A 228,351-nucleotide genomic window follows, 5' to 3' on the forward strand; every position below is an offset into this window, starting at 1 on the left:
GCTGCATCGTCTGCGAGATGTTGTCGATGTCGTTGGTCGCCCGGCTGAGCACCTCACCGCGCTTGGCCTTGTCGAAGTACGACAGCGGCAGCCGCGACAGCTTCGTCTGGATGTCCTCGCGCATCCGGAAGACGGTCTTGTTGATGGCCCGGTTGGAGAGCCGGGTCGCCACCAGCATGAGCAGACCCGCGCACACGTACACCGAGAGCGCGGCGAGCAGCACGCTGCCGACACCGCCGAAGTCGATGCCGTTGCCCGGCGTGAAGTCCACCCCGGAGAGCATGTCCGCGAGGCCGCCCTGGCCCTTGTGCCGCAGGCCGTCGATCGCCTGCGCCTTGGTGACGCCGGCCGGTATCTGCCGACCGACCACCCCGGCGAAGATCAGGTCGGTCGCCTTGCCGAGGATCTTCGGCCCGACCACCGAGAGGCCGACGCTGCACACGACCGCGAGCAGCATCACCCACAGCGTGGCCTTCTCCGGCGCCAGCTGTCTGACCAGCCGTTTGCCGGACTCCTTGAAGTTCATCGACCGCTGATCCGGGCCGCCGCCCATCATCATGCGTCCACCGGGCCCGCTCATGCCGCCTCAGCCTCCGTCAGCTGGGAGAGCACGATCTCCCGGTACGTCTCGTTGTCGGCCATCAGCTCGTGATGGCGGCCGGTCCCGACGACCTGTCCCTCGTCGAGGACGATGATCCGGTCGGCGTCCCGGATGGTGGAGACCCGCTGGGCCACGATCACGACCGTGGCCTCGGCGGTCTCGCGGCCGAGCGCCGAGCGCAGGGCCGCGTCGGTGGCGTAGTCGAGCGCCGAGAACGAGTCGTCGAAGAGGAAGATCTCCGGGCGCTGCACCAGGGTGCGTGCGATCGCGAGCCGCTGGCGCTGACCGCCGGACACGTTCGTGCCGCCCTGCGCGATCGGCGCGTCGAGGCCGCCTTCCAGCTTGCTGACGAACTCCTTGGCCTGCGCGACCTCAAGGGCGTGCCAGAGCTCCTCGTCGCTCGCGTCGGGGTTGCCGTAGCGCAGATTGGTGGCCACCGTCCCCGAGAACAGGTACGGCTTCTGCGGGACCAGCGAAACGGTCTTGGCGAGCAGGACGGGATCGAGCGTGCGGACGTCCTCGCCGTCGACCAGGACCGCGCCGTCGGTCGCGTCGAACAGGCGCGGCACGAGGCCGAGCAGTGTCGACTTTCCGCTGCCCGTCGACCCGATGATCGCGGTGGTCTCGCCGGGCCGGGCCACGAGCTCCACGCCCCGCAGCACGGAGGCCTCCGCGCCCGGGTACTTGAAGTCGGCGCCGCGCACCTCCAGATGACCGTGCCGGCGCAGCTCGCGCACCGGGTTCTCGGGCGGCACCACGCTGGTGTCGGTCCCGAGCACCTCCTCGATGCGCTCGGCACAGACCTCGGCGCGCGGCACCATCATGAACATGAAGGTGGCCATCATGACGGCCATCACGATCTGCATGAGGTACGCGAGGAACGCGGTGAGCTGGCCGATCTGCATGTCCCCGCTGTCGATGCGGTGCGCACCGAACCAGACGACCGCGACCGAGGAGACGTTCACGACGGTCATGACGGTCGGGAACATCAGCGCCATCAGCCGCCCGGTGGACAGCGAGACGTCGGTCAGGTCGGTGTTGGCGCCGCGGAAGCGGTCCTGCTCGTACTCGTCCCGGACGAAGGCCCGGATCACGCGGTTGCCGGTGATCTGCTCGCGCAGCACCCGGTTCACCGTGTCCAGGCGGGTCTGCATGGTGCGGAACAGCGGCCGCATCTTGCGCACGATCAGCGAGACGGCGATGCCGAGGACCGGGACGACCGCGAGCAGCACCGCGGACAGCGGCACGTCCTGGCCGAGCGCCATGATGATGCCGCCGACACACATGATCGGCGCGGACACCATCAGCGTGAACGCCATGAGGACCAGCATCTGGACCTGCTGGACGTCATTGGTGGTGCGGGTGATCAGGGACGGCGCCCCGAACTGGCCGACCTCGCGGGCGGAGAACGACTGGACCCGCGCGAAGACGGCGGCCCGCACGTCACGGCCGAGGGCCGCGGCGGTCCTGGCGCCGAAGTAGACGGCACCGATGTTGCAGAACACCTGGACGAGGCTGACGGCGATCATGATGCCGCCGTGCCCCAGGATGTAACCCGTGTCCCCGTTCACGACACCGTTGTCAATGATGTTCGCGTTCAGGGTGGGCAGATAAAGGGTGGCGCTGGTCTGCAGCAGTTGCAGCAGCACCAGCAGGGCAATCGGTTTCTTGTACGGCCCTAGATGGGTCCGCAGGAGTCGTATGAGCACGCGCAGGCTCTCCGGGTCGGCAAGATCGGGGGTTCGACCCCCCATCTTGCGACACTCCACCCCTGGAAGCTCAAGCGATTATCGTGCTGGAGTCAAAAGGAATAGCAAAGGGCCCCTGCCGGGTCCGGGTCAAGCACCCTGGCCGAAGGCGCCGGGGTGGATCTCGTCGCGCGTCGCGATGTACTGCTGGCGTACGGCCTGACCCACCGCCAGTTCCTCGCCGGGCTCGAACACCTGGGCCGCCGCGCCCTGCCAGGCCGGCGGGGTGTGTGCGGCGAGCGTGCCCTGCGAGACGCCGAGCGCCCAGGCCGCCTGCCGCGCCGCGCCGAGCGCCGCGTACTCGGCGGGCTGCGGCACGACGACCTGCGTACCGAAGAGAGCCGGCGCGGCCGCCTGCACGGCGGGCAGTTCGGCGGCCGCCCCGAGCAGGAACACCCGCCGGACCTCGACCCCGCGCCCGCGCAGCACGTCCAGGGCGTCGGCCAGCGAGCAGAGCATCCCCTCGAAGGCGGCCCGCGCCAGGTGCTCCGGCTTCATCGACTCGCGCCGCAGTCCGGCCAGCGTGCCCGCCGCGTGCGGCAGCCGGGGCGTCCGCTCGCCCTCCAGGTACGGCAGCAGTACGAGACCGCTGGCGCCGGGCGTGGACTTCAGGGCCAGCGCGCTCAGTTCGTCGAGGTCCTCGGCGCCGAGCATCTCCGCCGTGCCGCGCAGGGCCCGTACGGCATTGCTCGTATGCACGACGGGCAGGTGCATCCCGGTGGCGTCGGCGAACGACGTAATCATGCCGCTCGGGTCGGCCAGCGCCTCGTGATGGACGGCCATGACGGAACCCGAGGCCCCGAGCGAGACCACCGCGTCGCCCGCGCCGACCCCGAGCCCGAACGCCGCCGCCATCGTCTCGCCCGTACCGGCCGAGATCAGCAGCCCCTCGGGGGTGGTGCCCGCCGCCTCGGACGGCCCGAGCACGTCGGGCAGCGCCACCTGGTGTCCGAGCGCGAGCTCGACCAGGTCGGGACGGTAGAAGCCGGTGGCGGCGGACCAGTAGCCGGTGCCGGACGCGGCGCCGCGGTCGGTGGTGCGGCGGGCCGGGCGGCCGAGCAGCTGCCACACCAGCCAGTCGTGCGCCTGGAGGACACCGGCGGTGCGCTGGGCGGCCTCCGGCTCGTTGCGCGCCAGCCAGCGCAGCTTGGACACCGCCTGCGCGGCCTGCGGCACACAGCCCACGGCCTGCGCCCAGGCCTCCCGGCTGCCGAGTCCGTCGATCAGATCGGCCGCGGAGACCTGCGCCCGCTTGTCGTTCCCGGTCAGCGCGGGCCGTACGAGAGCGCCTTGGCCGTCCAGCGCGATCAGGCCGTGCTGCTGGGCGGACACGCCGATGGCCTGGACTCCTTCGAGTAGCCCGCCGCCCGCGGCCTCGCCGAGCGAGAGCAGCCAGGCCTGCGGATCGACCTCGGTCGCCTTCGGTTCGACGGGATGCGGGGCGTACCCCTGCCGCAGTACGGCACCCGTGTCCGTGTCGCAGACGACGATGCGAGTGAAGGCGGAAGAGCTGTCCAGCCCGGCGACTATCCCCATGGTTGACGATTCTGCCGCACGCGAGGGGCTACTGGGACGGCGGTGGCCGGGACAACGCTGTCAGGGTCCGACGCGCCCGGTCAGGTGTTGCTCGTGCCCCAGTCGTCCTCGCCGCCACCCTGGCCGCGTTCGCGCAGGGAACGAACCCGGTCGGCGACCGAGGCGGGCACCCGGTCCCCGACCTTGTCGCTCACCGCGTGGAACGCCTTGCCCGCCATCTCGCGCGACGTCTGGGCGGCCGACTCGGCGGTGTTCCGCACGGCGGGGTTCTGCACCATCTGACGTGCGGACTTCTTCAACTGCTCATAGCGCTCGTGCCCCGCCCGGGTTCCGAGCACATATCCGAGGGCCAGTCCGGCGGCGAACGTGAGCCGGTATCGCATGGCGTCACCCTTCCCTAGCGTGTGTGCCGCGCCTACCCGCGCGGCCCCGTGATCACCCGGGGCGGAACCGATTGGCGGAGCACCCCCCTGCTTGCGCTAATGTATGTGTCGCAGCGAACGCACGCCGCCCGGGTCACCCCAGGTGGGTACGTTCGAAGCAGCGAGGCATTCCCCTGTAGCTCAATTGGCAGAGCAGCCGACTGTTAATCGGCAGGTTACTGGTTCGAGTCCAGTCGGGGGAGCTCGATCTCCTGTAGCTCAATTGGCAGAGCAGCCGGCTGTTAACCGGCAGGTTACTGGTTCGAGTCCAGTCGGGAGAGCAGCGGAATCGGACCCTTCGGGGTCCTTTTTCGTATCCCGTGGAACCGCTGGGATCTCCGCGCAGTCCTCATGGGCGTGCGATGCCGACCATCCGAGGCAGGAGATCGTATGAGCGGCTATGCTGCGGCAGACGGCGCGCACAAATGTGCGCGACGCGCCGTTAGGGGCGGTAGCTCAGCCGGTTAGAGCAGCGGACTCATAATCCGTCGGCCGTGGGTTCGAGTCCCACCCGCCCCACCAGTGGTTGGTAGTGCAGAAACGATTCAAGCAGGCATTTACCAGCATGCCCCCGCTGCGCCGCACATCGTGTAGGACGCGCCGGGGGCTTTCTGTCGCCTGAGGGTCCGTCCATCACACGAAAGCCCCAGCCGGATGCGCCAACCGGCCGGGGCTCGCGCGGTTACCGCCCGGCCGCTGTCTCCCGGGGCACGGACGAGGCCGGGCTCGGTCCGCGCCCTGCCGATCGGCGGCGGCGCGGGCTCGGGGTTCGGGGGCGGGGCGGCAGGTGACTTCGCTGCGAGGCGCGGGTCAGCCCCGCCGAGTGGGCCGCGGCAGCCTGTTCGGCCGTGGCGGGCTTGAGTTCCCCATTGCGGAAGGTCGCCTCGCGCAGCTCACGGGGGCGCTCCGGCGGGAGCGGCATGCGTTGGAGCGCGGACGCTACGAGGTGGCGTCCACCGACCGGCTGACGCTGAGCCGCCCCCCTCACCCCTGCTCGCTCACCCTCACCACAACCTGTCGGCATGGCCCGGGTGGAGGGCGATTCGGGTGTGGGGGAAGGTGGGTTGGGCGGTGCGGGCCGCGGGGGTGAAGAAGGCGCCCATCGTTGCCTTGTCGAAGCCGGGGCGGTCGCTGGGGAACGGGTCGGCTTCGGTGCCGCCGACCAGGACCGTGCCGGGCAGTTCTTGCCACCCCGCGCTCTCGTAGAACGCCCGCAGCGGGCGGTCGCAGGTGAACAGGCCGACGTCGTACGTTCCGCTCCGCGCCATGTGCTCCCGCGCGGCCGTCACCAGTGTGCGTCCATGGCCCTGCCCGCGGGCCGCCCGCCGGGTGACTACGGTGCTCAGGCCACCGGCCCGCAGTCGGTGGCCCGCGTGCTCGATGTCCTTGGTGAGGATGTCGAGCGCGGCGAGCACGGTGGCGCCGTCCACCAGCAGCATGGACACCGGCCGCAGGGCCGGATCATGGCTCGTCCCACTGCTCGGCACGTCCGGCGGCCAGGCCTCGTCCTGAAGGGCCAGAACCTGGGCGCGCAGCGCGGGCGGGGTGTCGGCTTCGGGGAAGGTGAGGATCCGCAGCGTCACGGCCGGGCCACCAACTCGGCGTCCGTACAGGCGCGTTGCTCCGCCTCGTTGTTCGCGAACGCCGTCATGGCGGCGTTCGCGAAGTCGGGGGAGTGGCGGTGGCGGGGGGCGGCGGGATGGGCGTTGGTGTCGTGACAGCGGGCGAACGGGAACGCGGCACGTTCCGTGGACCGGGGGCACGTGGCGGTGGCCGAGGCGGGGCCCACCGCAGAACCGCCGTTGCGCCAGGAGTCGTACATGCCGGTGCTCTGGAGGCCTGGGGCCACCGTGGCCGGAACGGCGACGCATGTCCGCACGTAGCAGGCGGGGTGGATTCGCCGGAGCCCGGAGGTCTTCTGCATGGTGCCCATTCTCTCGGCAGCCCTACGCCCCGACGGCGAGCGGGGTGCCGCCCCCCTCGCATGCCCGCCTGGCCGTCGGGGGTGCCCGACGGGGTGGTGGGGAGTCCGGCTTCCGCCTGGGCCGTCGTGGTGCCCGACGGGGCGGCGGCCCCGCATGCCTGCCTGGGCTGTGGTGCATGGCCGACGGGGCGCCGACCCCCGCATGCCCGCCTGACCGTCGGGGGTGTCCGACGGCGTGGTGGGGAGCCCGCCTCCCGCCCGGCCGTCGTGGGAGCCCGGCGCGTTCCCCGTCGTCGCGGAAACCCGGTCGGCGCGGAAGGCCACGCGGACGGTGCCGTCGCCCGCCATGTTCTGAGCCGTGCCGCCCGGCGGGGGCGCGAAGGGGGCCGCGGCTGTGTTCGCCCCGCGGTTTGCGGGGGTCGGCGGCGGAACCGCAGAAGCCCCCGGTGCGCGCACGGGGCGTGCGGCTGGTGGGGGCTTCTGTGTGGGGCTCTGGGGTTACGGAGATTTCACAGGGCGGACTGGAACGCCGAGGCGCTCGGGACGTTGGCGGCGGCTGTGGTGACGCGGTCGAGGGTGGCCGGGACGTGGCCGGCGTGCTGCGCCGCCGCCCGGGTGGTGAGCGGCACGCGCCGGGTGGTCCGGGGGGTGGCGGTGCTGCGGGTGGCGGCGGAGATCAGGGTGTTCATGGATGGCCTTCCGGGTGATGCGTCGCCGCCCCCGCCGGATGAGGGCGGGGGCGGGTTTTGACGCTTGCTGATCGGGGGAAGCGTAGCGGCGGCCAGGGGCTTCGGCGCGCGCATGCGGACGTGGCGTAAAGGTGTCCCGCTGCTGCGGGTGCGCCCGCTACGCCCCCGACCTGAGACGATGCGCGTGCGGGGCCGTATTGGCTGGTTTCGTACGGTCATACATTGGCTGCGAAACTAAAGTGCAGACCCGTTGACCCGCCCGGGGTAAGGGCGGCTCCTGCGGCGTGCGGTCCTCGCCCGCGAGCCCCTCGCGCTCTCGTCGCGAGGTGTCCGCGGCCTGGCCCGCCGAACCCCTCGCGCCCTCGTGGCCAGGGGGTCTTGCCGGAGGCGGGCTGGGCGTGGACATTACCGGTCATGGCTGTAGTCGTGCTGGTAGGAACGCTGGACACCAAGGGCGAGGAGTACGGCTGGATACGCGAGCGGCTGCTGCGCGCCGGGGTCGAGGTCGTGCTGGTGGACGCCGGGGTGATCGGTGAGCCGCGGGTGCCCGCCGATGTGGACCGGGCGCAGGTGGCGGCGTCGGCCGGGGCCGATCTGGCCGCGTTACGGGCCCGCGCCGACCGGGGCGCCGCCGTCACGGCGATGGCCGACGGTGCCACCGCTACCCTCCAACGCCTTTACGCGGAGGGCGCGTTGCATGCCGTGATGGCCATCGGCGGCAGCGGGGGCACCTCCATCGCCACCCGCGCCATGCGTGGACTCCCGCTCGGCGTACCGAAGTTGATGGTTTCCTCGATGGCGGCCGGTGACGTCTCGCCGTACGTCGGGTCCTCGGACATCGCGATGATGTACAGCGTCGTCGACATCGCGGGGATCAACCGCGTCACCCGCCCGGTGTTCGCCAACGCGGTCGACGCGGTGGCCGGGATGGCGAAGGGCTTCGCCGCGGCTTCGCGGGCGCTTGGACCCGCACAACTCGCTTGCGCTGGGCGGCCGTTGATAGGGGCGAGCATGGCCGGGGTGACCACCCCGGGCGTGGACGCGGCCCGTGAGCGGCTCACCGAGCTCGGCTACGACGTGCTGGTGTTCCATGTCAGCGGGGCCGGCGGGCGGACCCTGGAGGACCTCGCCGAACAGGGGATGTTCGCGGGCGTACTCGATCTGACGCTCAGTGAGGTGGCCGACGATCTCGTCGGGGGGATCCTGACCGCGGGGCCGGACCGGCTGCGCGGCGCGGGGCGGCGCGGCGTTCCCCAGGTGGTGAGCCTCGGCGCGCTCGACATGGTCAAGTTCGGGCCGCTCGCCTCGCTGCCCGAGCGGGTGCGCGACCGCGACGTACGGGTGCACAACCCGTCGATCACGGTGATCCGCACCAGCGCGGAGGAGTGCGCGGAACTGGGCCGCCGGGTCGCGGCGAAACTCCGCGCGGCGACCGGCCCGACCGCGGTCTGCGTCCCCCTGCGGGGGCTGTCCACGCTGGGCGGGCCCGGCGGCCCGTACCACGATCCGGCCGCCGACGGTGCGCTGTTCGGGGCGCTGCGCGAGGGGCTGCGGGGCAGCGGCACGGAGATCTTCGAGTACGACACCCACATCAATGACCCGGCGTTCGGGCGGGCGGCCGCGGACCGGCTGCACGCGGTGGTCTCGGCCGCGCGAAAGACACCGTGAGGTGAGCCCGCGGGCGTGACCGCGTGGCCGAAAGTGCACGTCGGGGCGGCGCTCGTGATCAGGTCGCCCCTACCTCGCGGCGCGGGACGAGGGTTAGCATCCCCCGTGACCGAACAAGCCGAGCAGCCCGCCGAGACCCAAGCGCCACCGAAGCCCACCGGAGCCGACGGCGGGGCGATACGGGCGCGGCGGAGCATATTCGCCGACCTCACCCCCTTCCGCACCTCCGTGGACTACCGCCGCCTCTGGTTCGGCAACATGGTCTCCTGGGTCGGCAGCGCCATGACCGCGCTCGCGATCTCCCTCCAGGTCTACGACCTCACCGGCTCCAGCTTCTACGTCGGTCTGGTCGGCATCTTCAGTCTCGTACCGCTCGTCGTCTTCGGTCTGTACGGCGGCGCCATCGCCGACACCGTCGACCGGCGCAAGCTCGGCCTGTACAGCGCGCTCGGGTCCGCCGTGCTCTCCGCGGCCCTGGCGGCCGGGGCCTTCGCCGGGGTCGCGAACGTCTGGTTCCTGTACGCCGTGATCGCGCTCCAGTCGGTCTGCCAGGCGCTGAACGCGCCCGCCCGGTCCGCGATGATCCCCAAGCTGCTGCCGCCCGAGCAACTGCCTGCCGCCAACGCGCTCAACTCGATGATCATGACGACCGGCACGCTCGTCGGCCCCATGCTGGGCGGGCTCGTCGTCGGGTTCGCCGGGTACAAGACCGCGTACCTCATCGACGCGATCAGCTTCGCCGCCTCCCTGTACGCCATGTGGCGGCTGCCCGCGATGCTGCCCGACCGGACCGGCACCAAGCGGGCCTCGGTCCTGGACGGGCTGCGGTTCCTGGCCACCCGGCCCAACCTGCGGATGACGTTCTTCAGTGACTTCTGCGCGATGATCCTGGCCCATCCCCGTGCCCTGTTCCCGGCCGTCGCCGTCCTCTGGTACGGCGGCGACGCCCGCACCACCGGACTGCTCGTCGCCGCGCCCGCCATCGGCGCGCTCCTGGGCGGGGTCTTCTCCGGCTGGCAGGGACGCATCCACCGGCACGGGCTCGCGGTGTTGATCTCGGTCGGTGGATGGGGCGCCGCCATCGCGGTGTTCGGGCTCACCCGTCACCTGTGGCTCGGCCTGTTCATGCTCGCGCTCGCCGGGTTCTCGGACACCGCCTCCATGGTGTTCCGCAACACGATGATGCAGGTCGCGGCGCCCGACGAGATGCGCGGCCGGCTCCAGGGCGTCTTCATCGTGGTGGTCTCCGGCGGGCCGAGGCTCGGCGACTTCCTGGCCGGTTCGGTCGCCGACCTCACCTCGCCCGCCGTGATGATCGTGGGCGGTGGCCTCGCCTGCGTCCTCGCGGTGACGGTACTGGGGCTCAGCCGGCGTGGCTTCGCCCGCTACGACGCGCGCAACCCCGTCGCGTAGCGGGCCCGGCCCCTGGCGCGAGGGTCAGGCGCCCAGTACCCCCCTCGCCACCCCAAGGTCCACCAAGTCCTGGGGGCGCAAGCGCAGTTGGGAGGCCGTCTGCTCGACCTCCGCCGGCGGGCGCTTGAGGATCGCGGCCGCCAGCTCCGGTGCTATCACCGAGAAGTAGCTGTCCGCCGTCACCCACGTACGGTCGGGGGACGTCAGGGCCAGGGCGCCGCCCGAGCCGCCCTCGCCGATGACGAGCGTGGTCACCGGGACCCGCGCGGCCGCCACCGCCCCGAACGCGTCGGCGATCGCCGCGCCCTGCCCACCTCGCTCGGCCGCCGCGTCGTTCGCCGCGCCCGGCGTGTCGACGAGAGTGAGGACCGGAATGCCCAGGCGGTCGGCCAGGCGGATGAGCCGGGCCGCGGTGCGGTAGCCCGCCGGCCGGGTCGCGGTGCCCCGCTGGGCGGCGTACGCGTAGCTCGCCCCCTCGTGCAGGCCGAAGCCGCACAGCATCCCCGCGTCCACGCCTCCGCACCGGTCGCCCACCAGCTCCTGCCGGTGTGAGAAGTACGCGTCCAGGTAGGCCTCGGCGCGCGGACGGCCGGCGGACCGGGCCCGCGTCACCGCCTCCCACCCGTCGGCGGGCAGCCCCGCCGACCCGAACGCCTCGGGCACCGGCGCCGGTTCGCTCCGCCGTCCGCCGCCGAGCAGCGTGAGCCATCCGGCCAGTACGCCCCGCAGGTCCTCGCCCCGTACGATCGCGTCGATCTGGCCCGCGGCCAGCTGGCCCTGAGCGCCGTAGGCCGCCGGGTCCGCGTCCGCGGGGCGCACCCGGGAGCCCGCGAAACCGATCTGGGCGCCCGGCAGGGCCAGGATCACATCGGCGCCCGCGCCGAGGGTGGCCCAGCCGCCGCCGGTCGTGGGGTCGCGCAGCACCGCGATCTGGGCGAGCCCGGCTTCCCGCAGGAGCGTGGACTGCCGTGCCACGCGCTGGAGTTGGGTGAGGGCGAGCATGCCCTCCTGCATCCGGCTGCCGCCCGTGGCGATCAGCGAGACCAGGGGCAGTCGCCGCTCGCGGGCCGTTCGGTACGCGGCCTCCAGGCGGTCGCCCGTCCGCTGACCCAGGGAGCCTCCCAGGAAGCCGAATTCGAAGGAGATCAGGACACAAGGTCGTCCCTCGACGGAGGCCACGCCGCAGACGACCGACTCCTCCTCGCCGGTACGCCCGGTCGCTCTCGCGCGCGAATCGCCGTAGCCCGTCCAGGAGATGGGCCCGTCTTCGGGGAAGTCCCTTGTGGGCGAGGCGAATTCGGAGAAGTCGCGGGTGACGGAGGCGATCGCCTCCCGTGCGGACATGCGCTCAGACATGCAGGGCCCGCTTCATGATCTTGCCCATGTCGTTGCGCGGCAGTTCCGTGAGGAAGTGCACGACGCGCGGGCGCTTGTGGGGTGACAGCTCGGACGCCACGTGGTTGGTCAACTCTTCGGCCGTGGGCGGTGACTCGGGGTCGCTGGGCACCACCCACGCCACGATGCGCTCGCCCAGGTCCGGGTCCGCTTCGCCCGTCACCGCGGCCTCGCGGACACCGGGGTGGTCGAGCAGCGCGTTCTCGATCTCGCCCGCGCCGATCTTGTAGCCGCCGCTCTTGATGAGGTCGGTGGCCTTGCGGCCGACGATCCGTACCCGGCCGTCCGGGTCCAGGCTCGCCAGGTCGCCGGTGCGGAACCAGCCGTCCTCGGTGAACGCGGCGGCCGTCGCGTCCGGCCGGTTCAGATAGCCGCTGAACAGGTTCGGGCCGCGCACCTGGATCTCGCCGATGCCGTCGGCCTCGTCGGCCAGGCGCAGTTCGACGCCGGGGAGCGGGGGCCCGACCGTGCCGGGATGGGCGGAGCCGTCCGCGCAGGACGCCGGTACCGCGCACAGCATCAGTGTCTCGGTCATGCCGTACCGCTCGATCACCGCGCGGCCGGTGGCCTGCGCGATGCGGCGGTGGTCGGGCGCGGGCAGGGCGGCTGATCCCGACACCAGCAGCCGCGCGCCCGCCAGAGCCTTCGTCAACTCCCGGTCCTGACCCACCACTTCGGCGATCCGGTGGTACATCGTCGGCACCCCGAACAGCATGGTCGCGCCTGTCGACAGCTCCCGCGTCACGCCCTCCACCGAGAACCGGCCGAGGTGGCGCACCGAGCCGCCGCGGCGCAGCGGACCGAGGACGCCAAGGATGAGGCCGTGGACGTGGAACAGCGGGAGGCCGTGCACCAGTACGTCGTCGGCCGTCCAGCCCCAGGCCTCCTGGAGCGCGTCCAGCGTCGCGGCGAGGGCCCGGCGCGGCAGCACCGCGCCCTTCGGCGGCCCCGTGGTCCCGGACGTGTAGACGATCAGTGCGGGCGCGTCGTCGGCGGGCTCGGGCGGCAGCTGGTCGACCGTCCCGGAGAGCGGGACGTCGATCCGTACCAAACCGTCCAGGGCGGACGGCAGTTGGTCGCCCTCCGAGGCGAGGACCACCGTCGGTGTGCTGTCGCGCACGATGTGGGCCAGTTCGCTCGCGCCCGTCTTCGGGTTGAGCGGCACCGCGGGCACGCCCGCGACGAGGGCCGCCACCACGCCGACCACCGTCTGGGGGGTCGGTGTCGCCCAGACCGCGACCCGCCCGGCGCCGGTGAGACGGCGGGCCAGGGAGCCCGCAGCGCCGGCCAGTTCGGCATGGGTCAGAGACTTCTCGCCGAAGCGGATCGCCTCCCGCGGCTCGGCGGCGTACAGGGAGGGGAAGAGAGGGGACACGTACGGGACTCCTCGCGGTCGACGGCACGGGCGGGGCCGGACGGTGCCGGGCCCCAGGTCACCGACCCTACGCGGCGCCGTACGGACGCATGATCCACATCCTGCCGTACGCGTCCCGGCGTTCCGCTGGAGCGGGCCGTTCAGGGCAGCGGGAGCGCGGCCTTCACCGCGTGGAGCGCGACGAGTCCGTATCCGGCGCGGAGCGTCCGGGCGCGGGCCGCCGGGGAGATCCGGGCGCGCAGTGGGCCTGGTGCGTTGGGGCCGGGGCATGGTGCGTTGGGTTCGCCGGGGGAGGCGCGTTCCGCCGGGCCGGGGTGGTTAGAGCGGGGCCTGCCAGGTCAGGGTCGTGCCCCGGATGCCGTCGTCGCGCATGCCGTTGTCCACAACGCTCAGCCGCACGCCGGGCCGCCCGTCGGGCAGTTCGGCCCCCGCGTCGATGACCACCCGCACCGACGACACCCCGGCCCGGCGATGCGCAGCGGCCAGCGCGCCGCGCAGCGCGGCGATGAGCTGGGTGTCCACCGGCTCGGTGACCAGGGTGTCGACCGCTCCCTCGAAGCGCACCGAGGGCCGGAAGCCGAGCAGCGCGCCCGCGCCCGCTGTCTCGCGCAGGGCGCGGCCGCGCAGTGTCGCCGGGGCGTCGGCGGGCGGCTGCTGGAGGGCGAAGATCGCGGTGCGCACCTCCTGGATGGTCGAGTCGAGTTCGTCCACGGCCAGGGTGAGCGTCTCGTCCGTGTCGTCGGCCGCGGCCTTCTCGGCCCGGCGCCGGGTGGACTCCAGCATCATCTCGGTGGCGAACAGCCGCTGCACCACCAGGTCGTGCAGATCGCGTGCGATCCGGTCGCGGTCCTCGTACACCGCGAGCTGTTCACGATTGTGCTGGGCGTCGGCCAGTACGAGGGCGAGAGCCGCCTGCGAGGCGAACTGGGCGGCGAGCAGCCGGTCCACCTCCGAGTACGGGCGGGCTCCGCGCCGCCGGGGCAGGGCGAGGGTACCGATGAGCTTGCCGCCGCTCCGGAGGGGGAGCAGCATGCTGGGCCCGAACCGGCTGCGTACGTGCGTGGTCATCCGCGCGTCGGTGGCCGAGTCCTCCACGAACACCGGCTCGCCGCCCAGGAGTTGGACCAGCACCGGCGAGCCCGGCTGGATCGTGGTGCCCACGATGTCGTCGGGATCGTCGGGCGCGGAGGCGGCGACGATCTCCATGCCGCCCGCCGCGGTCGGCTGGAGCACCACCCCGGCCGCCGCGTCCGCGAGCAGCCGGGCCCGCTCGGCCACCGTCGTCAGCGCGTTCGCCGCGGTGTCGCCGGTGAGCAGCGAGGTGGTGACGGCGGCGGCGCCCTCGATCCAGCGCTCCCGCAGCCGCACGGTCTCGTACAGCCGGGCGTTGCCGATGGCGATCCCGGCCTGCGAGGCGAGGACCCGCAGCAGCGCGAGGTCCTCCTCGGTGAAGGGCCCGCCGCGCTTCTCGGTGAGGTAGATGTTGCCGAAGACCTGGGTGTGCACCCGGATCGGTACGCCGAGGAAGGAGCGCATCGGCGGGTGGCCGGGCGGCACTCCGGCTGAGCGGGGGTCGGTGTTGAGATCGTCGAGCCGCAGCGGCCGCGGGTCGTGGATGAGGGCGCCGAGCAGACCGGTGCGACCGTCGGGCAGTTTGCCGATCCGCTCGCGTTCGGCGTCGGTGAGGCCGGCCGTGAACAGGTCGGTGAGCCGGCCCCGCTCGGGGTCGATCACGCCGAGCGCGGCGTACCGCGCATCGGTCAGCTCGGTGGCCGTGTCCACGAGGTGCTGCAACGTGGTGCGCAGTTCGAGATCGGTGCCGACGTCGAGCACCGCTTCCAAAAGCGCGGGCAGACGCGGCACGGCGTCGGCCGCGCCCGCCGGGGTGGCGGGGGTGCGCGCGTCGGCCGGGTTTGTCGAGCGGGCCGGTCCGGGCCGCGCGGCCGGGGTGTCCGTACCGTCCGCGTCGGCCGTGCTGTCCGGGCTGTCCGCTTCAGTCATCCTTCGAGGATCCCTCACCGCGGCCGTTCGCCCCGGTCGGGGCCGGTTTCGTGTCCCTCACTCGGCCAGCGGGTCGAGGACCATGGGCTGGATGCTGCCCTCCAGCATCGCGCCGAGGCCCAGGATCGCGCACACGTCGGGCCGCTCCGCGATGTGCACCGGCATGCCCGTCGAGGTGCGCAGCATGTGGTCGAGGCCGGGCAGCAAAGCGCTGCCGCCGACCATCATGATCCCTCGCTCGGCGAGGTCGGCGACGAGATCGGGCGGGCAGTCCCGGAGCACCTTGCCGATGCCGTCGAGCACGGCGGTGAGCGGGGTGTGGATGGCGTCGCGTACGGCCGCGGTGTCGACCAGGACCGAGCGGGCGAGGCCGGTGGCGACATCGCGGCCGTGGATCTCGGTGGACGTGGGGCCCTGCGGGGTGAGGCCGTTGCCGCTCAGGGCCAGTTGCAGCGGGCGCATGGACTGGCTCGGCAGCATCAGTTCGTGGTGCTGGCGCAGGTGCTGGATGACCGCGTGGTCGATGGCCTCGCCGCCGACCGGGATGCGTACGGCCGTCACGATCGCGCCCAGCGAGAGCACCGCGATCTGGGTGGTGGCCGCGCCGCACACCATGATCATGGTGGCGGTGGGCTGCTCCACCGGGAGTCCGCAGCCGACGGCGGCCGCGATCAGGGTGTCGACCAGCTCGACCCGGCGGGCGCCAAGACCCACCAGCGTCTCCACCGCGGCGCGCTGGGCGAGCGGGTCGCTGTTGTGCGGGGTGCACGCGGCGGCGCGCAGCCGCGGCTTGCGGCGCAACTGGCGGCGCAGCTTCTCGCCGAGCAGGTGGCGGAGCATGCGCCGGGCCATCTCGATGTCGACGACCGTGCCGCCGGACACCGGGCGGGCCACCCGGATGTACTCGGGGGTGCGGCCCGTCATCTGTTCGGCGAAGGCGCCGACCGCGATCAGGGCGCCAGTACGGGTGTTGACGGCGGCCACGCTCGGCTCGTCCACGACGAGCCCGGCACCCTTGATGTAGACGCGGGTCCTGGCGGCCCCGAGGTCGACGGCTACATGGCAACGGCGCAACTGCTCAAGACTGACGGTCACGGCGGATCCTCCCGAGAGCGGTACTTAATTCGCATCATGGGATGGCGCGGGGGCGTGCGCGCGCTGGGATGCGCCGCTCGGGGAGACGGAGCCCGGCGACCAGCCGGACAGGGGATCGCGGCAGGCCAACGCCCCTCCGGTCGGCCCTGGCCGGCGGTGGCTCAGGAGCGGTCGCCGCCCGGCAGGAGACGCTGGAGCAGACCCCAGGAGAACTCCGCCACACACTCCCGTCCGCCAGGCAGGGTGAGGGCCAGCTGCCAGCGCGTCGGCGCCGAGCCCTCCATCGGCCGAGCCGGGGGGAAGGCCCGTGCCACCTCGTCCACCGTGCACGACCAGGGCCGCAGATCCGCCTCCCCGCGCAGCTCGGGACCCGGTATGCCGGGGGCTCTGACCAGCCATTCGTTCCACACCGCGCCGCCGGGCCCGGCCAGCACCTCGAACCGCAGCCCCGGCCAGAGCGGCACGGGCCACAGGTGTGCCTCGCAGTCCAGATCCCCGATCCTGCGCGGAACGACCGCTTCCGGGGCCCCGAGCACCGAGCGGTAGCGGGACAGGGCGCCGCGCGAACGGGACGACCGGAGCATCGCCTGCCAGCGTTTGTTGGCCTCGCGCATGTCGGCCACCGAAGCGCCCAGCTCCTGGCGGGCGTCCTCGACGAGCCCCGGCTGGTGGTCGCCCATTCGCCGCAGCAGCACGAGTTGGAAGTCCAGCGGACCGAACGGCCGCGTCACGGTTTCCGTCATGACGTCCATCCTGCCCGGCCCCACTGACAACGCCCCGGTCCATGGCGATTCGTCACGCCACCACGCCACGAAAGTTGACCTTCCACACAGGATCCACACACCTCGGGCCCCTTTTCCATGCCGACCGCCGCATAGCCTCCCTGGGCCATGGATTACTGCCACTCCTGCCAACGGCACCTCAACGGCGCCCTGGCTTGTGCCGGATGCGGAACCCCCGCGGAGCAGCTCTGGCGCGCACCCGAGGACGAGCTCCTGGTGTACGCCGGTGCCGCTTCCGGCGCGGGCCGTGCGGAGGTGCTCGCACCCTCCGGCCACAGGCGTGCCCGCAAGGGGCGGCGGGCGCGGCGCGGACGCGGGCGGGTGGTCGTCTTCGGTGCGGCCGGTCTGGTGCTGGTGGCCGGTGCCGTGGGGCTCGTGCAGATGGCGACGCAGCCCTCGGGCGACGACCGGGCGTCCGCGGTGCGGCAGGACCAGACGATCTCCGATCCTCAGCCGCTGCCGTCGGGCAGCGCGGTGGCGGTGCCGGTCAAACCGTCGGGCAAGCCGGTGGCCGCGCGGGGGCGGAAGCGGGGTTCCGAGTCGGACTCCGGCTCGGCGTCGGGTTCGGCTTCGGGTGGCTCCGCGAGGCCCGGTGGGTCCGGCGTCGGCGAGGCCGACCCGCGCAAGAACGGTTCAGCGGCCGGGGCTTCCGACCCGGCTTCGCCCGGCCCCGGGCCCTCCGGGTCGGCCGCGCCCGCGTCGCCGGGGCCGTCCGGGGCGCCCGCTCCGGGTGGGCCCGGGTCCTCCGGGGCGCCCTCGACGGCTCCGGCGCCCCCGCCGCCTCCGGCGCCCAAGCCGACGAAGACCTGCACGCCGTTCCTGTTCTGGTGCGTCTGATTCTGGTGCGTCTGACCCACCGCTGCCTGGAGCCCCGCCCCGGACCCCCGCTCCCCGAACGCCGGAGGAGCTGAATCGAGCCGTCGGCACCGCAAGGACGCCGGGCACCCGCCCTCAGCGGGCGGGCACAGCGGGCGGCGCCCGCGCTCAGCGCCGCAGCAGCGTCTCCCGCCGCATGTGCGACAGCTTCTCCGGGTTGCGTACCGCGTACAGACCACTGATCAGGCCGTCCTCGATGCGGACCGCCACCACCGTGTCCAGCTCGCCGTCAAGCCGGATGATCAGTGCCGGGTAGGCGTTGACCTGGGCCGGGTGCAGGGAGACCGCGGTGACCCTGCCAAGTCCCGCGGTCAGCAGGCGGGACACCTTGTCGGCGCCCACGATCGGACGCAGGACGGCCTGCTTGATTCCGCCGCCGTCGCCCAGGAGGACGACGTCCGGCGCGAGGATGTCGAGCAGGCCCTGGATGTCCCCGGTTTCGGTCGCCCGTCGGAACGCGTCGAGCGCGTCCCGCGTCTCGGTCGGGGAAGCGTTCCCGCGCGGTCGGCGGGCCGCCACGTGCGCCCGTGCCCGGTGGGCGATCTGGCGGACCGCGGCCGGGCTCTTCCCGACGGCCTCGGCGATCTCGTCGTACTCCACGTCGAACACCTCGCGCAGCACGAACACCGCCCGCTCGGTCGGCGCGAGCGTCTCCATCACGAGCAGCATCGCCATCGAAACGCTGTCGGCCAGTTCGACGTCCTCGGCCACGTCGGGCGCGGTGAGCAGCGGTTCGGGCAGCCAGGTGCCGACGTAGGACTCCTTGCGGCGGCCGAGCGTGCGCAGTCGGCTCAGCGCCTGGCGCGTGGTGATCCGGACCAGGTACGCGCGCTGGTCCCGCACCTCGGCGAGATCCACGCCCGCCCACCTGAGCCAGGTCTCCTGGAGGACGTCCTCCGCGTCGGCGGCCGAGCCGAGCATCTCGTAGGCGACGGTGAACAGCAGGTTGCGGTGGGCGACGAACGCCTCGGTGGCCGGGTCCGGGCGCCCGGCACCCGCGAGCCGTCCCCCCAACTCCTCGGTGTTCTCGAAGCGTTCGTCCCGCTCGCTGCTCACCGGCTGCTCCTGCCTGTCCGCTCCCGACCGTTTCACGCGCACAAGACGCCGCTCACCGCGGTTCTGTGACACCCGTGGGCGATGGCCTACGTCACACGGCCGTGCTGTCACAGCGAGCGGGGCGGCGGCATCTCTTGTGCATCCAGCGCAGCTCATCCAGCGCACGATCACGAGTGAGGACGAAGCCATGGACGCCCGATTCAACATGTTCGAGAACGAGACCGCCGCCAAGTTCGGCAAGCGGTTCGCCAACGCGGGGCTGGTCATCCACCAGTCGTCCCTGCCGGCGGCCACGCGGGAGCTGGTCTCGCTGCGCGCCAGCCAGATCAACGGCTGCGGCTGGTGCATCGACGCGCACACCAAGGAGGCCGCGGCCGCCGGTGAGACCACGGTCCGCCTGCACCTGGTCGCCGCCTGGCGCGAGGCCACCGTCTTCACCGAGGCGGAGCAGGCCGCGCTCGCGCTCGCGGAAGAGGGCACCCGGCTCGCCGACGCGGGCCAGGGCGTGTCCGACGAGACCTGGGCCCAGGTGCGCAAGCACTACGACGACGACCAGATCGCCGCGCTGGTCGCCCTGGTCGCGCTGATCAACGCGGCCAACCGGCTCGCCGTGATCGTGCACCAGAAGGGCGGGTCCTACGAGCCCGGCATGTTCGCCGCCGCGTTCAACTGAGTCGCCGCACTCAGTTGATCCACCGCCGCCGCTGGGAGCCGCGTGTTCCTACGCGGCTCCCAGCATCCGCCGCAGCAGATCCCGCAGTACCGTCCGCTCCTGCGCCGACAGTTCCGCCAGCGGCTCCCGGGCGAAGTCCAGGGAGTCGCGCAGGCGGGTGGCCGTGGTGAGGCCCTCGGGGGTGGGGGCGGCCAGTTTCACGCGGCGGTCCGCCGCGTCGGGGCGGCGTTCCACCAGGCCCCGGGCTTCGAGGCGGTCGACGATGCCCGTGATGTTCGACGGCTCGCACTTCAGCTTCTGGGCGACCTGCCGCATCGGCATCGGTTCGAGGGCGAGCAGACCGAGAACCCGGGCCTGGGCGCCGGTGAGGGAGTGCTCGGCGGCGGCCCGCTCGTACTCCTCGTAGTAGCGGCCGACGACCGTGCCGATCAGCTCCACGACTTCGAGGCTCAGGGGATCCATTCGGGGGGTCATGTCCTTCAGAGTACCCAGTTACTTGACAATCTCAAATATCCAGGAGCATGGTTCTTTCAGTACCTGAAGCATCGACCCGATGCCGTTCGGGTACCCGATCGATATGTCTGTGCCCGCAGGAGGACGCACCCCATGGCCACCTCACTTCCCGCCACCAGCCGTGAATGGCACCTCGTCGCCCGCCCGAACGGCTGGCCCGTGCCGTCCGACTTCGCGCTGCGGGAGACCCCCGTCGCCGAGCCCGCCCCCGGCCGGATCCTGGTCCGCAACCTCTTCATGTCGGTCGACCCGTACATGCGTGGCCGGATGAACGACGTGAAGTCGTACACCCCCCCGTTCCAGCTCGACCGCCCCATGGACGGCGGCGCCGTCGGTGAGGTCGTGGCCTCGAACGACGACCGGTTCGCCGTCGGCGACCACGTCCTGCACTTCCTGGGCTGGCGCGAGTACGCCGATGTCGAGGCGCAGCACGCCACCAAGGTCGACGGCGAGCTCGCCCCGCTCTCCGCCTACCTCGGTGTCCTCGGCATGCCGGGCCTCACCGCGTACGCGGGTCTCCTGGAGGTCGCCTCCTTCAAGGAGGGCGACGCGGTGTTCGTCTCCGGCGCGGCCGGCGCGGTCGGCAGCCAGGTGGGCCAGATCGCCCGGCTCAAGGGCGCCTCGCGGGTCATCGGCTCGGCCGGTTCCGACGAGAAGGTCAAGTGGCTGGTGGAGGAGCTCGGCTTCGACGCCGCGTTCAACTACAAGAAGGGCCCGGTCCTGGAGCAGCTGCGCAAGGCCGCCCCCGACGGCATCGACGTCTACTTCGACAACGTCGGCGGCGAGCACCTGGAAGCGGCCATCTCCACGCTCAACGTGCACGGGCGCGCCACCATCTGCGGCATGATCGCGGCCTACAACGACACCGAGCCCACCCCGGGCCCGCGCAACATGGCCATGATCATCGGCAAGCGGCTCCAGCTCAAGGGCGTCCTGGTCGGCGACCACTACGGCATGCAGCAGCAGTTCGTCGGTGAGGTCGCCGGCTGGCTGGCCTCGGGTGAGCTCAAGTACAGCGAGACCGTCGTCGACGGCATCGAGAACGGCGTCGACGCCTTCATCGGCATGCTGCGCGGCGAGAACACCGGAAAGATGGTCGTCTCCCTCGGCAAGTAGAGGTTGGCCGCTGGGGTGACCCATCGCACACTCCGCCTCACGGTTTCCGCGATCCGATAAGGTTTTTCCACATCCCGGCGGCCGTGAGGCGCGAGCGGCCCCGAACCCAGGAGGAGCACCCCAGCATGTCCATCCAGAAGTCCGAGGTTCTCTACACCGCCGTCGCCACCGCCGAGAACGGCCGCGACGGCCGCGTCTCCACCGATGACGGCCGGCTGGACGTCGTCGTCAACCCGCCGAAGGAGATGGGCGGCAACGGCGCCGGCACCAACCCGGAGCAGCTGTTCGCCGCCGGTTACAGCGCCTGCTTCCAGGGCGCCCTCGGTGTCGTGGCCCGCAACGAGAAGGCCGACATCTCCGGCTCGACCGTCACCGCGCACGTCGGTATCGGCAAGAACGACGAAGGCTTCGGCATCTACGTCGAGATCACCGCGAACATACCGAACGTGGACCGGGCCACCGCCCAGGACCTGATCGAGAAGGCCCACCAGGTCTGCCCGTACTCCAAGGCGACCCGCGGCAACATCACGGTGACTCTCGCGGTCGCCTGAGCAGCACCCCGGTAAGGGCCGCGCCCGGCGGGGCGCGGCCCTTTGCCGTGCCGGGCCTCCCGCCAGGCGACGCCGCGCCGCTTCGTCGGGCCGCCGCTGGTCACGCCGCGCCACATCGCCCGGCCGAACCGCTACGCCGCACCCGGCCGCTTTGCCAAGCTGGTGCGCATGACCTTTCCCGAGACCACCCCGTACGAGCACGGCATGCTCGACACCGGTGACGGCAACCTCGTCCACTGGGAAGTCTGCGGAAACCCGGACGGAAAGCCCGCCGTCGTGGTGCACGGCGGGCCCGGCTCTGGTGCGGGGCCGTTCTGGCGCCGCTACTTCGACCCGGCCCGCTATCGCGTGGTCCTGTTCGACCAGCGCGGCTGCGGCCGCTCCACGCCATCCGTCAGCGATGCGGCGACCGGCCTCGCCACCAACACCACCCACCATCTGATCGCGGACATGGAGCAGCTGCGCGAGCGCCTCGGGATCGCCAAGTGGCTTGTGTTCGGCGGGAGTTGGGGGGCCACGCTAGGCTTGGCGTACGCGCAGGCGTACCCGGAGCGGGTCAGCGAGGCCGTCCTCTTCTCGGTCGTGACGACCAGCCGCGCCGAAGTGGACTGGATCACCGAGGGCGTGCGGGTCCACTTCCCCGAGGCGTGGGCCGCCTTCCGCGACGCGGCCAGGCCCCGCGAGGGCGAGCGGGTGGTCGACGCGTACGCCCGGCTGCTCGCCGACCCCGATCCGGCCGCGCGCGAGGAGGCCGCCTTGAACTGGTGCCGCTGGGAGGACACGCACGTACGCGAGCCCGGCTCGCCGCTCACCGAGGACTTCGGCGACTCGCGGTACGCCGATCCCGCGTTCCGGATGACCTTCGCCCGGCTCGTCACGCACTACTGGCGCCACGCCGCCTGGCTGGAGGACGGCCAACTGATCGACGGCGCAGCCGAGTTGGCGGCCATACCCGGCGTCCTCATCACCGGCGGGCAGGACATCAGCTCACTGTCCGACCCGGCGCGGGCGCTCGCCGCTCGCTGGCCGGGCTGCGAACTGCTCGTGCTCGACGACGCCGGACACGGCCTGGGCCCCGGGACGAGCGAGGCGGCCCAGGCGGCGCTCGACAGGTTCGCCCGTTACTGAGCGATCGCCGCGTCGTAGACGGCGCGCGACAGCCGCTCGTTCTCCGGGGCCGCGCCGCCCGGGAAGGCGAACCGGCGCCGGGTGTAGCCGTACGCGAGCCCCGAGCGCGGGTCGCCGAAGGCGAGGGAGCCCGCCGCGCCGCTGTGCCCGAACGTGTCGGAGCCCAGCGCCGGGTAGGAGACGCCGAGCGCCTCGAAGCCGAGGCCGAAGGCGGACGGGCCGCCCAGGACCAGGTCGGTGCCGTGCGAGTGGATGCGGGCGAACTCGGCGACCGTGTCCGGCTTCAGGAGCGGTCCCTGCCCGTTGAAGTCGCCGAGGACGGCTGCGTACATCCCGGCGATGCCGCGCGCGTTGCCCGAACCGCCCACGGAGGCCGGGCCGTTGGCGAGCGACGCGGGCGAGTTGGCGAAGCCCACCAGGTCGAAGGACGGGTCGGCGCTCGTGTTGAACGCGATCGGGAGCCGGTTGTAGCGGCCGATCGGGCTCGCCGACAGGGCGGCCTGCTGCTCGGGCGTCGGCAGCATCGGCAGCACGTCGCGGTAGCGGGACCGCTCGGCCTCGGGCAGGCCGAGGAAGAAGTCCAGGCCGTACGGGGCGCGGACGCGCTCCTCGAAGATCTCCTGGATGGAGCGGCCGGTCGCCCGTCGCACCACCTCGCCGGTGAGCGCGCCGATCGCCAGCGCGTGGTAGCCGTGGCCCGCGCCCGGCTGCCAGAACGGCCGCTGGCCCGCGAGCCGTTCGGCGACCACGCGGTCGTCGGCCAGCTCCTCGGGGGTGAAGCCGTCGTCCGCGCCGATGACGCCGGAGCGGTGCGAGATCAGCTCCCGCAGGGTGATCGCGCCCTTGCCCTCGGCCGCGAACTCGGGCCAGTAGTGGGCGACTTCGCGGTCCAGGTCGAGTACGCCGTCCTGGACGAGCAGCGCCACCACGAGGTGGGCCGCGCCCTTGGTGGTGGAGAAGACGCCGGACAGCGAGTCCCCGGCGACGTCGCCCGCCCACAGGTCCACCACGAGACGGCCGTTCCGGTACGCGGCGAGCTGGGCCGCCGGGTCGTGCTCCTCGCCCGCCACGAACGCGGCGAACTCCTCGCGCACGTTCTCGTAGCCCTCGGCCACGGTGCCGTGCACGGTAGCGGCGTCGGCGGTGGCGGATGAGGTGATGGTCTGGTTCGGCATGTGGAGCCCCCGGTATCGATGCTGTTGACGGGCACAACTGAATAGTTAGCGCCCATCATTCCCGCAGCGCTGGGAAACTTTTGGGGTGGCGGATTCTCTGTGCGGGGTGGCCGGATAGGGTCGATGGCATGCGTGATCTAGGGGCGGGCTTCGGTTATCTGGTCAAGGGACAGCGATGGGTCGCCGGGCACGGCAGGTCCCTCGGGTTCGGGCTGCTGCCGGGCCTCGTCACCCTCGTCCTGTACGTGGGCGCGCTGATCGGACTCGCCTGTGGCGCCGACGACTTCGTGGGCTGGGTGACCCCCTTCGCCGACGGCTGGTCCTCGCCCTGGCTCGGTCTGTTCCGCGGCTTCCTGACCATGCTGGTCTTCGCGCTCGGCCTGTTCCTCGCCGTGATCTCCTTCACCGCGGTGACCCTGCTCGTCGGCCAGCCCTTCTACGAGAAGCTGTCGGCGGACGTGGACCGGGCCGAGAGCGGCGGCGACGCCCCCGAATCGGGTCTCTCGCTCGGGCGCGAACTGTGGATCTCCGCCCGTGACTCCCTGCGCATCCTGGTCCGGGTCGCGTGCTACGGCGTCCTGCTCTTCGCCCTCGGCTTCGTCCCGGTGGTCGGCCAGAGCGTGATCCCCGCGATCGGCTTCTGCGTCACCGGCTTCTTCCTGGCCGAAGAGCTGACCGCGGTCGCCCTCCAGCGCCGCGGCATGGAACTGAAGTCCCGTCTGACGCTGCTGCGTTCGCGCCGCGCGATGACCCTGGGCTTCGGCGTACCCCTGGCGCTCGCCTTCGTGGTCCCGCTCGTCGCGGTGTTCCTGATGCCGGGCGCGGTCGCGGGCGCGACCCTGATGGTGCGCGACCTCCTCCAGGAGAACGACGAGGAGGCGGACGACGCCGAGGACGCCCACGCATCCGTCCGGGTCCCGCAAACCCCTTGACCCGGGCGGCGGCCGAAGCTGGCCCTCCCGGCTCTCGCGGCGTCCGGGTCCCGCAAACCCCTTGACCCGGGCGGCTTCCGGCGCCAGCTCTCCGGCCCTCGTTGACCCCGCGCATGGGGCCCGCCGCGGCAAATGGCATGATCTGGCCGTCATGACGAATGCCCGGTCGCCGCTGCGCACCCTGCGGGCCGCGATGTTCGCGGCGTTGTGCGTGGCATTGGCCGCGGTGGGGCACGCGGCCATGTCCGGTCATGACATCCCGCTGACCGTGCTGCTCGCCGCGTTCGCCGTGACCGGAGTCCTGGCCTGGTGCGCGGCCGGACGCCAACGCGGGGTCGCCGCCATCGCGGGCGGCCAGGTCGCAGCGCAGGGCGCGCTCCACCTCCTCTTCTCCTGGGCCCGGCCGATGTCCGAGATGGCGGGGGCGGCGGATGCGCCGGCCCCGGCCGGCGGACATGCGCCGCACGCCATGGCGGGCATGCCCGGCATGGCGGATGGGTCGGCTCCGATGGCGATGCCCATGCCGACCATGACGTGCGGGGCCCGCTACGCACACCTCATGCCGGACCCGCCCGACGGCTCGGCGGTACCCGACATGCCGGGTACGGCGGGCGGCTCCCTGATGGACGCCGCGAGCCACGCGCACGCCCTGGGCATGGACGCCGCCGCGCACACCATGTCCGGCGGCATGCTCGCCGCGCACCTCCTGGCCGCGCTGGTCTGCGGGATCTGGCTGTGGCGCGGCGAGGCCGCCGCCTTCCGGGTCGCGCGGGCCGTCGGCGCGCTCGGCGTCCTCGCCGCCGCACCGCTGCGCAGGGCACTGGCCCTCGTACGCACCCGTACGCCCGCGCTGCCACCGCCGACGCGCCGCCCGCACCCGCACCCCCGTCCACGCCAGAGACTGCGCGGAGCGGTACACAGCCATGCCGTCATCCGACGCGGCCCGCCGGGCCTGCTCGCTGCGCGAGCCATGGCCCCCGGTCTGCTCGCTGCGCGAGCCATGGCCCCCGGTCTGCTCGCTGTCCGAGCCATGGCCCCCGGTCTGCTCGCTGTCCGAGCCATGGCCCCCGGTCTGCTCGCTGTCCGAGCCATGGCCCCCGGTCTGCTCGCTGTCCGAGCCATGGCCCCCGGTCTGCTCGTCACCCGAGCCACAGCCCCCGGCCCGCTCGCCCGCGCCTGATTCGGCGATCGGCGTGGCCAGGGGGCCCTTCACCCTGCCCATGCCGATCGACAGGATCCTCATGTCTGCCGACACCCCGGTGCGGGGCGCCGCGCCCATCGCGGTCCCCGCCCCACCCACCACCTGGGCCGCGTTGCGGCCTCTCGCCCTGCGGCTGCACTTCTACGCGGGGGTGCTGGTCGCGCCGCTGCTCTTCGTCGCCGCCGCCACCGGACTGCTCTACGCCCTCTCCTTCCAGGCCGAGAACCTGCTGTACCGGCACGAACTGCGGGTCCCCGCGGGCGACACCGTGCGGCCGCTCACCGAGCAGGTCGCCGCCGCGAAGGCCGCGCACCCCGAAGGCACGGTGACCGCGGTGTGGCCCTCGCCCGAGCGCGGCGCCACCACCCGTGTCCTGATGAACGCCCCGGGGCTCGGCGCGGACGAGTCCCTCGCCGTGTTCGTGAACCCGTACGACAACGAGGTACGCGGCGCGCTCCCCAGCACCGGAACATCCGGGGCGCTTCCGCTGCGCAGCTGGCTGTCCTCCTTCCATGCCGATCTCAAGCTCGGCGAGGTGGGCCGCAACTACAGTGAAATCGCGGCCAGTTGGCTCTGGGTCGTCGCCCTGGGCGGAGTCCTGCTGTGGGTCGGCCGCCGCAGGCGGACCCGGCTGCTGCGGCCCGAGCGCGGCGCCACCGGCCGCCGCCGCACCCTGTCCTGGCACGGCTCGGTCGGACTGTGGGCGGCCGTGGGCCTGGTGCTCCTCTCGGCCACCGGACTCACCTGGTCGCGGTACGCGGGCGAGAACGTCGCCGAGCTCAAGGACCGGCTCGGCGGTGCCACCCCCACCGTCGCGGCGGCCACCGTCGCGGGCATGGGCGGTCATGAGCACCACGAGGGCATGGCGATGCCGCCCGCCGCGCCCTCCGCTCTCACCCTCGACCAGGTGGCCGCGACCGCCCGCGCTCAGGGCGTCCGGGCGAGCGTCCAGATCACGCTGCCGAGCCAGGGCAAGGGCTTCGTGGTGCGCGAGCGCGACAGCGCGTTCCCCGTGCACCTCGACTCGGTCGCCGTCGACCCCGCCGACGGCCGGGTCATGGACGTGCTGCGCTTCTCGGACTACCCCCTGCTCGCCCAGCTGACCCGCTTCGGCATCGACGCCCACATGGGTGTCTTCCTCGGCCTCGCCAACCAACTCGCCCTCGCGGCCCTCGCGGTCGCCCTGATGGCGCTGATCGGGTGGGGCTACCGCATGTGGTGGCAGCGCAGGCCCACCAAGGGGGGCGCCTTCGGCGTCGGCCGCCCGCAGCCGCGCGGCGCCTGGCGCAAGGTGCCGTGGCCGGTACTGGTTCCGCTCGCGGCGCTGACCGCGGCGGTCGGCTGGTTCCTTCCGCTGCTCGGGATCAGCCTGCTGGTGTTCCTGGCCGGAGACCTGCTGTGGGGCCTGCGCGGCCGTCTGCGCGGGGCCTGAACTCCCTTGAGCCCGCGCGTAGTTGAAGCGCGCGGGCTCGCCGGGGACGATCCCTACTCCGCCGCCACCCCCACGATCGCCCTCATCTGCGCCACGATGTCCAGGCGGTTGCGGACGAACACCGGGTCCGTCACCGAGCCCGTCGCCGGATCGGTGTTGCCCGGTCCGAACTCAAGGACCGGGGTGTGCACATGGCCGCCCGGAATGCTCAGGCCCAGGCGGTCGCGGAGCAGCGTGGCACGGTAGGCGATCTCGTTGGAGAGGTAGTCGCCGCCGCCCCCGGCGCGCGCGGTGGAGCCGGGGGTCGGGCCGTCCGGGCGGTCCACCGGCTCGGTCGCACCGGCCGGGATCTCGGTGACCGAGGTGTGGTCGTACACCGGGAAACGGCCGGTGTTCGCTGACACGATGTCCTTGTGCGGGAGCGTGGTCGTGGTCCACTGCGGCTGCGTCGCCGGGTCGCTCACGGGCACCTGCTCGGTGCGCGACACGTCGAGGTTGTCGGGGAAGCCGCCCCGCCAGGCCCCGTTGAAGCGCTCGACGTCGATGCGGCCGACGCGGCCCTGGCTCACGGTCGTGAAGAGGTCCACCTTCGGCAGCACCGGCGCCAGCGCCCGCTCGACCACGCCGTCCGCGAAGTCCTGCCAGCGCACCGGGAACGTCACCGTCTCGATCCGCGCGAGCTGCCCGTCCGCGGTGCGGATCCAGGTGCCGTCCAGGGCGAGCGCGGTCGCCCCCGAGGGGTTGCTGATCCGGATGTCGCTGTCCAGCGTGAACGGGTCGAAGCCGGTCAGCAGGATCCGCTTGAAGCCCTTGCCCTGCGGGTAGCCGACGTCGCTCTGCCCCCGGGAGGTCTGCTCCAGGCGGTCGAGGAGGGTCGCGCGTTGGTCGTCGGTCAGCCCGAACTCCGGCTGCCAGAGCCGCAGTTCACGCGTCAGGCCGAGCCGGGCCCAGTACAGCGGGCGGTCGTCGTCGCGGCTCAGGTCGCCGCCCGCGGGTCCCCGGCCCTGCACCCGGTCCACCGCGCGCCGCCACAGCCGCGTCCCCTCGCGGTCGACGAGCCGCTCGGCCGCTCCGTACGACCGTATGCCCGCCAGCCGCCGCGTGAACTCCGGTGCCACGCCGTCGAATCCACTGCGCTCAAGGATCTCCTTCGGCGCCGCCTGGTCCAGGCGTTGCTCCTCCACCGTGGGAGCCTCGGGCGGGGCCGCGGCCTGCGCCGGAGCGGGGCCGAGCAGTGTGCAGAACGTCATCGTCGCGAGCGCCCAGCCGAGCCGCGCCACCCGTACACCTCGTCGCACCGGGGATCCTTCCGTCGGGGTCTGACGCCCAGTATTCGCAACCAACCACCCCGTGAACAGAGGGACTTATGAGACGTCCGGGCCGTGCAGCAGCGTCACGAAGTCGCGGAAGGCGGCCGCCATGTCCACGGACTCCGGGTCGAGCAGCCACTGGTACTGGAGGCCGTCCATCACCGCGGCGAGCAGCGGGGCCGCCTGCCGCGGGGTCAGCCCGCCGGGCAGCCGGTCGCCGAACTCGGCCCGCAGCACCGCCGCCATCTCCTCGCGCACCTGCGCGTAGCGGCGGGTGAAGAACGGGCGGGCCGGATGCCCGGCCGTCACCGATTCGCCGAGCAGCGCCGAGAACGTCTGGACGACGCCGGGCCGCATCGCGTTGTACTCGACCAGGGAGGCGAGCAGTTCGAGGCGCCAGCCGTCCGGCGAGGCCCGCCGGCCGCCGGTGTCCCACTGGTCCCGCTCCTCCAGAGCGGCGACGAGCAGCGCCTGCTTCGTCGGGAAGTAGTGGAGCAGGCCCTGCTGGGTGAGCCCGACCCGTTCGGCGACCGCGCCGAGGGACGCACCCCGGTAGCCGCGTTCCGCGATCACTTCGAGGGCGGCGCGCAGGATCTCCGCGCGTCGCTCCTCGCTTCTGGCGCTCCTGGTCCTCGCCATGTCCGCCCCCGTTCCGTTCCTGCCGTGCCGTCCTCCGGTGTTCCGAGAGGACCGTACGGCATTCAATTATGACGGAAAGGTAACTAACCCTACCGTTCTACAGGTAGCCCGGCCACCATGGAGCCACCAGCGGACTTCTACGAGGAGGTACGGCCGTGGCAGGCACATCCGTTCCCACCCCCGCCCACAGTGAGGCCGTCGAAACGGCCCTCGGCAAACTGGATCTGGAGGCCAAGGCCCGGCTGCTCGCCGGACAGGACATGTGGTCGCTGCCCGCGCTGGCGGAGATCGGGCTGAGTTCGCTGGTGATGTCCGACGGGCCGATCGGGGTGCGCGGGGTCCACTGGACCGCCGAGGACCCCTCGATCGCCCTGCCGTCGCCGACCGCGCTCGCCGCGACCTGGGACCCGGACCTCGCCCGCCGGGCCGGCACCCTGCTTGCCCAGGAGGCCCGGCGCAAGGGCGTCCACGTCCTGCTCGCGCCGACCGTCAACCTGCACCGCTCACCGCTCGGCGGCCGGCACTTCGAGTGCTACTCCGAGGACCCCTGCCTCACGGGTGAGATCGGCTCCGGCTACGTCAACGGCGTCCAGAGCGGCGGCGTCGCCACCACCGTCAAGCACTTCGTCGCCAACGACGCCGAGACCGACCGCTTCACCGTCGACAACGTCATCGACCCGCGCCCGCTGCGCGAGCTCTACCTCGCGCCCTTCGAGACCATCGTCGAAAAGGCCCGCCCCTGGGGCATCATGGCCGCGTACAACAAGGTCAACGGCGTCACGTGACCGAGCACCAGCACCTCCAGAACGAGGTGCTGCGCGGTGAGTGGGGCTTCGACGGCATCATCGTCTCCGACTGGATGGCCGCCCGCTCCACCGTCGGCGCCATCCTCGGCGGGCTCGACATCGCGATGCCCGGCCCGGGGACCGTGTACGGCGACGCGCTGGCCGCGGCCGTGCGCAAGGGCGACGTCGAGGAGTCCACCGTCGACGAGGCGGTGCGCCACGTCCTGCGGCTCGCCGCCCGCGTCGGCCTCCTCGACGGAGTGGACCCCGCCGTCACCGACCCCCCGGCGCCCGTCGACGGCCGGGCACTGGCCCGCGAGGTCGCCCGCCGCGCCTTCGTCCTCGTACGCAACGAAGTGCGCGACCGGCGCCCCACCCTGCCCATCGACCCCGCCCGCGTCCGCACGCTTGCCCTCATCGGCGCCGCCGCCCGCGACGCCCGGGTGCTCGGCGGCGGCTCCGCGACCGTCTTCCCCGAGCACGTCATCTCGCCGCTCGCCGGACTGACCGCGGCCCTGCCCCAAGGCGCCCTGACGTACGCGGTCGGCGCCGACCCAAGCGACGAACTGGCCCCCGCCGCCCAGGGGTTCGAGCTGCGCGCCGTCTGTCGCGACGCCGACGGGAACGTCCTGGGCACCGGCTCGCTGCCCGGCGGGCAGGTCCAGTGGATCGGCGACGACCTGCCCGCCGGGGTGACCCACGAGGCGCTGCACTCCGTCGAGGCCACCGGCACTTTCACCCCGCGCGAGAGCGGCGAGCACACCTTCGGTACGCGCGGCATCGGCGCGTTCGCACTCCGGGTCGACGGCCGCCTCCTGTGGGACGGCACGCAGGCGATGAGCGGCACCGCCGACCCGTTCGAGGCGTTCTTCGGCGCCCCCGCCGAACGCGGCCGCGCCCATCTCACCGAGGGCGTACCCGTCGAGGTGTCCCTGCTGCACCCCGTGCACAGGACGCCCGGCGCCCCGCTGGCGGCCGTGATGTTCTCGCTCACCCACCTCGGGCCGCGGCGCGACGGCGACGAGCTGATCGCCGAGGCCGTCGAGACCGCCCGCAACGCCGAGGTCGCCGTGGTGGTGGTCGCGACCACCGATCGCGTCGAGTCCGAGGGCTTCGACCGCCGCGACCTGTCCCTGCCCGGCCGCCAGGACGACCTCGTGCGGGCCGTCGCCGCCGCGAACCCCAACACCGTCGTGGTCGTCAACTCCGGCTCCCCGGTGGAACTCCCGTGGCGTGGCGACGTCGCGGCGGTGCTCCTGAGCTGGTTCCCCGGCCAGGATGGCGGCGCCGCCCTCGCCGACGTGCTGCTCGGCCACACCGAACCCGGCGGCCGGCTCCCCACCACCTGGCCGACCGCCCTCACGGCCGCCCCGGTCACCCAAGTCCAGCCGACGAGTGGTCAACTGCCTTACGCGGAAGGTCTGTTCATCGGCTACCGCGCCTACGACAAGGCGGCGGTGACTCCCGCATACCCCTTCGGGCACGGGTTCGGCTACACGAGCTGGGAGTACGAGTCCCTGGAGGTGACCCGCGCCCGCGCCAAGGTCCGCATCCGCAACACCGGTGGGCGCGCGGGCCGCGAGACCGTCCAGATCTACCTGGCCCCGGTCGCCGACACCGTGGAGCGGCCGGTGCGCTGGCTCGCCGGGTTCGCCAACGTCGAGGCCGCGGCCGGGGCATCGGTGGAGGCCGACATCCCGCTGCGCGGGCGGGCGTTCGAGATCTGGGACCAGGCCGCATCCGAGTGGACCTTCGTCCCGGGCCAGTACGAGGTGCGGGCCTGTCACTCCCTGACGGATGTCCGCCTGACGGCCACGCTGGAGGTGTGAGGGGCCGCTCTGCGCGGGGCGGGGAGTCAGCCGGTCGCCGTCACCTTTCGGTAGGCGATCTCGGCGAGCCGGCTCTGGCCGTCCCTGCTCGGATGGAACCAGTCCCAGGGGCTCAACTGGCCGCCGCCGAAGTCGTAGTCGAAGACCGCGCCGCCGTCATAGCGGCAGGCGCGGTCCTCGGCGCACACGTCCTTGAGGACCGTGTTGTACGCCACGACCCGGTCGTACACCGCCGAGCGCCGCTCGGTCGCGGCGGCGCCCAGGTCGTCGGCGTCGGCCAGCATCGACTGGCAGATGCCCAGCTTCCAGATCTGCTTGCCCAGCGGGCTGCCCCGACCGGTCGACCACAGCCGCTTCAGATCGGGCACGCTCGACACGTACACCTGCGACTTCGGCGACACGGAGCGCAACTGGCGCAGGGCCGCCCGGAAGTCCGCGCGGAAGGAGGCCACCGGCGTCATGTCCGAGACGTCGTCGCGGCAGGCGTCGTTCGCCCCGGCCATCACGGTGACCAGGCCCGGGTGCTGCACCGCGGCCTGGCCCATCTGGGCGGGCAGATCGGCCATCCTGGCGCCGGTCTTCGCGAAGTTCCAGCTGTGCGCGGGGGCCGCCGGGCCGAGCAGCCGCAGGGCGAGCGAGTCGACCTGGGCGTCGCTTCCGGTCGCCCAGGAGACCTCGGGGCAGTCGGCGAGCACCGTACAGGCGTCGAAGCCGCGGGTGATGGAGTCGCCCACCGCGGCCAGTGACTTCGGACTGCGGTCCCACGTGGGGGTGGGGCTCGGCGACGGCTTCGCGGTGGCCGTCGCACGCGCGCCCGCGGGCCCGCCGTCGGACTGGCAGCCGGCGGTGACGGCGAGGGCCGCCGCGGCGAGAAGGGCGGCGCCGGTGGTGCGGGCGCGACGGCTCCGGCGGCTGTCCGGCATCCGGGCTCCTCCGTGCGGCAGTTGTGCGGCGGTCGTGCGGCGTTCCGGCGTCCTCGCGAGTGAAAGCTTGGTGTTCGAAGGCGCCCCGACCGACATTACGACATCCTTGGGACGGTTCCGCGCGGTAGCTTTGGCCCGTCCAGCCAGAGGAACCACGCCAGACGGATCCGGTAAATTACATCACGTCACATACTGTCCCTTTTCAGGAGATTAGCTCCCGATGCTGTTTACTGTTGAACCCAGGGGCAGAATGTCAGGTGCTGTCCTGACCGGGAACGGCAGGGGCGCGAGGCCGCTGGGGAAGGCGAACCTCGAACCGCACTGGAGGTCCCGGTGACGACACGTGGAGTTCTGTACGTCCACTCCGCCCCCCGCGCGCTCTGCCCGCACGTCGAATGGGCGGTGGGCGGCGTCCTGGGGGTGCGCGTCCAGCTCGACTGGATCCGCCAGCCCGCCTCGCCCGGCACCTGGAGAGCCGAGTTCTCCTGGCGGGGCGAGCCGGGCACCGCCTCCAAACTCGCCTCCGCGCTGCGCGGCTGGCACCTGCTGCGCTTCGAGGTCACGGCCGAGCCCTGCCCCACCGCTGAGGGCGAACGCTACAGCGCCACGCCCGACCTCGGCATCTTTCACGCCGTCACCGGAATGCACGGCGACATCCTGATCCCCGAGGACCGGCTGCGCGCCGCTCTCGCCCGGTCCGTCCAGGGCGAGACCGACCTGGAGGCCGAGATCGCCAAGCTGCTCGGCAAGCCCTGGGACGACGAGCTGGAGCCCTTCCGCTACGCGGGCGAGGGCGCCCCCGTCCGCTGGCTGCACCAGGTCGTCTGACACCGCGGTCCGCGCCCACGGCCCCCATCCGCGTACGAAGAAGGGCCCCACCAAGAGGTGGGGCCCCTTTCCGTCACCTACCGCGGCGGCGTCAGACCGAGCGGAAGGCCAGGACCACGTTGTGCCCGCCGAAGCCGAACGAGTTGTTGATCGCGGAGATCGAACCCTCGGGGAGCTTGCGGGGCTCGCTGCTCACCAGGGCCGGGTCGACCTCGTCGTCGAGGTTGTCGACGTTGATGGTCGGCGGGGCCACGCGGTGGTACAGGGCGAGGACCGTGGCGACGGTCTCGATGCCGCCCGCGCCGCCCAGGAGGTGACCGGTCATCGACTTCGTGGCGGAGACCGCCACATGGTCCAGCTCGTCGCCAAGGACCTTGCGCAGAGCCTTGATCTCGGCGATGTCGCCCTGCGGGGTCGACGTGGCGTGCGCGTTGAGGTGGACCAGCTCGGCCGGCTTCAGGTCGGTCGAGTCGAGCAGGTTCTGCACCGCGGCGGCGACGCCCCGGCCGGTCGGCTCGGGCTGCGCGATGTGGTGGCTGTCGGCGGAGAGGCCCTGGCCGAGCACCTCGCAGTAGACCCGCGCGCCGCGCTGGGCCGCGTGCTCGGCCGACTCCAGGACCACGACACCGGCGCCCTCGCCGAGGACGAAGCCGTCCCGGGCCTTGTCGTACGGGCGTGAAGCCTGCTCGGGGTGGTCGTTGTTCTTGGACATCGCCATCATGTTGGCGAACGCCGCGATGGGCAGCGGGTGGATGGCCGCCTCGGTGCCGCCGGCGACCACGACATCGGCGCGCCCGGTGCGGATCATCTCGACGGCGTACCCGATGGCCTCGGCGCCCGAGGCGCACGCGGAGACGGGGGTGTGGACGCCGGCGCGGGCGTTCACCTCAAGGCCGACGTTGGCGGACGGGCCGTTCGGCATGAGCATGGGAACGGTGTGCGGGGAGACGCGGCGTACGCCCTTCTCCTTCAGCACGTCGTACTGGTCGAGCAGGGTGGTGACACCACCGATGCCCGAGGCGATGACCGTGCCCAGGCGCTCCGGCGCGATGCCGCCTTCGTCGCCCGCGGGGGCGGTGAAGCCGGCGTCCGCCCAGGCCTCCTTGGCCGCGATCAGTGCGAACTGCGCCGAGCGGTCGAGCTTGCGGGCCAGCGGCCGGGGCAGTACCTCGCCGGGGTCGACCGCCGCCGGAGCGGCGATGCGGACCGGCAGTTCGGCGAAGCGCTCGCCCTCGAGCGGGCGGACACCGGAGCGTCCCGCCAGCAGACCTTCCCAGGTCGAGGCCGAGTCGCCACCCAGCGGTGTGGTTGCGCCGATACCGGTGACGACCACGGTGCGATTGGTCGAGCTCACAGGAAATTTCTCCACGTGTGTAAGGGGCGTGAATCAGCGGCGCCACCGCTGGGTGGCAGACCGAATTCAGGTCCTGAATCAGTCCTGGTGCTTCAGGATGTAGCCGGCGGCGTCGCCGACGGTCTTGAGGTTCTTGACGTCCTCGTCGGGGATCTTGACGTCGAAGCGCTCTTCGGCGGCGACGACGACCTCGACCATGGACAGCGAGTCGACGTCCAGGTCGTCGGTGAAGGACTTGTCCAGCTGGACGTCCTCGACCGGGATGCCGGCGATCTCGTTGACGATCTCGGCGAGACCCTTGACGATCTCTTCCTGAGTGGCGGCCATGTTGGCGCTCCTTCGGTGTTAATGCTTCGATTTACGGGCTTCCGGAAGATCCGGAGTGCCTAGGGGAGGGTAACGACCGTCGCGGCGTAAACGAGACCCGCCCCGAAGCCGATGACGAGCGCGGTGTCGCCGCTCTTCGCCTGTCCGGTCGCCAGGAGCCGCTCCATCGCGAGCGGGATCGAGGCGGCCGAGGTGTTGCCGGTGGTTTCCACGTCACGCGCGACCGTAACGTGCTCCGGCAGTTTGAGAGTCTTCACCATCGAGTCGATGATCCGCATGTTGGCCTGGTGCGGAATGAAGACGTCCAGGTCGTCCGGGGTGATTCCGGCCGCGTCCAGCGCCTGCTGGGCGACCTTCGCCATCTCGAACACGGCCCAGCGGAACACCGCCTGGCCCTCCTGCGTGATCGCGGGGAACTTGCCCGAGCTGTCGTACTCGTTCCACGGCACGGTCTGCTTGATGGTCTCCGACTTGTCGCCCTCGGAACCCCAGATGGTGGGGCCGATGGCCGGCTCGTCCGCGGGGCCCACGACCACCGCGCCCGCGCCGTCGCCGAACAGGAAGGCCGTCGCGCGGTCCTGGAGGTCGGTCAGGTCGCTGAGCCGCTCCACGCCGATGACCAGGACGTACTCGGCGGAACCCTCGACGATCATGCCCTTGGCCAGGGTCAGGCCGTAGCCGAAGCCCGCGCAGCCGGCCGAGATGTCGAAGGCGGCCGCCTTGCCGGTGCCCAGCTTGTCGGCGATCTCGGTCGCCACCGCCGGGGTCTGCTTGAAGTGCGAGACGGTGGAGACGATCACCCCGCCGATCTGGTCGGCGGAGATCCCGGCGTCGGCGATGGCCTTGCCGGAGGCCTCGATCGACATCGCGGCCACGGTCTCCTCGGCGGAGGCCCAGTGGCGGGTGGCGATGCCGGAGCGCGAGCGGATCCACTCGTCGGAGGAGTCGATCGTCTCCAGGATCACCGCGTTGGGCACCACGCGCACGGGCCGGTAGCCACCCACGCCCATGATGCGGGCGTACGGGGCGCCCTTACTGGGCCGGATCTTCGACATGGCTCTTCGCTCCTTAGGCGGATGCGTGCTCGGCGATGAGCGCGCGAGCCGCGTCGAGGTCGGCGGGGGTCTTCAGGGCGAGGGTCTTCACGCCCGGCATCGCCCGCTTGGCGAGCCCGGTCAGGGTGCCACCCGGGCACAGCTCGACCAGCGCCGTCGCACCCAGCTCGTTGAAGGTCTCCATGCACAGGTCCCAACGGACCGGATTCGAGACCTGGTTGACCAGACGCGCCACGATCTCCTGGCCCGACGCGACGGTCTTGCCGTCGGCGTTCGAGACGTACGTGTACGTCGGGTCGGCGATCACCAGGGACTTGGCCGCCTCGTCGAGCGCCGCGACCGCCGGCGCCATGTGGTGCGTGTGGAAGGCGCCGGCCACCTTGAGCGTCACCACGCGGCGCACGCCCTCGGGCTTGTCGGCCTCCAGGGCGGCGAGCTGCTCGGCGGTGCCGGCGGCCACGATCTGGCCCGAGCCGTTCACGTTCGCCGGGGTGAGGCCGAGCTTCTCCAGGTGCGGGACGATGTCCTGCGGCTCGCCGCCGAGCAGCGCGGCCATGCCGGTCGGCGTGACGGCGGCGGCTTCGGCCATGCCCAGACCGCGCTTGCGGACGAAGCCGAGCGCGGCCTCCTCGGAGAGGACGCCCGCGAAGGCGGTGGCGGTGATCTCGCCGACGCTGTGCCCGGCGACCGCGCCGGGGGCGACGTCGCCCAGGGCGGCCGCCGACAGCAGGCCCGCGGCGACCAGCAGGGGCTGGGCCACCGCGGTGTCGCGGATCGCGTCGGCATCCGCCTGCGTGCCGTAGTGGACGAGGTCAAGACCGATGGCGTCGGACCACGCGGCGAGCTTGTCGGCGGCGCCGGGGAGGTCGAGCCAGGGGGTCAGGAAGCCGGGCGTCTGGGCGCCTTGGCCGGGAGCGACGAGTACGAGCACTCTCACACTCTCTCTTGTGGACGGCTCCGCACGCCCGTGGGGACAGGGACGAAGAACCGTCGGGGGAATTGTGGGTGTCCAACAAAAGTCTAGGACTGTGATTCTCCGTCGGCCAAGCGCCCCAGGATCAGCGCGATCCTCAGCGTGAACGCCGAGCGAACATCGGACGGTGACCACCCGGTGACGTCCGTCACACGTCGAAGCCGGTAGCGGACGGTATTGGGGTGGACGAACAACATCCGGGCCGCACCCTCCAGACTGCTCGCCTGCTCCAGATAAACGCTCAAGGTTTCCAGGAGCGCGGAGCCGGCCTCCTCCAGCGGTCTGTAGATCTCCTCCACCAACTGTTCGCGCGCGGCAGGATCGGAGGCGATGGCGCGCTCCGGCAGCAGATCGTCCGCGAGAACCGGCCGGGGTGCGTCCTGCCAGGCGGAACACGCCTTCAGGCCGGCCGCCGCGGCCTGCGCGGACCGGGTCGCGGCCAGCAGGTCCGCGACGATGGGGCCCGCGACGACCGGCCCCGCCGCGTACGGCCCGATCAGGCTCTTCGCCACCTGGAGCGGGTTGTCGCTGCCGCCCGCGATGACGACGAGGCGGTCGCCGAGCACTCCGGTGAGCACCTGGAGCTTGGCGTGCCGGGCGGCCCGCCGGATCGCCTCCACGGTGAGCTCGCTGTCGCCGTCCGGCGCCGTACCGAGCACGACGCACACATGCTCCGGCGAATTCCAGCCGAGCGCCGCGGCCCGGGACACCGCCCCCTCGTCGGCCTCGCCGGACAGCACGGCGTTGACCACGAGCGATTCGAGCCGGGCGTCCCAGGCGCCGCGCGCCTCGGCGGCCTGCGCGTACACCTGGGCCGTCGCGAAGGCGATCTCCCGGGCGTACACGAGCAGCGCCTCGCGCAGGATCGACTCGTCGCCCGGAGCCGCGACCTCCTCGATCGCGGTCTCCATGACCTCGATGGTGGTCCGCACCATCTCGACGGTCTGGCGCAGGGTGATGGCCCGGGTCAGCTCGCGCGGGGCCGTGCCGAAGACGTCCGTCGAGATCGCCTGGGGCGTCTCGGGGTGCCGGAACCACTCGGTGAAGGCCGCGATGCCGGCCTGGGCGACCAGGCCGATCCAGGAGCGGTTCTCCGGCGGCATGGCCCGGTACCACGGCAGCGTCGCGTCCATGCGGGCGATGGCGTTCGCGGCGAGCCGCCCCGAGGACTGCTCAAGACGCTTCAGGGTCGCGGCGTGCGGATGGGCGTTCTTCGCGGGCTGTACGGGATCGGGTGCTGGCACGGGGACAAGACTGCCTTATCGGGAACCTTCCCCGCCGGGCCGGGTCTACGGTGGTGCACGTGATTTCTGTCAGGCGCGGCGACGAGCGGTATCCCGGCGGGGAACCGGACGCCGGTATCGAATCCCTGCACGCGTTCTCCTTCGGCCGGTTCTACGAGCCGGACAACCTCCGCTTCGGCGCCGTCCTCGCCTGCAACGAGGAGCGCCTGGCGCCCGGCGCGGGCTTCGACGAGCATCCGCACAGCCACACCGAGATCGTCACCTGGGTCGTCGAGGGCGAGCTCACCCACCGCGACTCGGCGGGCCGCACCACCGTGGTGCGGCCCGGTGACGTGCAGTGCCTGAGCGCGGCGGCGGGCGTGCGGCACGAGGAGCGCAACGAGGGCGAGGACCCGCTGGTCTTCCTCCAGATGTGGCTGTCGCCCGTGCGGCCCGGAGGCGAACCCGGGTACGAGATCGTCCGCGGCATCGCCGACTCCACTCCCTACGCGGTGCGCGCCGCGGGCGCCCTGCTGCACACCCGCCGTCTCGCCCCGGGCGAGCGCTCCGCGGTCCCGGACGCGCCCGCCGTGTACGTCCACGTCGTACGCGGCCGGGTGCGGCTCGCCGAGGAGGAGCTGGCGCCCGGCGACTCGGCGCGGATCACCGCCGCGCCCGGCCTGGAACTGATCGCCGGCGAGCCGGCCGAGGTGCTCCTGTGGGAACTCAGCGCCGCCGGGTGAACTCGGCGAGCACCGCGTCCGTGAACGCGGGCCACACCTCGGCCGCCCAGGGGCCGAACGCGCGGTCCGTCAGCGCGACGCAGGCCAGGCCCGCGTCCGGGTCGACCCACAGGAACGTACCGGCCTGGCCGAAGTGGCCGAAGGTGCGCGGGGAGGACGAACTGCCCGTCCAGTGCGGGGACTTGGCGCCGCGGATCTCGAAGCCGAGGCCCCAGTCGTTCGGGTTCTGGTGGCCGTAGCCGGGCAGCACGCCCTTGAGGCCCGGGTACTGCACCTGCATCGCCTCGGCGACCGTGGCCGGATGCAGCAGCCGAGGCGCCTGTAGCTCCGCCGCGAACCGCGCCAAGTCCTCGACGCTGGAGACGCCGTCCTTCGCGGGGGAGCCTTCGAGGGTGCTGTCCGCCATGCCGAGCGGCTCGAACACCGCCTGGCGGATGTAGTCGGCGAACGGGATGCCCGACTGCTTGGCCACGTGGTCGCCGAGTTCCTCGAACCCCGCGTTGGAGTACAGCCGGCGCTCGCCGGGCGGCGCCATCACCCGGTGCTCGTCGAAGGCGAGCCCCGAGGCGTGCGCGAGCAGGTGCCGGACGGTGGCGCCCGCGGGCCCGGCCGGCTCGTCGAGCTCGATCGCACCCTCCTCGAAGGCGACGAGGGCCGCGTAGGCGGCGAGCGGCTTGGTGACGGAAGCCAGCGGGAACCGGTGGGACACCGGCCCGTGCGTGCCGGCAAGTGTTCCGTCGGCCCGTACGACGGCCGCCGCGGCGGTCGGCACGGGCCAGTTCTCGATGATCCGCAGGCTCTCCATGCGTACGAGCCTAAAGGGTGCGCCCCAGGGCTCGGGGCCGGCTCGAAGCGGCGGCCGGCGGGTGTGTGCTGGACCGAGTGCAGCAAGGCGTTGCGGATATCACTTGCTTGGAGTGCACTCCAACGTCCTAGCGTGGTGGTCATGACGGTGATCGCAGACACTCCGGCCATGGCGCGAGCGGCGCACGACTGCTCGACGCAGCCGCGCCATCCTCGCCCCGACGGGCAGGACCGCTACACGATCAGCGAGGTCGTGGCCTGTTCCGGACTCACCGCGCACACCCTTCGCTGGTACGAGCGGATCGGCCTGATGCCGCACGTGGACCGCTCGCACACCGGGCAGCGGCGGTTCAGCAACAAGGACCTGGACTGGCTGGCCTTCGTCGGCAAGCTCCGGCTGACCGGAATGCCGGTCGCCGACATGGTCCGGTACGCCGAACTCGTCCGCGAGGGGGCGCACACCTTCGAGGCACGCCAGGAGCTCCTGGAGCAGACCCGGCGCGACGTCATCGCGCGCATGGCGGAGCTCCAGGACACGCTCGCCGTACTCGACTACAAGATCGACTTCTATGCGGACGCCCGCGTGGCGTCGGAAAGGTCCTGAACACCCATGAGCACCAGCCCCATTGAGAAGATCAGCACGGTACGACTCGGCACCGATGGCCCGCGGATCGGCGTCCAGGGCTTCGGCGCCATGGGCATCAGCGAGTTCTACGGCGACACCGACCAGACCGCGGCCCGCGACACCCTGGAGGCGACGGTCGAGGCGGGCGTCACCCTCATCGACACCGCCGACGTGTACGGTTCGGGCGCCAACGAGGAGTTCCTCGCCCCGTTCCTCGCCGCCCACCGCGACGAGGTGACGCTGGCCACCAAGTTCGCCATCGAGCGCCGCGCGGACGACCCGCAGTACCGCGCCGTCAACAACTCGCCCGCGTACATCAAGAAGTCCGTCGAGGCGAGCCTGCGCCGCCTGAACATCGACGTCATCGACCTGTACTACATGCACCGCCGCGACCCCGAGGTCCCGTTCGCCGAGTCGGTCGGCGCGATGGCCGAGCTGGTCCGGGAGGGCAAGGTCAAGTACCTGGGTCTGAGCGAGGTCACCGGCGCCGAGCTGCGCGAGGCGTACGCCGTGCACCCGATCGCGGCCCTCCAGTCGGAGTGGTCGGTCTTCAGCCGCGACGTCGAGCGCAGCGCCGTCCCGGCCGCCGCGGAACTCGGCGTCACCTTCGTGCCGTACTCGCCGCTCGGCCGCGGCTTCCTCACCGGCGCGTTCGCGGACGCGGGCAAGGACCTGTCCGAGGGCGACTTCCGGAAGTTCCAGCCCCGCTTCACCGGCGACAACGCCACCGCCAACGCGGCCCTGCTCGAACCCCTCCACAAGATCGCCGCGGCGCACGGCGCCACCACCGCGCAGATCGCGCTGGCCTGGGTGCAGCAGCGGGCCCAGGTGCACGGCCTGACCGTGGTCCCCATCCCCGGGACCCGCAAGCGCAGCCGCCTCCTGGAGAACACCGGCGCGACCCGGATCACGCTGAGCGCCGAGGAGCTGGCGCTCCTGGAGCCGATCGCCGGGCAGGTCGCCGGGGACCGCTACCCGGACATGTCGTCCACCTCGGCGGCCCGCGAGCAGTAGCCTCACGCCAGCCCCAGGGCGAACACCGCGAAGCCCGCCGAGAGCAGCCCCGCCGCTGCCCGGCGGGCCTTCGTCGCCTTCGCCCAGGGCGCCTCGAAGCCGCGTGCGTAACGGGCGATGACCACGAGCAGCACCGCGAACACCGGCATCCAGGCGAGCCGTTCACCGATCCAGGCAACGGTGTCGGGCGCGCTGGTCAGCCCCGGAAGAACGCGTCCCGTGAAGGAGGCCGGGACGGCCGCCGCGAGCATCGCCGTCTGGTGCCAGCACAGGATGGTCATCGCGGACAGGTTGACGACCACGACGGGCGCCCAAAGGGCGGGTTTCGCAAGGAAGTTGGCGATCTTGTCCCGCAACAGGATCGCGGCGCCCGACTGGGCCGCGGCGAGCGCGAGCACGAGCAGCGACGGCGGATGCGAGTTGGTGCGGGCCGCACCGGGCACCCCGACCATCGACGCCGGGTAGTGGAAGAGGACGAGCAGCGCGGCGAACAGCAGTGACCCGCCCGCGAGCAGCAGCCACCCGGCGCGCCCGCCGATCCTCTTCTCGGCCCAGCAGACGCCGAGTTGATAGGCGAACAGCCAGCCCGGCAGGAGGTTGAGCAGCGACAGCCAGGACGGCATGGCGTCGGCGTACGGCCCGTAGCGAAGGAAGTCGACGACGGCGACCGAGCCGAGCAGCGGGACCGCGGCCCAGCCCCCCGACTTGCGGGCGGCCCGCAGACAGTACGGGGTGAGGGCGGTGACGGCCACGTACACCCCGACGAACCACAGGGGTTGGATGACGAGCGTCGAGCCGGTGCGCAGGGTGTCGTGGGGCACACCGAGCGCGTACAGCACCGGGATCAGCGCGGCCCAGACGGCGGTAACGCCGAGCACGGGCCGCCCCAGCCGGGCGATCCGCCCCCGCAGCCACTGTCCGGTGGACCCCTCGTGCCGCTTGAACGAGAGCACGGAGGCATAGCCGCCCACCAGGAAGAAGATCCCGAGCATCTGAAGGATCCAGCTGACCGGCGCGAACCCGGCGAACGCGGACAGCGGGCTCGCGTTGTGCAGCGCGCCGTCGCCGTCGCGGGTGAACCCGCCGAGCAGCCAGTGCCCGGTCGGTACGGCGAGCAGCGCGAGGGCGCGCAGCCCGTCGATGGCGCGGTCGCGGTGGGCGGGCGTCTGCCGCTCGATCCTCGCGACGGCCTGGGTCAGCGCGTTCATCGGACATCTCCCGTCGCGATGGCGGCGAAGGCCATCAGGGACTCGGTGCCGGGGGCGAAGTAGCCGGTGTGGCCCTGGGCGTCGGCGGCGGGCACCCGGCGGGCGCCGAACGACGGGTCGGTGGGGTCGGCGCCGTGGCCGAGCCCCGCGAACTCGATGTGCGGTACGTCGTCGATCCAGTCCGAGGAATCCTTGGCCGCCCACACCCGGGCGTCGGTGTGCAGGTCGGCGGCGGTGTCGGCGCGCATGCCGGGGGAGCCGAGCACCACGATGTCGGTGGCGTCGCTGTCCCGGGCCGCCAGGCCGCACACCACGGAGCCGTAGCTGTGGCAGAACAGCACCGGGTCGGGCGCGCCAGTCGCGTCGAGCCCCTCGGTGAGACGGGTCAGCCGCTCGGCGCCCGCCTCGGCGAGCCTCCCGGTGGCCGCGTCGAGCCCGACCCCGACGGGAGTGGTGTACCCGGCCCAGGCGATCACGGCGGTCGCGTCGTGGGTCGCGGCCCGCAGTGACGCGGCCATTCCGGCGGGGGTGCCGTACCGGTCGTTCGTGCGGTCGAAGGTGCCCGCGTCGATGTCGGAGCCGGGCACCACCACGGACACGTGCGCGGCACCGGTCAACTCTCCGTAGACCTCGGCCACTTGACCCCGGCCGCGCGGGTCGAACGCGAGGATCTGCCGATCGGCGTCGGCGAGACGGGCGTAGCGCGCGTCGTGGGTGGCCGAGATGGCGAGCCGGTTCGCCTCGTACCGCAGGTGTACGGGGGCGCCGTCCAGGTTCCCCACGATCTCGGGGTGGCGGCGGGCCAGGGTCTGCTGCTCCGGCCCGCTCAGCCCGGCGAAGAACAGGGCGACTTCGCGGGGGGTCGCGGTCGCGGGGTCGGGCAGCGGCCGCCCGATCACCGTGTCGGCCCGCCAGGCGGCGGCGCCGGGCGGCGGGCCCGTGACCGCCTGCTGCGCATCGGCCGTCGCCCACCCCGCCGTTCCCGCGACGGCCGTGACGACCAACGCGGAAGCGATCAACGCCCTCCCTGTCCGACGCATGCCCCGACTCCCTTCCTCTTTCGCCTGTTCCTTGACGAGGAGGAAGGTAGGAAGCGGGTGCCCTGCGGGGCGTCGGACTGGGGGGTTGGGTCGGGGGTGCTACTGAGGTAGGGGGTGGGTGACGCTCGGCCAAATCAAGCCCCTCCGGCGTTTGAGGAGCGGGGTCTGGGGCGGAGCCCCAGTTCGGGAAGGGGCGGGGGGAAAAATTACCCAGGGTCCCCCGGTCGCACCACGCCCGCCTCGTACGCGAAGATCACCGCCTGCGCGCGGTCCCTCAGGTCCAGCTTCGCCAGCACGCGGCCGATGTGCGTCTTCACCGTCTGCTCCGCCAGTACCAACCGCCCCGCGATCTCCTGGTTCGAAAGACCCCGTGCGATCAGCTCCAGCACCTCCGTCTCCCGTGGTGTGAGCCCGTTGAGCCGCAGCGCCGCCGCCCCCTTGCGCGGGGCCGGCCGCTGCGCGGCGAAGTCGGCGATGAGGCGGCGCGTCACGGAGGGCGCGAGCAGTGCCTCGCCCGCCGCGACGATCCGGACCGCCGCGATGAGATCGGCCGGCGGCGCGTCCTTGAGCAGGAACCCGGACGCCCCGGCGCGCAGCGCCTCGTACACGTAGTCGTCGACGTCGAACGTCGTCAGCATGAGGACCTTGGGGCGGTGGACGACGCCCACCGGCGCCTCCAGGATCTCGCGGGCCGCGGCGAGGCCGTCCATCTCGGGCATCCGGACGTCCATGAGGACCACGTCCGGATGGGCGGAGCGGGCCACCCGCACTCCCTCGCGGCCGTTGGGCGCCTCGCCCACCACGTCGATGTCCGGCTGCGCCGAGAGCAGCGCGGCGAACCCCGCCCGCACCATGGCCTGGTCGTCGACGATGATCACGCGGATGGTCAACTGGCGTCCTAGGTAAGGGAATCGAGTGCGGGCGGCGCATCGAGCGGGAGGCGGGCCGCCACCCGGAACCCGCCGTCGGGCAGCGGCCCGGTGTCCAGCCGGCCGCCGGTCAACCGTACGCGCTCGCGCATGCCGACCAGGCCGTGCCCCGTCCCGGACGCCTCCAGCGGCGAAGTGCGGCCCGTGGCGGGGCCGTTGACGACCACCACCGTCAGCTGCCGGTCGTCGCACGTGACGGAGATCCGGGTCGAGGCGCCCGGCGCGTGCCGTACGACATTGGCGAGCGCCTCCTGCACGATCCGGTACGCCGACAGGTCCACCGCGGGCGCCAGCGCGGGCAGATCCGCGGCCAGGGAGAGCCGCGCGGGCAGTCCGGCCCGTACCGTCGCCTCCACCAGCTGCTGGAGGCGGTCCACACCGGGCTGCGGCGCCCGCTCGCCGCCGCTGTCACCGCTGCCCTCGCTGCGCAGCACCGTGAGCAGGCGCCGCATCTCGCTCAGCGACTCGCGGGCGCTCGACGCGATGGACGCGAACTCCTCGCGGGCCGCGTCGTCGAGCCCGGTCAGCCGGTACGGCGCCGAGTCGGCCTGCACGGTGATCACCGACATGTGGTGAGCCACCACGTCGTGCAACTCGCGGGCGATGCGGGCGCGTTCCTCCAGCAGGGTCCGCTGGGCGCGCTCGGCCTCGCTGATGGTCTCCTGCTCGGCGAGACGTCGCGCGGTCTCGCCGCGGCTGCGCAGCGCGCCCGTGAAGGCGAGCATCACACCGGACAGGACGAACAGCAGCACATGGGTGCTGATGGAGCCGCCGGGCGCGAACATCTCGAACAGCACCCCGGTGGCGCCCGTCACCAGCCACACCCCGAGCAGCCGGCGGGTCGTCTCGCGCAGCCCGAGGGCCGCCATGAGGACCAGGTATCCGACGACCACGGCCGGGGGCCACGGCCAGGCGCGACCGGCCGACTCGGAGTGGATCAGGACCGCGCCCAGGACGTCGGCGGTGAAGATGATCAGCCAAGCCTGAAGGGGCCGCGTGACGGCGAGCAGCAGGGGGACGGTCTGGGCCACGCCCAGCGCCCCCGCCCAGCCGCCGCCCGCCTTGTAGTCGTTGGTGAGCACGCTGATGGTGACCGGCAGCAGCGCCACCACGAAGACACCGGCGACGACGTACGGACTCGACCGCTGCCAGCGCTTGGGCGCCCGCGCGAACAGGGGCAGGGCGGATGCGGCGGGGGCCCGCAGCAGGGCGAGCGCGCGACGGGACGGGAGTGCGATCTTCATGTCCCGGCCAGCCTAGGGACGCTCAGACGCCCGCGCGTCATACCGGGGTGCCATGCCGCCCTCGGACCCTGGTACGGGGTATGGCGGCCGGCCCCATATGGACCGGGTCCATGTGGACCGGGCTCATGTGGAGCGGGCCCATGTGGAGCGGGCCCATGTGGAGCGGGCCCGCGCCCTACAGCTCGGCCAGCAGCTCCGCCTTCTTGGCGCTGAACTCGTCGTCGGTGACGAGCCCGGCCCGGTGCAGCTCTCCGAGGTGGCGAATCCTTTCCGCGATGTCGGCGGGATCGCGCCGCCCCGCCGCGACCGGGACCACCTGGTGGGGAATCGACGGGCCGGTGCCCCGTACGGCCGCGAGGACCGCCGCCGCGAACGGCAGCGACTCGTGTACGGGGCCGTAGCCGAGGCCGAAGACCACGGCCGCCGGGTCGAGGTCGGCCTGCGCGGTGGCATCCGCGGCCTCGCGGCGCAGCAGTCGCAGATGGCCGTTGAAGACATCGGGGGAGCGCCACTCGACCCCGCTCAGCGCGGCCACCGGAAAGGTCTGGTCTCCGGCCTTCCACTTCTCGGAGGACGCGCCGGTCCAGAACCAGCGGAACGTGACCTGCCGCCCGTCGAACGCGGCCTTGCCGTCGTACGCCTTGAAGTTCAGCGGGGCCTTCGGCGCCGCCACCAGATGACGGTCGGCGGGCCGGTTGGCGTGCGGCACCAGGGTGCCGCGCAGCTCGTCCGCGTAGTACTCGGCGAGCGTCTCGCGCTCGGCGGGCAGCACCAGGCGGTAGGGGTCGCAGGCCTCCTTCAACTGGCCCGCGGCGGCTTCCATCAGCGGGTCGGCGCCCGGTCTCGGCACCGCGTGCAGCACCACCGTGCCGCGTTTGCCCGGGGTCAGCGTGACCGACTCCAACGCCTCGTGGGGGACGCGTCGTTCGCGCAGCGCCTGGAAGAGCTTCGGCGCGCGGATCCCCCGTTCGAAGCGGATGAGCACGGAGTCGGACGCGAACTCCCAGGTGGCATGAATTCCGGCCAGCACATCACCCATGTGCCTCATCGTAGGCGGCGCACGCCCGCGCGTCCCGCTTCGGCGAAAACCCCGCTGCCGCACCACCGCTCGGGCGATCGTGCGGCGTCTACGCGTGTCCGTCCGCCGCCTTGCCCGTCAAGCCGCCGACCGGTCGGAAATCCCACTGCCACAGCCACTGGCGCCGGCCGCGCAGACAACCGACTGATACGCGCCAACTCCGATCGCGGCGAAGTTGGCGAGGCTCGCGGTGCCCGGCTCGAAATAGCCGGGGTGGCCGATCGCTCCGGCTGCCGAGAGGACCCGGGCGCCGAACGCCGGGGAGACTGGGTCGGCGCCGTGACCGAGGCCGGCGACATCCAGATAGGGCACGTCCTGGATCCAGTCGTCCTTGTCCCGCATCGACCAGACCCGGGCCTCGGTGCCCAGCTGGGCGGCGCTGCCCACCCGCATGCCGGGGCTGCCGGCCACCGCGATGTCGGTGACCCGGGGCGGCAGTTGACGCGTCGAGACCCCGCACACCACAGAGCCGTAGCTGTGGCAGAAGAGCTCGACCGGTGTGCTGCCGGGCAGTGCGCGCACCAGCGCCGCGAGCCGCACCGCACCGTCCTCGGCCATCTTGCCGACGGCCGCGTCGATGCCGAGCCCGGCCGGCGCGGTGTAGTCGGCCCAGGCGATCACGGCGGTCCGCGTGCGGGGCGCGGCCGCGCTCTCGGCCGCGTACAGCGACTGGGCCATGCCGACCGGGGCGGTGTTCTTGCGCCCGCTCTTCTCGAAGGTCAACACGTTCGTGTCGACTCCGGGGACGATCACCGAGACCCGCTGGGCGTGGTCCAGATCGCCGAAGACCTCCGCGACCCGGCCGGTGTCGGAGGGGTCGAAGGCGAGGATCTGGCGGCCGTCGTCGAGCAGCGAGTCGAACCGGTGCATCCGGCGGCTCGCGTCCTGGCGACCGTCGGCGGAGAGCCTGGTGTCGACCATGCGTTTCTGCTCGACCGCGCGCGCCTCGGCGAGCGCGACCCGGTTGGCCCGGTAGCGCAACGGCACGGGGGCGCCGTTCAGATTGCCGACGACCAGCGGATAGCGGTCGGCGAGGTCGTTCTGCTCGGCGGTGTCCAGCGAGTGGAAGAACCGGCCCAGCTGGTACGCGGTGGCGTCCGGCTTCGGCAGCGGATGGCCGTCCATCGTGCCCCGCGCCCAGGCGGCGAGGGCCGCCGTACGTGGCGCGGAGTCGGCCGCGTTGGCACGGATCGCCGTCCAGCCGGAGGTCGCGAGCATCACGAACACCACGGCGAGCGCGAGCAGCGCACGCCATGCGTTCAGGGTGGGGGAGGAGTCGAAGGAAGTCACTGCTGACCACAGTAGGAGACCCGAGAGGTCCGCTGGGCGGACAGTGAGTCAGATCACGTTTGGAGCCGGAGTGGTCTCACGAAGAGCGCGCGCGGGCGCACGCTCCGTGCGTCCGCACGGCGCCCGCTCCCCGTTCCCTCACGCTCCGTACGCCGTTCCCTCACGGCCGCTGTGTGCGCGGGCCGTTGCTCAGGCCCCGTGTGGGCGCGCCGTTGCCTCGCGGCCCCGTGTGCGCGCGCCGCTCAGCCGCGCCAGTCGTCGGCCAGGGCGGGGCCGAGGTGGTCCAGGTAGGCGGCGGTGAGCTCGCGGATGGCCGCCACGCTGGGGTCCCCGCCCTGCCCCCACAGTCCGCCCGCCACCCGCATCACCCCGGTGAAGGCGGCCACTGCGACCCGGGGCCGAGGGTCGCCGTCGATGTCGAGGCCCTCGCGCTCGGCGATCAGCCGCGCGATGTGCTCCTCCAACTCGGCCGAGCGGCGCAGATGGACCGCGAGCAGCGCCGGGGTCGACTCGATCACCTGGTACGTACGCATGTAGAGGGCGATCGGCACCACCGGGGACAGGAGTTCCTCGATGGTGTCCCAGGCCGACAGGGTGGCGCGGCGCATCGCGGTGAACGGGCCCTCCGCGGGCGGGCGTTGACGCAGCGCGTCGACGAAGTGGGACTCGACCGTGTCCTGCGCGGCGAAGACCACGGCCTCCTTGTTCGCGAAGTAGCGGAAGAAGGTGCGCTGGGAGACGTCGACCGAATCGGCGATCTCGTCCACGGTCGTCTGCTCGTACCCCTTGGTGGTGAAGAGCTCCAGGGCGACGCGTAGCAACGCGTCGCGGGTGCGCTGCTTCTTCAGCTCGCGCAGTCCGCCGACCGGCGCCGTCGGCCGCTGCCCCACCGTCACGTGATGGCCCTCTTTTCGTCAGTTTGGCCTGTTCAGCTTACCTGTGAGCAACGTGACAGTTACCGACTTGTGAAATGGTTTGTCAACTGTCAGTGGCTGACATTAGCCTTTTCGCATGACTAGTCAGACCAGCCTCGAAAAGGCGCCACAGGACGATGTCGCCGCGGTGCCGCCCAAGGGGTTGCGCGGTCACCCCTGGCTGACACTTTTCGCCGTCGCCATCGGCGTGATGATGGTCGCGCTCGACGGCACCATCGTGGCGATCGCCAATCCCGCCATCCAGAAGGACCTCGGGGCCTCGCTCCAGGACGTCCAATGGATCACCAACGGCTACATGCTGGCGCTGGCCGTGTCGCTGATCACCGCGGGCAAACTCGGTGACCGGTTCGGCCACCGCCAGACCTTCCTGATAGGCGTCGTCGGGTTCGGCGCCGCCTCCGGGGCCATCGGCCTCTCCCACAGCGTCACCTTCGTCATCGCCTTCCGCGTCCTCCAGGGCCTGTTCGGCGCGCTCCTGATGCCGGCCGCGCTCGGCCTGCTGCGGGCCACCTTCCCGGCCGAGAAGCTCAACATGGCGATCGGCATCTGGGGCATGGTCATCGGCGCCTCCACGGCGGGCGGTCCGATCCTCGGCGGCGTGCTGGTCGAGCACGTCAGCTGGCAGTCCGTCTTCTTCATCAACGTGCCGGTCGGCGTCCTCGCGCTGGTCCTCGGCCTGGTCATCCTGCTCGACCACCGCGCCGAGAACGCGCCGCGGTCCTTCGACATCGTCGGCATCGTGCTGCTCTCGGTCGCGATGTTCTGCATGATCTGGGCGCTCATCAAGGGTTCGGAGTACGGCTGGGGCAGCGGGCGGACCCTCGGGTTCATCGCGGCCGCGATGATCGGCTTCGTCCTCTTCGCGCTCTGGGAGACGAAGGTCAGGGAACCGCTCATCCCGCTCGGCCTGTTCCGGTCCGTACCGCTGTCGGCGGGCACGATCCTGATGATCCTGATGGCGTTCGCCTTCATGGGCGGCCTCTTCTTCGTGACGTTCTACCTCCAGAACGTGCACGGCATGTCGGCGGTGGACAGCGGACTGCACCTCCTTCCCCTCACCGGCATGATGATCGTCGCCTCGCCGCTCGCGGGCGCCCTGATCACCAAGCTGGGTCCGCGGGTTCCGCTGGTCGGCGGCATGGTCTGCACCGCCGTCGCGATGTTCGGCATGTCCCGGCTGACCATCGGCACGGGCACCGTCACCATGTCCATCTGGTTCGCGCTGCTCGGCCTGGGCCTCGCCCCGGTCATGGTCGGTGCGACCGAGGTCATCGTCGGCAACGCGCCGATCGAGCTGTCCGGCGTCGCGGGCGGTCTCCAGCAGGCGGGCATGCAGGTCGGCGGCTCGCTCGGCACAGCGGTCCTCGGCGCGGTGATGTCCTCGCAGGTCACCTCCAAGCTGCCGGACAACTGGGCCGCGGCCAAGCTGCCCCCCTTGCCTCCCGAGCAGTCCTCGGCCCTGTCCAAGGCGGTCGAGGTCGGCATGGGCCCGGTCACGCCGGGCACCAGGCCGGAGGTCGCAGCGAAGGTCGCGGCCGTCGCGCACGACACGTTCGTGTCGGGCATGAGCACCGCGTTCACCGTCGCCGGGATCGTCGCGGTGCTGGCCGCCGCGGTCGCCCTGTTCACCAAGCGCGGCGAGAACGCGCAGGCGGGTGCGGGCGCGGGGCACATCTGACCGCGCCAACTCCGTTACGGGGGAGCCCCGTTGGACGCGCCTGGAGGCGTCCGGCGGGGCTTTTCGTGTCCGGACGATTGGGGACTTCGAAGCGTGGTACCCGATCTCTGAGGCCGAGCCGACCAACCTCAGGGAGTGATGATGGCGGGCTTCGGACACACCACGCGTACGCGCAGGGCCCCCCGGTCACGGAACCGCATGTGGCCCCGGACCGGGCCGGACCGCGCGACGCTCGGCATCGTGGGACTGCTCTGCGCGATCGCGGGGTTCTTCGTCCTCGGGATCGTGCTCGGCCCCGTCGCGATCGCCTGCGGCTGGCTGGGCATGGGGCGCCGCTGGAACGGCTCGCACCCACTGCCCGCGCTGGTCGCACTGGTCCTGGGCGGCATCGACACCCTGCTGGCGATCATCTGGCTGGCAGGAGCGGCAACCCTGGGCAACGGCGTCTTCTGACAGCCGCCAACAAGGAAGGGTGGCAGGCCCAAGAGGGCCTGCCACCCTTCCCCACGCCCCGAACCCCAAAGGGACGCGAGGAACTGCGCACCCAGCCACACACGGCCCGCGGAGGGCCAGTCACCGAGGGCGCCCCGAACCGCCGAACCGCCAAGGGGCGCGGGGAACTGCGCGACCAGCCCCGCACGGCCCGCAGCCGAAGGACACGCGCGGGACCGCAGGACGAAGGGGCCCGCAGGGGCAAGGGGCGGCCGGGGGCGTCGGGGCCAGGGGAGAAACCCCGCGGCACCCAGACACACCCCGCACTCCGCCACCCAGCGCGGACGCGCCTACGCGTCGCCCCCCGCCGCCCCCGGCTCCGCCGCGGTGACGTCCAGCAACCGGTACCGGTCGACCGCCTGCTTCAGCGCCGACCGGTCCACCTTCCCCTCGCGGGCCAGCTCCGTGAGGACCGCGAGCACGATCGACTGCGCGTCGATGTGGAAGAAGCGGCGGGCCGCCCCCCTCGTGTCCGCGAAGCCGAAACCGTCCGCGCCGAGCGACTGGTACGTGCCCGGCACCCAGCGCGCGATCTGGTCCGGAACCGCGCGCATCCAGTCCGAGACCGCCACGAACGGCCCCTCGCAGCTCTGGAGCTTGCGCGTCACGTACGGGACGCGCTGCTCCTCCTCGGGGTGCAGGAGGTTGTGCTCCTCCACCTCGACGGCCTCGCGGCGCAGCTCGTTCCAGGACGTCGCCGACCAGACGTCGGCCCGTACGTTCCACTCCTCGGCGAGGATCCGCTGCGCCTCGACGGCCCACGGCACGGCCACGCCGGATGCCATGATCTGCGCCGGGATGGAGCCCGAAGTACCCGCGCGGTAGCGGTGGATGCCCTTGAGGATGCCGTCGACGTCGACGTCCGCCGGCTCGGCCGGGTGCTGGACCGGCTCGTTGTAGACGGTGAGGTAGTAGAAGACGTCCTCGCTGTCGGGCCCGTACATCCGGCGCAGACCGTCCTTGACGATGTGCGCGATCTCGTAGCCGAAAGCCGGGTCGTAGGCGACACAGGCCGGGTTGGTCGAGGCGAGCAACTGCGAGTGGCCGTCCGCGTGTTGCAGTCCCTCACCGGTCAGGGTCGTGCGTCCCGCGGTCGCGCCCAGGACGAATCCGCGCGCCAACTGGTCGGCCATCTGCCAGAACTGGTCGCCGGTGCGCTGGAAACCGAACATCGAGTAGAAGACGTACACCGGGATCAGCGGCTCGCCGTGGGTGGCGTACGCCGAGCCCGCGGCGATCAGTGACGCCGTGCAGCCCGCCTCGGAGATGCCGTCGTGCAGCATCTGCCCGGTCGGCGACTCCTTGTAGGCGAGCAGCAGTTCGCGGTCGACGGCCTCGTACTGCTGGCCCAGCGGGTTGTAGATCTTGGCGCTCGGGAAGAACGCGTCCATGCCGAAGGTGCGGTACTCGTCCGGCGCGATCAGCACGAACCGCCTGCCGATCTCCTTGTCCCGCATCAGGTCCTTGAGGATGCGGACGAACGCCATGGTCGTGGCGATCGACTGCTGGCCCGAGCCCTTCTTGGCGGCTGCGTACGTCTTGTCGTCGGGCAGCGCCAGCGGCTTCGACCGCACGACACGGGTCGGCACGTAGCCGCCGAGCCCGAGCCTGCGGTCGTGCATGTACTGGATCTCCTCGGACTTGCGGCCCGGGTGGTAGTACGGCGGCGCGCCGCCCTCCAGCTCCTTGTCCGTGATCGGGATGTGCAGCCGGTCCCGGAAGCCCTTGAGGTCGTCGACCGTCAGCTTCTTCATCTGGTGGGTCGCGTTGCGGCCCTCGAAGTTCGGTCCGAGTGTCCAGCCCTTGACGGTGTGCGCCAGGATCACGGTCGGCTGGCCCTTGTGCGCCTTGGCCGCCGCGAACGCCGCGAAGATCTTCTTGTGGTCGTGGCCGCCGCGCCCGAGGTGCAGGATCTGCTGGTCGGTCATGCCCTCGACCATGGCGCGCAGCCGCTGGTCGTCGCCGAAGAAGTGCTCCCGGATGTAGGCGCCGGTCTCGGTGGCGTACGTCTGGAACTGGCCGTCCGGCGTGGTGTTCATCTTGTTGACCAGGATGCCGTCGCGGTCCTGGGCGAGCAGCGGGTCCCAACTGCGGTCCCAGATCAGCTTGATGACGTTCCATCCGGCACCGCGGAACTGCGACTCCAGCTCCTGGATGATCTTTCCGTTGCCGCGCACCGGGCCGTCGAGGCGCTGGAGGTTGCAGTTGACGACGAACGTCAGGTTGTCCAGGTTCTCGCGCGCGGCGATGGACAGCTGGCCGAGCGACTCGGGCTCGTCCATCTCGCCGTCGCCGAGGAACGCCCAGACGTGCGAGTTGGAGGTGTCGGCGATGCCGCGCGCCTGCATGTAGCGGTTCATCCGGGCCTGGTAGATCGCGCCGAGCGGGCCCAGGCCCATCGAGACGGTCGGGAACTCCCAGAAGTCCGGCATCAGACGCGGGTGCGGATACGAGGAAAGGCCGTACGGGGCCTTCGACTTCTCCTGGCGGAAAGCGTCGAGTTGCTGCTCGCTGAGGCGGTCGAGCAGGAAGGCGCGGGCGTAGATGCCCGGGGAGGCGTGGCCCTGGAAGAAGATCTGGTCGCCGCCGTCCTCCTCCTTGCCGCGGAAGAAGTGGTTGAAGCCCACGTCGTACAGCGAGGCGGAGGAGGCGAAGGTGGCGATGTGGCCGCCGACGCCGATGCCGGGCCGCTGGGCCCTGGACACCATCACCGCCGCGTTCCAGCGGGTCGCGTTGAGGACCTTGCGCTCGATCTCCTCGTTGCCGGGGAAGAACGGCTCGTCCTTGGTGGCGATCGTGTTGACGTAGTCCGAGCTGCGCATCTCGGGCACGGCCACGCGCTTCTCACGCGCCCGCTCGATCAGCCGGAGCATCAGATACCGGGCCCGCTCGCGGCCGCGCTCGTCGACGGCGGCGTCCAGAGAGTCCAGCCACTCCTGGGTCTCTTCGGGATCGAAGTCCGGGACCTGGCTCGGCAGGCCGCCAATGATGATCGGGTTGCGATCTGATCCGGAAGCCACGCTGTTCCTTCACTGTCGGGGGATGCGGAGACAGCCAATTCTGCGCCGCATCCCATCGTGTACCGCTCGGGCGCAAACGTCATCTCTACCGAGAGGTAACCGTCACCCGAGCACCAAGTAGGCTCAGGGCTGGACGGGTCGGGCCAAATCGCAACCTTACGCTCAACCCGGCCATCCGTTCCCGAAGGGTGTTCGGGCCCGATTGGAGTACCCGAAGGAACGGAACGTGGCAAAACGTCACCAATGGTGTGGGATGAATCACCGATGGGGATGCGGATCTCCCTGAACACGGCCACACTGACCCCCAAAGGACGGGTTCGGGAGCCGGGTACTTGCGAGATTCGTCCCGCCCGTGTGGACTACGCCCCATGCCACGCGTACGCGGGTGGCTGCAGAACTTACCGAATCAAGATCAGGAGGCAAGCCGTGAGCGCGACCGCGGACCACGCGGAGGAGCGGACCAACCCGGCCGGAAGGCTGGGGTTCGAGCCCGGACAGGTGGTCCAGGAGATCGGTTACGACGAAGACGTCGACCAGGATCTCCGCGAGGGCATCGAGTCCCTGATTGGCCAGGATCTCGTCGATGAGGACTATGACGACGTCGCCGACGTCGTGCTGTTGTGGTTCCGCGACGAGGACGGCGACCTTACGGACGCCCTGGTGGACGCCATCGGTCTCCTTGAGGACGGCGGCACGATCTGGCTGCTGAGCCCGAAGACCGGCCGGGACGGATACGTCGAGCCCAGCGACATCAACGACGCCGCGCAGACGGCCGGCCTGTCGCCGGCCAAGAGCGTCAGCGTCGGCAAGGACTGGTCGGGCACCCGACTGAAGTCCGGCAAGCGCTGACCCTCCTCACGCCCCCAGGGCCCCCTCAGGCAACCGCCCGAGGGGGCCCTGTGCGTAGGGTGGGCGGTGTCAGCTGAATGGCCCATTGAAGGGAAGGCGTTTTCCATGGCTATCGAGGTCGGCACCAAGGCCCCGGAGTTCGAGCTCAAGGACAACCACGGCAGGACCGTGAAGCTCAGCGACTTCCGCGGCGAGAAGAACGTGGTGCTGCTCTTCTACCCGTTCGCCTTCACCGGCGTCTGCACGGGCGAGCTGTGCGAACTGCGCGACAACCTGCCGAAGTTCGTCAACGACGACACCCAGCTCCTCGCCGTCTCCAACGACTCCATCCACACCCTGCGCGTCTTCGCCGAGCAGGAGGGCCTGGAGTACCCGCTGGTCTCCGACTTCTGGCCGCACGGCGAGGTCAGCCGCGCGTACGGCGTCTTCGACGAGGACAAGGGGTGCGCGGTGCGCGGCACCTTCATCATCGACAAGGAGGGCGTGGTCCGCTGGACCGTCGTGAACGCCCTGCCGGACGCGCGCGACCTGAACGAGTACCTCAAGGCGCTCGACACCATCTGAGTGCGGGATCGGTCCGACACCCTGCGGCCACCCGGCCGAATCGCCTGATTGAGCCGGGAACCGGTCACTAGGATCCATTCGTTGATCCGATGCCAACGCACGACGGGGCGCTGACCAAGCCGGCCCCCTCACACCATTGGGAGGACTCGTGGGAGTCAGCCTCAGCAAGGGCGGAAACGTCTCGCTGACCAAGGCAGCCCCCAACCTGACCGCGGTCACCGTCGGTCTGGGCTGGGACGCGCGCACCACCACCGGGGGTGACTTCGACCTGGACGCCAGCGCCCTGCTGACCAACGACCAGGGCAAGGTCGCCAACGACTCGAACTTCGTGTTCTTCAACAACCTCAAGAGCCCCGACGGCTCCGTCGAGCACCAGGGTGACAACCTCACCGGTGAGGGCGAGGGCGACGACGAGGTCATCAAGGTGAACCTGGCCGGAGTCCCGGCCGACGTCCACAAGATCGTCTTCCCGGTCTCCATCTACGAGGCCGAGAGCCGCCAGCAGTCCTTCGGCCAGGTGCGCAACGCCTACATCCGCGTCGTGAACCAGGCCGACAACAGCGAGCTGGCGCGGTACGACCTGAGCGAGGACGCCTCGACGGAGACCGCGATGGTCTTCGGCGAGCTGTACCGCAACGGCGCGGAGTGGAAGTTCCGTGCCATCGGCCAGGGCTACGCCTCGGGCCTGCGCGGCATCGCGCAGGACTTCGGCGTCAACGTCTGAGCCGACCGCGCTGCCCCGTCCGGCGCCGCACCCCTTCGGTGCGGCGCCGGACGCGCTCACCACCTGTTCACTTCTCGGGGAGGACACGATCATGGGCGTCACGCTCGCCAAGGGAGGCAATGTCTCCCTCTCCAAGGCCGCACCGAACCTGACCCAGGTGCTGGTCGGTCTCGGCTGGGACGCACGCTCCACCACCGGAGCCGACTTCGACCTCGACGCCAGCGCCCTGCTGTGCGCTTCCGGACGGGTGCTCGGCGACGAGTACTTCGTCTTCTACAACAACCTGACGAGCCCGGAAGGGTCCGTCGAGCACACCGGCGACAACCTGACCGGTGAGGGCGAGGGCGACGACGAGTCGCTCATCGTCGACCTCACGAAGGTGCCGCCCGCCTGCGACAAGATCGTCTTTCCGGTCTCGATCCACGAGGCGGACAGCCGCGGCCAGACGTTCGGCCAGGTGGCCAACGCCTTCATCCGCGTCGTGAACCAGGCCGACGGGCAGGAGCTCGCCCGCTACGACCTGAGCGAGGACGCTTCGACGGAGACCGCGATGATCTTCGGCGAGCTGTACCGGTACAGCGGCGAATGGAAGTTCCGGGCCGTTGGTCAGGGGTACGCGTCGGGGCTGCGGGGCATCGCTCTAGACTTCGGGGTCAACGTCTCCTAAAGAGATCGCCCGGATCCGTTCAAACCGCGTCGTAGACGGGGCGGTCCCTGGAAGGGGCCCCGGGGGACCGTCCGGGGAGAATGCAGCGCCAAAGCCGTGCGCGGTGCGGGGGGACACCCGCTCTCCGTGGGCCGGTCCGCTCTACACGATGGGGAAGTCAGTGCTTCTGAAAACCTTCGGCTGGTCATTCGTGATCACCGCGATCGGCCTGGCCCTGGCCGTGCTCTACGGCGGCTGGACCGCGTTCGGGGTTGTCGCGATCCTGGCCGTCCTGGAGATCTCGCTGTCCTTCGACAACGCGGTGGTCAACGCCGGGATCCTGAAGAAGATGAACGCCTTCTGGCAGAAGATCTTCCTCACGGTCGGCGTGCTCATCGCGGTCTTCGGCATGCGGCTGCTCTTCCCCGTCGTCATCGTCGCCATCAGTGCCAAGATCGGCCCGGTGGACGCGGTCAACCTGGCGCTGAACGACGCCGACCGCTACCAGCAGCTGGTGACCGACGCACACCCGTCGATCGCCGCCTTCGGTGGCATGTTCCTGCTGATGATCTTCCTCGACTTCATCTTCGAGGACCGCGACATCAAGTGGCTCGCCTGGCTGGAGCGCCCGCTGGCCAAGCTCGGCAAGATCGACATGCTGTCGGTCTGCATCGCCATGATCGTCCTGCTCGTCGCCTCCATGACGTTCGCGACCCACGCCCACCAGCACGGCGGAGCCCACGCCGACAAGGCGCAGACCGTACTGATCTCGGGCATCGCGGGCCTCATCACCTACCTCGTCGTCGGCGGCCTCTCGGGCTACTTCGAGAACCGGCTCGAAGAGGACGAGGAGCGCGAGCACGAGGCGGAGGAAGAGGCCGCGCGCACCGGCAGCAAGGTTTCTGCCGTCGCCATGGCGGGCAAGGCCGCGTTCTTCATGTTCCTCTACCTGGAGGTCCTGGACGCGTCGTTCTCCTTCGACGGGGTGATCGGCGCCTTCGCCATCACCAACGACATCGTCCTGATGGCGCTCGGCCTCGGCATCGGCGCGATGTACGTCCGGTCCCTCACCGTCTACCTGGTGCGCCAGGGCACCCTCGACGACTACGTCTACCTGGAGCACGGCGCGCACTACGCGATCGGTGCGCTCGCCGTCATCCTGCTCGTCACCATCCAGTACGAGATCAACGAGGTCATCACGGGTCTCGTCGGCGTAGTCCTGATCGCCTGGTCCTTCTGGTCCTCCGTCCGCCGCAACCGGCGGATCGAGGCGGAGGGCGGCGGCGACTTCAGTGAGCAGGCGGAAGTGGGCTCCGGGGTGTGACCCCGGTGCTCCCGGATCACACGCCCTCGGGCGTGTGATCCGCCGCCGATTGCGGAACGCTCTTGTGCGGGGCGGTCACGAGGCCTCGGCCTCGCCGGCCGCCCCGCGCTCTTCTGTGCGGGGACGGTTCACGGATCTATGGGGTGGGGGCAATGGCGTTCTGGGACGGCCTGTGGCGCGGCAGGACCTCACAGTTCGACTCGGGCAGCGCGGCGACCAACACGATCGAGCTGACCCGACGGCACAACACGGTCTCGCTCGGGAAGCAGGGGGCCAACACGGGCAGCCTGCGGGTCAACCTGTCCTGGCGGATGCGGACCTCCGACTTCGGAGGCAAACCCGACGAGGGCGGGCGGCTGCTGCGCCACCCGTTCAAGTACTTCAAACCGGAGATGGTCCAGGGGCACACCCAGTCCATGGTCAACGTGGACCTCGACCTGGGCTGCCTGTACGAGCTCAAGGACGGCACCAAGGGCGTGGTCCAGCCGCTGGGCAACTTCTTCGGCGCCACCAACAAGCCGCCCTACGTGGAGTGCAGCGGCGACGACCGCTTCGGCTCGGCGTCCGGCGAGACGATCTTCGTCAACCTGGACCACCGCGACGAGATCCAACGGCTGCTGGTCTTCGTCTACATCTACGACCAGACCCCGGCCTTCGACCGCACCCACGCCAAGGTGACGCTCTACCCGAGCAACGGCCCGCGCATCGAGATCGAGCTCGACGAGCGCGCCCCCGAGGCCCGCTCCTGCGCGGTCGTCTCCATCGAGAACGTCAAGGGCGACATGGTGGTGAAGCGCGAGGTGAAGTTCGTGTACGGCTTCCAGGCCGAGCTGGACCGCCTGTACGGCTGGGGACTCCAGTGGGGCCGCGGCTACAAGACCAAGGCCTGAGGAGCCGGGCGGGCTACTGGCGGATGAACTGCGGCCCCATCGGCGGCAGTACGAAGGCTGGGCCGGGGGCCGGGGCCGCCGCGGGCTGGGGGTAGCCGTAGGCGGGCTGTGGATAGCCGTACGAGGGCTGCGGCGCGGGCGGCTGCGCCGGGGGTGCCGGATGCGGGTACCCGTAGGAGGGCTGGGCCGCCTGCTGAGGGTAGGGCTGGGGCACGGACGGCGCACCGGGCGCATTGCGCGCACCGTCCGTGCTCTCGCCGTCCTCGTCCACCGAGATGCCGTACTCGGTGGCCAGGCCGACCAGGCCGGTCGGATAGCCCTGGCCCACCGCGCGGAACTTCCAGCCCTCGCCGCGGCGGTACAGCTCGCCGCAGATGATCGCGGTCTCCTCGCCGGTCTCCGGCCGCACGTCGAACACGGCGACCGGCTCGGCCCCGGAGGCCGCCGCGTCGAACAGCGCGATCCGCAGATCACGCACGGCGCGGAAGGTCGCGCCGTCCGACGAGGCGGTGATCAGTACCCGCTCGACGGTCCGGTCGAGCGCGGCCAGATCGGCCTCGACGGTGTCGGTGAGGCCCTCGGCGACACGCTTCTTGGGAAGCCGGCGCACCAGACCCGAGGGGTGGCGCGGCTGGTTGTAGAAGACGAAGTCCTCGTCCGAACGCACCCTGCCGTCGCCGCCGAGCAGCAGCGCCGAGGCGTCCACGTCCGGGACGTCCGTGCCGGGCGACCAGCGCAGAACGGCCCGCACGGCCAGGGCCTCCAGCGGGACGTTCGATCCCTTCAGCATCGCGTGCGTCATGCCGGTCATCCTGCCTCCCCATGACGCCCGCGGACAACGCGGGGGCGCCGTCCGGTGCGTCCCGCGCGATCCCCACCGGGTCCACGGCCGGGTACACGGAGATATGCCGATGCAGATGAGTTACCTCGATTTCACGGACTTGGGGAACTCTTGACACGTGTTCCTACGTACTATTACCGGCCACTCAAAGTCTCGGTCGTCCTGGCAGTACGGGGGATATGTATGCGGCATTTCGGGCACGTCCCGCCGGCTGCACGGAAGAACCTCTTCCATCGCGAGCCCTGCGAATTCACCGCGGGCTCTTCCGCACGCGTGCTGTCGGCGGCCCTCGGCGCCACGCTGTACAGCCCGGCGACCCGGCTCACCCTGGCCGACGACGTGCTGAAGCAGGCCCGTCGCGGCGTGGTGTCCATGGTGCTGTGCCTGGAGGACTCCATCGACGACGCCGAAGTGGCGGCCGCCGAGGCCAATCTGGTCGAGCAGTTCGCCGACCTCGACGCCCGCGGTGAGGAAGTCCCGCTGCTCTTCGTGCGGGTCCGCGAGCCGGTCCAGATACCGGACCTGGTGCAGCGCCTCGGTTCCTCCGGACGGCTGCTCTGCGGCTTCGTCCTGCCGAAGTTCACCGAGGAACGCGGCATTCCCTTCCTGGAGGCGCTCACCGCCGCCGAATCGGCGAGCGGCCGCCGGCTCTTCGCCATGCCCGTCCTGGAATCGCCCCAGCTGGTCCATCTGGAGACCCGGGCCGACACATTGGCCGGAATCGCGCGCACCGTGGAGAAGTACCGTGAGCGGATCCTCGCCCTCCGCCTCGGTGTCACCGACTTCTGCTCCACCTACGGGCTGCGCCGCTCGCCGGACATGACGGCGTACGACGTCCAGATCGTCGCCGGCGTGATCGGGGACGTGGTGAACGTGCTGGGGCGGGCCGACGGCAGCGGCTTCACCATCACCGGCCCCGTGTGGGAGTACTTCCGCCTCCAGGAGCGGATGTTCAAGCCGCAGCTGCGCCGCAGCCCCTTCCTGGAGGGGCGCGCCGAGGAACTGCGCACCGCGCTGATCGAGCACGACCTGGACGGACTGCTGCGCGAGATCGAGCTCGACCGGGCCAACGGCCTGCTCGGCAAGACCTGCATCCACCCCTCGCACGTGGTGCCCGTGCACGCTTTGTCGGTGGTCAGCCACGAGGAGTTCAGCGATGCCCAGGACATCCTGCGGCCCGAGCGGGGCGGCGGCGGGGTGCTGCGCTCCGCGTACACGAACAAGATGAACGAGGTGAAACCGCACCGGGCCTGGGCCGAGCGCACCCTGCTGCGGGCGGAGGTCTTCGGCGTCGCCGCCCAGGACGTCGGCTTCGTAGACCTGCTGACGGCCGGCCTGGCCGGCTGACGAACGAACAGAGGGACACAGCAACGTGGTTGAGTGGTCGGGAACGTGGGTCGCCGGGCGGCTGGGAGTCGAACTCGTCGGAGACGAGCGGCTGAGCGCCCTGCTCGGGCTGGCCCTGCGCCGCAACCCGAAGCGCGCGCACCTGCTGGTCTCCAACGTGCTGGGCAAGCACGTGCCGCAGCGCCCCTCCGTGGTGTGGCTCGCGGGATACGAACTGGGCGTGCGCGTAAGGGAGTTGCTCGGGGATGAGGCGGCGGGGCGGGCGGTGGTGCTCGGCTACGCGGAGACCGCGACGGGCCTCGGCCACTCGGTCGCCGACGGCCTGGCCCTCGCGCCCTGCCTGCACTCCACCCGCCGCCCGGTCGCGACAGTGGCGACGGCGGGCGGCTTCGAGGAGGCCCACTCCCACGCCACCTCGCACCTGCTGCTGCCCCAGGATCCCCAACTCCTCGCAGGCGATGGCCCGTTGGTCCTGGTCGACGACGAGTTCTCGACCGGCAACACGGTCCTCAACACCATTGGCGACCTCCACGCCCGCCATCCGCGCGACCACTACGTGATCGTCGCCCTTGTCGACATGCGCGCGCCCGAGGACCGCGACCGCCTCACCGCCTTCGCCGCGGAGATCGGCGCCCGGGTCGACCTGGTGGCCTCGGCGTCCGGCACGGTGCGGCTGCCGGAGGGCGTGTTGGAGAAGGGGCGGGCGCTGGTCGCCGAACACGAGGCGGCGGTGAACCCGGGACGCCCGCGTCCGGAGAGCGGTGCTCACCAGCCGCCCCGCACCCGCCGGGTCGACCTGCGCTGGCCCGAGGGGCTTCCCGACGGTGGGCGACACGGATTCACCCCGGCCCACCGCGACCGGCTGGAGGCCGCCCTGCCGGGCATGGCCGACCGCCTGGCGGCGGCGTTGGGAATCGCGGGCCCCGCGGGCCCCGCGAGCGCGCCGAGCACACCGGCCCCCGGGGCCCCGGACGCCCCCGGAGCGCCGGAAGAGCCCGCTCCTCGGACCCCGCCCCGCATCCTCGTCCTCGGCTTCGAGGAGCTGATGTACGCGCCGCTCAGGCTCGCCGTCGCCCTCGAAGAGCTCGGCGGGGGCGAGGTGCGCTACTCGACCACCACGCGCTCGCCCGTGCTCGCCGTGGACGACCCCGGGTACGCCATCCGCACCCGCCTCGTCTTCCCCGCGCACGACGACCCGGCCGACGGCCCCGGCGAGCGGTACGCGTACAACGTGGCGGGAAACGGCTTCGACGCGGTGGCCGTCGTCGTGGACTCCGTCGCCGACACCCCCCAACTGCACGCCAGCGACGGCCTGTTGGCCCAGCTGGGCGCCCACATACCGCACGTCGTGCTCGCCGTCCTGCCCTCGTACGTACCCGAAGGTGCCCCCATGCCCGAGCCGCTGCCGCAACCCCTCAGGGGGCCCGCCTTCTCCTCCTACGCGCCCGACGAGGTGGGCTGGCTCCTCAAGGACCTCTCCGGGGTGGAGCTCGAAGCCCCGACGGAGGAGCGCGAGGAGGCCATCCAGAGCGGCGGCGCGCACTACGCGGAGTCGCTGCCCGTCGAGTACCAGCCGAGCCCCGGGTACCAGGAGCTGTTCCGGAGCGCGCTCGACGCCTCGGCCGGACGGATCGCGCGGGCCGTCGGAGTGGTCACCGAGACCGTCCTCGCCGAGAGGTCGCCCCGCCCGGTGCTCGTCTCGCTCGCCCGCGCCGGAACCCCCGTCGGTGTCCTGATGCGTCGCTGGGCCGAGCACCGGCACGGCCTCGACCTGCCGCACTACGCGGTCTCCATCGTGCGCGGCCGGGGCATCGACCCCAACGCGCTGCGCTGGCTCGCCGCCCACCACGACCCCGCCGACGTCGTGTTCGTCGACGGCTGGACGGGCAAGGGTGCCATCACCCGCGAACTGGCCGCCGCGATAAGGGAGTTCCCCGAGTTCGCGGGCTTCGACCCGGAGATCGCGGTGCTCGCCGACCCCGGCTCCTGTGTGCGTACGTACGGCACCCGCGAGGACTTCCTGATCCCCTCGGCCTGCCTCAACTCCACGGTGTCCGGGCTGGTTTCGCGCACCGTGCTGCGCCAGGACCTCATCGGACCCGGCGACTTCCACGGCGCCAAGTTCTACCGCGATCTGGCCGACGCCGATGTCTCGGCCGACTTCCTCGATGCCGTCGCCGCCCACTTCGACGAGGTCGCCGACGACGTGGACCACCAGGCCAAGGCCCTGCGGGACACCGACCGCTCGCCGACCTGGGAGGGCTGGGCCGCCGTCGAGCGCATCAGCGAGGAGTACGGCATCCACGACATCAACCTGGTCAAGCCGGGTGTCGGCGAGACCACCCGGGTGCTGCTGCGCCGGGTCCCCTGGAAGATCCTCGCCGCACGCGGCGCAGGGGCCGACCTCGATCACGTCAGGCTGCTCGCCGAGCAGCGCGGCGTACCGGTCGAGGAGGTGGACGGGCTGCCGTACAGCTGTGTCGGCCTGATCCACCCCCGGTTCACCCGCGGCGCGACCGGCGCCGACGGCAGGGCGGTGGCGGCCCGATGAGTACGCCCGTCACGCTGGTCGCGAGCGACCTCGACCGCACCCTGATCTACTCGGCCGCGGCGCTCGGCCTCACCATGCCCGACCCGGTCGCGCCCCGGCTGCTCTGCGTCGAGGTCCACGAGCACAAACCCCTCTCGTACGTCACCGAACGCGCCGCGAAACTGCTCGCCGAACTGAAGGCGGCCGCCGTCTTCGTACCGACCACCACCCGCACGCGCAAGCAGTACCAGCGCATCCAACTCCCGGGGCCGCCCTCGCGGTTCGCGATCTGCGCCAACGGCGGACACCTGCTCGTGGACGGCGTGTCCGACCCCGACTGGGCGCGTTCGGTGGCGGGCCGCATCGCCGCCGAGTGCGTGCCGCTCGACGAGGTGCGAGCCCACCTGAAGGCCGTCGCCGACCCGACGTGGCTGCGCAAGGAACGCGTCGCCGAGGACCTCTTCGCCTACCTCGTCGTGGAGCGGGAACTGCTGCCGTCCGGCTGGGCCAAGGAGCTCGCCGCGTGGGCGGAGCCGCGCGGCTGGACGGTCTCGCTCCAGGGCCGCAAGATCTACGCGGTGCCCAAGCCGCTCACCAAGAGCGCCGCGGTCCGGGAGGTCGCCCGCCGCACCGGCGCCCAACTCACCCTGGCCGCAGGCGACTCGCTGCTCGACGCCGACCTCCTGCTCGCCGCCGACGAGGGCTGGCGGCCGGGCCACGGCGAACTCGCCGAGGCCGGCTGGCAGGCACCCGGCACCGAGGCGCTCGCGGCACGCGGGGTGCTGGCCGGCGAGGAGATACTGCGCCGCTTCCTGGCCCGCGCCGTGCGCCGAGAGCCCGACGAAATCCTTTCGGGACGCGAGAGCTGAGGCTACGGTCGCCGCATGAGCAAAGGAAACACCACCAAGATCACTGATGAGTTGTACGCCTACATGCTGGCCCACAACCCTCCTCTGGACGCGGTCCAGCAGGAGCTCGTGGAGACGACCTATGCCCAGCTGCCCGATTACGCGGGCATGCAGTCGGCCGAGGAACAGGCGCCGCTGCTCGCCTTCCTCGTACGGCTCGTGGGCGCCCGGCACATCGTCGAGGTGGGGACGTTCACCGGCTTCTCGGCCCTCGCGATGGCGCAGGCGCTGCCCGCCGACGGCAAACTGATCGCCTGCGACGTGTCGCAGGAGTGGGCGGCGTACGGCCGCGAGGCCTGGGCGAAGGCCGGGGTCGCCGAGCGCATCGAACTGCGGATCGCGCCCGCGCTCGACACGCTGGCGGCGATGCCGCGGGAGCCGCACATCGACTTCGCCTACCTCGACGCGGACAAGGTCAACTACATCGCGTACTGGGAGGAGTTGGTGCCCCGGATGCGGCCGGGCGGGCTGATCGCCACGGACAACGTGCTCTTCCACGGGCGGGTTCTCGACCCGGAGGCGGAGGGTGCGCCCGCCGCGATCCGCGCGTTCAACGACCACGTGGCGAAGGACGCGCGGATGGACAGCGTCATGCTGACCGTCGCGGACGGACTGACCCTGTCCCGCAAGCGGTAGCGCTCCGCGGGGGTGCGGGTGTCGGCGGCTCGGCTCCGCGTATGTGCGGGGTCTGCGGGGCCGGGCCGCGGGGGTCGGGTCGCGTATGTGCGGGCTGCGGGCCGTGGGTGGCTGGTCGCGCAGTTCCCCGCGCCCCTTTGGGTCTCGCGGGTCAGCCGCAGCGGCCGCCGCCGCAGCAACCGCCGCCTGCGGCGGGCGGGGCGGAGGAGGGCTTTGCGGAACCGCCCACGGCGACGGTGGAGAGTAGCTTCACCGTGTCGTCGTGGCCGACGGGGCAGGTCGCGGGCGCGGCCGACTCGGCCATCGGGCGGCTGAGCTCGAACGTGTCGCCGCAGGAGCGGCAGCGGTATTCATAGCGAGGCATGGCCCAAGGTTAGAGGGTGCCCGGCAGTGGCGGACCGGCCGGGACGAGGTCGAGACGTCAGCGGTCCGCCGACCCCCGGCTAGAGCTCGTCGGGGGGCTGGTGGCGCGCCCTCCAGTACGGGTTGTCGTGGGGCAGGAAGCCGGTGACCCGCCCGTACATCCCGAAGACCATCAAAAGCAGCCCGACCACGAAGCTGAACAGCACGTTCTGCATCCCGAAGGCCAGGAAGTTGCGCGGGGTGCCGATCAGGGCGAGGTTCACGAACCCGCTGATCAGGAAGGCGACGCCGAGCACGATGTTGAGCGACGACGCGAAGTTTCCGCCTCTGACCATCCCGTACAGGAGCAGCAGACCGACGGCGACGGACAGCACACTCAGCGTGCCGTTGGTGTCGAGCCCGACGACTCTGTCGCCGCCGGTGTCGAAGAAGCCGATCCGGTGGAGCAGGCCGAGGATGCCGAAAACGAGCAGAAAGAGCCCCATGAGCCCGGCGCCGACGCGGTAGACGCGGCTGAGCCGGTGGTCGACCGGCAGGTGCTCGTTGAGCGTGACCCGGTGCTGGTTGAGTCGGTGGAGCGCGTGGGTGGCCATGGTGGGGGCCTCCTCCCGTCAGCACGCATGGCGTACGTACTCCAGGATCCGCCCAGGTCGGACGGGTAACAAATCAGCCGGAAGCCGACCGGGGAGCCCCTGCGCCCCGCGTCCGCCGACTCAGCCGCTGTGGCCGCGCTCCTCGCGGATCTGGGCCACCACCCGCGCGACGGCCTGCCGCACCGCCTCGGTCTCGGTCAGGAAGTGCCAGTAGTCCGGGTGGCGGCCCTCCAGCGAGGCGATCGCGCGCTCCAGCCGGGCCACCGAGTCGTCCAGCGGCCTGGCGTGGCGCGGGTCGGGGGTGTTGCGGCCGGACATCGCCAGACGCTGGGCGTCCCGGATCGCGAACCGGGTCCGCTGGATCTCCTGCTGCGGGTCCTTCGCCACGTCATTGAGTCTGCGCAGCCGGTCCCCGGCCGCCGAGACCGCCTCGTCCGTGGTGTTGAGCAGCTCCCGCACCGTGGTGAGGCGCGCGGTGGCATCCGCCCAGTGCTGCTCCTCGCGCGCCTGGGCCGCCTCCTTGAGCTTCTGCTCGGCTTGGCGTACCGAGACGACGGCCTGCTCGGGGACGTGCTGGAGGTCCTGCCAGCAGGCGGCCGAGAACCTGCGGCGCAGTTCGCTCAGCACCGGGTCGACGGTGCCGGCCCGGGTGGTGAGCGCCTCGGCGCGGGTCCGCAGCGAGACGAGCCTGCGGTCGATCTCGGTTGCGCGGGCGGGCAGTTGCTCAGCCTCGGCCCGCACCGCCTCCGCGTCGCGCAGCACCCGGTCGGCGCGCTGGAGCGTCTCGGGCACGCCGTGCCGGCCCGCGCCCTGGTTGAGCTTGGTCAGCTCGGGGCCGAGCTGGGCGAGCCGCGCCGCGAGTTCGTCGGCGCGCAGCCCCGAGGCGCGCACCGCGTCCAGCGCGGTACTGGCGCCGAGCAGCGCGTGCCGGGCCCGCTCGACGGCGGGGGCGAGCCGGGCGAGCTGGGTCTCGGCGGTGTCGAGCAGCGGCCGCAGGTTCTGCTCGAAGCGGTCGAGCTCGCTCTTCACCCGGACGAGTTCGTCCTTGGCGGCCGTCAGTTCCGCCCGCGCCCGGGAAGCGACGGAGGCGTCGAGGTCGTCGCGGTCGAGGTCATGGGCGTCGACGGCGGTGATGTACTGGTTGCTGGCTTCGTCGATGCGGCGCCCGAGCGCGTCGAAGTCGTCGACCGCCCGGCGGGCCCCCGGCGAACTGTCCACGGCCGTGATCGTCTCGATCGAGATCCGCAGATCGCGCTGGGCGGTGTCGAGCTCGTAGAACGCGGCCGCCGCCGCGTCCTTGGCGGCCTGGGCATCGGCGCGCAGGCTCTCGCCCCGCCCGCCGAACCAGCGGCGCGTACCGCCCCCCGCGAAGGCGCCCGGCAGCACCGCGGCGCCGAGCACCACGGGGATGGCCATCAGCGCCAGCACGTCCCGGACGGTGGCACCCGCTCTGCTGTACGGCCGCGCGTGTGTCGCCGTCACATCCCTCTCCCGTGCCGTGTCGCCCTGCCTGGTCCATTCTCCCACCAGCCAAGGACGAACACACGGCCCGGTCAGTTCACGGTTGCCCGGGGCGAATCAGCTCATGTCACTTCGGGTTGCTCCGCACGGTGACCCGGCCGTTGTCGCTGCGCGCGGTCAGCACGTGCGTACTGGAATCGGAGCGGTCCACCGCGACACCGACCCGGCCGCTGTCCGCGCGGGCGTCGACCTTGTACGTGCCCTTCGGTACGGACAGGTCGACCCGGCCGTCGTCGCTCGTGGCCTGCACGCTGTCCGGCACGACCGCGAACGCGAGCTCCACCCGGCCGTTGTCCGAACCGGCCCGCACGGTCTTCGACAAGAGCCCCTCGCCTTCGATCCGCCCGTCCTGCGCGGTGAGGTCCAGGGGGCCCGAGGAATCCTTGACGCTCACCCGGCCGTTGTCGGAGGTGATCTTCAGCGGGGTGGCGAAGCCGGCGGCTTCGACCCGGCCGTTGTCGCTGGTGACGGTCACCGCCACACCGCGCGGCACCTTCACCTCGTGCCGGGCACCGCAGTTGCTGATCAACCCGCCGCACTTGACGGTGAGGCTCAGCGTGCCGTTCTTGAGGCCCCAGCTCGCGTCCGGCCCGCTACCGAACGCGACCCACCCGTTCACCTGCCGCGCGACCTCGACGTCCGGCACGTCGGCGGGCGTCACGACCACGGTCGAATCGTCGGCCTCGATGGTCAGGGTCTTCCCGGCGAAGGGGAAGTTCTTGTGCTCGACGGGCGCGTCCGCCGCGTCCGCGCTCCCGCACCCGGTGAGAGCGAACGCGAGCAGCCCCGCCCCACAGGCGGCGAGCAGCGCGGTGCGCCGGTGAAGTGCCATGGTGTTGGTCCCCCGATTGGATCGATCCCCGTCCCACCACGGTACGGAGCGCCCACCCCCGCCCGCGCTGACGCCTGCCACCGAATCGGGGGTGGGGCTACCACCACCCCCCGCCTCCGATGTGCGGGTCCACCCCACGAGCCATGTACGCTGTTCCCTCATCCACGGGTGTGTAGCTCAGGGGTAGAGCGCTGCTCTTACAAAGCAGATGTCGGCGGTTCGAAACCGTCCACGCCCACCAGTACGAGGACCCCCGGCCGTTGACGGCCGGGGGTCTTTGGCGTTCCAACTCGGCGGGGCCGAGGCCAGGATGGGGTGGCGCTGTCGTGGGCATGTCGGGGCAGCGGGAAGCCCCGCCGGGGTGGGACGGGGCTTCTCGGCCGGCGCCGCAGCGTGCTCGGGGAAACGCCCGGCGCCGGGGTCCGGCGGGGGCCAGGAGCGGGGAGGACGCCGCCGGATGGCTGAGATTACGCCTGTGGTTGGCTGAAAAGTAACCCCTGTGCGGGATGAGGCTCCACCGGTTCCACGGGGCTGCGGGGGCTCGGGAGTTCGGGTGCGTTGTCGTGCGCTGCGGGCGGGCGGTCGTGGTGGGAAATGAGGGGTGCCGGGTGATGATCGGCAAGCGGAGTCTGCGGACGGTGTACGCGCGGGCCTGTGCGGCGGAGCCCAGTTACGCGGAGGTCGGCGCCACCGCCGGCCCGGTGCTGCCCGCCGGATACCGGGTGTTCCGGCGGAGGGTACTGGTGGGGCGCGGGCCCGAGGCGTTCGAGCGGGCCGGGGCGTACGTGCTGTCCTGGGGCGTGCAGTCCGGCGCCGGGTTCGGGGTGTTTCCCCGTACCCCCGCCGTGCCCGGCGCGACCGCGCTCGTCCTGCTGCGGATTCCGGTGCTGCCCTGGCCGCGGCTGGCGATCCCGTGCCGGGTCGTGTGGACCGTACGCGCCGCCGATCGCATCGGATTCGCCTACGGCACGCTGCCCGGTCACCCCGAGTGCGGGGAGGAGTCGTTCGTCGTGGGGCGCGACGCCGACGGCCTCGTGTGGTTCGAGGTCGCGGCGTTCTCGCGGCCCGCCAGCTGGTACGCCCGGCTCGGCGGCCCCCTCACCCGCCTCCTCCAGGACCTGGCGACGCGGAGGTACCTGCGCTCGGTGGCCGAGGCTGTGCGGCGGGGCGCTCCCGCCGCTCCCGCGCGGTGACCGGCCGCGAACGGGGAACGCGGACCGGCTACTCGAACCGGGCGAACCGGGAACGGGAACGTGAGCGTCGGGTGTGACGTCTCCCAAGGAGGCGCCGCTCCTTTGTGGGGGAGGCGTACGGAGGCGACAGGAGGCGGTGGCACACTGGCCGCTCGTTCGGTGAAAGGGAACCAGTCGTGGCGATGATGCGGAACCTGCGCAGGGCGGTGCGGCGCGCCTACCGGCGCACCGTCGACCTCAGCCACCCGGCCCGGTCGCCGCTGGGCAGTGCCGTCGTCAACAGTGCCGTGTACGCCGGCGGAGTACGGCAGCAGGACGACTGCCCGCTGGACGAGGCGCTGCGGCGGGTGCGGAAGCTGGGAGACGGGGCGTTCGTCTGGATCGGGCTGCACGAGCCGGACCAGGAGGAGTTCGCCGGGCTCGCCGAACTGTTCGGGCTGCACCCGCTGGCCGTCGAGGACGCCGTGACCGCGCACCAGCGCCCGAAGGTCGTCCCGTACGACGACGTCCTGTTCTCCGTCTTCAAGACGTGCCGGTACGTCGAGCACGAGGAGCTCACCGCCAGCAGCGAGGTGGTCGACACCGGCGAACTGACGGTGTTCACCGGCGCCGATTTCGTCATCACCGTGCGCCACGGCGGGCACGGCTCGCTCGGGCCGCTGCGCGAAGCCCTGGAGCAGGCCCCCGAGCAGCTGGCCAAGGGCCCCTCGGCGGTGCTGCACGCGATCGCCGACCACGTCGTCGACGAGTACCTGGCCGTCGCCGACGCCATGCAGAACGACATGGACGCGGTGGAGACGGCCGTCTTCACGGACAACGCCGGGCGCGGCGACGCCGGACGGATCTACCAGCTCAAGCGCGAACTCCTCGAACTCAAGCGGGCGGTGGCCCCCCTCGACCGGCCCCTACAGAAGCTGGCCGGCGAGGAGATGCCCTCCGTCGCCGCCGGAATACGGCCCTACTTCCGGGACGTCGCCGACCATCTGCTGCGCACCACCGAGCAGATCACCGCCTTCGACGGGCTGCTCGACTCCATCCTGCAGGCCCACCTCGCGCAGGTCACCGTCGCCCAGAACGAGGACATGCGGAAGATCACCGCGTGGGCGGCCATCGTCGCCGTACCCACCATGGTGTGCGGCATCTACGGGATGAACTTCGACAACATGCCCGAACTGCACTGGAAGTATGGCTACTTCATGGCACTCGGGCTGATGGCGGTGGCCTGCTTCGCCATCTATCGGGGGTTCAGGCGCAACGGCTGGCTGTAGGCCGGTTCGCCTCGGACGGTCAGCGGCGGCGTGAGAACATGCCGCCCTTGCGCTCGCGGCGGTAGCGGCGCTCCCAGCGGTCCATACGGTCCCGGCGGGCGCGGTAGGCGCGGTAGTCGGAGTCCACGCGACCGGCCCCACTGCCCGAACCGGAGGCCGAACCGCCGCTGCGACGCTGGAAGGTGAGCAGTGCGGCCACGACGGCCACCCAGAAGACGATGCTGCCGAGGCTGAGGCCGAAGCCGTAAAGGATCAGGGTGAGAAGGAGCATCCAGAGGATCATGGTGTGTCCTTGCGGGACGGGTCGGGGGCTCCCCTTGCCCCCCGGATGCTCCAAGCTACTCCCGGACAAGGGGAGTTGGCCTCTGAGTTAATGTCGGGCGCCGACGGCTGCCGACTCCGGGGCCCGGCTCAGCCCGCGGTACGGCGGCTCTCCGCGAGGCCGCGCAGGCGCTCCATCTCGCGCCGGTCGCGCTTGGTCGGACGGCCCAGACCCCGGTCGCGCACACCAGCGGCGAGGACGTCCGCGCGGGCGGGCGGCGGCGGACTGTTGTCGATGTACGCCTCGACGGCGAGCGGGGCGCCGACCCGCTTGCGCAGCAGCTTGCCGACCTTGACGACGCGCTCCCGGCCGTCCATGCGCAGCCGCACCTCGTCGCCGACCTTCACCAGGTGGGAGGCCTTCACGCGATCGCCGTTGACCTGGACGTGTCCGGCTCGGCAGGCGGTGCCCGCCTGGGAGCGCGTCTTGGTCAGCCGGACCGACCAGATCCAGCTGTCGACGCGTACGGGCCCGGTGCTGGTGCCGTTCGCTTCTTCCGCCATGCCCCGACTCTAGACGCCGCCCGGCGGGGATCCTCGCGGTTTTGCGCCACCTCGGCGCCACCTCGCTCCGAGCCGTCGGGCGAAGCCGTCGTCCGGAGCCGGTCACCCGAAGCTGTTGTCAGTGGTGTCGGTCACACTGGGGGCATGTGCAGAAGTATCAAGACGCTGAGGCCGCCGGCCATGCCGGAGGAGGCCACCGAGGACGACATCAGGGCTGCCGCGCTGCAGTACGTGCGCAAGGTGTCCGGCTTCCGGGCGCCGGCCGCGCACAACCGCGAGGTGTTCGAGCGTGCGGTGGACGAGATAGCCGAGGCGACGCGGGAACTGCTGGCCGGGCTCGAAGTGCGGGGGGCTCCCGCCAGGAAGCCCGCGTAGGGGGCGCCGGGGCCGACCCCGACCACTCCGGGCCCGGGTGCGCCCGGCTTCGGGCCCCTGTTGGTGCTGCCTGCGACCAGCGCGTGCCCGGCGTCAGGACGCCGTAGCTGTTGCCTGGGGTGGGCGCTGCATGACGTATGCCGCCAGGCCACCCGCCGCGAACAGGGCCAGCACCGACACCGCCGTGCCCAGCCAGGTCGCGCCCAGCCATGCGCCGCCGAAGTAGCCGAGCCCCACGCTGTACGTCGCCCAGGCCACGCCCGCCAGTGCCGACCACGGCAGGAACTCGCGCACCTTGCGGTGGGCCGCGCCCGCGCCCAGCGAGACGACCGAGCGCCCCGCCGGGGCGAAGCGCGCGATGACGACCAGGACGCCGCCGCCCCGGCTGAGTGCGGTGCCGAGTCGTTCCTGCGCCCGTGTCAGGCGGCGGGAGCGGGCGATGGCGCGTTCGAGGCGGGCGCCGCCGCGCCGGGCCAGGCGGTACGCCACCAGGTCGCCCAGGACGGAAGCGGCGGCGGCGCAGGCGGCGAGGGTGAGCAGATCGGTGTGCCCGGTCTGCGCGGCGGCCCCGCCACCCCCGGCGTTCGCCGAGCCGGCCGCCGTGGTGGCCGCGGTGATCACGAGCACCCCGCTGGGCAGCACGGGAAGGAAGACGTCGAGCAGGACCGAGAGCGTGACCACGGCGTAGATCCAGGGGCTCGAAGTCAACGCCCCCACACTGTCCAGCACGTGTTCGCTCCTCTGCGGCTTCTTGGCTCCCCGGACGTGAATACCGCGGTGTCGCGGGGAAGCGGCAGGGGCGGCGGTACAGCCGTACAGCGTACGCCGGGCCCTTTCGAGGTTTCTGTCAGGGGTGGGTGGTGTTACAGCACAGGGAAAGTGGAGCGGGGGTGATCGTGAGGAGCGGAGCACATGGTGTTGAAGATGTCCGCGGTACAGGCCGCCGTCGCGGCCCTGGCGGTGATCGCCTCCGGAGCAGTGGCCCAGGGTGCGGGCGGGAACGGGTTCGAGGTGCCCGCCCGGTTGCGGGCCGAGGCCCGGTTCGCTCCGCCCGGCGCGTTCCTCCCGTCCCCGGCGGTGACGTACGGCATGGACCTCGTACCCGCCGGGGCGTGGATCCAGGTCGAGCAGCGCACGGCGCCGTTCGGGCGGGAGGGGACCACGGTCGTGCTGCGGGTGCGGGGCCTCGTGCCGGGGCACGCGTACGGGGTGCATGTGCACCGGGCCCCGTGCGGCAGCAAGCCCGGGGACGCGGGGGACCACTACCGCCACCGGCCCGCCACCGCGTCGGACCAGGCGAACGAGGTGTGGCTGGACTTCACGCCCGACAAGAGCGGGAACGCCACGGCGGTCGCGCACCATGCCTGGGGGTTCCGGCCGGGCGAGGCCAACTCGGTGGTGATCCACCGGGAGCCCGGCGGAAAGGGGGACCGCCTCGCGTGCTTCACCGTGCCGTTCAGAGCGCCGGGTGAGCATCACCCGGCCGGCTGACGGCATGCCGCTGCCCGGAGTTCGGCGGCTGAACTCCGGGCAGCGGAAGGCGAGTTGAGCTACTGGCGGCGGTGGCGGGTGACGAGGGCCGGGGCGTCACCGCTCGGTGCCGGGGGCTCAGGCGGTGACGGCCTCGCGCTGGGCGTCGCCGGTCGCGGCGGTGCGGCGGCCGGCCAGGATCTGGTCGACGGCGAGCGCGCCGGGGCCGGTGAAGGCGAGGAGCAGGAAGGACCAGCAGTACATCGCGGCGGCCTCGCCGCCGTTCTGCAACGGCAGCAGCGCGGCGGACTGGTGGACGCTGAAGTACGCGTACGCCATCGAGCCGGAGGCGACCAGTGCCGCCACGCGGGTGAACAGGCCGGACAGCACCAGGATGCCGCCGACCAGCTGGATCGCGGCGGCGTACCAGCCGGGCCAGGTGCCCGCCGGGATCGAGCCACCGCCCTGTGCGCCGCCGAACACGCCGAACAGCGAGGCGGCGCCGTGGCAGGCGAAGAGCAGGCCGATGACCATGCGGAACAGGGCGAGCGCGTACGGTCGCGCGCGATCGGTGTCAAGGGTGGGGGAAGCCATGGGGGGGGCTCCTTCGGTTGGGGACGTGACCGAATGGGGTCCCCAGGTTAGGCAGCCCTCACCAATGCTTGCAAGTTCAACATTCTTAATGTCTCGTTTCAGCCGCGTGAATTGAGTCAGGAGGGCAGTCGGGGGTGAGGGCGCGGTCCATGACGGTCGTGAGCCGGGCCGGGCCCTTGTGGCGCCGCCGGGCCTGGTCGAGCCGCAGCCGCGCGGAACGGCCGCGCAGCGTGAGGGTCATGAGCTGGTTGCCGAACCAGGGGCCGCCCGTGCGGCGCCAGTTGACGGCCGCCCGCCCCGCCCGCCCGTGCCGGGCGAGCGCCCGGCCGAGGGCGCGTCCGAGCCGGCTCCAGCCGAAGCGGAATCCGGCTCGCACCGGGGCCGGAATGGAGTTGTGGACCGGCGAGCACGTCAACTGGGCGATGTGAGCGGTGGGTTGGGGCGCGGAAGTTGGCCAGAAGGGCTGGGCCACGTATGCGTGGTGCAGGTCGCCGGACAGGACGCTGATCGTGGCGGGCCCGTCCGGGCCCGTCCCCGCGCGGGCGATCAGATCGGTGAGGTGGTCGAAGGAGGCAGGGAACGCGGCCCAGTGCTCCAGATCGGCGCGCCGCCGCAGATCCTCGCCCACGCGCGCCCAGCGCCGGCCGCGCGAGCCCGCGCACAGCGCCGCGCTCCAGCCCTCGGCGTCATGGACGAACGGAGGCAGCAGCCAGGGCAGCGAAGTGCCGATCAGCAGGTGGTCGCAGTCGCCGGGCGCACCGAGCACCTGCGTCTCCAGCCACTTCGCCTCGCCCTCGTCCAGCATCGACCGCCGCCCCTCCTCCAGGACGCGGGCCGACCGGGTGTCCACCATCAGCAGCCGGGTGCGGCCGAAATCGCGCCGGTAGCTCCACCGGGCGCTCGCCGGATCCGCGTCCGCGCGGGCCGCGAAGGCACGCAGCGCCTCCGTGCCGTCCGGCGCCGCCCGCACCGCCGCGTACAGCGGATCCGCGGCGAGCTCGGCGGGGGAGAGGTTGCCCAGGTGCTGGTGGACCCAGTACGTCATCAGGCCGCTGACCACTCGCTCATGCCACCAGGCGGTGGAGCGCATCCCGGCGAGCCAGGCGGCGCTGGTGTTCCAGTCGTCGATGACGTCGTGGTCGTCGAAGAGGTGGCAGCTCGGCACCGTGGAAAGGAGCCAGCGCACCTCCGGGTCGAGCCAGGACTCGTAGTAGAGCCGGGTGTACTCCTCGTAGTCCGCGACCTCGGCGCCCGGCGCGTCGCGCAGATCCCGGCGCGCGGCCAGCCAGCGCCGCGTGTCCGCCGAGACCGCGTCCGCGTACACCTGGTCGCCGAGGAGCAGCAGCACGTCGGGCCGCTCGGCCCCGGGGGCCGCCGCCAGGCGCGCGGCAAGGGCGTCCAGAGCGTCCGTGCCGGTGAGGTTCGGCGCGCGACGGCAGGATCCGAAGGTGACGCGGAGCTCCACGTCACCTTCGGCCGGGGTGGCGATGGTGCTCGGCGGGAAGCGGGAGTCCTGCGGCGGCCAGAGCGTCCGGCCGCCGAATTGCACCTCGTACGCCGTGGTGGTGCCCGGCGTGAGTCCGCTCACCGGGACCAGGGCGTAGTGGTGCCCGGCGATCTGGAACGTGCCGGCCGTGCCGGACGCGCCGTCGGCGCAGCGCACCCGCACCGTGCCGGGCCGGTCGGTCTCGACCCAGACCGTGGCCTGGCCGCTCGGATCCACGTACCGCAGCAGCGGCCCCAGGCGAAGCCCGGCCATGTGATTCCCCCTCCGTCGCCGGTCCGTTCGTACGGTACGGAACGAGAGGAGCTCGCGACAGGTTTCAACTTCCGCGCTGCCAGAAGGCGTTGAGGCCGCACCGAGCGCGCGTGCGGCGGCCGCCGGCAGCCTGCGAAAGACCGGCGTCGTACGGTGGGCGCGTGCTGCTGCCGGTGAATGTCACGCTCGGGGTCGTCCTGGCCGTCCTGCTGCTCGCCGCGGCGGGTGTCGCCGCGGCCGCGCACCTGGGGCGCCACCGCGAGATCCTGATCGCCGGGGTACGCGCGGCGGTGCAGCTGACCGTCGTCGCCCTGGCGATCCACTGGGTGGTCGGCTCGGTGGGGCTGCTGCTCGGGTTCCTGACGCTGATGTTCGCCGTCGCGGTCCGCACCGCGGGCCGCCGGATGACCGCCAACCGCACCTGGTGGTGGGCGGCGGCCCCCATCGCGGCCGGGGTCGTCCCCGTCGTCGCCGCGCTGCTGCTCACCGGGCTCGTCCCCGTCAAGGGCATCGCGCTGATTCCGGTCACCGGCATCCTCATCGGCGGCGCGCTCACCGCGACCGTGCTCGGCGGGCGCAGGGCGCTCGACGAGCTGACCGTGCGGCGCGGCGAGGTGGAGGCCGGGATGGCGCTCGGCCTGCCCGACCGGGACGCCCGTCTGGAAGTCGCCCGCCCGGCCGCCTCGGACGCGCTGCTGCCCGGTCTCGACCAGACCAGGACGGTGGGTTTGGTCACTCTGCCCGGCGCGTTCGTCGGCATGCTGCTCGGCGGCGCCTCGCCCGTGCAGGCGGGCGCGGTCCAGCTGTTCGTGCTGGTCGCGCTCATGGCCGTGCAGGCGATCGCGGTGTCGGTGGTGCTCGAACTCGTCGCGCGCGGCAGGATGCACCGGGACGTAAGGCCCTGACGGGGCGCCCCGGGCATGGCGTACGCTGGACGGCGCAGAAGGGGAGTAGCTCTTCGCCGGAACGTCGACATACTGCCGGGTCCCTCACGGGTCCTGGCCGGCGCCCGGAGGCGGGTGCCCGCGAGGGACCCGCCAGCGAGACCTTCGGCCGCAGTGACCATGACCATCAATGGCGCTGCCGTGCCGAAGCGACCCCGGATTCAGCTCGGAACTGCTCTCGGTGCGGCCGTGCCCGACCGATTGAGGAACCCCTTCCGTGCTCAGCTTCACGATCATGGCGATCACCTTCGGTGTGATCTTCCTCGCCGAACTCCCCGACAAGACCGCCCTCGCGGGACTGATGCTCGGCACCCGCTACAAGGCCTCGTACGTCTTCGTCGGCGTCGCCGCCGCCTTCGCCGTCCACGTCGTGCTCGCCATCGCGGCGGGCAGCGTGCTGACCCTGCTGCCGCACCGGCTGCTCCAGGCGATCGTCGGCGTGCTCTTCCTCGCGGGCGCGGCGATGCTGCTCTTCAAGAAGGGCGAGGACGACGAGGAAGTGAAGGCGCCCGCCGACCAGTCCTTCTGGAAGGTGTCCGGGGCGGGCTTCATGCTCATCCTGATCGCCGAGTTCGGCGACCTGACCCAGATCATGACCGCCAACCTGGCCGCCCGCTACGACAACCCGCTGTCCGTCGGCATCGGCGCGGTGCTCGGGCTGTGGGCGGTCGCCGGGCTCGGCATCCTGGGCGGCCGGAAGCTGATGAAGCACGTGCCGCTGCGCCTGATCACCAAGGTCGCGGCCTGCCTGATGCTGGCGCTCGCCGGGTTCAGCCTGTTCGAGGCGATCGCGGGCTGAGTCCCGCGGATGTGAAAACGGCCCCCGTGGTAGGACGGGGGCCGTTCGCTTTGGGTCGGCTGCCTCAGCCGGTGATCTCCAGACGCAGGGTGCCGTCGGGCCGCGCGGTGACGGTGACGTGCGTCAGATCGGGGACGTACGCCGTGGGGCCGTGCTCGGCGGCGCGCGGGCCCACGCCCACGACCCGCATCCCGGCCGCCCTGCCCGCCGCGATACCGGCCTCGGAGTCCTCGAAGACGATGCAGTCCGCCGCCTCGAAGCCCAGCTCGGCGGCGCCCTTCAGGAAGCCCTCCGGGTCCGGCTTGCTCGCGCCCACGCACTCGGCGGTGACCCGCACCGCGGGCATGGGCAGCTCGGCGGCCGTCATGCGGGCCCGTGCGAGCGCGGCGTCGGCGGACGTCACCAGCGCGTGCGGCAGTCCGGCGAGCGCGGCCATGAAGGCGGGGGCGCCGGCGACCGGCACGACACCGTCGGTGTCCGCGGTCTCCTCGGCGAGCATCACCTTGTTGTCGGCCAGGTTCTGCTCCATCGGCCGGTCCGGGAGCAGCACGGCCATGGTGGCGTAGCCCTGGCGGCCGTGGACCACCTTCAGGGCGGCCTCGGGGTCGAGGCCGTGGCGATCGGCCCAGCCGCGCCAGCAGCGCTCCACGACGGCGTCGGAGTTCACGATCGTCCCGTCCATGTCCAGGAGGAACGCGCGGGCGGTCAGGACGGTGGTGGTCGCGGTGCTGGCCGACATCGGCGAACTCCAAGGCGCGTGAGCGAGGTGGCACAGAAAAACAAAGGTGACCCCCGCCCGCCGGTCAGGGAGTGCAGGCAGGGATCACTTTGTTTCTCTACGATACAAAACGCGGGGCGGGTCGCGCCACCCGCCCCCCTGTTAGCTCGGTTACTCCGCCCTACGGCTGGTCCGTCATCGACTCCAGGGCGCGCCGGGTCTGCGGCCCGTACACCCCGGCCGGGTCGCCTTCGACGCCCGCGTCCGACTGGAAGGCGCTGACCGCGCGCTCCGTCCTGGACCCGTAGGTGCCGTCGGGGTTGCCGCTGTACAGCCCCAACTGGCTCAGCCGCTCCTGGAGTTCGAGCACCTGGGGCCCGCTGTCGCCGCGCCTGAGGGTGCCACCCGCCGGAGCGAGCGGCTGCCTGCGGGGGCCGTCGGAGGGCTGGGGCGACGCGGACGGGGTGGGCGCCGCTTTCGACGGCCTGGGCGAGGTCGGCCCGGAGGCGGGCGGGGAGGGCGGGGCCGACGGCTTCGGGGCCGCGGAGTGGTGCGCAACCGCCTTCTTCGTACGGGAGGCGACGGCCGAAGGCGTCTGGGCGGGGCCCGTCTCGGCGGCGCTGTACGGAACGGCCGGGTCCGCGGCACCGGGCAGGGCCCGCTTCGGCGCGGCATCCCCGGCGAACAGGTCGCCGGTGAAGGCGGCGGTCGCGATGGCGACGGCGGCGGCAGCACCGACGGCCAGCGCGGCCAGGCGACGGCGGGGTGCGGACCCCCTCTTCGCGGACGGCGAAAGCCCGCCCCGCACGGGCGGCGAGGGATCAGCCTCTTCGGCGTTCGAGTAACGCAGCTCCGTGGCTGTGAACGCGGCGCTGGGGGCGTCTTTCGCGCCCCGGTCGGAGACGGCGTGACGTGGCGCCGGCTGCTGGGCCGGCAGCGCCCTCAGCGGCAGGGTCTCGTCCGTGCCCGGCGGCAGGGGCGGGGTCACGCCGCCCCCGGCCACCGGCGCCGCCTCGGCGTTCGGCAGGGTCACATACGGCCGGATCCGCAGCGGGTCGAAGTCCTCCGTGGCGGCGGCCTGGGCCGAGCGTTCGGCGTGCAGGGTCTCGGCGGCGCGCTCGGCGCAGGAGCAGCCGGATCTGCCGTCCACCCCGCGTTCCGTACCGCATTCAGGACAGCCGTGTCCGGTCATCGTCGGGTCCCCTCCCCTTGGGCTGGCTGCGATTATGCCGGGCGGCCGGCGGGCACCCGGGGTGCGTGGCCAATCCCGGCAGGCCATTTCCGTACATTCCGATCAAGATGGTGAGAGCGAACCGGAGCACACAACGGATGGGACGTGGCCATGGCGCAGGAAACCGCTCCCGCCACCGTCGCCCCCGGTGAGGGGCAGGAACGGCGGACCGTACTGGTCGCCATCGGCGCGCTGCTGCTCGGCATGCTGCTCGCCGCGCTCGACCAGACCATCGTCTCGACCGCGCTGCCGACCATCGTCAGCGAGCTGGGCGGGATGGAGCACCTGTCGTGGGTCGTCACGGCGTACATGCTGGCCTCCACCGCCGCCACCCCGCTCTGGGGCAAGCTCGGCGACCAGTACGGCCGCAAGAAGCTGTTCCAGGCCGCGATCGTCATCTTCCTGATCGGCTCCGCGCTGTGCGGAGTGGCACAGAACATGGGCCAGCTGATCGGCTTCCGTGCCATCCAGGGCCTCGGCGGCGGCGGTCTGATGGTCCTGTCCATGGCGATCGTCGGCGACCTCGTCTCGCCGCGCGAACGCGGGAAGTACCAGGGCCTGTTCGGCGCGGTCTTCGGCGCGACCAGCGTGCTCGGCCCGCTGCTCGGCGGCTTCTTCACCGAACAGCTCAGCTGGCGCTGGGTGTTCTACATCAACCTGCCCATCGGCGTGGTCGCGCTCCTGGTCATCGCCGCCGTGCTGCACATCCCGGTGCGCGGGACGCGGCACACCATCGACTATCTCGGCACCTTCCTGATCGCGTCGGTCGCCACCTGCCTGGTCCTGGTCGCCTCGCTCGGCGGCACGACCTGGCCCTGGGGCTCGGCGCAGATCATCGGGCTCGCGGTGCTCGGCGCGGTGCTGCTCGTGGCCTTCATCGCCGTCGAACGCACGGCGGTCGAACCGGTCCTGCCGCTGCGGCTGTTCCGCATCCGCACCTTCTCCCTCGTCGCGGTCATCAGCTTCATCGTGGGCTTCGCGATGTTCGGCGCGATGACCTACCTGCCGACGTTCCTCCAGGTCGTGCAGGGCGTCTCACCCACCATGTCCGGCGTGCACATGCTGCCGATGGTCCTCGGCATGCTCATCACCTCCACGGCGTCCGGCCAGATCGTCTCGCGCACGGGGCGCTGGAAGGTCTTCCCGATCGCGGGCACGGCGGTCACCACCCTGGGCCTGCTGCTCCTGCACCGGCTCACCGAGACGAGCCCCACGTGGGAGATGAGCGTCTACTTCTTCGTCTTCGGCGCGGGCCTCGGCCTGGTGATGCAGGTCCTGGTCCTGGTCGTCCAGAACGCGGTCGGCTACGCGGACCTGGGCGTGGCGACCTCCGGCGCGACCTTCTTCCGCTCCATCGGCGCCTCGTTCGGCGTCGCCATCTTCGGCACCATCTTCACCAACCGCCTCACCGGCAAACTGTCCGCCGCCCTCGCCGGACAGCCGCTCCCGCCCGGCGTCGGCCCCGGCACCATCGCCGCCGACCCGCGCGCGATCGGCCAACTCCCGCCCGCGGCACGCCAACCCGTGCTGCACGCGTACGCCTCGTCCATCACCGACGTCTTCCTGTACGCGGCCCCGGTCGTGTTCGTCGCCTTCGTGGTCGCGTGGCTGCTGAAGGAGGACCGACTGCGGGGCGCGGTCACCGCGCCCGACGTCAGCGAGACCGTGGCCTCGAACCCCGTCCAGCGGTCCTCGTACGACGAGTGCGCGCGGGCACTCTCCGTCCTCGGAACCCGCGAGGGGCGCCGCGAGATCTACCGGACGATCACGGCGAAGGCGGACCTGGACCTGCTCCCGGCGGCGAGCTGGCTGCTGTTGCGCATCCACAAGTACGGATCCGCCGACCCCGGGATGCTCGCGGAGCGCAGCCCCGTGCCGTTGCACGTCATCACCGAGGCGGCGCGCCAGGTCGAGTCACGGGGCCTGGCCCAGCGCGAGGGCATGCCGATGGTGCTGACGCCGCAGGGCCGCGAGGTGGCGGTCCGTCTGGCGACGGCGCGGGAGGAGTCCCTGGCGGAGCTGCTCGGCGACTGGTGGGGCCCGGACCGTCCCACGGACCTGGTGAAACTGGTGACCGAGCTGACCGAGGAACTCTCGGGCTCGGACGCGGAGCAGCCCAGCGGGCCGCCGGTGCCCCGTGACCATGCGGCGTGAGCGGGTTTTTCACGGGGACGTTCCGCACCATGCGGCGTGAGCGGGCTCTTCACGGGACGTTCGGCCGCGCGGTCTCACAGCTCCTTCGCGAACCAGCGCTCGCTGTAGGGGCCCTGGCTGTACGGGGCCACCTCGCGGTAGCCGTGCTTGGCGTACAGGCCCCGTGCCTCGACCAGATCGTGCCGGGTGTCCAGGGCGAGCCGCCGCGCCCCGAGGCGGCGGGCCGCGTCCTCCAGAGCGGACAGCAGGGCCCCGCCGCCCCCGGTCCCGCGGGCGAAGGGACGCACGAACACCCGGGTGAGTATCGCCGTCGCGGGAGACGTGCCCTCGATCACGGGGGCCTCGGCACACAGCAGGACACCACCGCAGGCAGCGGCCCGGCCCTCGTGGCGGCCGACCACGAAGTCCCCGGTGGGCGGCCGCAGTTGATCGGCGCCGTCATCGGTGAGCCCCGACTCGATCTCCTCGGCGGTGGCGGGCCGGCCGTACCAGCGGCTCGCCACCTCGTCGTAGTAGTCGCGCCGCAGCAGGCTCGCGTCGGGGGTGTCGTACCGCTCGGTGGCCATGATCCAACTCATGGGCACTGCTTATCCCAGCCCCCCTCGCCACGGCCACCGAATTACGCTCACGCCTTGGGCGCCGCCTGCTGCACGACCTCGAAGGACCACAGCTCGGACCCGGAGGCGGCGGGCTTGGGCCGCTCGCCGCCCTCGGCGGAAGCCCCGCCGCCGTGCGCACCCCGCATCGAGGTGGCCATCCAGTTCTGGAAGTCCTCCTCGCTGCGCCAGCGGGTGTAGACGAGGTACTGGTCCGTGCCCTCCGCGGGCCGCAGCAGCTCGAACCACTCGAACCCGTCGGAGTTCTCCACCGAGCCCGCCCGCGAGGCGAAGCGCTTCTCCAGCACCTCGCGCTGGTCGTCCGGCACGGTCAGTACGTTGATCTTTACGACGCTGGGCACGCGACACCTCTCGTCAGAAGGCCCCGGGGGCGGCGCCTTCGCCTCGTTCCTGTACGAGCAGCAGTCTGCTACACGGCCAGGTCAAAGCGGTGTGAGGGCGGATCAGGAGGGCGCGCCCCATCCCGACCGGGCGACCGGCCGTCGACGGAGCCGCGTCCGGATGGTCACCGCGACCGCGACCGCGAGCACCAGCAGTACGCCGCCCACCGTCAACAGCCAGGCAGGCACACCACCCACCGTGAGCAACTCGTTCGTGTACCAAGCGCGTTGGAAGGGAGTGTCGTCGCCGGACCGGTCGAGTTCGTGGTCGCCGGTGATCTGGGACGGTGTGCCGAAGAACTGGGTCAGGGCGGTCAGGTAGACCGGCTTGTCGCGGCCGGTCAGCTCGCCCAGGGCGCCGGAGGGGTGCGCGATCGTGCCCGCGAACAGGGTGTCCGGCGGCGCGCCGCCGATCGTGGAGGCCGTTCGCATCCGGTGGTCGGCCAGTACGTACAGGTTCAGCGTCTGCGGGGTCTTCGCGAGGCGGGAGAGCCGCATCGGGTAGACGACGCGGTCGCTCGCGAAGGTCAGGCTCAGCGGGTCGAGCGGTCCGCCAAGGGTCTGACCCGGCTGCTCGGGGGCGAGCCGGATCGCGACGTACTCCCACTTCTGCTCGACGTACGGCCGCAGTTCGGTGGCGAGGGCCGGCGGCAGCTGGAAGCCGTTGTGCGCGAGCCAGTCCCGCAGCGCCGTCGGGTCGGTCGCGGTGAGGCGAGCCACGTCGAACGGGCCGAGCCGCTCCCTGCCGACCACCTCGACGGGCGGTGTGGCGCCCGCCCTCGGCGCGCCGTCGCCGACACTCCGGTCGTTCGTGAACGGCCAGTCGCCGTCCTGGGGCCAGAAGTACGAGCGGGTGCGGTGCACCGGCGCCGAGAGCGACTCCAGCTCGTCGAAGAGCCGCCGGTCGCCGAGCTTCACCGTCGCCCGGCTCGGCACCGGCATGATCCACGCGGCCCGCGGCGCGTTCCCGTCGACCGTCAGCCTCATGACGATCTGCTCGCTGCGGCCGTCCCAGCGCACCGCCGACGTCTCCTGCTTCACGCTCAACTGCCGCCCGCTCTGCGGCACCATCGCCCCGCAGCCGCACGCGTACGCGGGGGCCACCAGCGAACCCAGTTGCAGCGCCACCAGCGCCAGCACCACCATCAGCGCCCGCCGCCACAGCCTCCGCGTATTCGGCATGTCCGCGTATCCCCCCTCATGTGTTCGACCCGGGTGATCGACGGGAAGTACGACGGCGATACGGGGCTTGTGGTTCCGCTACGTTTCCCGTTTCGGGCGAATCCGGATGACCGTCGGACGAAGTGGCGGTTGCGGTGCCGCGGGCGAAGCCGAGGCCCGGCATCAGGCGCGATGACCGAGGTCACCGACCAGTACGCGGCGATGCCCTCGCTGCCCTTGGCCTGCCGCACCCGCTGTCCACCCTCTGCGCGATCACCGCCACCGCCAACCACTGGGTGCTCGACGCGATCGGCGGCGCCACGGTCGGCGCGGCGGGCTTCGCGCTCGTGCACGTCCTGGCCGGCCCGTGCCGCGTTCGCCTCCCCGGGCCGCCGCCGCCCAGAGCCGCGCCACGGCCGGGCACGGCGCTGCCCGCGGGCCGCGCGGGGAAGGTCACCCCGGGGTGATCTCGAACAGGGCCTGGAGGTAGTCCTCCAAGCGGTCCCTGACGAGCTCCTCGGTGAGGTCGGTGCGGCCGAGTTCGCGCCAGGGGACGGCGACCTTCTCGGCGTCCGGGGCGAAGGCGAGGGCGTCGAGGAGGCGCCAGTACAGGCGGTCGAGCGGGTCGGGCGAGAGCTGTCCGCCCGCCGCGACGTACTCATCGGCGAAGGCGAGGCCGGCCGGGGTGCCGTACAGGAGGGCGAGGTTGGTCGAGCAGTGGGCCACGTCCAGGTCGGCCGGTCCCCAGGAGGTCTCCACCCAGTCGACCACGCCGCTGATCCGCAGCTCGGTGCCGGGCGTCCCGGTGAAGAGGACGTTGCCGGGGTGGAAGTCGCGGTGCAGGAACACCGGCCGGTGGGCGGGCGGTTGGCGTCGGATGACGTCGATGGCGCGCTGCCAGAGTCCGGGACGCCGGGTGGATTCGGGCACCCGGACGCGGTCGGGGGAGGTCCAGGCCTCGTAGCCGCGGGGACGGTCGTGCTCGTCGACCTCCACCCGGTGGATGTCGAGGAGCTGGCGCGCGAGCAGCGGGGCGCGCTGGGCGGAGCCGGCTGCGTCGATGCGCACCTGGCCCGGGAGCAGCGACATGAGCAGCGAGGGATGTGCGCAGTGCTCGGCGCCCGGGTCGACGGCGATGAGGCCGGCGGCGGGTACACCGGTGCGGGCCAGCAGCGTCAGGACGTCGGCCTCGCGCATGAGCAGCCCGGCGGCGTGCCGTACGTAGAACTCCTTGACGAAGGAGCGCAGGACCACGGAACGCGGCCGCTCGCCGCCGACGTCCAGCCGCCGCATCCGTGAGGTCCAGCCGCCGCGCAGCGGGACGGCGCGCTCGACCGGCGCGTCCCGGCCGACGCTCTTCTCCACCCACAGCCGGGTCGCGGCCCAGCCCTCGTCCGTCCCCGCCTCATCGATCACGGGGCGAGCGTAGCGAGGGCGCCGGGAGGAGACAGGGGCGGGGCGTAGGAGGATGGCCCCTGCCTCCCGGCTGAGGGGGATGGGTCAACTGCGCTTCACCTGGAGTTCCTTGATGCCGTTCAGCCACGCCGAGCGCAGCCGGCGCGGGTCGCCCGCGAGGTGGAGGCCGGGCAGTACGTCGGCTATGGCGTTGAAGATCAGGTTGATTTCGAGCACCGCCAGGGACTTGCCGAGGCAGAAGTGCGGGCCCCCGCCGCCGAAGCCGAGGTGCGGGTTGGGGTCCCGGGTGATGTCGAAGCGCTCGGGGTCCTCGAAGACGTCGGGGTCGTTGTTCGCGGACGAGTAGAAGATGCCCACCCGGTCGCCCGCCTTGATCTTCTGGCCGCCCAGTTCGGTGTCCTGGGTCGCGGTGCGCTGGAAGGAGACGACCGGGGTCGCCCAGCGCACGATCTCCTCGGCCGTGGTGTCGGGACGCTCGCGTTTGTAGAGTTCCCACTGGTCGGGGTGGGTCAGGAACGCGTGCATGCCGTGGCTGATCGCGTTCCGGGTCGTCTCGTTGCCCGCCACCGACAGCAGGATGACGAAGAAGCCGAACTCGTCCGAGAGCAGATTGCCCTCGCCCTCGGCCGCGACCAGCTGCGAGACGATGTCCTTGGCCGGACACTCCTTGCGCGCCGCCGCGAGGTTCATCGCGTACGACACCAGCTCCATCGCCGCCTCGGCGCCGATCTCCTCGGTGATCGCGTACTCGGGATCGTCGTACGCCGCCATCTTGTTGGACCAGTCGAAGATCTTGGTCCGGTCCTCCTGAGGGACGCCGATCAGTTCGGCGATGGCCTGGAGGGGGAGTTCGACGGCGATGTTGGTGACGAAGTCGAAGGTGCCGTCGTTCTTGTTGGCTTCGGACAGCGCCGCGTCCACGATGCCGCGGGCCCGGGTGCGCAGGGCGCCCTCCAGGGAGCGGATCGCGCGCGGGGTGAAGCCGCGCTGGACGATCTGGCGGACCCGGGTGTGCTCGGGCGGGTCCATGTTCAGCATGATCAGCTTCTGGACCTCGATCTGCTCGCGGCTGATCGATTCGTTGAAGCGGATCACCGCGGTGTTGGTGTTGGAGGAGAACAACTCCGGGTGGGTGGAGACGTACTTGACGTCGGCGTGCCGCGTCACCGCCCAGTAGCCCTCGTCCTGGAAGCCGGAGATTCCGGCCGGCTGGGCGCACCACCACACCGGCGCGGTCTGCCGCATCTGGGCGAACTCCGGGTGAGGTACGCGGGATTGGAGCAGATCGGGGTCGGTGAAGTCGAACCCGTCGGGCAGGTGGGGGCAACGCATTGGCCACTCCATGTCTGACGGCCCATCAGATGTGTCCCGAAAGGTAGTAACGGGTTCTACAACTGGCAAGGCTTGCGGCAGCATCTGTTGCCGTTCGAACTCCCCATGCGGGGCGTGCACAACCCTTGCGTACCCGGGGTAGCTCTCATAAGACTGCACTCAGAACTAGAACGCGTATCAGTTCGTGGCCGTGCGGTGCCGGGACACCCAGCGGCTGTGTCAGGAGAGGACGAGCTCATGGCCGCGGAACCCGTCATCGTCGAAGCCGTACGCACGCCCATCGGCAAGCGCCAAGGCGCGCTCGCCAATCTGCACCCCGCCTATCTGCTCGGTGAGACCTACCGGGAACTCCTCGGCCGCACCGGCATCCACGCCGACTGCGTCGAGCAGATCGTCGGCGGCACGGTCACCCACGCCGGCGAACAGTCCATGAACCCGGCGCGCAACGCCTGGCTCGCGGTGGGGCTGCCGTACGAGACCGCCGCGACCACCGTCGACTGCCAGTGCGGCTCCTCGCAGCAGGCCAGCCACATGGTGGCCAACATGATCGCGGCGGGCGTCATCGACGTGGGCATCAGCTGCGGTGTGGAGGCCATGTCGCGGGTGCCGCTCGGCTCCGGGTCGAAGCACGGACCGGGAAAGCCGTGGCCCGACGAGTGGAACGTGGACCTGCCGAACCAGTTCGAGGCGGCGGAGCGGATCGCCCGCAACCGGGGGCTGACCCGGGAGCGGGTCGACTCCCTCGGCCTCCTGTCGCAGGAGCGGGCGGCGGTCGCCTGGGGCGAGGAGCGCTTCAAACGGGAGACGTTCGCCGTGCAGGTGCCCACGACGGAGGAGGAGCAGGCCGCCGGGCAGGGCATGTGGCGCCTCGTCGACCGCGACGAAGGCCTCCGCGACACCTCGATGGAGGCGCTCGGGCGGCTCAAGCCGGTGATGCCGACGGCGGTGCACACGGCGGGCAACTCCTCGCAGATCTCCGACGGTTCGGCGGCGATCATGTGGGCGTCCAAGCGGATGGCGCGGGCGCTGAAACTGCGGCCCCGGGCGCGGATCGTGGCGCAGGCGCTCGTCGGGGCCGATCCGCACTACCACCTCGACGGTCCGATCGACGCGACGCGGGCGGTCCTCGGCAAGGCGGGGATGTCCCTGCGGGACATCGACCTCGTGGAGATCAACGAGGCCTTCGCGTCCGTGGTGCTGAGCTGGGCGCAGGTCTTCGAGCAGGACCTGGAGAAGGTGAACGTCAACGGCGGCGCGATCGCGCTGGGACATCCGGTGGGGGCGACGGGGGCGCGGCTGATCACGACGGCGCTGCATGAACTGGAGCGCCGGGACAAGGAGTTCGCGCTGATCACGATGTGCGCGGGGGGAGCGCTGGCGACGGCGACGATTATCCAGCGCCTGTAGAACCGCTTCGCCGGGCTCTGCCCGGACCCGCTCCTCAAACGCCGAAGTCGCGGTGGACCACGGCCCGGCACGGGGGAAGGGCCCCGGTCGTCGACCAAGGTGTGGTCGACCACAGCGGGGCCCTTCGGAAGTCGGCGCCGCAGATCGTGCGGCTCTTCGACTCCACTGCCGGTACGGCGGCTCAGTACCAGCTGTTCTGCTGCCAGAAGTTCCAGGCGCCACACGGGCTGCCGTAGCGCTCCTTCATGTAGTTCAGGCCCCACTTGATCTGGGTGGCCGGGTTGGACTTCCAGTCGGCGCCGGCCGAGGCCATCTTCGAGCCGGGCAGGGCCTGGACCAGGCCGTAGGCGCCGGAGGAGGCGTTGGTGGCGGACGGGTTCCAGCCGGACTCGTGGTTCACGATGTTGCTGAAGCACTGGAACTGGTCGGACGGCATCATCTGCTGCGCGATCGCCTGGGCGCTCGTCGGGGCGGCCTGGGCCGGGACGGCGGCCATGGCGACACCGGTGGCGGCGAGCAGGGTGGCACCGGCGGCGGCGATGGACTTCTTACGAGCGGTGATGCGAGCGGCGAAAGACAACGAAGGACCTAACTTCGGGGACGTGGGCGGTCGCGCTCCGCCGACGGTTCGAAGACCTCCACGGCGAGGGAACCTGTAACGAATCGGCCCGACTTGCGGACCGGGCGGTTCCGGCGACTCGAACAGTTGTAACTGGCTCGACGGGTGGCCGCAATGACCCCATTTACTAGCGGGAGTCGCAAGAGGGGTGAAACGTCCCCACGGGTGTAAGAGTCCGATAAGTGCAGGTCAGTACCGCTATGAGGGGTCGCTTGGATCATGCTGTGGGGCCACTATCGGGCCTCGTAGAGGGCGAAGGTCCTGTGGGGGGCCTCACCCCGGCGGGACCCTTCTCAGGCCTCAAATGTGACCTGGGCCTCGAAGTTGGCGCGCCGCGTCGCGCGTCTCAGTGCCTTGAGGACGGTGGCGCCGAGCGCCAGGGTCAGCACGACGGTGAGTGCCGCCCGCCCCAGGTCCCAGCCCAGCGAGGTGGCCGCGCAGTACGCGAAGAAGCGCAGCAGGTTCTCGGGCAGCGGATCGCCGGGGTGGAAGGAGATCCCCGAGGACATCCCGCCGATGTAGGTCCAGCCCTGGAGGTTCATGACCGTGCCGTACGCGAGTGAGGCGAGTGAGCCGTAGAGCGCGAGCAGGGCCAGCTCGGCCCTGCCGCGCAGCCGGTGGGGGCCCGGCAGTAGGCCGGCACCCATCGTGAACCAGCCCATCGCGAGCATCTGGAACGGCATCCACGGCCCGACCCCGCCGGTCAGCAGGGCCGAGGCGAACATCGTCACCGAGCCGAGTACGAAACCGAAGCCCGGCCCGAGCACCCGGCCGCTCAGCACCATCAGGAAGAACATCGGCTCCAGGCCCGCCGTGCCGGCGCCCAGCGGGCGCAGCGCGGCGCCCACCGCGGCCAGGACACCGAGCATCGCGACGGCCTTGGCGTCCATGCCGTCGTCGGCGATGGTGGCGACCACCACACCGACCAGGAGCGGGAGCAGCGCGGCGAAGAGCCAGGGGGCGTCCTGCGAGTGAGCGAGCCCCGAATCCCCGTCGGCGAGCAGCGGCCAGCCGAAGGCGGCGGCACCGATGAGGGTGATCAGTGTCAGGGCGATGACCGCGCGGGGGCCGAGCCGTACGGCTCGTACTGCTCGTACGTCCTTTGTGTCCGGGGTCACGACAGGGCCTCGCGGACCTGGGCGACGGTGAGCCAGTGCTGGGGGGCGAGGACCTTGGCGACCTGCGGGGCGAAGGCGGGGGAGGAGACGACGACCTCGGCGGTCGGGCCGTCCGCGACGATCTCACCGCCCGCGAGGATCACGACACGGTGCGCGAGCTCCGCGGCCAGCTCCACGTCGTGGGTGGCCAGGACGATGGCGTGCCCCTGGCCGGTGAGCTCCCGGAGCACGGCGACGAGACGGGCCTTGGCGGCGTAGTCCAGACCGCGGGTCGGCTCGTCGAGGAGGAGCAGGGGCGGGCGGCCGGTAAGGACGATCGCCAGCGCGAGGGCCAGGCGCTGGCCCTCGGACAGGTCGCGGGGGTGGGTGTCGTCCCGTACGCCGGGCAGCAGCGCGGAGACGAGTGCGCGGCAGCTTCCGGGAGCGGCCTGGGCGTCCTCGTCGGCGGTGGCGCACTCCGCCGCGACGGTGTCGGCGTACAGCAGGTCGCGCGGCTCCTGCGGTACGAGGCCGACCTCGCGGATCAGCTCGGGCGGCGGGGTGCGGTGGGGGACGCGGCCGCCCACGCCGACCGTGCCCGCGGTCGGCTCGATCAGGCCGACGAGGGTGGCGAGCAGGGTGGACTTCCCGGCGCCGTTGCGGCCCATCAGGGCGATGGTCTCGCCGGGGGCGACGGTGAGGTCCACGTGGCGCAGGGCCTCCACGCGGCCGCGGCGTACGCCGAGAGCGGTGGCGGTTGCGACGGTGGGGGTGCGGGGGGTGCGGGGGGTGGCCGGGGGGCGGCGGAAGAGGGTGGCCAGGGTTCGCCTTGCGGCGGCGGGCCGGGGGCGGCTTTCGGCCCCGGGCCGGTGGGCCTGCGTCTGGCCTCCGGCCAGGCCGTGTTTCCCATCCGCACCACCCGTACTAGTCGGTGGATACGTGCGGGTCCCCTCGCGGGGAGTTCCCGCCGTCGGCGTCCGCGGGTCGTGGGTGGGGGCCGCGCCGGTCGTGCCGCCGGGCGGGCTGGTGCGGGCCTGCCCGTGGGATTCCTTCGCCGTTGGCGTCCGCCCCCCGTCGGCGGGGGCCGCCTGCGGCGGATGGCTGCGGTTGGAAGCCGCCTGAGGGGTGAAGGGGGCCAGTTGGTCGCGCAGGACTGCTGCCCTTCGGCGGGCGTCTCGTACCGACAAGGGGAGCGGGGTCCAGCCCGCAAGGCGGCCGAGAGCCACCACCGGGGGGTGGACGGGGGAGATCTTCATGATGTCGGCGGGGACGCCCATGACCGGCGGGGCGCCGGGGGAGGGCAGCAGCACGACCTGGTCCGCGTACTGGACCACCCGCTCCAGGCGGTGCTCCGCCATCAGGACCGTCGTGCCCAGGTCGTGGACCAGGCGCTGGAGGACCGACAGGACCTCTTCGGCGGCCGCCGGGTCGAGCGCCGAGGTCGGCTCGTCCAGGACCAGGACCTTCGGGTGCGGGGTGAGGACCGAGCCGATCGCGACGCGCTGCTGCTGGCCGCCGGACAGGGTGGCGATGGGACGGTCGCGCAGCTCCGCGAGCCCGAGCAGGTCGAGGGTCTCCTCGACGCGGCGGCGCATGACGGCGGGCGCCAGGCCCAACGACTCCATTCCGTAGGCGAGTTCGTCCTCGACGGTGTCGGTGACGAAGTGCGCGAGCGGATCCTGGCCCACCGTGCCGACCAGGTCGGCGAGCTCGCGCGGCTTGTGGGTGCGGGTGTCGCGGCCGTCGACGGTGACCCGGCCGCGCAGGGTGCCGCCGGTGAAGTGCGGAACGAGGCCCGACACCGTACCCAGGAGAGTCGACTTGCCGACCCCGGACGGGCCGACGAGGAGCACCAACTCCCCTTCGGGAATGGCGAGTTCGACCCCCTGGATGGTCGGCTCTTGGGCGGAGTCGTACGTGACCGACACGTTCTCGAACCGGATCACGCGGACTCCTTCGGTGGAACGGGTGCGACGAACGCCGGGAGCAGACCGGCGAGCAGCGACAGGGCGGGCCACAGCGGCAGGCTCGGCGCGGTCAGCGGGACGACACCCAGGGTCAGGGCCTGCGGGGCGTACGTACCCGCCCAGAGGGTGAGTGCCGCGACCGCCGCGCCGGAACCGGCCACCAGCCAGGACCGGCCGCCCCAGCGGTCGGGGCGGTAGCGGGTGCGGATCTGGCGGCGGCCGCCGAGGCGGAGCCCGGCGAGGGCGGCGAGCAGCCCGGCGGCGAGTACGGGAAGGCCCCCGGCGCCTTCGGCGGCGAGCAGCCCGTACGTTCCGGCGCACACCCCGAGGAGGCCGCCAAGGGTGAGGATGGTGGTGGTGTGCCGTACGGCGGGCGGGACCTGGGCGGTGCGGCCGTAGCCGCGCGCGTCCATCGAGGCGGCCACCGCGACCGAGCGCTCCAGGGCGCCTTCCAGGACCGGCAGGCCGATCTGTGCGATCGCCTTGATGCCGCCGGTGGGGCGGCCGCGCAGTCGCCGCGCGGTCCGCAGGCGTACGACGTCGGCGACCATGTTCGGCGCGAAAGTCATCGCCACGACCACGGCGACACCGGCCTCGTACAGCGCGCCCGGCAGCGACTTGAGGAGGCGGGCGGGGTTGGCGAGCGCGTTCGCCGCGCCCACGCAGATCAGCAGGGTGGCGAGCCGGGCGCCGTCGTACAGCGCGAAGAGCATGCCCTCGGCGGTGACGCGGCCGCCGACGCGGATGCCCTTGGCCCAGTCCGGGAGCGGGAGTTCGGGCAGGTTGAGCAGGGTGTGGCTGCCGGGGATCGGGGAGCCGAGGACCAGGTTGAAGGCGAGACGGATGCCGACCACGAACAGGCCGATCCTGATGAACGCGGTGTACGAGCGGGCCCAGGGGGCGTCGGTCTTGCGGGCGGCCACGACGTAGCCGGCCACGCCGACGAGGAGGCCGAGCAGGAGGGGGTTGTTGGTGCGTGACGCGGCGGTGGCAAGGCCCAGCGCCCAGAGCCACCAGGCGCCGGGGTGCAGTGCGTTGCCCCGGGTCGCGGCGGGGGCGGCGAGGACGCGGTGTGCGGCTGCGGGCCGGCGGGTGTGCGCGTGGCCTTCGGCCGGGCTGTCCTTCCTGCCCGCACCACCCGTACTGCTCAGGGGATGTGTGCGGGTCTTCGCGCGCGCGTCACGAGCCGTCGGCGGCAGCCGAACGGGGGCTTCGGGCGGGGTGCGCGTGGGAGGGAGCGGGTTGGCGGGGGTCGCCTCGTGGGGAGCGGCCGCCGTCGGCGTCCGCCCGCTGTCGGCGGGGCCCGCCTGCGGCGGTGTTCCGCCTGCGGCGCGGGTCGCCCCCGGCAAATGCCCCTCGCTGTCGTCCTCGGAAAGCATGCTCTGGCGCTTCAGCTCCTGCGGCGGCGGGACTGCCAGACCGCTGCCGCGCCCAGGGCCAGTACCGCTGCCACGCCGGCCAGGAGGCCCACCGAGGGGCCGGAGCTGCTGTCCTTCGCGGCCGGGGCGGGCTTCGGGGCGGTGTCGCCGACCTGCTCGCCGCAGCCCGCGCGCGGGTAGCCGCCGATCGCGCACAGCAGGGCCGCGCTGTTGTAGCGCAGCGGCTTGGCGACCGCCGCCAGTGCGTCGGCGCTGGTCGCGTCCGGGGGGAGCTGGGCGCAGGCCGTGCGCTGGGCGGGCGGGGTGTCGCCCTGGGCGGCGTCCTGCGACGTACCGAAATCGATGACGAGGGCGACCCGCTTCGTGCCGTCCTTGGTCGGCGTGGCACCGCACACCGCCTCGAACGACGGCGCCGAACGCGGGGTCGCCGCGTCCTTCGAGTCCGCGCTCACCGCGAAGCGGAAGCCCTGGACCGAGCCGTCGCCGGGGTGTGCGGACGCCGGGCCCTGGGTGGCGTACGTCCAGGTGTCGCCCGCCAGGTCCCAGAACGACCAGTAGCGGTAGCCGGCCGCCTGCGCCGAGCCCGCACCGGTGGCCAGCGCCACCAGCGCGAGGATCAGCGCGGCGAACGGAACGAGGCGGGTGCGCATCACAGCTGCTGGTTCTTCTTGCGGCCGCTGATCAGGAAGCCGATCCCGATGCCCGCGACCAGACCCACGCCGACGATCCACCAGAGGGAGATGCCGTCGTTCTTCTTTTCTTCCTTCTGCTGGGCCGAAGGGGAGGCGGAGGGCGCGGCCTGCGGGGCGGGGCCGGTGGCGTTGAGGGCCTCGAGGAGGTTCACGCCGCCGAAGTTCTTCGGGTCGGCGCCGGTCGCGTCGGCGGCGAAGACCAGCTGGGCGTAGGCGGCCGGGCCGTTGTCCTTGGCCCAGGCGGCGGCGTTCTTCGACAGCCAGTCGGCGGACTTCTTCGCCTGGTCCGCCATGCCGTCGGCGGCCAGCGCGACCACCGCGTCGGCGGTGTTGGAGTAGTCGGGCTGGTCGGCGGCGCCCGGCATCGTGGACTTCAGGAACCCGGTCGCGGCCAGCGTCCTGGCCAGGTAGGCGGCACCGTTGTGCGCGCCCTGCTCGGGGGTGGCGGCCTTCTCGCAGGAGGTGCCCTTGGTGTCCGCGGGGCCCGCGGTCGCCGTGAGGCCCTTGCCGAGCGAGCCGGTCACCGCGGCGGCCGTCGCATCGGCGTTGGCGTACAGCTTCTGCGTCTTCGCGTCGGGCTGGAAGGCGAAGGCGCCCCCGCCGGTGGGGTCGTCGCAGGGCAGCGCGAAGGTGAGCAGCGCGTCGAACGGCGACTTGCCGCCCTTGGCCGACTTCACCGAGGCGGGCTTCTCGCCCGCGGCGGCGAGCGCGCCGATCACGATGCCGGTGGAGTTGGCGTCGCTGCCGCCCGCGCCCGGCGTGTACGGCCAGCCACCGTCGTCCTGCTGCACCAACTTCAGCCAGGCGACGCCCTTCTTCACGGCGTCGTCGTGACCTCCGAGGGCGACGAGCGCCTGGATCGCGGCGGACGTGGCGTTGGTGTCCAGCTTCGTGGCGTCGCACGCCTTGGTGGTGTCCGCGCGGAACGACATGAAGGAGCCGTCGGCGCACTGCTGTCCGGTGAGCCAGGCGACGGCCTGCGCGGCGGGCCGCACGTCCGCCGTCTGCTGGGCGAGAAAGGCGAAGGACTGCCGGAAGACCCCGTCGTACTGGGGGTCCTTCGTGCCGTACAGGCCGGGCGGGACCGCCGCGGGAGACGGCGCGCCGTCGGCGAAGGCCGCCGGGGCGGCGCCGCCCACGATGGCGGTGGCGGCGACGAGCGCTGCGGCGCAGCGGCGTACGGTCATGGCGGGCGGTGCCTCTCCTGCGGGGGAGCACGGACACGGGCGCACGCAAGGCACCCGGCTCCGGCTCCGTATACCTCGACGGTGCCGGTCACCTGCGGGGTGCGGGTGACTGCGAGCCGGTCATGTCCGATGGGGCATTCCGGCCTACCGCGGGGTGCGGCTCACGGATCGGGCTCTCCCCTTCTCCGGCGGAGCCGAGAGCTCGGGGAAGGGCCATCGCCGGTTTTGCACCGGCTTCCCCCCGTACGGGCATGATGACGACTCGCCCACCCTACCGGCCGGGGGTGCGGGTCCCCGCGGGGCCTCTTCCGCACCCCGCCCCTTCCCGAACCGGGGCCTCGCACCCGGGCCCTGGGTCCTCACATGCCGGACGGGCCGGAAGTCACCCCCGACGGGCTGGGACCCGCGTCCGCTCCCCGTGCCCGGCACGTCAGCCCTGGCCGGCGAAGATCAGGCCCCCTGCACCGCCCGGTACCGCGCGGGTTCCCCCGGCACCGCCTCCGCCCTCCCCAGCTTCACCAGGCGCCGCACATGTGCCTCCGCCTCCGAGACCGCGATGTTGCGCGAGCCGTACGGGATCTGCGCCCAGGGCCGGTTCCACTCCATCCGCTCGGCGAGCTGCCACGGTGTGAGCGGGGTGGCGAGCAGGGCCAGCAGGCCGGTGAGGCGGTCCTCGTGGTGGGCCAGCAACTCCGTGACCCGCACGCCGGGTTCGGTGAATGCGTGCTGGTGGGCCGGGAGCACCTCGGCGACGTTGAGGCGGCCGACGCGTTCGAGGGAGTCGAGGTAGTCGCCCAGCGGGTCGGTCATGGTGGAGTCGTCGGGGTCCTCGTACAGGCCGATGTGCGGGGTGATCCCGGGCAGCAGGTGGTCGCCGCTGAACAGGCGGCCGTTGCCCGGGAGTTGGGCGGGATGCTGCTCCTCCAGATGGAGGCAGACGTGGCCCGGGGTGTGGCCCGGCGTCCAGATCGCGCGGAGCCGGCGCCCGGCCAGGGGCAGCAGGTCGCCGGGGACGATCTCGCGATCGGGCAGTGCGGCCCGCAGCCCCGGCAGGGTCCGCGTGCGGCCGGAGGCGCGGGCCTGCCGCAGCGGGGCGAGGTGGTCCTCGGGGGCGCCCGCCGCGGCGAGCTTGTCGGCCAAGTAGTCCAGCCAGAGCGCCGGTTCGGCCTCGCGAGTGCGGCGCACCACGGCGGCGTCGGCGCCGTGCATCGCGATCCACGCGCCGGACGCCGCCCTGACCTGGCCGGACAGACCGTGGTGGTCGGGGTGGTGGTGGGTGATGACCACGCCGTGGACGTCGGCGACGTTCGTGCCGAGGGCGGTGAGACCGGCGCTCAGGGTGTCCCAGGAGGCCGGGTCGTCCCAGCCCGTGTCGACGAGCACCGGACCCCGGTCGGTGTCGATCAGGTGGACCAGGGTGTGGCCGAGCGGGTTGTCCGGGATCGGCACCTTGATGGAGTGGACACCGCCGCCGTGGTCGGTCACCTGAGGCGCGGCTGGCTCCTGCGGCATGGAGTCCTCGTCTCTGTCTGGCCGCGCGCCCCGGTCCGGCGACGCGCGCCCGGCGGCTCGCTTCCCGGCCACTATAACTAGAACCAGTTCCATTGGTCGCCCAAGTCGACCAGTGTCCAGGCGTGTTCGGGCCGTGGACTCCTCCAAGTAGAACTGGTATCAGTTCTGAAACAGCGTCAGATCACTTGTCCCGCAGCCGAGTCGGCGGCCAGACAGCGGATCGGACGACTGTGTCAGGGAAGCCCGCGCCGCAGGAGGCACCAGGCATGACCGAGCTTGTGGAACACGGACAGCTGTTCATCGGCGGGGAGTTGACCGACCCCCTCGGCACCGGCGTCATCGAGGTGGTCTCGCCCCACACCGAGCAGGTCATCGGCCGCGTCCCGCACGCATCGCGGGCGGATGTGGACCGGGCCGTGGCCACCGCGCGCACCGCGTTCGACCAGGGGCCCTGGCCCCGTATGACGCTGGACGAGCGCGTCGAGGTCGTGACCCGGATCAAGGACGCGATCCTGGTGCGGCACGAGGAGATCGCCAGGTCGATCAGCTCGCAGAACGGTTCGCCGTACTCGTGGAGCGTGCTCGCGCAGGCGCTCGGCGCGATGATGGTGTGGGATTCGGCGATCACTGTCGCGCGCCGGTTCCCCTACGAAGAGGGGCGGGCGGGGGCGCTCGGGCCCATCCTGGTGCGGCGCGAGCCGGTCGGCGTGGTGGCCGCCGTGGTGCCGTGGAACGTGCCGCAGTTCGTCGCCGCCGCCAAGCTCGCCCCGGCGCTGCTCACCGGCTGCACGGTGGTGCTCAAGCCGTCGCCGGAGACGCCGCTCGACGCGTACATACTCGGCGAGATCGCCAGGGAGGCCGGGCTTCCGGACGGCGTGCTCTCCATCCTGCCCGCGGACCGCGAGGTCAGCGAGTACCTCGTCGGGCACCCCGGCGTCGACAAGGTGTCGTTCACCGGGTCGGTCGCGGCCGGCAAGGGGGTCATGGAGGTCGCCGCGCGCAACCTGACCCGCGTCACCCTGGAACTCGGCGGCAAGTCGGCGGCGGTGATCCTGCCGGACGCGGACCTGGCGGCGACCGTCGCGGGCGTCGTCCCGGCCGCCTGGATGAACAACGGGCAGGCCTGTGTGGCCCAGACCCGCATCCTGGCGCCCGCCTCCCGCTACGACGAGATCGCGGAGGCGTTCGCGGCGGCCGCGGGCGCGCTGGTCGTCGGCGACCCGCTGGACCCGGCCACCCAGGTCGGCCCGCTGGTGGCCAGGCGCCAGCAGCAGCGCTCGCTCGACTACATCAGGATCGGCCAGGAGGAGGGCGCCAAGATCCTCGCCGGCGGCGGCCGTCCGCCCGGAGTCGACCGGGGCTGGTACGTCGAGCCCACCCTCTTCGGAGGCGTCGACAACGCGATGCGCATCGCCCGTGAGGAGATCTTCGGGCCGGTCATCTGCCTGCTGCCGTACGCGGACGAGGCCGAGGCGCTGAAGATTGCCAACGACTCCGACTACGGCCTCAGCGGCAGTGTGTGGACCGGTGACGTGGAGCACGGCATCGACTTCGCGCGCCGGGTCCGCACCGGCACCTTCAACGTCAACACCTTCAGCCTGGACATGCTGGGCCCGTTCGGCGGATACAAGTCGTCCGGTGTGGGGCGGGAGTTCGGGCCCGAGGGCTTCGGCGAGTACCTGGAGCACAAGATGATCCACCTGCCCGCCGGATACGAGGCGGGCGCCTGATGGGCGACCGCTGGCACGTCGAGGTCGACCGGAGCGTGTGCATCGGCTCCGGCATGTGCGTCAACCACGCCCCGGCCGGCTTCGAACTCGACGCCGCCCGCCAGTCCCACCCCACCACCCCCGACACCGACGCCAACGAGCAGATCCTGGCCGCCGCCGAGGGCTGCCCGGTCGAAGCCATCCTGATCACCCTGCGCGACTCCCGCGAGACGGTGTTCCCGCCGGACGAATAGCCCGGCAGGGCCTTGTTCGGTCGCCGCGGACACAGGTTGTGTTCGGTTGTGGCGAACACAGGTTGACCCATGCGTACCGCACGGTGACCTGATGACAGGCGTGACTGTCCGGCCCCGGCGACGGCGTGGAAATGTCGTTGCCACGCCGTCGAGGGGGGAGTGCCACTCGATGTCACTGGCGTCGAGGGGGAGGCACACATGGACAAGCGGTACGAGGTCTTCTGTCTGGCGGACAGGTATTTCTACGAGACCCCGGACCGCTTGTCCTCCTCGCGCACCGACGGCACGCCCCAGCTCTTCGAGGCCGCCCGGCGCACCGCGCCCGAAGGCTGGACCTCTCAACTCGCCGGAGACTGGCTGCACTTCGCCCCCGAGCACATATCCGGGCGCCGGACGCGGCCCCAGCAGGGCTGGAAGATCCACGTCTCGGCGTGTCTGGACAACGCCGAGAAGGTCGCGGCGCGGGTGTGGGACTACTGCGTGCCGCGGGCGATCCCCTTCAAGTTCGTCCCCGGCCGCCGGCCGCTGCACCTGCGCAACTCCAAGTACGCGGGCCGCGGCTCCAGCGGGAAGTTCGCCACCCTCTACCCGGCCGACGAGGCCGAACTCCACCTGATACTGCGTGAGTTGGGCGATCTGCTCGCGGGGGAGCCGGGCCCGTACATCCTCACCGATCTGCGCTGGGGCCAGGGCCCGCTCTACGTCCGCTACGGCGGCTTCACCAAGCGGCACTGCGTCGATGCGAACGGCACCCTGGTGACGGCCGTCGAGAACGCCGACGGGGTGCTCATGCCCGACCGCAGGGACCCGGTCTTCCATGTCCCCGACTGGGTCACCCTGCCCGAGTTCCTCGCGCCCCACCTCGCCGCCCGTAACGCCACCACCACCGGTGAACTGCCCTACCGCATCGAACGGGCCCTGCACTTCTCCAACGGCGGCGGCGTCTACGCCGGAACCGACACCCGCACCGGCGAACGCGTCGTCCTCAAGGAAGCCAGGCCCCACGCCGGTCTCGCGGCGGACGGCGCGGACGCGGTGGCCCGCCTGGAGCGCGAGAAGGCGGCTCTTGAACAGGTGGGCGGCCTCGGCGTCGCCCCCGCCGTGCGCGACTGGTTCACCCTCGGCGAGCACCGCTTCCTCGTCATGGACTTCCTCGAAGGGCGCACCCTCAACTCCTTCTTCGCGCCCCGCCATCCGCTCATCGGCGTCGAGCCCGACCCGGTCGAGGTCGCCGAGTACACGCGGTGGGCGCTGCGCGTCCTGGGCGCCGTCGAGGACGCGGTGGCCGCCGTGCACGAGCGGGGCATCGTCTTCAACGACCTGCACATGTTCAACATCATGGTGACGCCCGACGAGCAGTCCGTACGGCTCCTCGACTTCGAGGCCGCGCTGCCCGTCGACGACCACCGCGGCCAGTCCATGGCCCACCCCGGCTTCATCGCGCCCCTGGACCGCAAGGGCTTCGACGTGGACCGCTACGCGCTGTCCTGTCTGCGGATCGCCCTGTTCGTGCCGATGACGAGCCTGCTGGTCATCGACCGGGCCAAGGCCGCCCACCTCGCCGAGATCGCCGCCGCCCAGTTCCCCGACCTGCCCGATGGCTATCTGGAGGAGGCCGTCCGCGTCATCGAGGGACAGGCCGCGCCGAGGCGCCCGGGGTGTGCGCCCGTCGACCCGGCCGACTGGCCGGCGAGCCGCGACTCCATGACCCGTGCCGTCCTCGCCTCCGCCACCCCCGAACGCGACGACCGGCTCTTCCCCGGAGACGTCGCCCAGTTCACCGAGGGCGGCGGCCTCGGCCTCGCCCACGGCGCCGCCGGTGTGCTGTACGCGCTCGCCGAGACCGGCGCCGCACCGTACCCCGAGGGCGAGCGCTGGCTCCTCGCGCACACCGCGCCACCGCCGCCCGGCACCCCGCTCGGCCTGTACGACGGGCTCGCCGGAGTCGCCTACGTCCTCGACCGCCTCGGTCACACCGAGCGGGCCCGCGAACTGATCGAGGGCGTCCTCGCCGAGAACTGGCAGCGGCTCGCCACCGACCTGCACGGCGGGCTCGCCGGACTCGGCCTCGTACTCGACCGGCTCGGCTACAAGGAACAGGCGCTTGAGGCAGCCGAGTTGATCGCCGCGCGGCCCGACGGCGGACGCCGCGCCGGGTTGCTGCGCGGTTCCTGCGGGCCCGCGCTGTTCTTCCTGCGGCTGTACGAGTCCACCGGCGAAGCGGCGTTGCTGGACCGGGCGGCAAAGGCGCTGCGGCGCGATCTCGACCGCTGCGTGACCAACCCGGCCGGCACCCTCGTCGTCAACGACACCACCCGCACCCTGCCCTACCTCGGCGCAGGCAGCGTCGGTATCGCCGCGGTCCTGGACGACTTCCTCGCCCACCGGGACGAGGCGGCCTTCCGGGCGGCGCGGGAACAGATCCAGCCCGCCGCCCGCTCCCGCTACTACGCCCAGCCGGGCCTGTTCAACGGGCGCGCCGGAATGGTGCTCCACCTGGCGCGGACCGGGGCGCCGCGCGCCTGGCTCGACGACCAGATCGCCGGACTCTCCTGGTACGCCATGCCCTACGAAGGCCAACTCGCCTTCCCCGGCGACCAGATGATGCGCCTGTCCATGGACCTCGCGACCGGCACGGCGGGCTGCCTCCTGGCGCTCGGTGCCGCGCTCGGCGACCGGCCCGCCGCGCTGCCCTTCCTGGCGCCCCCACCCGCCGCCCCACCGGGCGGCCCCCAAGACGGCCCCACCCGGGGCTGAAACAACCCCGTCCCCCACGGACGGTCGTACATCGCCGACAAAGGAGATCGCAATGTCCCTTCTCGACCTGCAGAACCTCGACGTCGAGCTCGACATCGACGAGGGTGACGGCGGCGGCCACGGCGGCGGCAGCCAGCTCAGCCTGCTGCTCTGTGACAGCGTCGCGAGCCTGACGCTCTGCCTGTGATCACCGCGTAAACCCGGTGTACCAGTGAACGACGCGGCCCCGCCCGGCACCGCTCGCCGGCCGGGGCCGCCGCACGCGGGAGGCCGCCTTGCTGTTGCGTGAGACCGTCCGGCAGAGCGCCGGGCCCGGCACCCTGATCCTGGTGCTGACCTGCGCGTCGGCCGGTGCGGGGCTCGCGCTGCCCGCGGTCCTGGGCCGCGCCCTCGACCTGGTGCTCGCGGGGCGGCAGTCCGACGCGACGCCCTGGATCACCTGGTGCGCCCTGCTCACTGCCGCCGCCGTGCTGATCGCCGCCCTCGAATCGGCCGTCACCGCGACCGCCACCGCACGCAGCGCCGCCTGGCTGCGCCGCCGCGTGCTCGGCCACGTCCTGGACGCAGGCCACCAACAACCTTGCTCGGAGGGCGAGTTGGTGGCACGGCTCACCGGGAACGCGGCCCAGGCCGCGACCGTGCCCGTCTCGATCGCCGGCGCGCTGGCGGCCGTCGTCACCCCGGTCGGCGGACTCGTCGCGCTCGCCCTCACCGACCTGTGGACCGCCCTGGTCGTGCTCGCCGGAATGCCCCTGTTCGCCCTGCTGCTGCGGGTGTTCGTGCGCGGCTCCGGTGCGAGCAGCGCGGGCTATCTGCACACCCAGGGCCAGATCGCGGGCCGCCTCCTGGAAGCGGTGCGGGGCGCCCGCACGATCGCGGCGGCCGGACACCCCGAGCGGGACGCCGCCCGGATCCTGGCGCCGCTGCCCGAACTCTCCCGGCAGGGCCACCGCATGTGGCAGGTGCTCGGCCGCTCCACCGCGCAGGCCGCGGTGCTGCTTCCGCTGCTCCAGCTCGCGGTGCTCGCCGTCGCCGGACTGCGCCTGGCCCGGGGCGACCTGAGCGTCGGCGGCCTCCTCGCGGCCTGGCGTTACGCGAGCCTCGCCACCGGCACCGGCGCCCTGGTCGGCATGGTGAACACCCTGACCCGCGGACGCACCGCCGTCGTCCGCCTCCAGGAGGTGCTGGCCGCGCCGGTCGTGCCGTACGGAGGCGGGGAACTGCCCGTCGGATCAGGTGAGTTGACCATGCGGGGCGTCGTGCACGGGCCGCTTCGCGGTGTCGATCTCACGCTGCCGGGTGGTGCGGTGGTCGCCGTCGTCGGCCGCTCGGGCAGCGGCAAATCGGCGCTCGCGGCCGTCGCGGGCCGGCTCGCCGACCCGGAGTCGGGCACGGTCCTCCTCGACGGCGTACCGCTTTCGTCCCTCACCCGCACCCAGCTGCGCCGCGCGGTCGGTTACGCCTTCGCGCGGCCCGTGCTGCTCGGTGGCACGGTGTGCGCCACCATCGCGTACGGCGCGCACGACCCGGGGGAGCCGGCGGTGGTCGCGGCGGCCCGCTCCGCCTGCGCCGACGACTTCGTGCGGCGGATGCCCGCCGGCTACGCCACCCCCTGCGCGAGCGCGCCGCTGTCCGGCGGCGAGGCCCAACGTCTGGGCCTGGCAAGGGCGTTCGCGCATCCGGGGCGCCTTTTGATCCTGGACGACGCCACCTCCAGTCTTGACTCGGCCACCGAGCTGAAGGTCTCCGGGGCCCTGCTGCGCGGCGCCGGAACCCACCTGATCGTCGCCCACCGCGCCTCGACGGCGGCCCGCGCGGACCTCGTGGTGTGGCTGGAGGAAGGCCGCCCGCGCGCGGTCGCCCCGCACCGCGAACTGGTCCGACTGGCCGACTACCGCGCGGTGTTCGCAGAGGGCGAGGAGGCGTGCTGAGGCACCTGCTCGGGCGGCGCAAGCGGGTCCTGCTCCGGCTCGCCGGGTGGTCGCTGCTCGAATCCGCCCAGACCTTCCTGCTCGGCTTCGCCCTCGCCCGCGCCCTCGACGACGGTTTCCTCACGGGACACCCCGCCACCGGCGCCGGATGGCTCGCGGCGGCCGGACTGGCCGTGTTCGCGGGGGCCCTCGGCACGCGTCGGGTGTACGGGGCCGTCGCCGCACTGGTCGAGCCGGTACGGGACGAACTCGTGCGGGCGGTGGTGACGCGCGGACTGCGCGAGGCGGACGACGCGGCCCTGTCCCGGCTCACCCAGCAGGTGGAACTGGCCCGCGACACCCTCGCCGGACTCGTACTCGTCTCGCGGACCTTCGTCTTCACCGCGGCCGGCGCGCTCTTCGGCCTGTTCGCGCTCGCCCCCGTCCTGCTCCCGGTGGTCGCGGGCCCGTTGCTCATCGGACTCGCCCTCTTCGCCGCGACACTGCGCCCACTGGCCCGGCGCCAGGAGGACTTCCTGGCCGCCGACGAACGCCTGGCCGCCGAACTCGGCCTGTTGGCAACGGGGTTGCGGGACATCGTGGCGTCGGGCGCCGAGGAGCGGGCCGCCCTGGACGCCGGGGCGCGCATCGACGGCGAGTACCGCGCGGCCCGCTCGCTCGCCCACTGGGGCATGGTCAGGACCTTCGCCGTGGGCGTCGGCGGCCGGCTGCCCCTGCTGCTGCTCCTGGTCACCGCGCCGTGGCTGCTGCGCCACGGCGTCACCGCGGGCGGCCTGGCCGGTGCGCTCGCCTACCTCACCCAGTCGCTGCTGCCCGCCCTCCAGGCCCTGGTGCAGGGCCTGGGCACCTCGGGCTCCCGCCTCACCGTCGTCCTGCGCAGGCTGGCCGACGTGGCACAGACCCCCGCGGCGCAGGTGCCGTACGAGGACGAGGCCTGGCCGGTGCGGCTGCGCGGGGTCGTCTTCGCGTACGGGCCGGGCGCGGCCCCCGTGCTCGACCGCCTCGACCTCGCCGTACCGGCCGGGGGACACCTCGCGGTGGCCGGGCCGAGCGGCATCGGGAAATCGACCCTACTCGCGCTGATCGCCGGGACGCTGCGGCCGGACGCGGGCGAGGTGCTGCGGGGCTGCGACCGGGTGCTCGTGCCGCAGGAGGCGTACGTCTTCACCGCCTCCGTACGGGAGAACCTGGGCTACTTCTGCGAGCAACTACCGCATGACAGCGCCCTGTTGGCGTCCGCGGAAGCCGTCGGGGCGGGGGAGCTGCTCGCCCGGCTCGGCGGGCTCGACGCCGAACTCGATCCGGCCGCGCTCTCTGCCGGGGAGCGCCAGCTCGTCGCCCTGGCGCGGGCGCATGCCTCGCCCGCGCCGCTGGTGCTGCTCGACGAGGCGACCTGTCACCTCGATCCGGTGGCCGAGGCACGCGCGGAGCGGGCCTTCAGCGAACGGGCCGGCCGCACCCTGGTGGTCGTCGCCCACCGCACCGGCTCGGCCCGGCGCGCGGACCGCGTACTGCTGATGGACGGGGCCCGTGCCGAACTCGGCACCCATGAGGAGTTGCTCGCCCGCTCCGCGTTCTACCGCGATCTCACCGGGAGCGGCCGCTCACACCCAGCCCTCTCCCTGGGAGATCCGAATGGCGTCGACCCGGTTGCGGGCCCCGGTCTTGCGGGTGATGGCGGCCATGTAGTTGCGCACCGTGCCGTTGGTCAGGTGCAGGCGGTGCGCGATGTCGGAGATCGAGGCACCTTCGGCGGCGAGTGACAGGACGCTCAACTCGCGGCGGGTCAGGGGCATTTCCGCCGCTCTGAGGAAACTGAAGCCGAGGGAGTCGTCGACGAAGCGTTTCCCCTCGGCCACCTGTCTGATGGCGAAGACCAGATGGTCGGGTGTGCCCCCCTTGTCCACATAGCCACGGGCATTGGCATCGGCCGCCCGCTTCAGCGGTCCCGGACGGTGTGCGTCGGCCAGCACCAGGAGTCGGCACTTCCCGGTGCCTGGGCGGCAGCCGGTGAGTTCGCCGAGCGGTGCGATCCCGTAGGACTCGGAACAGTCCAGGTCGGCCGCGCAGACGTCCGGGCTCAGTAATCGCGCGAGTGCCGGGGCGCCGCGCCAGGGCGTGTGGTGGACCTCCAGGTCTGGCTCGCGTGCGAGGCGGTCGGCCAGGGCCGACCGCAGCAGGCACGAGTCGTGCACGAGAAGTACCCGAACCACGTTTCCAGCTCCTTCCAGGCTCACCGTTGCGGGCGCCTTTGGTTGGGTGCGCAACGATTCTGGGCGCCGGTTACCCCTGTCATGACCCGGGCGAACAGATTGGTGGGGGGCACTGGGGGCGCGCAACGGCGCACATGGGGCGCGACGCGTGGGCCGGGGCGCATCTCCGTGACCCCGGCGAATCAGTCAACTACCCGTACTGACCTGGGAGTTGGGGAAGCGGGGCGATGCGGTGGCAGGGGAGCGCGCGCACGGGTCCGGAGCCTGGGGCGCCTGGTACCCGGGGTGCCCGATACCAGGGGTCGCCCGGTACCGCCCTACGCCTTCGGCGGGACGGGCGGCGCGGTCAGGTCGATCAGCTTGCAGACCGTTTCAATGTCGATCTTGACCTGGGCGATGGAGGCCCGGCCCGAGAGCCAGGTGATCAGTGCCGAGTGCCAGGTGTGCTCGATGACCCGAACGGCCGAGAGCTGCTCCGGAGTCGGATCGTCCAGGCCCATCGCGTCCAGGATGATCGCCGTGGTCTGCCGCGAGACGGTGTCCACCTCCGGGCTCACCGAGCGGTCCGCGAAGGTGAGGGCCCGCACCATCGCGTCCGCCAGATGCGGTTCGCGCTGGAGCGCACGGAAGGCGCGCATGAGGGTTTCGGCCACCCGCTCCGAGGAGGCCGCACCGGACGGCGGGTGCTTGCGCAGTGCGCTGTGCAGGTGCTGGAGCTGGTCCTGCATGGTGGCGACCAGCAGATGGATCTTGGAAGGGAAGTAGCGGTACAGGGTGCCGAGCGCCACTGACGCGGCCTCGGCCACCTCGCGCATCTGGACCGCGTCGAAGCCGCCCCGGCTGGCCAGCTGGGCGCTCGCGTGCAGGATGCGGCGGCGGCGCGCCTCCTGGCGCTCCGTCAGGGGAGGGGAGGTTTCGGTGGCCACCCTGGCTTCCGCTGTCATATGTCCCGTTCCGTTGTTCCCGTCGTGACGCCCGTGCTCGGCGGCCCAGCATGGCAGGGGTCCCGTCGTGGCGCGAATCACCTGATCCGGCTCTTACAGTCGCGCTACCTGCCGGTAGATTCGAAGCTCCTTGAGTGATCGAAGAACGCTCAAGAAGGACCAAGTCTGGAACTTGTTCTAGATTAGCGCGAGCAGTTACGCTCCGGCGAAACGCAGTGATGAAGGGGGCCGCGAGTGACCGCTGAGGCCATAGAGGCAAGCCCCCGCACCGGGGACGCCGACGGCGGGCCCGAGCGCCCGCTGCGGATCGCGCTCCTCACCTACAAGGGGAACCCGTTCTGCGGCGGCCAGGGCGTCTACGTCCGCCACCTCTCGCGCGAGCTCGCCCGGCTCGGGCACAGCGTCGAGGTCATCGGCGCCCAGCCCTACCCCGTGCTCGACGAGGGCGTCCCGCTCACCGAACTCGCCAGCCTGGACCTCTACCGCTCGCCCGATCCGTTCCGTACGCCCAAGAAGGACGAGTACCGGGACTGGATCGACCGGCTGGAAGTCGCCACCATGTGGACCGGCGGCTTCCCCGAGCCGCTCACCTTCTCGCTGCGCGCCCGGCGCCATCTGATCGCGCGCAGGGGCGAGTTCGATGTCGTCCACGACAACCAGACCCTCGGGTACGGGCTGCTCGGCGACATCGGTGCGCCGCTGGTCACCACCATCCACCACCCCATCACCGTCGACCGGAAGCTCGAACTGGACGCCGCGGCCGACTGGAAGCGCCGAGCCTCCGTCCGCCGCTGGTACGGCTTCACCCGCATGCAAAAGCGCGTCGCCCGCCGGCTGCCGTCCGTGCTCACCGTCTCCGGCACCTCCAAGGGCGAGATCGTGGACCACCTCGGGGTGCGCGAGGACCGCATCCGGGTCGTGCACATCGGCGCCGACACCGGCCTGTGGTCGCCGGACGCGGCCGTCGCCGAGGTGCCCGGCCGGATCGTGACGACCTCCAGCGCGGATGTGCCGCTCAAGGGTCTGGTCCACCTGGTCGAGGCGCTCGCCAAGGTGCGCACCGAGCACCCCGGCGCCCACCTCGTCGTCGTCGGCAGGCGAGCCGAGGACGGGCCGGTCGCGCAGGCCATCGAGAAGTACGGCCTGGGCGACGCGGTGCGGTTCGTCAAGGGCATCTCCGACGCCGAACTCGTCGACCTCGTACGGTCCGCGCAGATCAGCTGCGTACCGTCGCTGTACGAGGGCTTCTCGCTGCCCGCCGCCGAAGCCATGGCGACGGGCACCCCGCTGCTCGCCACGACCGGCGGCGCCATCCCGGAGGTCGCCGGCCCCGACGGCGAGACCTGCCTCGCGGTTCCGCCCGGCGACCCGGGGGCCCTCGCCGCCGGGCTCTGCCGGCTCTTGGACGACGAGGCGCTGCGCCGACGGCTCGGCGCGGCCGGCCGCGAACGGGTCCTGGAACGGTTCACCTGGCGCCGGGCGGCCATCGGCACCGCCGAGCTCTACCGCTCGGCGATCGCCGCCCAGGGCCGCTCCGCGGCCGGGAAGCCCGCCAGGTGACCCGGAGCGCGAACCCCGGGTGCTCCGCGCCCGCTTCAGGGGGCGCCTGGTGACCAGGCGTCCCCGAAACCCCGGCAGACCCCCTCTCCGTCCCCCCGTCCGCGAAAGCAGGCACCCGTGCTGACCGTCGACTTCTCCCGCTTCCCGCTCGCCCCGGGCGACCGCGTGCTCGACCTGGGCTGCGGCGCGGGCCGGCACGCCTTCGAGTGCTACCGGCGAGGCGCCCAGGTCGTGGCCCTCGACCAGAACGGCGAGGAGATCCGCGAGGTCGCCAAGTGGTTCGCCGCGATGAAGGAAGCCGGCGAGGCACCCGAGGGAGCCACCGCCACCGCGATGGAGGGCGACGCGCTCAACCTGCCCTTCCCCGACGAGTCCTTCGACGTCGTGATCATCTCCGAGGTCATGGAGCACATCCCCGACGACAAGGGCGTGCTCGCCGAGATGGTCCGGGTGCTCAAGCCGGGCGGCCGCATCGCGGTCACCGTGCCCCGGTACGGGCCCGAGAAGGTGTGCTGGGCGCTCTCCGACGCGTACCACGAGGTCGAGGGCGGCCACATCCGCATCTATCGGGCCACCGAGCTCATCGGCAAGATGAAGCAGGCCGGCCTCAAGCCGTACGGCAGCCACCACGCGCACGCGCTGCACTCGCCGTACTGGTGGCTCAAGTGCGCCTTCGGCGTCGACAACGACAAGGCGCTGCCGGTGCGGGCGTACCACCAGCTCCTGGTCTGGGACATCATGAAGACGCCCGGCATCAGCACGGTCACCCGGCTCGCCGAGCGGGCGCTCAACCCGGTCGTCGGCAAGAGCTTCGTGGCGTACGCGACCAAGCCGCACCTGCCGTCGCTGCGGGAAGAGAGTGCCGCCAAGTGACCTCGCCGGAGCGCACCGAACACCTTGTGCTGCCCGGGGTGCTCACCGCCGGGCAGGCCGAACAGACGGTCGCCACACTGCTCGCCGTCCAGCGCGAGGATGGCGCCATCCCCTGGTTCCGCGGGCACCACCTGGACCCCTGGGACCACACCGAGGCCGCGATGGCGCTGGACGCGGCGGGCGAACACGCCGCCGCCGAGCGCGCCTACGCCTGGCTCGCCCGGCACCAGAACGCGGACGGGTCCTGGTACGCCGCCTACCACGACGGCGAGCACGACCGGGTCACCGACCGCGGCCGGGAGTCCAACTTCGTCGCCTACGTGGCGGTCGGGGTCTGGCACCACTACCTCGCCACCGGTGACGACGCCTTCCTCGACAGCATGTGGCCGACGGTGTTCGCCGCCGTCGAGTGGGTCCTCGCCCTCCAGCAGAGCGGCGGGCAGATCGGGTGGAAGCGCGAGGAGGACGGCACGGCCGTCAACGATGCGCTGCTGACCGGGAGTTCGTCCGTCCACCACGCCCTGCGCTGCGCGCTCGCCATCGCCGAACAGCGCGAAGAGCCGCAGCCCGACTGGGAGTTGGCGGCCGGCGCGCTCGCCCACGCCATCCAGCACCACCCCGAGCGCTTCCTCGACAAGTCCCGCTACTCGATGGACTGGTACTACCCGGTCCTCGGCGGCGCGCTCACCGGCGCCGACGCCACGGCCCGCATCGAGTCGATGTGGGACGACTTCGTGGTGCCCGGCCTCGGGGTGCGCTGTGTGCTGCCCAACCCGTGGGTCACCGGCGGCGAGAGCTGCGAACTGGCACTCGCGCTCTGGGCGACCGGCGAGTCCGACCGGGCTCTGGAGATCCTCCAGTCCATCCAGCACCTGCGCGACCCGGCGACCGGGATGTACTGGACGGGTTACGTCTTCGAGGGCAAGCGCGCGATGTGGCCGGAGGAGCTCACGACGTGGACGGCGGGCTCCCTGCTGCTCGCGGTGGCCGCGCTGGGCGGTGACGAGGCCACGGCCTCGGTCTTCGGCGGCGACCGCCTGCCGCGGGGGCTGGCGCCCTACTGCTGCGGCTGACCACCCGTTCGGAGTCACCCGGGTGGCGGAGTGCGGGGGCCCGGGTGAGGCTGCCGGGAGGCCCGAAACATCCCCCGGAGGTCATCGTGCCCACTACGCTCCCCATCCGCCGCATAGTCGTGGCGGTCGTCATGTCCTGCGCCGTCCTGGTGTCGACGACCGCCTGCGGAGGCGAAACCAAGACCACGCAGAGCAGCCTGTCCGCCGCGCAGAACGCGGCGGACAGCAGCGCCTCGCCCACCGCGTCCGCCGAGCGCCAGAAGCTCGCCAAGACCCGCTTCGTCGCGAACGCGGGGCTCGCGGCCGGTGCCACCTACGAGTGGATCATCAAGCCGTACAAGGCGGGCAAGTTCAAGAAGGGCGCGAAGGGCCGTACCTTCGCCCTGGTCAAGGCGGGCCTGGCCGGAGCGTTCACGTACAACCGCCTGAAGGCGGCCACGGAGAACGCCAAGGGCGACCCGCTGCTCTCCAAGGCTCTGGTGCCGCTGTCGTCCGGCATCGACTCGCTCAAGAACCTGGGCGGGAAGCTGCGCAAGGGCGACGCGAGCGACGCCGACGTCAACCAGTTCCAGAACGTGATCGGCGGAGTCAAGGACGCGGGCAAGTCCGCGGGGGCGCCGGTGACCGACCAGGTTCCCTCCGCCGGGCAGCTCTCCGGCGGCTGACCCCTCCCCAACCGCCGGACGCCCAGGCCGTTCAGGCGTTGAGGTCGGCCAGAACGCGCAGCGTGTCCGGGTCCGGCGACGTGACCAACAGGTCCGTGACCGGGCCCTTGCGCCACAACTCCAGGCGTTCGGCGATGCGTTGGCGCGGGCCGATCAGGGAGATCTCGTCGGCGAAGGCGTCCGGGACGGCCAGCACCGCCTCGTCCCGGCGGCCCGCCAGGAACAGTTCCTGAATGCGGCGGGCCGCCTCGCCGTACCCCATGCGGGCCATCAGATCCGCGTGGAAGTTGCGGGCGGCGTGGCCCATTCCGCCGATGTAGAAGCCCAGCATCGCCTTCACCGGAAGCAGCCCCTCGGCCACGTCGTCACACACCTGGGCCCGCACCATGGGTGCGACCAGGAAGCCCTCCCGCAGCCCGGCAAGCGCCGCCTCGTACACGTCCGGCCTGGTCGGTGACCAGTACAGCGGGAGCCAGCCGTCCGCGATGCGGGTGGTCTGGGCGACGTTCTTGGGGCCTTCCGCGCCGAGGAGTACGGGAACGTCCGGGCGCAGCGGGTGGGTGATGGACTTGAGGGGTTTGCCCAGGCCCGTACCGTCGGCGCCGGCGTAGGGGTGCGCGTGGAAGCGGCCGTCGAGCGCGACGGGGGCCTCGCGGCGCAGCACCTGGCGGATGACGTCGACGTACTCACGGGTCGCGGTGAGCGGGCTCGACGGGAACGGGCGGCCGTACCAGCCCTCGACGACCTGCGGCCCGGAGAGGCCGAGGCCCAGCATCATCCGGCCGCCCGAGAGGTGGTCCAGGGTGAGGGCGTGCATGGCGGTGGCGGTCGGGGTGCGCGCGGCCATCTGCGCGACCGCGGTGCCGAGCCGGATGCGGGAGGTGTGCGCCGCGATCCAGGTGAGCGGGGTGAACGCGTCGGAGCCCCAGGCCTCCGCGGTCCACACCGAGGCGTAGCCGAACTCCTCGGCCGTGCGGGCCAGTTCGAGATGGGCGGGGTTGGGGCCGCGCCCCCAGTATCCGAGTGCGAGTCCCAGGCGCATGTGCCGTCCCCTTCCAGTGATCTGACGAACCGTCAGGGGACTGTAAGGCAACGGCCCCCCGCCCGGAAGAGGGCGAGGGGCCGAGCGGTGGCGGGAGATCAGCCGCGCTGGATGCCGGTGGTGTCCTGGAGGACGCCGCGGCGGCCGTCCTGCGTCTGGGCGATCAGAGCGGGGCCGCGCTGGTCGACGGCCAGGTACCAGGTGCCGGGGGCGAGTTCGGCGATCGGGGTGGGTGAGCCGTCCTCCGCGTAGAGCGGACGGGCGACGGGGACCGCGAACCAGAACGGCGCGAAGTCACCGGCCGGGGCGGCGGCTGCGGCGGGCTGCGCCTGGCTGTCCTTGTTGGGGTCCGCGGCCTGCGCCTGCGCGCCGAACGGCTGCGCCTGCGCCTGCGGCTGGCCGCCGAGGCTCGGGTCGCCCGGCTGGGCGCCGTAGGGCTGCTGGGCGGCGCCGGGGTAGCCGTAGCCACCGGCCGGCTGGGCCGCGCCCGGGTAGCCGTAGGGCTGCGGGGCGGCCGGGCTCGGGGCGCCCATCAGCGGCGCCTTCAGCGCGCCGACCAGCGGCGAGGCGACGGCGCCCGCGGCCAGGGCCAGCGTGGCGATGAGGCCGAGGATCATGCCGGCTCCGGAGCCGCGGACGTCGATGATCGTCCAGAACGCGGTCCACGCGGCGAAGACCGTGAACGCGACGCCGAACTGCGTGACGTCGAGGCCCGCGACCTTCTTCGGCTGCGGCAGCGAGCGCCCCACGACGACCAGCACCGCGCCGATGATGCCCGCCAGGAACATGCTCATCAGGAGCGAGAGCGAGTCCCAGGCGTTCGGAGCGTCGACGTTCGGGCAGAACTGGCCGGAGCAGCTCGGAGCGGACGTGAGATTCAGGAACGAGGCGATGAACAGCACCACCGCTGCACCGATCACCACGCCGTCGCCTCGTGTGAGGGAGCGGATGTTCACGTAAAAGTCCTCTTTTATGTCGTCTCGTCGGGGCGGTCATCGCTGCCGCCGGTGTACGTGCACACGGCGTGAAGCTCTAGGTGGTTCCCCCTGTGCGGAAGAATCTATCGCCTGTGCCCGCGAGCCGTACGGCGGGTCGGGAGCCTACCCGCCGAGAAACGACGTAATGCCGTCGGAGATGCCCTGGGCCGCCTTCTGGCGCCAGTCCGCACTCTTCAGAAGAGGCGCGTCCCGGGAATCCCGCATGTTCCCGCACTCGATGAACACCTTCGGGACGGTCGACAGGTTGAGCCCGCCGAGGTCGCTGCGGGTGTCCAGACCGGTGCCGTCGCCCACGTAGTTGGAGGCGTTCATGCCGGTGTCCTGGACGAACTTCCCCGCGATCCGCACACCGAGTTCACGCGACGGCCCCATGATCGGCGCGGTGTCGGCGGCACCGGCCTTCACCAGCGCGGGAAGGATCACGTGGAAACCGCGCTGGCCCTCGTCCGCGCCGTCCGCGTGCACCGATACGACGGCGTCGGCCTTCGCCTGATTTCCGATCCGGGCCCGCTCGTCCACGCACGGGCCGAATGTCCGCTCGCCATCGTGGGTGAATGTGACCTTGGCGCCCAGCTTTTCGAGGATCGCCCGGATCCGGTGCGAGACATCGAGGGTGAACTCGGCCTCGGTGTAATCGTCGTTGGTGGAGGTTCCGGTGGTGTCGCATTCCTTCTTGTTCGTTCCGATGTCGACCTGCTGGTCGATCTCCTTCGTGTGCTGGAAATTATTCGGATTGTGACCTGGGTCGATGACGACGGTCTTTCCGGCGAGCGGCCCGGCACCGCTCTGGCCGCCCGGCTTGGCCGGCGCGGAGGTGGAGCCGGGGGCGGCCGGGGACGGTGTGGCCGTCACCGTCGCGCCGCCCGGCCCGGGGCGGGCGGGCCGATCGGTGCGGCTGGGCAGCGGCAGCACCCGCGGCGGCTTGTCGTCCTGTCCGCCGGGCCCGCTCATCGCCTGCCAGACGAGCCACCCCGCCAGCGCGGTCGGCGCCAGCGCGGCGAGAGCGACGAGGGCCCGCCCGCGCACGCGGCGCGACCGGCTGTCAGGGTTCTGTGACTCGCTGTCGTTCGGCACGCTGCGATGCTAGCGGCGCACCCGCCCCGGGCCCGTGCACCCGGCGCCGCGACGTGTCACAGCGCGGCGGCCGTGCGCCGCAGCACCCGCAGCGAGTCGGTCGCCGAGACCTCGGTGAAGGCGCCGGACTCCAGCGCGCGCCGATAGACGCGGTAGGGGGCCTGGCCGGTGAACTCGTCGGCCGGGTCGGGAAAGACGTCGTGGATGGCAAGGGTGCCGCCCTCGGCGAGCTTGGGCGCCCAGCCCTCGTAGTCGGCACTCGCGTGCTCGTCGGTGTGGCCGCCGTCGATGAAGACGAAGCCGAGCTGCCCGCCCCACACCCGCGCGACCTGCGGGGAGCGGCCGACCACCGCGATCACGTGGTCCTCCAGACCGGCCGCGTGCAGGGTCCGCCGGAAGGTGGGCAGCGTGTCCATCGCCCCCACCTGCGGGTCCACGACCGTCGGGTCGTGGTACTCCCAGCCGGGCTGCTGCTCCTCGCTGCCGCGGTGGTGGTCGACGGTGACGGCGACCGTGCCGCTCTCGCGGGCGGCCTCGGCGAGCAGGATGGTGGAACGCCCGCAGTAGGTGCCGACCTCCAGGAGCGGCAGCCCGAGCGCCCCGGCCTCGACGGCCGCCGCGTACAGCGCCAGGCCTTCCCGTACGGGCATGAAGCCCTTGGCCGCCTCGAAGGCGGCCAGGATCTGAGGCTGGACAGTGGCCACGGCCCGGCTCCTTTGGGTCGTAGGTGTGTGTGGCCGTCCATGGTGCCGTACGCCGCCGGGGCCGGTCCGGTCGGGCGGCCCGAAGGTCATACCCCGGCTGTCCGGTGCGGTTGGAGGCTGCATCCGTCAGGGGCGTGACCAGCGAGGTGAAAGGTTCACCTGCACGACTGGCGCCCGGGTTGTGCAGACCTACCCTGCATCTTCGACAGCCGAGCCCCATGGACGGCCGCCCCACACCTCATGAAGCCGCAGCCGTACGCAAGATCCAACTGCGCTGCGCAAGCCCAACGTCGTCCGACATGGAATTGTCAGTGGTCCCGACAGCGGAATCGTTGGCGGTGAATCCGCGGGCGAGGGCCGTTACGCTCCCCGCCCGCAGATGTTCCCCGTTCGCCGAGCGGGACAAGACCTTCAGGGGGTCGTCGGCTCTGCGCCATCGTGGATCGGATCGCCTTTCGATGCGGCCTCATCCAGACCGGCACCGAGGCCTACCTGCTCCAGGCCACGTGCGACGAACGTCAGAGCCGCTGACACTTTGCAGGACCTGGCTGTGGGTTCGGTAGGAAAAATCCAGCCTGGCGCCCACCTCAGCGAGGACATCCGGGCATAAGTAGTACCAGCGCAAACGCGTGATGCGTTCTTCTTCCCAGGGCACGGCACGTACGACAAAGTGGCCGCAGACAGTGCCTGGGAGCGGGTCGAGGCCCTCGTTCCGGGCGGAGCTGCGGCACAGCGGCGGGTGACGGGGGAGAGGAGTGGCATGTCGACAGCGGAATTCCGGTTCACGGCACTTCAGGCGCAGGACCCGGCGGAGCTGGGGGACTTCCGGCTGGCAGCACGGCTGGGCGAGGGCGGGATGGGGCAGGTGTTCATCGCCTCCTCGCCGGGCGGACAGTCGGCCGCGGTGAAAGTGATCCGGCCCGAGTTCGCCCGGGACGCCGAGTTTGGGCAGCGGTTCGCGCGGGAGGTGCGGGCCGCGCAGCGGGTGCGGGGCGCCCATCTGGCGCCGCTGCTCGACGCCGACCCGCACGCTGAACAGCCCTGGCTGGCCACGGCGTTCGTCGCCGGGCCGACCCTGCGCGACCTCGTCACGGGGCACGGCCCACTGCCCGCCCCGCAGGTACTGCTCCTGGCCTGGGGCATCGCGCACGCCCTCGCCGACATCCACGCTGGGCACATCGTGCACCGCGACCTCAAGCCCGGCAACATCATGCTGGACGAGACGGGCCCCAAGGTCATCGACTTCGGCATCGTGAAGTCGCTGACCCAGTCCGTGACGTACAGCAGCCACTCCACCCGGATCGGCACCCCGCTCTACATGTCGCCAGAGCAGGCCATGGGCCGTACCGTCGGCGCACCCTCCGACGTCTTCGCGCTCGGCTCCACGCTGTACTTCCTCGCGACCGGCCGCGAGGCGTTCGGCGCGGAGAACGAGTGGGGCGTGGCCCACCGCATCGTCGCCGACGAACCTGACCTATCGGCGATCCCCTCCGCGCCGCTCCGCGACCTGGTCACCGCCTGCCTCGACAAGGAACCTGGGGAACGCCCCGAAGCACCGACGATCGTCGAACTCTGCGAGCGGGAAATTGGGGACGCGCTCGTCCCCGGGGCCTGGATGCGGATCGACGGGGCCCGCGCCGCGATCCAGGAACGAACGGGTGCGCTGCGGGGGCTCTTGCTGCACGACCCTGACCTGGGCCGGCCCGGCGACCCGGCCGCTGCCGACACCGTTCTGCTCGACCGGCTCGCGCCGACCCGGGTCGCCGAACCGCCTGAACCGCCCGAGCCGAAGGGCCCTACGGCCGTCGTCGTCCTCCATCTCGTCAAGCTGCTGTTCGCGGCGGTGGTGCTGTTCGCGGCGGCGGCCAATCCGGTCATGACCGAGACCTGGACGAGCAACTCCACGGGGCAGCAGGTCTCCCAGGTGACCGAGTCCTTCGACTGGGCCCACCCGTGGACCGCGTATCCGAGCGGCATCAGCGGCGTGAACTCGGACTGGATAGTCGTCCCGATCGGCGTCTTCGGCACGGTCGCGCTCATCGTGTGTGGGCTTCTGTACCTGCTGCGGCTGTCCTCGGACTCCGGCTACCGCTCCCTATCGACCGCGGCGGCCGGACTCGGCTGCCTCTGGCTCATCCCCTGCACGTTCCTCGGGCTGTTCCTGCTCGCGATGACAGTCGGCCTGACAGTCAACGACGACAACCCCGCGTACGACATCCGCTCCGTGCTCGAGCCTGGGGGCTGGCTGCTGCTCCTGGCGAACGCTATCGCCGCCGAGGCGCTGTGGCATACATCCAACCGCCTGGGCGAAGAAAAGGCGACTTAGTAACACACCTCGTGTCGGAACAACTGGCACTCCATGTAGGAAACTGCTGATGCATGGATGTCGGCCCACATCGACGCAAGGTAACTCTGGTCTACGCGAGATCAGATGCAGTACGAAGAGACCACCACCACGGGACAGGTGGCCGGCGGGGCGGCCGGGTTCCGGAAGCATGGCGATCTGACCTTCCGTCAGATTGAAACGTGTTCTACTCTTGCGCCGTTCCGGGTCCGGCGACGGGTGAGGGCGTACATGGGCATCGCGATCACGCAGGAACAGCGGGAGCTCGCCGAGGCGGTGCGGGGGTGGCTGGCGCGGGCCGTGCCGGTCGAGGAGGTGCGCAAGCTGCTCGACGCGCCCGGGGCGGCCGGGGCGCGACCGGGGTACTGGGACGGGCTCGCCGAGCAGGGGCTGCTCGGGATCCACCTCGGCGCGGAGTTCGGCGGGGGCGCGCTGCCCGAACTCGCCGTCGTCCTGGAGGAGGCCGGGCGCGCGGCGCTGCCCGGCCCCTACCTCTCGGGTGTGCTCGCCGCCGAGCTGCTGCGCCGCGCCGGTCGGCACCGCGACCTCGTGGCGGACCTCGCTGCGGGGCGGCGGACCGGGGCCGTGGCCCTGGGCGCCGGGACGCTCAGCGCCGTCGAGTGCGAGGGCGGCTGGCTGCTCGACGGCACCGCGCCGCCCGTACTGACCGCGGGCCAGGCGGAGTTGGTGATCCTGGCGGCCGAGGCCCACCACCGCACGCTGTGGCTCGCGGTGGACGCCGAGGCCCTGCGCATCCGCCCCCACCACAGCGCCGACCCCACCCGCCCCACCGCTGAGGTGCGCGCCGAGCGCCTCGTGGTCCCCGGCGCCCGGGTCCTGGACGTCGACTCCGCGCTCGTCCATGACCTCGCCGCCCTGCTGTTCGCCGCCGAGTCCTGCGGCACCGCGGCCCGCGCCCTTGAGACGGCCGCCGAGTATGCCAAGGTCAGGGAGCAGTTCGGGCGTCCCATCGGCCAGTTCCAGGGGATCAAGCACCTGTGCGCGGACATGCTCGTACGCCTGGAGCAGGCCCGCGCGCTGGTGTGGGACGCGGCGCGGGCCATGGACGAGCCCGCGGAGGTGCGCGGCCTCGTCGCGTCGCTCGCCGCGGCGACGGCGCTGGACGCCGCGTACAGCTGCGCCAAGGACTCCATCCAGGTCCTCGGTGGCATCGGCTTCACCTGGGAGCACGACGCCCACCTGTACCTGCGCAGGGCCCTGGTCGCGCGCCAGCTCCTGGGGGCCGGGGACGTCCACCGGCTGCGGGCCGTGCGGCTGGCCCGCGGCGGCGCGCGCCGGGAACTGCGCATGGAGCTGCCGCCCGAGGCCGAGAGCTTCCGCGGGCCGGCCCGCGCCGCCATCGAGAACGTACGGGGCCTGGACCCGGGCGCGGTGCGCCGCGCCCTCGCGCCCACCGGATACGCCGCCCCGCACCTGCCCGCCCCGTACGGACTCGGCGCGGGCCCGGTCCAACAGCTGGTCATCCAAGAGGAGTTGAGGAGGGCCGGGGTCAAGGTGAGCGACCTCGGGATCGCGACCTGGGTGGTGCCCTCGCTCCTCGCGTACGGGACCGCCAAGCAGCAGGACCGCTTCCTCGGCCCCACCCTGCGCGGCGAACTGCTCTGGTGCCAGCTGTTCTCCGAACCCGGCGCCGGCTCCGACCTCGCCTCCCTGCGCACCCGGGCCGAACGCACCGAGGACGGCCGCTGGCGGGTCAGCGGTCAGAAGGTGTGGACGAGCGCGGCGCAGTGGGCCGACTACGGCATCCTGCTGGCCCGCACGGATCCAACGGCCCCCAAACACAAGGGGCTCACCTACTTCCTGATCGACATGAAGCGGACGGACGGGATCGACATCCGCCCGCTGAAGGAGATCACCGGAGACTCCCTGTTCAACGAGGTCTACTTCGACGGGGCGCTGCTGCCTGCCGACGCCGTGGTCGGGGAGGTGAACGGCGGCTGGCGGGTCGCCCGCAACACACTGGGCAACGAACGCGTCCACATGGCCGACCAGGTGGCCTTCGACACCGGTCTCGAAGCGCTGATCGCCCGCGCCGGGGACCTCGACGGGGCCTGCCGGGCCCGGATCGGGGCGCTCGCGGCCGAGGCGCACGCGCTGGCCTGCATCGCGCTGCGCACCACGATGCGACAGGTGTCCGGTCTGGAGCCCGGTGCGGGGGCCAGCGTCCGCAAGCTCGTCCAGACCCCGCACCAGCAGCGGACCGCCGAACTCGTCCTGGAACTCCTCGGCCCCCAGGGCGCGGTCGCCGAAGGCCCCGGCGAGCGTGCCGTACACGGCTTCCTCATGTCGCGCTGCCTGACCATCGCGGGCGGCACCACCCAGGTCCAGCTCAATGTCGTCGCCGAGCGCATCCTCGGCCTGCCCCGAGACTGAAGGGTCCCCCTGTCGTGAAGAGCTACATCGTCGGCGTAGGCATGACCAGGTTCGAGAAGCCGGAGTCCCGTGACTGGCAGTACTGGGACATGGCGAAGGAGGCGGGGAGCGCGGCGCTCGCGGACGCGGGAGTCACCTACGACCTGGTCGAACAGGTGCCGGTGGGCTACTGCTTCCAGGCGTCGACGGCAGGTCAACGGGCCGTCTACGAACTGGGGTTGACCGGGGTGCCGGTCTACAACGTCAACAACAACTGCGCGACGGGCGCGAGCGCGCTGATGCTGGCCCGGCAGTTCGTGGAGGGCGGCGTCAGCGACTGCGTGCTCGCGCTGGGCTTCGAGAAGATGAAGCGGGGGGCGCTGGGCGGCGGCTCGGACGCCGGCTCGGACGGCGGCACCTTCGCGACCTCGCCGGTGGCCCGCCACTACGGGATCATGGCGGCGCGCCACGGCTTCGAGATGTCCCCGCCCACCGCGCAGATCTTCGGCAACGCGGCCCGCGAGCACATGGAGCGGTACGGGACGACCGCGGCGCAGCTCGCCGCGGTGGGCGCCAAGAACCACCGGCACTCGGCGAACAACCCCAACGCCCAGTTCCAGGACGCCTATTCGGTCGAAGAGGTCCTCGCCGCGAAGACCATCCACCGCCCGCTCACCAAACTCCAGTGCTCGCCGACGTCGGACGGCGCGGCGGCCGCTGTCGTCGTCTCGGAGCGGTTCGCCGACCAACACGGCCTGCGCGACAGGGCAGTTGAGATAGTCGGGCAGTCGATGACGACGGACACGCAGGAGTCGTTCGCCTCGGGAAGCTGTATCGACGCGGTGGGCCAGCCGATGTCGCGGGAAGCGGCCCGGCAGGCGTACGAGCGCTCGGGGCTCGGCATCGAGGACGTCGACGTGATCGAGCTGCACGACTGCTTCTCGATCAACGAGCTGTTCACCTACGAGGCGCTGGGGATGTGCGGGGCGGGGGAGTCGGGGAAGCTGATCGAGTCCGGGGCGACGACGTACGGCGGCCGTTGGGTGGTGAACCCGTCGGGGGGCCTGATCTCCAAGGGGCATCCGCTGGGGGCGACGGGGCTTGCGCAGGCGGCTGAGCTGGTGTGGCAGCTGCGGGGCGAGGCGGGACCGCGCCAGGTCCCGGCCGCGCGGGTGGGGCTCGCCCACAACATCGGCCTCGGAGGCGCGGCGGTGGTGACGCTGCTGCGCCGGTAACCTCGCCCGCCCTTGGCAGCATTGGGTACGGGGGTCTTTCGGCCCGTCCGGCGTTCGAGGACGAGCGCGGTAGGGGCGGGGCGAGGAAAGGGGCTGTAACGGGCACGATGAGCATGGATGGGCGGGGTGGGGAAAGGGGCTGTAACGGGCACCCACCCCGTGCGACCATGACCCGCATGGCTCACGCGTCCGCAGACACCCACATATCCGCCCCACCCCGAACCCCCCGCACGTGGCCGGTCGTGCTGGCCGCCTGCGCGGGCCAGTTCCTCGTCGTACTGGACGTGTCCGTCGTCAACGTGGCCCTCCCCTCCATGCGTGCCGGCCTCGGCATGAGCGCCGGCGGACTGCAATGGGTGGTCAACGCGTACGCCATTGCCTTCGCAGGGTTCATGCTGCTCGGCGGTCGCGCCGGCGACCTGTACGGACGCAAGCGGATGTTCCTCGTCGGGCTCGCCCTGTTCACCGCGGCCAGCCTCGGCGGCGGACTCGCCCAGGAAGGCTGGCAACTGCTCCTGGCCCGCGCCGCGCAGGGACTCGGCGCCGCCGTGCTCGCACCGGCCACCCTCACCATCCTGACCGCCGCCGTCCCCGAGGGCGCCGCCCGCACCCGGGCCATCGGCACCTGGGCGGCGGTCGGAGCGGGCGGCGGCGCGGCCGGCGGACTCGTCGGCGGGCTGCTCACCGACGCCCTGTCGTGGCGGTGGGTGCTGCTCATCAACGTGCCCGTCGGAGCGCTCGTGCTGCTCGGCGCCGCGCTGTGGATCACCGAGTCCCGAGCCGGCCGGCGCCACCGCCTCGACCTGCCCGGCGCCGTCCTCGTCACGGCCGGGCTCGCGCTCCTCTCGTACGGCATCGTCCAGACCGAACGGGCGGGCTGGGCCGCGCCCGCGACGCTGGTCCCGCTGGTCGGCGGGCTCGTGCTGCTGCTCGCGTTCCTCCTGGTCGAGGCGCGTACGAACGCGCCGCTCATGCCGCTGCGCCTGTTCCGGCTGCGTGCGGTCTCGGCCGCGAACGCGGTGATGTTCGTGTGCGGTTCGGCGATGTTCTGCACCTGGTTCTTCATGACGCTGTACGCCCAGAACGTTCTCGGCTACAGCCCGCTGACCGCCGGACTCGCCCTCATCCCGAGCTCCCTCAGCGTCGTCCTCGGCTCGAAGCTGGCGCCGCGCCTGATGCCGAGGACGGGGGCGCGGAACCTGACCGTGCTCGGCATGCTGGTCACCGCGGCGGGGTTCGGCTGGCAGTCCACGATGCGGGCGGACGACCCGTACTGGCTGTCCGTCCTGGTGCCCGGCATCCTGATGATGACCGGTGCCGGGATCGCCACAACTCCCCTCGCGGCACTGGCCACTTCGGGAGCCGCACCGGGTGAGGCCGGGCTCGTGTCGGGCCTGATCAACACGTCCCGGACGATGGGCGGGGCGCTGGGGCTCGCCGTGCTGTCGACGGTGGCGGCGTCCCGGACGGGGGCGGTCCAGAGCGCCGAGTCCCTCACGGCGGGCTACGCGCTCGCCTTCCGCGTCGGCGGATTCGTGCTCCTGGGCAGCGTGGTGCTCGCGCTGCTGTGGCTGCCCAGGGCGGCGAGCCCCGCCCGCCGCGGCTGAGGTACTACAGCCAGCCCTGCTGCCGAGCGGCCCGGACCGCCTCCATGCGGTTGCGCGTGGAGGTCTTGCCGATCGCCGACGACAGGTAGTTGCGTACCGTCGACTCCGACAGGTGCAGCTTCTTCGCGATGTCGGACACCGTCGCGCCGTCCACCGAGGCGTTCAGGACGTCGCGTTCGCGGGCGGTCAGGGGGCTCGGGCCCGCGCTGAGGGCGGCGGCCGCGAGGGCCGGGTCGATGACGGTCTCGCCGCGCAGCACCCGGCGGATCGCCTCCGCGAGGTCCTCGACGGGACCGTCCTTCACGAGGAAGCCCGCCGCGCCGGCCTCCATCGCGCGGCGCAGATAGCCGGGGCGGCCGAACGTCGTGAGGATCATCACCCGGCAGTCCGGGACCTCCTCGCGGAGGTCGGCCGCCGCGTCCAGACCACTGCGGCCCGGCAGTTCGATGTCAAGCAGGGCCACATCGGGACGCGACACGAGGGCCTCGGAGACGATCTTGTCGCCCGCCGAGACCTGGGCGACGACCTCCATGTCCTCTTCGAGCCCGAGCAGCAGCGCGAGCGCGCCGCGCATCATCCCCTGGTCCTCGGCGAGGAGAACCCTTGTACATCTTGCCGGCCGGTGGTCTTGGGGCATCTCATCCATGCGGTCAGGCTACGGCCAGGACCCCAGCTCAGGGCACAGGAAAGCCCCGGCCGGCACGCAGGGGGCCGCTGAACCGGGGGCCGCTGAACGCCGCTCGCGGGCATGGGAAAGCCCGCTCGGCGAACCGCACGGGGCTTCATTCTCTGCGTACGCGTCCTCGTCCAGCCAAATGGTGGGCGAGTCGCCCTTGCCGGTGTCGGGGATGGTCCCCAGGAAACGCAAGCGCATGACCTCTCCCTCTGCCGATCCAGTTGCAGACGATTGCTCGACCATCGCCCGCACGGCTGAGCACGTCAAAAGGGCATGCCCGCACGGCACTTGATCCGGGGCCGGGAACGATGGACGGCCCCGACAGTGCCCGGTGCAGGGCAGTCGTCGGGGCCGACAACTCGCCCTAAGTGGCACGGAGTTGGTGGCTGGACCCCCGATTGGGCATGCCCGCCCCCGCGTCAGTGGTGGGCCGGGGTCGTGGTCAGTTCGGCGTCCAGGGCTGAGTCCTGGGGGTCCACCGGGAGTTCGGCGGTGACCTGGAAGCCGGTGCGGGGCGCGGGGCCCGCGGTCAGTGAGCCGCCCGCCGCGGCCAGGCGCTCGGTGAGGCCCTTGAGGCCCGTGCCGCCGATCCGCGGGGCGGGGGCGGGCGCGGCGGGCGCGCCCTTGCCGTTGTCGGTGATCTTCAGGGTCACGCGCTCCGGCGAGCCGTCCACCACGATCTCGCAGCGGCTGGCCGCACTGTGGCGTACGACGTTGGTGACCGCCTCGCGGACCACCCAGCCGAGCAGCGCCTCGGCCTGCGCGGGCAGTGGCGGCCCCGACTGGCGCACCACCGGCTCGACTTCGGCGGCGCTCAGGGCCGAGCGGGCCCGGTCGAGTTCGGTGGCGAGGCTGCCCTCGCGGTAGCCGGTGACGGCCTCGCGGATCTCGGTGAGCGCCTGGCGGCCGACCGACTCGATGTCGGCCACCTGGCCGAGGGCCGCGTCCAGGTCGCGCCGGGCGATCCGGCGAGCAGCCTCCGACTTCACCACGATGACGGACAGGGTGTGGCCGAGCAGGTCGTGCAGATCGCGGGAGAAGCGCAGGCGCTCCTTCTCGACCGCGGTACGGGCCAACTCCTGCCGGGTGTCACGCAGTTCGCGGATCGTGTCGGAGAGGGAGAGCAGCGCCGCGATCACCATGCCGGACATGAACGTCCCGTACGCGATGGTCATGTTGCTCCACGGGTCGCCGGTCCTGAGCCCCGAGATCGCCCCCACCGACACCGCCAGGACCAGGATCACGTAGCCGAGCCGCTTGTCGCGTACCGCCGCGCCGCAGGTCAGCGAGAGCAGCGGGAAGAACAGGAGCCAGACGCCGCCGTAGCCGAGTCCGAGGGCGTAGGTGACGGCGGCGAGAGCGCCGAGCAGGACCAGGGTCGCCCGCTCCTCGCGCCGCTGCTTGTCCAGGGCGCGGAAGGCGACGTTCGCGTACAGCACGACGAAGGCGAGGATGCCGAGGCCGCCGAGCCAGGGGTATTCCACCTTGCCCTTGGCCACCTCGACGACGGCGCCGGTGCCCATCAACAGCCACGGCAGGAAGGTGTAGCCGTTGGCGGGCGGGCCGGGGGACTCGCAGGCCTTCTCGCCCCGCGACGGCAGTTTCGGCAGCAGTGATGGCATCTCGTTCTCCCCGTGACTACGGCTCATGAGTTCACCCGGCCCCGGTGCCCGGCACTCACGCGGTCCGTGCGGACCGACGGTAGGAGACCACGGCGTACGCACCGAAGGCCACCAGCCAGGCTCCCATCAGGGCGATGGTGGCCGCGCCCGGGGCGTGGCCCTGCGAGGTGGCCCAGCCCAGGTCGGCGAAGCGGTGGGTGGGAGTGTACTCGGCGATCTCGCGCAGCCAGCCGGGGAAGGCCGAGACCGGGAACCACAGGCCGCCGAGGATCGCGAGGCCCATCAGGCAGGCCACGTTGACCACCCCGGTGGCCTGCGCGGACAGCCGGTAGCCGTTGCCGAGGCCCAGCATCGTGAAGGGCAGCGCCCCGATCCACAGCAGCAGTGTGAGCGCCACCCACTGCCAGGCGTCCAGGCGCACGCCGTTGATCAGCGCGCCGGACAGGAGCACGGCGAGGATGCCGGGAAGCACGGTCACCGAGCCGCTGATCGCCCGCCCGGTCACCACCCGGGTCGGCCGCAGCGGAGCGATCCGCATCTGCCGCAGCCAGCCGATCGCCTTGTCGGAGGCGACACCGGTCCCGGTGCCGAGCGCCGAGCCCAGCGCGCCGTAGGCCGCCATGCCGACCATCGAGGAGACCTTCCAGTCGGCGTCGCTGTTCTGGCCGCCGCCGATGTTGGTGAAGAGCAGGTACATCAGCACCGGCATTCCGATGCCGAAGACCACGAAGGAGGCGTCACGGAGCGTGCGCCGCATCTCCAGCTTGATGTACTCGAACATCAGACGGTCTCGCTTTCGCGTGCGGTGAGGGAGAGGAAGGCGTCTTCGAGGCTGGCCGGGGCCACTTCGAGGCGGCGTACGGCGCCCATCGCGGCCAGCGCGACGACGGTGGCGTCCGAGTCGTCGGTGCGCAGGTGGGCCCGGTCGCCGCGGATCTCCACCGCGGCCACCCCGGGCAGCAGCGCGAGGCCCTCGGTCGCCATGCCCGCCAGGTCGAAGGAGACCAGGCTGCCGCCGGCCGCCCGCTTGATGGACTCGCCGGGGCCGTCGGCGACGATGCGGCCCCGGTCGATGACGACGATCCGGTCGGCGTTGTCGTCGGCCTCTTCGAGGTAGTGCGTGGAGAACATCACGGTGTTGCCGCGCCCGGCGTAGACGCGCATCGAATCCCAGAACGCCCGGCGCGCCTCCACGTCGAGCGCGGCCGTCGGCTCGTCGAGCAGCAGCAGTTCGGGGTTGCCGGCAAGCGCCATGGCGAACCGGACCCGCTGGGTCTGGCCGCCGGAGAGCTTGTCGACCCGGCGGTCGGCGAACTCGGTGAGCCCGGCGAGCGCGAGCGCCTCGGCGACCGGCATCGGCTTCGGGTACATGCTGGCGATGAAGAACACCAGCTCGCGCACGGTGACCCGGGGGACCGCCCCGCCCTCCTGGAGCATCGCCCCGATCAGGCCCGCCCGTACGGCCTGCTCCGGGGTCCGCCCGAAGATCCGCACCTCGCCCGCGTCGGGTTCGTTCAGCCCGAGCAGCAGGCTGATGGTGGTGGACTTGCCGGCCCCGTTGCGGCCGAGCAGCGCGACGGTCTCGCCGCGTCCGATGGTCAGTTCGGCCCCGTTCACGGCCCGGACCGCCCCGTAGGACTTCACCACCCCGCTGAAGCGGACCGCCGTCGCGCTCTGTGTCGTCATCTGCGTCATGCCCTGAACGCTACGGAGTGCCAAGGGGCGCGCCCCAGATGCGGTTGTACGGACCTGGGCAGGACAAATGTCATGGTGCGGGGCGCCCAAGGAGGGTATCTGACGCGACGTCAGGAGGCTTCACAACTGCTGGGGCGTGCGCTATACCTAGGGGCCATCGGCCTAGAACGCGTTCTAGAACGGGTCCTCGGTCCGGTCCAGTACGACCTCGGTGCGGCCGACGGTGCGGACGACCGCGCCGAGGTCTTCCTCCGTGCCCGCACAACGCTCAAGGAGCAGCATCCACATGCCCATTGATGCCGCGAAGGCGATCGCCGCCGAGCCCCGGTCCACCAGGATCACCTGGGACCACAAGGACGTACAGCTCTACCACCTGGGGCTCGGCGCGGGCGCTCCGGCCACCGACCCCGACGAGCTGCGCTACACCCTGGAGTCACGGCTGCACGTCCTGCCCTCCTTCGCGACCGTCGCGGGCGCCGGGATGGGCGTGGTCGGCGGGCTGTCCGCGCCCGGCATCGAGGTGGACCTGGCGGCCGTGCTGCACGGGGGGCAGACCATCACCCTGCACCGGCCGATCCCCGTGCGGGGCGAGGCCACCTCGACCTCACGCGTCGCCGCCGTCTACGACAAGGGCAAGGCCGCCATCCTGGTCCTGCGCACCGAGGCCGCCGACGCGGACGGGCCGCTGTGGACCAGTGACGCGCAGATCTTCGTGCGGGGCGAGGGTGGCTTCGGCGGGGACCGGGGGCCCTCGGCGCGTGTCGAGCAGCCCGACCGGGCCCCCGACCAGGTGGTCGAGCGTCCCGTCCGCGAGGAGCAGGCGCTGCTCTACCGGCTGTCCGGCGACTGGAACCCGCTGCACGCCGACCCCGACTTCGCCAAGCTCGCGGGCTTCGACCGGCCCATCCTGCACGGGCTCTGCACCTACGGGATGACGCTGAAGGCCGTCGTGGACACGCTCCTGGACGGCGACGTGACCCGCGTCCGCTCGTACGCCACCCGCTTCACCGGCGTCGTCTTCCCGGGCGAGACCCTGCGCATCCGGATGTGGTCGGGCCCCGGCCGTGTCCAGGTGTCGGTGACAGCCGTCGAACGGGACGACGCGCCGGTGCTTTCCGACACCATCGTGGAACACAACTGACCTTGTTCCCAAGGGACTTGAGGGGAGCCGCGCCATGCGCGCAGCCGTACTGCACGAGATCGGCCAGGACAAGCTCGACGTGCTCGACGACGTGGAGGCGACCGGCTTCGGGCCGGGGAAGGTCAAGCTCCGCGTCCGCGCCACCGGGCTCTGCCACTCCGACCTCTCGGCGATGAGCGGCGTGCTGCCGCAGCCCGCGCCGTTCGTCCCCGGCCACGAGGGGGCCGGGGAGGTCATCGACGTGGGCGACGGTGTGACGAGCCTGAAGCAGGGCGACCGGGTGCTGATGTGCTGGCTGCCCGCGTGCGGGGCCTGCCCGTCCTGCAGGCGGGGCCAGACCCAGCTGTGCCTGGCCGGGTTCATGAACGCCGGAACCCCCAACTTCAGGCGGCCCGGCGGCGACGTGTTCGGCTTCGCGGGCACCGGCACCTTCGCCGAGGAGGTCGTCGTGGCGGCCGGCTGCGCGGTGCCGATCCCCGACGACGTGCCGTACGAGATCGCCGCGCTGATCGGCTGCGGGGTGACCACCGGCCTCGGCGCGGCCATCAACACCGCGAAGGTGGAGGCGGGCTCGTCCGTCGCGGTCATCGGGTGCGGCGGGGTCGGGATCTCCACCATCCAGGGCGCCCGGGTGCAGGGCGCGGCGCAGATCGTCGCCGTCGACCCGGTGGCGTCCCGGCGCGAGGCGGCGCTGAGGTTCGGCGCCACCGAGGCGGTTTCGCCGGACGAGTTCGCCGACGCCAAGCAGCGCGTGACGGCGGGCGAGGGCTTCGACTACGTCTTCGAGGTGGTCGGCAGGTCCGCGACCGCCCGCACCGCGTACGAGAACACCCGGCGCGGCGGCACCCTGTGCGTGGTCGGCGCGGGCGCCATGGACGACTTCTTCCAGGTCAACATGTTCGAGCTGTTCTTCGACGAGAAGCGCATCCTGCCGTCGATGTACGGCGGCGGCGACGTGCTCCGCTCCTACGAGCGGGCCATAGCGCTGTGGCGGGCGGGCCGGATCGACCTGGAGGGCCTGATCACCCACCGGGTGCAGCTGGCGGGGATCAACGACGCCCTCGACCAGATGCGCAGCGGCGAGGCCCTGCGCACCTGCATCGAGATCTGAGCCCGCCCCGGCCGTTCATCCCCACTGCGAGAGGACCCAACCGGCATGGCAGCACTGCCACTTGAAGGCCTGTCCGCGATCGTCACCGGAGCCGGGCGCGGCCTCGGCCGGGCCGAGGCACTGGAACTCGCCCGGCTCGGCGCGGCCGTCGTCGTCAACGACTTCGGCCGGCCGGGCCGCGACGGCTCGGGCCAGGCGTCGAAGGGCCCGGCCGAGGACGTCGCCGCCGAGATCCGGGCCGCCGGCGGGACGGCCGTCGCCCACACCGGGGACGTGGCCGACCACCAACAGGCCCGGGAACTGGTCCAGTTGGCCATCGACACGTACGGCAAGCTCGACATCCTGGTCAACAACGCGGGCATCCTGCGGGACCGGATGATCTTCTCGATGAGCGAGTCCGAGTGGGACTCGGTGATCCATGTGCACCTCAAGGGGCACTTCAACACCACCCACTTCGCCGCCTCGCACTGGCGCGAGCGCTCCAAGGCCACCGGCGGCCCGGTCTACGGCCGGATCGTCAACACCTCCTCGGAGGCCTTCCTCGCCGGTTCGGCGGGCCAGCCCAACTACGCGGCGGCCAAGGGCGGCATCGTGGGCCTGACCACCTCGACGGCGCTGGCGCTCGGCAAGTACGGGGTGACGGCCAACGCCATCTGCCCGCGCGCCCGCACGCGCATGACCGAGGACGTGTTCGCGGGTTTCCAGGAGCCCGAGGAGGGGCAGCTCGACCCGCTGGCGCCCGAGCACGTCTCGCCGCTGGTCGGCTACCTGGCGTCCCCGGCGGCGGCCAAGGTCAACGGCCAGCTCCTCGTGGTGCACGGCGGAATGGTCGCGATCGTGGAACGGCCCAGGGTGGCCGCCAAGTTCGACTCCGCGAAGGAGGCCTTCTCGTATGAGGAGCTGGACGAGCTGATCTCGCCGTACTACGAGGACCGGCCCGCCGGCGAGACCTTCGCCGCGGCCGAGGTGCTCGGCCTCAAGCGGGGCTGAGCCAGGCACCGCACAGCAAGGCCCCCGGGGGTCTTCAGTACCTCAAAATCCACGGTCCCCGCAGCTCCCTGAAAGTCAGGGTGTTGCGGGGACCGGTAGACCCCCCGTACGCCCCCGGGGGCCTCTGCGCGTACGGCGACGTCAGGCGTTGCTGCCCGCGTTCTCCTCGCGGCGGTGGCGGCCGTGGGCCGGCGTCACCGAGTCCTCGGTCGCCGCGGCCCCGCCCCGGTGCTTGCCTGCGCCGTCGTTCCCCGTCTCCTGCGGACGGATGTCGGTCTGGTTGGACATGAGCTGTGGTCACCCCGTTGTTGTGTTCACGTATCCCTCGTACAGCGCGTCGATTCTAACGATCACTCGACGGCTGCCGACGCCCGGTCAGGGGTGCCTGGGCCAGGGGTACGGGCTTGGGCGCGGCGGGCTTGACGGGGGCCGGCGGCGGGGCGGGGGCGGGGTCCGGCGGTGCCGTCATGCCGACCACGGCACAGGGGGTCGCCTCCGTGCTCGACGGAAGCCGGAGCACGCCCCCGGGCGTCCACAGCCCGTGGCCCGCCAACCACCCCTGCGGGGCGGCCAGTTGGTGCAGATGGCGGCCGGCCGGGCGCCAGATGCCGAGCCAGCTGCCGCCCGCCGCGTCGATGCGCAGGGCCACCGCGCACGACTCCGGCACCAGGACCTGGCCCGGCTGGATGGCGAACGGCGTCACGGCCGCGTCCGCCAGGCGCAGGCACTCGGGGAAGCGGATGGGGAGCGCGGAGCCCAGCACGCCCCAGCCGAGGCGGTCGTGGCCCGGCGCGTTGGAGCGGATCAGGAGCAGTCCGCTGTCGGCGTCCGCGAGCAGCAGCCGGTCGTCGCTGTCCTCGGTGATTTCGAGCAACTCGGTGACCTCGCCGCCGCGTTCCAGGTCGACGGCCACCGCCTTGGTGCGGCCGTCCAGCTCCCGGTCGAGCGCGAGCATCCGGCCGGTGCGGTCCAGCCACACCCCGCCCGAGCAGTGCCCCTTGACCCGGGCCACCAGCTCGGGCCCGAACGCGCCGCCCGCCACCAGCCACAGCGCGGTGTCGGCCGGGCCGGCCGCCAGGGCGTAGGCGCAACTGCCGTCCGGGGACGGCGGAAGCAGCACGAGTCCGTCCGGCGCCGCTTCGACCGAGCCCAGCGGCAGCTCGCCGGTGCCGGGCCCGGTGGGGTAGAGCAGCGCGAAGGAGTGCCGATCGGCGATGCGGCGGTGGATGAGGACCCTGCCGTCCGCCATGGGCAGCACCCCGGCGTCGGGCTCCTCCGGCTGGTTGCCGGGGAGCGGGACCGCGTACGGCTCGGGGCCGTCGAGCGTCCAGCGCTCCGGGAACCAGGTGTCCTGTCCGCCGTGCCGTACCAGCCTCGCGGCGTACGCGCCGTTCGCGGTGATCGCGAATCCCGTGTTCCCGACCGTGCCGCCCCCAGCGGCGGTCTCGATGGCCAAAGCCGTCATCTGATGGCTCACCTCCGGCCCCCGAAGCTAGTTTTCGCACTTCCTGACGAACAACACGAGACCACTCGCTTCACACCAAAGGGTGGTGGTCGGGCGATTCTGCTGTGCGGGGGGATACGGGTATGCAGGAACGTTTTATGTAAGGCCAGGCATACCTAAGCCATTTCTTGGCCGCCCGGTGCGGCACGTCCCGGCGTCCGCCTCCCTGCCGAGGAGCGGCCGGTGCCTGCCCGTCGCGGCGGAGCGTCCGGCGGCCGACCGGCGGGGCGTGCGGCGCAGGTAACCTGTGTCCGTGCCCCGTCTGTCTGAAGTCATCGCCGCGCTCGACGCCCTCTGGCCGCCCGAGCGGGCCGAGGGATGGGATGCCGTCGGCACCGTCTGCGGCGACCCCGACGCCGAGGTGCGGCGGGTCCTGTTCGCCGTCGACCCCGTACAGGAGATCGCCGACGAAGCCCTGAAGCTGGGCGCCGACCTGATCGTCACCCACCACCCGCTCTATCTGCGCGGCACCACCACGGTCGCCGCCGGCCACTTCAAGGGCCGCGTCGTGCACACCCTGATCAAGCACGACATCGCCCTGCACGTCGCCCACACCAACGCCGACACCGCCGACCCGGGCGTGAGCGACGCCCTCGCCGGCGCCCTGGACGTACGCGTCGTACGCCCCCTCGTGCCCGACCCCACCGACCCCTCGGGGCGCCGGGGGCTGGGCCGCGTCTGCGAGCTGGACCCCCCGAAGACGCTCGGCGAGTTCGCCGCCCGCGCCGCCGCGGCCCTGCCCGCCACCGCGCAGGGCATCCGCGTGGCGGGCGACCTCGCGGCGACGATCCGCACGGTCGCCGTCAGCGGCGGCTCCGGCGACGGTCTCTTCGACGCCGTACGGGCCTCGGGAGCCGACGCCTTCCTCACCGCCGACCTGCGCCACCACCCGGTGTCGGAGGCCGTGCAGCACTCACCGCTGGGTCTGGTGGACGCCGCGCACTGGGCCACCGAATGGCCCTGGTGCGAGCAGGCCGCCGCCCAGCTCGACGAGATTTCCGACCGTCACGGCTGGGACCTCAGGGTTCACGTCTCGAAGACGATCACCGACCCGTGGTCCGCCCACCACACTTCCCCTTCTATTGATGGAGCCCCCAACTGAACGCCGCGCCCGCCGACCAGATCCGCCTCCTCGACGTACAGGCGCTGGACGTACGCCTGTCGCAGCTCGCCCACAAGCGGACTTCGCTGCCCGAGCACGCCGAGATCGAATCCCTCACCAAGGACCTCACCCAGCTGCGCGACCTGCTCGTCGCCGCGCAGACCGAGGAGAGCGACACCGCCCGGGAGCAGACCAAGGCCGAGCAGGACGTGGACCAGGTGCGCCAGCGCGCCGTCCGTGACCAGCAGCGCCTCGACTCGGGCGCGGTGTCCTCGCCCAAGGACCTGGAGAGCCTCCAGCGCGAGATCGTTTCGCTCGCCAAGCGCCAGGGCGATCTGGAGGACGTCGTCCTCGAAGTGATGGAGCGCCGCGAGTCCGCGCAGGAGCGGGCCGCCGAACTGACCGAGCGGGTCTCCTCCGTCCAGGCCAAGGTCGACGACGCGACCGCCCGCCGCGACGCCGCCCTCGCCGGGCTCGACGCCGAGATCGCCTCGGCGACCAAGGAGCGCGAGGTCGTCGCCGGTTCCGTACCGGCCGACCTGCTCAAGCTCTACGACAAGCTGCGCGGCCAGCAGGGCGGTGTCGGCGCGGCCCGTCTCTACCAGCGCCGCTGCGAGGGCTGCCGACTGGAGCTCAACATCACTGAGGTGAACGAGGTCAAGGCGGCCGCTCCGGACGCCGTGCTGCGCTGCGAGAACTGCCGTCGCATCCTGGTGCGCACCTCGGAATCGGGTCTGTAAGTGCCTTCCGTGCCTTCCGCGGGGCGCCAGTTCGTCGTCGAGGCCGACGGCGGCTCCCGGGGCAACCCGGGTCCCGCCGGGTACGGTGCGGTCGTCCTCGACCCGGCGACGGGCGAGACGCTCGCCGAGGCGGCCGAGTTCATCGGCGTCGCGACGAACAACGTCGCCGAGTACAAGGGGCTGATCGCGGGCCTGCGTGCCGCGAGGGAACTCGACCCGGCGGCCTCTGTGCGGGTCCGCATGGACTCCAAGCTGGTGGTCGAGCAGATGTCGGGACGCTGGCGGATCAAGCACCCCGACATGAAGCCGCTCGCGGAGCAGGCGGCGCGGATCCTGCCGTCCGCGCAGGTGTCGTACGAGTGGATCCCGCGCGAGCGCAACAAGCACGCGGACCGGCTGGCCAACGAGGCGATGGACGCGGGCAAGCGGGGGCGGCGCTGGGAGCCCTCGGCTTCGATGGCGGAACTGGCGCGGTCCGGTCGTTCGGGGTCCGGTCCGCTCGGGGCCGAATCGGCGGCCGGGGACACGGACATGGGCGCGGCCCGGGTCGTCGGGGATGCGGCCGCGGGCGCGGCCAGGGCGCGGGCGGCGCTGGCGGGGGCCACGGCAGCCACCTCAACTCCCGTACGGGGCAAGGCTGTTGCTTCCCCCACGCCGAGCGTCGGCTGGGGGTCGGCGCCAGATCTGGGTGCCCCCACCACGCTCCTCCTGCTACGGCACGGCGAGACGGCCCTCACCCCCGAGAAGCGGTTCTCCGGCAGCGGCGGAACCGACCCCGAGCTGTCGGCCGTCGGGCGCGGCCAGGCCGAACGGGCCGCGGCCGCGCTGGCCGGGCGGGGCACCGTCCAGGCGATCGTCTCGTCCCCGCTGCGGCGGTGCCGCGAGACGGCGGCCGTGGTGGCGGCCCGCCTCGGACTCGACGTCCGTATCGAAGAAGGCCTGCGCGAAACGGACTTCGGGGCGTGGGAGGGGCTGACCTTCGCCGAGGTGCGCGAGCGGTACCCCGATGACCTCGACGCATGGCTGGCCTCGGCGAAGTCCGCCCCGACGGGGGGCGGCGAGAGCTTCGCGACGGTGGCCCGCCGGGTCGCGGCGGCTCGGGACCGGCTGATCGCCGGGTACCCCGGGCGCACGGTGCTCGCGGTCACCCACGTCACCCCGATCAAAACGCTGGTCAGGCTGGCCCTGGGCGCGCCCCCCGAGTCGCTGTTCCGCATGGAACTGTCGGCGGCGGCGCTGTCGGAAGTGGCGTATTACGGGGACGGGAACGCGTCTGTTCGGGGGCTGAACGACACGGGTCATCTGGGCTGAGGGGTCTGAGGGAGGCCGCCTTCCCGCTCGCCCCTCCGTCCGTTCCGGGGGGCGAGCCCCGGGAGCGGCCGGTGTCAGGGTCGCAAGCGTGCGGCCTCGTGTGCCAGGGCCCGCACCCGGGGCCAGTCGCCGGAGGCGATCGCGTCGGGCGGGAGCATCCAAGTGCCGCCCACGCAGCCCACGTTCGGCAGCGCCAGGTAGGAGGGGGCAGCCGCCGGGGTGATGCCGCCGGTGGGGCAGAAGCGGGCCTGCGGGAGAGGGGCCGCGAGGGACTTCAGGTAGGGCGTGCCGCCGGCGGCCTCCGCCGGGAAGAACTTCATCTCCCGCACGCCCTGTTCGAGCAGCGCCACGACCTCCGAGGCGGTCGAGACCCCGGGCAGGAACGGCATCCCGGCCGCCGTCATCGCCGCGAGCAGCGCCGGGGACCACCCGGGGCTCACCAGGAAGCGGGCCCCGGCGGCCACCGCGTCGGCCACTGCGGCGGGGGTGATGACCGTGCCCGCGCCCACCACCGCGTCCGGGACCTCTGCCGCGATGGCCCTGATCGCGTCCAGCGCGGCCGGCGTCCGCAGGGTTACCTCGATCGCCGGCAGCCCGCCCGCGACCAGCGCCCGCGCGAGCGGCACCGCGTCCGCGGCTTTGTCGATCACCACGACGGGGAGGACGGGGGCGAGGTCCAGGACCGAGATGGGCAGGGGGGAGGGGGCCGGGGGAGGCGTCATGCGCCCATCCTGCCGACGGGGTGCGGTACATGCAACGATCGTTGCGTATGTTGCAACGCGATGCTGTCCACATGGACCTGGCGGGTCAGTGGATCTGGGTCACCACCACGTCCAGCGACCAGGCGCGGCCCGGCTTGGCGGGGGGCGCGGCCTCCACGACGTAGCCGAGGTCGCGCAGGGCCTCCACGAGTCCGGCCGGGTCGGCCGGGGCGGCTCCGGTGGTGAGCAGATCGCGTACCAGCCGCCCCTTCGTCGCCTTGTTGAAGTGGCTGACGACCGAACGCTTCTCCACCCCGTCGACCAGCTGGGAATGCAGCACCCGCACCGTGGCCGTGCGGCCCGCGACCGCGCCCTTCGGCTTCCAGGCGGCGGCGTACGCGGAGGACCGCAGGTCGAGCACGAGGCCCTCGCCCGCGGCCTGTGTCATGACCGGCTCCATCACGCTCCGCCAGTACGCCCCGAGCGCACCCAGACCGGGCAGCTTCACGCCCATCGAGCAGCGGTAGGAGGGAATCCGGTCACCGGTGTGCACGGCGCCCCACAGCCCCGAGAACACCAGCAGTGACCGCGCGGCGCGGCGCTTGGCGGCGGGGTCGAGGGAGGCGAGTTCGAGGGCGTCGTACAGGACGCCGGTGTAGATCTCGCCGGCCGGACGGGTGCCGGCGGTGCGCAGCGCGGCATTCTTGGCGACCTCGCCGCGCAGGCCCTCGCTGAGGCCGAGTACTTCGCGGGCCTTGTCCTCGTCGGCCATGCAGAGCTCGACGAGTTCGTCGAGCACGGCCGCGCGTGCCTCCGCGAGCCCCGGGAGCGAGAGCGAATCCGCCTTCAGGGGCGCCCCGCGCCCCGAAGCGGCCTTGCCTTCGGAGGGCGGCAACAGCACCAGCACGGCGATTCTCCTTCATGTACGTACGGGGGAGGGGGTGCGGCCCCCGCGCCAGCGTAACGCTGCGCTCGGCTTGACCCGGCCAGGCCTTCCCAGCACCGGGCAGCCGCCCGGCACCGCTCGGGGCTCCGCCCCGAACCCGGCTCCTCAAACGCCGGAGGGGCTGGATTTTTGCCGACCAGCGCCTCAAGCGTTCCCGGAGCACGCTCCGCGGACGACGACGGGGGTCTGGGGGCGCAGCCCCAGGGGCTTTGGGGGCGCACCGTCCAACGCCGTCGAAGGGGTGGGCGGGCGGGAAAACGTGCTCAGCACCCTGCTCAGCCCTACGCTCAGTGGCATGCCCCGCCGCCACCTCCACGTGACCGGCGCAGCAGAGGCCCCGCTGCGCGCCGCTCTGCGTGCACTGCGTACGACGCTGGACGTCCCCGACGGCTTCCCGGCCGCCGTCACCGCCGAGGCGGAGCGGGTGGCCGCCGCGCCACGCCTGCCCGCGTACGACGCGACCGGCATCGACTTCTTCACCATCGATCCACCCACCTCCACCGACCTCGACCAGGCCATGTACCTGGAGCGCCGGGCGGGCGGCGGCCACCGGGTGCACTACGCCATCGCCGACGTCGCCGCGTTCGTCACCCCGGGCGGCGCGCTGGACGCCGAGGCCCACCGCCGGGTGACCACCCTCTACTTCCCCGACGAGAAGGTCCCGCTGCATCCCGCCCTCCTCTCCGAGGGCGCCGCGAGCCTGCTCCCCGGCCAGGACCGCCCCGCCCTGCTGTGGCGGATCGACCTGGACGCGGACGGCGCGATCACCGCCACCGACGTCCGCCGCGCCCTCGTCCGCAGCCGCGCCAAGCTCGACTACGAAGGGGTGCAGAAGCAGATCGACGCGGGCACCGCGCCCGAATCCCTCGCTCTCCTTCGCGACATCGGCACCCTGCGCGAGCAGCAGGAGGTCGCCCGCGGCGGCATCTCCCTCAACGTCCCCGAGCAGGAGATCGTCGAGCACGATCAGCGCTACGACCTCAGCTACCGAGCCCCGCTGGCCGCCGACGGCTGGAACGCCCAGATCTCCCTGCTCACCGGCATGGCCGCCGCCGAGCTGATGCTGGCCCACGGGACCGGCATCCTGCGCACCCTGCCCAGCGCCCCGGACGGCGCGGTGGCGCGGCTGCGCCGCTCGGCGAAGGCGCTGCACATCGACTGGCCGCACCACGTGCCGTACGCCTCGGTCGTACGCTCCCTCGATCCACGCGAGCCGAACCACGCCGCCTTCCTCCAGGAATGCACGACCTTGCTGCGCGGCGCCGGGTACACCGTGTTCCGCGGCGGCGCGGCGCCGCAGCTCGCCGTCCACGCCGCGGTGGCCGCCGCGTACACGCACTGCACGGCCCCGCTGCGCCGCCTCGTGGACCGCTACGCGGGCGAGCTGTGCCTGGCGGCGGTGGCGGGCCAGGACCCGCCCGACTGGGTGGCGGCCGCGCTCGACGAGCTCCCCAAGGAGATGGCCCAGGGCACGAGCCGGGCCAACACCGTGGAGCGCGAATGCGTCGACATCGTGGAGGCGGCGCTGCTCAAGGACCGGGTGGGCGAGCTGTTCGACGCGACCGTCGTGGACGTGAAGGAGCAGGAACCGGCCGTGGGAACCGTCCACTTGACGGACCCGGCCGTGGCCGCCCGCATCGAAGGGGGCGACCGGCCGCTCCCGCTCGGTGAGCGCCTGAGGGTCCGCCTCACCCAGGCCGACCCGGGCACCGCGAAGGTGCTGTTCGCCCCCGCCTGAGTGCTCCGCGCTAGGCGACCACCGCCCGCAGCGCCGTCACCAGCTCCCCGGCCTCGTCCGCGTGGAAGCGCACGATCCGCACCTGCTGCCGCTTGCCCAGAAGCCGTACGTGGGTGACGGGCTCGGCCAGCTCCACCGTCAGGGAGGTCTGCGAGCCGACCGACAGGTCGAGGACCTCCTCCGGCGTCGCCTTCCCGTCCGGGAAGCGCAGTTCCTTGCGTACGGAGGTGATGTGGGCCAGCGGGATCGTCAGGTCCACCTGGGCGCCGCGGCGCAGGCGCAGGGTGTCCTCGCTCAGCACGTGCGGCCGGGTCACGGCGGCGGCCTGCATGCCGAGCACGAGGAGGACCGTATAGAGGTCGAAGACGAGCAGCACCGCGTGCACGGTGGGCCAGTCGCGCACCATGAACGACACCCCGACGGTTTCGACCACGCACACGAAGGTGAGCCCGTACACGGTGGCGGCCTGCGGGCCGGCGTACCCGAACGCCCGGTCCGCCGACCGCACTTGATGGCGCCGCCGGGTGATCCACAGCCCGAAGCCCGCGAACACCCGCAGCTCGTGCACGGCCAGTCGGCGCAGCGCGGCCGGTATGAAGCCCAGTCTCATTCCCCTGTCCGTCCCTTCTCCGTGACTCTCCGCATCGCCTGTCGCAGCGCCTCGGCCTGAGCGGGCGCGAAGTCGGCGAAGAAAGCCTTCATGAATCCGCTGTCGGCCTCCGCCGCGGGGCCCGCGCCCTCGCCGAGCTCCATCGCCAGCTCGGGCGGAAGGCAGTCGGCGAGCGCCCGCGCCGCCGCCTCCACGCGGGGGTCGGCCGGATCGGCGTCCGCCAGTCCGTCAAGGAGCGCGTACACCTCGTGCGCCCGCTCGGCGGCCCCCGGGGCGGCGGCCGCGGCGCGCATGGCGGTCATCAGCCGGGCCCGCTCCCCGGGGCCCGCGACGGTCTCCAGGAAGGCGAGCAGCTCCCGGTCCTTGGCAGCCATCGCCGAACCGGTCTCCCGCACGCCCCACTGGGCGAAGAGGTCGGCCAGTTCGGGGGAGAGCTCGTCGTCGGTCGTGAGCCTGCCGTCGTCGGCTCGGGCGAGCAGGGCGGCGAGCTGGGCCCTGCGGGCACGGATCTCCGCCTCCTGGCGTGCCAGGTCCGCGTCCAACTCGGCCAGCACTTCGGCCAGTTCGCGCCCGGCGTCGTCGGCGATCACGTCCCGCACCTCGTCGAGGCCGAGCCCCAGTTCGGTCAGCCGCCGGATGCGGGCGAGCTCAATGGCGTCGCGCGCCGAGTACTGCCGGTAGCCGTTCGCCAGCCGGGCGGGTTCCGGCAGCAGCCCGAGGTGGTGGTAGTGCCTGACGGCCCGCGTGGTCACCCCCACCAGCGCGGCGATCTCCGAGATCCGCATGCCCTCAGTAGAAACCCTGACGCTACGGCAAGGTCAACCCGCTCCGGGACGCGCCGCCGCCGGTCCGCGGGCGCGGTGCCGCGACCTCGTGGGAGGTGCCGTCCCGGGGCCGCGGGTGCCGCCGATGCCGGGGCCTCGTGGCCTCCGTACGCCGGGTAGCATGGTCGACACGGCAGACGAGCCGGGCGGACGGCCGCGTGGAGATCCTCAGGATCTTCCCGAGGAACGTCCGGGCTCCACAAGGCAGGGTGGTGGGTAACGCCCACCCGGGGTGACCCGCGGGACAGTGCCACAGAAAACAGACCGCCAGGGATCTCGGTCCCTGGTAAGGGTGAAACGGTGGTGTAAGAGACCACCAGCGCCTGAGGTGACTCAGGTGGCTAGGTAAACCCCACCCGGAGCAAGGTCAAGAGGAGCCGCGGTAAAACGCGGCTCTGCGCGGACGTTCGAGGGCAGCCTGCCCGAGTCCGCGGGTAGACCGCACGAGGCCGGCGGCAACGCCGGTCCTAGATGGATGGCCGTCGCCCCGACGACCGCGAGGTCCCGGGGCACAGAACCCGGCGTACAGCCCGACTCGTCTGCCCCTAGGTTTCTGACCTGGGGGTTCTCTCCGTATTCCTTGATCGGAATTCCTTGATCCGAATCGCTGTTTCTTGGTCCGGATCGCTTGGTCCGGATCGTTGGTGGGGAGATTTCGGGGAGCCCCCCGGCCGTTCGCGCGCGCCCGGAGATGGGCCCCGTACGCCGCTGGTTCGGCGGCGTACGGGGCCCTTGGCCTTGAGGTCTCTTGGGGGCTCTTGCGGTCTACTTCCAGGTGTCGTTCACCGTGGCGGCGTAGCGGTCGTTGTTGGTCAGCGGGGTCAGACCGAGCGCGTTGTCGACGGTGCGCAGCAGGCCGTACTGGTCGGTGCGCTGGCTGGACTGGTAGCCGGTCTTCACCGAGTTCTGAGAGCCCACCAGGATGGTGGGTACGCGGTTGGGGTAGCCGGGGCCGAACGCCTTGGTCGCTCCTTCGTCCCAGGTGAGGACGAGCAGGGAGCGCTGCTGGGTCCAGGCCGGCGAGTTGAAGATGGTCGGCAGCGTCGCCTTCAGGTAGTTGTCACCCGCGGTGATCCCGCAGCCCTCCATGTCGTTGCAGCCGTCCGCGGCGAACCACACGAAGTTGGGTGTGCCGGCAGTGGACTTGAGGTCTTCGACCATGCTGGTCTGCGGCTGGAAGTGCGCCTGGCAGTAGGCGTTGTCCGTCTTCATGTCCTTGAAGTAGTAGAACGGCGTGTCGTCCGGCGAGTAGTTGCCGCTGCTCTGGGTGTAGCAGTTGCTCGGCATGTTCTGGACGTAGGACTTCCAGGTCTTGCCCGCGGCCTCGACGCTGTTGCCCAGGTGGGGTGCGTCGATCGTCGTGGTGCCGACGGAGTTGTCGGTCAGCCCGTACAGGCCGCCCGCGGCCAGCGCCACGTAGTTCGGGTCGCTGGGGTGGGTCGTGGCGTACGACTGCGAGAGCACCGAGTTCGCGCTCGCGAGGCTGTTGATGTACGGCGCCTGCGAGGTGTTGCCGATGATGTTCTCGTAGTTCTCGTTCTCCATGTAGACGACGAAGACGTGGTCGTACCCGGGCACGGAGGACGGCGGTGCGGTGAGAGCGGGGGTCGGCACGGCGGCCGACAGAGTGAGGGAGAGGTCGTCGGCGTAGCCGTCGGTGGTGCTGCCCGCGGACCACGTGAAGGCGAGCGCGACCTTGATGGAGCGGGTACCGACGGGCAGGGTGCCGGTGCCGGTCTTCTGGAGGAACTCCGTGGTGTTGCCGCGGTTGGTGTTGGTCACCGGGCCGAGAGCGGTGCTGCCGAGGGTGTTGCCGCCGCTGTCGAGGAAGGTGCCGCTCAGCGCGACGCGGTCGTTCTGTGAGGCGTAACCGCCGAGCCAGCCCGACAGGTTGTAGCCGACGCCGCCCGCGTCGATCGCCGAGGCGGCCGACGAGACGTCGACGCTCTGGCTCAGCGCGGAATTGCCGGTCGCTCCGCCGGCGAAGAACGCCTTGCCCCGGGTGGGCGATCCGGGGGTGGCGGTGGTGGGGTAGCCGCCGGCGGCTCCGTAACAGACCGCGTTGGGCTCGCCGCCGGTGATGGTCCAGCCGGGCATGGTCATGCCGTCGAGCCCGTTGGGCGAACAGATGGCGGCCGACTCGCCGCCCGGGTCGACCAGCAGATTGCCGCTGGCGGCCGGAGCGGCGGTCGTGCGGTTCAGGGCCGAGGGCGCGGAGGCCTGGTCGGCGTACGCCGGTGCGGTGACCGTGGCGAAGCCCGCCACGCTGAGCAGCACGGCCGACAGAACAAGGACCCGGCCACGACGAAGCCTCGGTCTCGGGGTACGCAGATGCATTGCTCTCTCCTGACGCGATGGGGGGAGGCGCTGTCCGAGCAATTGGGCTAGCCCAAACAAGGTAAGGGTGGTCGCGGTGAACGGCCCCCAATGAACGGGGAGTTGCTCGGCAGGCGACGAGCAGGCGAACGGCGGCTCCCGGCGCGCTTCGACTAGGCTCGGACGGGTGAAAGAAGCGGTCGGCCTGCCCAAGTACTTCCAGGTGAAGATGCGGGTCACGGCCCTGCTCGGCGGGCTGGGCCAAGGCACGGTCCTGCCCACCGAGCGAGAACTCGCGGAACGGTTCGCCGTCTCGCGCACCACCGTTCGGCTGGCCATCAGGGAACTGCGCCTCGAAGGACGGGTGGAACGACGCGGACGCTCCACCGTCGTCGCCGGACCCAAACTGGTGCAGCCACTCCAACTGGCCAGCTACACCGAGGGAGTTCGCCAACAGGGCCTCGAACCGGGCCGCCAGGTCGTGGCCTTCGAGGAGGTACCGGCTGACGATCTGGTGGCCACCGGGCTCGCCATCGGGTCCGGCTCCGCCGTTCTGCGCCTGGAGCGGCTGCTGCTCGCGGACGGCGTTCGGGTCGGCCTGGAATGCACCCACCTGCCGGTGGACCGGTTCCCCACCCTGCTCGCCGAGTTCGACCCCGCCACCTCCCTCTACCGCTACCTGGCCGCGACCGGCGTGCTGCTCGCCGAGGCCGACGAACGCATCGAGACGGTGCTGGCGTCCCCGCGCGAGACGCGGCTGATCGGCACGAGCCCCGCGCTGCCGATGCTGCTCATGAACCGCGTCACCAAGGACGCGCACGGCACGCCTGTCGAGTGCGTACGCTCGCTCTTCCGCGGCGACCGGTTCAGCTTCACGGCCCGCCTTACGCCGTGAGTCGCGACCGGTTCGGTTTCGTGGCGGCCCTTGCGTCCTGGGCGGTGACCGGTTCGGTTTCGTGGTGGGCCTTGCGTCCTGGGCGGTGACCGGTTCGGTTTCGTGGTGGGCCTTGCGTCCTGGGCGGTGACCGGTTCGGTTTCGTGGTGGGCCTTGCGCCCTGAGCCACGACTGGCTCGGTTTCATGGGCGGGCCTTACGCCCCGGGTCGCGCCGGGGCGCCTCGCTGCCCGGCTCTGGGCATGAGCCACCTGCCGCATCACCGTACGCAACCATGCGGTCATCGTCCGTGTGGCGGAAAGCCGACGGCGGTCGTAGCGTGATCTGCGGTACTGAGGCGGAAGCCCGCGCCGCCCGTCGCGGCGGGGCACCCTCTCAAGTGCCGCACAGTCGGACTCGGGGAACACGAGGTGATAAGCCGTGCCCTCACTGCACTTTCCCGTGATGCTGGCGCTCGCAGCGGGCGCCTTCTTCCTCTGCCGCAAAGGCGGCACCAAGCTCTCCCACGCGCTCATCTGCGCCGGGTTCGGTTTCTATCTCGCCGATACGGCGGTCGCCCCCTCGCTGCACAGCGCGCTCAACTCCGTCACCGGCATGCTCGGGCAGCTTGGCTGAGCACGCCGGGGGCGCCCGGCGCCCCGTCCGGTGGCTCCTCCTGGGCGGCTGCCTGGTCGCCGTACGGACGGGCTGCGCGGACCGGGAGGGGCTGCACCGCGACGGCGCGGCGACGAGAGTGGGCCGCGGGGCTGTGCCACAGTGCGGCGCCGCCGTCCGCGGCCGACGGACGCCACGTCCCGCGCAGCGCTCAGTCGCTGCTGAGCGAACGCGCGGCCACCCCCTTCAGATGCGCGTCGAAGACACGGGCCGCATCCGGGGTGAGGGTGGTCAGGGCGACCATCGCGGTGACGATGACGTCGCACAGTTCGGACTGGACGTCCTGCCAGCTGTGCGAGACGCCCTTGCGGGGGTTCTGGCCGGTGGCGCCGATGACGGCCTCGGCGACCTCGCCCACCTCCTCCGACAGCTTCAGCATCCGCAGCAGCGTCTGCTGCTCGGGTGACACCGGGCTCTGCTCGGTGAGCCAGGCGTGCAGGGCGGTGACGGTGGGCCAGGGGGAGTTCCAGGTGGAGTCGTCCATGTGCCCCACGGTGTCATCACCCGGCCCCGCACGGGTGGCGAGGGCCGCCGGGCTGCGGTGTCGTGGGGGGAATCGTTCCGTACGACACCTCCGGACTGATCGGGAGAGACCGTGACCATCGCCCTCGACAAGCTGACCGACCCAGCCGTACGGGCCTTCGTCGGCGCGCTCAACGCCGGTGACCGCCAGGCGTTCACCGCCACTCTCACGCCCGGCGCCACCATGTCGGACGACGGTGCGGACCGCGACGCCGCCGACTGGACCGAGCGCGAGATCTTCTCGTCGGGCGGTCACATGGACATCGAGAAGCAGACGCACGACGGACTCGGCCTGGTCGCCAACTACCGCAACGACACCTGGGGCGAGATGCGCACCGCTTGGCGCTTCACCGTCGACGGCGGAAAGGTCAGCCGCTTCGAGACCGGCCAGGCCTGACCCTGCGGGTGCTGGCTCCGGTGGGAAAGCTAGCCGTTTCGAGCGGGGGCGGGCGTGATTGCCGGTCCAGGTCCCGGTTCGCGGTGGGGAGGTCGGGCGCTTCGAGCCGGGGCAGGGCCTGAGCTTCGGCCCCGGCCCCGGGCCACGTTGGGATGTGGGCCCCGGTCCGCCGGGTCACGCGGGGATGCGGACCCCCGGTCACGCCGGGATGCGCGCCCCGGTGCCGCTCACCCGCACGCGGGCGTCGCCGGCGTGCAGGGTCACCGTGAGCACACCGGGGCGGCCCAGGTCCTCGCCCTGATGGAGCGTCAGCTCCGACTCCTCGGCGACCAGGCCCAACTCCCGTGCGTACGCCCCGAACGCGGCGGCCGCGGCGCCCGTCGCCGGGTCCTCCACCACCCCGCCGACCGGGAACGGGTCACGCACGTGGAAGACCAACTCCGAGGCGCGCCACACCAGTTGGACGGTGGTGAGGTCGAGCCGGTGCATCAGCGCCGCGAGTCGGTCGAAGTCGTACGAGAGGTCGGCGAGGCGCTCCCGTGTGCCGGCGGCCAGCACGAGGTGGCGGGCCCCGGCGAAGGCGATGCCGGGTGCGATCGCAGGGTCGAGCGCCTCGGCCGGCCAGTCCAGGGCCGCCAGCGCCTCGGCGAGATCCTTGTCCTCGACCGCTTCGGAGTGCGGCTCGACGCTGGTCAGGGTGGCGCGCAGACCGCCCGTCGCCGGGTCCTCGGCGACGGTCACCGGGACCGTACCGGCGGCCGTCGCGAACGTCAGCTCCCCGGTGCCGATCCGCTCGCCCAGCGCGATCGCGGTCGCCACGGTGGCGTGCCCGCAGAACGGAACCTCCGCCTTCGGGCTGAAGTACCGCAGCGTGAACGCCCGTCCGGGCTCCCCGAGCCCCTCCGGCGGGGGCGTCAGGAACGCCGACTCGCTGTATCCGAGGCGCGCGGCGATCGCCAGCATCGCGCTGTCGTCGAGCCCGGACGCGTCCAGGACGACCCCGGCGGGGTTGCCCCCGGCGGGATCGCTGGAGAACGCGGTGTAGTGAAGGACCTCGGTCTGCACATCAATGGTCATGGTCACCCCAACTCCACTGCTGGAGCGGCTATTCCAGGCCGCCGGCCACGGTCGCGCGCGAGCCGGGGGACAGCGAATCCAGCCCCGGCGGCCCACCCCGGCGGCCCACCCTGGCGGCCCCGCCGGCGGCTCACCCGGCGGCCCTACTCGGCGCCGTCGCCCAGAGGCCCTACTCGGCGGCTTCACCTGGCGGCCCACTTGGCGGCCTATCCCGGCGGCCCCATTCGGCGGCGCCCCCCTGGCGACTCCGCCCGGCGGCCCATCCCGGCGCCCCATCCCGGCGGCCCCGCCGGGCGCGGCCTCAGCCCCGTCCGATGTACGGCATCGCCGTCGCCAGCACCGTGGCGAACTGGATGTTCGCCTCCAGCGGCAGCTCGGCCATGTGCAGCACCGTCCGCGCCACGTCCTGCGCATCCATCACGGGCTCCACCGCCAACTCCCCATTGGCCTGCGGGATTCCGGTCTGCATGCGCTGCGTCATCTCCGTCGCCGCGTTGCCGATGTCGATCTGCCCCACCGCGATCCGGTAGGGCCGTCCGTCCAGGGACAGCGACTTGGTCAGCCCGGTCATGGCGTGCTTCGTGGCGGTGTAGGCCACCGAGTTCGGCCGCGGGGCGTGCGCCGAGATCGACCCGTTGTTGATGATCCGGCCGCCCTGCGGGGACTGTTCCTTCATCGCCCGGAACGCCGCCTGCGCACACAGGAACGCCCCGTTCAGATTCACCTCGACCACCGCGCGCCACGCTTCGTACGACAGGTCCTCCACGGGCACCCCGCCGGGCCCGAACGTCCCGGCGTTGTTGAACAGCAGGTCCACCCGGCCGTGCGCCGCCCGCGCCGCGCCGAACAGCGCGCCGACCTCCTCCGGCGAGGTCACGTCCGTACGGAAGCACAGCACCTCGGCGTCCGGGCCGGCCAGCGCAGCGGTCTCCTCAAGGGCCTCGGCGCGGCGTCCGGCCAGGGTCACCGACCAGCCCGCCCCGGCCAGCACCAGCGCCACGGAACGGCCGATGCCGGACCCGGCACCGGTCACGACGGCAGACTTCTGCGAGGTCACGTCCATGAGCCCGGAGCGTACGGGAGAGAGGCCCCCGCGAAACCGCCCGTCCGCCATATGGGAGCCGCGTACCGGCACGGCCGGGCGGGCCGGGTGGCCCGGGTGTGGGTAGCGCCCGTGCGCCACTGTGGCCCGACCGCGGCTAGCCCCCGCGCGCTGGATGTGACCGGTGCCTCCATTCCGGGCCGTCCCGAGTGGTCCCCACAGCCGGGGCGGGCTGAGAGCATGGTTGTTCGATTCCACCTTCAGGAGAGAAAACGATGCCGGAGCGCGGGGGCCAGGACACCCAGGGCCACATATCGACCAGGGCGGCTACCGAGGCCGTCCCCGGTGGCGTCGCCGTTCGCCGCACCGGCCTTCTGGTCACCCTGGTGCTCGGCGGACTCAGCGCGCTTCCCCCGCTCTCCATGGACATGTACCTCCCGGCGCTGCCCGAGGTCACCGAGGAGCTGCGCTCGCCCGCCGCGACCGTTCAGCTCACCCTCACGGCCTGCCTCGCCGGCATGGCGCTCGGCCAGCTCGTCGTCGGGCCGATGAGCGACAAGTGGGGACGCCGCCGCCCCCTGCTCATCGGCATGGTCGTGTACGTCGTCGCGACCGCGGTCTGCGCGTTCGCTCCCGACGTCCAACTGCTCGTCGCCTTCCGCCTGTTGCAGGGCCTGGCCGGGGCCGCCGGCATCGTGATCGCCCGCGCCGTGGTGCGCGATCTGTACGACGGGGTGGAGATGGCGCGCTTCTTCTCCACCCTGATGTTGATCTCCGGCGTCGCCCCCGTGGTGGCGCCGCTGATCGGCGGGCAGGTGCTGCGCCTGACCGACTGGCGCGGCGTCTTCGCCGTACTGACCGTGATCGGTGTGCTCCTGACCGCGGTGGTCTGGAAGTGGCTGCACGAGACACTGCCGGTGGACCGGCGGCACCCGGGCGGTGTCGGCGAGGCCCTGCGGACCATGGGCGGCCTGCTCAGGGACCGGGTCTTCACCGGCTACATGCTCGCGGGCGGTCTGGCCTTCGCCGCCCTGTTCGCCTACATCTCGGCCTCCCCGTACGTCGTGCAGGAGATCTACGGCGCCTCCCCGCAGACCTTCTCCCTGCTGTTCGGACTGAACTCCGTCGGCCTGGTCGCCGTCGGCCAGATCAACGGCAAGCTCCTCATAGGCCGGGTCAGCCTGGACAAGGCGCTCGGTTTCGGTCTGGTCGTCATCATCCTGGCGGCGACGGCGCTGCTCCTCATGACCTCCGGGGTGTTCGGCCACGTCGGGCTCGCGCCGGTCGCGGCCGGTCTTTTCGTGCTGATGTCCGCGATGGGTCTGGCCATGCCGAACACCAACGCCCAGGCCCTGATGCGCACCCCGAACGCCGCCGGCTCCGCGTCCGCCCTGCTCGGCACCTCCTCCTTCCTGATCGGCGCGATCGCCTCGCCGCTGGTCGGCATCGCGGGAGAGGCGACCGCCGTGCCCATGGCGGTCGTCCAGCTCGCATCGGCCGTCGCGGCCCTGCTCTGCTTCCTGCTGCTGTGCCGGCCCTGGCAGCGCAAGACGGACCCCCTCACCTCGGACCCCCTCACCTCGGCGTCCCTCGCCGGGGCGCCGCAAAAGTAGACTCGCCCGGTGAACCACTCCCTCCCCTTTCCGGAAGCCCTGCGTTCGGCCCTGGCCGGGCTGCTCGACGGGCTGCCGCCCTCACAGGCCGCGGGCGCCGTCGACCGGCTGATCGGCCACTACCGCGGCGTCGTCCCCACCCACGCCCCGGTGCTGCGGGACCGCTCCGACGTCGCCGCCTACGCCGCGTACCGGATGCCCGCCACCTTCGAGGCGGTGCGCTCCGCCCTCGACGCGTTCCGGGACGCGGCCGGCGAGTGGACCCCGGCCACCCACACCGACATCGGCGGCGGCACTGGCGCTGCGAGCTGGGCGGTCGCCGAGGCCTGGCAGGACGAAACCGGCGGGCCCGTCGTCACCACCGTCCTGGACTGGGCGGAGCCCGCGCTCGCCGTCGGCCGTGAGCTCGCCGAGGCCTCCGGGCTCCCCGGCCTGAGCACCGCCCGCTGGGAACGGGCCCGCATCGGCTCGGCGCTCACCCTGGACAGCGCCGACCTCATCACCGTCTCCTACGTCCTGAACGAGCTCACCCCCGACGACCGAAGCTCCCTCGTGGACGCCGCCGCCGGCGCCGCCACCGGCGCCGTCGTCATCGTGGAGCCCGGCACCCCCGACGGCTACGCCCGGATCATCGAGGCGCGCGACCGGCTGATCGCGGCCGGTTTCCACATCGCCGCGCCCTGCCCGCACAGCGCCGCCTGCCCCATCGAGCCCGGCACCGACTGGTGCCACTTCTCGGCCCGCGTCAGCCGGTCTTCCCTGCACCGCCAGGTCAAGGGGGGCTCACTGGCGTACGAGGACGAGAAGTTCAGCTACGTCGCCGCCACCAGGTTCCCGTGCGAGCCCGCCCCGGCGCGGGTCATCCGCAGGCCCCAGATCCGCAAGGGCCAGGTGCTGCTCGACCTGTGCACCGCCGAGGAGCAGCTGCGCCGCGACACGGTCACCAAACGCCATGGCGCTCTGTACCGCGCGGCCCGGGATGCCGGGTGGGGCGACGCCTGGCCGCCCCACCCCGCAGAGCCCGCCCCTTAGTCAGGAACGCAGTTCCTGCGTACAGCACTTCACACTGCCGCCGCCCTTGAGCAGCTCGCCCAGGTCCATGGCGACCGGCTCGAAGCCGCGGGCGCGCAGCGGCTCGAAGAGGCCGGCGGCGGCCTGGGGGAGCAGGACGTGGTGGCCGTCGCTGACCGCGTTGAGCCCGAGCGCCGCGGCGTCCGGCTCCTCGGCGATCAGGGCGTGCGGGAACAGCCTGGACAGCACGGCCCGGCTGCCGGGCGAGAAGGCCGGCGGGTAGTACATGATCTCGTCGGCCGTGTCGTCGAGGACGCAGAGGGCCGTGTCCAGGTGGTAGTAACGCGGGTCGACCAGGTCGAGGCCGATCACCGGGCGGCCGAAGAACTCCTGGGCCTCGTCGTGCGAGAGCGGGCTGGAGCGGAAGCCGCGCCCGGCGAGCAGATAGGAGGCCGTGACGGCGAAGTCGCCTTCGCCCTCGTTGATGTGGGACGGCTCGTGGACGGTGGTGAAACCGTGGGCACGGAACCAGTCGAGGTGGGCCTCGGCCTCCGCGGCGCGTTCCGGATGCGCGAAGCGGGCGCCGAGCACCCGGCCGTCGATCACGGTGGCTCCGTTGGCGGCGAAGACCATGTCGGGCAGGTCGGGGCGGGGTTCGAGCAGCTCGACGGTGTGGCCGAACGAGCGGTAGCGGTCGCGCAGGTCCTCCCACTGGGCCAGGGCCAGCGGCAGGTCGACCGGTTTCGCGGGATCCATCCAGGGATTGATGGAGTACGTGACCTTGAAGTATGCCGGTGGGCACATCAGATAGCGCCGGGGTCGGGCGGTTCTCGGGGTGCGGAGGTCACGGGCGATACGAGGCAATGAGGGCTCCTCACGGGCGACTTGGGCCGCACGAGCGCGCAGCCCCGTGCAGCCCATGGTCCGCCGTGCCGGGCGTGCGCGCAGTGAACCGTCCGGGTGTTTTTTCTTCTGAGCCATCCGGTTCATGCGCGCGTTCACGACGCTTGTGTTGTCATACGTCCCTCCTCCAACATCGCCGCCCTCGCCGGCGTCGGCCTTGATCCCCGCATCGCCTCGGCCCCGACATCGATCCCCGCATCGCCGTGGAGCTGCTCGTCGGTCCGCTCACCCGTCGGCGGCTGCTGCGCACTCTGCCGCTCACCTCTGCGTACGGGTACGGCGTCGTCTCCCACGTGCTGCGCACAACCGTCCCGCACTGATCACCCGGGAGCTGCCCGTTGGTCACGGGCGGGTCATGTCACACACCCCGGTTGTCCAGTGCGGTCACCCGGGGAGCAGGATGGTGGGACGATGTTCATCGTGGACGAGTCCGTTGGGGCCAACGGTGAGGTGAGGGGATAGATGGGCGCTGAGTTCGGCCGTTCCCGCGGCGAGGAGAGCAAACTGTCCCGCTGGCTGCGCAGGCGTCCCAAGGACGCTCCGGGCGCGGACCAGGGCCGGCTTGAGCTGCTCCTGGCCGTGGCCGCCGCCGACCTGCCGCTGGCGCCCGCCGCGTACCCCGTCGGTTTCCGGTGTTCCTGCGAACGGGTCGGGTGTCCCACGCCCGCCCGCCACCCCGTCTCCTTCGCCTGGCAGACGCAGTCCACCACCGACCGCGCGCAGGTCGAGCGGTGGGCCCTCGGCCAGCCCGAGGCCAACTTCATCACCGCGACCGGCATGGTCCACGACGTGCTCGACGTACCGCTCGAAGCGGGTCGCGAAGCGCTCGCCCGGCTCCTCTCCGAGGGGGTCGACGTCGGGCCCGTCGCGGAAGCCGGCGGCGAGGGGGACCACGGGCGGATGCTGTTCTTCACCGCGACCCGGGGTACGCCCGAGGACGAGGACGAATGGTGGCCCTGCGAGCTCGACTGCCATCCCGAGACGATGGACGAGCATCCGGGGCTGCGGTGGCACTGCCGGGGGAGTTACGTACTGGTGCCGCCGGCCCGCTTGCCGGGGGAGCTTGGGGTGGGATGGGTGCGGGGGCCGGAGCATGGGCTTCCGGATCCGCTGACGTTGCTTGAGGCGTTGACCGATGCGTGTGCGCGGTATGCGGGGGCGGCTGGCTCGCACGCCGCGGCGTGGCCCCTGGGGCGGTAGCCCCCGGCGGGTGGGCGCCTTCGGCGCGAGTTCCCCATCCCGCCCCTTCCCGAAACCCTCCGGGGGTGGGGGGTAAGGAAGCTGAAGGTTGCTCCCCGGGGCTGCGCCCCGGACCCTCTCGGGGCCTGCGCCTCCTGGACTCCCTCGGGGCTTGTGCCCCTGGACTCCCACAGGCCTGCGCCCCTGGGCCCCCAAGTGGCTTGTGCCCTCGGACCCCCTCGGGGCTTGTGCCCCTGGACTCCCACAGGCCTGCGCCCCTGGGCCCCCAAGTGGCCTGTGCCCTCGGACCCCCTCGGGGCCTGTGCCCCTGGACTCCCACAGGCCTGCGCCCCTGGGCCCCCAAGTGGCCTGTGCCCTCGGACCCCCTCGGGGCCTGTGCCCCTGGACTCCCTCGGGCTGCGCCCCGGACCGCCTCGGGGCCTGCGCCCCGGGCGCCTTGACGGGGTTGCGGTCCGCGGCCGCCTTACGCGCTGCCCTTTGGACGCCTTCGCGGACTGCGCCTCCTCGGCCTCTCGGGGCTGCGGACCCCACGGGCTTGGCCCCCCGGGACCCCCCACGGGGCTGCGCCCCGGACCCCGCGGGGCCTGCGCCCCGGACCTCCACGGAGGGCTGCGCCCCGGACCCCTGGGGCCCCGCGGGCTTCGCCCCGGGATCGGTTCGCCGGGGGCCCCTCACGGGATTACTCGCCCTTCGTTGAGATCAAGCCCTCCACCATGTTCGCCACCACCGTTCGGCCCTGGGGTGGGATCAGGGCCAGTTCGTTGGAGATCCACTCTCTGGTCAGGGAGGTTTTGACCTGGCCGGTCAGGAGGGCTTTCTCGTCGGGGGTGATGTTCAGGGCCACGCCCTTCGCCGCCGTCTGGCGTTCGAAGTGGCGGGTCGAGAAGAAGACCAGCGCCTGGCCGTCCGCCGTGCGCAGGCCCAGCGGCGCGAAGTCGCCGTCGGTCAGGGGTTGGTCGATGAACTGGGTGATCCGGCCGGAGCTGACCGCGTTCTTGCGGCGCGCCTCGCGCCAGCCGCTGGTGTGCTGGCCGTCCGCGAACGCCGGCGGCTTCCCGTCCTGGAGGTACGAGGCGTAGTCCGCGCTGAGGTCCTTCGGGGCGAGCACGAGCGAGGGGTCGTCGGGGCTCACCGGCTCCGCCCAGCCGTCCTTGTCCGTCTTGAAGGCGGGCACGGCCGTGGCGCCCAGGACCGACAGGTAGGCGGCCTTCCACACCTGGTCCGGGCCACCGCGTATGAAGAGCAGCAGCCAGCGGGTGTCGTCCGGGCCCTTGTCGTCACGGTCCCGGTTGGAGTCGGTGTCGGCGACGAACCAGCGCGGCCAGCCCGCCTGCTTGGGGATCGTGAACTTCGCGTCCGTCAGCGTCAGCGGCGAGTGCTGGCTGTTGCCGCCCGGGTCGGTCACATGGCGCGCCTTGAGGCCTGCCTGGTTGGTGGCGCCGAGCGCGCCGGTGACCCGGCCCGCGTCCAGGGCCGGGTCGTAGGCCTTGTCGGCCTTGTTGTAGGCGTCGGTGAAGTCGGCGAGTGCCTGGGCGGCCTCAGCCTTCGTCGCCGAGGGTACGACTTCCCGCTCCCCGTGCACCGTCACGCAGCCGCTCGCGGTCACCGTCAGTACGGTCGCCGTCGCGAGCCCCGCCACCAGCCGACTCACCCGTCTCATGAACCGCCTTCTGCCCCTCGACCCTCGTAGTCCCCACGGACTTCCGGAACCCTACCGGGGCGAAGAAGAACACGAGCGTGGGGATCAGGTAGAGGGCCCACACCATGACCTGGACGACGGTCGGATCGGGCTGGAAGTTGAGGACGCCCTTGAGGAGGGTGCCGTACCAGCTGTCCGGCGGAATGGCCGAACTGACGTCGAAGGCCTTGGAGTTGATGCCCGCGACGAAGTCGGCCTCCTGGAGGTCGTGCACGCCGTACGCGAGGACGCCCGCCGCGACGACCACCAGCATGCCGCCGGTCCACGTGAAGAACTTCGAGAGGTTGATCTTCAGCGCGCCGCGGTAGAACAGCCAGCCGAGGAACACCGCGGTGGCCAGGCCGAGCAGGGCACCGATCATCGGCTGGGCCGTGCCGTTCTCGGAGCCGGCCGCGTGCACCGACGTCCACACGAACAGCGCGGTCTCCAGGCCCTCGCGGCCGACCGCCAGGAACGCGGTCGCCACCAGCGCCCCGGTGCCCATGCGCAGCGCCGAGTCGAGCTTGCCCTGGAGCTCGGTCTTCAGGTGCCGCGCGGTGCGCCGCATCCAGAACACCATCCAGGTGACCAGGCCCACCGCGATGATCGACAGCGAACCGCCGAGCGCCTCCTGGGCCTTGAACGTCATTTCCTGCGAGCCGAATTCGAGCCCGGCGCCGAACGCGAACGCCACGACGACGGCCACGGCCACGCCGATCCACACCGGCTTCAGGGCGTCGCGGCGGTCGGTCTTCACCAGGTACGCGACCAGGATGCAGACGACCAGGCTGGCCTCAAGCCCTTCGCGCAGGCCGATCAGATAGTTGGCGAACATGTCGTCCTCTCAGCCGAAGAGTCCCCGGCCCCACCAGTCGCCCTTGTCGCGGACGCCCGGCGGGATCGCGAAAATCGCCGAACCCACGTGCTGGATGTATTCGTTGAGCGCGTCGTGGCGGGCCAGACTGCGCTGGAGCGGGAGGAAGCCCTTGCGCACGTCGCGCTGGTAGGCCAGGAAGAACAGGCCCGCGTCCAGACGGCCCAGGCCGTCCGTGCCGTCCGTGAAGGAGTAGCCGCGGCGCAGGATCCGTACGCCGTCGTTCGAGTCGGGGTGTGCGAGGCGGACGTGCGCGGTCGGCTTCATCGCCTTCAGGAACGGCTCGTCGCGCTCCTTGGACTTGCCGACCGGGGCGCCCTCGCCCTTGTCGCGGCCGAACACGTCCTCCTGCTCCTGGAGCGAGGTGCGGTCCCAGGTCTCGATGTGCATCCGGATGCGGCGGGCCACCAGGTAGGAGCCGCCGGTCATCCAGTCGGTGCCGTCCTTCTCGCCGACCCAGACGTGCTGGTCGAGGGCCTTGGTGTCGGTTCCCGAGACGTTCCGGGTGCCGTCCTTGAAGCCCATCATGTTGCGCGGGGTCTGGGCGTCCGGCGTCGTGGACGACGTCTTGCCGAAGCCGAGCTGCGACCAGCGGACGGCGACCTTGCCCATGCCGATGCGGGCCAGGTTGCGGATCGCGTGCACCGCGACCTGCGGGTCGTCCGCGCAGGCCTGCACGCACAGGTCGCCGCCGCTGCGGGCCGCGTCGAGGTTGTCGCCGGGGAACTGCTCGATGTCGACCAGCGCCTCGGGGCGCCGGGACTCAAGTCCGAAGCGGCCCTTGGCGAAGAGGGAGGGGCCGACGCCGAAGGTCAGGGTGAGCCGGGACGGCTTGAGGCCGAGCGCCTCGCCCGTGTCGTCCGGCGGCGCCTCGGCGAGACCGCCGTACGCGCCCTGGCCGACGGCCTTGCCCTCGGTCATCGCGGCGGCGGCCGCCGTCCAGTCCTTGAGGAGCTGGACGAGTTCGGCGCGGTCCTTGGTCGTCACGTCGAACGAGGCGAAGTGCAGCCGGTCCTGGACGGCGGTGGCTATGCCCGCCTGGTGGTCGCCGTGGAACGGCACCGCGGCGCCCGTGTCCGCGGCGGGCACCGCGTCGCTCCCGCCGCTCTTCACGACGGCGACGGTGCCGCCGGCCGCGGCCGCGCCGAGCGCGAGTCCCGCGCCGCCCCAGCCGAGCAGCGCCCGGCGGGACGGTGACCTGCCGGGCCCGGTGGCCTCGGTCGTGTCGCTCATGACGAATCTCCTCCTGGCTCCGGGTCTTACTTCGCGACGGCCGCGGCGAGCTTGGACAGCGGCTCGGCGAGCGCGTTGACGGTGTCCGAGAGCTGCTTTCGGTCGCTCTCGCCGACCTTGTCGTACGCGGTGAAGTCGTAGGAGTTCTTGTCGGTGCGGTACTTGTCGAGCAGCGTGTTCAGGGCCGCGAACTGCTTGTCCAGCTCGGTGGCGAGGGCCGGGTCGTTCTTCGCGGCGACCGGCTTGAGCAGCTCGTACGCCTTCTGGGCGCCCTCGACGTTGCCCTTGAAGTCGGACAGGTCGGTGTGGCTGTAGCGGTCCTCCTCACCGGTGATCTTCCCGGTGGCGACCTCGTCGAGGAGTTCCTTGGCGCCGTTGGCCATCGAGGTCGGGGTGATCTCGGCGGTGCCGACCCGCTTCTGCCAGTCGGTCAGGTCCTTGTCCAGCTCGGTGGCCAGGCCCTTCTCCTCGTCGCCGATCTTGTTGTCGACCCACAGCGACTTCTCCAGGCGGTGCCACCCGGTCCACTTCTGGCCCTTCTCCAGGCCGTCCTCGCGGGTGTCGGTCTTCGGGTCGATGTCGCCGAAGGACTCGGCGACCGGCTCGGTGCGCTCCCAGCCCAGGCGCGAGGGGGCGAACGCCTTCTTCGCTGCGTCCACGTCACCGGCCCGCACCGCGTCCGTGAAGACCTTGACCTTGGGCAGCGTCTCGTCGGCCTGCTCCTGCGCGTACTTGCGGTATTCGGCGACGGCGGTGTCCAGCTGCGGGTTGCGCTTGACGGCGGTGCCGCCGGTGACGGTGACCTTCTGGCGGATGCCGTCGCCCTTCATGCCGGGCTTGCAGGCGACCTCGTACGACCCGGCCTTGACCTCGGCGGTGAGCTGCTGGTTGAGGCCGGGGCCGATGTTCTCGCGCTCGGCGACTATGCGGTCGTCGGGGAAGAGGAGGTAGACCTCGGTGACCTTGGAGCCCTTGTTCTCCACGTCGAACTTCACGTGGCCGGCCGGGAACTCGGTCTTCGACAGCTTGCAGGAGTCGTCGGTGGCGGTCACCTGGATCGCGTCACCGGCGCTGGCGCCCTTGGCGTCGCTCTTGTCGGCGCAGCCCGTGACGGCGGTCAGGGCCGCCACGGCAGCGGCGGCGGTGACTACGGAGGTACGGACGGGTCGCATGCGGGCTCCACGCTGGATCAGGGTCGACAGGCCGACTGAGGCGAACCTAACTTAACCGAGCCTTACCTCACCTATGTCCATGGGGTGAGTGATTCAGCTCTCACCGGTCACGGCCCCGTCACGGGCCGGCCGTCCTGCGTCCTGGTGCCGGGGGCGGGCGAGGAGCCCCGGCCGGGAGGTTCGGCGCTCTCTGCTGCTTCAATGCACGCGTGACGGAACTCGACGTACTGATCGACGTGCTCAACGTCTTCTGCGGGCCCGACGGGCGGCACGGCAACGCCCTCGGCGTGGTGCGCGAGGGCGCGGCCGTGCCCGGTGCCGCCGACCGGCAGGAGCTCGCGCGTCAACTCGGCTTCAGCGAGACCGTGTTCGTGGACGACCCCGAGCGCGGGACCGTCGTCATCCACACCCCCACCCTCCGGCTGCCCTTCGCCGGGCACCCGCTGGTCGGCGTCGCCTGGCTGCTCGACCTGGACCTCCTTGAACTGCCCGTCGGCGACGTCTTCGCCCGCCAGGACGGCGAGTTCACCTGGATCACCGCCCGCGCGCAGTGGGCGCCCCCGCGCACGCTCCGTCAGTACGCCTCGGCCGCCGAGGTCGACGCGCTCGCCGTGCCCGAGCCCGGGGAGTGGGTGTACGCCTGGGGCTGGGAGGACGAGGCCGCCGGGCGGGTGCGGGCGCGGGGCTTCCCCGGGCGCGGCGACGGCATCGACGAGGACGAGGCGACCGGCGCCGCCGCCCTGCTGCTCACCCAGCAGCTCGGCCGGGCCCTGAACATCAGGCAGGGCCGCGGCTCCCAGCTCCTCACCGCCCCGGGCCCGGACGGCACGATCGAGCTGGGCGGGCGCGTGAGGTTGGAACGCTCTGTCACCCGAGGCCTTGCGCGAAGCCTTTAGAGTCGCGGGGAACGGCGCGAGCAACCGAATGAAACCCCCACCCGGCTTTGGGCCCGGCAAGGGGCGCGGGGAACGGCGCGAGCAACCGAACGAGACCCGCACCCGGCTTTGGGTCCGGCAGGGGGCGCGGGGAACGGCGCAAACCAACGGCTGACCCGCACCCGAAAACTTGCCCCCCCCCGCGGCGCGTCACGCGCTGAGCGGGAACTCCTGGCCCAGCTCCCGGAACACCGCCGTGTTCAGCGCGAACGCGCGCTTGCACTCGGCCACGATCCGCTGCTTCTCCAGGTCGTCCGCCCGGACCGCGTCGAGCAGCTCGCGGTAACTCCGCTTGAATTCGGCCGGGTTGGGGATCCGGTCGAAGACGTAGAACCGTACGCCGTCGCCCTTGCGCGCGAAGCCCCAGGTCCGCTCCGCCCTGTCGCGGATGATCTGGCCGCCCGAGAGGTCGCCGAGGTAGCGGGTGTAGTGGTGCGCCACGTATCCGGCGGGCCAGGTGCGCGCGCACTCGGTGACGCGCCCGGCGTAGGCGGTTGTCGCCGGGAGCGGGGTGGTGGTGTGCCGCCAGTTCGCGCCGCGCAGATGGGCGAGGTCCCGTTCCAGTGCGGCGGTGCGCATCAGCTCGGGGCGGATGAAGGGCCCCGCCACCGGGTCGTTGGCGAGCGCCGAGGCGCCCTCCTCCAGGGCCCGGTACACGAACCAGAGCTGCTCGGTGTAGCGGGCGTACGCCCGTACGCCGAGCCGGCCACCAAGCAGATCACCCATGAACGTCGACGTCTCCGCCTCGATGTGCTGCTCGTGCGAGGCCGTGCGGATCAGGGTGGAGAACGGCGTGGTCGCGGTCGTGGTCAAGGCGGGCCTCCGGGGACCGGGTGCGGGAACCACCGGAACCGCGGCAGAGCTGGGCCAACGGGTTCCCGACGTCCTGTCGGTAAACATGTACCCGCTGGGGCCCGGACGCAACACGGAGCGAAAAAAGGCGCCGCGCGGCCCAGGGCGCGCGGCGCACTACGGCGCGCGGACCTACGGCAGGGTGAGGATCTCCGTGCCCGTCTCCGTGACCACCAGGGTGTGCTCGAACTGGGCGGTCCGCCTGCGGTCCTTGGTCACGACCGTCCAGCCGTCCTCCCACATGTCGTACTCATGGGTGCCCAGCGTGAGCATCGGCTCGATGGTGAAGGTCATGCCGGGCTTGATCACGGTCGTGGCGTGCGGGGCGTCGTAGTGCGGCACGATCAGACCGGAGTGGAAGGCCGTGCTGATCCCGTGCCCCGTGAAGTCCCGGACGACGCCGTAGTTGAAGCGCTTGGCGTACGACTCGATGACGCGGCCGATGATGTTGATCTGGCGGCCGGGCCGGACCGCCTTGATGGCGCGGTCCAGGGACTCCCGGGTCCGCTCGACGAGCAGCTTCGACTCCTCGTCGACGTCCCCGCAGAAGTAGGTGGCGTTGTTGTCGCCGTGCACGCCGCCGATGTACGCGGTCACGTCCAGGTTCACGATGTCGCCGTCCTTCAGGACGGTCGAGTCGGGGATGCCGTGGCAGATGACCTCGTTGACCGAGGAGCACAGCGACTTGGGGAAGCCGCGGTAGCCGAGCGTCGAGGGGTAGGCGCCGTGGTCGCACATGAACTCGTGGGCCACCCGGTCCAGTTCGTCCGTGGTGACCCCCGGCGCGATGTGCTTGGCCGCCTCCTCCATCGCCCGCGCCGCGATCCGGCCCGCGATCCGCATCAGCTCGATCGTTTCGGCGGTCTGCACTTCGGGGCCGGTGTACGGCGTGGGCATGGGCTTCCCGACGTACTCGGGACGCCGGATGTTGCCCGGGACGGAACGGGCCGGAGAGATCTCCCCGGGCGTGAGCAGGGACTGCGACTTCGGCTGGCCAGACATGCCGGCGAGTCTATCGAGCGGGTGTGGGGCAGCATGGCCTTGAGGCCCACGGCCACTGTCCCAGGGAAGAGGCACTCCATGGCTCTGTTCAAGAAGCGCACCGTCGGCAAACCCGGCGAGTGGTACTACTGCCTGGTCCACCACAAGGTCGAGGAGGGCCCCGACTGCCCGGCCAAGGACCGCTTCGGGCCCTATACGAGCCGCGAGGAGGCCGAGCACGCCATGCAGAACGCGCAGGAGCGGAACCTGGAGTGGGAGAACGACCCGAAGTGGCACGACAAGTCGGCGCCGCAGGGCGGTGACGACTAGACCACTGGGGAGGCGGCCTCCTTGGCGGCACGGCGGCTGGCCGCGTCCTCGTCGGTCGCCGAGTCGTAGGTGACCAGCTTCGGCAGGACCGCGGCGAGCAGCCCCACCGACGCCAGGCACGCCAGGCCGCCCGACCACACCGCCGCCCTCGTCCCGGTCCAGCCGGCCATCGCGCCCGCCCGGACCTGGCCGAGCTGCGGACCGACGCTGTACGAGAGCACCTCTATGCCGGCCAGGCGGCCGCGCAGCTCCTCCGGGATCGTCTGGTTCCAGATCGTGGAGCGGCCGAGCCCGCTCAGCATGTCGCCGGCGCCCGCCACCGCGAGGCAGGCCAGCACCGGCCATACGTTGCCGAAAAGGCCCGCCCCGGCCATCGCCGCGCCCCAGACGACCGCCCCGACCACCACGAAAAGGCCGTGCCGCCGCACCCGCGAGGTCCATCCGCTGGTCAGGCTCAGCAGCACCGAACCGACCGAGCCCGCCGCATACATCAGCCCCAGCGACCAGTCGGCGTGCAGGCTGTCGGCGAGGAACGGGAAGATCGCGTTCGGGAAGGCGAAAAACATCGCGGCCAGGTCGACGGCGTACGTCCCGAGCAGCACCGGGCGCGACCACGCGTAGCGGGCGCCTTCCGCGATCCCGCGCAGCGAGGGCTTCTCGGCGTCATGGGCCGGCGGCGCCGGGGTCAGCCGGGCGCACATCACTACCGACACGGTGAACGTGCCGATGGTCGTGGCGTACGCCGTGGCCGTGCCGGCGTACGCCACGACCAGGCCCGCGAGGGAAGGTCCCGCGATCGCGCCGAGCTGCCAGCGCAGGGCGTTGAGGGCCGCGGCCGCCGTCAGCTGGTCGTGCGGGACGATCCGGGCCATCAGCGAGTCGAGCGCCGGGCGCTGGAGGCCGGCCAGTGCCGAGACGCCCGCGGCCACCACGTACAGCGGCCAGAGCATGGGGCCCGGCAGCAGCGCGTTGACCAGCAGGACCAGCGCGAGCAGGCCGAGGCCCGCCTCGGTGCCCAGGATCACCTTGCGGCGGTCCACCGCGTCCGCGAGGGCGCCGCCGTACAGGCCGAAGACGACCAGCGGGACCAGTTCCACCGCGCCCATGGCGCCCACCGCCAGCGGCGAGTCGGTCAGCTCCTTGATCTGGAGCGGCAGGGCGACCATCGCCATGAAGCTGCCGAAGTTGGTGATCAGGCCCTGCACCCAGAGCAGCCGGAAGTCGGCTGAGGCACGCCAGGGGGCGAGGTCGGGGAGTATCGAGCGCAGGCGGGATGCGCGGGGTTGGTCGGGCACGAGCGGTCATGCTCCGGGCCGGAGCTGCCGCGCGCAAACGAATTTCCGGTGCGCGCCGGGGTCTACCGGCGGCCGCTCACCAGCGTCTTGGCGGCGGGGCCGTCAGCTGGTCGGCCAGCCTGGTGAGGCGGTCGCGCAGGCGGCGCGGGCCGCGCTGCGCCGGCAGGGTGTTCTCGCCCGCGGCCGCGCTGACCAGGTGCTGAACGGTGTCCAGGTCGAGTTCGGCGTCCGGCGCCACGGTCAGGCACTCGTGGACCAGACCCCGCACCTCGCGGTCGCCGCCGTCCAGGGCGAGAACGGTGGCCCCCGCCCGCCGCGCGTCGTGGACGCGTTCGAGCAGGCCCTCGACGGGCCGCTGCGGCGCCACCAGGAGCAGGGTCTCGCCGCGCCGGGCCGCCTCCAGACGGCCCAGGCCCACCGACAGATGCGGCGGCCCGCCCGGCTCGGTGCGGTGGCGCACCAGGGTCGGGCTCAGCTCGGGCAGCCCCGACCAGGCGGCCTCGTCGGTGAGGTGGGCGGCCAGGTGCCACGGCTCGTACCGCTCGGTCCCGACCAGGAGCAGACCGCCGCCGTGCGGTACGACGGAGGCCCGCAGCACGCCCGCGAACCGGCGGGTGGCCCGCAGCCACTCCGTCCCGGCGAGCACTTCCCGCAGCACTGCGACCCGTACGGCGTCCATGGCCCGGCATCCTGCCGCATCCCGCGCACGGTGGGGCCCGAACGGGGCTTCCTCATCCGAAGGAGGGCCCCGCTACGGCCGAGTAGGGTCGCCCTCATGACTTCCACTGACAATGCTGGGAACGCGCCGAAGCCCGCCGCCAGGGACCCCTGGGACCTTCCGGACGTCTCCGGCCTCGTCGTCGGCGTGCTCGGCGGCACCGGCGACCAGGGCCGCGGCCTCGCCTACCGCCTCGCCCGAGCCGGCCAGAAGGTGATCATCGGCTCGCGGGCAGCCGAGCGGGCGCGGACGGCCGCCGACGAACTGGGCCTGGGTATCGAGGGCGCCGACAACGCCGAGTGCGCGCGGCGCAGCGACATCGTGATCGTGGCCGTGCCCTGGGACGGGCACGCCAAGACGCTTCAATCGCTGCGCGCGGAGCTCGCGGGCAAGCTCGTGATCGACTGCGTCAACCCGCTCGGCTTCGACAAGCAGGGCGCGTACGCCCTCAAGCCCGAGGAGGGCAGCGCCGCCCAGCAGGCCGCCGCCCTGCTGCCCGACTCGCGGGTGACCGCGGCCTTCCACCACCTGTCGGCCGTCCTGCTCCAGGACGCCTCGATCGAGCAGATCGACACGGACGTGCTGGTGCTCGGCGAGACCCGTGCCGACACCGACCTCGTGCAGGCGCTGGCCGGCCGTATCCCCGGCATGCGCGGCGTCTTCGCCGGGCGGCTGCGGGGCGCCCACCAAGTGGAGTCGCTCGTCGCCAACCTGATCTCGGTGAACCGCCGCTACAAGGCCCACGCGGGACTGCGCCTCACCGACGTGTAGGCGCCGCCGGCGATGGGGGACACTGGACGGCGAGTGCCGGGCGGCACTCGCCGTCCTTTTCCTACCCGTATCCGCCTCGTACGGCATCAGTGCCGAAGCAGCCGAAGTACCCGACAGGAGCCGACCCCCATGCCCCGCCTCGCTCTGTACGCCCTCGTCGTCTGTGTCCTCGCCGTCGCCGCGGCAGTGGTCTCCTTCGTGCAGGGCAGCTGGCTCGGGATCATCTGGGTCCTGCTGGCCGGGCTCTCGTCCAACATGACGTGGTACTACCTGCGCAAGGGGCGGCTCGCTAGCGCGGGGAAGTGAACGAGAGGTCCGGCCAGAACTGGTAGAGGCTGCGGCCGGTGGCCGCGTCCAGGTCGGACACCCCGAGCCCGTCCAGGAGTGCGTAGACCAGGCGGAAGAACTCCTCGTTGACCTGCGGGATCCAGAGCAGCCCGAACACCGCGAGCAGTCCGAACGGCGCGAACGGCTCGACCTGGCGCCGCACCTGGTACGACAGCCACGGCTCGATGATCCCGTAGCCGTCCAGGCCCGGCACCGGCACGAAGTTCAGGAGCGCGGCCGTCACCTGGAGCAGCGCGAGGAACGCCAGCGCGACGCGGAAGTCGACGGGCACCCCGTCCAGTGCGTGCAGCCAGAACGGGGCCGTGCACACGATCGCGAACAGGACGTTGGTGAGCGGGCCCGCCGCCGAGATCAGGCTGTGCCGCCAGCGGCCCCGGATCCGCCCCCGCTCGATGAAGACGGCGCCACCGGGCAGACCGATGCCGCCCATGATCACGAAGATCACCGGCAGCACGATCGACAGCAGCGCGTGGGTGTACTTCAGCGGGTTGAGCGTCAGATACCCCTTGGCGCCGACCGTGATGTCCCCGCCGTGCAGCGCGGTGCGGGCATGCGCGTACTCGTGCAGGCACAGCGACACGACCCAGGCGGCCGTCACGAACAGGAAGACGGCCAGGCCCCGGGAGGCGGCCCAACTCGTCCACACCGCCCACCCGGAGACCGCCATCACGGCGACGATCCCGAGGAAGACCGGACTGATCCGCCGGTCGGGGTGGCGGGAGGATGCGGTGGCCATGCCGGGGGCTCCAGGGGGTCGGGGGACGATCGGCGGGTCGCGCCCGACCGTACAGGGGCCACGAGCGCCCTGAAAATCGGACCGGGAAGGCTCTTCGGCGCATGGATCGCGCCGTTGTGGGCTCAAACGGGTCGCAACCGGGGGGAGTTCCGCGCCCGGCGGGCCGCCCCGGGCCGGGCCCAGGGAGTGCTGCGCCCGCCGCGTCGTTGAGAATGGGTGGGTGCGTTACCGGATTCTCGGCACCACCCAGGCCTTCCGCCCCGACGGCAGCCCCGTCGCGCTCGGCGGTGCGCGCCTGCGCGCGCTCCTGACCGTGCTCGCGCTGCGGCCCGGCCGAGCCGTCCCGGTGGGCGTTCTGGTGGACGAGGTGTGGGACGGCGAGCCGCCCGCCGACGCCTCCGGCGCGCTACAGGCGCTGGTCGGACGGCTGCGACGGGTGCTCGGCCACGAGGCGGTGTTCTCCGCCGAGAGCGGCGGATACGGGCTCGCCGCCGAGTCCGACGACATCGACCTGCACCGCTTCGAGCGGCTCGCGGCCGACGGTGCCCGCTCCCTGGACGAGGACGACCCGGCCAAGGCGGCGGCCCTGCTCGACGACGCGCTCGCGCTGTGGGCCGGCCCCGCCCTCGCCGACCTGCCCGACCGCGAAGCCCTCGCGGCCCGCTGGGAGACGCGCAGACTGGACGCCCGCCGGCTCCGCCTCACCGCCGCCCTGGCGCTCGGCCGCCCCGGCGAGACACTCGCCGAACTCACCGCGCTGTGCGAGACCCACCCGCTGGACGAGCCGCTGCACGCCCTGCGCATCCGGGCGCTGCGCGCCGCGGGCCGCCCCGCGCAGGCGCTCGCCGCGTACGAGAGCGTGCGCGCCACCCTCGCCGAGGAACTCGGCGCCGACCCCGGGCCCGAACTCCGTGCCATCCACGCCGAGTTGCTGAACCCGGCGGCCCGGCCCGCACCCGAGCCGGCGGCCGCCTCGGCGCACGGCAACCTGCGGGCCCGCCTCACCTCGTTCGTCGGCCGCGAGGCCGATCTCGCGCACATCCGCGGCGACCTCGAAACCGCCCGTCTGGTCACCCTGCTCGGCCCCGGCGGGGCGGGCAAGACCCGGCTCTCGCAGGAGGTCGCCGAGGCCGCGGCGCCCGCCTGGCCGGACGGGGTGTGGCTGGCCGAACTCGCGCCCGTGGACGACCCGGCCGGGGTGCCCGCCGCGGTGCTCACCGCCGTCGGCGCGCGCAAGACGGTGCTGCACTCGGCCGGCGCCGAGGAACTCAGGGCCGCCGACCGGCACGCCGACGACCCCGTGGTCCGGCTCGCCGAACACTGCGGGCCGCGCCGCATGCTGCTGCTCCTCGACAACTGCGAGCACGTCATCGGCGCCGCGGCCGAGCTCGCCGAGTACCTGCTGGCCCGCTGCCCCGGTCTGGTCGTCCTCGCCACCAGCCGCGAACCCCTGGGCGTACCCGGCGAGTTGGTGCGTCCCGTCGAGCCACTGCCCGCGCCCGTCGCGCTGCGGCTGTTCGCCGACCGGGGGGCCGCGGCGAGCCCCGGCTTCCGGGTTGACGCCGACGAGGGGACCGCGGCGGCCGTCGCCGAGATCTGCCGGCGCCTCGACGGCCTGCCGCTCGCCATCGAACTGGCCGCCGCCCGGCTCCGCATGCTGACGCCACGTCAGATCGCTGATCGCCTTGACGACCGCTTCCGGCTGCTCACCAGCGGCAGCCGCACCGTACTGCCCCGCCAGCAGACCCTGCGGGCCGTGGTCGACTGGTCCTGGGACCTCCTTGAGGCCCCCGAGCGCGCGGTGCTCGGCCGCCTCGCCGTCTTCGCGGGCGGCTGCGGCCTGGCGGCGGCCGAAGAGGTGTGCGCCGACCGGGCCCCGGCGCCCGGCGCGCCGCGCGTCACCGTCGCCGACGTGCCCGCCGTCCTCGGCTCCCTCGTGGACAAGTCGCTCGTCGTGGCCGCGCCCGACGACTCCGGCGAGATGCGCTACCGGCTCCTGGAGACCGTCGCCGAGTACGCGGGCGAGCGGCTGGACGCCGCCGGTGACCGGGCCGGCGCCGAGCGCCGGCACCTCACGCACTACCGCGAACTCGCCCGGCACAGCGACGCCGAACTGCGCGGCCCCGCCCAGCGGGCCGCGATCGACACGCTGGAGCGGGAGTACGAGAACCTGCGCACCGCCCTGCGCCGCTCCATCGCGCTGCGCGACGAGCACGAGGCGCTCTGCCTGGTGCACGCCCTCGTCTGGTACTGGCAGATGCGCGATCTGCGCCCCGAGTCGCGCCACTGGGCCTCGCAGGCGGCCGCGCTCGGGCCCGACCCGTTCGCGCCGCCCGTGATGCCCGCGCCCCCGGTGCACGTACGCTGCACCGACAACCCGCCGCCGATGGACCCCGACGTGCTCCAGGAGGCGCGGCGCGGAGTGCGGCTGGTCCAACTGGCCTCCATGGAGCACCAGATGGAGCAGTGGACCACACCGGCCGCCCTCGAACGGCTCCGCGCGATCACCTCCGCCTACCGGCCGGGACTTCCGCAGACCTGCCGGATCCCGGGCGCGCTCTGGTTCTTCCCGGTGGTGCTCACCGGCGACCAGGCCAGGCTGAAGGAGGTCCTCGACGTGACCGTCAAGGCCTGCGAGGAGTTCGGTTACGAGTGGGAGCTGGCCGCCGCCTTCCAGATGCGCGCCAACGTGCTGGCCAACCGGTCCCAATGGGCCGGTGACGCGACCGCCGACGCCGACGCCAGCCTCCTGATGTTCCGGCGCCTGGGGGACGCGTGGGGCGCCGCCGAGGCGCTGGGCGCGCGCGGCGAGGCACGCGAGCGCCGGGGCGAATTCGGTCCGGCCGCCGAGGACTTCGCGGCCGCACTCGGCTACGCCGAGCAGCTCGGCGCCCAGGCGCAGGTGACCCTGCTGCGGGCCCGGCTCGCCTCCGTCCTGATCGAGACGGGCGAGGCCGAGCGCGGTGAGGCCATGCTGCGCGAGATCCTCGCGGACGAGCGGCACGCGGGCTTCGAGGCGCGTCCGGCGGCCCGGCTCTTCCTCACCACGTGGCTCGCCCGCACCGGGCGGTACGAGGAGGCCCGTGAGCAGGTCGAGATCATGCTGGGGGAGTTCCTCGCCGCCAACCTCGCCCTGTTCGAGGGATTCGTCCTGGGCATCCGGGCCTGGCTGGACAACGCGCAGGGCCGGTTCACCGAGGCGCTCGCCGACGCGCTGACCGCGCTGGAGCGGGCCCAGCAGCCGCTCTCGCAGATGGTCGCGCCCGAGATGGCATACGTCCACCTGGTCAGCGCGGCCTGGGCGATCGCCGGGTTCGGCGGCAGGGACAACGGCCTGGACGCGGCGCGGCTGATCGGCGCGCACGACGCGCTGCTCCCGGTGGGCCACTTCCTGCCCCCGGCGCAGGTGGAGAACCGGGCGACCGTCGAACGGGTCACCCGCGCCCTGCTCGACGACGCCGCCTACGAGGCCGCGTACGCCGAAGGCGGTGGCCTCCGCGTGGAGGAGGCCACCGCCCTCGCGCGGCGCGATCGCGAGAACCGGCTGTCCAGCTGACGGGTCGTCAATATCAGGTGCGTTTGCGGAACTTGGAGACCGCCAGGGGCGCCATCACCAGGGTGATGCCCGCCGACCACGCCAGCGTCATCAGCGCGGAGTGGGCGACCGGGCCGCCGGTCATCAGACCGCGGGCCGCGTCCGCGAGGTTGGACAGCGGGTTGTAGTCGGTGAAGGACTGCAACCAGCCCGGCATCGTGGTCGGCCTGGCGAAGATCGACGAGCCGAACTGCAACGGCATCAGCACGAGCATGGCCACTCCCTGGACGGCCTGGGCCGTCTTCATGGTGAGTCCGAGCAGGATGAAGATCCACATCAGGGACGCGCCGAAGACCACCGACAGGCCGACCGCGGCGAGCAGGCCGAACACCGAGGTGTTGATGGTGAGTCCCAGGATGAAGCCCATGGTCAGGAGGATGGAGATGGCGACCAGCATCCGGCCGATCTCGACCACTATCTTGGCGATGAGCACGGACGACCGGGCGATCGGCATGGTCCGGAACCGGTCCATCACGCCCTTCTTGAAGTCGTCGTTGACGCCGGTCCCGACCGCCATGGCGATGTTCAGGCCCATCATCGCCATCAGGCCCGGCACCAGGTAGTTGACGTACGCACCCTGGTTGCCACTGCCGAACATCGCGCCGCCGAAGACGTACACGAAGAGCAGCACGAAGATGATCGGCATCAGCACGGCGTCGAACATCGACTCCGGGTCGGCCTTGATCTGGAGCATGTTGCGGCGCGCCAGGGCGCCGATGTGGCGCAGGTTCGCGCGCGGACCGATCCGTACGTCGTCGGATCCGGCGGCCCGCCGCGGGCTCGAAGGGGCCTGCTGGGCAGGCGCGTTGACAGTGGTGGTGCCGCTCATGCCGCGACCTCCTCGATCTCACGGTTGCCGTCCTGGGCGTCGGCGGTCTTGTGGCCGGTGATGGCCAGGAACACCTCGTCCAGGCTGGGCAGGTGGGTGCCTATGTGGGCGATGCCGTAACCGCGCGCGCCCAACAGGGCGACCACCGCGGTCAGTTGCTCGTCGCTGAGGATCGGGACGTTCAGGACGCCCTCGTCGGGGACGACCTGGGTGCCGGAGACCCCGTCGAGACCCGCCTCGGTGACGGCCCTGGCCATCGCGCCGAGCCGGTCCGGGTCGGTGGGCCGGACCTGCAGGGTGCGGCCGCCGACCTTCGCCTTCAGGTCGTTGACTTTGCCGTTGGCGATGACCTTGCCGCGGTCGATGACCGTCAGCTCGCTCGCGAGCTGCTCGGCCTCCTCCATGTACTGCGTGGTGAGCAGCACCGTGGCGCCCTCGGCGACCATCCGCTGCACCTCGTCCCACACCTCGTTGCGGGTCCGCGGGTCCAGGCCCGTGGTCGGCTCGTCCAGGTAGAGGACGGACGGGTTGCCGATCATGGAGGCGGCCAGGTCGAGCCGGCGGCGCATACCGCCGGAGTAGTTCATCGCGGGTCGCTTGGCGGCGTCCGTGAGCGAGAAGCGCTCCAGGAGTTCGTCGGCGCGGGCCCTCGCGTCCTTGCGGGACAGGTCGAGCAGCCGGCCGATCATGTACAGGTTCTCGCGGCCGGACAGCTTCTCGTCGACCGAGGCGTACTGCCCGGTCAGGCCGATGGTGCGGCGCAGCTGGCGGGGCTGCTTCACCACGTCGTACCCGGCGACGAAGGCGGTGCCGGAGTCCGGCACGAGCAGGGTGGACAGGCATCGGACGAGGGTGGTCTTGCCGGCGCCGTTGGGCCCGAGGACACCGAGGACGGTGCCTTCGCGGACATCCAGGTCGACGCCGTCCAGCGCCTTGGTGTCGCCGAAGTGCTTCACCAGCCCCCGTACGGAGACGGCGTTGCCCGCGCCGCCCTTGGTGGGGTTCTTGTCGATTCGCGTCATGGACATCAAGGTGCCAGCCGCCACCGACAAACGGCCGACAGTGCGCCGACAGCCTGTGGACAAGCCGCCGACAGACGACGGACAGCCCGCCGAGGGGGGAGTCGGCGGGCTGTCGTCGCAACCGCAGTGGCTAGTGGAAGGTGTGCTCCTCGGCGGGGAAGGCGCCCTGGACGACCTCGTCGGCGAAGGCCTTCGCCGCGTCCCCGAGGGACTGGCGCAGGTTCACGTACTGCTTGGTGAAGCGCGGCGTCTTGCCGGGGGTCAGGCCCACCATGTCGGTGTAGACGAGCACCTGCGCGTCGCACTCGATGCCCGCGCCGATGCCCACGGTCGGGATGTGCAGCACCCGGGTCACCTCGGCCGCGAGCTCGGCCGGGACCAGCTCCAGGACCACCACGAAGGCACCCGCGTCCTGCACCGCCTTGGCGTCCCGCAGCAGCTGCTGGGCCGCCTCCTCGCCGCGGCCCTGCACCCGGTAGCCGAGCGTGTTCACGGACTGCGGGGTGAGGCCGATGTGGCCCATGACCGGGATGCCGGAGTCGGTGAGCAGCCGGATCTGCTCGTGCGAGCGCTCGCCGCCCTCCAGCTTGACCGCCCCGACGCCCGCGTCCTTGACCAGGCGCATGGCGCTGCGCAGCGCCTGGGTGGGGCCTTCCTGGTACGAGCCGAAGGGGAGGTCGCCGACGATGAGGGCACGCGAGGTGCCCCGTACGACGGCGGCCGAGAGCATGGTCATCTCGTCCAGGGTGACCGGGACGGTCGTCTCGTAGCCGAGGTGGCAGTTGCCCATGGAGTCGCCCACCAGCATGACAGGGATGCCGGCCTCGTCGAAGACGGACGCCGTCATCGCGTCGTAGGCGGTGAGCATGGGCCACTTCTCGCCGCGCGCCTTGGCGGCGGCGATGTCGTGCACGGTGATCCGCCGGGTCCCCTTGCCTCCGTACAGCGCCTTGGGATTGCTGCTGTCGGGTGCCTTCGGGTCTTGGGCAGCCTGAAGTTGTTGCGTCATCGCAACGGCTCCTGTTCGTCATCTCGAAGCGCCCTTACGGCGTCTCCGGACCACTTCCATGGTGGCATCCCGTGCCCCCTGCCGGGAAGTGGGTGCCAGGAACGCGAACCGGCCACCGCGTGACCCCGGTGTCCGAAAGTAAAGAACTCATCTATACGAGACGGTTCCGTATCGAAATGTTCTAGGCTGAAGAACATGTCAACAACGCCTGCCGCGTCCGGTGCGCCGGCCGCACCCCGGATACCCGAAGCCGTCCACCGCAGACGCTGGGCGATCCTCGCCGTCCTCATGCTCAGCCTGCTCATCGTCGTCCTCGACAACTCGATCCTGAACGTCGCCGTCAAGACGATCGCCAGCCCCGCCCCCACCGGCCTCGGCGCCACCCAGAGCCAGCTGGAGTGGGCGATCAACGCCTACACCCTGGTCTTCGCCGGGCTGCTCTTCACCTCGGGCCTGCTCGGCGACCGGCTCGGCCGCAAGAAGATCCTGCTCTTCGGCATCACGGTCTTCGGCCTGGGCTCGGTGCTCGCCGCCTTCTCCGACTCCTCGGGCCAACTCATCGCGTTCCGCGCCCTGATGGGCCTCGGCGGCGCCTTCGTGATGCCCGCCACCCTCGCCGTCCTCATGAACGTCTTCGAGCGCGAGGAGCAGCCCAAGGCGATCGGCATCTGGGCCGGCGGGGTGGGCCTCGCCATCGCGATCGGCCCGATCACCGGCGGCGTCCTGCTCCAGCACTTCTGGTGGGGCTCGGTCTTCCTGGTCAACGTGCCGGTCGTGCTCATCGCGCTGATCGCCATGGTCGTCCTCGTACCGGACTCCCGGGACCCCAGGCCCGGCAGGCTCGACCCGGTGGGCGTGCTGCTCTCCGTGGTGGGCCTGGTCCTGCTCGTGTACGGCATCATCCACGGCGGCCAGCTGGCGGACTTCACCGACACCACGGTGCTCGCCACCATCCTCGCGGGCGTCGCGGTGCTCGTCGGCTTCGTCGTGTACGAGAAGCGCAGCGACCACCCCGCCCTCGACATGGCCTACTTCAAGAAGCCCGCGTTCTCGGCCGCCGTCGTCGCCATCGCGCTGACCTTCTTCGCGCTGATGGGCGTGACCTTCTTCTCGGTCTTCTACATGCAGAGCGTGCGCGGCTACAGCGCCCTTCAGTCCGGCCTGCTCATCCTGCCGCTCGCCGTCGCCCAGATGGTCTTCGCGCCGCGGGCCCGGCTCGTGGTGGATCGGTTCGGCGCCCGCGCGGTCTGCACCGCCGGTCTCGTCCTGGTGGCCGTCGGCCTCGCGGCCTTCGCGCTGTTCGACACCAACACCCCGATCTGGCTCATGGAGGTCGTCTTCTTCCTCCAGGGCACCGGAATGGCCCACATCATGCCGCCGGTCACCGTCTCGATCATGCAGTCGCTGCCGCGCGAGAAGGCCGGCTCGGGATCGGCCGTCAACAACACCTTCCGCCAGGTCGGCGGCGCGCTCGGAGTGGCCGTGCTCGGCTCGGTGCTCTCCACCGTCTACCGCGGCGACATCGAGGGCCACCTCGGCGTCGTCCCCGAAGGGGCCCGCAAGGCGGCCGGCGAGTCCATCGAGGCGACCCTCGGCATCGCCGAGAAGCTCGGTCCCGCCGGCCGGTCCCTGATCGACCCGGCCAAGGACGCCTTCATCCACGCCATGCACGTCACCGCCCTCTCCTCGTCCGGGGTGGCCCTGCTCGGCGCGGTCGTCGTCCTGTTGTTCCTGCCAGGCAAGCCGCCCGTCCAGGACGCCCCCACGGCCGAGGAGCGTCCCGCCGAGGCCGCCCGCCGGTAGGGCGCGGCCTTCGGCGACAATGCGGGTCGGCGAGAAGAAGCGGAGCGGGCGTGACCCTGATGGACAAGCACCACAACACCGGCGAACCGAGGCGCGGGCGGCCCCGCTCCGAGGCTGTGGAGCGGCAGATCCTCCAGGCCGTGATCACGTTGCTCGAAGAGGGCGTATCGCTCGCCGACCTCTCCATCGAACGCATCGCCCGCACCGCCGGCGTCGGCAAGGCCACCATCTACCGGCGCTGGGCCGGCAAGGAGGAGCTGTACGTCGAGGTCGTCCAGTCCATGGAGTCGCCGTCCCCGCCGCTGCCCGGCCACTCGCTGCGCGACGATCTGATCGCCATGGTCGAGAACGTGCGCCGGCGCAGCGCCGCCAAGCAGTCCTCGGCCCTGCTGCACAACGTCTTCGCCCAGATGCAGAGTTATCCCAAGCTCTGGTCGAAGTACCACAGCCTGGTCATCGACCCCCGCCGCGAACTCCTCGACGAGGTGCTGCGGCGGGGCGTCGAGAACGGCGAGATCCGCGCCGGTGTCGATCTCGAAATGGCCGGTGACCTCTTCGTCGCCCCGATGCTGGTCCGCACGATGATGCGGCCGGACACCGAACTGCCGGGGCCCGAACTCGCCGAGCGCATCGTCGACGCCGTCCTCGAAGGGCTGCGCCCGGCCCGCTGATTATGCGCGTTTTGTCACAGGGCCCCCCGCGCGGGTCCCGCCTGGAACCCGGTACCCCAGCCGGTCGTCCTGCTGGCCGTACGGCTTTCGTACGAGGAGTACGGCAGCAGGGAAAGCCACCCGACTTCGCCTAGGGTCGACAGCGGAGACGGTGTGCGGTGACAGCAGTGAGGACAGCGGTATGGCGCGGGCGTATGTGACGGAGACGGGCGACGGCGGCGCGGAGGGCGAGCGCACCAGGTCCCGGGTCCAGCGCCTGCTCGACGGTTGGCGGGGTGATCCCGGCATCTGGCGCCGGGGGCTGGTGCTCGCCGGACTCGCCGTGCTGATCGCGCTGGTGATGATCCTGCACTCCAGGATCCCCAACTCCGTCGGCAACCTCGGCTCGCTCTCCGAGACCTTCCTGCCGTGGCTGGCCGTGTTCCTGCCGGTCCTGCTCGGCCTCGCGCTGTGGCGCCGCTCGGCGACCGCGCTGATCGCGCTGCTGCTCCCGACGATCATCTGGCTCAACATGTTCGGCGGGCTCGTGACGGACAAGCAGAGCGCGGGCGGCAACCTGATCGTGGCGACCCACAACGTGAACGCCGAGAACCCCGACCCGGCCGGCACCGCCCGTCAGGTCGCGGCCTCCGGCGCCCAGGTGCTCGCCCTGGAGGAGATCCCCGGCGACAAGGTCGAGGCGTACAAGAAGGCGCTGGCAGACCTCTACCCGTACCACTCGGTGCAGGGCACGGTGGGCCTGTGGTCCAAGTACGAGATGAGCGACAGCCGGCCCGTCGACATCAAGATGGGCTGGACCCGCGCGATGCGCTCGACGCTCAGGACCCCCTCCGGTGACATCGCGGTGTACGTCGCCCACATGCCCTCGGTACGGGTCAAGGTGAACGCCGGGTTCACCGCCAACCAGCGCGACAACAGCGCCTACACGCTGGGCGAGGCGATCTCCGCCGAGCCGCTCAAGAAGGTGGTCCTGCTCGGCGACCTCAACGGCACGATGAACGACCGCTCGCTGAACAACATCACCGCGCAGATGCGCTCCACGCAGGGCGCCGCGGGCAACGGCTTCGGCTTCAGCTGGCCGGCCGCGTTCCCGATGGCCCGCATCGACCAGATCATGGTCAAGGGCATCGAGCCGAAGTCCTCGTGGACCCTGCCGAAGACCGGCAGCGACCACCTGCCGGTCGCGGCGCGGCTCCAAGTGTGAGAAAAGGGCGCCCCGTTGAGGGCGCCCTTCTCGGTGGCTCAGAGCGCCTCGCGCCAGCGGTTGGTGATCGGCAGCCGGCGGTCCTTGCCGAAGCCCTTCGCCGAGATCTTCGTGCCCGGCGGGTACTGGCGGCGCTTGTACTCCGCGGTGTCCACCATCCGCAGCGTCTTGGTCACCAACTCCCGGTCGTAGCCGGCCGCCACGATCGCGTCGGCGCCCTGGTCCTGGTCGACGTACATGGAAAGGATCGCGTCCAGGACCGGGTAGTCGGGCAGCGAGTCCGTGTCGATCTGACCCGGCCGGAGCTCGGCGCTCGGGGGCTTGGTGATCGAGTTCTCCGGGATCGGCGGGGCCTGGCCGCGCTCGGCCGCCGCCCGGTTGCGCCACTCGGCGAGCCGGAAGACCGAGGTCTTGTAGACGTCCTTGATCGGGCCGTAGGCGCCCACCGAGTCGCCGTACAGCGTCGAATACCCCACCGCCAGCTCGGACTTGTTGCCCGGGGCCAGCACGATGTGACCCTCCTGGTTGGAGAGCGCCATCAGCATGGTGCCGCGCAGCCGCGACTGGAGGTTCTCCTCGGCCAGGCCGGTGAGAGAGAGGGAGCCCAGGTAGGCGTCGAACATCGGCTCAATGGGGACGGTGCGGAGGTTCAGCCCCGTACGGCGCGCGAGTTCCTCCGCGTCGCCCCGGGAGTGCTCCGACGAGTACTTCGACGGCATGGACACGCCGTACACGTTCGCAGCGCCCAGCGCGTCACAGGCGATCGCGGCGACCAGGGCCGAGTCGATGCCGCCGGACAGGCCGATCAGGACGGACCGGAAGCCGTTCTTCGCGGCGTACGCCCGCAGGCCCACCACCAGCGCCGAGTAGACCTCCTCGTCGTCGTCCAGGCGATCCGCGTAGCCGCCGGTCAGCTCCGGCTCGTACGCCGCCACCGGCTCCTCGGAGATCACCACGTGGTCGATGCGCAGACCGTCGTCCACCACGCCGGAGGGCGCCGGGCCCGCGGCCGGCAGGTCCAGGTCCAGGATGACCGAGCCCTCGGAGAACTGCGGTGCCCGCGCCACGACTTCGCCGTCCGCGTCCACCACGATCGAGTCGCCGTCGAAGACCAGCTCGTCCTGGCCGCCGATGGTCGCCACGTACGCGAGCGTGCAGCCGGCCTCCTGGGCCCGCTTGCGGACCAGTTCGAGCCGGCTGTCGTCCTTGTTCTGCTCGTACGGCGAGGCGTTGATGGAGATCAGCAGTCCGGCACCGGCGGAGCGGGTGGCCGGCACCCGGCCGCCGTCCTGCCACAGGTCCTCGCAGATGGCGAGGGCGACATCGATGCCGCGCACCCGCACGACGGGCAGGGTGTCGCCCGGCACGAAGTAGCGGAATTCGTCGAAGACGCCGTAGTTGGGCAGGTGGTGCTTGGCGAAGGTGAGCACGACCATGCCGCGGTGCAGCACGGCGGCCGCGTTCTGCGGGGCGCCCGCGGGCCGGCCGAGCCGGGGAGTGGCGGACGCGGCTCGGTCCAGGTACCCGACGACCACCGGGACGTCCCCGAAGCCCTCGGCGTCCAGGCGCACCGCGAGCGTCGTCAGCGCCTCGCGGGAGGCTTCCACGAAGGAGGACCGAAGGGCCAGGTCCTCGACGGGATAGCCGGTCAGAATCATCTCGGGGAACGCGACGAGGTGCGCCCCCTGCTCGGCGGAGTGCCGGGTCCAGTGCACGATCGCCTCGGTGTTGCCGGCGATGTCGCCGACCGTCGAGTCGATCTGATTCAGGGCGAGACGTAGTTGAGGCACCCCGCCAGTGTAATCGTCAATGCGACGCGATGGGGGGACACGGAGTCGCGGGGCGCCTCGCCGGGCGCGGCACGGGTCAGCCGGAGAGCGGGCCGCTCCACGTCTTCTCGTCGTACTTCACCGTCTGCGGGCCGATCTGGAGGTCCACCGTCCTGGTGCCCGGCGGCAGCGAGAACGCGAACGCGCCGGTGGCCTCCCGGCCCGGCTCCAGGGCGCCCGCGAACATCGTCGTCGCGTGCGAGTTGTCGTAGATGGCGTCGGCCTCGATGCCGTCACTGCCCAGGACGGTCGGCAGTGCCGAGGTGATGTCGATCTTCCGCTGGCTGCCGTTCACGATGGTGACGGTGAACCGGATCTCCTTGTTCCCCTTCTTGTGGCCCGTGGCGAACTTGTCGGGCGTGTACGGGACCGGCTTGGAGACGGTGACCTCCACGCCGTCCGGGTAGCGGTACGTCGCGCCGAAAGGCTGCTTCTTGACGGGCGGGGTGCTCGCCGACTGCCGCGGCCCCGGCGCGGGCGCCGCGGCGCTCTTGGACGGACTGGCCGACGTGCCGCCCTTGAGGTCGTGCGCCACCTCCTTGGCGAACCCCGCGCTGACGGCCAGGCCGACGATCCCGAGCGCGGTCGCGAGCGTGCCCACCACGATCCCGGCCAGGGGCAGTTTCCTGGTGGCGGCCCGGCCCCGGCGCGCCCGGCGGAGCCCGAGCAGGCCCAGCACCAGAGCACTCACGCCGAGCGGGCCCGATATCCAGAACAGGAACGGCACCAGACCGAAGCCCGTGCCCAGGACGCCGACGACCAGCGACGCGACGCCCAGAGAGCCCCCCTCGCGCTGCGAGGGGGCCTGCGGCGGCCCCCACTGAGACTGGTCGGGGGAGTTGACGGGCAGGGTCATGGGGGAGTCCTTCGGTGATCCATTTTTGCGGATCACCCTACGGCCCGAGGTGCGGGACCCGGACGCCGAGCCGCCATGGGGTCGGGCTGGGTGCGTCCGGAACACCGGTGACCGTGGCCGCCCCCGTAGCATTGGCCCCACTATGTCCCAGCGTGGTGTGCGAAACCGGCCTGCGGCCGTCCTGCTCGCGCTCGGCGCCCTGGCGTACACGGCCTGGGTCCTTGAGCTCCTCCTCCGGACCGGGCTCGATCCGATCCGGGCGTACGTGAGCGAACTGGCCGCCGCCGACCAGCCGTTGGGCGGGCTCTTCCGCGCCACCGACCTGATCGCGGGCGTCCTCGTCCTCGCGGGCGCGGTGTTCGGCCTCGCGCGCTGCGACCGCCGCCCCTGGTCGCCGGCCGGCTGGTCGGCCCTCGTGCTGTTCGGCGCCGCCACGGCGGTCGACTCCCGCCTCCCGCTGAGCTGCGCGCCCACCGCGGACCCGGTGTGCGCGGCCCGCGAAACGGCCGGTCTGGTCCCGGCGACGCACACCGCGCACGCGGTGAGCAGCAGCCTCGCGATGGTGGGAGCCCTGGTGGGGATGGTGGCCCTCACGGTCGCCGCCCGCCGCTACGGCCGCCCGCCGGTCCTGGCCGGCCGCCTCGGGCCGGCCCTCGTCCTCCTCGAACTCATCGCCACCGCCTGGACGTTGGCGTCCGTCGCCGCTTTCCAGGCGGGCCGGGGCACCTGGGCACTCGGGGCCGGCCAGCGCCTCCAGGTCCTGCTCGTGGCCGGCTGGCTCGGGGTGCTCGCGGTCAGTGTGGCGCGGGAGGAGAGGGCATGACGTTCGTACGGGTCGGCGGGGTGGCGCACCACGTGGTGGTCGAGGGGGCCGGGCCGGTGGTGGTGCTCAGCGCGGGCCTGGGCATGAGCTGGTTCGACTGGGACCCGGTGGCGGCGCTGCTCGCCCCGCGCCACACGCTCGTACGCTTCGACCGCCCCGGGCACGGCCTTTCCGGCCTCGCGGCGGCGGCCCCGACGGCGGCCGGGGAGGCCCACCGCATCGCCGGAATCCTCGACGCGCTGGGCTTCGCCGAACCGGTGACGGTGGTGGGCCATTCCATCGCCGGGTTCCACGCGGAGGCCTTCGCGCGGCTGTACCCCGCCCGTACGGCGGGACTCGTCCTGGTCGACTCCAGCATCGAGGAGCGTGCCCGTCCGCCGGTGGCTCCCGGAGCGCGGCTGGTGCTGGCGAGGGGGGCGGCCGCGGTGCTCTCGCGGGCGGGCGTGCCGGCCGCGCTCGGCCCGGCGGCGCGCCGGGCCATGGTCCGCCTGTCCCGTACCGGGGGCGGCGATCCGGCTTCGCGCGAGGTGGTGCGGCGCTGTTACCGGACGTCGCGGGTGCTGCGGGGGCTGATCCTGGAGAACGCCCGCTACGGCGCCGTGGCGGCCGAGCTCCGGGCCCTGCGCGAGCGCTCCGCTCTTCCCCCGGTCCCGATAACGGTGGTGGCGGGCGGGGCGGGCGGCGCCAGGTGGACTTCGCGCCAGCGCGCCCTGGCGACGATGCTGGGAGCGAGGTTCCAACTGGCTCGTGGAGCAGGTCACTTGGTGATGCTGGACAGCCCCGGGGCGGTGGCGAGGGCAGTACGCCGCTGAAATCCCTCCGCAGGGGCTCATGAAGGGGCGGGGAAGGACAAAGCCCCGCCCCCGGCCGCGTCGCGCGGCCAAGGGCGGGGCTTTCGGCCCGGGTTACCGCATCAGCGGCGGAACGGGAAGGCGTACGACGCCACGTAGCCGGGGGCGGGCGTGCCCACACCCGTCACGTCGTCGTAGCCCTTGACCGCGCTCAGCGAGCTGTCCTTGCCGAGCGAGCGCACCGAGGTGAGCTGACCGCCCGACGCGTCGACAGCGTTCTTGAAGTCGACCCGAGCCACCGCGAGGTTACGGCCCGCACCCAGCGGGTGGTCCGTCACGTCGTGGAACAGCGGCGAGTTGTAGCGGGCGTAGATCGACGGGTTCGCGAAGCCGATCGGGAAGTGCTGGGCCTGCTGGGCCAGCGCCTGGATGCCCGCGGTGACCGGCGCGGCCAGCGAGGTGCCGCCGATGCGGTACTCGTCGTAGCTGACCGACTTGTCGGGCCAGGTCTGCGTCTGGCCCACCAGGAACCCGGTGTTGGGGTCGGCCACCGCCGCGATGTCCGGCACGGTACGCATCCGCGTCGCGCCGTTCGCCTTCGCCAGCGAGTCCGGCACGATGCCGCGCTGGTAGAACGGCTGCTTCACCGTCGAGCTGGTGCCGCCGCCCGCGCCGCCGGTGTAGGCGCCCGGGAAGTTCACCCAGCTCTTGCCGTCCGCGGACAGGGCGGCCTTCTCGGTGCCCCAGCCGGTCTCGAACTGGTACTTGTCGTTCTTGCCGACCGCCAGCGAGGTGCCGCCGACGGAGGTGACCCAGGCCGAGTTCGCCGGGGTGTCGACCTGCTTCTTACCGGTGTTGGCGACCTCGTCACCGTTGTCACCGGAGGAGAAGTAGAAGCCGATGCCCTCGATCGCGCCCAGCTTGAACGTCTGGTCGTAGGCGGCCTGGATGTCCGGCGTCTCGTTGGCCTCGATGTCGCCCCACGAGTTGGAGACGATGTCGGCCAGCCGCTTGTCGACGACCTTGTTGAGGCCGTCGAGCAGGTCCGGGTCGTTGCAGGAGGCGCCACCCACGTACACGATGTTCGCGTCCGGGGCGACCGCGTGCACGGCCTCGACGTCGAGGGACTCCTCGCCGTACCAGCCCGAGGCCTTGCACGCGTCAACGCTGTTGAACGCGGCGGGCAGGACCTCGGTGTACTGGCCCTTCTTGTAGGCCGCGTCACCGTTGCGCTTGGCGTACTTCGCCGCGTCCGACGCCATGGTCGGCGAGGCGTACGCGTCGGTGATCGCGACCGTCACGCCCTTGCCGGTGTACTTGCCGGCACCGTAGGCGGCCCGCAGCTGCTTGCCGGTGTAGCCGTGCACCGCGTACGGGATCTTCGTGCCGTACGCGTCCGGCAGCGTCTTGGCGACGTTCGAGCCGTAGTACGTGGAGAACGGGCCCGAGTTGCGGAACCCGTCGCCCGGACCGGGCAGCGTGTCCTCGTGGGTTGCCTGGTGCGGCGCGTTGTCCAGGCCGGCCACCGTCAGAACGGCACCCGCGAGCGCGTTCGGCGCGGAGGCGTTCTTGGACGGGGCATGGTAAGTGCGGCCGTCCTTGCGGTAGTTGCGCAGCTGCGTGGCGAACGCCTTCTGCGCCGCCGCGACGTCACCGGACACCGATATGTAGTGCTGGGTGGAGCCCGTGACGGTCAGTCCGGACGACTTCAGCCACTTGGTGACCGCGTCGATCTGCTCCTTGGTCGCGCCGAAGCGCTGCTGCGTCTGGTCGGCGCTGAGGTACTTGCCGTACGAGGTCGAGTGCGGGTCGGACACCGCCGCGGCGTACGCGTCGAGGCCCTTCGCGTCCCGCCCGGCGAGGTACACCCGGGCGTTGACCTTGGTGGACTGGGCCGTGGCGCCCTGGTCGGCGGAGCCGGTGGCCCATATGGGCTGGGTACCGGCGAGGGCCGCCCGTCCGCTCGGGACCGGATCGGCCGCCTGGGCGGACGGTATGCCGAGGGCGAGCGCTCCGGCGAGCAGTGGCAGTGTCGCTGCCATGCTCACACCGGCGCGCCGCCTGGCGCGGCTGGTTCTCATGTAACCCCCTGCGTGAAGGTCTTCGCATGCTGCGCGTGCGCTGGTCTGATGCGCGCACGTAATGCGTCACTCTTGTCAGGAACAGTTCACGCGGGGGACATGTGATCACCAAGAAAGGTCAAAGAGCGTTTAGCGCCGGTCAGTTGGAACGCGCTGCGGCGCCCCGTTTCTTCAGCATTTGTGCCATCAGGTCGATTTCTGACTTCTGGGCGTCGACCATGCCCTGGGCCAGCTGTTTCTCCGGAGCCACCGTGCAGCGCCGCACACAGCCCTGCGCCATGTGGATGCCGCCCCGGTGGTGCTCGGTCATCAGCTGGAGGTAGAGCACCTCGGCGTCCTTGCCGCTGAGCTTTCGCAGCTGGTTCAGATTGCTGTTGGTGGCCATGCCCGGCATCAGCGCCCCATCAGCGCCCGGCTCCATGCCCATGCCCATCCACGCCATCGGCAGCTGGGACGCCTCGTTCTTCGGCAGCCCCCACAGATCCAGCCAGCCCAGCATCATGCCCCGCTGGTTGGCCTGGGTGTTGGCGATGTCGTACGCGAGGCGGCGCACCTCGTCGTCCAAGGTGCGGTCGCGCACGATGAAGGACATCTCCACCGCCTGCTCGTGATGTACCGCCATGTCCCGCGCGAACCCCGCGTCCGCCGAAGTCGCCACGGGCGTAAGGGGCTTGGCCTCGGCGGTGTCGCCGCGGCCGGCGGATACGAGCACTGAGGCCGCCGCGAACACCATCGCGAGCACCAGCGCGGCCGCGAGCCCCCAGTACCGGCGGATCACTGCCCGTCCAGCCCGCCGGTGCACGCCGCGCCCGGCTCGGGCGTCTGCGGGCCCTGCACGTACTTGGTGAAGAACTGGTCGACCCGCGGGTCGTCCGCGCTGCCCACCGTGAGCTGCCTGCCCCACGCGCTCAGCATGATCGCCCCGGCCTGCCCCCGGTACGGGCTCATCAGCGAGTACGGCGTCCGCGACACCTTGCCGGCGAGCTTCTGCACATCACCGGCGGGCGCCTTGTCCGTGTACGTCACCCACACCGCGCCGTGCTCAAGGGAGTGCACGGCGTTCATGTCCGGCACGGGCTTGGGGTAGACGTCGCCGCCGCAGTTCATCCACACCGGGGCGTGGTCGCCGCCCACCGGCGGCTTCATCGGGTAGGTCACCGCCGTCGTGACGTGGTTGCGGGTCAGCGTCCTGGCGTCCCAGTCCTTCTCGCCCGCGATCGGCAGGTTCGGATCGGTGGTGGCCGGGAGGTTCGGATCGGCACTGGCCGGGGGCTGGGCCCGGGTCGTCGCCCGGCTCGTGGCGCCGTCGCCGCTCGACCTGCCCAACTCGTACACCCCGAACCCGACGAGGCCCGCGATCGCGACGGCGGAGGCGGTGACCGAGCAGATCACCACGATCCTGCCGCGCCGTTGGCGGGCCTGCTCGGCGCGGCGCAGCTCGTCCATGTGCGCCTGGTGGCCGGGCCCCGGGGTGCCATTCGTGATCATCTGTCCGTAACGTCCTTTTACAGAGGGGGAGTTGGGGCGGAGCAGGCGCCATGACGCGCGTGAGCCGCACTCCCCCCATGGGCGCAGATCGTAAAGGAGGGAGTGCGGCTCACCGCAGGCCGGGGCGCACCCGGCCGGGACACCGGCGCGGGTTCAGCCCACGTGGACCCGGGGCCGCAGGCTCAGGTCCGGTTCGGCCCGGCGCAGCACCTCGCGGGTCACCGGCGCGACCTCGCCGTCACCGAACACCAAAAAGCGCAGCAGATGGCTGAGCGGATGGCCCTCGGTCCAGTTGAAGTAGGCGTGCGGCACCTCACCGGTGCGGTCGCGGAGCTCCATCATCACGGCCGCGATCGTGTTGGGCACCACCGCGCCCTCGACCCGCAGCCTGCGCACCCCGTGCTTCTCGTCGCCGTGGACGGTCAGCTCGGTGGTGAAGTCGGAGGAGTTCTGGATGAAGACCTCCAGGAACAGCACGGGACGGCCGTCCGGGATGTGGGTCTCCTCGCGCTGGCTGTACTCCTTGGCGCGGTACTCCCGCGTCGAGTGCTCCTGCGGTTCGTTCGCGATGATCCGCAGGGGGCCGCTGCGCGCCGCCTCGTCCACGAAGCGCGCGGCGCACTCGTCGAAGGTCACCGCCGTCGCCCGCAGTTCGAAGGCGCGGTGCACTCGCGAGGCGAACGACGACACCACGATGCCCACGATGAACAGCAGCGCGATCTTGATGCCGTCCGGCCGCTCGATCACATTGGTGACCAGCGTGTACGCGAAGACCGCGGTGATCACCCCGAAGCCGAGGGCCGCGACCCGCCTGCCACGCCGGTGCACGGCGACCGTCGAGGCGAACGAGGCCGAGAGCATCAGGACGAGCACGCCGGTGGCATAGGCACCGCTCTGTGCGTCGACGTCGGCGTCGAACCACCAGGTGATGAAGAAGGCGATCGCCGTGAAGATCAGGATCAGCGGCCGTACCGCACGGGTCCACTCCGGCGCCATCCCGTACCGCGGCAGATAACGCGGTACGAGGTTGAGCAGGCCCGCGGTGGCCGAGGCCCCGGCGAACCAGAGGATGGCGATGGTCGAGATGTCGTACACCGTCCCGAAGCCCTCACCGAGGTTCTGGTGCGCGAGGAAGGCGAGGGCGCGGCCGTTGGCGCCGCCGCCGGCCTTGAACTCGGCCGCCGGGATCAGGATGGTCGTCGCGAGGCTGGAGACCAGCAGGAAGCCGCTCATGATCAGCGCGGCGGTGGTCAGGAGCTTGCGGGTGTCGCGGACGCGGCCGGCCGGCTTGGCGCGGGTGTCCGAGGCATCGCCCTCGATCTGCGGCATGACCGCGACGCCGGTCTCGAACCCGGACATGCCGAGCGCGAGCTTCGGGAAGACCAGGAGCGAGACCCCGATCATCGCGAGCGGCGAGGAGTGCTCGGCGGTCATCGCGTCCCACCAGTCGCCGATGACGACCGGCTCGGTCGCGATCTTCCACACGGCGGTGGCGAGGACCACGAGGTTCAGCGCCAGATAGACACCGACCAGGCTCACCGCGATCCCGATCGCCTCCTTGAACCCCTTGAGGAAGACCGCGCCGAGCGCCGCGACGAGGGCGAGCGTGATCCACAGGTTGGAGCCGTGCAGGAAATCGGGGGCGAAAGGATTCTCCACGACATGCGCGGAGGCGTCCGCGGCCGACAGGGTGATCGTGATCATGAAGTCGGTGGCGGCGAAGCCGAGCAGCACCAGAACGAAGATCTTCCCCGCCCACCAGGGCAGCAACCGCTCCAGCATCGCGATGGAGCCCTCGCCGTTCGGCGACTCCTTCGCGACCCGCCGGTAGACCGGCAGCGCGCCCCCGAGCGTCAGCGCGATCAGCACCAGCGTCGCCAGCGGCGAGAGCAGCCCGGCGGCCAGCGCCGCGATGCCGGGCTGGTAGCCGAGTGTGGAGAAGTAGTCGACACCGGTCAGGCACATGACGCGCCACCAGCGGTGTCCCTTGTGCTCGGCCGGCGGGGTGCCGTGGGGGCCGGGGTGGCGGGCCGAGCGCTCGCTCAGCCCGTTGAGCAGCCAGCCGCGCCAGGAGCGTCGGTCGGCGGGTACGACAGTGGTATCCGGAGGGTCGACCTGGGTGCCGGTCATGCGCGGTTCTCCTCAGCCTTTCTGCGAGCAACGAGGAGCGAGTATCCACCACATCGTCACCCGGGGAACGCGCCGGGCCGCCTCTGAGGAGGGGACGTGCTGTAGGTCATACCGGGTGCGTAATGTGGAGGTAATCCCGCGCCTCGATACTGAGGATTCCCCCGCCGTCCCCGTTCCTGACGGGGTAGCGGTGCACAGGCCGTCTGAACTGCAAGGATGTGGCTATGGACAAGCAGCAGGAGTTCGTGCTCCGGACTCTCGAGGAGCGCGACATCCGGTTCGTGCGCCTGTGGTTCACCGATGTGCTCGGCTTCCTGAAGTCGGTGGCGGTCGCCCCGGCCGAACTGGAGCAGGCCTTCGACGAGGGAATCGGCTTCGACGGCTCGGCCATCGAGGGCTTCGCCCGCGTCTACGAGTCCGACATGATCGCCCGTCCGGACCCGTCCACCTTCCAGATCCTGCCGTGGCGGGCCGAGGCGCCGGGCACCGCCCGGATGTTCTGCGACATCCGGATGCCGGACGGCTCCCCGTCCTTCGCGGACCCGCGCTTCGTCCTCAAGCGCATCCTCGCCAAGACCTCCGACCTCGGGTTCACCTTCTACACCCACCCCGAGATCGAGTTCTTCCTTCTGAAGGACAAGCCGCTCGACGGGACCCGCCCGGTCCCGGCCGACAACTCCGGCTACTTCGATCACACCCCGCAGAACGTCGGGATGGACTTCCGCCGCCAGGCGATCACGATGCTCGAATCGATGGGCATCTCGGTCGAGTTCAGCCACCACGAGGGCGCGCCGGGCCAGCAGGAGATCGACCTCCGGTACGCCGACGCGCTGTCCACGGCGGACAACATCATGACGTTCCGCCTGGTCATGAAGCAGGTCGCGCTCGAACAGGGCGTGCAGGCGACCTTCATGCCGAAGCCGTTCTCGGAGTACCCCGGCTCGGGCATGCACACCCACCTCTCGCTCTTCGAGGGCGACCGCAACGCGTTCTACGAGTCCGGCGCCGAGTACCAGCTCTCGAAGGTGGGCCGCTCCTTCATCGCCGGTCTGCTCAAGCACGCCGCCGAGATCGCCGCGGTCACCAACCAGTGGGTCAACTCCTACAAGCGGATCTGGGGCGGCTCGGAGCGCACGGCGGGCGCGGGCGGCGAGGCCCCCTCGTACATCTGCTGGGGCCACAACAACCGCTCGGCCCTGATCCGCGTCCCGATGTACAAGCCGGGCAAGACGGGCTCCTCCCGCATCGAGGTCCGCTCGCTGGACTCGGGCTGCAACCCGTACCTCGCCTACGCCCTCCTGCTCGCGGCCGGCCTCAAGGGCATCGAGGAGGGCTACGAGCTCCCCGCGGGCGCCGACGACGACGTCTGGGCCCTCACCGATGCCGAACGCCGGGCCATGGGCATCGAACCCCTCCCGCAGAACCTGGGCGAGGCGATCACCCTGATGGAACGCAGCGAACTGGTCGCCGAGACGCTGGGCGAGCACGTCTTCGACTTCTTCCTCCGCAACAAGAAGCAGGAGTGGGAGGAGTACCGCAGCGAGGTCACCGCGTTCGAGCTGCGGAAGAACCTGCCCGTCCTCTAGGTCAGGCGAAGTACTTCTGGGCCGCCCGGACGCCCTCGGCCAGGGCTGTCACCTCGGCCGGGGTGTTGTAGACGTAGAAGCTCGCTCGTGTCGTCGCCGGGACGTTCAGGCGGCGGGCGAGCGGGCGGGCGCAGTGGTGGCCCGTGCGGACGGCCACTCCTCGGTCGTCCAGGATCTGGCCCACGTCGTGGGGGTGGATGCCGTCCACCACGAACGACACGGCCGAGCCCCGGTCGGTGAGGTCTGCGGGGCCAATGATCCGCACGCCGGGGATCTCGCCCAGGAGGTTCAGGGCCAGGGCGGTCAGCTGGTCCTCATGTGCCGCCACCGCCGGCATCCCGAGGGCTTCCAGGTAGTCGACCGCCGCCGCGAGCCCCACCGCCTGGGCGGTCATCGGGACGCCCGCCTCGAAGCGCTGCGGGGGCGGGAGGAACGTCGAGCGCTCCATCTCGACCACCTCGATCATCGAGCCGCCCGTCAGGAACGGGGGGAGGGCGTCCAGCAGGCCCGCGCGGCCCCAGAGGATGCCCACACCGCTCGGGCCGAGCATCTTGTGGCCGGAGAACGCCAGGAAGTCCGCGCCCAACTCCCTCACGTCGACCGGGCGGTGGGGGACCGACTGGGCGCCGTCGACCACCACCACCGCGCCCACCGCGTGCGCCCGGTCCGCGATCGCGCGGACCGGGTTGAGGGTTCCCAGGACGTTGGACTGGTGGGTCAGGGCCACCACCTTCGTCGACTCGTCGACCAGGTCGTCGAGGCCGTCCAGGTCGAGCCGGCCGTCGTCGGTGAGGCCGAACCAGGCGAGGCGGGCCCCCGTCCGCTCGGCGAGCTGCTGCCAGGGCACCAGGTTCGCGTGGTGCTCCATCTCGGTGACCACGATCTTGTCGCCGGGGCCGAGGGTGCCCGCGTTTCCGAGGGCGTACGCCACCAGGTTGATGCTCTCGGTGGTGTTCTTCGTGAAGACGATCTCGTCCTCGGCCGCGCCGACGAAGGAGGCGATGGTGCGGCGCGCTCCCTCGTAGGCGTCGGTCGCCTCGACCGAGAGCTGATGGGCGCCACGGTGCACGGCGGCGTTGTGGTTCAGGTAGAAGTCCCGCTCCGCGTCCAGGACTTGGAGCGGCTTCTGTGTGGTGGCACCCGAGTCCAGGTAGACCAGCCGGGCCCCGCTGTCGAGGGTGCGTCCCAGGATCGGGAAGTCCTCGCGTATCCGCTCCACGTCGAAGGCCGTCACGTCGTACGTCATCTTCCGGGTGCCCCCTGCCGCGCGTTGTCTAACGTCTCAGGAATCCTTTTGCCGTGAGGGACGCTAGACCTTCTCACGGCGAACGGCAAGCGTTAGCATGAGAGCCGTGGATCATGACGCGCCGCACTACCTCCATCAGCTGCCGGTTCCCGGCGAGGAGCGCTTTGCCTCCCTCGCCCTGGTGAACACCCGGTTCGCGCTCAGCCACGGACAGGTGGACCTGCTGGAGGACGCCGACGCCGCGCGCCTGTGGCTCGTACGTCATGAACTCCTGCCGGATCGCACCGTTCTGAATGGCCGTCAGGCGTCCCGGCTGCGCTCGCTTCGCGAGGCGCTGCGGGAGTTGTACGCGGCGCGGGCCGAGGGGGAGCGGCCGCCCGCGGCGAGTCTGGACGCGCTCAACGCCGCGCTGGCCGCCGCGCCCCCCACCCCCCGCCTGGTGTGGACCGGCCGCGCTCCGCACCGCGCCGACGAACCCGACGCCGGGAACCCGGCCGGCGCGGCCCTCTCCCTGCTCGCCGAGGACGGCGCCGACCTGCTCACCGGGCCCGACGCCGCCCAGCTCGCGCCCTGCGGCGCCCAGGGCTGCACCCGCTGGTTCCTGCGCTCCCACGCCGCCCGGCGCTGGTGCACCACCAAATGCGGAAACCGCGTACGGGCCGCCCGCCACTACGCGGCCCGCAAGACCACCACCTGATCAGTCTGCCGTCTCTCAACTCCGCGCCTAGCCAAGGGAATTGACCATGCCGTTCGTCACCGTCGAGTACTCCGAGCGGCTTGCCGCCACCTTCGACCGGGCGGCCTTCGCCCGCGAGGTGCACGAGGTCGCGCCCGCTGGGATCAACGCGACCACCGACGCCTTCAAGACCCGCTTCCGGCGCATCGAGGAGTCGCACTTCGGCCCCGGCGAGGAGGATCTCGACGCCGTCTTCGTCCAGGTCGCGATCCTCTCCGGGCGCACCCCGAAGGCGATCGAGAAGCTGAGCGAGACCGTCCTGGAGATCGCCCGCAAGCATGTGACCGCGGTGGACGGCCGCCGCCTGCACGTCATGGTGGAGACCCGGGAGATGGAGAGGGACTACTACCGCGCCCACAAGGAGTAGGCGCGGCCGCCAGAAGTCAGCCCAGGTACGCCGGGGCGAGGCCCGCCGTGAGCAGGCGGCGGGGCTTGCCCGTGCCGTCGGCGGGGACCGCGTACAGGTCGGAGCCGTAGTCGCCCGGCAGCGCGTAGGCGACCGTGTGGCCGTCCTGCCAGACCGCCTGGTCGTCGACGCTCTTCGACTCGGCGAGGGCACGCTCGCGCATCGTCGCGAGATCCAGGGCGTACAGCCGCCAGGGGGCGTCGGCGGGCAGGCCCGGCACCCGCTTCTTGTAGACGATCCGGGTGCCGTCGGGGGAGAGCGAGGGGCACTCCACGTTCGCGTGGACCGTGGTCACCGTGCGGGCCGCGAGATCGCCCCGTACGAGATAGGTCGAGCCGCCCGTCGCCATCGTCGCGTAGAACAGCCGGTCGTCGGCGGCGAAGGTCACGCCCCAGAAGTTGGTGTCGGCGGCGTGGTGCTCCTTGCCGTCCTTGAAGGCCGTGAAGTCTTCGAGGGACGGGGTGAGTTGCCCGGTGGCGGTGTCGAGGATCGCGGTGCGGGTCGAGAAGTTGGTGCCCGCGTACGAGTCACCGCCGACGAACACCGTCCAGGCGACCCAGCGGCCGCTGGGGGAGACCCTGGCCCGGGTCGGGATGCCCGGCAGGGCGTAGTGCGCGCGTTCCTTGAGCCGGGCATCCAGGACCACCGCGCGGTAGGTGTCCTGGACGGCCCCGTGCTCGGCCTGGAGGCAGATGCCCGTGCCCGCCGCCGCGTAGAAGCGCAGGCACTTCACGCCGGAGGCGGTGCGCGGGCCCGTCGGGTCGGCGGCCGCGACCGTGGTCAGCTCGTCACGGTGCGGGCCCCACGCCATGTTGCGGAACACGATCCGGCGGGAGGCGCCGGGCGTCAACGTGACGTCTCCCCCGGCCACTTGGGGGCCGTCGGCCTGCGTCTGGTTCTTGCGGTCCGCGCGGCCCGCCGCGTGCAGCACGGAAGCGGTACCGACGCCTGCCAGCACGGCGAGGGCCGCCACCAGCACCAGGATCTTGTTGCGCAGTGTCAAGGCCGGGCTTCCTTCGGGCTGGTCGAGGGGCGGAGCAGGAAGGCTCCCACCGCGCAGGCGGTCAGGGCGGTGGCCGCCGTGCCCAGTGCCGTCCGGTCGCCCCAGGCCGTCCAGGCCGCGCCGAAGGCGATCGAGCAGACGAAGCGGGCCGCGGCCTGGCCGGTCTGGATCAGCGCGAGCCCGGAGGAGCGCAGCCCGGCCGGGACCGATCCGGCGGCCGCGGCCATCAGCACGCCGTCGGTCGCCGCGTAGAAACCGCCGTGCAGGGCCAGCGTGAGGAACGGGAGCGCCGGGCTCTGCCAGCCGGTCAGGAGCAGCCCGTACGCGAGCAGCAGGGCCACGTGTCCGCCGAGGAACACCTGCCAGCGGCCCACCTTGTCCGCGAGGCGCCCCAGCGGCACGGCGAGCAGCAGGAACGCGGCGGCCGTGCCCAGCGGGAGCAGCGCGAACCAGCGGTCGGGCACGCCGAGGCGGTGCTGGAGGAGGAGGTAGACGAACGAGTCGCTCACCGTCGCGAGGCCCAACAGGAGGGCGGCGAGGGTGAGATGGCGTACGGTCCGCTCGCGCAGGAGCGCCAGAGCCGCCTTCAGCGAGGGGCGAGGGGCGTCCGGCGCGGGGGCCGTGGCGGTGCGGGAGGGGACGAAGAGGAGCAGGACCAGGACGCCGACGGCGGCCACGCAGAAGCTCACCGTGAACACCGCGTCGTAGCCGTCCGCCGCCTGACGCAGGATCAGGAAGGCGGTCAGGGGCCCGAGCAGGGCGCCCGCCGTGTCCATCGCGCGGTGCACGCCGAAGGCCCGGCCGCGGGATTCGGGGGCGCAGGCCAGGGAGATCAGGGCGTCGCGCGGGGCCGTACGCAGGCCCTTGCCGGTGCGGTCCGCGGCGAGCACCGCGCCGATCACCGGCAGTGAACTCGCGAGCAGCAGAAGGGGTTTGCACAGCGCCGACAGCCCGTATCCGAGGACGGCGACCGTCTTGTGGCGGCCGCCCCGGTCGGCCAGATGGCCGCCGAGCAGGCGCACCAGCGCGCTGAAGCCGTTGTACACGCCGTCGAGCAGGCCGAAGCCGAGCGGGGACAGGCCGAGGCCGGTCACCAGGTACAGCGGCAGGACGGCGGTGACCATCTCAGAGGAGACGTCGGTGATGAGGCTGACCGTGCCGAGCGCGAACACGGTGGGGGCGACGGCCGAACGCCGCCCGGAGGTGATCCGGGCGGCGTCGGGCGTGGCGGCGGGAGTGCCGCGGCTGTCCGCTACGTACACGTCAGGAGGCCCAAATGCCCGTGATGTCGGAGGAGTTGGCGGCCTGTCCGGCGTGCGAGGTGCCGTACATGTCCTCGATCGTGCGCAGCAGGTTGTAGTGGTTGTACGTGGTGGCGGACGACGAGCCCGGGGTCACCGGCTGGCCGTACAGGACCGTCGGGATCTTGTTGCCGGCGAGCCGGTTGTCCTCGTCGAAGGTGACGACGAGCAGGCTGTTGTGGGTCTTGGCCCAGGTCGCGTACGCGCCCAGGTTGTTCTTGAGCCAGGTGTCACCGGTGGCGACCGAGCAGTCGTGCATGTCGCTGCACAGGTTGGGGGTGACGAAGGAGACCTGGGGAAGCGTCGAGTAGTCGGTGGGGAACTGGTCGAAGGTGTACGCCGAGGAGGTGGGCACGTTCGAGAAGCCGAACCACGGGTTGTGCTTCTGCGCGTACCTGCCGCTGGAGCACGTGGTCGAGCCCTGGCTGGGCAGCGTCTCGTTGTAGCTCGCCCACGTCTTGCCCGCCGCGATCACCTCGGAGGCGAGGTTCGGCGCGGAGGAGAAGCCGGGGGTGACGCAGCTGTCGTCGGTGATGCCCTGCGTCGAGCCGGAGAACAGCGCGTAGTAGTTCGGCTGGCTCGGATGGGTCTCGGCGTACGAGGCCGAGAGGTTGGCGCCGCCGGACTTCAGCGAGTTGATGTACGGGGCGCTGGAGCTGCCGATGACCTGGTTGTACGCGTGGTTCTCGAAGACGACCACGATCACGTGGTCGGGGGTGGGGACGCTCGCGGCGGCGTGCGCGGACGACGTCGCGCCGAGGCCGGTCCACAGGCCGACGGACGCGGCCGCGAGGCCGAGGGTGGAGAGCAGGGCGGTGCGGGTGCGGCGCGGTCTTGGCTCGCCGGACACGGCTACCTCCGGGATGAGGGGGGATGGCGGGGCGGTGCATCCAGAGGTTAGGGGTGTGCATGTCAACACGGAAGGTGAACGTGAGTGAAGACCCGGGGAACGTCCCGTGCCCACGGCTGCGGCAACGCCATGGAACACCTCCGTCCCCCTAGTGTGGGACCAATGACCAGCTCCACCCCCCACCCCGGTCCTGGCAGCCCCCGAACCCCGGAACGCAGTCCCTTCTTCGACAACGCCAAGTTCCTGCTGATCGTCCTGGTCGCGCTCGGTCACAGCTGGGAGCAGGTGTTCACTCCGCACACACACGGGCTCAGAGCCCTGCACAACCTGGTCTACGGCTTTCACATGCCGGCCTTCATTCTTCTCTCCGGCTACTTCTCTCGCAGCTTCACCGGCCGCCCCGATCAGATCCGCCGGCTGCTCACGGGAGTGCTGGCGCCCTATCTGATCTTCGAGACCCTCTACAGCCTCGTGTACCACTGGCTGCGCGGCGGAGAGCTGGCGATCACGCCGACCTCGCCGACGTACCTGTGCTGGTTCCTCATCGCGCTGTTCGTCTGGCGGCTCACCACGCCGATCTGGAACGCCGTGCGCCATCCGGTGGCCATCTCGGTCGTCGTCTCGCTCGCCGCGGGCACCACGGTGATCGGCGAGGACCTGGCGCTGCCGCGGGTGCTGATCTTCCTGCCGTGGTTCGTCCTGGGGCTGCGGCTGCGCCCCGAACACTTCGCCCGGCTGCGCACCCGCACGGCCCGCCGCGTCGCGGTGCCCGTCTTCGCGGGCGCGCTCGTGCTCGCCTACCGGCTGTCACCCGCCCCGAGCGACGACTGGCTGTCGATGGACGTGGGAAACGGCGCGCTGCACGTCTCGCCGGTGCGGTACCTGCTGCTCAGGCTGGCCCTGTTCGCGGTGAGCGCGCTCCTTGTGGCGTCGTTCCTGGCGCTGGTGCCGGGCCGCCGGATGTGGCTCACCGCGTTCGGCGCGGTCACCCTCTATCCGTATCTGCTGCACGGCCTCCTGCTCCGGGTCGTGGAGCACTACGGGTTCTTCCGGGTGGTACGGGAGACGGGGCTCGCGGGGCAGCTGGTGCTCAGCGCCCTCGTGGTGGCGGTGATCACCCTGCTGTCCACGCGGCCGGTCCGGGCGCTGGCCCGGCCCCTGGTGGAGCCGCGGATGCCACGCAGGCTGGTCCCCGCGCCGCAGGCGCCGGCCGTGGTGGCCGCGCCCGCTGCCGAGCGGGAGAAGAGCCTGGTGCCCTGAGACCGGCTAGCGCGCCGCGGGCTGCCAGGCGGCGGCCGGGCCGTCGGTGCCGTCGGTCTGCGTCCAGTACAGCTCGCCGTCCAGGCCGATCGCGGCCGCCGCGGCGGCCGAGCCGTCCTGCACGGCCGCGGGGGCGCCGGTGAACAGGATGCCGCCGTTCGACTTCCACTGCGGGTCGTCGGCGCCCGGCTCCAGCGTGGCGAGCGCGCCGGAGGCGGTGCGGCCCGCGAGGAGCGGACCCGCGGCGCCGACCATGCCGTAGCCGGAGGTGTCGCCGAGGTCGGTGACCTTGGACGGGACCACGCCGGTGAACAGCACGCTCTGGACGTTGCCCGAGTCCACCTTGCGGAAGTACACGCGCACCCCGTCGCCGTCCGCGCGGGCCGACAGGCCCGTCGTGTTCGGCGGCAGCTTGGTGTCCTCGGCGCGCGCGGGCATCGCAGCGCCCGACGCGGGCTGCGCCCACGTCAGCATCGACTTCGGAGTGCTGGAGAAGACGTGGACGCGACCGGCGCCGTCGGTGGCCGCCACCGGGTCACCGGCGAGGTTGGTGCCGCCGAGGTTGGCCCACGGGGTCCACTCGCCGTCGGCGGTCAGGTTCGCGGAGTGCAGCTGACGGTCGCCGCCGCGCAGGAACACGGTGAGCTTGCCGGAGCCGTCCACCGCCGCAGTCGGCGTGGACATGTCGAAGACGCCGTCGCTGCCGCTCTGGTCGGGCGAGCCGAGCGAACGCCACGCTCCGAACTCGCCGCCCGGCGTCGTCTGCACCGCGGCCACCACCTCGCGGCGGTAGTCGGTGAGCCCGGACCCGAACAGGGTGCGGGTGCCGAACACCGCGAGCCGTCCGTCCGGCAGGCGCGTCGCGCTCACGCCGGAGTCCATGCCACTACCGGGGAGCAGGGTGGGCGAGCTCCAGGAGCCGTTCGCGCCGGGTGCCTTGTGCCAGACGGCGAGCTGCTGGTCGAGCACGCCGAACGCCCACAGGCTCCCGTCGGTGCCGGTCTGCAACCAGGAGGTGGAGTTGGTGCGGCTGTAGCGCACCGACTGCGCCCAGTTGTTGCCGTAGGGGCGGACCGACACCTTGCGGTCGCCACAACCCGCCACGCTGTTGCAGTAGTTGTCGTTCGGGTTCATCCAGGCGTACGTCTTCACGATGTCGGCCTTGGCGTCGGCGGCCGGCTTGGCGAAGGTGTGCGGCAGGTAGCTCGTGTTGTAGCCGACGTAGGTCTGGACGCTGAAGTTCGGGTGGTTCACGGACTTCGCGTACAGCTGGAGCGCGGCCTGGGCGAAGCGGGCGCTGTAGATGTGGTCCTGGTGGTCCACGATCTTGTGCAGCTTGCCCTCCTTGCCCGGGGTCGGGTCGAGGGTGCGCACGTGCGTCGGGCGGAAGCGCTCCATCAGCCCGGCGAGCGTCTTGACGACCTGCTCCTTGGTGTACGCGAAGGGGCGGGCCGGGCTGCCGGAGGAGATCTCCGAGGCGAGGGTCGTCACCTGGCCGTTCCACAGGCCGCGCAGGCTGTGCGGCTGGTTGCCGTTGATCGTGCCGGCCTCGTTCAACTGCACCCACACCAGGTGGATGTCCGGGCGCGCGTTCAGCGTGTCGACCTCGGCGGTGCCGCCGCCGGCGGTGGGTATGGCGCTGCGCGTCCACGCGCTCGCCCGGTCGCCGGTCGCCATCTGCGCGTACGCCCCGCGTATGCCGTTCTGGCGGGCCTCGGAGTACTTCGCCTTGTCGACCAGCGGCTTCGGGCCGCCCGGCTTCTTCGGCGGCGGGGCGTTCACGCCGTCCGCCTCGCCGGCCGTGACGTACACCGATGTCATCGGGCGGCCGGAGCGCAGCGACTGGCCGGTGTCCGGGTTCATGAAGAACAGGTCGTCGTCCGGGTGGGCGATGACCTGCATCACGGAGCCGCTCGCGGGCCGCACCGGTCCCGAGGGGGCGGCCGCGGGCGTGGCCGAGGCGCTGTGGCCCGGGGTGTCCGAGCCCTCGGTGTCGGACATCGCGAGTTCCGCGTAGGCGCCGCCCGTGATGAGCGCGGCGGCGAGCGCGGAGCCGGCGACGACACCGCGACGGGAGAGCAGCGCGGAGCGCAGCGGCAGCCTGGACTTCATGGGTACGGTCTTTCGGTGCGGGCGGCCTGGGGCCGGGTCAGTGCGTGGAGCACTTCCTGGCCGAGCCCGGTCGTGAGTGCTCGATCAGGGCTGGTCAGAGCCTGATCGGCAAGGAAGACGAAAGGACCAAGAATCGGGTTCATTTGGACTCGAAGGCAAATCGTGTGGCCTTGATCACCCTGAATTTGCCTTATATCGCCCCAAGTCGGGCATTGGGGGCGCGAACTGGGCGCGTTGGATGGTCGGTTCACGACCCCGACACGGCCACCGGTCGCGATGTGTGATGCTGGTGTCACAGATGGTGGTCGTGTGTCGAGTGGCCGGACCGGACGCGCGGGCCGTCGGACACATCGCCCCCGCACCGCCTCGCCGGGTCCCCGGGCGCCCACTGCGGCTAGGCTCGGGATCCGGGGCTTGATCGGGCGGGCCGGTGCTGCCGGACCCGGCCCGGAGTGCGGGCGTACGAGGTGGGAGGCGGCCAGATGACGGTGCCGGGGCGCAGGAGCAGTACCTTCACACGACTGCTGCGGCATGGCTTCACCGATCCCTCGGCCGCCGAGCGCCTCCTGGAGACCCCCGAGCTGTCGGCCGTACGGTCCGACCCGGTGCTCCTGGACGCCCTCGGCGCCACCGCCGACCCCGATCTGGCCCTCGCCGGGCTCGTCCGGGTCGTGGCGGCGGCCCAGGCACAGGACCCCGGCGAGCGGCAGGCGCTCCTGGACACCCTGGTCGCGGCGAAGCCGCTGCGGGACCGGCTGCTCGGGGTGCTCGGTGCCTCCGAGGCGCTCGGCGACCACCTGGCCCGCCACCCCCTGGACTGGCATGCCCTGGTCACCTACGAGGCGGCGGACCTGCATCCCGGCGTCGCCGAGTTCGAACGGGGCCTCGCCGAGGCCGTCGACCCCGTGACGCTGCGGATCGCCTACCGGCGCTGCCTGCTCGCCATAGCGGCCCGTGACGTGTGCGGCACGACCGACATGGCGCAGACCGCCGCCGAACTGGCCGACCTCGCCACCGCCACGCTGCGTGCCGCGCTCGCCATCGCCCGCTCCGCCGCGCCCGCCGACGCCGCCCAGTGCCGGCTCGCGGTGATCGCCATGGGCAAGTGCGGGGGACACGAACTCAACTACGTCTCCGACGTCGACGTGATCTTCGTGGCGGAGCCCGCCGACGGGGCGGACGAGGGCAAGGCCCTGCAAGCTGCGACCCGGCTCGCCTCGCACCTCATGCGGATCTGCTCGGAGACCACGGTGGAGGGCGTGATCTGGCCGGTCGACGCCAACCTGCGCCCCGAGGGCCGCAACGGGCCGCTGGTGCGCACCCTGTCCAGCCATCTCGCGTACTACCAGCGGTGGGCCAAGACCTGGGAGTTCCAGGCGCTGCTCAAGGCGCGCCCGGTGGCGGGCGATGCGGAGCTCGGCCGGGAGTACGTCGAGGCCGTGTCACCCCTGGTGTGGATGGCGGCCGACCGCGACAACTTCGTCGGCGATGTGCAGAAGATGCGCCGCCGGGTGGTCGACAACATCCCCGCCGCCCAGGTCGAGCGCGAGCTCAAGCTCGGGCCCGGCGGGCTGCGCGATGTCGAATTCGCCGTCCAGCTACTCCAGTTGGTGCACGGACGCAGCGACGCGACGCTGCACAGCGCCACCACCCTTGACGCCCTCGCCGCCCTCGCCGCGGGCGGCTACGTGGGCCGGGCCGACGCCGCTCAGCTCGACGAGGCGTACCGCTTCCTGCGCGCCATGGAGCACCGCATCCAGCTCTACCGGCTGCGCCGTACCCACCTCGTACCGGAGGACGAGGCCGATCTGCGCAGGCTCGGACGGTCGCTCGGGCTGCGCACCGAGCCCGTGGCCAGTCTCAACAAGGAATGGAAGCGGCACGCCTCCGTGGTGCGGCGGCTGCACGAGAAGCTTTTCTACCGGCCCCTCCTGGACGCCGTCGCGCAGCTCGCACCGGGCGAGATCCGGCTCAGCGCCCGCGCCGCCGGGCACCGCCTCGAAGCGCTCGGCTACGCCGACCCGGCCGCGGCCCTGCGCCACCTGGAGGCCCTGTCCTCGGGCGTGAGCCGCAAGGCCGCCATCCAACGCACCCTGCTGCCCGTCCTGTTGGGCTGGTTCGCCGACTCCGCCGACCCCGACGCCGGGCTGCTCGGCTTCCGCAAGGTCTCCGACGCGCTCGGCAAGACCCCCTGGTACCTGCGGCTGCTGCGCGACGAGGGCGCCGCCGCCGAGAACCTGGCCCGGGTCCTCTCGGCCGGCCGGCTCGCCCCCGACCTGCTCCTGCGCGCCCCCGAGGCGGTGGCCATCCTCGGCGACCCCGGCGGGCTCGCACCGCGCGGCCGCGACCACCTGGAGCAGGAAGTACTGGCCGCGGTGGGCCGGGCGGAGACCGCCGAGGGCGCGGTCGCGGCGGCCCGCGGGGTGCGCCGCCGCGAACTGTTCCGCACCGCCGCCGGCGACCTCATCGGCTCGTACGGGACCGAGGACAGGCCGGCCGAACAGGACCCGGGCGCCCTCGTCGACCGGGTCGGCAACGCGGTCACCGACCTGAACGCGGCCACCATCGCGGGCGCCCTGCGCGCGGCCGTACGGGCCGAGTGGGGCGACACCCTGCCCACCCGGTTCGCGGTCATCGGCATGGGCCGCTTCGGCGGCCACGAACTCGGCTACGGCTCCGACGCGGACGTCCTGTTCGTGCACGAGCCCCGCGAGGGCGTGGCTGAAGAGGAGGCCTCGCGGGCCGCCGCCAAGGTCGTGGCCGAGATGCGCCGGCTCCTCCAACTCCCCACCACCGACCCGCCGTTGCTCATCGACGCCGATCTGCGCCCGGAGGGCAAGTCCGGCCCGCTGGCGCGCACGCTCAAGTCGTACGAGGCGTACTACCGCCGCTGGTCGCTGGTCTGGGAGAGCCAGGCGCTGCTGCGGGCCGAGGTGATGGCGGGCGACGCGGACCTCGGGGTCCGGTTCACCGAGCTGATCGACCCGCTGCGGTATCCGGTGGAGGGGATCGGCGACGACGCGGTGCGCGAGATCCGCCGGCTCAAGGCCCGGATGGAGTCCGAACGCATGCCGCGCGGGGCCGACCCCACGCTGCACACCAAGCTCGGGCGCGGCGGCCTGTCCGACGTCGAGTGGACGGTCCAGCTCATGCAGATGCGGCACGGCTGGGAGATCCCGGGCCTGCGCACCACCCGGACCCGGGAAGCGCTGGCCGCGGCGCACGCGGCCGGGCTCATCGACACCGAGGACGCCTCGATACTGGACGAGGCGTGGGTGCTGGCGACACGGGTGCGCAACGGGGTCATGCTGGTGCGCGGGCGGGCCGGGGACACGTTCCCCTCCGACGGGCGGGAGCTCGCCGCGGTGGGGCGTTACCTGGGGTACGAGCCGGGGCACGTGGGGGACATGCTGGAGGACTACCGGCGCCTTACGCGGCGGGCGCGGGGGGTCGTGGAGGAGCTGTTCTACGGGGCGCACCTGTAGCGTGCGGCGGGGTTGCCGGAGACTTCGTCCCCGGGCCCGTGGTCCTCGAAGGCCGGACGGGTTGGGTTTCGGCGCACGCCGTCCTCAAGCGCCGGAGGGGCTGGGTGTTGGCGCACGCCGTCCTCAAGCGCCGGACGGGCTGGAATTCTCTGCCGGGCGGCGCTTGAAGACGAAGACCGGCCGCTTCGCACCCACCACTTGCGGCAGTTCGTGCGGGAGGCTGCCGTACCAGGTGCGGGAGACGAGGAAGCCGAAGGTCAGGCAGAGCAGGCCGCCCACCGCGTCCAGCCAGAAGTGGTTCGCCGTGGAGACGATCACGATCAGGGTGGCCGCAGGGTACAGCAGGCCCAGGATCCTCGCCCAGGGCGCGGACGCGAGCGCGAAGATCGTCAGGCCGCACCAGGTCGACCACCCGATGTGCATCGACGGCATGGCCGCGTACTGGTTCGACATGTTCTTCAGGTCGCCCGAGGCCATCGAGCCCCAGGTGTGGTGCACCAGCACCGTGTCGATGAAGTGGCCGCCGTTCATCAGCCGGGGCGGCGCCAGCGGAAAGAAGTAGTAGCCGACCAGAGCCACGCCCGTCGTCGCGAAGAGCGCGAGGCGGGAGGCCGCGTAACGGCCCGGATGACTACGGAACAACCACACCAGGACACCGATGGTGATGATGAAGTGCAGTGTCGCGTAGTAGTAGTTCATGCCGATGATGAACCATGTCACCGAATCCACGGCGTGGTTGATCGACTGCTCCACCGCGATGCCGAGATGGTGCTCGGCGCTCCAGATCCAGTCGGCGTTCTTGAGCGCCTGCGCCTTCTGTTCGGGCACCGCGTTGCGGATCAGCGAGTACACCCAGTAACTCACCGCGATGAGCAGCACTTCGAACCGGATCCGTGGGCGGCGCGGCAGGCGCAGTCCACGCAACCGGGCCGAAAGTCCCGTTCGTACCGGTTCGGTGGCGGTGGGTGAGGCCGACGGCTCGTTCGGTGGAGCGGCCGTCCGGCCTTCCAGAGTCTTCACGGTCATTTCACCCATAGGGAGAGAGTCTGCCAGATGCACATACCCCCCGCCGATCATCCTCCGGTCGGGTTCGGTCCGCACCTGATACTCCCTGGGGACGAGATTTCCCGACTGACGTCAGGGTCGGCTTAGGGGTTTCGCACCGGAGGTTGAACCCCGTACCACCAGCTCGGGCATGAACACGAACTCGCTGTGCGGGGCCGGAGTGCCCCCGATCTCCTCCAGCAGGGCGCGGACCGCCGCCTGTCCCATCGCCGTCACCGGCTTGCGGATGGTGGTCAGCGGTGGATCGGTGAACGCTATCAGCGGAGAGTCGTCGAAGCCCACCACAGAGACATCACCGGGCACTTCGAGGCCCGCCTGGCGCGCGGCCCTGATCGCGCCGAGCGCCATCATGTCGCTGGCGCAGACCACCGCGGTGCAGCCCTGCGCGATCAGCGCGGAAGCGGCCGCCTGGCCGCCCTCCAGTGTGTACAGCGAGTGCTGGATCAGGCCTTCGGCCTCGTCCGCCGTCAGACCGAGCCGGTCCTGCATCCCGGCCGTGAAGCCCTCGATCTTGCGCAGTACCGGCACGAACCGCTTGGGGCCGACCGCGAGGCCGATCCTGGTGTGGCCGAGCGCGGCGAGGTGGGTGACCGCCAGCCGCATCGCGGCCCGGTCGTCGGGGGAGATGAACGGCGCCCGCACCTTCGGCGAGAAACCGTCCACCAGCACGTACGGAACGCCCTGGGCGCGCAGCTGCTCGTAGCGCTCCATGTCGGCGGTGGTGTCGGCGTGCAGCCCGGAGACAAAGATGATCCCGGAGACGCCCCGGTCCACCAGCATCTCGGTGAGCTCGTCCTCGGTGGATCCGCCGGGTGTCTGGGTGGCGAGCACCGGGGTGTATCCCTGCCGGGTCAGCGACTGGCCGATGACCTGGGCGAGGGCCGGGAAGATCGGGTTTTCCAGTTCCGGAGTTATCAGGCCGACGAGCCCCGCGCTGCGGCGGCGCAGCCGTACCGGTCGTTCGTAGCCCAGCACGTCGAGTGCGGCGAGCACGGATTCGCGGGTGCCGGCGGCCACACCGGGCTTGCCGTTGAGCACGCGGCTGACTGTGGCTTCGCTGACCCCCGCCTGGGCTGCGATGTCGGCTAGCCGTGCGGTCACGGGATGGGACTGTACCGGTCGCACGTCAGATTGCCCACCAGACGGCGGATTCGGCGGGCAGCAGGGCGTTCGTGTCGTCATACTCGACGGCGCCGGTGGTGAGCAACGGCTTTCCCGGGAGCGGGAGTTGGACGGCGCGGTCCAGGGTGTTGAGGGTGCAGACGAAGCCGGGGCGGGTAAAGGAGAGCACCCCCTTCGGTGCCGCGAGCCAGCTCATCGTGCCGTCGCCGAGGCCCGGCAGTTCGCGGCGCAGGGCGAGCGCCGCGCGGTAGAGCTCAAGGGTGGAGTGCGGGTCGCCCGACTGGGAGGCGGCCGAGAGAGCGCGCCAGGATTCGGGCTGCGGCAGCCAGGACGCACCGCTGCCGAATCCGTACGAAGGGCCGTCGGTGGTCCACGGGATCGGGACGCGGCAGCCGTCGCGGAAGCCGTCCTGCCCGGCGGCCCGGTAGAAGGCCGGGTCCTGGCGCACCTCGTCGGGCAGGTCGGTGACCTCCGGCAGGCCGAGCTCCTCGCCCTGGTAGAGGTAGGCGGAGCCGGGCAGCGCCAGCGTGAACAGGGTCGCCGCACGGGCCCGGCGCAGACCCCGCTCGCCGCCGCCGTATCGGGTCACATGGCGTACGACATCGTGGTTGGAGAGCACCCAGGTGGTGGGCGCGCCGACGGCGCCGGCCGCGGCGAGCGAGGCGTCGACCGTGGCGCGCATCTCCTCGGCGTCCCAACGGCACGTCAGGAACTGGAAGTTGAAGGCCTGGTGCAGTTCGTCGGGGCGTACGTACAGGGCGAGGCGCTCGGGCGAGGGGGCCCAGGCCTCGGCGACGGCGATGCGTTCGCCCGGGTAGGAGTCGAGCAGCCGGCGCCAGGCGCGGTGGATCTCATGCACGCCGTCCTGGTCGAAGAAGGGGAGCACCTGGCTGCCGATGAGCTTGGCCTGCTCGCTCGCGCCGATGTCGGGCAGGCCCGCCGCCTTGACCATGCCGTGGGCGACGTCGATGCGGAAGCCGTCGACGCCGAGGTCCAGCCAGAAGCGGAGCACCGATTCGAACTCGGTGCGCACCGCGGGGTGGTCCCAGTCGAGGTCGGGCTGCTCGGGGGCGAACAGATGCAGGTACCAGTCGCCGTCGGGGGCCCGCGTCCAGGCGGGCCCGCCGAACACGGACTCCCAGTCGTTGGGCGGGAGTTGACCGTCCTCGCCCTTGCCGGGGCGGAAGTGGTAGTGCGCGCGCTCGGGGCCGCCGGCCAGCGCCGCGCGGAACCAGGCGTGCTGGTCGGAGGTGTGATTGGGGACGATGTCGACGATGACGCGCAGCCCGAGCCGGTGGGCCTCGCGCACCAGGTCGTCGGCGTCGGGCAGCGACCCGAAGAGCGGGTCCACGGTCCGGTAGTCCGCCACGTCGTAGCCGCCGTCGGCCTGCGGGGAGGCGTAGAAGGGGGTGAGCCAGACCGCGTCCGCGCCCAGCTCCTTCAGGTGGGGCAGCCGGGCCCGGATGCCGGGCAGGTCACCGATGCCGTCGCCGTCACTGTCCGCGAAGGAGCGCACGTACACCTGGTAGATCACGGCGTCGCGCCACCAGCCGGTCCGGGGGCCGGTGTGCCCCTGCTCGGGGGCCGTCGTCGTCAGCTCCTGCGTCATGTGCGGTCCCTCTCGAAAGCCTGCAACCCCTGCGATCGCGCCTACGGGATCAACGCCGATGGCCTCCGAAAGTAACAGGTCTGCAAGGAATTGCGGAAGCCTTGCAGGGGTGTGCCAGGCGGCTATGGACCAGTCGTACCGCCTTTGACAAGGCGCACAACGGCAACCGTGCGGACACGCTGACGTAACGATCACCCGGGCTTGCAGAAATTCTCCGCAAGGTCTTTCGGACTCCTTTCATCCTTGTTACGTTCCTGGCGATCCGGCGCCGTGATGGAACGGCACCCAGTGAAGGAGTTCACATGCGACGTGGCATAGCGGCCACCGCTCTCGCCGCGAGCCTCGCGCTCGCGGCGACGGCCTGTGGTGGCGGCGACAGTGACGGCGGCAAGGCGGACGGCCCCGTCACCATCACCTGGTGGGACACCTCGAACGCGACCAACGAGGCACCCACGTACCAGGCGCTGGTCACGGAGTTCGAGAAGGCGAACCCGACGATCAAGGTGAAGTACGTCAACGTTCCCTTCGACCAGGCGCAGAACAAGTTCGACACCGCCGCCGGCGCCAAGGGTGCCCCGGACGTGCTGCGCGCCGAGGTCGGCTGGACGCCCGCCTTCGCGAAGAAGGGGTACTTCCTTCCCCTTGACGGCACCGAGGCCCTCGCCGACCAGGCCAAGTTCCAGCCCAACCTGATCAAGCAGGCCCAGTACCAGGGCAAGACCTACGGCGCTCCGCTGGTCACCGACACCCTCGCCTTCGTCTACAACAAGGCCCTGTTCGCCAAGGCCGGCATCGCCAAGGCCCCCGCCACCTGGGACGAGCTGAAGGCGGACGCCGCCCTCGTCAAGGAGAAGGCGGGCGTCGACGGCTACTGGGGTTCCACCGCCGGGTACTACGCGCAGCCGTTCCTGTACGGCGAGGGCACCGACACCGTGGACACCGCGAGCAAGAAGGTGACCATCGCAAGTGCCCCCGCCGTCAAGGGACTTGAGACCTGGAAGGGCCTGTTCGACGGTCCGGGCCTGCACAAGGCGGACGTCACCGCCGACGCGTACGCCCACATCCAGGACGCGTTCGTGAACGGCAAGGTCGCCGCGATCATCCAGGGCCCGTGGGAGATCACCAACTTCTACAAGGGCGCCGCGTTCAAGGACAAGGCCAACCTCGGCATCGCCACCGTCCCGGCGGGCTCCGCGGGCAAGGCGGGCGCCCCCACCGGCGGCCACAACCTGTCCGTGTACGCGGGCTCCGACAAGGCGCACGCGGCCGCCGCGCTGAAGTTCGTGAACTTCATGACCTCGGCCAAGAGCCAGGAGACCATCGCGCTCAAGAACTCCACGCTGCCCACCCGCGAGGACGCTTACAGCGCGCAGGTCAAGGCCGACCCGGGCATCGCCGGCTACCAGGGCGTCCTGGCCGCCGCCCAGCCGCGGCCCGAGCTGCCCGAGTACAGCTCGCTGTGGACCCCGATGGACACCACCCTGCCGAAGGTCGCGGACGGCAAGGAGCCCGTCGCCGACGCCACCAAGAGCCTTGAGCAGGACATGGCCAAGCTGGTTCCCGACTTCACCAAGTGAGCCCCGCCGCCGGGCCGTTCCCCCTCGGGGACGGCCCGGCGGTACGCACGTCCGCCGAACTCCCCCGGAAAAGGTGTCGAGATGACCGTTGCCGTCGATGGCGCGGCCCCCACGAACGCGTCCAAGGCGCGCAGGGGGCTGCCGGAGCGCCTCAGGCAGTCCTGGCAGAAGCACTGGTACGCGTACGCGATGGTCGCGCCGATCGTCGTCGTGCTCGGCGTCCTGGTGCTCTATCCGCTCGTCCAGGGCGTCTACTACACGCTCACCGACGCCAACAGCCTCAACTCGGCACGCACCATCGGCGCCAACCACATCGACGCGACCTACGAGTTCGTCGGGCTGCACAACTACGCGGACGTCCTGTGGGGGCCGACCGCCTGGGACCGGTTCTGGTCGCACTTCATCTGGACCGTCGTGTGGACCGTCGCCTGTGTGACCCTGCACTACGTCATCGGGCTCGCGCTCGCCCTGCTGCTTAACCAGAAGCTGCGCGGCCGCACCTTCTACCGGATGATGCTGATCCTGCCCTGGGCGGTCCCCACCTTCGTCACCGTCTTCTCCTGGCGCCTGATGCTCAGCGACTCCGGCATCGTCAACACCGCGCTCGGCACGCTCCACCTGCCGCAGCCCCAGTGGCTGGAGGAGCCGCACTTCCAGCAGCTCGCCGCGATCCTCGTCAACACCTGGGTCGGTGTGCCCTTCATGATGGTGTCGCTGCTCGGCGGGCTCCAGTCGATCTCCGCCGACCTGTACGAGGCCGCCGAGATGGACGGCGCGAGCGCCTGGCAGCGTTTCCGCCACGTCACCCTGCCGGGGCTGCGCCCGGTCAGCGCCACGGTCGTGCTGCTCGGCATCATCTGGACGTTCAACCAGTTCGTGATCATCTTCCTGCTGTTCGGCAACGGCGGCGCCCCCGACGCCCAGATCCTCGTCACCTGGGCCTACCGGCTCGGCTTCGGACAGCAGCCCCGCGACTTCGCGCAGTCCGCCACCTACGGCGTGCTGCTGCTCTCCATCCTGATCGTCTTCACCTCCTTCTACCGTCGCTGGCTGGCCCGCAATGAACAGGTCTGATGCCCCCATGGCTACCAAGGTCGTTTCCCGGGACCACGGCAGGCGCCGCACCGCCGTCCTGTCGCACCTGGCGCTGGGCGTCGCCAGCCTCGTCGCCCTGTTCCCCATCGCGTGGCTGGTCTTCATCTCGCTCGGCCCGGACAAGGACGACTACCTGCACCCCGGCCGCATCTGGTCGAAGATCACCTTCTCCAACTACGCGTTCGTCACCGAGCACACCAGGTTCTTCACCTGGCTCGGCAACACCGCCCTGATCGCCCTCCTCACCTGTGTGATCGGCGTGATGTTCGCGGCGACCACCGGTTACGCGGTCTCCCGGATGCGCTTCCCCGGCTACCGCAAGCTGATGTGGGTGCTGCTCGTCACCCAGATGTTCCCGATCGCCGTGCTGATCGTGCCGATGTACCAGATCCTCGGCGACCTCGGCCTCATCGACACCTACGGCGGCCTGATCCTCGTGTACTGCTCCACCGCGGTGCCGTACTGCGCCTGGATGCTCAAGGGGTACTTCGACTCGATCCCCATCGAGATCGACGAGGCGGGCCGGGTCGACGGACTCACCCCGTTCGGCACCTTCTTCCGCTTGATCCTGCCGCTCGCCCGGCCGGGCCTGGCGGTCGCCGCCTTCTACACCTGCCTCACCGCGTGGGGCGAGGTGGCGTTCGCCTCCACCTTCATGCTCGACGACAGCAAGTACACGCTCGCCGTGGGCCTCTCCAGCTTCGTCAGCCAGCACGACGCCCAGTGGAACTACATGGCCGCCACCGCCGTACTCATCGCGATCCCGGTCTCCGCCGTGTTCTACCTGGTGCAGAAGCACCTGGTCACCGGCATGACCGCGGGCGCCACCAAGGGATGAGCCAGGGCCCCGCCCCGGCCCCCGAACGCACCAGGTTTCTCGGGGGCCCGTGCCCCCCGACCCCGTTAAGGACGACATGACCCAGCACATCGCTGCCCCCCGCCCCCAGACCACCGGCACCCAGTGGTGGCGGGACGCCGTGATCTACCAGGTCTATCCGCGCAGCTTCGCCGACGGGAACGGCGACGGCATGGGCGACCTCGAAGGCGTGCGCAGCCGGCTGCCGCACCTGCGCGACCTCGGGGTCGACGCGGTGTGGCTCTCGCCCTTCTACGCCTCCCCGCAGGCCGACGCCGGCTACGACGTCGCCGACTACCGGGCCATCGACCCGATGTTCGGCACCCTGCTCGACGCCGACGCGCTGATCCGCGACGCCCACGAGCTGGGCCTGCGCATCATCGTGGACCTCGTACCCAACCACTCCTCCGACCAGCACGAGTGGTTCAAGCGCGCCCTCGCGGAGGGGCCGGGCTCCCCGCTGCGAGCCCGCTACCACTTCCGCCCCGGCAAGGGCGAGGACGGTCAACTCCCGCCCAACGACTGGGAGTCCATCTTCGGAGGACCCGCCTGGACGCGGACGGCCGACGGCGAGTGGTACCTGCACCTGTTCGCCCCCGAGCAGCCCGACCTCAACTGGGACCATCCGGCGGTCGCCGACGAGTTCCGCTCCATCCTGCGCTTCTGGCTCGACATGGGCGTCGACGGATTCCGCATCGACGTCGCCCACGGCCTGGTCAAGGCTCCCGGCCTGCCCGACATCGGCGGCGGCGAGCAGCTCAAGCTCCTCGGCAACGACACCATGCCCTTCTTCGACCAGGAGGGCGTCCACGAGATCTACCGCTCCTGGCGCACCATCCTCGACGAGTACGACGGCGAGCGCATCGCCGTCGCCGAGGCATGGACCCCCACGGTCGAGCGGACCGCGCTGTACGTCCGCCCCGACGAACTGCACCAGGCCTTCAACTTCCAGTATCTGGGCGCCCCTTGGGAGGCGGCGGCACTGCGCGAGGTCATCGACGTGTCGCTCGCCGCGATGCGCCCGGTCGGCGCCCCCGCCACCTGGGTCCTGTCCAACCACGATGTCACCCGGCACGCCACCCGGTTCGCCAACCCGCAGGGCCTGGGCACCCAGCTGCGCACCCCGGGCGACCGCGAACTCGGCCTGCGCCGGGCGCGCGCGGCCACCCTCCTGATGCTGGCCCTGCCGGGCTCGGCCTACGTCTACCAGGGCGAGGAGCTGGGGCTCCCCGACGTCACCGACCTGCCCGACGAGGTGCGCCAGGACCCGTCGTTCTTCCGCGCCGCCGGGCAGGACGGCTTCCGCGACGGCTGCCGCGTCCCGATCCCGTGGACCGCCGAGGGCAGCTCGTACGGGTTCGGCAGCGGTGGCAGCTGGCTTCCGCAGCCCGACTCCTGGGGCGCGCTGAGCGTCGAGGCGCAGACCGGCGACCCGGACTCGACCCTGGAGCTGTACCGCCGGGCCATCGCGGCCCGCCGCGCCCACCCGGGCCTGGGCGCCGGGGACGACGTGCGCTGGCTGGACGCACCGCAGGGCGTGCTGGCTTTCGCCCGCGAGGGCTTCGTGTGCACGGTGAACCTGACGGCGGAGCCGGTCCGTCTGGCGGTGCCCGGCCGGTTCATCCTGGCGAGCGGTCACGTCGCACTGGACGGCGACGAGTTCGACCTTCCCTGCGACACGGCCGTGTGGTGGGCGGTGTGAGCCATCCCGGGCAGCCGGGCGGGCCGCGGCTCGCCGAGATCGCGGCGCAGGCCGCGGTCAGCGAGGCCACCGTCAGCCGCGTGCTCAACGCGAAGCCCGGGGTCTCCGACCCCACCCGCCAGCGTGTGCTCGCCGCCCTGGACGTCCTCGGCTGGGAACGCCCGGCCCGGCTGCGCCGACGCAGCGCGGGGCTGATCGGCCTGGTCACCCCGGAGCTGACCAACCCGATCTTCCCCGCGTTCGCGCAGGCGGTGGAGCAGGTCCTCGCGGGCCACGGCTACACCCCCGTCCTGTGCACCCAACTGCCGGGCGGGCCAACCGAGGACGAACTGGTCGAGCAGCTGGAGGAGCGCGGCGTCAACGGCATCGTCTTCCTGTCCGGGCTGCACTCGGACACGTCGAGCGACCCGGCCCGCTACCGGGCGCTGGCCGAACGGGGCGTTCCGTACGTCCTGGTCAACGGCTACAACGAGGCGATCCGCGCACCCTTCGTCTCGCCGGACGACCACGCGGCGATGCGGATGGCGGTGGGTCACCTGGCCGACCTCGGGCACACCCGCGTCGGCCTCGCGCTCGGCCCGCTGCGCTACGTCCCCTCCCGCCGCAAGACGGAGGGGTTCACCATGGCGCTGGGGGAGCGGATGGGGCTGCGGGAGGCGGAGGCCGCGGCGTACGTCCGGCACACGCTGTTCAGCGTGGAGGGCGGCCAGGTGGCCGCGGGCACCCTGCTCGACCAGGGCTGCACGGGCATCGTCTGCGGCAGCGACATGATGGCGCTGGGCGTGGTGCGCGCGGCCCGCGAACGCGGCCTGGACGTACCGGCGGACGTCTCGGTGGTCGGCTTCGACGACTCCCAGCTCATCGCCTTCACCGACCCACCCCTCACCACGGTCCGCCAGCCGGTCCAGGCGATGGCGACGGCGGCGGTGTCGGCCCTGCTGGAGGAAATAGCCGGCACGCCGGTCCAGCAGACGGAGTTCATCTTCCAGCCGGAGCTGGTGGTGCGGGGGTCCACGGCGCGGGCACGGGGCTGAAACCCCGGCCGGTAAGAGCCGTCCGGGTCAGAACGGCTTCGTCGGGAGGTACTTGCCGTCCAGGGTGATCACGGCGCGCTCCCCGCCCTCGGGGTCGGCGACCTTCTTCACGTCCAGCCTGAAGTTGATCGCGCTGATGATGCCGTCCCCGAACTGCTCGTGCACCAGTGCCTTCAGTGTCGTGCCGTACACCTGAAGCATCTCGTAGAAGCGGTAGATCGTCGGGTCGGTGGGGATGCCGCCGGGGATCGATCCGCGGCTCGGGATGGTCTGGAGCAGCAGCGCGGCGTCGTCGTCCAGGCCGAGCAGCGCCGCGACGGCCCGTGCGGACTCGGCGGGCAGCGGGTGCTGGCCGAGCACGGCCGCGGTGACGAAGGCGACCGAGAGGCCCGCCGCGTCGGCGATCTGCTGCCAGGACAGGTCCTTGCGTACCTTCGCCTCTACGGCGCTCGCGGCCAGGGCCTGACGGGCGGTGGTGTCGAACTGGGCGTGGATCATGGCGTAACTCCTGTGGGGTGAAGGGGAGGGTGAGGGTGGCTAGCTGAGTGATTCGTGGTGATTCGTGCTGGTTTAAGGGTTCAGGGGCTCAGGGGTTCGAGCAGGGCTTGATTGGCTTGGGCGGCGGGCCGCTGACCGTCGGTGCCGAGGTCTTCCACCGTCCCCGTCGGGATGTCGTACACCCAGCCGTGCAGCCCGAGCCGGTTCTTTGCCAACGCGCGGGCCACCGACGGGTGGGTGGCCAGGTTCGCCAGCTGAGCCAGGACGTTGGCGCGTACCAGGGCGTCGAGTTCCCCGGTGCCCGCGCGGGCCGGTGCGGCGTCGGCGTGGCGCAGCCAGTCGGCGATCGCGGGCAGGCCCGCGAGGTCGTGCCGCTCGGCCAGCGCGGTCATCGCGCCGCAGGCCGAGTGGCCGCAGACCACGATGTCGCTGACGCCGAGGACGGCGACGGCGTACTCGATGCTGGCCGCGACGCCGTCCGGGCCCGGGGTGTGCGCGGGCACCAGGTTCCCGGCGGTGCGGATGACGAACAGCTCGCCCGGCTCGCTCTGGGTGATCAGCTCCGGGACCACCCGGGCGTCGGAACAGCTGATGAAGAGCGTCGCGGGGGTGTGGGTGGCGGCGAGGTAGGCGAAGAGGTCCGCCTTGGTGGGGAAGACGCCGTGCTGGAAGCGCGCGACGCCCTCGGCGAGGTCTTGCATGGTCTCTCCCTTCGGTGGCTGTCGGCCCCGAGGGGCTGACGGGATCCACCATGCATGAGCTGGAGCTATAGCGTCCAAGTCGTAATTTCGATGTCTGCTATTGGTTACGTCTATGACTCATCTAGGGTGGGTTTCATGGCTCCGGAACTACGTCATCTGCGCTATCTGCTCGCCGTCGCCGAGCAGGGCAGCTTCACCCGCGCCGCCGAAGAGCTGCGCGTCTCCCAGCCCACGCTCTCCCAGCAGGTCAAGCAGCTGGAGCGGGCCGTCGGCGCCCAGCTCCTCGACCGGACCGGACGCTCGGTACGGCTCACCGACGCGGGCGAGACCTACGCGCACTACGCGCGGCGCGCCCTGCGGGACCTGGCCGCCGCCGAGCGTGCCGTCCTCGACGTCGCCGACCTCTCCCGCGGCAGCCTGCGGCTGGCGGTGACCCCGACCTTCACCGCGTACCTCGTCGGCCCCCTCGTCGCGGAGCTGCACGCCCGCCACCCCGCGATCACCCTGGACGTACGGGAGCTGGCGCAGGACCGCATCGAAGCGGCGCTGCTCGCCGACGAACTCGACCTGGGCATCGCCTTCCATGGTCCGCACCTGCCCGGCATCGAGGCCACCGCGCTGTTCACCGAGACCCTCGGACTCGTCGTCGGAGCATCGGACGCGGGCGCCCGGGTGCTGCCGGTTCGTGACCTGGCGGAACATCAACTGGCCCTTCTCAGCGGCGACTTCGCCACCCGCGGGCACATCGACGGCTACCTCGCGCGGCACCGCGTCACCCCGCGCATCGCGATCGAGGCCAACTCCATTCAGGCGCTGACCGAGATCGTCCGGCGCACCCCGCTCGCCACCGTGCTGCCCGACGCCGTCACGCACGACCACCCCCATCTGGTGCCCGTCGCGCTGGAACCGCCCCTGCCCGCCCGCACGGTCGTCCTGCTGCGCCGCGAGAGCGCCTATCGGAGCGCGGCGGCACGGGAGTTCACCCGGCTCACCGCCGAACTGGTCCGCGCCCGCGGCTACGCCCCGGCCTGAGCGGCGCCGGAACCGGTGCGCGGGCGGTGACGCCCCGGCCCGAACACCCCGGGCGCGACCGCAACTCCTTGCAGCAGTGCAATCTCACGCCTCGGATTCTGCCCAAACCGTTGACCAGAGCCTCACCCCCTCCTACGGTCACCTGCTCAGAAGTGCTTTCAGTCTTGCAGCAAGAACATTCAATCCCCGCTGAAACAGCTGAAACACCTCCCCGAGCCGCAGGAGGACCCGCCCCCCATGAAGCCCCTCGTCAAGCCACCGTCCAGAAGCCGCCGCACCGCCGCGGCCCTCGCCTTCGTGACGGCCGCAGTCACGGCCGTCCTCGCGAGCCCCGGCGCCCCCACCGCCGCCGCGTCCGCCCCCGGTGACCGGGACGTCACCGCCGAACTCTTCGAGTGGTCGTACGCCTCCGTCGCCAAGGAGTGCACGAACACCCTCGGCCCGGCCGGGTACGGCTACGTCGAGGTGTCGCCCGCCACCGAGCACATCCAGGGCCCCCAGTGGTGGACCTCGTACCAGCCCGTCAGCTACAAGATCGCCGGACGGCTCGGCGACCGCACGGCCTTCAAGAACATGATCGACACCTGCCACGCGGCCGGCGTCAAGGTCGTCGCGGACGCAGTCATCAACCACATGGCGGCCGGCTCCGGCACCGGCACCGGCGGATCCGCGTACACCAAGTACAACTACCCCGGGACCTACCAGTCCCAGGACATGGACGACTGCACCACCACGATCAACAACTACGCCGACCGCTGGAACGTGCAGCACTGCGAACTCGTCGGGCTCGCCGACCTCGACACCAACGAGCCGTACGTCCGCACCAGGATCGCCCAGTACCTCAACGACCTGCTGTCCCTCGGTGTCGACGGGCTGCGCATCGACGCCGCCAAGCACATCGCCACCGAGGACATAGCCGCCATCAAGGCCCAGCTCGCCAACCCCTCCGCCTATCTCAAGCAGGAGGTCATCTACGGCGCGGGCGAGGCCGTGCAGCCCACCGAGTACCTGCCCAACGGCGACGTCCAGGAGTTCCGGTACGGGCGCGACCTCAAGCGGGTCTTCACCGGCGAGAAGCTCGCCGAGCTGAAGAACTTCGGCGAGGCCTGGGGCTATCTGCCCAGCGGTCAGGCCGCGGTGTTCGTCGACAACTGGGACACCGAGCGCAACGGCTCCACCCTCAACTACAAGGACGGCGCGAACTACACCCTCGCCAACGTCTTCATGCTGGCCTGGCCCTACGGCTCGCCCGACGTCCACTCCGGGTACGAGTTCACCGACAACGACGCGGGCCCGCCCAACGGCGGCACGGTCAACGCCTGTTTCGCGGACGGCTGGAAGTGCCAGCACAAGTGGCCCGAGATCCAGAGCATGGTCGGCTTCCACAACACCGCGAAGGGCCAGTCCGTCACCGACTGGTGGGACAACGGCGGCAACCAGATCGCGTTCGGCCGCGGCTCCAAGGCGTACGTCGCCATCAACCACGAGTCCACCGCGCTGACCCGCACCTTCCAGACCTCGCTGGCCGCCGGTGACTACTGCGACGTGCAGAGCGGGAAGGGCGTGACGGTCAACTCCGCGGGCCAGTTCACCGCCACCCTCGGCGCCAACACCGCCGTGGCCCTCCAGGTCAACGCCCGTACCTGCGCGGCCAGTTCGGCCACCGGGGCCTCCTTCGCCGTGAACGCCACCACGGCCGTCGGCCAGAACGTCTACGTCACCGGCGACCAGGTGGCCCTGGGCAACTGGGACACGGGCAGCGCCCTGAAGCTCGACCCGGCGAGCTACCCGGTGTGGAAACTCGACGTCGCCCTGCCCGCCGGTACGTCGTTCGCGTACAAGTACCTCCGCAAGGACGGCGGCGGCAACGTCACCTGGGAGAGCGGCGCCAACCGCACCGCCACTGTCCCGGCCGGCGGCCAGGTCGCGCTCAACGACACCTGGCGCGACTGACCCTCCCCCCGATCAGGCCGCCCGGCGCCCCACCCGACCCCGCCGGGCGCCGGGCGGCCCCCAATCTTTGTGCGGCCTTCGCCCAGCCCCGCACGACCAAGAACCCCGCACGACGAGGCCCCTGTACGGCAAAGAACCCCGAACGACCAAGAGCCCCGAACCACTAAGAACCCCGTACGACCGAGACCCCCGCTCAACCGAGGAGCACCCGGTGATCCCCCTGCGAAGAACGGCTGTCGCGCTCGTGGCCGCCCTGTGCGCGGCGCTCGTGCCCGCGCTCCCGGCCACGGCCGCGCCGAAGCCGCCCGCGCCGCCCAGTGACGCCAAGCTCGCCGCCGAACCGGCCCGGCACGACGCGCCGCGCGAGCAGTTCTACTTCGTCCTGCCGGACCGGTTCGCCGACGGGGACACCTCCAACGACCGCGGCGGCCTGGTCGGTTCGCGCCTGGAGACCGGGTACGACCCGACCGACAAGGGCTTCTTCCAGGGCGGTGACCTCAAGGGGATCACCCAGAAGCTCGACTACATCAAGGGGCTCGGCACCACGGCGATCTGGCTCGCCCCGATCTTCAAGAACAAGCCCGTGCAGGGCACCGGCAAGGACGCGTCCGCCGGGTACCACGGGTACTGGATCACCGACTTCACCCAGGTCGACCCGCACTTCGGCACCAATGCCGACCTCGCCAAGCTCATCGCGGTGGCGCACGCCAAGGGCATGAAGGTCTTCTTCGACGTCATCACCAACCACACCGCCGACACCGTGGACTACGCGGAGAAGCAGTACGGCTACCGGCCCAAGGGCGCCTACCCCTACCTGGACACCACCGGCCACCCCTTCGACGACCGCACGGGCATGAGGAAGGTCGACGCCAACTCCTTCCCCTACACGCCCGTCGTGACGGAGAAGAAGGTCCCGGCCTGGCTCAACGACCCGACGATGTACCACAACCGGGGCGATTCGACGTTCGCCGGTGAGAGCGCCGAGTACGGCGACTTCTCCGGCCTCGACGACCTGTGGACCGAGCGGCCGGAGGTCGTCTCCGGCATGGAGCAGATCTACGAGAAGTGGGTCCACGACTTCGCCGTGGACGGCTTCCGCATCGACACCGTCAAGAACGTCGACCTGGACTTCTGGACCCAGTGGGCGACCGCGCTCGACGCGTACGCCAAGAAGCGGGGGCGGCCGGACTTCTTCATGTTCGGCGAGACCTACTCCGCCGACCCCGCCGTCACCTCCCCGTACGTCACCCGGGGCCGCCTGGACGCCACGCTCGACTTCCCCTTCCAGGACGCGGCCCGCCAGTACGCCTCCCAGGGCGCCCCCGCCACCAAGCTCGCCGCCCTGTTCGCGGACGACTACCGCTACACCACCGACAAGGCCAACGCCTACGAGCAGGTCACCTTCCTCGGCAACCACGACATGGGCCGCATCGGCAGCTTCCTCAAGCAGGACCACCCGCAGGCGACCGACGCCGAACTGCTCCAGCGCGACAAGCTGGCCAACGAGCTGATGTTCTTCAGCCGGGGCAACCCGGTGGTCTACTACGGCGACGAGCAGGGCTTCACCGGCGCGGGCGGCGACAAGGACGCCCGCCAGACCATGTTCGCCTCCAAGGTCCCCGACTACCTGGCCGACGACGAACTGGGCACCGACCGCACCCACGCCTTCGACGCCTACGACCCCACCCACCCGCTGTACCGCGCCATCGCCGCCCTCTCCGCGCTCACCAAGGCCAACCCGGCCCTGCGCGACGGAATCCAGACGGAGCGCTACGCCAAGGACTCCGTCTACGCCTTCTCGCGCACGGATTCCTCGACGCACACCGAGTACCTCGTGGCCGTGAACAACGCGACCGAGCCGAAGACCGTTTCCGTCCCCGTCGTCTCCGCGGACGCCAACTACACGACGCTGTACGGCGGTTCCGGCCTCCTGCGCAGCGGGTCCGACGGCACGGTCGAGGTGACCGTGCCCGCGCTGTCCTCCCTCGTTCTGAAGGCGGCGGGCCCCGCGGCCGCGCCCGCCACCAAGCCGTCCATCACCCTGAAGGCTCCCGCGCCCGGCGCCACCGGAACCGTCGAGCTGTCGGCCGACGTCAGCGGGGGACAGCTCGACCGGGTCGTCTTCGCCGCGCAGAGCGGCAACGGTAAGTGGCAGACGCTCGGCTCCGCCGACCACGCCCCGTACAAAGTCACCCAGTACATGGACCTGGCCGCCGGAACTCCCGTGCGGTACAAGGCGGTCGTGGTCGACAGCAAGGGACACACCACCAGCGCGCTCGCCGCGACGACGGCCGGACAGGCGCCCGCGCCGGCCAAGCCGACGGCCGTCGAGCGCGACTGGGCCGTCGTCCACTACCAGCGCCCGGCGGGCGACTACGACGGCTGGCAGCTGAAGGCGGGCGACCAGAGCGCCGCCTTCACCGGACGGGACGCCTACGGCGCCTTCGCCTGGGTCAGGATCCCCCAGGGCGCCGCGTCCATCGCGTACACCGTCGTCAAGGGCGACAGCACCGACGGGCCGCAGCGCACCGTGGACCTGGGCCGCACCGGCGAGGTGTGGATCGCCCAGGGCAAGGACGGCCAGTCGGAGCAGGCACCGTCCGGCGCCCACCCGCCGCAGGACACCTCCAAGGTGATCGTGCACTACGCGCGGTCCGACGGCGACTACGACGGCTGGGGCCTGCACACCTGGACCGGCGCCGCCTCGCCCACCGACTGGTCCAAGCCGCTTGGGCCCACCGGACGGGACGCGTACGGGGTGACCTTCGAGGTGCCGCTCGCCAAGGGCGCGACCTCGCTCAGCTACATCCTGCACAAGGGCGACCAGAAGGACCTGCCCAGCGACCAGTCCCTGGATCTCGCGACGTACGGGAACGAGGTGTGGCTGCTCGCCGGAGAGCCCAAGTACCTTCTTCCGCAGGCAAGTTCGACGGCCTCGCTCGACCTCACCAAGGCCGAGGCGCAGTGGATCGACGCGAACACCGTCGTCTGGAAGGTCAAGGCGAGCGCCGCGACAAGTGAGCAGCTCGTGTACGCGCGCGGCGGCGGCATCACCGTCAAGGACGGCGCGCTCTCCGACGAGGGCCAGTGGCTGCGGCTCGCGCCCAGCGCGCTCAGCGACGCGCAGAAGGCCAAGTACCCGCAGCTGAAGGACTATCCGGCGTTCACCGTGGACCCCCGCGACCGCCCGCGCGTCCGCGAGGCCCTCACCGGGCAGCTCATCGCCACCCAGCGGGCCGCGAACGGCGCGCTCCTCGCCGCGACCGGCGTCCAGATCCCCGGCGTGCTCGACGCCCTGTACGACGGGACGAAGGCGGCGCTCGGCCCGGTTTTCGACCACGGCCGGCCCACCCTGTCCCTGTGGGCGCCCACCGCGCAGCAGGTCTCCCTCGACATCGACGGCCGCACCCTCGCGATGCGGCGCGACGACGCCAGCGGGGTGTGGTCGGTGCGCGGACCCGCGTCCTGGTCGGGCAAGCCGTACCTGTACGCCGTGAAGGTGTGGGCGCCGAGCGTGCAGCGGATCGTCACCAACAAGGTCACCGACCCCTACTCGACCGCGCTCACCGCCGACTCGGCCCGCAGCCTGGTGGTGGACCTCTCCGATCCGAAACTGGCCCCCCAGGGCTGGGCCACCCTCAAGAAGCCCGCGGCGGTGCCCCTGCGCGACGCCGAGATCCAGGAGCTCCAGATCCGGGACTTCTCGATCGCGGACCCCACCTCGCACCACCCCGGCCAGTACCTCGCCTTCACCGACACCGCCTCGGACGGCATGAAGCACCTCGCCCAGCTCGCGAAGTCGGGCACCTCCTACGTCCATCTGCTGCCCGCCTTCGACTTCGCCACCGTGCCGGAGAAGGAGTCCGAACAGGCGCTTCCCGCCTGTGACTTGAAGGTGTACGCGCCCGACTCCGAGGAGCAGCAGGCCTGCGTCGCGAAGGCGGCCGCGAAGGACGGATACAACTGGGGCTACGACCCGCTGCACTTCACCGTCCCCGAGGGCTCCTACGCCTCCGACCCCGACGGGACCCGCCGCACCGTCGAGTTCCGGCAGATGGTGCAGGGGCTCAACAAGGCGGGGCTGCGGACCGTCATGGACGTCGTCTACAACCACACCGCGGCGAGCGGTCAGGCCGACAACTCGGTCCTCGACAAGATCGTGCCCGGCTACTACCAGCGGCTGCTCGCCGACGGCAGCGTGGCCAACTCGACCTGCTGCGCCAACACCGCGCCCGAGAACGCGATGATGGGCAAGCTCGTGGTGGATTCGGTGGTGACCTGGGCCCGGCAGTACAAGGTCGACGGGTTCCGCTTCGACCTGATGGGCCACCACCCGAAGGCGAACATCCTCGCCGTGCGCAAGGCGCTGGACGCGCTGACGCCCGCCAAGGACGGCGTGGACGGCAAGAAGATCATCCTGTACGGCGAGGGCTGGAACTTCGGCGAGGTCGCCGACGACGCCCGCTTCGTGCAGGCCACCCAGAAGAACATGGCGGGCACCGGCATCGCCACCTTCTCCGACCGGGCCCGCGACGCGGTGCGCGGCGGCAGCCCCTTCGACGCCGACCCGGGCGTCCAGGGCTTCGCCTCCGGCCTCTACACCGACCCCAATTCCTCCGCGGCCAACGGCACCCCGGCCGAGCAGAAGGCCCGCCTCCTGCACTACCAGGACCTGCTGAAGGTGGGCCTGTCCGGCAGCCTCGCCGCGTACACCTTCACCGACAGTACCGGCCGCACCGTCAAGGGCTCCGACGTCGACTACAACGGCGCCCCGGCCGGATACGCGGCGAACCCCGGCGACGCGCTCGCCTACGCGGACGCCCACGACAACGAGTCGCTGTACGACGCGCTGGCCTTCAAGCTGCCCGCGGGCACCCCGGCCGCGGACCGTTCCCGCATGCAGGTCCTGGCCCTGGCCACCGCGGCGCTCTCGCAGGGGCCCGCGCTGGCCCAGGCCGGCAGTGACCTGCTGCGCTCCAAGTCCCTGGACCGCAACTCCTTCGACAGCGGCGACTGGTTCAACGCCATCCACTGGGACTGCCGCGCGGGCAACGGATTCGGGCGGGGGCTGCCCATGGCCGCCGACAACCAGGCCAAGTGGCTATACGCCAAGCCCCTGTTGACGAACCCGGCACTCGCCCCGGGCTGCGCCGAGATCAACGGGACCTCGGCCGCCTACCGGGACCTGCTCGCGATCCGCGCCGGCGAGCCCGCGTTCGGCCTCGCGACGGCCGGCGCGGTCCAGTCGGCGCTCTCCTTCCCGCTGTCCGGGCCCGACGAGACGCCAGGCGTGATCACGATGCGGCTCGGGGACCTGGTGGTCGTCTTCAACGCGACCCCGCGGTCCCAGGCCCAACTGGTGCCCGCGCTCGCGGGAACGCCGTACGCACTGCACCCCCGCCAGGCGTCCGGCGCCGACCCGGTGGTGAAAACGGCCACGTACGACCAGGGATCGGGACGCTTCACAGTCCCGGCCCGTACCGTTGCGGTCTTCAAGCAGCACTGAACCGGTCGTTCCAGGTCGTTCAACGAGCTATTTCGGTTGTTCCCCGCCCCGGGTTCCGTCGTGTTCCGCACGGTGGTCCAGACTGTGCCCGTGGTGGGGAACCTTCCTGTGGAGAGCACGAGTTTCATCGGGCGGTCGGCCGAGCTGGCCACCCTGGACAGCCTCCTCGAACAGCACCGTCTCGTCACCGTCACGGGGCCCGGGGGAGTCGGCAAATCCCGGCTCGCCCTGCGGACCGCCCGGCGGATCCAGGACCGCTATCCCGACGGGGTCTGGTGGGTGGAGCTGTCGCCGCTGCGGGACCGCGACTTACTCGCCGCCAGCGTCGCAGACGTCTTCGACCTCCCCGACCAGAGCCTGCGCACCGCCTGCGAGGCGCTGTGCGCCCAGCTCGCCGACAAACGATCCCTCCTCGTGCTCGACACCTGCGAACACCTGGTCAGCGCCTGCGGACACCTCATCGGCGAACTGCTCCAGACCTCGCCGGGGCTCACCGTCCTGGCCACCAGCCGACAACCGCTCGGCAGACCGCAGGAGCACGTCTTCGCGCTGGAGCCGCTGGCCGTCGACGGCGAGGGGCTGGCCCTCTTCAAGGAGCGGGCCACCGAGGCCGTGCCGCACCTCGACTTCGACACCCCGGCCCGCGCCGCCGCGGCCGCCGACGTCTGCCGCCGCCTCGACGGCATCCCGCTTGCCCTGGAACTCGCGGGCGCCCGGCTGCGGCTGTGGACCGTCGAGCAGCTCGCCGCCCGGCTCGGCTCCCGCTTCGAGGTGCTCGCCGACACCGGGGTCGCCGCCCTGCCCCGCCACCAGACGATGTGCACCGCCATTGGCTGGAGCCACGAACTGTGCGCACCCCTGGAACGGCTCCTGTGGGCGCGGCTCGCCGTGTTCGCGGGCGGCTTCGACCTCGCCGCCGCCCAGGAGATCGGCGCGGGCGGCCCCCTTCCCGCGGCCCGCGTCGAACAGGTCCTCGCCGCGCTCATCGACAAGTCGGTCGTCCGCGTCCGGCTCGCCGACCGCGGCCGCATGGACTACCACATGCTGGACACCATCCGCGAGTACGGGCTGCGCTGGTTGAACGAACTCGGCGAGGCGACCGAACTGGCCGACCGGCACGCCCGCCGGTTCCTTCGCACCGCCCACGAGGCCGAGGCGGCCTGGCTCGGCCCCGGCCAACTCGGCTGGTACGTACGCCTGGAGGCCGAGCACGCCGATCTGCGCACCGCCCTCGAACACCTCCTGACCACCGATCCCGAGGCCGCGCTCGACATGGCGGGCTCGCTCTGGTTCGTCTGGTTCTGCTGCGGACGGTTGCGCGAGGGCCGCGGTTACCTGGAACGCGCGCTCAAGAGCTGCCCGGAGCCAGGTCCCTACCGCGCCGGCGCCTTGTGGGCGCTCGGCATGACCGCCCTCCTGCAGGGTGACTTCGCCACCTCGTACCGGATCGGCGAGGAGTGCGCCGCCCGCCCCCCGATCGACCCCGAAGAGCGGCTGCGGACCGCCTACTTGTACGGTGCCAGCATTCTGATGCCCGGCGACCCGGAGCGGGCCCTCGGCATCCTCGACGCGGCCCTCGCCCAGGGCACCGACTTCTCGGCGGGCCGCGCGCTGTGCGTGCTCGCCAGGACCTACGCCCTCAACAACCTGGCTCGCCACACCGAAGCCGCCGCCGAAGCCGCCCGGCTGCGCGACGAGTGCGCCGCGCGCGGCGAGCACTGGATGCGGGCGTACGCCGACTACATGCTGGCCGTCAGCGCACTCGCCCTGGGCAGGCCCGCCGAAGCCGCCGCCCACGCCCGCGCCATGCTCGCCGGCAAACGCCTCCTGCACGACAGCTTCGGCATCGCCATCGGACTCGACGTGCTGGCCTGCGCGGTCGCCGCCCAGGGCGACGGCGAGGGGGGCGCGCTGCTCCTCGGCGTCGGTCAGGAGTGCTGGCGCACGGTCGGCAAGGCGCAGATGGGCGCGCCCGAACTCACCGCGGTGCGCGAGGAGTGCGAGAGCCGGGCGCGGGCGGCGCTCGGCGACGGAGCGTACGAGTCGGCCTTCGAGCGGGGGGTGTCCACCAACCTGGACGAAGGGCTCGGGCTCGCGCTCAAAATGGTCGCGCCGCACCGGAGTTGAGGCCTCACCGCAATGCGATGGCCTTCTCCATCAGCGTGACCGCGTAGGGGCTGCCGCCCCCGTCCGTCTTCGCGGGCTGCTCGCCGACCTTCGCGTACCCGGCGCCCTCGTAGTAGCCGCGCAGCCGCTCGTTGTCGGAGCGGCAGTCGAGCCGGCACAGCGCGCGGCCGCTCTCGGCGATCCTGCGCTCGGCGTGCGCGAGCAGCGCCTGCCCCGTGCCGCGCGGCGCCTCGGTACGGTCCACCATCAGGCGGTGCACATAACCGGCCTCCGGACCCCTCGCGCCCCAGGCCGCCTCGTCCTGCCACCACAGTTCGTACGCCCCGACGACCGCGCCCCGGCCGGTGCGGGCCAGCCAGACCTCGCCCTCCTTCATGCGCAGCCGAAAGTGCTCGGCGTCCTTGCCGCCGGGCTGCCACTGGTCGATGCCGTTGTCGAGCATCCAGCGTGCGGCGGCGTCGTACAGCGAGGTCAGCGCGGGCAGGGCGGACTCGTCGGCGAGGGTGAGGATCAGGTCGGAAGTCATGCCGTCGATCATGTACCAGAGGTCAGCCCGCGCGGGGCGCGGGCACCGCGGGCAGCAGGGCGCTCAGCCGGGACACCAGCTCGCCGAACGGCCCGTCGGCGGGCTCCTCGGCGAGCATCCGCAGCAGGATCGCCGCCATCTCCTGGTCGTAGGCGGCGCTCACCGCGGCCAGCGCCGCGAAGTCGTGCACCAGCTGCAACTCCAGCTCGCCGCGCGGAATTTGGCGGCCGTCCAGCCAGATCAGCGCCGTCGACTCGGCGAGCGAAACCCACGACCGGACGACCAACTCCAGCCGTGCGGACGGATGCTGGACGCGCAGATGCGCCAGGATCTGGAGGTAGGCGGCGTTGCGCACCTCGTCGATCATGGCGTTGGCGGTGGACGAACCGACGGCCGGACCGCCCCGCATCAGGGCGGAGAAGCCGGGACCGTGCTCGTCCACGAAGTCGAAGAACCGCCCCATCACCCGCAGCAGCCGGGCGCCGAGCGGCCCCTGGTGCGGCTCCACGAAGCGGCCCGCCAGCTCGTCCGCGGCCCGGCGCAACGCGGCCTCGTACAGGCTCTGCTTGCCGGGGAAGTAGTGATAGACCAGCGGCCGCGAAATCCCGGCGGCCGCCGCTATTTCATCGATGGACACATCGTCGGGCGAGCGGTGGCTGAACAGTTCGAGGGCGACCCCGATCAACTGCTGCCTGCGCTCGTCGACGCCCATCCTGCGCCGTACCCCGGTCGTCATGCGAACAGAGTACCTATACGTTCCGGCGGCCCGGTCACCCGCTAGAGGTCCAGCACCAGCTTCGGGCCCAGGCACCTCGATACGCAGATCAGCATCGAGTCGGCGCGCTCCGCGTCCGTGAGGAGCTCGTCGCGGTGGTCGATCTCGCCTGCCAGGACCCGCTGTTGGCAGGTTCCGCAGAAGCCCTGCTCGCAGGAGTACGAGAGGTTCGGGACCTCCTCGCGCAGGGCGGCGAGCACCGAGGTGTCCGCCGGGACGGCGACCGTGCGGCCCGAGCGGCGCAGCTCCACCTCGAAACCGGCGCCCGCCGTGGCCGCGGCCGGCGCGAACCGCTCCAGATGCGGGGTGCGGCCGTCCCCCAGCGCCCCGGTGACCGCGTCCATCAGCGGCTCGGGGCCGCAGCAGTGAACGGCGGCGTCCGCCGGGGAGCCGGCGAGGAAGGCGGCGAGGTCCGGCACTCCCGACTCGTCCTCGGGGACGACCGTGACAGCGGTGCCGCCCAGCTTCCCGATCTCATCGAGGAACGGCATCGTGGCCCGTGACCGCCCGCAGTACAGCAGCCGCCAGTCGCTTCCGGACGCCTCAACCGCCTGGACCATGGGGAGGATTGGCGTGATTCCGATGCCGCCCGCGATGAACGCGTACGAGGTGGCCGCCGCCAGCGGGAAGCGGTTGCGCGGGCCGCGCACCGACAGCTCGACCGCCTCCTGGAGCTGCTCGTGTACCTCGCGCGAACCGCCCCGGCCGTCCGCGATGAGCCGCGTGGCCACGGTGTACGAGAAGCGGTCGCGGGGGTCGCCGCACAGCGAGTACTGCCGTACCAGGCCGGACGGCAGGATCAGGTCGAGGTGCGCGCCGGGCTCCCACGCGGGCAGCTCGGCGCCGTCCAGGGCCTCCAGGCGCAGCTGTACGACGCCTTCGGCGGGCTCTCTCCGCTCGGTGACGGTCAGCTTCCGCGTCACCGTGGAGCGCCGGGTGCCGCGCCCCGATATGGGCTCCTCCAGGGCGGGCATCGGCCACAGCGGCGAGGCGGCGATGCGGCGGCGCAGCGCGCGCCGGGCCAGCAGCGCGGCCCCGGCGGCCAGGGCGAGGGTGGTGGCGCGTCGCATGTCAGCGGCCTCCGTTGGCACCGGGGGAGGCGGCGAGATAGGCGACGGCCTGGGCCGTGCTGCCCTCCTTGGAGGGGTGGTAGGCGCGGCTGAGGTAGCGGGGGATCGATTTCAGCATGGCGGGGGTGGAGGGCAGCATGCCCGTGCGGCCCGCCCGGTAGAACTGACCCAGGCTCGCCTTGCCTTCCGCCAGCGTCGGGTCGTTCGCCATGAAGAACCTGGCCCCGCGCTGCCAGAGGAAGGCGAGCGCGGCGAACGCGGTCGCCCAGGTGCGCACCCGGCGCCGGTAGCCGCCGTCGACGTGCATGAACAGCTCGAAGGCCACCGAGCGGTGCTCGACCTCCTCGGCGCCGTGCCAGCGCAGCAGGTCGAGCATCATCGGGTCGGCGCCGCGCCGGTCGAGCGTCTCGGCGTTGAGGATCCAGTTGCCGAGGAACGCCGTGTAGTGCTCGATCGCGGCGATCGTGGCGACCCGCTCCATCAGCCACCACTGCCGCGCCCTGCCCGGCGGCAGCGTCCGGTCTCCCAGCAGCTTCTCGAAGAGCCAGTCGACCTGCGCGGTGTACGGCGTCGGGTCGAGGCCGAGCTTCTTGAGATGGGGGAGTACGTCGTCGTGCGCGGCGGAGTGCATGGCCTCCTGGCCGATGAATCCGATGACGTCCTCGCGCAGCCGGTCGGCCGTGATGTACGGCAGGACCTGCTTGTACACGTGCACGAACCAGCGCTCACCGGCGGGCAGCAGCAGGTGCAGCACATTGATGGTGTGGCCGGTGAACGGGTCGCCGGGAATCCAATGGAGCGGGGTGTTCTCCCACTCGAAGGAGACGTTCCGGGCCTTGAGCTCGATGTGCTCCGAGGCCACCGGAGCGAGCTGCGGCGTATTAGACATGGCGTCAATGTACTGACGGGTACGCCGCAGCGACAGGGGTGTGCGCCGGATTGTTGGCCGGGACTCAGTGCAGGGTGGTGATCGGACTCCCGTCCGCGAGCCGCCCGTTGAGCTCGGCCCGCGCCCCCTCCCTGGCCCGGACGGCCAGCAGGTTGCCGTGCTCGCTCCCGGTGACCCCGCCGGACAGGGTGACCGAGGACACCTGCTCGCTGCCCGCCGCCAGTACGAACCAGGTGCCGCCGCGCGACTTCCACAGCACCCCGGCGAGCACCCGCGTCTCGCGCACCCCGCAGGCCGGGGAGTTCTCGGCGCGGGCCGCGATCGCGCCCGGCGACAGCTTCGTGGCGGGGGCCTGGAACTGGGCGAACACCCGGCTGCCCGCGCCCCGCCAGGTCTCGGCCCGGGTACAGATCCAGTCGGCGGTGCCATTGCTCTCGGGCAGCGCCTGCTGGGCGAACCGCCAGTCGTTGACCGTGCGCACCCCGTGCGAGCGGACGGTGGGCAGCAGACAGGCGGTCCGCGCCCAGCCCTCGCGCGCCGAACGGTCGCCGACGTCACGGGTGTCGGAGGGCGGGCCCCAGGTCAGCCGGGCCGGTGCCAGCTCGCCCAGGTCGCTGAAGAGCCGCACCCCGCTGTCGTCGCGGAACTCCAGCGCCTCCCACGACGTACAGGTCCGCGCCTGCGCGGGCGAGACGACCGGCTCGGTCACCCCGTCCCGGTCCCGGTGCAACGGGCGCGCGTCGGCCTGCGGGGTGAGCAGATCGCGTACCGATGCCTGGCGCACCCAGGGCGCGGTGAGGTACCGGACGTTGCCGTCGGTCCGCCCCACCACCAGCGCGCTCGCGGAGGCGGCGTCGGCGGCGTCGATCCGGGCGAAGTCCAGGGCCGCGCCGGACGTCCCGTCGCGCGGCTCGGCGTAGCGGGCCACCCGCAGCCCGTCGTAGAGGAGCACCACCCTGGCCCGGTCGACGTTCCCCGCGAACAGCAACTGCGGCGGCCCCATGGGCGGGCCCGATGGGGTGCCCGGCGTGGCCGACACCTGCACGGACTCGCCCGGCCGCGCCCAGACGGCGAGCGCCCGCCTCAACAGCGCCGAGTCGCCGACGAGAGCGCCCCGGGCCGGCCACACGGAGAAGTCCGTACGCGCCGCACGCGACCAGGCGGTGGGCTCGACCCGCAGCAGCCGGCCGGGGTCCAGTGCCGCCTGGGCGGCGGGGTTCTGCGCGTACGGCGGCGCGGCGGCGCCGTCGGGCTCCCAGCCGTCGCCCGGCAGGCCGATCAGCGCCCCGCACACCACGAGCGCCGCGACGGCGGCCAGTGCGGCCCGGCCGTGCTGGCGGCGGCGCATCAGATCGGTGGGCCGAGCCTGGAGCGAGCAGGCGTCGAACTCGGCGGATTCGAGCAGTCCCGCCTGGCTCTCGACACCGTCGGCCTCGTGGAGCGCCTGCCGTGCCCCGGCGACCCCCGCGGCGTTCAGCTCCGCACACACCTCGTCGTCGCCGAGCCGCTCCAGAGCGCGCAGCACATACGCCGCGCGGGCCGGCCCCGGCAGGGCCGACAGGCGCTGGTCCAGGGCGAGTTCATCGGCGCCGCCCGAGCGGGGGAACAGCCGCAGACCCCAGACCTGCGGCAGCAGTGGCGGAAACTGCGCCCGCTTGGGCCAGGCCCTGCGCCGCAGCGGGAGCCCGGCCTCCAGGGCCTGCCGCACCACCCGCCGCCGCACGTACACATACCCCGGATCGCCACCGCTCCCGGCCCGCCGCGCGCCGGGGATCAGCCCCTCGTCGGCCGCGGCGGCGCGGCGGCGCGGCAGCGAGCGCTGCACGATCGCGTGCGCGGTGAGTACCCGGCGGTTGCGCCCGAGGGAGGGCGGCAGCACAAGGTAGGCGAGCCGCACCAGCCGCGGATAGTGCTCGACGAGCGCGGCCTCGGCCTGCTCGACACCGACGGAGGGGGCGGGTGGGATGAGGATGTCCTGCTCTGGGGCCACGTTCAGCAAAACGAGCGAATGTTGAGATGGTCACCCGGTGCTCAACTGGCGTACGCACACCGTCAGTTGACAGGACAGACCGAGATCAGGCGACAAGACGGGTGCGCAGGTGGGCCACCGCCTCGTCCGGCACCCCGAGCCCCTCGCGCACGTACTTCTCCATCGACCCGTACCGCGTCTCGACCTCGTCGAGCGCCGCCGCCAGGTACTCCGGTACGACGCCGATGACGGCGAGCGCGATCTCGGGGTCGCCGCCCTGCGCCACGAAGCCCTCGATGAGCGGGCCGAAGGCCTGGCGGACCGCCGGGTTGACCGACAGGTACTCGTGCTCGACGGTCGCCTCGTCCGCGCCGAGCAGCGTCAGGATCACCGTCGCCGCCCAGCCCGTGCGGTCCTTGCCCGCAGTGCAGTGGAACAGCAGCGGACCGGCGTCCTGTGCCGCCAGCTCGGTCAGGAGCGCGCGGTAGGCCGAGCGGGCCGAGCCGGAGGAGACCAGCGAACGGTAGGTGTCGGCGAACAGGGCCTGCGCCTTGCCGCCGCCGAGGTGCTGCTCGGCGGCGATCGGGTCGGACAGGATGTGCTTGAGCTGGGCGGCGGCCGGAGCCCCGGACGCCGAGATCCGGTCGGCGAGCGCGTCGGCGACGATCAGCCGGGCCCCGGCCGGCACCCGGTCCGGGTAGTCGGCGCGTTCGGCGTCGGTGCGGAAGTCGACGATCCTGCGCAGCCCGAGCGAGGCCACCGCCGGATCGGCGGCCGCGTCCATACGGTCGAGCTGCCCGGCACGGAAGACCAGGCCGGGCCGGACCGTGCGGCCGCCGGAGAGCGGGGTGGAGCCGAGGTCGCGCAGGTTGGCGACGGTGGTGGCGGGGATCGCGATCATGTGCGGGCGGCTCCTGAGCGGGGTGAAATCTACCGGTTTCGAACCGAACGGTAGTCCACGGCCGCCGACACCCCGAGGCCGAGCCCCAGCGCCGTGAAATGTCCCGCGTCCGTGAAGGTGCGGCCGGGCCGCAGCAGGGGGCGGGCGGCCAGGGCGAGCAACCCGAGCCGGGCGCAGCCCCGCACCGGGCCGCGCGGCAGGGCCGAGGTCAGCGCGCCCAGGACCGCGTAGAAGCCGTAACTGGTGCCGACGTCCAGGGCCGAGCGGGTCGCGGCCGACGGGCGGCCCGCGCGCAGGGCGCCGTACACCAGGAGCGTCGCGCCGGCGTGGCCGAACAGGAACACCCCGGCCGCCCACCAGGCCCCGTGCGCGTACTCCGCGTAGCCGAGCACGGCCAGCAGGAGCAGCGCGTAGGGCAGCTCCATCGGCGACTCGACGAGCAGCGCGCTGGTGGCCAGCGTCGAGTACCGGCCGGCGGCGAGGTTGTCGACGTTGGTGGAGCACGAGCGCAGCAGGTCCTGGCGGGCCCGGTCACCGAGCAGGCGCCGGGTCGCGTACGCGATGAGCTGTACACCGCCGACGTACGACGGCGCGAGGGTGGGGACACGCATGAGTCCATGATCGGGCATCGGTGGTCCGTTCGCTCGGGCGACCCGGGTAAATCTCCAAGTCGCTTTATTTACAAGGGAGTTGAGGGCACGATGGGGCGATGCGAAACGATGCGCGAGTGATCAGGGTGACGCGAGTGGTGCTCGCCGGTGCGGCCGTCGTGGCCCTGGTGGGCGGCTGCGGCGGTTCGTCGCCGCACCCCCCGGCGACCGCGAGCGGAACGCTGGAGCAGCTGGCCGCGCGGGCCGCGTGCAAGCCCGTCGTCTCGACCGACTCGGCCGAACTGCGCCAGGCCAACTGCACGACGAAGGACGGCCGTTATGTGCTGGCCACCTTCGCGACCGACCGCGGTCAGCGGGAGTGGATCAATGAGGCGGAGGACTACGGGGGTGTCTATCTGGTTGGCCGCAAGTGGGTGGCGGTCGGCGAGCAGCCGGTGGTGACGGCACTGCACGGCCGACTCGGCGGCAGTGTCGAGACCGGGACCATGCATTCCGGACACCACTGACCGAGTCGGCCGCGCAGCGGCAGTTGCCTCCTGGGGGCGCCGGCGATCGAGGCCGGCGCCCCCCTCGCGCTCGACGCGCGGATCAGGCGCAGGAGCGCCCCGTATTGATACAGTTCACCGCCTTCCCCATCAGCTGATCGCTGAAGACATCGATGAAGTCACCGTGGTCGGTGACGGGCTTGTGGAGTTGCTCGGGGAACGAGTCCACGGCGAAGGCGCCGGCCTTGGCGGGCAGGTTGTAGACGATGCGCTGCACGAGCTGCGGAATCGCCTTGAATCCGGCGGGACAGGCGCCCTGTTGGTCGGCGAACGCCACATGGGTGCGGTGATTGGCGCTGTCGGTGTTCTTTCCGTCCCAGCAGCTCTGGAACTTGAACGTACGGACCACCTGGCTGCCCTGGGGGCAGAGCGGGTACTTGTCCTTGAGCTGGCGGTTCTCGAATCCGGTGCAGCTCCAGGAGGCATTGGCGTTCGCATTGCCATTGGTGAAGGCCTTGGCATCGCCGGTGATGATCCGCAGGAATCGGGGCATCGCGGTGACCTTGCTCACCGGACTTCCGTCCAGAGCGATGGTCACCTGGGCCGGAGTCTGAATCTTTCCGAGGTTCTTGTCCTTGCCGCCGCCGGCCGCGTTCGCATCCGTGTCGTTCCCGTTGTTGAGAATGCGTACGACGGGCCAGTAATAGGTCGACTTGTCGCCTTGATTGCGACAACTCGTGCCGCCGTTGGCCAGGTCGTTGTCGCTGGAAAAGGCATCAGTCGCCTGATTCCCGACGTAATCGTGCATGTGATGGGCGCCATTGCTCACGCCCGGAGCGACGATGACGTTGTCGGGGTTGCGTTTGCCGTTCTGGTTGCGGCCGCAGTCGCTGGTGAAGGTGCCGGTGGAGGCGCCGCGCCGGGGGGCGGGGGTGCTGACGTTCGGCCGCACCGAGCGGATGTCGACGAAGTCGGCGCGGACCGGACCGGAGGCGTTGTTCTGAGCGGCGGCGACGGCGTTCTGATCGCCGCTCTGGCCGTTGTTCTGGCCGTCGCCCTGAACTCCGCTCTGCTGGTCGGCCCCGCTGCCCTGGTCGGCGACGTCGGCGGCCCGCATGGTGCAGACGGCCAGGCCCTTGTCCTTGAGGTCCGCCTGACCCGTGTCGTTCGCGATCTTCCCGATGGAATCGGCCCGTTGCTGTTTCAGCGGGGCGAGCACCATCGTGTCCGCGAGAGCGGGATCGCGCTGGATGCGGTCCTTGTTGTCGGCGAACTTCGTATACGCGTCGGTGATCTGCGTATCAAGGACGGCGAGCTGGCGGTCGACCCGGGATTTCGCCGCATCGGGCACGGTGGAGAGGGAATTGCCCACATCGGGGCAGTCGATGGTCGACAACATCCGCATCTGCCCCATGCCCTGCGCGGCCGGATCGGACCGCCCCGTATCGCCTTCACTGGCGGAGGCGTAGACATTGACCGCGGCGAGCCCGCCTCCGCCCAGAATGAGTGCGGCGGCGGCGAGCACCATCCGACGGGGGAGTGTCGTCCGTTTTCGTGGAGAGCGTGCTGAGCGTCCCATGGAACTCCTTCGCTTGAAGCGCGCCCTTCCATACGGATGGGAAGGGCGGGGCGTTCAACGGCTCAGGAGACACACGGGAGTTGGGGCCGCACCCGGCGGCTAACGGGTCTGCTTCACCGCGCGCAGCACCACGAACTTCGGGTCCGATGCCACCACTTCACAACTGCCGAACATGCGGCGGAGCTTTTCGTGATAACCGAGGTGGCGGTTGCCGACCACCCACAGTTCGCCACCGTCGCGCAGCGCCGTGCGGGCGTCCAGGAACATGCGCGAGGAGGTGCGGTCCGTGGTCGTCTGGTGGGTGTGGAACGGCGGATTGTTCAGGACCAGATCGGCCGTGCCGGGCGGAAACTCGGCCAGGCCGTCACCGAGGTGGAAATCGGCCTGCCGGGCGGACCCCGCGCACATGCGGAACGTGGCCTCCGCCGACGCCATCGCCGGATGCGACTCGTCCACGAAGGTGACGCGCGCCTCGGGATTGGCGAGCGCCGCCGCCGTACCCACGATGCCGTTGCCGCAGCCCAGGTCCACCACGTGCTCCGGCCCCGTGCGCTCGGGCAGGTGCTGGAGCAGGAAGCGGGTGCCGATGTCGAGGCGGTCGGCGCAGAACACCCCGGCGTGG

The 228,351-nt window shown here is 71.8% G+C and carries 200 protein-coding genes, 4 tRNA genes, 1 other RNA gene and 2 pseudogenes (2 of these 207 cut by a window edge); 93 read left to right on the top strand and 114 right to left on the bottom strand.

Translation table 11 applies throughout. From position 1 onward, the window contains the following. The 4 genes from OG522_RS25595 to OG522_RS25610 all read right to left on the bottom strand — a co-directional run. On the bottom strand, positions 1 to 580 hold the 5' end (the start) of the coding sequence (locus tag OG522_RS25595) for an ABC transporter ATP-binding protein (protein WP_329465339.1). It extends 1,400 nt beyond the left edge of the window; the window shows 580 of its 1,980 coding nt (coding positions 1-580); it begins with the start codon at positions 578 to 580; its stop codon lies beyond the left edge, outside the window. Continuing rightward, entirely contained in the window at positions 577 to 2,310 is a 1,734-nt protein-coding gene (locus OG522_RS25600) for an ABC transporter ATP-binding protein (protein ID WP_329467736.1), read from the bottom strand. The genes OG522_RS25595 and OG522_RS25600 overlap by 4 nt, the downstream gene beginning before the upstream one ends. Positions 2,311 to 2,439: 129 nt before the next feature. Continuing rightward, on the bottom strand, positions 2,440 to 3,885 hold the full coding sequence (locus OG522_RS25605; protein WP_329465340.1) for an FGGY family carbohydrate kinase: 1,446 nt from the start codon (positions 3,883 to 3,885) through the stop codon (positions 2,440 to 2,442). A gap of 80 nt (positions 3,886 to 3,965) precedes the next feature. Beyond that, positions 3,966 to 4,268, bottom strand: a complete 303-nt coding sequence (locus OG522_RS25610; protein ID WP_329465341.1) for a YtxH domain-containing protein — start codon at positions 4,266 to 4,268, stop codon at positions 3,966 to 3,968. A 169-nt stretch (positions 4,269 to 4,437) separates the two neighbouring features. On the opposite strand from OG522_RS25610, the gene OG522_RS25615 reads away from it, so the two are divergent. The 3 genes from OG522_RS25615 (at position 4,438) to OG522_RS25625 (ending at position 4,829) form a co-directional block, all read left to right on the top strand. Beyond that, positions 4,438 to 4,510: transfer RNA gene (locus OG522_RS25615), tRNA-Asn, on the top strand. A 5-nt stretch (positions 4,511 to 4,515) separates the two neighbouring features. After that, positions 4,516 to 4,588 (top strand) — tRNA-Asn (locus OG522_RS25620). A 164-nt stretch (positions 4,589 to 4,752) separates the two neighbouring features. Continuing rightward, positions 4,753 to 4,829: transfer RNA gene (locus tag OG522_RS25625), tRNA-Ile, on the top strand. A gap of 482 nt (positions 4,830 to 5,311) precedes the next feature. Here the strand turns inward: OG522_RS25625 and OG522_RS25630 are convergent. From OG522_RS25630 to OG522_RS25640, 3 genes are all read right to left on the bottom strand, one after another. Continuing rightward, on the bottom strand, positions 5,312 to 5,890 hold the full coding sequence (locus OG522_RS25630) for a GNAT family N-acetyltransferase (RefSeq protein ID WP_329465342.1): 579 nt from the start codon (positions 5,888 to 5,890) through the stop codon (positions 5,312 to 5,314). Then, complete coding sequence (locus tag OG522_RS25635; protein WP_329465343.1) at positions 5,887 to 6,231, bottom strand: hypothetical protein; 345 nt, start codon at positions 6,229 to 6,231, stop codon at positions 5,887 to 5,889. The genes OG522_RS25630 and OG522_RS25635 overlap by 4 nt, the downstream gene beginning before the upstream one ends. A gap of 509 nt (positions 6,232 to 6,740) precedes the next feature. Then, positions 6,741 to 6,920: a hypothetical protein gene (locus OG522_RS25640; RefSeq protein WP_329465344.1), complete on the bottom strand. Its 180-nt coding sequence runs from the start codon at positions 6,918 to 6,920 to the stop codon at positions 6,741 to 6,743. Between the two features lie 414 nt (positions 6,921 to 7,334). Here OG522_RS25640 and OG522_RS25645 point away from each other — a divergent pair, with 414 nt between their 5' ends. Then, positions 7,335 to 8,588, top strand: coding sequence for a Tm-1-like ATP-binding domain-containing protein (locus tag OG522_RS25645; RefSeq protein WP_329465345.1), 1,254 nt, complete (start codon positions 7,335 to 7,337; stop codon positions 8,586 to 8,588). A 105-nt stretch (positions 8,589 to 8,693) separates the two neighbouring features. After that, positions 8,694 to 10,001 (top strand): MFS transporter, encoded by a 1,308-nt coding sequence (locus OG522_RS25650; RefSeq protein ID WP_443074751.1) that lies wholly within the window; start codon positions 8,694 to 8,696, stop codon positions 9,999 to 10,001. Between the two features lie 24 nt (positions 10,002 to 10,025). On the opposite strand, the gene OG522_RS25655 is transcribed toward OG522_RS25650, so the two are convergent. The 5 genes from OG522_RS25655 to OG522_RS25675 form a co-directional block, all read right to left on the bottom strand. After that, positions 10,026 to 11,357, bottom strand: coding sequence for a carboxyl transferase domain-containing protein (locus OG522_RS25655; RefSeq protein WP_329465346.1), 1,332 nt, complete (start codon positions 11,355 to 11,357; stop codon positions 10,026 to 10,028). Further along, complete coding sequence (locus OG522_RS25660; RefSeq protein WP_329465347.1) at positions 11,350 to 12,771, bottom strand: acyl-CoA synthetase; 1,422 nt, start codon at positions 12,769 to 12,771, stop codon at positions 11,350 to 11,352. Before OG522_RS25660 ends, OG522_RS25655 begins: the two co-directional genes overlap by 8 nt. A 318-nt stretch (positions 12,772 to 13,089) precedes the next feature. Next, complete coding sequence (locus tag OG522_RS25665) at positions 13,090 to 14,772, bottom strand: GAF domain-containing protein (RefSeq protein ID WP_329465348.1); 1,683 nt, start codon at positions 14,770 to 14,772, stop codon at positions 13,090 to 13,092. A gap of 57 nt (positions 14,773 to 14,829) precedes the next feature. Next, complete coding sequence (locus OG522_RS25670; protein ID WP_329465349.1) at positions 14,830 to 15,867, bottom strand: rod shape-determining protein; 1,038 nt, start codon at positions 15,865 to 15,867, stop codon at positions 14,830 to 14,832. Between the two features lie 161 nt (positions 15,868 to 16,028). Beyond that, positions 16,029 to 16,610, bottom strand: coding sequence for a hypothetical protein (locus OG522_RS25675; RefSeq protein WP_329465350.1), 582 nt, complete (start codon positions 16,608 to 16,610; stop codon positions 16,029 to 16,031). A gap of 147 nt (positions 16,611 to 16,757) precedes the next feature. Between OG522_RS25675 and OG522_RS25680 the strand changes: the two genes are divergently transcribed. Next, positions 16,758 to 17,486, top strand: a complete 729-nt coding sequence (locus tag OG522_RS25680) for an SCO2400 family protein (protein WP_329465351.1) — start codon at positions 16,758 to 16,760, stop codon at positions 17,484 to 17,486. A gap of 147 nt (positions 17,487 to 17,633) precedes the next feature. On the opposite strand, the gene OG522_RS25685 is transcribed toward OG522_RS25680, so the two are convergent. Next, positions 17,634 to 18,581: an RNA polymerase sigma-70 factor gene (locus OG522_RS25685; RefSeq protein ID WP_329465352.1), complete on the bottom strand. Its 948-nt coding sequence runs from the start codon at positions 18,579 to 18,581 to the stop codon at positions 17,634 to 17,636. A 187-nt stretch (positions 18,582 to 18,768) separates the two neighbouring features. On the opposite strand from OG522_RS25685, the gene OG522_RS25690 reads away from it, so the two are divergent. Beyond that, positions 18,769 to 19,254, top strand: coding sequence for a carboxymuconolactone decarboxylase family protein (locus OG522_RS25690; RefSeq protein WP_329465353.1), 486 nt, complete (start codon positions 18,769 to 18,771; stop codon positions 19,252 to 19,254). A gap of 48 nt (positions 19,255 to 19,302) precedes the next feature. Here OG522_RS25690 and OG522_RS25695 read toward each other — a convergent pair whose 3' ends face one another. Then, positions 19,303 to 19,728: a MarR family winged helix-turn-helix transcriptional regulator gene (locus OG522_RS25695; RefSeq protein ID WP_329465354.1), complete on the bottom strand. Its 426-nt coding sequence runs from the start codon at positions 19,726 to 19,728 to the stop codon at positions 19,303 to 19,305. A gap of 132 nt (positions 19,729 to 19,860) precedes the next feature. On the opposite strand from OG522_RS25695, the gene OG522_RS25700 reads away from it, so the two are divergent. The 3 genes from OG522_RS25700 (at position 19,861) to OG522_RS25710 (ending at position 22,562) form a co-directional block, all read left to right on the top strand. Beyond that, positions 19,861 to 20,883: an NADP-dependent oxidoreductase gene (locus OG522_RS25700; RefSeq protein WP_329465355.1), complete on the top strand. Its 1,023-nt coding sequence runs from the start codon at positions 19,861 to 19,863 to the stop codon at positions 20,881 to 20,883. Positions 20,884 to 21,008: 125 nt separating this feature from the next. After that, positions 21,009 to 21,434 carry an organic hydroperoxide resistance protein gene (locus tag OG522_RS25705; protein ID WP_329465356.1) on the top strand — a complete coding sequence of 142 codons (426 nt, stop codon included), beginning with the start codon at positions 21,009 to 21,011 and terminating at the stop codon, positions 21,432 to 21,434. 168 nt (positions 21,435 to 21,602) lie between these two features. Continuing rightward, on the top strand, positions 21,603 to 22,562 hold the full coding sequence (locus OG522_RS25710) for an alpha/beta fold hydrolase (RefSeq protein ID WP_329465357.1): 960 nt from the start codon (positions 21,603 to 21,605) through the stop codon (positions 22,560 to 22,562). Here OG522_RS25710 and OG522_RS25715 read toward each other — a convergent pair. Further along, on the bottom strand, positions 22,556 to 23,737 hold the full coding sequence (locus tag OG522_RS25715) for a serine hydrolase domain-containing protein (RefSeq protein WP_329465358.1): 1,182 nt from the start codon (positions 23,735 to 23,737) through the stop codon (positions 22,556 to 22,558). The genes OG522_RS25710 and OG522_RS25715 overlap by 7 nt on opposite strands. 128 nt (positions 23,738 to 23,865) lie before the next feature. Between OG522_RS25715 and OG522_RS25720 the strand changes: the two genes are divergently transcribed. From OG522_RS25720 to OG522_RS25730, 3 genes are all read left to right on the top strand, one after another. After that, positions 23,866 to 24,669, top strand: a complete 804-nt coding sequence (locus OG522_RS25720; protein WP_329465359.1) for an EI24 domain-containing protein — start codon at positions 23,866 to 23,868, stop codon at positions 24,667 to 24,669. A 151-nt stretch (positions 24,670 to 24,820) separates the two neighbouring features. Beyond that, a complete protein-coding gene (locus OG522_RS25725; protein WP_329465360.1) occupies positions 24,821 to 25,849 on the top strand; it encodes a hypothetical protein in 1,029 nt (342 codons plus the stop codon). A gap of 40 nt (positions 25,850 to 25,889) precedes the next feature. Beyond that, positions 25,890 to 27,302: a PepSY-associated TM helix domain-containing protein gene (locus OG522_RS25730; protein ID WP_329465361.1), complete on the top strand. Its 1,413-nt coding sequence runs from the start codon at positions 25,890 to 25,892 to the stop codon at positions 27,300 to 27,302. A gap of 53 nt (positions 27,303 to 27,355) precedes the next feature. Here OG522_RS25730 and OG522_RS25735 read toward each other — a convergent pair whose 3' ends face one another. Next, the gene (locus tag OG522_RS25735) at positions 27,356 to 28,552 is read right to left on the bottom strand and encodes a pyroglutamyl peptidase (protein WP_329467738.1); all 1,197 of its coding nucleotides are present in this window, start codon (positions 28,550 to 28,552) and stop codon (positions 27,356 to 27,358) included. Positions 28,553 to 28,666: 114 nt separating this feature from the next. After that, positions 28,667 to 29,251 carry a TetR/AcrR family transcriptional regulator gene (locus tag OG522_RS25740; protein WP_329465362.1) on the bottom strand — a complete coding sequence of 195 codons (585 nt, stop codon included), beginning with the start codon at positions 29,249 to 29,251 and terminating at the stop codon, positions 28,667 to 28,669. Between the two features lie 155 nt (positions 29,252 to 29,406). Between OG522_RS25740 and OG522_RS25745 the strand changes: the two are divergent. After that, positions 29,407 to 31,865, top strand: a pseudogene (locus tag OG522_RS25745) (glycoside hydrolase family 3 protein). Between the two features lie 26 nt (positions 31,866 to 31,891). Here OG522_RS25745 and OG522_RS25750 read toward each other — a convergent pair. After that, on the bottom strand, positions 31,892 to 32,788 hold the full coding sequence (locus OG522_RS25750; RefSeq protein ID WP_329465363.1) for an SGNH/GDSL hydrolase family protein: 897 nt from the start codon (positions 32,786 to 32,788) through the stop codon (positions 31,892 to 31,894). 333 nt (positions 32,789 to 33,121) lie between these two features. Here OG522_RS25750 and OG522_RS25755 point away from each other — a divergent pair, with 333 nt between their 5' ends. Continuing rightward, complete coding sequence (locus tag OG522_RS25755; RefSeq protein WP_329465364.1) at positions 33,122 to 33,616, top strand: DUF3145 domain-containing protein; 495 nt, start codon at positions 33,122 to 33,124, stop codon at positions 33,614 to 33,616. Between the two features lie 91 nt (positions 33,617 to 33,707). Here OG522_RS25755 and OG522_RS25760 read toward each other — a convergent pair whose 3' ends face one another. From OG522_RS25760 to OG522_RS25780, 5 genes are all read right to left on the bottom strand, one after another. Next, positions 33,708 to 34,970, bottom strand: a complete 1,263-nt coding sequence (locus tag OG522_RS25760; RefSeq protein ID WP_329465365.1) for a beta-ketoacyl-[acyl-carrier-protein] synthase family protein — start codon at positions 34,968 to 34,970, stop codon at positions 33,708 to 33,710. Between the two features lie 78 nt (positions 34,971 to 35,048). Further along, positions 35,049 to 35,297, bottom strand: coding sequence for an acyl carrier protein (locus OG522_RS25765; protein WP_329465366.1), 249 nt, complete (start codon positions 35,295 to 35,297; stop codon positions 35,049 to 35,051). A gap of 59 nt (positions 35,298 to 35,356) precedes the next feature. Beyond that, a complete protein-coding gene (locus OG522_RS25770) occupies positions 35,357 to 36,352 on the bottom strand; it encodes a ketoacyl-ACP synthase III (protein ID WP_329465367.1) in 996 nt (331 codons plus the stop codon). Positions 36,353 to 36,365: 13 nt separating this feature from the next. Next, positions 36,366 to 37,283, bottom strand: coding sequence for an ACP S-malonyltransferase (locus OG522_RS25775; RefSeq protein WP_329465368.1), 918 nt, complete (start codon positions 37,281 to 37,283; stop codon positions 36,366 to 36,368). 89 nt (positions 37,284 to 37,372) lie between these two features. Beyond that, complete coding sequence (locus OG522_RS25780) at positions 37,373 to 38,569, bottom strand: PucR family transcriptional regulator (RefSeq protein WP_329465369.1); 1,197 nt, start codon at positions 38,567 to 38,569, stop codon at positions 37,373 to 37,375. Between the two features lie 59 nt (positions 38,570 to 38,628). Between OG522_RS25780 and OG522_RS25785 the strand changes: the two genes are divergently transcribed. Continuing rightward, positions 38,629 to 39,291: a pirin family protein gene (locus tag OG522_RS25785; protein ID WP_329465370.1), complete on the top strand. Its 663-nt coding sequence runs from the start codon at positions 38,629 to 38,631 to the stop codon at positions 39,289 to 39,291. On the opposite strand, the gene OG522_RS25790 is transcribed toward OG522_RS25785, so the two are convergent. Beyond that, the gene (locus OG522_RS25790; RefSeq protein ID WP_329465371.1) at positions 39,275 to 40,096 is read right to left on the bottom strand and encodes a serine hydrolase domain-containing protein; all 822 of its coding nucleotides are present in this window, start codon (positions 40,094 to 40,096) and stop codon (positions 39,275 to 39,277) included. The genes OG522_RS25785 and OG522_RS25790 overlap by 17 nt on opposite strands. Before the next feature lie 141 nt (positions 40,097 to 40,237). Between OG522_RS25790 and OG522_RS25795 the strand changes: the two genes are divergently transcribed. Then, a complete protein-coding gene (locus tag OG522_RS25795) occupies positions 40,238 to 40,699 on the top strand; it encodes a MerR family transcriptional regulator (RefSeq protein ID WP_329465372.1) in 462 nt (153 codons plus the stop codon). Between the two features lie 6 nt (positions 40,700 to 40,705). Beyond that, positions 40,706 to 41,734 (top strand): aldo/keto reductase, encoded by a 1,029-nt coding sequence (locus tag OG522_RS25800; RefSeq protein WP_329465373.1) that lies wholly within the window; start codon positions 40,706 to 40,708, stop codon positions 41,732 to 41,734. Between the two features lie 2 nt (positions 41,735 to 41,736). On the opposite strand, the gene OG522_RS25805 is transcribed toward OG522_RS25800, so the two are convergent. The 7 genes from OG522_RS25805 to OG522_RS25835 form a co-directional block, all read right to left on the bottom strand. After that, on the bottom strand, positions 41,737 to 42,942 hold the full coding sequence (locus OG522_RS25805; RefSeq protein ID WP_329465374.1) for an acyltransferase family protein: 1,206 nt from the start codon (positions 42,940 to 42,942) through the stop codon (positions 41,737 to 41,739). Then, positions 42,939 to 43,982, bottom strand: coding sequence for an alpha/beta hydrolase (locus OG522_RS25810; RefSeq protein WP_329465375.1), 1,044 nt, complete (start codon positions 43,980 to 43,982; stop codon positions 42,939 to 42,941). Before OG522_RS25810 ends, OG522_RS25805 begins: the two co-directional genes overlap by 4 nt. Before the next feature lie 206 nt (positions 43,983 to 44,188). After that, on the bottom strand, positions 44,189 to 44,872 hold the full coding sequence (locus tag OG522_RS25815) for a response regulator transcription factor (protein ID WP_329465376.1): 684 nt from the start codon (positions 44,870 to 44,872) through the stop codon (positions 44,189 to 44,191). A gap of 8 nt (positions 44,873 to 44,880) precedes the next feature. Continuing rightward, a complete protein-coding gene (locus tag OG522_RS25820; protein WP_329465377.1) occupies positions 44,881 to 46,155 on the bottom strand; it encodes a sensor histidine kinase in 1,275 nt (424 codons plus the stop codon). Positions 46,156 to 46,330: 175 nt separating this feature from the next. After that, positions 46,331 to 47,194: a DUF4429 domain-containing protein gene (locus OG522_RS25825; RefSeq protein WP_329465378.1), complete on the bottom strand. Its 864-nt coding sequence runs from the start codon at positions 47,192 to 47,194 to the stop codon at positions 46,331 to 46,333. 117 nt (positions 47,195 to 47,311) lie between these two features. Next, positions 47,312 to 48,523, bottom strand: a complete 1,212-nt coding sequence (locus OG522_RS25830; protein ID WP_329465380.1) for an alpha/beta hydrolase — start codon at positions 48,521 to 48,523, stop codon at positions 47,312 to 47,314. Between the two features lie 242 nt (positions 48,524 to 48,765). Beyond that, on the bottom strand, positions 48,766 to 49,419 hold the full coding sequence (locus tag OG522_RS25835; protein ID WP_329465381.1) for a TetR/AcrR family transcriptional regulator: 654 nt from the start codon (positions 49,417 to 49,419) through the stop codon (positions 48,766 to 48,768). A gap of 115 nt (positions 49,420 to 49,534) precedes the next feature. Here OG522_RS25835 and OG522_RS25840 point away from each other — a divergent pair, with 115 nt between their 5' ends. Continuing rightward, the gene (locus OG522_RS25840; RefSeq protein ID WP_329465382.1) at positions 49,535 to 51,136 is read left to right on the top strand and encodes an MFS transporter; all 1,602 of its coding nucleotides are present in this window, start codon (positions 49,535 to 49,537) and stop codon (positions 51,134 to 51,136) included. 138 nt (positions 51,137 to 51,274) lie between these two features. Then, the gene (locus tag OG522_RS25845; protein ID WP_329465383.1) at positions 51,275 to 51,589 is read left to right on the top strand and encodes a small hydrophobic protein; all 315 of its coding nucleotides are present in this window, start codon (positions 51,275 to 51,277) and stop codon (positions 51,587 to 51,589) included. A gap of 329 nt (positions 51,590 to 51,918) precedes the next feature. Here the strand turns inward: OG522_RS25845 and aceE are convergent, their stop codons facing one another. Continuing rightward, complete coding sequence (gene aceE / locus OG522_RS25850; protein WP_329465384.1) at positions 51,919 to 54,648, bottom strand: pyruvate dehydrogenase (acetyl-transferring), homodimeric type; 2,730 nt, start codon at positions 54,646 to 54,648, stop codon at positions 51,919 to 51,921. Positions 54,649 to 55,074: 426 nt separating this feature from the next. Between aceE and OG522_RS25855 the strand changes: the two genes are divergently transcribed. The 6 genes from OG522_RS25855 (at position 55,075) to OG522_RS25880 (ending at position 59,645) form a co-directional block, all read left to right on the top strand. Beyond that, on the top strand, positions 55,075 to 55,497 hold the full coding sequence (locus OG522_RS25855; RefSeq protein WP_329465385.1) for a DUF3052 domain-containing protein: 423 nt from the start codon (positions 55,075 to 55,077) through the stop codon (positions 55,495 to 55,497). A gap of 105 nt (positions 55,498 to 55,602) precedes the next feature. Then, positions 55,603 to 56,061: a peroxiredoxin gene (locus OG522_RS25860; RefSeq protein ID WP_114035478.1), complete on the top strand. Its 459-nt coding sequence runs from the start codon at positions 55,603 to 55,605 to the stop codon at positions 56,059 to 56,061. A gap of 148 nt (positions 56,062 to 56,209) precedes the next feature. Further along, positions 56,210 to 56,785, top strand: coding sequence for a TerD family protein (locus OG522_RS25865; RefSeq protein ID WP_329465386.1), 576 nt, complete (start codon positions 56,210 to 56,212; stop codon positions 56,783 to 56,785). A gap of 91 nt (positions 56,786 to 56,876) precedes the next feature. Continuing rightward, positions 56,877 to 57,452 carry a TerD family protein gene (locus tag OG522_RS25870; RefSeq protein WP_329465387.1) on the top strand — a complete coding sequence of 192 codons (576 nt, stop codon included), beginning with the start codon at positions 56,877 to 56,879 and terminating at the stop codon, positions 57,450 to 57,452. A gap of 160 nt (positions 57,453 to 57,612) precedes the next feature. Further along, complete coding sequence (locus OG522_RS25875; RefSeq protein WP_329465388.1) at positions 57,613 to 58,755, top strand: DUF475 domain-containing protein; 1,143 nt, start codon at positions 57,613 to 57,615, stop codon at positions 58,753 to 58,755. A gap of 152 nt (positions 58,756 to 58,907) precedes the next feature. After that, positions 58,908 to 59,645 (top strand): TerD family protein, encoded by a 738-nt coding sequence (locus OG522_RS25880; RefSeq protein WP_329465389.1) that lies wholly within the window; start codon positions 58,908 to 58,910, stop codon positions 59,643 to 59,645. Positions 59,646 to 59,658: 13 nt separating this feature from the next. Here OG522_RS25880 and OG522_RS25885 read toward each other — a convergent pair whose 3' ends face one another. Further along, complete coding sequence (locus OG522_RS25885) at positions 59,659 to 60,447, bottom strand: TerD family protein (protein ID WP_329467739.1); 789 nt, start codon at positions 60,445 to 60,447, stop codon at positions 59,659 to 59,661. Between the two features lie 222 nt (positions 60,448 to 60,669). Here OG522_RS25885 and OG522_RS25890 point away from each other — a divergent pair, with 222 nt between their 5' ends. Genes OG522_RS25890 through OG522_RS25905 form a run of 4 tightly spaced genes read left to right on the top strand, consistent with a single transcriptional unit; the run spans position 60,670 to position 65,907 of the window. After that, positions 60,670 to 61,833, top strand: coding sequence for an HpcH/HpaI aldolase/citrate lyase family protein (locus OG522_RS25890; protein WP_329465390.1), 1,164 nt, complete (start codon positions 60,670 to 60,672; stop codon positions 61,831 to 61,833). A gap of 25 nt (positions 61,834 to 61,858) precedes the next feature. Continuing rightward, positions 61,859 to 64,384 carry a phosphoribosyltransferase gene (locus tag OG522_RS25895; RefSeq protein ID WP_329465391.1) on the top strand — a complete coding sequence of 842 codons (2,526 nt, stop codon included), beginning with the start codon at positions 61,859 to 61,861 and terminating at the stop codon, positions 64,382 to 64,384. Further along, entirely contained in the window at positions 64,381 to 65,232 is an 852-nt protein-coding gene (locus tag OG522_RS25900; RefSeq protein ID WP_329465392.1) for an HAD family hydrolase, read from the top strand. The genes OG522_RS25895 and OG522_RS25900 overlap by 4 nt, the downstream gene beginning before the upstream one ends. Positions 65,233 to 65,247: 15 nt before the next feature. Next, positions 65,248 to 65,907 carry an O-methyltransferase gene (locus OG522_RS25905; protein ID WP_329465393.1) on the top strand — a complete coding sequence of 220 codons (660 nt, stop codon included), beginning with the start codon at positions 65,248 to 65,250 and terminating at the stop codon, positions 65,905 to 65,907. Between the two features lie 151 nt (positions 65,908 to 66,058). Here OG522_RS25905 and OG522_RS25910 read toward each other — a convergent pair whose 3' ends face one another. The 4 genes from OG522_RS25910 to OG522_RS25925 form a co-directional block, all read right to left on the bottom strand. Continuing rightward, positions 66,059 to 66,271, bottom strand: a complete 213-nt coding sequence (locus tag OG522_RS25910; RefSeq protein ID WP_329465394.1) for an FmdB family zinc ribbon protein — start codon at positions 66,269 to 66,271, stop codon at positions 66,059 to 66,061. A gap of 79 nt (positions 66,272 to 66,350) precedes the next feature. Beyond that, entirely contained in the window at positions 66,351 to 66,863 is a 513-nt protein-coding gene (locus OG522_RS25915) for a DUF4383 domain-containing protein (RefSeq protein ID WP_329465395.1), read from the bottom strand. A gap of 120 nt (positions 66,864 to 66,983) precedes the next feature. Then, the gene (locus OG522_RS25920; RefSeq protein ID WP_329465396.1) at positions 66,984 to 68,345 is read right to left on the bottom strand and encodes a hypothetical protein; all 1,362 of its coding nucleotides are present in this window, start codon (positions 68,343 to 68,345) and stop codon (positions 66,984 to 66,986) included. Between the two features lie 106 nt (positions 68,346 to 68,451). After that, on the bottom strand, positions 68,452 to 69,216 hold the full coding sequence (locus OG522_RS25925; protein WP_329465397.1) for a DUF4097 family beta strand repeat-containing protein: 765 nt from the start codon (positions 69,214 to 69,216) through the stop codon (positions 68,452 to 68,454). Between the two features lie 166 nt (positions 69,217 to 69,382). On the opposite strand from OG522_RS25925, the gene OG522_RS25930 reads away from it, so the two are divergent. The 3 genes from OG522_RS25930 (at position 69,383) to corA (ending at position 71,677) form a co-directional block, all read left to right on the top strand. Next, a tRNA-Val gene (locus OG522_RS25930) sits at positions 69,383 to 69,457 on the top strand. A gap of 370 nt (positions 69,458 to 69,827) precedes the next feature. After that, positions 69,828 to 70,409 carry a DUF1990 family protein gene (locus OG522_RS25935; protein WP_329465398.1) on the top strand — a complete coding sequence of 194 codons (582 nt, stop codon included), beginning with the start codon at positions 69,828 to 69,830 and terminating at the stop codon, positions 70,407 to 70,409. Between the two features lie 182 nt (positions 70,410 to 70,591). After that, positions 70,592 to 71,677, top strand: a complete 1,086-nt coding sequence (gene corA / locus OG522_RS25940) for a magnesium/cobalt transporter CorA (protein ID WP_329467740.1) — start codon at positions 70,592 to 70,594, stop codon at positions 71,675 to 71,677. Between the two features lie 19 nt (positions 71,678 to 71,696). Here the strand turns inward: corA and OG522_RS25945 are convergent, their stop codons facing one another. Then, complete coding sequence (locus OG522_RS25945; RefSeq protein WP_329465399.1) at positions 71,697 to 71,960, bottom strand: hypothetical protein; 264 nt, start codon at positions 71,958 to 71,960, stop codon at positions 71,697 to 71,699. Positions 71,961 to 72,088: 128 nt separating this feature from the next. Next, complete coding sequence (locus tag OG522_RS25950; RefSeq protein WP_329465400.1) at positions 72,089 to 72,502, bottom strand: RNA-binding S4 domain-containing protein; 414 nt, start codon at positions 72,500 to 72,502, stop codon at positions 72,089 to 72,091. A gap of 144 nt (positions 72,503 to 72,646) precedes the next feature. Between OG522_RS25950 and OG522_RS25955 the strand changes: the two genes are divergently transcribed. Beyond that, complete coding sequence (locus OG522_RS25955) at positions 72,647 to 72,877, top strand: DUF2277 domain-containing protein (protein ID WP_329465401.1); 231 nt, start codon at positions 72,647 to 72,649, stop codon at positions 72,875 to 72,877. Between the two features lie 93 nt (positions 72,878 to 72,970). On the opposite strand, the gene OG522_RS25960 is transcribed toward OG522_RS25955, so the two are convergent. Next, complete coding sequence (locus OG522_RS25960; RefSeq protein WP_329465402.1) at positions 72,971 to 73,606, bottom strand: DedA family protein; 636 nt, start codon at positions 73,604 to 73,606, stop codon at positions 72,971 to 72,973. A gap of 195 nt (positions 73,607 to 73,801) precedes the next feature. Between OG522_RS25960 and OG522_RS25965 the strand changes: the two genes are divergently transcribed. Then, positions 73,802 to 74,368 carry a superoxide dismutase family protein gene (locus tag OG522_RS25965; RefSeq protein WP_329465403.1) on the top strand — a complete coding sequence of 189 codons (567 nt, stop codon included), beginning with the start codon at positions 73,802 to 73,804 and terminating at the stop codon, positions 74,366 to 74,368. 117 nt (positions 74,369 to 74,485) lie between these two features. On the opposite strand, the gene OG522_RS25970 is transcribed toward OG522_RS25965, so the two are convergent. Together OG522_RS25970 and OG522_RS25975 are read right to left on the bottom strand one after the other, a co-directional pair. After that, a complete protein-coding gene (locus tag OG522_RS25970; protein ID WP_329465404.1) occupies positions 74,486 to 74,941 on the bottom strand; it encodes a DoxX family protein in 456 nt (151 codons plus the stop codon). Positions 74,942 to 75,026: 85 nt separating this feature from the next. Continuing rightward, entirely contained in the window at positions 75,027 to 76,700 is a 1,674-nt protein-coding gene (locus OG522_RS25975) for an alkaline phosphatase D family protein (RefSeq protein ID WP_329465405.1), read from the bottom strand. Between the two features lie 161 nt (positions 76,701 to 76,861). On the opposite strand from OG522_RS25975, the gene OG522_RS25980 reads away from it, so the two are divergent. Together OG522_RS25980 and OG522_RS25985 are read left to right on the top strand one after the other, a co-directional pair. Further along, on the top strand, positions 76,862 to 77,605 hold the full coding sequence (locus OG522_RS25980) for an ABC transporter permease (protein WP_329465406.1): 744 nt from the start codon (positions 76,862 to 76,864) through the stop codon (positions 77,603 to 77,605). 256 nt (positions 77,606 to 77,861) lie between these two features. Beyond that, a complete protein-coding gene (locus tag OG522_RS25985) occupies positions 77,862 to 78,443 on the top strand; it encodes a TMEM165/GDT1 family protein (protein WP_329465407.1) in 582 nt (193 codons plus the stop codon). A 64-nt stretch (positions 78,444 to 78,507) separates the two neighbouring features. Here the strand turns inward: OG522_RS25985 and OG522_RS25990 are convergent, their stop codons facing one another. Both OG522_RS25990 and OG522_RS25995 read right to left on the bottom strand, forming a co-directional pair. Next, positions 78,508 to 79,182, bottom strand: coding sequence for an HAD-IA family hydrolase (locus OG522_RS25990; protein ID WP_329465408.1), 675 nt, complete (start codon positions 79,180 to 79,182; stop codon positions 78,508 to 78,510). 160 nt (positions 79,183 to 79,342) lie between these two features. Beyond that, entirely contained in the window at positions 79,343 to 80,311 is a 969-nt protein-coding gene (locus OG522_RS25995) for a peptidoglycan-binding protein (RefSeq protein WP_329465409.1), read from the bottom strand. Between the two features lie 192 nt (positions 80,312 to 80,503). Here OG522_RS25995 and OG522_RS26000 point away from each other — a divergent pair, with 192 nt between their 5' ends. Then, on the top strand, positions 80,504 to 82,546 hold the full coding sequence (locus tag OG522_RS26000; protein WP_329465410.1) for an MDR family MFS transporter: 2,043 nt from the start codon (positions 80,504 to 80,506) through the stop codon (positions 82,544 to 82,546). A 74-nt stretch (positions 82,547 to 82,620) separates the two neighbouring features. Here the strand turns inward: OG522_RS26000 and OG522_RS26005 are convergent, their stop codons facing one another. The 3 genes from OG522_RS26005 to OG522_RS26015 form a co-directional block, all read right to left on the bottom strand. After that, positions 82,621 to 83,124 carry a GNAT family N-acetyltransferase gene (locus tag OG522_RS26005; RefSeq protein ID WP_329465411.1) on the bottom strand — a complete coding sequence of 168 codons (504 nt, stop codon included), beginning with the start codon at positions 83,122 to 83,124 and terminating at the stop codon, positions 82,621 to 82,623. Between the two features lie 47 nt (positions 83,125 to 83,171). Beyond that, positions 83,172 to 83,504, bottom strand: a complete 333-nt coding sequence (locus OG522_RS26010) for an antibiotic biosynthesis monooxygenase family protein (RefSeq protein WP_329465412.1) — start codon at positions 83,502 to 83,504, stop codon at positions 83,172 to 83,174. Between the two features lie 102 nt (positions 83,505 to 83,606). After that, positions 83,607 to 84,725, bottom strand: coding sequence for a DUF2330 domain-containing protein (locus tag OG522_RS26015; protein WP_329465413.1), 1,119 nt, complete (start codon positions 84,723 to 84,725; stop codon positions 83,607 to 83,609). 122 nt (positions 84,726 to 84,847) lie between these two features. Here OG522_RS26015 and OG522_RS26020 point away from each other — a divergent pair, with 122 nt between their 5' ends. Further along, the gene (locus tag OG522_RS26020; RefSeq protein ID WP_443074752.1) at positions 84,848 to 85,171 is read left to right on the top strand and encodes a phosphatase PAP2 family protein; all 324 of its coding nucleotides are present in this window, start codon (positions 84,848 to 84,850) and stop codon (positions 85,169 to 85,171) included. Here OG522_RS26020 and OG522_RS26025 read toward each other — a convergent pair. Continuing rightward, complete coding sequence (locus OG522_RS26025; protein ID WP_329465414.1) at positions 85,158 to 86,120, bottom strand: phosphotransferase family protein; 963 nt, start codon at positions 86,118 to 86,120, stop codon at positions 85,158 to 85,160. The genes OG522_RS26020 and OG522_RS26025 overlap by 14 nt on opposite strands. 84 nt (positions 86,121 to 86,204) lie before the next feature. Further along, positions 86,205 to 87,452 carry a cytochrome P450 gene (locus OG522_RS26030; protein WP_329465415.1) on the bottom strand — a complete coding sequence of 416 codons (1,248 nt, stop codon included), beginning with the start codon at positions 87,450 to 87,452 and terminating at the stop codon, positions 86,205 to 86,207. A gap of 237 nt (positions 87,453 to 87,689) precedes the next feature. On the opposite strand from OG522_RS26030, the gene OG522_RS26035 reads away from it, so the two are divergent. Further along, positions 87,690 to 88,859, top strand: coding sequence for a steroid 3-ketoacyl-CoA thiolase (locus OG522_RS26035; protein WP_329465416.1), 1,170 nt, complete (start codon positions 87,690 to 87,692; stop codon positions 88,857 to 88,859). Between the two features lie 181 nt (positions 88,860 to 89,040). On the opposite strand, the gene OG522_RS26040 is transcribed toward OG522_RS26035, so the two are convergent. The 7 genes from OG522_RS26040 to OG522_RS26070 all read right to left on the bottom strand — a co-directional run bounded on the left by OG522_RS26040 (position 89,041) and on the right by OG522_RS26070 (position 97,312). Further along, entirely contained in the window at positions 89,041 to 89,439 is a 399-nt protein-coding gene (locus OG522_RS26040) for a transglycosylase SLT domain-containing protein (protein ID WP_329465417.1), read from the bottom strand. Positions 89,440 to 89,771: 332 nt separating this feature from the next. Then, a complete protein-coding gene (locus tag OG522_RS26045) occupies positions 89,772 to 90,596 on the bottom strand; it encodes an ECF transporter S component (RefSeq protein ID WP_329465418.1) in 825 nt (274 codons plus the stop codon). Beyond that, positions 90,593 to 92,521 carry an ABC transporter ATP-binding protein gene (locus OG522_RS26050; protein WP_329465419.1) on the bottom strand — a complete coding sequence of 643 codons (1,929 nt, stop codon included), beginning with the start codon at positions 92,519 to 92,521 and terminating at the stop codon, positions 90,593 to 90,595. Before OG522_RS26050 ends, OG522_RS26045 begins: the two co-directional genes overlap by 4 nt. Continuing rightward, the gene (locus OG522_RS26055) at positions 92,518 to 93,921 is read right to left on the bottom strand and encodes an energy-coupling factor transporter transmembrane component T (RefSeq protein ID WP_329465421.1); all 1,404 of its coding nucleotides are present in this window, start codon (positions 93,919 to 93,921) and stop codon (positions 92,518 to 92,520) included. The genes OG522_RS26050 and OG522_RS26055 overlap by 4 nt, the downstream gene beginning before the upstream one ends. Positions 93,922 to 93,932: 11 nt before the next feature. Continuing rightward, positions 93,933 to 94,571 carry an SCO2322 family protein gene (locus OG522_RS26060; RefSeq protein WP_329465422.1) on the bottom strand — a complete coding sequence of 213 codons (639 nt, stop codon included), beginning with the start codon at positions 94,569 to 94,571 and terminating at the stop codon, positions 93,933 to 93,935. Next, a complete protein-coding gene (locus tag OG522_RS26065; RefSeq protein WP_329465423.1) occupies positions 94,571 to 95,800 on the bottom strand; it encodes a prenyltransferase/squalene oxidase repeat-containing protein in 1,230 nt (409 codons plus the stop codon). Before OG522_RS26065 ends, OG522_RS26060 begins: the two co-directional genes overlap by 1 nt. Positions 95,801 to 96,250: 450 nt before the next feature. Beyond that, positions 96,251 to 97,312, bottom strand: a complete 1,062-nt coding sequence (locus OG522_RS26070) for an MBL fold metallo-hydrolase (protein ID WP_329465424.1) — start codon at positions 97,310 to 97,312, stop codon at positions 96,251 to 96,253. Positions 97,313 to 97,578: 266 nt separating this feature from the next. On the opposite strand from OG522_RS26070, the gene OG522_RS26075 reads away from it, so the two are divergent. From OG522_RS26075 to OG522_RS26100, 6 genes and pseudogenes are all read left to right on the top strand, one after another. Then, a complete protein-coding gene (locus OG522_RS26075; RefSeq protein ID WP_329465425.1) occupies positions 97,579 to 99,042 on the top strand; it encodes an aldehyde dehydrogenase in 1,464 nt (487 codons plus the stop codon). Then, on the top strand, positions 99,042 to 99,275 hold the full coding sequence (locus tag OG522_RS26080) for a ferredoxin (RefSeq protein ID WP_329465426.1): 234 nt from the start codon (positions 99,042 to 99,044) through the stop codon (positions 99,273 to 99,275). The genes OG522_RS26075 and OG522_RS26080 overlap by 1 nt, the downstream gene beginning before the upstream one ends. Positions 99,276 to 99,473: 198 nt before the next feature. Then, a complete protein-coding gene (gene lanKC, locus OG522_RS26085) occupies positions 99,474 to 102,032 on the top strand; it encodes a class III lanthionine synthetase LanKC (RefSeq protein WP_329465427.1) in 2,559 nt (852 codons plus the stop codon). 52 nt (positions 102,033 to 102,084) lie between these two features. Further along, positions 102,085 to 102,219 (top strand): SapB/AmfS family lanthipeptide, encoded by a 135-nt coding sequence (locus OG522_RS26090; protein ID WP_114035518.1) that lies wholly within the window; start codon positions 102,085 to 102,087, stop codon positions 102,217 to 102,219. An 88-nt stretch (positions 102,220 to 102,307) separates the two neighbouring features. Then, the gene (locus OG522_RS26095; protein WP_329465428.1) at positions 102,308 to 103,963 is read left to right on the top strand and encodes an ABC transporter ATP-binding protein; all 1,656 of its coding nucleotides are present in this window, start codon (positions 102,308 to 102,310) and stop codon (positions 103,961 to 103,963) included. A gap of 671 nt (positions 103,964 to 104,634) precedes the next feature. Then, a pseudogene (locus tag OG522_RS26100) lies at positions 104,635 to 105,345 on the top strand (ATP-binding cassette domain-containing protein); the annotation flags it as partial. A gap of 222 nt (positions 105,346 to 105,567) precedes the next feature. On the opposite strand, the gene OG522_RS26105 reads toward OG522_RS26100, so the two are convergent. Further along, positions 105,568 to 106,176: a response regulator transcription factor gene (locus OG522_RS26105; RefSeq protein WP_329465429.1), complete on the bottom strand. Its 609-nt coding sequence runs from the start codon at positions 106,174 to 106,176 to the stop codon at positions 105,568 to 105,570. 317 nt (positions 106,177 to 106,493) lie between these two features. Continuing rightward, positions 106,494 to 107,120 carry a TetR family transcriptional regulator gene (locus OG522_RS26110; RefSeq protein ID WP_329465430.1) on the bottom strand — a complete coding sequence of 209 codons (627 nt, stop codon included), beginning with the start codon at positions 107,118 to 107,120 and terminating at the stop codon, positions 106,494 to 106,496. Between the two features lie 234 nt (positions 107,121 to 107,354). Between OG522_RS26110 and OG522_RS26115 the strand changes: the two genes are divergently transcribed. From OG522_RS26115 to OG522_RS26130, 4 genes are all read left to right on the top strand, one after another. Continuing rightward, positions 107,355 to 108,680 carry a glycosyltransferase family 4 protein gene (locus tag OG522_RS26115; protein WP_329465431.1) on the top strand — a complete coding sequence of 442 codons (1,326 nt, stop codon included), beginning with the start codon at positions 107,355 to 107,357 and terminating at the stop codon, positions 108,678 to 108,680. Positions 108,681 to 108,797: 117 nt separating this feature from the next. Next, positions 108,798 to 109,553: a class I SAM-dependent methyltransferase gene (locus tag OG522_RS26120; RefSeq protein WP_329465432.1), complete on the top strand. Its 756-nt coding sequence runs from the start codon at positions 108,798 to 108,800 to the stop codon at positions 109,551 to 109,553. Beyond that, complete coding sequence (locus OG522_RS26125; protein ID WP_329465433.1) at positions 109,550 to 110,626, top strand: prenyltransferase; 1,077 nt, start codon at positions 109,550 to 109,552, stop codon at positions 110,624 to 110,626. Before OG522_RS26120 ends, OG522_RS26125 begins: the two co-directional genes overlap by 4 nt. Positions 110,627 to 110,712: 86 nt before the next feature. Then, positions 110,713 to 111,291, top strand: a complete 579-nt coding sequence (locus tag OG522_RS26130; protein WP_329465434.1) for a hypothetical protein — start codon at positions 110,713 to 110,715, stop codon at positions 111,289 to 111,291. 31 nt (positions 111,292 to 111,322) lie between these two features. Here the strand turns inward: OG522_RS26130 and OG522_RS26135 are convergent, their stop codons facing one another. From OG522_RS26135 to OG522_RS26150, 4 genes are all read right to left on the bottom strand, one after another. After that, positions 111,323 to 112,333, bottom strand: coding sequence for an LLM class F420-dependent oxidoreductase (locus tag OG522_RS26135; RefSeq protein ID WP_329465435.1), 1,011 nt, complete (start codon positions 112,331 to 112,333; stop codon positions 111,323 to 111,325). Positions 112,334 to 112,431: 98 nt separating this feature from the next. After that, complete coding sequence (locus OG522_RS26140; protein WP_329465436.1) at positions 112,432 to 113,289, bottom strand: hypothetical protein; 858 nt, start codon at positions 113,287 to 113,289, stop codon at positions 112,432 to 112,434. Between the two features lie 144 nt (positions 113,290 to 113,433). Then, the gene (locus OG522_RS26145; protein WP_329465437.1) at positions 113,434 to 114,405 is read right to left on the bottom strand and encodes an N-acetylmuramoyl-L-alanine amidase; all 972 of its coding nucleotides are present in this window, start codon (positions 114,403 to 114,405) and stop codon (positions 113,434 to 113,436) included. Between the two features lie 56 nt (positions 114,406 to 114,461). Then, positions 114,462 to 115,055 (bottom strand): class I SAM-dependent methyltransferase, encoded by a 594-nt coding sequence (locus OG522_RS26150; RefSeq protein WP_329467741.1) that lies wholly within the window; start codon positions 115,053 to 115,055, stop codon positions 114,462 to 114,464. Between the two features lie 814 nt (positions 115,056 to 115,869). Between OG522_RS26150 and OG522_RS26155 the strand changes: the two genes are divergently transcribed. The 4 genes from OG522_RS26155 to OG522_RS26170 all read left to right on the top strand — a co-directional run bounded on the left by OG522_RS26155 (position 115,870) and on the right by OG522_RS26170 (position 122,668). Continuing rightward, positions 115,870 to 117,435 carry a serine/threonine protein kinase gene (locus OG522_RS26155; RefSeq protein WP_329465438.1) on the top strand — a complete coding sequence of 522 codons (1,566 nt, stop codon included), beginning with the start codon at positions 115,870 to 115,872 and terminating at the stop codon, positions 117,433 to 117,435. 249 nt (positions 117,436 to 117,684) lie between these two features. Continuing rightward, positions 117,685 to 119,847: an acyl-CoA dehydrogenase gene (locus tag OG522_RS26160; protein WP_329465439.1), complete on the top strand. Its 2,163-nt coding sequence runs from the start codon at positions 117,685 to 117,687 to the stop codon at positions 119,845 to 119,847. A 14-nt stretch (positions 119,848 to 119,861) separates the two neighbouring features. Then, positions 119,862 to 121,061 carry a lipid-transfer protein gene (locus OG522_RS26165; RefSeq protein WP_329465440.1) on the top strand — a complete coding sequence of 400 codons (1,200 nt, stop codon included), beginning with the start codon at positions 119,862 to 119,864 and terminating at the stop codon, positions 121,059 to 121,061. A gap of 167 nt (positions 121,062 to 121,228) precedes the next feature. Next, a complete protein-coding gene (locus OG522_RS26170) occupies positions 121,229 to 122,668 on the top strand; it encodes an MFS transporter (RefSeq protein WP_329465441.1) in 1,440 nt (479 codons plus the stop codon). Positions 122,669 to 122,672: 4 nt separating this feature from the next. Here OG522_RS26170 and OG522_RS26175 read toward each other — a convergent pair whose 3' ends face one another. The 4 genes from OG522_RS26175 to OG522_RS26190 form a co-directional block, all read right to left on the bottom strand. After that, the gene (locus OG522_RS26175) at positions 122,673 to 123,314 is read right to left on the bottom strand and encodes a response regulator transcription factor (protein WP_329465443.1); all 642 of its coding nucleotides are present in this window, start codon (positions 123,312 to 123,314) and stop codon (positions 122,673 to 122,675) included. Positions 123,315 to 123,763: 449 nt separating this feature from the next. After that, positions 123,764 to 124,966 carry a sensor histidine kinase gene (locus OG522_RS26180; protein ID WP_329465445.1) on the bottom strand — a complete coding sequence of 401 codons (1,203 nt, stop codon included), beginning with the start codon at positions 124,964 to 124,966 and terminating at the stop codon, positions 123,764 to 123,766. A 55-nt stretch (positions 124,967 to 125,021) separates the two neighbouring features. Continuing rightward, a complete protein-coding gene (locus OG522_RS26185; protein WP_329465446.1) occupies positions 125,022 to 125,747 on the bottom strand; it encodes an ABC transporter permease in 726 nt (241 codons plus the stop codon). Beyond that, positions 125,747 to 126,661, bottom strand: coding sequence for an ATP-binding cassette domain-containing protein (locus OG522_RS26190; protein WP_443074753.1), 915 nt, complete (start codon positions 126,659 to 126,661; stop codon positions 125,747 to 125,749). The genes OG522_RS26185 and OG522_RS26190 overlap by 1 nt, the downstream gene beginning before the upstream one ends. A 286-nt stretch (positions 126,662 to 126,947) precedes the next feature. Between OG522_RS26190 and OG522_RS26195 the strand changes: the two genes are divergently transcribed. From OG522_RS26195 to OG522_RS26205, 3 genes are read left to right on the top strand one after another with little or no spacing between them, the layout of a single operon-like run. Then, positions 126,948 to 127,802 (top strand): MaoC/PaaZ C-terminal domain-containing protein, encoded by an 855-nt coding sequence (locus tag OG522_RS26195; protein WP_329465447.1) that lies wholly within the window; start codon positions 126,948 to 126,950, stop codon positions 127,800 to 127,802. 34 nt (positions 127,803 to 127,836) lie between these two features. Next, on the top strand, positions 127,837 to 128,913 hold the full coding sequence (locus OG522_RS26200; protein WP_329465448.1) for a Zn-dependent alcohol dehydrogenase: 1,077 nt from the start codon (positions 127,837 to 127,839) through the stop codon (positions 128,911 to 128,913). Positions 128,914 to 128,958: 45 nt separating this feature from the next. Further along, on the top strand, positions 128,959 to 129,903 hold the full coding sequence (locus OG522_RS26205) for a 3-oxoacyl-ACP reductase (RefSeq protein WP_329465449.1): 945 nt from the start codon (positions 128,959 to 128,961) through the stop codon (positions 129,901 to 129,903). 141 nt (positions 129,904 to 130,044) lie between these two features. Here the strand turns inward: OG522_RS26205 and OG522_RS26210 are convergent, their stop codons facing one another. Together OG522_RS26210 and OG522_RS26215 are read right to left on the bottom strand one after the other, a co-directional pair. After that, positions 130,045 to 130,191: a hypothetical protein gene (locus OG522_RS26210; RefSeq protein WP_329465450.1), complete on the bottom strand. Its 147-nt coding sequence runs from the start codon at positions 130,189 to 130,191 to the stop codon at positions 130,045 to 130,047. A gap of 55 nt (positions 130,192 to 130,246) precedes the next feature. After that, the gene (locus OG522_RS26215) at positions 130,247 to 131,368 is read right to left on the bottom strand and encodes a hypothetical protein (RefSeq protein ID WP_329465451.1); all 1,122 of its coding nucleotides are present in this window, start codon (positions 131,366 to 131,368) and stop codon (positions 130,247 to 130,249) included. Between the two features lie 292 nt (positions 131,369 to 131,660). Between OG522_RS26215 and OG522_RS26220 the strand changes: the two genes are divergently transcribed. The 3 genes from OG522_RS26220 to OG522_RS26230 are packed head-to-tail and all read left to right on the top strand — an operon-like array spanning position 131,661 to position 134,560. Further along, positions 131,661 to 132,509 (top strand): Nif3-like dinuclear metal center hexameric protein, encoded by an 849-nt coding sequence (locus OG522_RS26220; protein WP_329465452.1) that lies wholly within the window; start codon positions 131,661 to 131,663, stop codon positions 132,507 to 132,509. Then, a complete protein-coding gene (locus OG522_RS26225; protein WP_329467743.1) occupies positions 132,506 to 133,249 on the top strand; it encodes a zinc ribbon domain-containing protein in 744 nt (247 codons plus the stop codon). Before OG522_RS26220 ends, OG522_RS26225 begins: the two co-directional genes overlap by 4 nt. Then, positions 133,250 to 134,560, top strand: a complete 1,311-nt coding sequence (locus tag OG522_RS26230; RefSeq protein WP_329465453.1) for a bifunctional RNase H/acid phosphatase — start codon at positions 133,250 to 133,252, stop codon at positions 134,558 to 134,560. It begins immediately after the preceding gene. A gap of 74 nt (positions 134,561 to 134,634) precedes the next feature. On the opposite strand, the gene eda is transcribed toward OG522_RS26230, so the two are convergent. Beyond that, on the bottom strand, positions 134,635 to 135,282 hold the full coding sequence (gene eda, locus OG522_RS26235) for a bifunctional 4-hydroxy-2-oxoglutarate aldolase/2-dehydro-3-deoxy-phosphogluconate aldolase (RefSeq protein WP_329465454.1): 648 nt from the start codon (positions 135,280 to 135,282) through the stop codon (positions 134,635 to 134,637). Positions 135,283 to 135,367: 85 nt separating this feature from the next. Further along, the gene (gene yaaA, locus OG522_RS26240) at positions 135,368 to 136,168 is read right to left on the bottom strand and encodes a peroxide stress protein YaaA (protein ID WP_329465455.1); all 801 of its coding nucleotides are present in this window, start codon (positions 136,166 to 136,168) and stop codon (positions 135,368 to 135,370) included. Between the two features lie 334 nt (positions 136,169 to 136,502). Here yaaA and OG522_RS26245 point away from each other — a divergent pair, with 334 nt between their 5' ends. Continuing rightward, positions 136,503 to 137,945, top strand: a complete 1,443-nt coding sequence (locus tag OG522_RS26245; RefSeq protein WP_329465456.1) for an RNB domain-containing ribonuclease — start codon at positions 136,503 to 136,505, stop codon at positions 137,943 to 137,945. A gap of 10 nt (positions 137,946 to 137,955) precedes the next feature. On the opposite strand, the gene OG522_RS26250 is transcribed toward OG522_RS26245, so the two are convergent. After that, positions 137,956 to 138,555, bottom strand: coding sequence for a hypothetical protein (locus OG522_RS26250; protein ID WP_329465457.1), 600 nt, complete (start codon positions 138,553 to 138,555; stop codon positions 137,956 to 137,958). Continuing rightward, positions 138,552 to 139,340, bottom strand: coding sequence for a MerR family transcriptional regulator (locus OG522_RS26255; protein WP_329465458.1), 789 nt, complete (start codon positions 139,338 to 139,340; stop codon positions 138,552 to 138,554). Before OG522_RS26255 ends, OG522_RS26250 begins: the two co-directional genes overlap by 4 nt. Before the next feature lie 177 nt (positions 139,341 to 139,517). On the opposite strand from OG522_RS26255, the gene rnpB reads away from it, so the two are divergent. Next, positions 139,518 to 139,921: RNase P RNA component class A (gene rnpB / locus OG522_RS26260), an RNA gene on the top strand. Between the two features lie 223 nt (positions 139,922 to 140,144). On the opposite strand, the gene OG522_RS26265 is transcribed toward rnpB, so the two are convergent. Beyond that, positions 140,145 to 141,656, bottom strand: a complete 1,512-nt coding sequence (locus tag OG522_RS26265; protein WP_329465459.1) for an alkaline phosphatase family protein — start codon at positions 141,654 to 141,656, stop codon at positions 140,145 to 140,147. Between the two features lie 226 nt (positions 141,657 to 141,882). Here OG522_RS26265 and OG522_RS26270 point away from each other — a divergent pair, with 226 nt between their 5' ends. After that, positions 141,883 to 142,590 (top strand): GntR family transcriptional regulator, encoded by a 708-nt coding sequence (locus tag OG522_RS26270; RefSeq protein ID WP_329465460.1) that lies wholly within the window; start codon positions 141,883 to 141,885, stop codon positions 142,588 to 142,590. Positions 142,591 to 143,009: 419 nt separating this feature from the next. Next, positions 143,010 to 143,204, top strand: coding sequence for a hypothetical protein (locus OG522_RS26275; protein WP_329467898.1), 195 nt, complete (start codon positions 143,010 to 143,012; stop codon positions 143,202 to 143,204). A 190-nt stretch (positions 143,205 to 143,394) separates the two neighbouring features. Here OG522_RS26275 and OG522_RS26280 read toward each other — a convergent pair whose 3' ends face one another. Next, positions 143,395 to 143,727 (bottom strand): MazG-like family protein, encoded by a 333-nt coding sequence (locus tag OG522_RS26280; protein WP_329465461.1) that lies wholly within the window; start codon positions 143,725 to 143,727, stop codon positions 143,395 to 143,397. A gap of 111 nt (positions 143,728 to 143,838) precedes the next feature. Between OG522_RS26280 and OG522_RS26285 the strand changes: the two genes are divergently transcribed. Continuing rightward, positions 143,839 to 144,162, top strand: coding sequence for a nuclear transport factor 2 family protein (locus OG522_RS26285; RefSeq protein ID WP_329465462.1), 324 nt, complete (start codon positions 143,839 to 143,841; stop codon positions 144,160 to 144,162). Between the two features lie 198 nt (positions 144,163 to 144,360). Here OG522_RS26285 and OG522_RS26290 read toward each other — a convergent pair whose 3' ends face one another. Together OG522_RS26290 and OG522_RS26295 are read right to left on the bottom strand one after the other, a co-directional pair. After that, a complete protein-coding gene (locus OG522_RS26290) occupies positions 144,361 to 145,239 on the bottom strand; it encodes a PhzF family phenazine biosynthesis protein (RefSeq protein ID WP_329465463.1) in 879 nt (292 codons plus the stop codon). A gap of 301 nt (positions 145,240 to 145,540) precedes the next feature. Then, positions 145,541 to 146,302: an SDR family oxidoreductase gene (locus tag OG522_RS26295; RefSeq protein WP_329465464.1), complete on the bottom strand. Its 762-nt coding sequence runs from the start codon at positions 146,300 to 146,302 to the stop codon at positions 145,541 to 145,543. A 254-nt stretch (positions 146,303 to 146,556) separates the two neighbouring features. Between OG522_RS26295 and OG522_RS26300 the strand changes: the two genes are divergently transcribed. Next, positions 146,557 to 147,894 (top strand): Bcr/CflA family multidrug efflux MFS transporter, encoded by a 1,338-nt coding sequence (locus OG522_RS26300; RefSeq protein WP_329465465.1) that lies wholly within the window; start codon positions 146,557 to 146,559, stop codon positions 147,892 to 147,894. Positions 147,895 to 147,903: 9 nt separating this feature from the next. Beyond that, a complete protein-coding gene (locus OG522_RS26305) occupies positions 147,904 to 148,926 on the top strand; it encodes a small ribosomal subunit Rsm22 family protein (RefSeq protein WP_329465466.1) in 1,023 nt (340 codons plus the stop codon). Here OG522_RS26305 and ddaH read toward each other — a convergent pair whose 3' ends face one another. Then, entirely contained in the window at positions 148,927 to 149,826 is a 900-nt protein-coding gene (gene ddaH, locus OG522_RS26310) for a dimethylargininase (RefSeq protein ID WP_382804528.1), read from the bottom strand. Positions 149,827 to 150,270: 444 nt separating this feature from the next. Between ddaH and OG522_RS26320 the strand changes: the two genes are divergently transcribed. Then, positions 150,271 to 151,008 (top strand): bifunctional DNA primase/polymerase, encoded by a 738-nt coding sequence (locus OG522_RS26320; protein WP_329465467.1) that lies wholly within the window; start codon positions 150,271 to 150,273, stop codon positions 151,006 to 151,008. A 679-nt stretch (positions 151,009 to 151,687) separates the two neighbouring features. Here the strand turns inward: OG522_RS26320 and OG522_RS26325 are convergent. Genes OG522_RS26325 through efeO form a run of 4 tightly spaced genes read right to left on the bottom strand, consistent with a single transcriptional unit; the run spans position 151,688 to position 155,965 of the window. Then, on the bottom strand, positions 151,688 to 152,659 hold the full coding sequence (locus OG522_RS26325) for a hypothetical protein (protein WP_329467745.1): 972 nt from the start codon (positions 152,657 to 152,659) through the stop codon (positions 151,688 to 151,690). Next, positions 152,547 to 153,521, bottom strand: coding sequence for an iron uptake transporter permease EfeU (efeU, locus tag OG522_RS26330; protein WP_329465468.1), 975 nt, complete (start codon positions 153,519 to 153,521; stop codon positions 152,547 to 152,549). Before efeU ends, OG522_RS26325 begins: the two co-directional genes overlap by 113 nt. Positions 153,522 to 153,530: 9 nt before the next feature. Further along, a complete protein-coding gene (gene efeB / locus OG522_RS26335; RefSeq protein WP_329465469.1) occupies positions 153,531 to 154,793 on the bottom strand; it encodes an iron uptake transporter deferrochelatase/peroxidase subunit in 1,263 nt (420 codons plus the stop codon). 26 nt (positions 154,794 to 154,819) lie between these two features. Further along, entirely contained in the window at positions 154,820 to 155,965 is a 1,146-nt protein-coding gene (efeO, locus tag OG522_RS26340) for an iron uptake system protein EfeO (protein ID WP_329465470.1), read from the bottom strand. Between the two features lie 209 nt (positions 155,966 to 156,174). Here efeO and OG522_RS26345 point away from each other — a divergent pair, with 209 nt between their 5' ends. Beyond that, a complete protein-coding gene (locus tag OG522_RS26345) occupies positions 156,175 to 156,861 on the top strand; it encodes a PhzF family phenazine biosynthesis protein (RefSeq protein ID WP_329465471.1) in 687 nt (228 codons plus the stop codon). A gap of 189 nt (positions 156,862 to 157,050) precedes the next feature. Here OG522_RS26345 and OG522_RS26350 read toward each other — a convergent pair whose 3' ends face one another. Both OG522_RS26350 and map read right to left on the bottom strand, forming a co-directional pair. Continuing rightward, entirely contained in the window at positions 157,051 to 157,713 is a 663-nt protein-coding gene (locus OG522_RS26350; protein WP_329465472.1) for a biliverdin-producing heme oxygenase, read from the bottom strand. 171 nt (positions 157,714 to 157,884) lie between these two features. Further along, positions 157,885 to 158,754: a type I methionyl aminopeptidase gene (map, locus tag OG522_RS26355; RefSeq protein ID WP_329465473.1), complete on the bottom strand. Its 870-nt coding sequence runs from the start codon at positions 158,752 to 158,754 to the stop codon at positions 157,885 to 157,887. Positions 158,755 to 158,832: 78 nt separating this feature from the next. Between map and OG522_RS26360 the strand changes: the two genes are divergently transcribed. Further along, entirely contained in the window at positions 158,833 to 159,063 is a 231-nt protein-coding gene (locus OG522_RS26360; RefSeq protein ID WP_329465474.1) for a hypothetical protein, read from the top strand. On the opposite strand, the gene OG522_RS26365 is transcribed toward OG522_RS26360, so the two are convergent. Beyond that, positions 159,060 to 160,358: an MFS transporter gene (locus OG522_RS26365; RefSeq protein ID WP_329465475.1), complete on the bottom strand. Its 1,299-nt coding sequence runs from the start codon at positions 160,356 to 160,358 to the stop codon at positions 159,060 to 159,062. The two genes, OG522_RS26360 and OG522_RS26365, sit on opposite strands and share 4 nt — an antisense overlap. Before the next feature lie 76 nt (positions 160,359 to 160,434). After that, entirely contained in the window at positions 160,435 to 161,037 is a 603-nt protein-coding gene (locus tag OG522_RS26370; protein WP_329465476.1) for a hypothetical protein, read from the bottom strand. A gap of 96 nt (positions 161,038 to 161,133) precedes the next feature. On the opposite strand from OG522_RS26370, the gene npdG reads away from it, so the two are divergent. Both npdG and OG522_RS26380 read left to right on the top strand, forming a co-directional pair. After that, entirely contained in the window at positions 161,134 to 161,847 is a 714-nt protein-coding gene (npdG, locus tag OG522_RS26375; protein ID WP_329465477.1) for an NADPH-dependent F420 reductase, read from the top strand. 129 nt (positions 161,848 to 161,976) lie between these two features. Further along, positions 161,977 to 162,153: a hypothetical protein gene (locus tag OG522_RS26380; protein ID WP_329465478.1), complete on the top strand. Its 177-nt coding sequence runs from the start codon at positions 161,977 to 161,979 to the stop codon at positions 162,151 to 162,153. On the opposite strand, the gene OG522_RS26385 is transcribed toward OG522_RS26380, so the two are convergent. Continuing rightward, the gene (locus OG522_RS26385) at positions 162,137 to 162,931 is read right to left on the bottom strand and encodes a site-2 protease family protein (RefSeq protein ID WP_329465479.1); all 795 of its coding nucleotides are present in this window, start codon (positions 162,929 to 162,931) and stop codon (positions 162,137 to 162,139) included. The genes OG522_RS26380 and OG522_RS26385 overlap by 17 nt on opposite strands. Before the next feature lie 220 nt (positions 162,932 to 163,151). Between OG522_RS26385 and OG522_RS26390 the strand changes: the two genes are divergently transcribed. Further along, entirely contained in the window at positions 163,152 to 166,487 is a 3,336-nt protein-coding gene (locus tag OG522_RS26390; protein WP_329465480.1) for a BTAD domain-containing putative transcriptional regulator, read from the top strand. A 13-nt stretch (positions 166,488 to 166,500) separates the two neighbouring features. On the opposite strand, the gene OG522_RS26395 is transcribed toward OG522_RS26390, so the two are convergent. From OG522_RS26395 to panB, 3 genes are all read right to left on the bottom strand, one after another. Next, positions 166,501 to 167,355: an ABC transporter permease gene (locus OG522_RS26395; protein ID WP_329465481.1), complete on the bottom strand. Its 855-nt coding sequence runs from the start codon at positions 167,353 to 167,355 to the stop codon at positions 166,501 to 166,503. Beyond that, positions 167,352 to 168,377, bottom strand: a complete 1,026-nt coding sequence (locus tag OG522_RS26400) for an ATP-binding cassette domain-containing protein (RefSeq protein ID WP_329465482.1) — start codon at positions 168,375 to 168,377, stop codon at positions 167,352 to 167,354. Before OG522_RS26400 ends, OG522_RS26395 begins: the two co-directional genes overlap by 4 nt. Before the next feature lie 130 nt (positions 168,378 to 168,507). Beyond that, on the bottom strand, positions 168,508 to 169,386 hold the full coding sequence (panB, locus tag OG522_RS26405) for a 3-methyl-2-oxobutanoate hydroxymethyltransferase (RefSeq protein WP_329465483.1): 879 nt from the start codon (positions 169,384 to 169,386) through the stop codon (positions 168,508 to 168,510). Positions 169,387 to 169,581: 195 nt separating this feature from the next. Here panB and OG522_RS26410 point away from each other — a divergent pair, with 195 nt between their 5' ends. The 3 genes from OG522_RS26410 (at position 169,582) to OG522_RS26420 (ending at position 173,064) form a co-directional block, all read left to right on the top strand. Continuing rightward, entirely contained in the window at positions 169,582 to 171,189 is a 1,608-nt protein-coding gene (locus tag OG522_RS26410; RefSeq protein ID WP_329465484.1) for an MFS transporter, read from the top strand. 59 nt (positions 171,190 to 171,248) lie between these two features. Further along, positions 171,249 to 171,860, top strand: a complete 612-nt coding sequence (locus OG522_RS26415; protein WP_329467746.1) for a TetR/AcrR family transcriptional regulator — start codon at positions 171,249 to 171,251, stop codon at positions 171,858 to 171,860. A gap of 181 nt (positions 171,861 to 172,041) precedes the next feature. Further along, positions 172,042 to 173,064 (top strand): endonuclease/exonuclease/phosphatase family protein, encoded by a 1,023-nt coding sequence (locus tag OG522_RS26420; protein ID WP_329465485.1) that lies wholly within the window; start codon positions 172,042 to 172,044, stop codon positions 173,062 to 173,064. A gap of 38 nt (positions 173,065 to 173,102) precedes the next feature. On the opposite strand, the gene OG522_RS26425 is transcribed toward OG522_RS26420, so the two are convergent. Together OG522_RS26425 and OG522_RS26430 are read right to left on the bottom strand one after the other, a co-directional pair. Further along, positions 173,103 to 174,854, bottom strand: a complete 1,752-nt coding sequence (locus tag OG522_RS26425) for an NAD+ synthase (protein WP_329465486.1) — start codon at positions 174,852 to 174,854, stop codon at positions 173,103 to 173,105. A 76-nt stretch (positions 174,855 to 174,930) separates the two neighbouring features. Then, on the bottom strand, positions 174,931 to 175,749 hold the full coding sequence (locus tag OG522_RS26430) for a DUF4352 domain-containing protein (RefSeq protein WP_329465487.1): 819 nt from the start codon (positions 175,747 to 175,749) through the stop codon (positions 174,931 to 174,933). 142 nt (positions 175,750 to 175,891) lie between these two features. Between OG522_RS26430 and OG522_RS26435 the strand changes: the two genes are divergently transcribed. Further along, entirely contained in the window at positions 175,892 to 176,572 is a 681-nt protein-coding gene (locus OG522_RS26435; RefSeq protein WP_329465488.1) for a DUF998 domain-containing protein, read from the top strand. After that, positions 176,569 to 177,384, top strand: coding sequence for an alpha/beta fold hydrolase (locus OG522_RS26440; RefSeq protein WP_329465489.1), 816 nt, complete (start codon positions 176,569 to 176,571; stop codon positions 177,382 to 177,384). The genes OG522_RS26435 and OG522_RS26440 overlap by 4 nt, the downstream gene beginning before the upstream one ends. A gap of 101 nt (positions 177,385 to 177,485) precedes the next feature. Here OG522_RS26440 and OG522_RS26445 read toward each other — a convergent pair whose 3' ends face one another. The 4 genes from OG522_RS26445 to OG522_RS26460 form a co-directional block, all read right to left on the bottom strand. After that, positions 177,486 to 179,444, bottom strand: a complete 1,959-nt coding sequence (locus OG522_RS26445; protein ID WP_329465490.1) for a S53 family peptidase — start codon at positions 179,442 to 179,444, stop codon at positions 177,486 to 177,488. A gap of 139 nt (positions 179,445 to 179,583) precedes the next feature. Beyond that, positions 179,584 to 180,177 carry a DUF305 domain-containing protein gene (locus OG522_RS26450; RefSeq protein ID WP_329467747.1) on the bottom strand — a complete coding sequence of 198 codons (594 nt, stop codon included), beginning with the start codon at positions 180,175 to 180,177 and terminating at the stop codon, positions 179,584 to 179,586. A gap of 41 nt (positions 180,178 to 180,218) precedes the next feature. Next, complete coding sequence (locus OG522_RS26455; RefSeq protein ID WP_329465491.1) at positions 180,219 to 180,932, bottom strand: DUF3105 domain-containing protein; 714 nt, start codon at positions 180,930 to 180,932, stop codon at positions 180,219 to 180,221. A gap of 153 nt (positions 180,933 to 181,085) precedes the next feature. Then, on the bottom strand, positions 181,086 to 183,062 hold the full coding sequence (locus tag OG522_RS26460) for an amino acid transporter (protein ID WP_329465492.1): 1,977 nt from the start codon (positions 183,060 to 183,062) through the stop codon (positions 181,086 to 181,088). 224 nt (positions 183,063 to 183,286) lie between these two features. On the opposite strand from OG522_RS26460, the gene OG522_RS26465 reads away from it, so the two are divergent. Then, positions 183,287 to 184,648 (top strand): glutamine synthetase family protein, encoded by a 1,362-nt coding sequence (locus tag OG522_RS26465; protein WP_114035578.1) that lies wholly within the window; start codon positions 183,287 to 183,289, stop codon positions 184,646 to 184,648. 1 nt (position 184,649) lies between these two features. Here OG522_RS26465 and OG522_RS26470 read toward each other — a convergent pair whose 3' ends face one another. Then, positions 184,650 to 185,894, bottom strand: a complete 1,245-nt coding sequence (locus tag OG522_RS26470) for a SufS family cysteine desulfurase (RefSeq protein ID WP_329465493.1) — start codon at positions 185,892 to 185,894, stop codon at positions 184,650 to 184,652. Between the two features lie 97 nt (positions 185,895 to 185,991). On the opposite strand from OG522_RS26470, the gene OG522_RS26475 reads away from it, so the two are divergent. Continuing rightward, entirely contained in the window at positions 185,992 to 186,591 is a 600-nt protein-coding gene (locus OG522_RS26475) for a CGNR zinc finger domain-containing protein (protein ID WP_329465494.1), read from the top strand. 46 nt (positions 186,592 to 186,637) lie between these two features. Continuing rightward, a complete protein-coding gene (locus OG522_RS26480) occupies positions 186,638 to 186,997 on the top strand; it encodes a 5-carboxymethyl-2-hydroxymuconate Delta-isomerase (protein ID WP_329465495.1) in 360 nt (119 codons plus the stop codon). 16 nt (positions 186,998 to 187,013) lie between these two features. Here OG522_RS26480 and OG522_RS26485 read toward each other — a convergent pair whose 3' ends face one another. From OG522_RS26485 to OG522_RS26495, 3 genes are read right to left on the bottom strand one after another with little or no spacing between them, the layout of a single operon-like run. After that, a complete protein-coding gene (locus OG522_RS26485; RefSeq protein WP_329465496.1) occupies positions 187,014 to 188,039 on the bottom strand; it encodes a TolB family protein in 1,026 nt (341 codons plus the stop codon). Further along, complete coding sequence (locus OG522_RS26490; RefSeq protein WP_329465497.1) at positions 188,036 to 189,301, bottom strand: MFS transporter; 1,266 nt, start codon at positions 189,299 to 189,301, stop codon at positions 188,036 to 188,038. The genes OG522_RS26485 and OG522_RS26490 overlap by 4 nt, the downstream gene beginning before the upstream one ends. Position 189,302: 1 nt before the next feature. After that, the gene (locus OG522_RS26495; protein ID WP_329465498.1) at positions 189,303 to 190,190 is read right to left on the bottom strand and encodes an alkaline phosphatase family protein; all 888 of its coding nucleotides are present in this window, start codon (positions 190,188 to 190,190) and stop codon (positions 189,303 to 189,305) included. Positions 190,191 to 190,352: 162 nt separating this feature from the next. Between OG522_RS26495 and OG522_RS26500 the strand changes: the two genes are divergently transcribed. Continuing rightward, complete coding sequence (locus tag OG522_RS26500; RefSeq protein ID WP_329465499.1) at positions 190,353 to 191,450, top strand: acyltransferase family protein; 1,098 nt, start codon at positions 190,353 to 190,355, stop codon at positions 191,448 to 191,450. A gap of 6 nt (positions 191,451 to 191,456) precedes the next feature. On the opposite strand, the gene OG522_RS26505 is transcribed toward OG522_RS26500, so the two are convergent. Further along, positions 191,457 to 193,562: a PIG-L family deacetylase gene (locus tag OG522_RS26505; RefSeq protein ID WP_329465500.1), complete on the bottom strand. Its 2,106-nt coding sequence runs from the start codon at positions 193,560 to 193,562 to the stop codon at positions 191,457 to 191,459. A 482-nt stretch (positions 193,563 to 194,044) separates the two neighbouring features. Here OG522_RS26505 and OG522_RS26510 point away from each other — a divergent pair, with 482 nt between their 5' ends. After that, positions 194,045 to 197,047: a bifunctional [glutamine synthetase] adenylyltransferase/[glutamine synthetase]-adenylyl-L-tyrosine phosphorylase gene (locus OG522_RS26510; protein ID WP_329465501.1), complete on the top strand. Its 3,003-nt coding sequence runs from the start codon at positions 194,045 to 194,047 to the stop codon at positions 197,045 to 197,047. A gap of 123 nt (positions 197,048 to 197,170) precedes the next feature. Here the strand turns inward: OG522_RS26510 and OG522_RS26515 are convergent, their stop codons facing one another. The 3 genes from OG522_RS26515 to OG522_RS26525 all read right to left on the bottom strand — a co-directional run bounded on the left by OG522_RS26515 (position 197,171) and on the right by OG522_RS26525 (position 200,843). Continuing rightward, positions 197,171 to 198,082, bottom strand: coding sequence for a phosphatase PAP2 family protein (locus tag OG522_RS26515; RefSeq protein ID WP_329465502.1), 912 nt, complete (start codon positions 198,080 to 198,082; stop codon positions 197,171 to 197,173). 102 nt (positions 198,083 to 198,184) lie between these two features. Beyond that, positions 198,185 to 199,213 (bottom strand): LacI family DNA-binding transcriptional regulator, encoded by a 1,029-nt coding sequence (locus tag OG522_RS26520; protein WP_329465503.1) that lies wholly within the window; start codon positions 199,211 to 199,213, stop codon positions 198,185 to 198,187. A 25-nt stretch (positions 199,214 to 199,238) separates the two neighbouring features. After that, positions 199,239 to 200,843, bottom strand: a complete 1,605-nt coding sequence (locus tag OG522_RS26525) for a glycoside hydrolase family 13 protein (protein WP_329465504.1) — start codon at positions 200,841 to 200,843, stop codon at positions 199,239 to 199,241. Positions 200,844 to 201,145: 302 nt separating this feature from the next. Here OG522_RS26525 and OG522_RS26530 point away from each other — a divergent pair, with 302 nt between their 5' ends. From OG522_RS26530 to OG522_RS26550, 5 genes are all read left to right on the top strand, one after another. Continuing rightward, on the top strand, positions 201,146 to 202,420 hold the full coding sequence (locus OG522_RS26530) for an extracellular solute-binding protein (RefSeq protein ID WP_329465505.1): 1,275 nt from the start codon (positions 201,146 to 201,148) through the stop codon (positions 202,418 to 202,420). Positions 202,421 to 202,501: 81 nt separating this feature from the next. After that, complete coding sequence (locus tag OG522_RS26535) at positions 202,502 to 203,494, top strand: carbohydrate ABC transporter permease (RefSeq protein WP_329465506.1); 993 nt, start codon at positions 202,502 to 202,504, stop codon at positions 203,492 to 203,494. 7 nt (positions 203,495 to 203,501) lie between these two features. Beyond that, positions 203,502 to 204,353, top strand: coding sequence for a sugar ABC transporter permease (locus OG522_RS26540; RefSeq protein WP_329465507.1), 852 nt, complete (start codon positions 203,502 to 203,504; stop codon positions 204,351 to 204,353). 76 nt (positions 204,354 to 204,429) lie between these two features. Continuing rightward, a complete protein-coding gene (locus OG522_RS26545; RefSeq protein ID WP_329465508.1) occupies positions 204,430 to 206,073 on the top strand; it encodes a glycoside hydrolase family 13 protein in 1,644 nt (547 codons plus the stop codon). Then, positions 206,058 to 207,107, top strand: a complete 1,050-nt coding sequence (locus OG522_RS26550; RefSeq protein WP_385088990.1) for a LacI family DNA-binding transcriptional regulator — start codon at positions 206,058 to 206,060, stop codon at positions 207,105 to 207,107. Before OG522_RS26545 ends, OG522_RS26550 begins: the two co-directional genes overlap by 16 nt. A gap of 27 nt (positions 207,108 to 207,134) precedes the next feature. On the opposite strand, the gene cynS is transcribed toward OG522_RS26550, so the two are convergent. Next, positions 207,135 to 207,605: a cyanase gene (cynS, locus tag OG522_RS26555; RefSeq protein WP_329465510.1), complete on the bottom strand. Its 471-nt coding sequence runs from the start codon at positions 207,603 to 207,605 to the stop codon at positions 207,135 to 207,137. An 80-nt stretch (positions 207,606 to 207,685) separates the two neighbouring features. Then, positions 207,686 to 208,306, bottom strand: a complete 621-nt coding sequence (locus OG522_RS26560) for a carbonic anhydrase (RefSeq protein WP_329465511.1) — start codon at positions 208,304 to 208,306, stop codon at positions 207,686 to 207,688. 135 nt (positions 208,307 to 208,441) lie between these two features. On the opposite strand from OG522_RS26560, the gene cynR reads away from it, so the two are divergent. The 4 genes from cynR (at position 208,442) to OG522_RS26580 (ending at position 218,924) form a co-directional block, all read left to right on the top strand. Further along, positions 208,442 to 209,338: a transcriptional regulator CynR gene (gene cynR / locus OG522_RS26565; protein WP_329465512.1), complete on the top strand. Its 897-nt coding sequence runs from the start codon at positions 208,442 to 208,444 to the stop codon at positions 209,336 to 209,338. A 237-nt stretch (positions 209,339 to 209,575) separates the two neighbouring features. After that, positions 209,576 to 211,291, top strand: coding sequence for a carbohydrate-binding module family 20 domain-containing protein (locus OG522_RS26570; protein ID WP_329465513.1), 1,716 nt, complete (start codon positions 209,576 to 209,578; stop codon positions 211,289 to 211,291). Between the two features lie 211 nt (positions 211,292 to 211,502). Then, positions 211,503 to 216,797: a pullulanase-type alpha-1,6-glucosidase gene (gene pulA / locus OG522_RS26575; protein ID WP_329465514.1), complete on the top strand. Its 5,295-nt coding sequence runs from the start codon at positions 211,503 to 211,505 to the stop codon at positions 216,795 to 216,797. Between the two features lie 108 nt (positions 216,798 to 216,905). Continuing rightward, entirely contained in the window at positions 216,906 to 218,924 is a 2,019-nt protein-coding gene (locus OG522_RS26580) for an ATP-binding protein (RefSeq protein WP_329465515.1), read from the top strand. A 4-nt stretch (positions 218,925 to 218,928) separates the two neighbouring features. Here the strand turns inward: OG522_RS26580 and OG522_RS26585 are convergent, their stop codons facing one another. The 7 genes from OG522_RS26585 to OG522_RS26615 form a co-directional block, all read right to left on the bottom strand. Beyond that, the gene (locus tag OG522_RS26585; RefSeq protein WP_329465516.1) at positions 218,929 to 219,450 is read right to left on the bottom strand and encodes a GNAT family N-acetyltransferase; all 522 of its coding nucleotides are present in this window, start codon (positions 219,448 to 219,450) and stop codon (positions 218,929 to 218,931) included. 22 nt (positions 219,451 to 219,472) lie between these two features. Continuing rightward, positions 219,473 to 220,186: a TetR/AcrR family transcriptional regulator gene (locus OG522_RS26590; RefSeq protein WP_329465517.1), complete on the bottom strand. Its 714-nt coding sequence runs from the start codon at positions 220,184 to 220,186 to the stop codon at positions 219,473 to 219,475. 41 nt (positions 220,187 to 220,227) lie between these two features. Continuing rightward, on the bottom strand, positions 220,228 to 221,295 hold the full coding sequence (locus OG522_RS26595; protein WP_329465518.1) for a PDR/VanB family oxidoreductase: 1,068 nt from the start codon (positions 221,293 to 221,295) through the stop codon (positions 220,228 to 220,230). A 1-nt stretch (position 221,296) separates the two neighbouring features. Continuing rightward, the gene (locus tag OG522_RS26600) at positions 221,297 to 222,184 is read right to left on the bottom strand and encodes a metal-dependent hydrolase (protein ID WP_329465519.1); all 888 of its coding nucleotides are present in this window, start codon (positions 222,182 to 222,184) and stop codon (positions 221,297 to 221,299) included. Between the two features lie 64 nt (positions 222,185 to 222,248). Beyond that, complete coding sequence (locus OG522_RS26605) at positions 222,249 to 224,183, bottom strand: hypothetical protein (protein WP_443074754.1); 1,935 nt, start codon at positions 224,181 to 224,183, stop codon at positions 222,249 to 222,251. Between the two features lie 76 nt (positions 224,184 to 224,259). After that, positions 224,260 to 225,054 (bottom strand): tyrosine-protein phosphatase, encoded by a 795-nt coding sequence (locus OG522_RS26610; protein WP_329465521.1) that lies wholly within the window; start codon positions 225,052 to 225,054, stop codon positions 224,260 to 224,262. A gap of 29 nt (positions 225,055 to 225,083) precedes the next feature. Continuing rightward, positions 225,084 to 225,665, bottom strand: a complete 582-nt coding sequence (locus OG522_RS26615; protein ID WP_329465522.1) for a rhomboid-like protein — start codon at positions 225,663 to 225,665, stop codon at positions 225,084 to 225,086. Positions 225,666 to 225,763: 98 nt separating this feature from the next. Here OG522_RS26615 and OG522_RS26620 point away from each other — a divergent pair, with 98 nt between their 5' ends. Further along, positions 225,764 to 226,171, top strand: coding sequence for a hypothetical protein (locus OG522_RS26620; RefSeq protein ID WP_329465523.1), 408 nt, complete (start codon positions 225,764 to 225,766; stop codon positions 226,169 to 226,171). 82 nt (positions 226,172 to 226,253) lie between these two features. Here the strand turns inward: OG522_RS26620 and OG522_RS26625 are convergent, their stop codons facing one another. Next, positions 226,254 to 227,729 (bottom strand): DUF1996 domain-containing protein, encoded by a 1,476-nt coding sequence (locus OG522_RS26625; RefSeq protein WP_329465524.1) that lies wholly within the window; start codon positions 227,727 to 227,729, stop codon positions 226,254 to 226,256. Positions 227,730 to 227,828: 99 nt separating this feature from the next. After that, positions 227,829 to 228,351: the end of a methyltransferase gene (locus OG522_RS26630; protein WP_329467748.1), read on the bottom strand. 614 nt of this gene lie beyond the right edge of the window; the window shows 523 of its 1,137 coding nt (coding positions 615-1,137); its start codon lies beyond the right edge, outside the window; it ends in the stop codon at positions 227,829 to 227,831.

It is taken from the genome of Streptomyces sp. NBC_01431, from assembly GCF_036231355.1.
GTDB lineage: Bacteria > Actinomycetota > Actinomycetes > Streptomycetales > Streptomycetaceae > Streptomyces.

Coding starts and splice junctions, on each gene's coding strand:
- OG522_RS25975 (WP_329465405.1), bottom strand. CDS start 76,700: ATGGCCGGGCTTCGCCTGGGGCCGCTGCTGCGGTACGTGGATCCGAGC.
- OG522_RS26470 (WP_329465493.1), bottom strand. CDS start 185,894: ATGACGTACGACGTGACGGCCTTCGACGTGGAGCGGATACGCGAGGAC.
- OG522_RS26440 (WP_329465489.1), top strand. CDS start 176,569: ATGACGTTCGTACGGGTCGGCGGGGTGGCGCACCACGTGGTGGTCGAG.
- OG522_RS25790 (WP_329465371.1), bottom strand. CDS start 40,096: ATGGAGAGCCTGCGGATCATCGAGAACTGGCCCGTGCCGACCGCCGCG.
- OG522_RS25945 (WP_329465399.1), bottom strand. CDS start 71,960: ATGATCCTCTGGATGCTCCTTCTCACCCTGATCCTTTACGGCTTCGGC.
- OG522_RS26155 (WP_329465438.1), top strand. CDS start 115,870: ATGTCGACAGCGGAATTCCGGTTCACGGCACTTCAGGCGCAGGACCCG.
- OG522_RS26620 (WP_329465523.1), top strand. CDS start 225,764: ATGCGAAACGATGCGCGAGTGATCAGGGTGACGCGAGTGGTGCTCGCC.
- OG522_RS25885 (WP_329467739.1), bottom strand. CDS start 60,447: ATGACGCACGCGATGCTGAAGGGATCGAACGTCCCGCTGGAGGCCCTG.
- OG522_RS26625 (WP_329465524.1), bottom strand. CDS start 227,729: ATGGGACGCTCAGCACGCTCTCCACGAAAACGGACGACACTCCCCCGT.
- OG522_RS25890 (WP_329465390.1), top strand. CDS start 60,670: ATGCGGCATTTCGGGCACGTCCCGCCGGCTGCACGGAAGAACCTCTTC.
- OG522_RS26460 (WP_329465492.1), bottom strand. CDS start 183,062: ATGACCGGCACCCAGGTCGACCCTCCGGATACCACTGTCGTACCCGCC.
- OG522_RS26075 (WP_329465425.1), top strand. CDS start 97,579: ATGACCGAGCTTGTGGAACACGGACAGCTGTTCATCGGCGGGGAGTTG.
- OG522_RS26250 (WP_329465457.1), bottom strand. CDS start 138,555: ATGAGACTGGGCTTCATACCGGCCGCGCTGCGCCGACTGGCCGTGCAC.
- cynR (WP_329465512.1), top strand. CDS start 208,442: ATGGCTCCGGAACTACGTCATCTGCGCTATCTGCTCGCCGTCGCCGAG.
- OG522_RS26570 (WP_329465513.1), top strand. CDS start 209,576: ATGAAGCCCCTCGTCAAGCCACCGTCCAGAAGCCGCCGCACCGCCGCG.
- OG522_RS25845 (WP_329465383.1), top strand. CDS start 51,275: ATGATGGCGGGCTTCGGACACACCACGCGTACGCGCAGGGCCCCCCGG.
- corA (WP_329467740.1), top strand. CDS start 70,592: ATGATGCGGAACCTGCGCAGGGCGGTGCGGCGCGCCTACCGGCGCACC.
- OG522_RS25715 (WP_329465358.1), bottom strand. CDS start 23,737: ATGCCGAACCAGACCATCACCTCATCCGCCACCGCCGACGCCGCTACC.
- OG522_RS26515 (WP_329465502.1), bottom strand. CDS start 198,082: ATGGGTGAAATGACCGTGAAGACTCTGGAAGGCCGGACGGCCGCTCCA.
- efeU (WP_329465468.1), bottom strand. CDS start 153,521: ATGTTCGCCAACTATCTGATCGGCCTGCGCGAAGGGCTTGAGGCCAGC.
- OG522_RS25735 (WP_329467738.1), bottom strand. CDS start 28,552: ATGACGTTCTGCACACTGCTCGGCCCCGCTCCGGCGCAGGCCGCGGCC.
- OG522_RS26560 (WP_329465511.1), bottom strand. CDS start 208,306: ATGCAAGACCTCGCCGAGGGCGTCGCGCGCTTCCAGCACGGCGTCTTC.
- OG522_RS25825 (WP_329465378.1), bottom strand. CDS start 47,194: ATGGGTGATGTGCTGGCCGGAATTCATGCCACCTGGGAGTTCGCGTCC.
- OG522_RS26030 (WP_329465415.1), bottom strand. CDS start 87,452: ATGCGTTGCCCCCACCTGCCCGACGGGTTCGACTTCACCGACCCCGAT.
- OG522_RS25900 (WP_329465392.1), top strand. CDS start 64,381: ATGAGTACGCCCGTCACGCTGGTCGCGAGCGACCTCGACCGCACCCTG.
- OG522_RS25840 (WP_329465382.1), top strand. CDS start 49,535: ATGACTAGTCAGACCAGCCTCGAAAAGGCGCCACAGGACGATGTCGCC.
- OG522_RS25970 (WP_329465404.1), bottom strand. CDS start 74,941: ATGGCTTCCCCCACCCTTGACACCGATCGCGCGCGACCGTACGCGCTC.
- efeB (WP_329465469.1), bottom strand. CDS start 154,793: ATGAGCGACACGACCGAGGCCACCGGGCCCGGCAGGTCACCGTCCCGC.
- OG522_RS25720 (WP_329465359.1), top strand. CDS start 23,866: ATGCGTGATCTAGGGGCGGGCTTCGGTTATCTGGTCAAGGGACAGCGA.
- OG522_RS26215 (WP_329465451.1), bottom strand. CDS start 131,368: ATGACGGCTTTGGCCATCGAGACCGCCGCTGGGGGCGGCACGGTCGGG.
- OG522_RS26395 (WP_329465481.1), bottom strand. CDS start 167,355: ATGAGCGGCACCACCACTGTCAACGCGCCTGCCCAGCAGGCCCCTTCG.
- OG522_RS25770 (WP_329465367.1), bottom strand. CDS start 36,352: ATGTCGAAGATCCGGCCCAGTAAGGGCGCCCCGTACGCCCGCATCATG.
- OG522_RS26110 (WP_329465430.1), bottom strand. CDS start 107,120: ATGACAGCGGAAGCCAGGGTGGCCACCGAAACCTCCCCTCCCCTGACG.
- OG522_RS26545 (WP_329465508.1), top strand. CDS start 204,430: ATGACCCAGCACATCGCTGCCCCCCGCCCCCAGACCACCGGCACCCAG.
- OG522_RS25675 (WP_329465350.1), bottom strand. CDS start 16,610: ATGACGGAAACCGTGACGCGGCCGTTCGGTCCGCTGGACTTCCAACTC.
- OG522_RS26500 (WP_329465499.1), top strand. CDS start 190,353: ATGACCAGCTCCACCCCCCACCCCGGTCCTGGCAGCCCCCGAACCCCG.
- OG522_RS25700 (WP_329465355.1), top strand. CDS start 19,861: ATGGCCACCTCACTTCCCGCCACCAGCCGTGAATGGCACCTCGTCGCC.
- OG522_RS26180 (WP_329465445.1), bottom strand. CDS start 124,966: ATGCCATCACTGCTGCCGAAACTGCCGTCGCGGGGCGAGAAGGCCTGC.
- OG522_RS26455 (WP_329465491.1), bottom strand. CDS start 180,932: ATGATCACGAATGGCACCCCGGGGCCCGGCCACCAGGCGCACATGGAC.
- panB (WP_329465483.1), bottom strand. CDS start 169,386: ATGACGCAACAACTTCAGGCTGCCCAAGACCCGAAGGCACCCGACAGC.
- OG522_RS25795 (WP_329465372.1), top strand. CDS start 40,238: ATGACGGTGATCGCAGACACTCCGGCCATGGCGCGAGCGGCGCACGAC.
- OG522_RS25635 (WP_329465343.1), bottom strand. CDS start 6,231: ATGCAGAAGACCTCCGGGCTCCGGCGAATCCACCCCGCCTGCTACGTG.
- OG522_RS26595 (WP_329465518.1), bottom strand. CDS start 221,295: ATGCGACGCGCCACCACCCTCGCCCTGGCCGCCGGGGCCGCGCTGCTG.
- OG522_RS26420 (WP_329465485.1), top strand. CDS start 172,042: ATGGCGCGGGCGTATGTGACGGAGACGGGCGACGGCGGCGCGGAGGGC.
- OG522_RS25690 (WP_329465353.1), top strand. CDS start 18,769: ATGGACGCCCGATTCAACATGTTCGAGAACGAGACCGCCGCCAAGTTC.
- lanKC (WP_329465427.1), top strand. CDS start 99,474: ATGGACAAGCGGTACGAGGTCTTCTGTCTGGCGGACAGGTATTTCTAC.
- OG522_RS26435 (WP_329465488.1), top strand. CDS start 175,892: ATGTCCCAGCGTGGTGTGCGAAACCGGCCTGCGGCCGTCCTGCTCGCG.
- OG522_RS26410 (WP_329465484.1), top strand. CDS start 169,582: ATGTCAACAACGCCTGCCGCGTCCGGTGCGCCGGCCGCACCCCGGATA.
- OG522_RS25905 (WP_329465393.1), top strand. CDS start 65,248: ATGAGCAAAGGAAACACCACCAAGATCACTGATGAGTTGTACGCCTAC.
- OG522_RS26370 (WP_329465476.1), bottom strand. CDS start 161,037: ATGGACGCCGTACGGGTCGCAGTGCTGCGGGAAGTGCTCGCCGGGACG.
- OG522_RS26585 (WP_329465516.1), bottom strand. CDS start 219,450: ATGACTTCCGACCTGATCCTCACCCTCGCCGACGAGTCCGCCCTGCCC.
- OG522_RS26600 (WP_329465519.1), bottom strand. CDS start 222,184: ATGTCTAATACGCCGCAGCTCGCTCCGGTGGCCTCGGAGCACATCGAG.
- OG522_RS26525 (WP_329465504.1), bottom strand. CDS start 200,843: ATGACGCAGGAGCTGACGACGACGGCCCCCGAGCAGGGGCACACCGGC.
- OG522_RS25680 (WP_329465351.1), top strand. CDS start 16,758: ATGGATTACTGCCACTCCTGCCAACGGCACCTCAACGGCGCCCTGGCT.
- OG522_RS26380 (WP_329465478.1), top strand. CDS start 161,977: ATGCCCCGCCTCGCTCTGTACGCCCTCGTCGTCTGTGTCCTCGCCGTC.
- map (WP_329465473.1), bottom strand. CDS start 158,754: ATGTCTGGCCAGCCGAAGTCGCAGTCCCTGCTCACGCCCGGGGAGATC.
- OG522_RS26610 (WP_329465521.1), bottom strand. CDS start 225,054: ATGATCGCGATCCCCGCCACCACCGTCGCCAACCTGCGCGACCTCGGC.
- OG522_RS26465 (WP_114035578.1), top strand. CDS start 183,287: ATGGACAAGCAGCAGGAGTTCGTGCTCCGGACTCTCGAGGAGCGCGAC.
- OG522_RS26135 (WP_329465435.1), bottom strand. CDS start 112,333: ATGCGCCTGGGACTCGCACTCGGATACTGGGGGCGCGGCCCCAACCCC.
- OG522_RS25925 (WP_329465397.1), bottom strand. CDS start 69,216: ATGGCACTTCACCGGCGCACCGCGCTGCTCGCCGCCTGTGGGGCGGGG.
- OG522_RS25965 (WP_329465403.1), top strand. CDS start 73,802: ATGTCCGCGGTACAGGCCGCCGTCGCGGCCCTGGCGGTGATCGCCTCC.
- OG522_RS26360 (WP_329465474.1), top strand. CDS start 158,833: ATGGCTCTGTTCAAGAAGCGCACCGTCGGCAAACCCGGCGAGTGGTAC.
- OG522_RS25710 (WP_329465357.1), top strand. CDS start 21,603: ATGACCTTTCCCGAGACCACCCCGTACGAGCACGGCATGCTCGACACC.
- OG522_RS26195 (WP_329465447.1), top strand. CDS start 126,948: ATGCCCATTGATGCCGCGAAGGCGATCGCCGCCGAGCCCCGGTCCACC.
- OG522_RS25810 (WP_329465375.1), bottom strand. CDS start 43,982: ATGCGTCGGACAGGGAGGGCGTTGATCGCTTCCGCGTTGGTCGTCACG.
- OG522_RS26080 (WP_329465426.1), top strand. CDS start 99,042: ATGGGCGACCGCTGGCACGTCGAGGTCGACCGGAGCGTGTGCATCGGC.
- OG522_RS26320 (WP_329465467.1), top strand. CDS start 150,271: ATGGGCGCTGAGTTCGGCCGTTCCCGCGGCGAGGAGAGCAAACTGTCC.
- OG522_RS25665 (WP_329465348.1), bottom strand. CDS start 14,772: ATGACTGAAGCGGACAGCCCGGACAGCACGGCCGACGCGGACGGTACG.
- OG522_RS26480 (WP_329465495.1), top strand. CDS start 186,638: ATGCCGTTCGTCACCGTCGAGTACTCCGAGCGGCTTGCCGCCACCTTC.
- OG522_RS26280 (WP_329465461.1), bottom strand. CDS start 143,727: ATGGACGACTCCACCTGGAACTCCCCCTGGCCCACCGTCACCGCCCTG.
- OG522_RS25915 (WP_329465395.1), bottom strand. CDS start 66,863: ATGGCCACCCACGCGCTCCACCGACTCAACCAGCACCGGGTCACGCTC.
- OG522_RS26400 (WP_329465482.1), bottom strand. CDS start 168,377: ATGACGCGAATCGACAAGAACCCCACCAAGGGCGGCGCGGGCAACGCC.
- OG522_RS26445 (WP_329465490.1), bottom strand. CDS start 179,444: ATGAGAACCAGCCGCGCCAGGCGGCGCGCCGGTGTGAGCATGGCAGCG.
- OG522_RS26070 (WP_329465424.1), bottom strand. CDS start 97,312: ATGCCGCAGGAGCCAGCCGCGCCTCAGGTGACCGACCACGGCGGCGGT.
- OG522_RS26430 (WP_329465487.1), bottom strand. CDS start 175,749: ATGACCCTGCCCGTCAACTCCCCCGACCAGTCTCAGTGGGGGCCGCCG.
- OG522_RS26510 (WP_329465501.1), top strand. CDS start 194,045: ATGACGGTGCCGGGGCGCAGGAGCAGTACCTTCACACGACTGCTGCGG.
- OG522_RS25955 (WP_329465401.1), top strand. CDS start 72,647: ATGTGCAGAAGTATCAAGACGCTGAGGCCGCCGGCCATGCCGGAGGAG.
- OG522_RS26035 (WP_329465416.1), top strand. CDS start 87,690: ATGGCCGCGGAACCCGTCATCGTCGAAGCCGTACGCACGCCCATCGGC.
- OG522_RS26615 (WP_329465522.1), bottom strand. CDS start 225,665: ATGCGTGTCCCCACCCTCGCGCCGTCGTACGTCGGCGGTGTACAGCTC.
- OG522_RS25605 (WP_329465340.1), bottom strand. CDS start 3,885: ATGGGGATAGTCGCCGGGCTGGACAGCTCTTCCGCCTTCACTCGCATC.
- OG522_RS26475 (WP_329465494.1), top strand. CDS start 185,992: ATGAGAGCCGTGGATCATGACGCGCCGCACTACCTCCATCAGCTGCCG.
- OG522_RS25935 (WP_329465398.1), top strand. CDS start 69,828: ATGATCGGCAAGCGGAGTCTGCGGACGGTGTACGCGCGGGCCTGTGCG.
- OG522_RS26190 (WP_443074753.1), bottom strand. CDS start 126,661: ATGACGCAGATGACGACACAGAGCGCGACGGCGGTCCGCTTCAGCGGG.
- OG522_RS26300 (WP_329465465.1), top strand. CDS start 146,557: ATGCCGGAGCGCGGGGGCCAGGACACCCAGGGCCACATATCGACCAGG.
- OG522_RS26200 (WP_329465448.1), top strand. CDS start 127,837: ATGCGCGCAGCCGTACTGCACGAGATCGGCCAGGACAAGCTCGACGTG.
- OG522_RS26245 (WP_329465456.1), top strand. CDS start 136,503: ATGCCCCGCCGCCACCTCCACGTGACCGGCGCAGCAGAGGCCCCGCTG.
- OG522_RS26385 (WP_329465479.1), bottom strand. CDS start 162,931: ATGGCCACCGCATCCTCCCGCCACCCCGACCGGCGGATCAGTCCGGTC.
- OG522_RS25990 (WP_329465408.1), bottom strand. CDS start 79,182: ATGTCGGCCAGCACCGCGACCACCACCGTCCTGACCGCCCGCGCGTTC.
- OG522_RS26175 (WP_329465443.1), bottom strand. CDS start 123,314: ATGGATGAGATGCCCCAAGACCACCGGCCGGCAAGATGTACAAGGGTT.
- OG522_RS25800 (WP_329465373.1), top strand. CDS start 40,706: ATGAGCACCAGCCCCATTGAGAAGATCAGCACGGTACGACTCGGCACC.
- OG522_RS25695 (WP_329465354.1), bottom strand. CDS start 19,728: ATGACCCCCCGAATGGATCCCCTGAGCCTCGAAGTCGTGGAGCTGATC.
- OG522_RS26170 (WP_329465441.1), top strand. CDS start 121,229: ATGACCCGCATGGCTCACGCGTCCGCAGACACCCACATATCCGCCCCA.
- OG522_RS25640 (WP_329465344.1), bottom strand. CDS start 6,920: ATGAACACCCTGATCTCCGCCGCCACCCGCAGCACCGCCACCCCCCGG.
- OG522_RS25870 (WP_329465387.1), top strand. CDS start 56,877: ATGGGCGTCACGCTCGCCAAGGGAGGCAATGTCTCCCTCTCCAAGGCC.
- OG522_RS26530 (WP_329465505.1), top strand. CDS start 201,146: ATGCGACGTGGCATAGCGGCCACCGCTCTCGCCGCGAGCCTCGCGCTC.
- OG522_RS25645 (WP_329465345.1), top strand. CDS start 7,335: ATGGCTGTAGTCGTGCTGGTAGGAACGCTGGACACCAAGGGCGAGGAG.
- OG522_RS25750 (WP_329465363.1), bottom strand. CDS start 32,788: ATGCCGGACAGCCGCCGGAGCCGTCGCGCCCGCACCACCGGCGCCGCC.
- OG522_RS26505 (WP_329465500.1), bottom strand. CDS start 193,562: ATGAAGTCCAGGCTGCCGCTGCGCTCCGCGCTGCTCTCCCGTCGCGGT.
- OG522_RS26090 (WP_114035518.1), top strand. CDS start 102,085: ATGTCCCTTCTCGACCTGCAGAACCTCGACGTCGAGCTCGACATCGAC.
- OG522_RS26415 (WP_329467746.1), top strand. CDS start 171,249: ATGGACAAGCACCACAACACCGGCGAACCGAGGCGCGGGCGGCCCCGC.
- OG522_RS25765 (WP_329465366.1), bottom strand. CDS start 35,297: ATGGCCGCCACTCAGGAAGAGATCGTCAAGGGTCTCGCCGAGATCGTC.
- OG522_RS26185 (WP_329465446.1), bottom strand. CDS start 125,747: ATGTTCGAGTACATCAAGCTGGAGATGCGGCGCACGCTCCGTGACGCC.
- efeO (WP_329465470.1), bottom strand. CDS start 155,965: ATGCGACCCGTCCGTACCTCCGTAGTCACCGCCGCCGCTGCCGTGGCG.
- OG522_RS26290 (WP_329465463.1), bottom strand. CDS start 145,239: ATGACCATTGATGTGCAGACCGAGGTCCTTCACTACACCGCGTTCTCC.
- OG522_RS25740 (WP_329465362.1), bottom strand. CDS start 29,251: ATGGCGAGGACCAGGAGCGCCAGAAGCGAGGAGCGACGCGCGGAGATC.
- OG522_RS26015 (WP_329465413.1), bottom strand. CDS start 84,725: ATGCCGAATACGCGGAGGCTGTGGCGGCGGGCGCTGATGGTGGTGCTG.
- OG522_RS26590 (WP_329465517.1), bottom strand. CDS start 220,186: ATGACGACCGGGGTACGGCGCAGGATGGGCGTCGACGAGCGCAGGCAG.
- OG522_RS25705 (WP_329465356.1), top strand. CDS start 21,009: ATGTCCATCCAGAAGTCCGAGGTTCTCTACACCGCCGTCGCCACCGCC.
- OG522_RS25610 (WP_329465341.1), bottom strand. CDS start 4,268: ATGCGATACCGGCTCACGTTCGCCGCCGGACTGGCCCTCGGATATGTG.
- OG522_RS26160 (WP_329465439.1), top strand. CDS start 117,685: ATGGGCATCGCGATCACGCAGGAACAGCGGGAGCTCGCCGAGGCGGTG.
- ddaH (WP_382804528.1), bottom strand. CDS start 149,826: ATGGGCTGCACGGGGCTGCGCGCTCGTGCGGCCCAAGTCGCCCGTGAG.
- OG522_RS25910 (WP_329465394.1), bottom strand. CDS start 66,271: ATGCCTCGCTATGAATACCGCTGCCGCTCCTGCGGCGACACGTTCGAG.
- OG522_RS26450 (WP_329467747.1), bottom strand. CDS start 180,177: ATGGTGTTCGCGGCGGCCTCAGTGCTCGTATCCGCCGGCCGCGGCGAC.
- OG522_RS25805 (WP_329465374.1), bottom strand. CDS start 42,942: ATGAACGCGCTGACCCAGGCCGTCGCGAGGATCGAGCGGCAGACGCCC.
- OG522_RS26540 (WP_329465507.1), top strand. CDS start 203,502: ATGGCTACCAAGGTCGTTTCCCGGGACCACGGCAGGCGCCGCACCGCC.
- OG522_RS26210 (WP_329465450.1), bottom strand. CDS start 130,191: ATGTCCAACCAGACCGACATCCGTCCGCAGGAGACGGGGAACGACGGC.
- OG522_RS25950 (WP_329465400.1), bottom strand. CDS start 72,502: ATGGCGGAAGAAGCGAACGGCACCAGCACCGGGCCCGTACGCGTCGAC.
- OG522_RS26005 (WP_329465411.1), bottom strand. CDS start 83,124: ATGAGTTGGATCATGGCCACCGAGCGGTACGACACCCCCGACGCGAGC.
- OG522_RS26000 (WP_329465410.1), top strand. CDS start 80,504: ATGGCGCAGGAAACCGCTCCCGCCACCGTCGCCCCCGGTGAGGGGCAG.
- eda (WP_329465454.1), bottom strand. CDS start 135,282: ATGACGCCTCCCCCGGCCCCCTCCCCCCTGCCCATCTCGGTCCTGGAC.
- OG522_RS25860 (WP_114035478.1), top strand. CDS start 55,603: ATGGCTATCGAGGTCGGCACCAAGGCCCCGGAGTTCGAGCTCAAGGAC.
- OG522_RS26535 (WP_329465506.1), top strand. CDS start 202,502: ATGACCGTTGCCGTCGATGGCGCGGCCCCCACGAACGCGTCCAAGGCG.
- OG522_RS26255 (WP_329465458.1), bottom strand. CDS start 139,340: ATGCGGATCTCGGAGATCGCCGCGCTGGTGGGGGTGACCACGCGGGCC.
- OG522_RS26055 (WP_329465421.1), bottom strand. CDS start 93,921: ATGCTTTCCGAGGACGACAGCGAGGGGCATTTGCCGGGGGCGACCCGC.
- OG522_RS26205 (WP_329465449.1), top strand. CDS start 128,959: ATGGCAGCACTGCCACTTGAAGGCCTGTCCGCGATCGTCACCGGAGCC.
- OG522_RS26150 (WP_329467741.1), bottom strand. CDS start 115,055: ATGCCCGTACGGGAAGGCCTGGCGCTGTACGCGGCGGCCGTCGAGGCC.
- cynS (WP_329465510.1), bottom strand. CDS start 207,605: ATGATCCACGCCCAGTTCGACACCACCGCCCGTCAGGCCCTGGCCGCG.
- npdG (WP_329465477.1), top strand. CDS start 161,134: ATGACTTCCACTGACAATGCTGGGAACGCGCCGAAGCCCGCCGCCAGG.
- OG522_RS25880 (WP_329465389.1), top strand. CDS start 58,908: ATGGCGTTCTGGGACGGCCTGTGGCGCGGCAGGACCTCACAGTTCGAC.
- OG522_RS25655 (WP_329465346.1), bottom strand. CDS start 11,357: ATGTCTGAGCGCATGTCCGCACGGGAGGCGATCGCCTCCGTCACCCGC.
- OG522_RS26295 (WP_329465464.1), bottom strand. CDS start 146,302: ATGGACGTGACCTCGCAGAAGTCTGCCGTCGTGACCGGTGCCGGGTCC.
- OG522_RS25725 (WP_329465360.1), top strand. CDS start 24,821: ATGACGAATGCCCGGTCGCCGCTGCGCACCCTGCGGGCCGCGATGTTC.
- OG522_RS26065 (WP_329465423.1), bottom strand. CDS start 95,800: ATGACCGTACGCCGCTGCGCCGCAGCGCTCGTCGCCGCCACCGCCATC.
- OG522_RS25820 (WP_329465377.1), bottom strand. CDS start 46,155: ATGAAGATCGCACTCCCGTCCCGTCGCGCGCTCGCCCTGCTGCGGGCC.
- OG522_RS25730 (WP_329465361.1), top strand. CDS start 25,890: ATGCCGATCGACAGGATCCTCATGTCTGCCGACACCCCGGTGCGGGGC.
- OG522_RS26060 (WP_329465422.1), bottom strand. CDS start 94,571: ATGCGCACCCGCCTCGTTCCGTTCGCCGCGCTGATCCTCGCGCTGGTG.